166 protein-coding genes and 5 pseudogenes (2 of these 171 only partly in view) are annotated in these 230,686 nt (G+C 70.8%); 73 read left to right on the forward strand and 98 right to left on the reverse strand.

All coding sequences use genetic code 11. From position 1 onward, the window contains the following. On the reverse strand, nt 1–741 hold the 5' portion of the coding sequence (locus tag PJ985_RS14110) for a LacI family DNA-binding transcriptional regulator (RefSeq protein WP_271684090.1). The gene continues 327 nt to the left of window position 1, outside the view; 741 of the gene's 1,068 nt are visible here — the first part of the coding sequence; its start codon is at nt 739–741; the stop codon falls past the left edge of the window. Between the two features lie 117 nt (nt 742–858). On the opposite strand from PJ985_RS14110, the gene PJ985_RS14115 reads away from it, so the two are divergent. Then, nucleotides 859–2,964: an amylo-alpha-1,6-glucosidase gene (locus PJ985_RS14115; protein WP_271684091.1), complete on the forward strand. Its 2,106-nt coding sequence runs from the start codon at nt 859–861 to the stop codon at nt 2,962–2,964. A gap of 187 nt (nt 2,965–3,151) precedes the next feature. Here PJ985_RS14115 and PJ985_RS14120 read toward each other — a convergent pair whose 3' ends face one another. Next, the gene (locus tag PJ985_RS14120; protein ID WP_271684092.1) at nt 3,152–3,913 is read right to left on the reverse strand and encodes an SDR family NAD(P)-dependent oxidoreductase; all 762 of its coding nucleotides are present in this window, start codon (nt 3,911–3,913) and stop codon (nt 3,152–3,154) included. A 550-nt stretch (nt 3,914–4,463) separates the two neighbouring features. Between PJ985_RS14120 and PJ985_RS14125 the strand changes: the two genes are divergently transcribed. After that, the gene (locus PJ985_RS14125; RefSeq protein ID WP_271684093.1) at nt 4,464–5,045 is read left to right on the forward strand and encodes a TetR/AcrR family transcriptional regulator; all 582 of its coding nucleotides are present in this window, start codon (nt 4,464–4,466) and stop codon (nt 5,043–5,045) included. 225 nt (nt 5,046–5,270) lie between these two features. Here the strand turns inward: PJ985_RS14125 and PJ985_RS14130 are convergent, their stop codons facing one another. The 3 genes from PJ985_RS14130 to PJ985_RS14140 form a co-directional block, all read right to left on the reverse strand. Next, nucleotides 5,271–5,834, reverse strand: a complete 564-nt coding sequence (locus PJ985_RS14130; RefSeq protein WP_271684094.1) for a dihydrofolate reductase family protein — start codon at nt 5,832–5,834, stop codon at nt 5,271–5,273. Between the two features lie 560 nt (nt 5,835–6,394). Then, nucleotides 6,395–7,351: an HAAS signaling domain-containing protein gene (locus PJ985_RS14135; RefSeq protein WP_271684095.1), complete on the reverse strand. Its 957-nt coding sequence runs from the start codon at nt 7,349–7,351 to the stop codon at nt 6,395–6,397. Next, on the reverse strand, nt 7,348–7,686 hold the full coding sequence (locus PJ985_RS14140; RefSeq protein ID WP_271684096.1) for a PadR family transcriptional regulator: 339 nt from the start codon (nt 7,684–7,686) through the stop codon (nt 7,348–7,350). Before PJ985_RS14140 ends, PJ985_RS14135 begins: the two co-directional genes overlap by 4 nt. Nucleotides 7,687–8,055: 369 nt before the next feature. Between PJ985_RS14140 and PJ985_RS14145 the strand changes: the two genes are divergently transcribed. Further along, the gene (locus PJ985_RS14145) at nt 8,056–9,309 is read left to right on the forward strand and encodes a hypothetical protein (RefSeq protein ID WP_271684097.1); all 1,254 of its coding nucleotides are present in this window, start codon (nt 8,056–8,058) and stop codon (nt 9,307–9,309) included. 14 nt (nt 9,310–9,323) lie between these two features. Here the strand turns inward: PJ985_RS14145 and PJ985_RS14150 are convergent, their stop codons facing one another. From PJ985_RS14150 to PJ985_RS14160, 3 genes are all read right to left on the reverse strand, one after another. Further along, a complete protein-coding gene (locus PJ985_RS14150) occupies nt 9,324–10,031 on the reverse strand; it encodes a histidine phosphatase family protein (RefSeq protein ID WP_271684242.1) in 708 nt (235 codons plus the stop codon). A gap of 191 nt (nt 10,032–10,222) precedes the next feature. Then, nucleotides 10,223–11,185, reverse strand: a complete 963-nt coding sequence (locus PJ985_RS14155; RefSeq protein ID WP_271684098.1) for a Gfo/Idh/MocA family protein — start codon at nt 11,183–11,185, stop codon at nt 10,223–10,225. A 107-nt stretch (nt 11,186–11,292) separates the two neighbouring features. Next, on the reverse strand, nt 11,293–13,920 hold the full coding sequence (locus PJ985_RS14160) for a tetratricopeptide repeat protein (protein WP_271684099.1): 2,628 nt from the start codon (nt 13,918–13,920) through the stop codon (nt 11,293–11,295). A gap of 766 nt (nt 13,921–14,686) precedes the next feature. Here PJ985_RS14160 and PJ985_RS23360 point away from each other — a divergent pair. The 6 genes from PJ985_RS23360 to PJ985_RS14185 are packed head-to-tail and all read left to right on the forward strand — an operon-like array spanning nt 14,687 to nt 19,455. After that, nucleotides 14,687–14,896: a hypothetical protein gene (locus PJ985_RS23360; RefSeq protein ID WP_333909852.1), complete on the forward strand. Its 210-nt coding sequence runs from the start codon at nt 14,687–14,689 to the stop codon at nt 14,894–14,896. Nucleotides 14,897–14,953: 57 nt separating this feature from the next. Then, nucleotides 14,954–15,787, forward strand: coding sequence for a tyrosine-type recombinase/integrase (locus PJ985_RS14165; protein WP_333909853.1), 834 nt, complete (start codon nt 14,954–14,956; stop codon nt 15,785–15,787). A gap of 16 nt (nt 15,788–15,803) precedes the next feature. Beyond that, a complete protein-coding gene (locus PJ985_RS14170) occupies nt 15,804–16,157 on the forward strand; it encodes a helix-turn-helix domain-containing protein (RefSeq protein WP_271684100.1) in 354 nt (117 codons plus the stop codon). Next, nucleotides 16,154–17,131, forward strand: a complete 978-nt coding sequence (locus PJ985_RS14175) for a hypothetical protein (protein ID WP_271684101.1) — start codon at nt 16,154–16,156, stop codon at nt 17,129–17,131. Before PJ985_RS14170 ends, PJ985_RS14175 begins: the two co-directional genes overlap by 4 nt. Before the next feature lie 3 nt (nt 17,132–17,134). Beyond that, a complete protein-coding gene (locus PJ985_RS14180; RefSeq protein WP_271684102.1) occupies nt 17,135–18,580 on the forward strand; it encodes a hypothetical protein in 1,446 nt (481 codons plus the stop codon). Nucleotides 18,581–18,603: 23 nt separating this feature from the next. Further along, a complete protein-coding gene (locus tag PJ985_RS14185) occupies nt 18,604–19,455 on the forward strand; it encodes a DUF3626 domain-containing protein (RefSeq protein WP_271684103.1) in 852 nt (283 codons plus the stop codon). Nucleotides 19,456–19,504: 49 nt separating this feature from the next. Here PJ985_RS14185 and PJ985_RS14190 read toward each other — a convergent pair whose 3' ends face one another. The 4 genes from PJ985_RS14190 to PJ985_RS14205 all read right to left on the reverse strand — a co-directional run bounded on the left by PJ985_RS14190 (nt 19,505) and on the right by PJ985_RS14205 (nt 22,229). Beyond that, nucleotides 19,505–19,837 (reverse strand): hypothetical protein, encoded by a 333-nt coding sequence (locus PJ985_RS14190; RefSeq protein WP_271684104.1) that lies wholly within the window; start codon nt 19,835–19,837, stop codon nt 19,505–19,507. Between the two features lie 243 nt (nt 19,838–20,080). Beyond that, a complete protein-coding gene (locus tag PJ985_RS14195) occupies nt 20,081–20,605 on the reverse strand; it encodes a hypothetical protein (RefSeq protein ID WP_271684105.1) in 525 nt (174 codons plus the stop codon). Between the two features lie 216 nt (nt 20,606–20,821). After that, the gene (locus tag PJ985_RS14200) at nt 20,822–21,226 is read right to left on the reverse strand and encodes a recombinase family protein (protein ID WP_271684106.1); all 405 of its coding nucleotides are present in this window, start codon (nt 21,224–21,226) and stop codon (nt 20,822–20,824) included. 97 nt (nt 21,227–21,323) lie between these two features. Continuing rightward, complete coding sequence (locus tag PJ985_RS14205) at nt 21,324–22,229, reverse strand: helix-turn-helix transcriptional regulator (RefSeq protein ID WP_271684107.1); 906 nt, start codon at nt 22,227–22,229, stop codon at nt 21,324–21,326. A 158-nt stretch (nt 22,230–22,387) separates the two neighbouring features. Between PJ985_RS14205 and PJ985_RS14210 the strand changes: the two genes are divergently transcribed. The 4 genes from PJ985_RS14210 (at nt 22,388) to pglX (PJ985_RS14225) (ending at nt 32,354) form a co-directional block, all read left to right on the forward strand. Next, nucleotides 22,388–23,170, forward strand: coding sequence for an SDR family oxidoreductase (locus PJ985_RS14210; protein WP_271684108.1), 783 nt, complete (start codon nt 22,388–22,390; stop codon nt 23,168–23,170). 145 nt (nt 23,171–23,315) lie between these two features. After that, nucleotides 23,316–23,546, forward strand: coding sequence for a 4-oxalocrotonate tautomerase family protein (locus PJ985_RS14215; RefSeq protein WP_271684109.1), 231 nt, complete (start codon nt 23,316–23,318; stop codon nt 23,544–23,546). 493 nt (nt 23,547–24,039) lie between these two features. Further along, nucleotides 24,040–28,731, forward strand: coding sequence for a BREX system serine/threonine kinase PglW (gene pglW / locus PJ985_RS14220; protein WP_271684110.1), 4,692 nt, complete (start codon nt 24,040–24,042; stop codon nt 28,729–28,731). Next, the gene (gene pglX / locus PJ985_RS14225; RefSeq protein ID WP_271684111.1) at nt 28,728–32,354 is read left to right on the forward strand and encodes a BREX-2 system adenine-specific DNA-methyltransferase PglX; all 3,627 of its coding nucleotides are present in this window, start codon (nt 28,728–28,730) and stop codon (nt 32,352–32,354) included. The genes pglW (PJ985_RS14220) and pglX (PJ985_RS14225) overlap by 4 nt, the downstream gene beginning before the upstream one ends. A 59-nt stretch (nt 32,355–32,413) precedes the next feature. Here pglX (PJ985_RS14225) and PJ985_RS14230 read toward each other — a convergent pair whose 3' ends face one another. The 6 genes from PJ985_RS14230 to PJ985_RS14255 form a co-directional block, all read right to left on the reverse strand. Further along, a complete protein-coding gene (locus PJ985_RS14230) occupies nt 32,414–32,623 on the reverse strand; it encodes a DUF397 domain-containing protein (protein ID WP_271684112.1) in 210 nt (69 codons plus the stop codon). Then, nucleotides 32,605–33,447: a helix-turn-helix domain-containing protein gene (locus tag PJ985_RS14235; protein WP_271684243.1), complete on the reverse strand. Its 843-nt coding sequence runs from the start codon at nt 33,445–33,447 to the stop codon at nt 32,605–32,607. The genes PJ985_RS14230 and PJ985_RS14235 overlap by 19 nt, the downstream gene beginning before the upstream one ends. 368 nt (nt 33,448–33,815) lie before the next feature. Then, nucleotides 33,816–34,025, reverse strand: a complete 210-nt coding sequence (locus tag PJ985_RS14240; RefSeq protein WP_271684113.1) for a DUF397 domain-containing protein — start codon at nt 34,023–34,025, stop codon at nt 33,816–33,818. Next, a complete protein-coding gene (locus PJ985_RS14245; protein ID WP_271684114.1) occupies nt 34,007–34,849 on the reverse strand; it encodes a DUF5753 domain-containing protein in 843 nt (280 codons plus the stop codon). Before PJ985_RS14245 ends, PJ985_RS14240 begins: the two co-directional genes overlap by 19 nt. Before the next feature lie 252 nt (nt 34,850–35,101). Then, nucleotides 35,102–36,283 carry a methyltransferase domain-containing protein gene (locus tag PJ985_RS14250; RefSeq protein WP_271684115.1) on the reverse strand — a complete coding sequence of 394 codons (1,182 nt, stop codon included), beginning with the start codon at nt 36,281–36,283 and terminating at the stop codon, nt 35,102–35,104. A 3-nt stretch (nt 36,284–36,286) separates the two neighbouring features. After that, complete coding sequence (locus tag PJ985_RS14255) at nt 36,287–36,424, reverse strand: hypothetical protein (RefSeq protein WP_271684116.1); 138 nt, start codon at nt 36,422–36,424, stop codon at nt 36,287–36,289. 304 nt (nt 36,425–36,728) lie between these two features. Between PJ985_RS14255 and PJ985_RS14260 the strand changes: the two genes are divergently transcribed. The 12 genes and pseudogenes from PJ985_RS14260 to PJ985_RS23475 form a co-directional block, all read left to right on the forward strand. Beyond that, a complete protein-coding gene (locus PJ985_RS14260; RefSeq protein ID WP_271684117.1) occupies nt 36,729–37,934 on the forward strand; it encodes a helix-turn-helix domain-containing protein in 1,206 nt (401 codons plus the stop codon). A 62-nt stretch (nt 37,935–37,996) separates the two neighbouring features. Next, nucleotides 37,997–38,581 (forward strand): annotated as a pseudogene (locus PJ985_RS14265) (transposase); the annotation flags it as partial. 68 nt (nt 38,582–38,649) lie between these two features. Further along, nucleotides 38,650–39,203 (forward strand): annotated as a pseudogene (locus PJ985_RS14270) (GNAT family N-acetyltransferase). 688 nt (nt 39,204–39,891) lie between these two features. Then, nucleotides 39,892–40,590 carry a TIGR02391 family protein gene (locus PJ985_RS14275; protein ID WP_271684118.1) on the forward strand — a complete coding sequence of 233 codons (699 nt, stop codon included), beginning with the start codon at nt 39,892–39,894 and terminating at the stop codon, nt 40,588–40,590. A 97-nt stretch (nt 40,591–40,687) separates the two neighbouring features. Then, a pseudogene (locus PJ985_RS23470) lies at nt 40,688–41,873 on the forward strand (transposase). A gap of 559 nt (nt 41,874–42,432) precedes the next feature. Further along, entirely contained in the window at nt 42,433–44,325 is a 1,893-nt protein-coding gene (locus PJ985_RS14285; RefSeq protein ID WP_271684119.1) for a DUF2075 domain-containing protein, read from the forward strand. Nucleotides 44,326–44,431: 106 nt separating this feature from the next. Further along, a complete protein-coding gene (gene pglY, locus PJ985_RS14290) occupies nt 44,432–48,352 on the forward strand; it encodes a BREX-2 system ATPase PglY (RefSeq protein ID WP_271684120.1) in 3,921 nt (1,306 codons plus the stop codon). Further along, nucleotides 48,349–51,294, forward strand: a complete 2,946-nt coding sequence (gene pglZ, locus PJ985_RS14295; RefSeq protein WP_271684121.1) for a BREX-2 system phosphatase PglZ — start codon at nt 48,349–48,351, stop codon at nt 51,292–51,294. The genes pglY and pglZ (PJ985_RS14295) overlap by 4 nt, the downstream gene beginning before the upstream one ends. A gap of 128 nt (nt 51,295–51,422) precedes the next feature. Then, the gene (locus tag PJ985_RS14300; protein ID WP_271684122.1) at nt 51,423–51,665 is read left to right on the forward strand and encodes a type II toxin-antitoxin system Phd/YefM family antitoxin; all 243 of its coding nucleotides are present in this window, start codon (nt 51,423–51,425) and stop codon (nt 51,663–51,665) included. Then, nucleotides 51,662–52,987, forward strand: coding sequence for a BREX system ATP-binding protein BrxD (gene brxD, locus PJ985_RS14305; protein WP_271684123.1), 1,326 nt, complete (start codon nt 51,662–51,664; stop codon nt 52,985–52,987). The genes PJ985_RS14300 and brxD (PJ985_RS14305) overlap by 4 nt, the downstream gene beginning before the upstream one ends. After that, nucleotides 52,987–55,158 (forward strand): DEAD/DEAH box helicase, encoded by a 2,172-nt coding sequence (locus PJ985_RS14310; protein WP_271684124.1) that lies wholly within the window; start codon nt 52,987–52,989, stop codon nt 55,156–55,158. The genes brxD (PJ985_RS14305) and PJ985_RS14310 overlap by 1 nt, the downstream gene beginning before the upstream one ends. A gap of 493 nt (nt 55,159–55,651) precedes the next feature. Further along, nucleotides 55,652–55,823 (forward strand): annotated as a pseudogene (locus PJ985_RS23475) (DNA/RNA helicase domain-containing protein); the annotation flags it as partial. A 356-nt stretch (nt 55,824–56,179) separates the two neighbouring features. Here PJ985_RS23475 and PJ985_RS14320 read toward each other — a convergent pair. The 4 genes and pseudogenes from PJ985_RS14320 to PJ985_RS14335 all read right to left on the reverse strand — a co-directional run bounded on the left by PJ985_RS14320 (nt 56,180) and on the right by PJ985_RS14335 (nt 59,770). Further along, on the reverse strand, nt 56,180–56,692 hold the full coding sequence (locus PJ985_RS14320; RefSeq protein WP_271684125.1) for a hypothetical protein: 513 nt from the start codon (nt 56,690–56,692) through the stop codon (nt 56,180–56,182). Between the two features lie 737 nt (nt 56,693–57,429). After that, on the reverse strand, nt 57,430–57,969 hold the full coding sequence (locus tag PJ985_RS14325) for a hypothetical protein (RefSeq protein WP_271684126.1): 540 nt from the start codon (nt 57,967–57,969) through the stop codon (nt 57,430–57,432). A 185-nt stretch (nt 57,970–58,154) separates the two neighbouring features. Then, nucleotides 58,155–59,095 (reverse strand): annotated as a pseudogene (locus PJ985_RS23480) (transposase family protein). 324 nt (nt 59,096–59,419) lie between these two features. Then, nucleotides 59,420–59,770, reverse strand: coding sequence for a transposase family protein (locus tag PJ985_RS14335; protein ID WP_271684127.1), 351 nt, complete (start codon nt 59,768–59,770; stop codon nt 59,420–59,422). Between the two features lie 277 nt (nt 59,771–60,047). Here PJ985_RS14335 and PJ985_RS14340 point away from each other — a divergent pair, with 277 nt between their 5' ends. Then, complete coding sequence (locus tag PJ985_RS14340; protein WP_271684128.1) at nt 60,048–60,668, forward strand: CDP-alcohol phosphatidyltransferase family protein; 621 nt, start codon at nt 60,048–60,050, stop codon at nt 60,666–60,668. Between the two features lie 64 nt (nt 60,669–60,732). Here PJ985_RS14340 and PJ985_RS14345 read toward each other — a convergent pair whose 3' ends face one another. Further along, nucleotides 60,733–61,512, reverse strand: coding sequence for a class I SAM-dependent methyltransferase (locus PJ985_RS14345; protein ID WP_271684129.1), 780 nt, complete (start codon nt 61,510–61,512; stop codon nt 60,733–60,735). 290 nt (nt 61,513–61,802) lie between these two features. Between PJ985_RS14345 and PJ985_RS14350 the strand changes: the two genes are divergently transcribed. From PJ985_RS14350 to PJ985_RS14370, 5 genes are all read left to right on the forward strand, one after another. Then, nucleotides 61,803–63,212, forward strand: coding sequence for a dihydrolipoyl dehydrogenase family protein (locus PJ985_RS14350; protein WP_271684130.1), 1,410 nt, complete (start codon nt 61,803–61,805; stop codon nt 63,210–63,212). Nucleotides 63,213–63,372: 160 nt separating this feature from the next. Beyond that, complete coding sequence (locus PJ985_RS14355) at nt 63,373–64,818, forward strand: radical SAM domain-containing protein (RefSeq protein ID WP_271684131.1); 1,446 nt, start codon at nt 63,373–63,375, stop codon at nt 64,816–64,818. Between the two features lie 151 nt (nt 64,819–64,969). Beyond that, on the forward strand, nt 64,970–65,476 hold the full coding sequence (locus PJ985_RS14360) for a DUF6584 family protein (protein WP_271684132.1): 507 nt from the start codon (nt 64,970–64,972) through the stop codon (nt 65,474–65,476). 332 nt (nt 65,477–65,808) lie between these two features. Beyond that, nucleotides 65,809–66,294 carry a GNAT family N-acetyltransferase gene (locus PJ985_RS14365; protein ID WP_271684133.1) on the forward strand — a complete coding sequence of 162 codons (486 nt, stop codon included), beginning with the start codon at nt 65,809–65,811 and terminating at the stop codon, nt 66,292–66,294. A gap of 313 nt (nt 66,295–66,607) precedes the next feature. Next, nucleotides 66,608–67,117 (forward strand): GNAT family N-acetyltransferase, encoded by a 510-nt coding sequence (locus PJ985_RS14370; protein ID WP_271684134.1) that lies wholly within the window; start codon nt 66,608–66,610, stop codon nt 67,115–67,117. Nucleotides 67,118–67,207: 90 nt separating this feature from the next. Here PJ985_RS14370 and PJ985_RS14375 read toward each other — a convergent pair whose 3' ends face one another. Further along, nucleotides 67,208–68,074 carry an NAD(P)-dependent oxidoreductase gene (locus tag PJ985_RS14375; protein ID WP_271684135.1) on the reverse strand — a complete coding sequence of 289 codons (867 nt, stop codon included), beginning with the start codon at nt 68,072–68,074 and terminating at the stop codon, nt 67,208–67,210. Between the two features lie 119 nt (nt 68,075–68,193). On the opposite strand from PJ985_RS14375, the gene PJ985_RS14380 reads away from it, so the two are divergent. Further along, entirely contained in the window at nt 68,194–68,574 is a 381-nt protein-coding gene (locus PJ985_RS14380) for a winged helix-turn-helix transcriptional regulator (RefSeq protein ID WP_271684136.1), read from the forward strand. A gap of 155 nt (nt 68,575–68,729) precedes the next feature. Here the strand turns inward: PJ985_RS14380 and PJ985_RS14385 are convergent, their stop codons facing one another. From PJ985_RS14385 to PJ985_RS14410, 7 genes are all read right to left on the reverse strand, one after another. Beyond that, complete coding sequence (locus tag PJ985_RS14385; RefSeq protein ID WP_271684137.1) at nt 68,730–69,650, reverse strand: immunity 49 family protein; 921 nt, start codon at nt 69,648–69,650, stop codon at nt 68,730–68,732. Between the two features lie 158 nt (nt 69,651–69,808). Further along, on the reverse strand, nt 69,809–70,180 hold the full coding sequence (locus PJ985_RS14390) for a nucleotide pyrophosphohydrolase (protein ID WP_271684138.1): 372 nt from the start codon (nt 70,178–70,180) through the stop codon (nt 69,809–69,811). 104 nt (nt 70,181–70,284) lie between these two features. Then, a complete protein-coding gene (locus PJ985_RS14395; RefSeq protein ID WP_271684139.1) occupies nt 70,285–71,013 on the reverse strand; it encodes a formylglycine-generating enzyme family protein in 729 nt (242 codons plus the stop codon). Between the two features lie 179 nt (nt 71,014–71,192). After that, nucleotides 71,193–71,393: a DUF397 domain-containing protein gene (locus tag PJ985_RS14400; RefSeq protein WP_271684140.1), complete on the reverse strand. Its 201-nt coding sequence runs from the start codon at nt 71,391–71,393 to the stop codon at nt 71,193–71,195. Then, complete coding sequence (locus PJ985_RS23375) at nt 71,390–71,902, reverse strand: DUF5753 domain-containing protein (RefSeq protein ID WP_333909855.1); 513 nt, start codon at nt 71,900–71,902, stop codon at nt 71,390–71,392. Before PJ985_RS23375 ends, PJ985_RS14400 begins: the two co-directional genes overlap by 4 nt. A gap of 47 nt (nt 71,903–71,949) precedes the next feature. Further along, nucleotides 71,950–72,093 carry a hypothetical protein gene (locus PJ985_RS23380; protein WP_333909856.1) on the reverse strand — a complete coding sequence of 48 codons (144 nt, stop codon included), beginning with the start codon at nt 72,091–72,093 and terminating at the stop codon, nt 71,950–71,952. A gap of 613 nt (nt 72,094–72,706) precedes the next feature. Beyond that, nucleotides 72,707–74,938, reverse strand: coding sequence for an ATP-binding cassette domain-containing protein (locus PJ985_RS14410; protein ID WP_271684141.1), 2,232 nt, complete (start codon nt 74,936–74,938; stop codon nt 72,707–72,709). 140 nt (nt 74,939–75,078) lie between these two features. Between PJ985_RS14410 and PJ985_RS14415 the strand changes: the two genes are divergently transcribed. Beyond that, nucleotides 75,079–75,759 (forward strand): MBL fold metallo-hydrolase, encoded by a 681-nt coding sequence (locus PJ985_RS14415; protein WP_271684142.1) that lies wholly within the window; start codon nt 75,079–75,081, stop codon nt 75,757–75,759. A 28-nt stretch (nt 75,760–75,787) separates the two neighbouring features. Here the strand turns inward: PJ985_RS14415 and PJ985_RS14420 are convergent, their stop codons facing one another. Then, on the reverse strand, nt 75,788–76,624 hold the full coding sequence (locus PJ985_RS14420; RefSeq protein WP_271684143.1) for an isocitrate lyase/PEP mutase family protein: 837 nt from the start codon (nt 76,622–76,624) through the stop codon (nt 75,788–75,790). A gap of 373 nt (nt 76,625–76,997) precedes the next feature. Here PJ985_RS14420 and PJ985_RS14425 point away from each other — a divergent pair, with 373 nt between their 5' ends. Continuing rightward, nucleotides 76,998–77,465: a hypothetical protein gene (locus PJ985_RS14425; RefSeq protein WP_271684144.1), complete on the forward strand. Its 468-nt coding sequence runs from the start codon at nt 76,998–77,000 to the stop codon at nt 77,463–77,465. A 132-nt stretch (nt 77,466–77,597) separates the two neighbouring features. Here PJ985_RS14425 and PJ985_RS14430 read toward each other — a convergent pair whose 3' ends face one another. From PJ985_RS14430 to PJ985_RS14445, 4 genes are read right to left on the reverse strand one after another with little or no spacing between them, the layout of a single operon-like run. Continuing rightward, nucleotides 77,598–79,760: a DEAD/DEAH box helicase gene (locus PJ985_RS14430; RefSeq protein ID WP_271684145.1), complete on the reverse strand. Its 2,163-nt coding sequence runs from the start codon at nt 79,758–79,760 to the stop codon at nt 77,598–77,600. Further along, nucleotides 79,757–81,091, reverse strand: a complete 1,335-nt coding sequence (gene brxD, locus PJ985_RS14435) for a BREX system ATP-binding protein BrxD (protein WP_271684146.1) — start codon at nt 81,089–81,091, stop codon at nt 79,757–79,759. Before brxD (PJ985_RS14435) ends, PJ985_RS14430 begins: the two co-directional genes overlap by 4 nt. Continuing rightward, entirely contained in the window at nt 81,088–83,889 is a 2,802-nt protein-coding gene (pglZ, locus tag PJ985_RS14440; protein WP_271684147.1) for a BREX-2 system phosphatase PglZ, read from the reverse strand. The genes brxD (PJ985_RS14435) and pglZ (PJ985_RS14440) overlap by 4 nt, the downstream gene beginning before the upstream one ends. Next, on the reverse strand, nt 83,889–87,869 hold the full coding sequence (locus tag PJ985_RS14445) for a PglY protein (RefSeq protein ID WP_271684148.1): 3,981 nt from the start codon (nt 87,867–87,869) through the stop codon (nt 83,889–83,891). Before PJ985_RS14445 ends, pglZ (PJ985_RS14440) begins: the two co-directional genes overlap by 1 nt. 243 nt (nt 87,870–88,112) lie before the next feature. Between PJ985_RS14445 and PJ985_RS14450 the strand changes: the two genes are divergently transcribed. The 3 genes from PJ985_RS14450 to PJ985_RS14460 all read left to right on the forward strand — a co-directional run bounded on the left by PJ985_RS14450 (nt 88,113) and on the right by PJ985_RS14460 (nt 93,394). After that, the gene (locus tag PJ985_RS14450) at nt 88,113–91,397 is read left to right on the forward strand and encodes an AAA domain-containing protein (RefSeq protein ID WP_271684149.1); all 3,285 of its coding nucleotides are present in this window, start codon (nt 88,113–88,115) and stop codon (nt 91,395–91,397) included. A gap of 273 nt (nt 91,398–91,670) precedes the next feature. Beyond that, nucleotides 91,671–92,642 (forward strand): hypothetical protein, encoded by a 972-nt coding sequence (locus PJ985_RS14455; RefSeq protein WP_271684150.1) that lies wholly within the window; start codon nt 91,671–91,673, stop codon nt 92,640–92,642. Between the two features lie 416 nt (nt 92,643–93,058). Beyond that, entirely contained in the window at nt 93,059–93,394 is a 336-nt protein-coding gene (locus PJ985_RS14460; RefSeq protein ID WP_271684151.1) for a DUF397 domain-containing protein, read from the forward strand. Between the two features lie 111 nt (nt 93,395–93,505). Here the strand turns inward: PJ985_RS14460 and PJ985_RS14465 are convergent, their stop codons facing one another. Next, a complete protein-coding gene (locus tag PJ985_RS14465) occupies nt 93,506–94,621 on the reverse strand; it encodes a methyltransferase domain-containing protein (protein ID WP_271684152.1) in 1,116 nt (371 codons plus the stop codon). Nucleotides 94,622–94,919: 298 nt separating this feature from the next. Beyond that, nucleotides 94,920–95,375 (reverse strand): ATP-binding protein, encoded by a 456-nt coding sequence (locus PJ985_RS14470; protein WP_271684153.1) that lies wholly within the window; start codon nt 95,373–95,375, stop codon nt 94,920–94,922. 201 nt (nt 95,376–95,576) lie between these two features. Between PJ985_RS14470 and PJ985_RS14475 the strand changes: the two genes are divergently transcribed. Further along, nucleotides 95,577–96,458 carry a helix-turn-helix domain-containing protein gene (locus tag PJ985_RS14475; RefSeq protein ID WP_271684154.1) on the forward strand — a complete coding sequence of 294 codons (882 nt, stop codon included), beginning with the start codon at nt 95,577–95,579 and terminating at the stop codon, nt 96,456–96,458. Next, nucleotides 96,455–96,646 (forward strand): DUF397 domain-containing protein, encoded by a 192-nt coding sequence (locus PJ985_RS14480; RefSeq protein WP_271684155.1) that lies wholly within the window; start codon nt 96,455–96,457, stop codon nt 96,644–96,646. Before PJ985_RS14475 ends, PJ985_RS14480 begins: the two co-directional genes overlap by 4 nt. A 48-nt stretch (nt 96,647–96,694) precedes the next feature. On the opposite strand, the gene pglX (PJ985_RS14485) is transcribed toward PJ985_RS14480, so the two are convergent. After that, on the reverse strand, nt 96,695–100,417 hold the full coding sequence (gene pglX / locus PJ985_RS14485; protein WP_271684156.1) for a BREX-2 system adenine-specific DNA-methyltransferase PglX: 3,723 nt from the start codon (nt 100,415–100,417) through the stop codon (nt 96,695–96,697). A gap of 181 nt (nt 100,418–100,598) precedes the next feature. On the opposite strand from pglX (PJ985_RS14485), the gene PJ985_RS14490 reads away from it, so the two are divergent. The 3 genes from PJ985_RS14490 to PJ985_RS14500 are packed head-to-tail and all read left to right on the forward strand — an operon-like array spanning nt 100,599 to nt 103,953. Next, nucleotides 100,599–101,129: a hypothetical protein gene (locus PJ985_RS14490; protein WP_271684157.1), complete on the forward strand. Its 531-nt coding sequence runs from the start codon at nt 100,599–100,601 to the stop codon at nt 101,127–101,129. Beyond that, nucleotides 101,126–102,502: a KGGVGR-motif variant AAA ATPase gene (locus PJ985_RS14495; RefSeq protein ID WP_271684158.1), complete on the forward strand. Its 1,377-nt coding sequence runs from the start codon at nt 101,126–101,128 to the stop codon at nt 102,500–102,502. Before PJ985_RS14490 ends, PJ985_RS14495 begins: the two co-directional genes overlap by 4 nt. Continuing rightward, the gene (locus PJ985_RS14500) at nt 102,502–103,953 is read left to right on the forward strand and encodes an AAA family ATPase (protein ID WP_271684159.1); all 1,452 of its coding nucleotides are present in this window, start codon (nt 102,502–102,504) and stop codon (nt 103,951–103,953) included. Before PJ985_RS14495 ends, PJ985_RS14500 begins: the two co-directional genes overlap by 1 nt. 105 nt (nt 103,954–104,058) lie before the next feature. Here PJ985_RS14500 and PJ985_RS14505 read toward each other — a convergent pair whose 3' ends face one another. Further along, on the reverse strand, nt 104,059–105,474 hold the full coding sequence (locus tag PJ985_RS14505; RefSeq protein WP_271684160.1) for a hypothetical protein: 1,416 nt from the start codon (nt 105,472–105,474) through the stop codon (nt 104,059–104,061). A 48-nt stretch (nt 105,475–105,522) separates the two neighbouring features. Further along, entirely contained in the window at nt 105,523–109,929 is a 4,407-nt protein-coding gene (pglW, locus tag PJ985_RS14510; RefSeq protein ID WP_271684161.1) for a BREX system serine/threonine kinase PglW, read from the reverse strand. Between the two features lie 342 nt (nt 109,930–110,271). On the opposite strand from pglW (PJ985_RS14510), the gene PJ985_RS14515 reads away from it, so the two are divergent. Continuing rightward, nucleotides 110,272–111,597, forward strand: coding sequence for a PP2C family protein-serine/threonine phosphatase (locus PJ985_RS14515; protein ID WP_271684245.1), 1,326 nt, complete (start codon nt 110,272–110,274; stop codon nt 111,595–111,597). Here PJ985_RS14515 and PJ985_RS14520 read toward each other — a convergent pair. From PJ985_RS14520 to PJ985_RS14535, 4 genes are all read right to left on the reverse strand, one after another. Then, nucleotides 111,578–112,441, reverse strand: coding sequence for a YwqG family protein (locus PJ985_RS14520; RefSeq protein ID WP_271684162.1), 864 nt, complete (start codon nt 112,439–112,441; stop codon nt 111,578–111,580). The two genes, PJ985_RS14515 and PJ985_RS14520, sit on opposite strands and share 20 nt — an antisense overlap. A gap of 79 nt (nt 112,442–112,520) precedes the next feature. Beyond that, entirely contained in the window at nt 112,521–113,045 is a 525-nt protein-coding gene (locus PJ985_RS14525; protein ID WP_271684163.1) for a hypothetical protein, read from the reverse strand. Between the two features lie 150 nt (nt 113,046–113,195). Further along, complete coding sequence (locus tag PJ985_RS14530) at nt 113,196–114,077, reverse strand: ABC transporter permease (RefSeq protein ID WP_271684164.1); 882 nt, start codon at nt 114,075–114,077, stop codon at nt 113,196–113,198. After that, entirely contained in the window at nt 114,074–114,688 is a 615-nt protein-coding gene (locus PJ985_RS14535; protein ID WP_271684165.1) for an ABC transporter ATP-binding protein, read from the reverse strand. Before PJ985_RS14535 ends, PJ985_RS14530 begins: the two co-directional genes overlap by 4 nt. 314 nt (nt 114,689–115,002) lie before the next feature. On the opposite strand from PJ985_RS14535, the gene PJ985_RS14540 reads away from it, so the two are divergent. Continuing rightward, nucleotides 115,003–116,373, forward strand: coding sequence for a flavin-containing monooxygenase (locus tag PJ985_RS14540; RefSeq protein WP_271684166.1), 1,371 nt, complete (start codon nt 115,003–115,005; stop codon nt 116,371–116,373). Nucleotides 116,374–116,470: 97 nt separating this feature from the next. On the opposite strand, the gene PJ985_RS14545 is transcribed toward PJ985_RS14540, so the two are convergent. Further along, nucleotides 116,471–117,838 carry a wax ester/triacylglycerol synthase domain-containing protein gene (locus PJ985_RS14545; RefSeq protein ID WP_333909857.1) on the reverse strand — a complete coding sequence of 456 codons (1,368 nt, stop codon included), beginning with the start codon at nt 117,836–117,838 and terminating at the stop codon, nt 116,471–116,473. Nucleotides 117,839–118,677: 839 nt separating this feature from the next. On the opposite strand from PJ985_RS14545, the gene PJ985_RS14550 reads away from it, so the two are divergent. From PJ985_RS14550 to PJ985_RS14565, 4 genes are read left to right on the forward strand one after another with little or no spacing between them, the layout of a single operon-like run. Continuing rightward, nucleotides 118,678–119,832, forward strand: a complete 1,155-nt coding sequence (locus PJ985_RS14550; RefSeq protein WP_271684168.1) for an SDR family oxidoreductase — start codon at nt 118,678–118,680, stop codon at nt 119,830–119,832. 32 nt (nt 119,833–119,864) lie between these two features. Next, complete coding sequence (locus PJ985_RS14555) at nt 119,865–121,448, forward strand: PfaD family polyunsaturated fatty acid/polyketide biosynthesis protein (protein WP_271684169.1); 1,584 nt, start codon at nt 119,865–119,867, stop codon at nt 121,446–121,448. 56 nt (nt 121,449–121,504) lie between these two features. Continuing rightward, on the forward strand, nt 121,505–127,636 hold the full coding sequence (locus PJ985_RS14560) for a type I polyketide synthase (protein ID WP_271684170.1): 6,132 nt from the start codon (nt 121,505–121,507) through the stop codon (nt 127,634–127,636). A 41-nt stretch (nt 127,637–127,677) separates the two neighbouring features. Then, nucleotides 127,678–134,355 carry a polyketide synthase gene (locus PJ985_RS14565; protein ID WP_271684171.1) on the forward strand — a complete coding sequence of 2,226 codons (6,678 nt, stop codon included), beginning with the start codon at nt 127,678–127,680 and terminating at the stop codon, nt 134,353–134,355. Nucleotides 134,356–134,390: 35 nt separating this feature from the next. On the opposite strand, the gene PJ985_RS14570 is transcribed toward PJ985_RS14565, so the two are convergent. Beyond that, the gene (locus PJ985_RS14570) at nt 134,391–135,599 is read right to left on the reverse strand and encodes an MFS transporter (protein WP_271684172.1); all 1,209 of its coding nucleotides are present in this window, start codon (nt 135,597–135,599) and stop codon (nt 134,391–134,393) included. A gap of 439 nt (nt 135,600–136,038) precedes the next feature. Continuing rightward, complete coding sequence (locus PJ985_RS14575; protein ID WP_271684173.1) at nt 136,039–137,370, reverse strand: class I SAM-dependent RNA methyltransferase; 1,332 nt, start codon at nt 137,368–137,370, stop codon at nt 136,039–136,041. A gap of 293 nt (nt 137,371–137,663) precedes the next feature. Between PJ985_RS14575 and PJ985_RS14580 the strand changes: the two genes are divergently transcribed. Together PJ985_RS14580 and PJ985_RS14585 are read left to right on the forward strand one after the other, a co-directional pair. Then, on the forward strand, nt 137,664–138,332 hold the full coding sequence (locus tag PJ985_RS14580; RefSeq protein ID WP_271684174.1) for a potassium channel family protein: 669 nt from the start codon (nt 137,664–137,666) through the stop codon (nt 138,330–138,332). Then, on the forward strand, nt 138,329–139,012 hold the full coding sequence (locus PJ985_RS14585; RefSeq protein WP_271684175.1) for a potassium channel family protein: 684 nt from the start codon (nt 138,329–138,331) through the stop codon (nt 139,010–139,012). Before PJ985_RS14580 ends, PJ985_RS14585 begins: the two co-directional genes overlap by 4 nt. Before the next feature lie 147 nt (nt 139,013–139,159). On the opposite strand, the gene PJ985_RS14590 is transcribed toward PJ985_RS14585, so the two are convergent. From PJ985_RS14590 to dut, 4 genes are all read right to left on the reverse strand, one after another. Next, the gene (locus tag PJ985_RS14590) at nt 139,160–139,957 is read right to left on the reverse strand and encodes a DUF3159 domain-containing protein (protein WP_271684176.1); all 798 of its coding nucleotides are present in this window, start codon (nt 139,955–139,957) and stop codon (nt 139,160–139,162) included. A gap of 3 nt (nt 139,958–139,960) precedes the next feature. Next, nucleotides 139,961–140,365 (reverse strand): OB-fold nucleic acid binding domain-containing protein, encoded by a 405-nt coding sequence (locus PJ985_RS14595; RefSeq protein ID WP_271684177.1) that lies wholly within the window; start codon nt 140,363–140,365, stop codon nt 139,961–139,963. Between the two features lie 141 nt (nt 140,366–140,506). Further along, on the reverse strand, nt 140,507–141,268 hold the full coding sequence (locus PJ985_RS14600; RefSeq protein ID WP_271684178.1) for a DUF3710 domain-containing protein: 762 nt from the start codon (nt 141,266–141,268) through the stop codon (nt 140,507–140,509). 1 nt (nt 141,269) lies between these two features. After that, entirely contained in the window at nt 141,270–141,764 is a 495-nt protein-coding gene (gene dut / locus PJ985_RS14605; RefSeq protein WP_271684179.1) for a dUTP diphosphatase, read from the reverse strand. A gap of 94 nt (nt 141,765–141,858) precedes the next feature. Between dut and PJ985_RS14610 the strand changes: the two genes are divergently transcribed. Then, complete coding sequence (locus PJ985_RS14610) at nt 141,859–142,314, forward strand: DUF3093 domain-containing protein (RefSeq protein WP_271684180.1); 456 nt, start codon at nt 141,859–141,861, stop codon at nt 142,312–142,314. Between the two features lie 81 nt (nt 142,315–142,395). Here PJ985_RS14610 and PJ985_RS14615 read toward each other — a convergent pair whose 3' ends face one another. The 3 genes from PJ985_RS14615 to PJ985_RS14625 all read right to left on the reverse strand — a co-directional run bounded on the left by PJ985_RS14615 (nt 142,396) and on the right by PJ985_RS14625 (nt 144,900). After that, nucleotides 142,396–142,695, reverse strand: a complete 300-nt coding sequence (locus PJ985_RS14615; protein ID WP_016470291.1) for a DUF4193 domain-containing protein — start codon at nt 142,693–142,695, stop codon at nt 142,396–142,398. A gap of 272 nt (nt 142,696–142,967) precedes the next feature. Then, nucleotides 142,968–144,233 carry a sensor histidine kinase gene (locus tag PJ985_RS14620; protein WP_271684181.1) on the reverse strand — a complete coding sequence of 422 codons (1,266 nt, stop codon included), beginning with the start codon at nt 144,231–144,233 and terminating at the stop codon, nt 142,968–142,970. Between the two features lie 13 nt (nt 144,234–144,246). Then, the gene (locus PJ985_RS14625; protein WP_271684182.1) at nt 144,247–144,900 is read right to left on the reverse strand and encodes a response regulator transcription factor; all 654 of its coding nucleotides are present in this window, start codon (nt 144,898–144,900) and stop codon (nt 144,247–144,249) included. Between the two features lie 299 nt (nt 144,901–145,199). Between PJ985_RS14625 and PJ985_RS14630 the strand changes: the two genes are divergently transcribed. Then, nucleotides 145,200–145,370, forward strand: a complete 171-nt coding sequence (locus PJ985_RS14630) for a hypothetical protein (RefSeq protein WP_271684183.1) — start codon at nt 145,200–145,202, stop codon at nt 145,368–145,370. Nucleotides 145,371–145,465: 95 nt separating this feature from the next. Here the strand turns inward: PJ985_RS14630 and PJ985_RS14635 are convergent, their stop codons facing one another. Together PJ985_RS14635 and PJ985_RS14640 are read right to left on the reverse strand one after the other, a co-directional pair. Further along, on the reverse strand, nt 145,466–146,281 hold the full coding sequence (locus PJ985_RS14635) for an inositol monophosphatase family protein (RefSeq protein ID WP_271684184.1): 816 nt from the start codon (nt 146,279–146,281) through the stop codon (nt 145,466–145,468). Between the two features lie 20 nt (nt 146,282–146,301). Then, a complete protein-coding gene (locus PJ985_RS14640; protein ID WP_271684185.1) occupies nt 146,302–147,429 on the reverse strand; it encodes a ferrochelatase in 1,128 nt (375 codons plus the stop codon). A gap of 501 nt (nt 147,430–147,930) precedes the next feature. Here PJ985_RS14640 and sepH point away from each other — a divergent pair. Continuing rightward, nucleotides 147,931–148,959: a septation protein SepH gene (gene sepH / locus PJ985_RS14645; RefSeq protein WP_271684186.1), complete on the forward strand. Its 1,029-nt coding sequence runs from the start codon at nt 147,931–147,933 to the stop codon at nt 148,957–148,959. Nucleotides 148,960–149,026: 67 nt separating this feature from the next. Here sepH and PJ985_RS14650 read toward each other — a convergent pair whose 3' ends face one another. Continuing rightward, entirely contained in the window at nt 149,027–149,881 is an 855-nt protein-coding gene (locus tag PJ985_RS14650; RefSeq protein ID WP_271684187.1) for a sulfurtransferase, read from the reverse strand. Between the two features lie 216 nt (nt 149,882–150,097). On the opposite strand from PJ985_RS14650, the gene PJ985_RS14655 reads away from it, so the two are divergent. After that, complete coding sequence (locus PJ985_RS14655; RefSeq protein WP_271684188.1) at nt 150,098–150,817, forward strand: VOC family protein; 720 nt, start codon at nt 150,098–150,100, stop codon at nt 150,815–150,817. 76 nt (nt 150,818–150,893) lie between these two features. Here the strand turns inward: PJ985_RS14655 and PJ985_RS14660 are convergent, their stop codons facing one another. From PJ985_RS14660 to PJ985_RS14675, 4 genes are all read right to left on the reverse strand, one after another. Further along, on the reverse strand, nt 150,894–151,574 hold the full coding sequence (locus tag PJ985_RS14660) for a thymidine kinase (RefSeq protein ID WP_271684189.1): 681 nt from the start codon (nt 151,572–151,574) through the stop codon (nt 150,894–150,896). Nucleotides 151,575–151,586: 12 nt separating this feature from the next. Next, entirely contained in the window at nt 151,587–152,795 is a 1,209-nt protein-coding gene (locus tag PJ985_RS14665) for an alkaline phosphatase family protein (protein WP_271684190.1), read from the reverse strand. After that, a complete protein-coding gene (locus tag PJ985_RS14670; RefSeq protein WP_271684191.1) occupies nt 152,792–153,379 on the reverse strand; it encodes a DUF5998 family protein in 588 nt (195 codons plus the stop codon). The genes PJ985_RS14665 and PJ985_RS14670 overlap by 4 nt, the downstream gene beginning before the upstream one ends. 78 nt (nt 153,380–153,457) lie before the next feature. Next, on the reverse strand, nt 153,458–156,202 hold the full coding sequence (locus tag PJ985_RS14675; RefSeq protein ID WP_271684192.1) for a bifunctional acetate--CoA ligase family protein/GNAT family N-acetyltransferase: 2,745 nt from the start codon (nt 156,200–156,202) through the stop codon (nt 153,458–153,460). A 153-nt stretch (nt 156,203–156,355) separates the two neighbouring features. Here PJ985_RS14675 and PJ985_RS14680 point away from each other — a divergent pair, with 153 nt between their 5' ends. Further along, nucleotides 156,356–156,637: an HPr family phosphocarrier protein gene (locus PJ985_RS14680; protein WP_271684193.1), complete on the forward strand. Its 282-nt coding sequence runs from the start codon at nt 156,356–156,358 to the stop codon at nt 156,635–156,637. A 215-nt stretch (nt 156,638–156,852) separates the two neighbouring features. On the opposite strand, the gene PJ985_RS14685 is transcribed toward PJ985_RS14680, so the two are convergent. From PJ985_RS14685 to PJ985_RS14695, 3 genes are all read right to left on the reverse strand, one after another. After that, nucleotides 156,853–157,500: a GntR family transcriptional regulator gene (locus tag PJ985_RS14685; protein WP_271684246.1), complete on the reverse strand. Its 648-nt coding sequence runs from the start codon at nt 157,498–157,500 to the stop codon at nt 156,853–156,855. A 194-nt stretch (nt 157,501–157,694) separates the two neighbouring features. After that, complete coding sequence (locus PJ985_RS14690; protein WP_443033489.1) at nt 157,695–159,086, reverse strand: M16 family metallopeptidase; 1,392 nt, start codon at nt 159,084–159,086, stop codon at nt 157,695–157,697. Then, on the reverse strand, nt 159,083–160,432 hold the full coding sequence (locus PJ985_RS14695) for a M16 family metallopeptidase (protein ID WP_271684194.1): 1,350 nt from the start codon (nt 160,430–160,432) through the stop codon (nt 159,083–159,085). The genes PJ985_RS14690 and PJ985_RS14695 overlap by 4 nt, the downstream gene beginning before the upstream one ends. A gap of 211 nt (nt 160,433–160,643) precedes the next feature. On the opposite strand from PJ985_RS14695, the gene PJ985_RS14700 reads away from it, so the two are divergent. Continuing rightward, nucleotides 160,644–163,091 (forward strand): DNA gyrase/topoisomerase IV subunit A, encoded by a 2,448-nt coding sequence (locus PJ985_RS14700; RefSeq protein ID WP_271684195.1) that lies wholly within the window; start codon nt 160,644–160,646, stop codon nt 163,089–163,091. Nucleotides 163,092–163,183: 92 nt separating this feature from the next. Here PJ985_RS14700 and PJ985_RS14705 read toward each other — a convergent pair whose 3' ends face one another. Next, nucleotides 163,184–164,320 carry a CobW family GTP-binding protein gene (locus PJ985_RS14705; RefSeq protein WP_271684248.1) on the reverse strand — a complete coding sequence of 379 codons (1,137 nt, stop codon included), beginning with the start codon at nt 164,318–164,320 and terminating at the stop codon, nt 163,184–163,186. Nucleotides 164,321–164,579: 259 nt separating this feature from the next. Here PJ985_RS14705 and PJ985_RS14710 point away from each other — a divergent pair, with 259 nt between their 5' ends. Continuing rightward, nucleotides 164,580–165,557: a sucrase ferredoxin gene (locus tag PJ985_RS14710; RefSeq protein ID WP_271684196.1), complete on the forward strand. Its 978-nt coding sequence runs from the start codon at nt 164,580–164,582 to the stop codon at nt 165,555–165,557. Between the two features lie 33 nt (nt 165,558–165,590). Here the strand turns inward: PJ985_RS14710 and PJ985_RS14715 are convergent, their stop codons facing one another. Next, nucleotides 165,591–167,708 carry a DNA gyrase/topoisomerase IV subunit B gene (locus PJ985_RS14715; RefSeq protein WP_271684197.1) on the reverse strand — a complete coding sequence of 706 codons (2,118 nt, stop codon included), beginning with the start codon at nt 167,706–167,708 and terminating at the stop codon, nt 165,591–165,593. A 436-nt stretch (nt 167,709–168,144) separates the two neighbouring features. On the opposite strand from PJ985_RS14715, the gene PJ985_RS14720 reads away from it, so the two are divergent. Further along, entirely contained in the window at nt 168,145–168,366 is a 222-nt protein-coding gene (locus PJ985_RS14720; RefSeq protein ID WP_271684198.1) for a DUF7455 domain-containing protein, read from the forward strand. Between the two features lie 169 nt (nt 168,367–168,535). On the opposite strand, the gene PJ985_RS14725 is transcribed toward PJ985_RS14720, so the two are convergent. The 5 genes from PJ985_RS14725 to PJ985_RS14745 all read right to left on the reverse strand — a co-directional run bounded on the left by PJ985_RS14725 (nt 168,536) and on the right by PJ985_RS14745 (nt 175,658). Then, nucleotides 168,536–170,137 (reverse strand): RNA polymerase sigma factor, encoded by a 1,602-nt coding sequence (locus tag PJ985_RS14725; protein ID WP_271684199.1) that lies wholly within the window; start codon nt 170,135–170,137, stop codon nt 168,536–168,538. Nucleotides 170,138–170,446: 309 nt separating this feature from the next. Beyond that, on the reverse strand, nt 170,447–171,421 hold the full coding sequence (locus PJ985_RS14730; RefSeq protein ID WP_271684200.1) for a FadR/GntR family transcriptional regulator: 975 nt from the start codon (nt 171,419–171,421) through the stop codon (nt 170,447–170,449). Between the two features lie 160 nt (nt 171,422–171,581). Further along, a complete protein-coding gene (locus PJ985_RS14735) occupies nt 171,582–173,411 on the reverse strand; it encodes an ATP-binding cassette domain-containing protein (protein WP_271684201.1) in 1,830 nt (609 codons plus the stop codon). Between the two features lie 260 nt (nt 173,412–173,671). Then, nucleotides 173,672–174,436 (reverse strand): NUDIX hydrolase, encoded by a 765-nt coding sequence (locus tag PJ985_RS14740; protein ID WP_271684202.1) that lies wholly within the window; start codon nt 174,434–174,436, stop codon nt 173,672–173,674. Between the two features lie 7 nt (nt 174,437–174,443). Continuing rightward, nucleotides 174,444–175,658: a DUF4192 domain-containing protein gene (locus PJ985_RS14745; RefSeq protein WP_271684203.1), complete on the reverse strand. Its 1,215-nt coding sequence runs from the start codon at nt 175,656–175,658 to the stop codon at nt 174,444–174,446. 165 nt (nt 175,659–175,823) lie between these two features. Here PJ985_RS14745 and PJ985_RS14750 point away from each other — a divergent pair, with 165 nt between their 5' ends. Beyond that, entirely contained in the window at nt 175,824–178,022 is a 2,199-nt protein-coding gene (locus PJ985_RS14750) for a RecQ family ATP-dependent DNA helicase (protein ID WP_271684204.1), read from the forward strand. A 28-nt stretch (nt 178,023–178,050) separates the two neighbouring features. Here the strand turns inward: PJ985_RS14750 and PJ985_RS14755 are convergent, their stop codons facing one another. The 7 genes from PJ985_RS14755 to nrdR all read right to left on the reverse strand — a co-directional run bounded on the left by PJ985_RS14755 (nt 178,051) and on the right by nrdR (nt 185,785). Beyond that, nucleotides 178,051–178,758, reverse strand: a complete 708-nt coding sequence (locus tag PJ985_RS14755) for a ribonuclease HII (protein ID WP_271684205.1) — start codon at nt 178,756–178,758, stop codon at nt 178,051–178,053. A gap of 45 nt (nt 178,759–178,803) precedes the next feature. Then, nucleotides 178,804–179,511 carry a histidine phosphatase family protein gene (locus tag PJ985_RS14760; RefSeq protein ID WP_271684206.1) on the reverse strand — a complete coding sequence of 236 codons (708 nt, stop codon included), beginning with the start codon at nt 179,509–179,511 and terminating at the stop codon, nt 178,804–178,806. 37 nt (nt 179,512–179,548) lie between these two features. After that, nucleotides 179,549–180,157 carry a YdbC family protein gene (locus PJ985_RS14765; RefSeq protein WP_271684207.1) on the reverse strand — a complete coding sequence of 203 codons (609 nt, stop codon included), beginning with the start codon at nt 180,155–180,157 and terminating at the stop codon, nt 179,549–179,551. Between the two features lie 84 nt (nt 180,158–180,241). Further along, nucleotides 180,242–181,003 (reverse strand): SDR family oxidoreductase, encoded by a 762-nt coding sequence (locus PJ985_RS14770; protein ID WP_271684208.1) that lies wholly within the window; start codon nt 181,001–181,003, stop codon nt 180,242–180,244. Between the two features lie 256 nt (nt 181,004–181,259). Further along, nucleotides 181,260–182,132 (reverse strand): hypothetical protein, encoded by an 873-nt coding sequence (locus PJ985_RS14775; protein WP_271684209.1) that lies wholly within the window; start codon nt 182,130–182,132, stop codon nt 181,260–181,262. 227 nt (nt 182,133–182,359) lie between these two features. Then, the gene (locus tag PJ985_RS14780) at nt 182,360–185,206 is read right to left on the reverse strand and encodes a vitamin B12-dependent ribonucleotide reductase (RefSeq protein WP_271684210.1); all 2,847 of its coding nucleotides are present in this window, start codon (nt 185,204–185,206) and stop codon (nt 182,360–182,362) included. A 117-nt stretch (nt 185,207–185,323) separates the two neighbouring features. Next, nucleotides 185,324–185,785 carry a transcriptional regulator NrdR gene (gene nrdR / locus PJ985_RS14785; RefSeq protein WP_271684211.1) on the reverse strand — a complete coding sequence of 154 codons (462 nt, stop codon included), beginning with the start codon at nt 185,783–185,785 and terminating at the stop codon, nt 185,324–185,326. A gap of 543 nt (nt 185,786–186,328) precedes the next feature. On the opposite strand from nrdR, the gene lexA reads away from it, so the two are divergent. Beyond that, nucleotides 186,329–186,991, forward strand: coding sequence for a transcriptional repressor LexA (lexA, locus tag PJ985_RS14790; protein ID WP_443033490.1), 663 nt, complete (start codon nt 186,329–186,331; stop codon nt 186,989–186,991). A 53-nt stretch (nt 186,992–187,044) separates the two neighbouring features. On the opposite strand, the gene PJ985_RS14795 is transcribed toward lexA, so the two are convergent. The 3 genes from PJ985_RS14795 to PJ985_RS14805 all read right to left on the reverse strand — a co-directional run bounded on the left by PJ985_RS14795 (nt 187,045) and on the right by PJ985_RS14805 (nt 191,826). Further along, a complete protein-coding gene (locus tag PJ985_RS14795; RefSeq protein ID WP_271684213.1) occupies nt 187,045–189,042 on the reverse strand; it encodes an ATP-dependent DNA helicase in 1,998 nt (665 codons plus the stop codon). Between the two features lie 91 nt (nt 189,043–189,133). After that, nucleotides 189,134–189,835 carry a GNAT family N-acetyltransferase gene (locus tag PJ985_RS14800; protein ID WP_333909858.1) on the reverse strand — a complete coding sequence of 234 codons (702 nt, stop codon included), beginning with the start codon at nt 189,833–189,835 and terminating at the stop codon, nt 189,134–189,136. A 23-nt stretch (nt 189,836–189,858) separates the two neighbouring features. Then, a complete protein-coding gene (locus PJ985_RS14805; protein WP_271684214.1) occupies nt 189,859–191,826 on the reverse strand; it encodes an IucA/IucC family protein in 1,968 nt (655 codons plus the stop codon). A gap of 380 nt (nt 191,827–192,206) precedes the next feature. On the opposite strand from PJ985_RS14805, the gene PJ985_RS14810 reads away from it, so the two are divergent. Continuing rightward, nucleotides 192,207–193,427, forward strand: coding sequence for a trypsin-like serine peptidase (locus tag PJ985_RS14810; RefSeq protein ID WP_271684215.1), 1,221 nt, complete (start codon nt 192,207–192,209; stop codon nt 193,425–193,427). Nucleotides 193,428–193,528: 101 nt separating this feature from the next. On the opposite strand, the gene panD is transcribed toward PJ985_RS14810, so the two are convergent. Next, nucleotides 193,529–193,951 carry an aspartate 1-decarboxylase gene (gene panD / locus PJ985_RS14815; protein WP_271684216.1) on the reverse strand — a complete coding sequence of 141 codons (423 nt, stop codon included), beginning with the start codon at nt 193,949–193,951 and terminating at the stop codon, nt 193,529–193,531. Nucleotides 193,952–194,339: 388 nt separating this feature from the next. Here panD and miaA point away from each other — a divergent pair, with 388 nt between their 5' ends. The 5 genes from miaA to hflX all read left to right on the forward strand — a co-directional run bounded on the left by miaA (nt 194,340) and on the right by hflX (nt 200,843). After that, nucleotides 194,340–195,287 carry a tRNA (adenosine(37)-N6)-dimethylallyltransferase MiaA gene (gene miaA, locus PJ985_RS14820; RefSeq protein ID WP_271684217.1) on the forward strand — a complete coding sequence of 316 codons (948 nt, stop codon included), beginning with the start codon at nt 194,340–194,342 and terminating at the stop codon, nt 195,285–195,287. Nucleotides 195,288–195,395: 108 nt separating this feature from the next. After that, nucleotides 195,396–195,893 carry a hypothetical protein gene (locus PJ985_RS14825; protein ID WP_271684250.1) on the forward strand — a complete coding sequence of 166 codons (498 nt, stop codon included), beginning with the start codon at nt 195,396–195,398 and terminating at the stop codon, nt 195,891–195,893. Nucleotides 195,894–195,939: 46 nt separating this feature from the next. Beyond that, entirely contained in the window at nt 195,940–196,815 is an 876-nt protein-coding gene (gene dapF, locus PJ985_RS14830; RefSeq protein WP_271684218.1) for a diaminopimelate epimerase, read from the forward strand. A gap of 206 nt (nt 196,816–197,021) precedes the next feature. Beyond that, the gene (locus PJ985_RS14835) at nt 197,022–199,157 is read left to right on the forward strand and encodes a RelA/SpoT family protein (protein WP_271684219.1); all 2,136 of its coding nucleotides are present in this window, start codon (nt 197,022–197,024) and stop codon (nt 199,155–199,157) included. Nucleotides 199,158–199,358: 201 nt separating this feature from the next. Next, nucleotides 199,359–200,843 carry a GTPase HflX gene (gene hflX / locus PJ985_RS14840; protein WP_271684220.1) on the forward strand — a complete coding sequence of 495 codons (1,485 nt, stop codon included), beginning with the start codon at nt 199,359–199,361 and terminating at the stop codon, nt 200,841–200,843. An 82-nt stretch (nt 200,844–200,925) separates the two neighbouring features. Here hflX and PJ985_RS14845 read toward each other — a convergent pair whose 3' ends face one another. After that, complete coding sequence (locus tag PJ985_RS14845) at nt 200,926–201,651, reverse strand: class III extradiol dioxygenase subunit B-like domain-containing protein (protein WP_271684221.1); 726 nt, start codon at nt 201,649–201,651, stop codon at nt 200,926–200,928. Between the two features lie 36 nt (nt 201,652–201,687). Next, a complete protein-coding gene (miaB, locus tag PJ985_RS14850; RefSeq protein WP_271684222.1) occupies nt 201,688–203,184 on the reverse strand; it encodes a tRNA (N6-isopentenyl adenosine(37)-C2)-methylthiotransferase MiaB in 1,497 nt (498 codons plus the stop codon). Between the two features lie 372 nt (nt 203,185–203,556). On the opposite strand from miaB, the gene PJ985_RS14855 reads away from it, so the two are divergent. Further along, nucleotides 203,557–204,558, forward strand: coding sequence for a TAXI family TRAP transporter solute-binding subunit (locus PJ985_RS14855; RefSeq protein WP_271684223.1), 1,002 nt, complete (start codon nt 203,557–203,559; stop codon nt 204,556–204,558). Here PJ985_RS14855 and PJ985_RS14860 read toward each other — a convergent pair. Continuing rightward, entirely contained in the window at nt 204,548–206,002 is a 1,455-nt protein-coding gene (locus tag PJ985_RS14860; RefSeq protein WP_271684224.1) for a sensor histidine kinase, read from the reverse strand. The two genes, PJ985_RS14855 and PJ985_RS14860, sit on opposite strands and share 11 nt — an antisense overlap. A gap of 59 nt (nt 206,003–206,061) precedes the next feature. Further along, nucleotides 206,062–206,766: a response regulator transcription factor gene (locus PJ985_RS14865; RefSeq protein ID WP_271684225.1), complete on the reverse strand. Its 705-nt coding sequence runs from the start codon at nt 206,764–206,766 to the stop codon at nt 206,062–206,064. Between the two features lie 275 nt (nt 206,767–207,041). Between PJ985_RS14865 and PJ985_RS14870 the strand changes: the two genes are divergently transcribed. The 5 genes from PJ985_RS14870 to PJ985_RS14890 all read left to right on the forward strand — a co-directional run bounded on the left by PJ985_RS14870 (nt 207,042) and on the right by PJ985_RS14890 (nt 212,164). Further along, entirely contained in the window at nt 207,042–207,827 is a 786-nt protein-coding gene (locus tag PJ985_RS14870; protein WP_271684226.1) for an amino acid ABC transporter ATP-binding protein, read from the forward strand. A gap of 133 nt (nt 207,828–207,960) precedes the next feature. Further along, entirely contained in the window at nt 207,961–208,815 is an 855-nt protein-coding gene (locus PJ985_RS14875) for a glutamate ABC transporter substrate-binding protein (protein ID WP_271684227.1), read from the forward strand. A gap of 67 nt (nt 208,816–208,882) precedes the next feature. Beyond that, nucleotides 208,883–209,560, forward strand: a complete 678-nt coding sequence (locus PJ985_RS14880) for an amino acid ABC transporter permease (protein WP_271684228.1) — start codon at nt 208,883–208,885, stop codon at nt 209,558–209,560. Continuing rightward, the gene (locus tag PJ985_RS14885) at nt 209,557–210,492 is read left to right on the forward strand and encodes an amino acid ABC transporter permease (RefSeq protein ID WP_271684229.1); all 936 of its coding nucleotides are present in this window, start codon (nt 209,557–209,559) and stop codon (nt 210,490–210,492) included. Before PJ985_RS14880 ends, PJ985_RS14885 begins: the two co-directional genes overlap by 4 nt. A gap of 79 nt (nt 210,493–210,571) precedes the next feature. Continuing rightward, nucleotides 210,572–212,164, forward strand: a complete 1,593-nt coding sequence (locus tag PJ985_RS14890) for an FAD-dependent monooxygenase (protein ID WP_333909859.1) — start codon at nt 210,572–210,574, stop codon at nt 212,162–212,164. 19 nt (nt 212,165–212,183) lie between these two features. On the opposite strand, the gene recX is transcribed toward PJ985_RS14890, so the two are convergent. From recX to PJ985_RS14905, 3 genes are all read right to left on the reverse strand, one after another. After that, entirely contained in the window at nt 212,184–212,795 is a 612-nt protein-coding gene (gene recX / locus PJ985_RS14895) for a recombination regulator RecX (protein ID WP_271684230.1), read from the reverse strand. 3 nt (nt 212,796–212,798) lie between these two features. After that, nucleotides 212,799–213,917, reverse strand: coding sequence for a recombinase RecA (gene recA / locus PJ985_RS14900; protein WP_271684231.1), 1,119 nt, complete (start codon nt 213,915–213,917; stop codon nt 212,799–212,801). A 161-nt stretch (nt 213,918–214,078) separates the two neighbouring features. Further along, entirely contained in the window at nt 214,079–214,273 is a 195-nt protein-coding gene (locus PJ985_RS14905; RefSeq protein ID WP_271684232.1) for a DUF3046 domain-containing protein, read from the reverse strand. 148 nt (nt 214,274–214,421) lie between these two features. Here PJ985_RS14905 and PJ985_RS14910 point away from each other — a divergent pair, with 148 nt between their 5' ends. Next, nucleotides 214,422–219,107 (forward strand): Lhr family helicase, encoded by a 4,686-nt coding sequence (locus tag PJ985_RS14910; protein ID WP_271684233.1) that lies wholly within the window; start codon nt 214,422–214,424, stop codon nt 219,105–219,107. Nucleotides 219,108–219,205: 98 nt separating this feature from the next. Here the strand turns inward: PJ985_RS14910 and PJ985_RS14915 are convergent, their stop codons facing one another. The 8 genes from PJ985_RS14915 to PJ985_RS14950 all read right to left on the reverse strand — a co-directional run. Continuing rightward, nucleotides 219,206–219,586, reverse strand: coding sequence for a helix-turn-helix domain-containing protein (locus tag PJ985_RS14915; protein WP_271684234.1), 381 nt, complete (start codon nt 219,584–219,586; stop codon nt 219,206–219,208). Between the two features lie 90 nt (nt 219,587–219,676). Next, on the reverse strand, nt 219,677–220,249 hold the full coding sequence (locus PJ985_RS14920) for a CinA family protein (protein ID WP_271684235.1): 573 nt from the start codon (nt 220,247–220,249) through the stop codon (nt 219,677–219,679). After that, nucleotides 220,242–220,892, reverse strand: coding sequence for a CDP-diacylglycerol--glycerol-3-phosphate 3-phosphatidyltransferase (pgsA, locus tag PJ985_RS14925; protein ID WP_271684236.1), 651 nt, complete (start codon nt 220,890–220,892; stop codon nt 220,242–220,244). Before pgsA ends, PJ985_RS14920 begins: the two co-directional genes overlap by 8 nt. Beyond that, nucleotides 220,889–222,418 carry a 30S ribosomal protein S12 methylthiotransferase RimO gene (gene rimO, locus PJ985_RS14930; RefSeq protein WP_271684237.1) on the reverse strand — a complete coding sequence of 510 codons (1,530 nt, stop codon included), beginning with the start codon at nt 222,416–222,418 and terminating at the stop codon, nt 220,889–220,891. Before rimO ends, pgsA begins: the two co-directional genes overlap by 4 nt. A 93-nt stretch (nt 222,419–222,511) precedes the next feature. Beyond that, nucleotides 222,512–223,330, reverse strand: coding sequence for a helix-turn-helix domain-containing protein (locus tag PJ985_RS14935; RefSeq protein WP_271684238.1), 819 nt, complete (start codon nt 223,328–223,330; stop codon nt 222,512–222,514). A 217-nt stretch (nt 223,331–223,547) separates the two neighbouring features. Continuing rightward, nucleotides 223,548–226,247, reverse strand: coding sequence for a DNA translocase FtsK (locus PJ985_RS14940; protein WP_271684239.1), 2,700 nt, complete (start codon nt 226,245–226,247; stop codon nt 223,548–223,550). 77 nt (nt 226,248–226,324) lie between these two features. Continuing rightward, nucleotides 226,325–227,002, reverse strand: coding sequence for a response regulator (locus PJ985_RS14945; RefSeq protein ID WP_271684240.1), 678 nt, complete (start codon nt 227,000–227,002; stop codon nt 226,325–226,327). 205 nt (nt 227,003–227,207) lie between these two features. After that, nucleotides 227,208–230,686: the 3' portion of a HAMP domain-containing protein gene (locus tag PJ985_RS14950; protein ID WP_271684252.1), read on the reverse strand. It continues 2,107 nt past the right edge of the window; 3,479 of the gene's 5,586 nt are visible here — the last part of the coding sequence; the start codon falls outside the window, past its right edge — the gene reads right to left on this strand; it ends in the stop codon at nt 227,208–227,210.

Here is a 230,686-nt window from a genome sequence, read left to right on the forward strand (position 1 = left end):
ATGCTGGGCGGTGGCCGGGTCGTCGATGCTCTCCAGACGCAGGCCGTCGGTGGGCAGCCCGTGCCGCTCCATGGCGCGCTGCCAGCCTTCGGCGCGGTCGTCACCGGCGCCGGAGCCGCGCGGCCAGCCCAGGAAGGCGATGCGCTGATGTCCGCGCGCGACCAGGTGGTCGATGACGGCGGCGGTGCCGGCGGCACCGTCGACGTCCACCCAGTCGCCGATCTGCTCCCCCGCCCAGCGGCGGCCGAAGGCGACGAAGGGGATACCGCGCTCGGCCAGCCACGCCTGGCGCCGGTCGTCGCGGACAGTCTCGCTGAGCACGAAGCCGTCCAGGCTGTGACTGTCCAGCAGTTCCCCGTAGCTGTCGGTGCTGCCGGGGACCGGCGAGGCGGCGAAGAGCAGGATGCGGTAGCCCGCCTCGTCGGCGGTGGCCGACAGGGCGCGCAGGAAGCGGTCCATGACCTGGGTGTGCTGCCCGGAGTGCGAGGGCGGGACGCCGTAGCCGATGAGCTTGCTGGAGCGGGTGCGCAGGGTCTGCGCGGCACGGTGCGGGCGGTAGCCCATCTCCTCCATGGCTCCCCGGACACGAGTGAGCGTGGCCTCGTTCAGCAGGTGGGGGTGGTTGAGGGCGTTGGACACCGTCTGGGTGGACACCCCCGCCCGCCGGGCGACCATCGCCTGGGTGACCGGTGCGGCCGGGCCGCCGGAGCGGTCCCCGTCCGACCGTGCTGCTGCCGTCAACTCGTTCCTCCGTGCATGGTCCGGACTGCTTGCGGCAGGCCGTTGCTGGGCAGGCCGATCTCTGCGTAGGGTGCGGTTTTAACGCTACAATCCGCCGCACAGAGAGACTGGTGCCCGGTGCTCCCCACTGTCAAGGCTTCGGATGGATCCGAATTCTCCGCTGCGCAACAGCCGTATCTGCACGAGGCCAGCGTGGTCCTGTACGCGCCCAGCCAGGCCGTCTCCCAGCCGTCCGGCCAGCTGACCGGCGGCGCGGACGGCTTCTACCACGCCGACCGGCGCGTCCTGTCGGTACTCACCGTCAGCGCGGAGGGGGTGGAGACCGTGCCTGTGGGCTGTGGCACCGCCACCGCCGACCAGGCGTCCTTCCGCTATGTGCTGCGCGGGCTGGGCGCGCGCACGCCCGACCCCGCCGTCACCCTCACCCGGCACCGCTCCGTGCGGCCGGGTCTCCTCCAGGAGGTGCTGGAGGTGGTCAACGCCGGGCCGCAGGAGGTCTCTCTGCGCCTGGTGGCCGAGGCCGCCGGCGATTTCGCCACCATGGCCGACGTCAAGTCCGGTGCCCGCCCGCTCCCCCTGCGCGCCGAGCACCGCGACGGAGGGCTCTGCTGGTCCCGGACCGGCCAGGCCGGGCCGAGCGTCCAGCTCACTGCCACCAGCCCGGCCGAATGCGTCGATCCCGAGACGGGCCGGCTGGTCTTCTCCGTTTCCCTGCCCCCGGACAGCCGTTGGCAGACCACGCTCCGGTGCACCGTCCAGGACGGCGCCGCGCCGGACCTTCGTTTCCGCCCGGCGCCGGAGGGAGCGGCACCCTTCCGGGCGCCGCGCGTGTCCAGCGCGAACCCCCGCCTGGACCACTGGGTTCACCGCTCGGTGACGGACCTTCACCGCCTCCTGCTCACCGACCCGCAGGAGCCGGACGACTTCTTCCTCGCCGCCGGCGCCCCCTGGTACCTGACGCTCTTCGGCCGCGACGCGCTGTGGGCGGCCCGGATGACCCTGCCGCTGGGCACCGATCTGGCCGCCGGTACCCTCCGCGTGCTGGCCCGGCGCCAGGGCAACGCGACCGACGAGGCGACGCAGGAGCAGCCCGGCAAGATTCTGCACGAGGTCCGGGAGACGACGCAGGTCTTCGGCGGCGGCCTCGCCCTGCCCCCGTGCTACTACGGCACGGTCGACGCTACCCCGCTGTGGGTCACCGTCCTCCACGACGCGTGGCGCTGGGGCCTGGACCGTGAGCAGGTGGAGGCGCTGCTGCCGCACGCCCAGGCCGCCCTGCGCTGGATGATGGAGTACGGCGACGCGGACGGCGACGGCCTTCTGGAATACGTGGGCCATCCCGGGGGCGGGCTGGCCAACCAGGGCTGGCGGGATTCCGGGGACGCAGTCCGGCACCGCGACGGCAGGCTCGCCGCCCCACCCATCGCCCTGGTCGAGATGCAGGGCTACGCCTACGAGGCCGCGCGCAACGGCGCGGCCCTGCTGCGCGCCTTCGACCGCGATGGCGCCGACCACTGCGAGGAGTGGGCCGCCGCTCTCCGGCAGCGGGTGCGTGAGCGCTTCTGGGTGTCCGACGAGACGGGTCCGTATCCGGCGATGGCGCTGGACGGCGGGAAACGGCCGGCGGACGCCGTCACCTCCTCGTGCGGCCACCTGCTGGGCACCGGGCTGCTGGATCCCGCCGAAGCGGCCGCGCTGGCTCAGCGCCTCCAGCGGCCCGAGCTCGACTCCGGCTTCGGGCTGCGCACACTCGCGGCCGGCTCGGGTGGCTACAACCCGCTGGGCTACCACATCGGTTCGGTCTGGCCGCATGACACGGCCATCGCAGTGCACGGACTGATACGCGAGGGCTTCCCCGAGGCCGCCGCCTCGCTCGCGTCCGGGCTCATCGCCGCCTCCGCCGCGTTCGACGGCCGACTGCCGGAGCTCTACTCCGGGCACAGTGCCCGGGAGCAGCAGGCACCGACCCCCTACCCGGCCTCCTGCCGCCCGCAGGCATGGGCGGCGGCCTCCAGCGTGCTGGTACTGCGCGCACTGCTGGGGCTGGAGCCCGACGTGCCGGGCGGCACGCTCACCGTCGCCCCGGTGATGCCCGCCACCGGCTGCCGGCCGCTCAGCGTGTCCGGCCTGCGGGTGGCCGGAGAGCCCCTCGCCGTCACCCTTGCGGCCGATGGAGCCGCCCGCGTCGAGACCCGGGCCCCGGTGGACGTGCGCATCCTCTGAGTCGAACGGGTGCGGCCACGATGCGGTCCGCGGCGCCATCCCACCGGAAGGGAAGCCCAGGGCCGGCGGCGGGGCCGGCGGCGGAGGTCCGTGGCGGTAGACCCGAGGAGGGGCCGCGGACCACCCGGCTCCCTCCTCGGGCGCGTCACCGCGCCGCACGGCCTCCCGGGGGATGCTCCCGCAGCCGTCAGGCGGTGGCACCACCGTCGATCACGTGGTCGTGCCCGACGACGTAGCCGGACTCCTCCGAGGCCAGCCACAGGACGGCGTTGGCGACCTCCTGCGGTTCGGCGACCCGGCCCAGCGGCACGGTCGGTGCCAGGCGGGCGTCACGCTGCTCGCGGGTCTCGCCGGGGAGGTAGGTCATCGGGGTGTCGATCGGGCCTGGGCTGATGGAGTTGATGCGCACGCCCTGCCGGATGTACTCGAGCGCGGCGGTACGGGTGAGGAAGCTGACGCCGGCCTTGGAGGTCGCGTAGGCGCTCATGCCGGCCAGGCGCCAGTGGGCGCCCAGGTTGGAGGCGGTGTTGACGATGACGCCGCCGCCGTTGACCGCCATGTGCGCGGTCTCGTGCTTCAGGGCGTGGAAGACGCCGGTGAGGTTGACGGCGAGCACCTTGTTCCACACGTCTTCGTCGTGCTCGCCGACCGGCGTGCCACCGCCCAGGATGCCCGCGTTGTTGAACGCGACGTGCAGACCGCCGTGACGGGAAACCGCCGTGTCCACCATCGCCTTGACGCCGGCAGAGCTGGTGACGTCGACGACGACGCCGGAGGCCTTGCCGCCCTCGGCCTCGATCAGCTTGACCGTCTCGTTGACGCCGCTCTCGTTGATGTCGGCAACGACGACGGTCGCGCCCTCCCCGGCGAAGGACAGCGCCGCGGTCCGGCCCAGCACGCCCGCCGCGCCGGTGACCAGAACGACCTTGTCGGTGAAACGTGCACCCATGACGGACTCCCTTGTTCGGTAATGACAGTGCGTTGCGCGTTGGTCTGTCAGTCGCGGGCCACGGCACGGGGGGCGGGGCTTTCCAGGCGCGTCCGCGCACTGGAGCGTGACGTACCCGGCGGCGTGCGGGACCCGACGGCAGCAGCGGCGCGCACACGACGCACGGTGATCGTCGCGATCCGGGCGATCCGGACGGCACCCAGCAGTGCGAAGCACAGCCCGGCCGCAGCCAGCCGTATCGGGGCCGTTTCGGAGGGAGTGTGCACAGAGACGGCACCCATAACCGAATACCCATTCCACTATGGAGCGAAGGACTCCCCCAGGCGCCCGTTGTTGGGGTGTCCAGAAAGCTACCACATTCTTGAACGATCGATCCAGATGGGGTTGAGCGTGGACGGAGCTCGACGTGAGCAGTCGCTGCACGCTCAGCGGCGACCCGGTGACGGGGGCCCACCGGAGCCGGAGCCCGACTCGGGAGAGCCGCCCTGCCCCTCTCGACCGGGGCGGGCTTTTCTGGATTGCTCGGTCTTCATGTTGTTAGCCTCGGGGGATGGCCAGGACCAAGGAGTTCGACCCCGACGTGGTGCTCCAGCGCGCGACGGATCTGTTCTGGGAACGGGGCTACGAGGCGACCTCCATGGCCGACCTCGTCGAGCACCTGGGTATCGGCCGGGCCAGCCTGTACAGCACCTTCGGCAGCAAACGCGACCTCTACCTGGCCGCCATGCGGCAGTACCTGCGGGGCAGCGAGACGGGCTTCGTCACCGCGCTCGCGCAGCCGGGACCGGCCCTGCCGGCTGTGCGCGCCTTCGTCGAGAGCTGGGTCACCGACGCCCTGACCGACCCGAACCGCCGGGGCTGTCTGGTGGTGAACGCGGCGGTGGAGCTGTCCCCGCGCGATCCCGAGGTCACCCGCCAGGTGGAGGTGAGCTGGAGCGTCGTGGAAACGGCACTCGTCTCCTCCCTGCTACGGGCCCAGACCCAGGGCGAGCTCGCCACCGACAAGGACCCGCACGAGATCGCTCACTTCCTGCTCGTGGTGATGCAGGGCATGCGGGTGATCGCGCGCGCCGCACCGGAAGCCGGGCGACTGCGGGCCGCCGCCCGACTCGCGCTGGCCGCGCTGGACTGACCGCGCTCCAGCAGCCCTGCCGTACGACCCCCTGCGACACGGAACCGGTACCTGCACCACGGAACCGGGAAAAAATCTCTGTCGGCCCCTGCGGCAGCCGCCACCCGCGAAAAACGCCCCGCCGTCGGAGATCTCCCGAATCTCGGTCTCGCACTCCCGCATGTGTCAGTCACGAGAAGACGTCACCGGCCGGTTGTTCTTACCAGGGCGCGGCGAACGAGCCGGCTAACGCGCCACGCGGTAGCGGAGGTATACGGCTCTCGAGCGGAAGGTGCGGGTCTCGACGAGTTCGAGATCCACCCGGCGCTCGCGTTGGGGAAAGAACGGAATGCCACCCCCCACCAGTACCGGGTTGACCATGGCCCGGTACTCATCGATCAGACCCAACTCGGCCGCCTCGGCGGCGAGAGTCGCCCCGCCGATCGCGATATCGCCCTCCCCCGGCTCGGCCCGCAACCGCTCGATCTCCTCCGCCAGGCCCCCGGAGGCCAAGCGGGCATTGCCCCGCACCTCCGACAGCGTGGTGGAGAACACCACCTTGGGAAGCGGCTTCCAGAGCACGGTCCACTCGCGCGTGGAGTCGTCGAGCGAGGGATCCTCGTCGGCGGTCTCCCAGTACAGCATCGCCTCGTACAGCCGTCGCCCCAACAGGTGCACCGCGATCTGCCGAACCTCGTCGATCCAGAAGCGAAAGACCTCCTCATCAGGCTCCGCCCAGTCGAAGTCGCCGTCCGGCCCGACGATGTAGCCGTCAAGCGAAATATTCATCGAATACGTCACGCTGTGCATCAGAAGACCTCCATGGCAACGAGTGCGACAGTACCGCCGGACACCACAGGACACATCGAGGCTCGCGGGATCCCCTGTGCCGAGCCACCTCACGGGATCATTTCGTAGAGAAAATCTCACTCGGCTCAAACCAAGCGCTGACCTCACCAATCCATGCCACGGTCCGGTACTCACCGCCCATACGCCGCGCGATGTACATCCGCTCCTCCTCGGTGGCAACACAGAATCGAATGACGTCGCCATACCAAGGCAACATGCCCATTGCGGGATGCTCCCCGAACAATAGTCACGCCCTTGCACCACCGAATCAGGGAGGCAGATCGCCGGGCAGCACGCCGAATACCTTGTACCGACTCAACGGGCGCACAGCGGAAGTCACGTCGATCGAGAGTGAGGACGGCGTCGGGGTCATAGGCCCGGCGTTTTTCCATGAGCAATGGATTCACCGGACTCTGTGGCAGTTCTGCCCGGAGTCCGCGGTCCCCGCGGCCATCCCCGCCGGGATCGAGAGCGTGACCCCGGGGGCACGGGTACCGACCGCGCCCCCGGCCACCTGCGCGTCAGCGTGCCGAGCGGAAGCTGCTGACCGCTCCGCTCGCCGCCATGGCCAGGACGATCAGCGCCACACCGTTGTACAGCTGTTCAGGCGACCCGTGGACCTGACTGACGTCGGCGAGGAACGCCGGGTTGAAGAACATCTGCTGGTGCAGGAGCCAGGCCAGCGACAGGGCGAACACCGCCTGAGCCGTGGCGTACAGCAAGGCGAGCCGCATGGTCCAGCCGCGCGCGGCGAGCCGGGCCAGCGAGACCACGACCAGGCCGGCAAGCCCGAGGAGCACTGGCCAGATCCACCCCGACCACAGGGCCGGGTCGAGAACCGCGATCCGCTCGCCCTCACCCTCCGCCCCGTCGGCCCGGTAGGGCTTCGCGGTGTACTGCCAGAGGATCAGCGTGAGCAGCAGCAGGTCCCAACCCACCGTGGCCCAGGTCATGAAGCCCGCCTTGTCGGGCGCCTGCCGGGCCCGGGGAAGGTCGTCGGGCGTCCAGCTCCTGATACAGGTGGTGGTGCCGTCGCGGTGCCGGACCCGTTCGGCGGCCGCGAACGCCACGGTGAGCACCACGAACACCTGGACGCCGACCATGAGGCCGGTCACCGCGCCGTTCCGCACAGCCGCGACCGGGTCGCCGGTGTCCGAGAAGTCCAGCGCAACCAGCACCAGGCTGAGCAGCGGCAGCACCGTGCCCAGCAGGACGGCCAGCAGACGGATGTACGCCGGGTAGAGGTCGGGCCCGATCAGCACCGGCGGACGGCCCCGGTAACGGGCGGCGTACCGTATCGGGTCGCCCATCTCGCTGAGCACCTCGCGCTCTGCCGCCCGGGGGTCGGACGCGTCGCGTCCCTCCACGGTATCGGCGATGGTGGCGCGCAACTCCGCGGCGATGTCGTCGCACTGGTCGGCCGGAAGCCGGCGCACGACCTCGTCCACGTACAGCTCCGTCAGCCTGGTCGTGCTCATCGAATTTTCCCGGTCAGCCGTGCGATGGAGGTGACAAGCTCCTGCCACTCACGCTCCAGCCCGGTGAGGACCTCGCAGCCGTCCGGGCTGGTGCGGTAGAACTTCCGGGGCCGGGATGCGTCGGTGTTCCACTCGCTGGTGAGCAGTCCCTGTTTCTCCAGCCGCCGGAGCAACGGGTAGAGCGTGTTGCCGTCCACGGGGACCCCTGCCTTGTTGAGCGTCTCCAGCAGCGCGTAGCCGTACTCGGGTGTGCGGAGCAGCGTGAGGCAGGCCAGCACGACCGTCCCGCGACGCAGCTCCTGGGCCTGGCTGAGAGTCAGTTCTTCAACAGACACGAGAGACACGGTACTGTGTGACACACACTAATGCCACTTCCCCGAGCCCAGGGACTGCATCCCGTGCAGGGCGAACCGCGCCGAAGCGGTGCGTACCGCGCGGCCGACCCCGTCGCATTGGGCGAGACCGCATGGCAGCCGTCAGCGGTCTTGAGGGGCAGAACGGTCAGTGGCCCCCTCATCCACAGACGTCTCAGCTCTGCAACATCGGCCCGGGCTGCGGCCCGTGCCCTCATGATCGCTCTCATGTACAGCAGGCACGCCCTCCCCGCACTCGCTTCGGGTCCCTGATGAGTTCAGCAACAGCACGCAAGAACAGCGTGCCGGCCACATGGCCCCAGACCCTTTCAGCCACTTCGGGAGCGCGCGATGGACAACGAGATTCAGCTGATCAGTGACGGTGACGGACTGGCGGTCATCGGGAACGCAACGGATGTCGACCGCTTCCTCGACTCGGAGGGGCTGGCGTCGAAGGACCTCGGACTGCAACGGCTCAAGTCCGTCGTCGGTACCGGGGCTGTGGTCGCGCAGGAAGGTTCGCAGGTTGCCGCCGGCTCCGGACGCTGGGTGAAGCTGACGCGGGAGTCGGCACAGCTTGTCGAGAAGTACGGGCTGAGGGAAAGCTCGAAGACGGGTCTCAGCACAGGCGTGGTGAAGGGGCAGAAGGGCCAGATCAGGGGGTTCGTCGACTTCGTGCGGGGGCCCCGATCGCTGCTGACCAACCCGGCGATGCTGGCCAATACCGCAAAGATCATGGCGCAGGTGGCGATGCAACTGACCATGGACGAGGTCACCGACTATCTCGCCACGATCGACGAGAAGGTCGACGACGTGCTGCGCGCCCAGAAGGACGCCGCGCTGTCCCGCATGATCGGAGTGGGCTTCGTCATCGAGGAGGCCATGACCATCCGAGAGCAAAAGGGCAGGGTCGACGAGGTCACATGGTCGAAGGTGCAGGCCGCGCCGTCGACGATCGCAGAGACCCAGGCGTACGCATTGCGTCAACTCGACGCACTCGCGCTGAAGATGCGGAGCGATGCCACGATCGGTGACCTCGCCACGACGGCCAGGGAAGCTGAGTCCACTGTTCGGGAGTGGCTCGCTGTGCTGGCTCGCTGTTTTCAGCTGCAGGACGCCATCGCCGTGCTCGAACTCGGCCGGGTGCTGGACGCGTCTCCGGAGGAGCTGCACGGGCATCGCCTCGGACTGAAGGCTGCCCGGCAGAACCGGCTGGAGCACATCTCGCGGAGCACCGAGCGCCTGGTGGCCAGGATGAATGCGGCCGCGGTCACGGCCAACGCGAAGGTACTGCTGAACCCGGCGAAGTCTCCGGCTGTCGTCCAGTCGAGCAACCATGTCGCGACCGGCGTCCAGGACTTCCACACACGGCTCGGAATGGAATCCGGTTGCCGGTCAGCGGAAGCGAGACGATGGGTGGCCGCGGCCGTGGAGGCGAGAGACCAGGCACTCGAGACAGGTGCGAAGGGCGTCGATGCCGCCAGGAGCCTCGGCAGTGAGGCCCTCGACCGGGCCGGCTCGGTAACGGGCAAGCTTTCCAGCGGGATCGCCGAGCAAGCGCGCCGTCTGCGCGGGGACAAGCAGGAACGCGATGAGAAAGGCTGAGTGAGCGCCGCCCCTCAGCCACGCGCCCGGCCCGACTGCACCGTTCCGTGGGCCCCAGCCACCAAATGGCTGGTCATGCCGACTTCTTCGCGCTCTCCGTGGCGCCACGTCGAGACGCTGGCGTTGGGCACCTGCTCCTTGGGCGGGGCGGCGCCGAGCCCGGCGAGGACGTAGTCCACGCAGACCACGGTCGCATCGTGCCCGACCAGCAGCACCCGCTCGTGGCCTGAAGAGACCAGATCGGCCAGGAAGCTACGGACCCGCAGCGCAACGTCGGCCAGGGACTCCCCTCCCGGTGGCCGGTAGATCCACTCGCCCAACGCCACCCGCCGGTCAGCCTCCTGCGGATCGCGGGCGCGCAGCGCTGCTGGTTGATGCAGCTCAAAGACGCCCATCTCGCGGTCCCGCAGCCGCTCGTCGGTGAGCACGGCGGGTGCCCCCGCTGCCCCCAGGCGGGCCGCCTCAGCGGCCATCTCCTCCCAGGTCTGCCGTGTGCGCCGGTAGGGGGAGCACACCACGGCCTGGGGCACGTCCGCTGCCGGCAGCGCGGCCAGCCACCGACCCAGCAGCCGTGCCTGCTGTCGGCCCAGCTCCGACAGCTCCACCTCGGCATCGATACCGGCCAGCGGCTCTGGGGATCCCCCCTCCGCCGCGGCGGCAAACGCAGCGTTCGCGGTGCTCTCACCATGGCGAACAGCAGCCAGGTACGCGACGTTCTCCACGTCCTTAACCGAAACCACCCCCTCTGCCCACCAAGAGTAGGGCTTGTGCCATGGACTGAGGGCTACGGATCCGGCCTCGCCGGGCCGGTCTTGCGGCCGGTTTCCACCAGCAGGACGGAACCGGCCTGCGAGACCACGGCCCGGCCGTCGTCCCAGCACGGACGTCGCTTACCGCTGCTGAGGGGAGGGACTCAGAGGCTGACATCCCCGGGGGGTGTGGCGTGGTGCAGTTCGGTGAGGGTGACTGCGGTGCCGAAGCTCATGACGGGGTCGGGACGGGTGGACAGCAGGCTTGCGTAGAGGGGCCGGTAGTGCGCGACCTTCCGGGGTGTGAGCCCGTCGTTCCCATGGGTGGCGAGGAGCGTGCCGCCCCGGGCGGTGAAGCCGGTCATGGAGGTGTGGTCGATCCAGATGTCCACGCCGGATTCGCCGAAGGTGAGGGCCGTTTCCTTGCTGCTGGTTCCCGTAAGCCAGCTGGTACGCAGCCGGGCCGTCCCCGTGATGCCGCGGGAGAGGTAGGCGGCGGTGCACCAGGCGCTGGCGCCGTCGTCCAGCTGCTGGGCGGAGGTCAGCGCGGTCAGGTCGACGAACCGCGCGAGTGTGCTCAGCTGATTCACTCCCGAGTCCGTCCAGCTGGAGATGTAGGACGTGAACGCCTGCTCGCCCCGGAGAATGTAGGGGTCGTGGAACGCTGAGGTGATCCCCGTGACGGGTCCCCACTGAGGGTTCTCCGCAATCTGCTCAGCAGCCCAGCGCACCTCGGGGGAGAACGCGAAGTGGTGCGCGACGAACACCCTCTCCTGTACCTCGACTGTCCGGGGCAGCGAACGCAGGTGGGCGAGGGAATCCAGGTCGTGGACGAGTGGCTTCTCCACCAGAACTCGGGCTGAGGACTGCGTGAGTGCCTGAACAGTCAGGTCCGCGTGCGTATCCGTGGGAGTGGCCAGCACGATCAGGTCAGGACGGTGCGCCGACAGCGCGTCCTCCAGACGGCCGTAGTGCGGCGGCTTCGTGCCACGGAACGAAACCGGTTTCGTGACGTGCGGGTCGACGGTGAACTGGATTGCTGCATCGTGCCGTTCGGCGAGAACCGAGAGGTGTGTCTCCGCGATGGTGCCCAGCCCGACGAAGCCGACCTGTACCTGGTCAGTCATGGTCCTGTGCCCTCTCTTCGGTTCTGATGTTCACGTGCTCCGCCTGTCGGCGGCTCGGCCGCGCCAAGGCCGTCGGCCCCGCTGCGGCGCTGGTCCCAAGGGCAGCGTCACCGACGCGTCACCACCGCCGCCCAGCGGCCCAGCGCCGCAGCGGGGCCGTCCACCCATTCGACAGTCGGACGGACCTCCGCAGCTGCGGCGACACCATCGGTCCAGGATGTCACCACGGGCACCCAGTACGTGTTGCCGCCAGAGCTGCGTGTGCGCTCGTCGAGTGCGGTGCGCGCGCGGCGCGCGCTCTGCGCGTCGCCGGTCAACGTACCGAGCAGGGCGTCCGCCACGTCCGCCAGGTTGTGCCCGCCCCGGTAGCCGATGCTGTCCGCCAGGTCCCGGGTGCCGGTGACCGCCTCCCTGGCTGTCCGGTGGTCACCGGCCAGCGCGAAGGCCACCGCTTCGGCGGAGCGGATCTTGACAAGTTCCACGGGGTTGGGCACCAGATCGAGGAGCCGCCGTGCCGCGTCCGCAGCTTCCCCCACTGCGGGGGTGTTGGACGACCAGCAGGCCGTCTGCGCCAGATTGGCGAGCGCTTTGGCCTCTGCCGCGACAAGGCCCTCCTCGCGGGCCAGGGCGATGGCACGGCTGTAGCAGTCGGTAGCCGCATCGAAACGGGCGTTCACCCGCCAGATGTGTCCGCGTAAGCGAAGCCGTTCTCCTTCGTCCGCAGCATCGCGGCCAGGGTGGTCAAGCGCGGTGAGAGCAGTGGCGAAGCGCCCGTTGAGGTAGTCGAAGTCGGAAAGCCAGTAGCGCGCAACAGCTTCGAACTCCCCGTCCAGCAGGGCCCGGTAGAGGTCGGCCGCCTGCGTGTAGTCGCCCTTGTTCCGCAGGGCGTGCGCCAAGTGCACGCGTACCAGTTGTGCCGCCGGGCTACTGCCCGGGACGGCCTCGCCCGCCTTTTCCAGGACGGTGACCGCTTCGGGCGCCCGCCCTGCCCGGCGCAGCTGGACGCCCTTGATCGCCGCCCGGACAGCCCGGAACTCCGGGACCTCCGCTTCGCCGGCGGTCAGTCCTTCGCCGAGATCCGTCCACTGCCCTGCTTCCACCAGCTGTTGCGCCACTCGGACCATCCAGCCGTCGAAGACCCCGTAGGCGCCGGAGAGCTTGAGCCCGGAGGCGAGTGCCTGTGCAGCCGTGGCGCGCCCGGCGCGAGGGCCCAGCCGTTCACCCAGCCGCCGGAGGAGCCGCCCGGCGACCTCGCGACGGTCGCGGTCCGACCAGCCGTCCGCAAGCCTCCGGTCAGCCTCGTGAATGGCGGAGCGCAGCGCCATGTGCAGGGCGTACGGGAGTTCGTAGGCATCATCGTGGGTGAGAAACGGGCGCCGCAGGAAGCGTGCGACGCAGCCGTCCGGCAGGGAGGGCTGCCCGGCTCGCAACAGGTCGGCGTCGACCCGGTCGACGAGCGCCGCCGTACGGACCAGGTCGCGTTCCTCCTTGGGCAGATCTCTGATCGACCGGGTCGCCACAGCGGTGAACGACCCGCCGAAGTCATCGACGGAGGGCTGTCCGCCACGTGCCAGCAGCTCGACGAAGTGTGACACCGACAGGTCCAGGTACAGCGGTAAGCCTTGCCCGCTGGAGATGATGCGCTCGCGCACGGGGGCCGGCATGGCCGGTTCGCCGTCCTGGGTCAGCGCCTCGCGCAGGTAACTGTCGGCGTCGGAGTCCGACAGGTATCCCACGAGGTGCTGACGAGGCTCGGCCGTGTCGTTGCGGAAGTGCAGAAGGGGCCAGCGCTCAGCGCCGGTGAAGTCCAGTTCCCCGGTCGAGCCGCCGTCGGCCCAGTCGATACGGTTCCGGCCGGTGATGACGAACAGCACGTTCGGCATGAGGTAGACGCAGCGCTGCACGAATTTCTCCGCCGTCCGGTCCCCCTGGCCTCCGAGCACCTCGAAGGTGTCCAGGAACACGCACACCTTGGGCCGTCTGCCGTCGCGGGGCAACTGCTGCTCCAGATCCCAGGCCAGGAGATACGGAAAGAACGACAGGGTTTCGTAGTCGGCGTCCGCCTCGACCAGCTCGGCGAACAGCTCGCACTCGGACAGCAGCCGCCCCTCCCGTACCCGGCTCCGGATGGCGCGGTAGGTGCCCATCGCCGCGCGTTGTGCCAGCCCGGTCAGGCCACCGACATCCGCGGGGACGACGTGTTCCACACTCGCCGCGATCTGCTCACTCAGGCCGACGCTCCGAGAAGCCCGCCGGACCGCCGGTACGGAGTCCAGGAACTCCTGCAGTGCCTCACCCGGGTGAGCCCGGGCCCAGTAGGAGGCAAGGGCCAGGTCAAACGCCGGCCACCGGTTCCCCAGCTGCCCCAGTCCCGCGCGCAGGCGCAGCAGCAGACTTTCGATGTCGGAGGCACCGTCCTCCGACACGTCGATCCACACGGAGACGGCATCGTTCCGTCCTTCGGCCCGGGCGTCGGCGAAGAGCCGACGCTCCAGCTCCTGGGAGAGCGTCGTCTTCCCGATACCGCCCACGCCGTAGAAGGTGAGAACGTTGCGACGGCCCTGCACCCGGTCGACGACAGGTGAGGTATCCGCCCCGTCCAATGCGCTGTGCAACCCTGTCAACGACTTCTTGAAGGCCGCGACTTCATTCGTCCGGTTGGTGAACACCTGCTGAGCGGCGACGGTGGACTCCGTGCCGCTCATGAACGCTGCACGCAGGTTGACTCGTGCCATCTGCTCTCCTCGGGCGGCATCGCACGGGCTCCGCGTCGGCGGCGGGCCCATGGGGACCACCCGACAAACCGACCGTACCGTGATCACAGGGCATTCCGGTACCGGCCAAGGCACAGCCCGTGACCGCGGGAGCAGCGCCGGACGTTGTCGGCCCGACTCCGTGCAGCGCAGCCTGGGCCGGCCGTGGGCAGTAGTGTGCGACATCCCCCAAGTTCTCCTAAACCCTGCTGAGCCCTTGTCCCCGTGGCCAGGGTCTTCTGTCTCCTTGGGGTGTTCTTCGAGCCGGTGGCGTAACTTCAGAATTCTTGAAGCGTTCTCACTTCGTCCGATCGATCCGTTATCGGGGTGAAGACGGAGAGGTTCGGGTTGGCACTGGCAGCCGTACGCGACCTGCGCGAGTTCCGCGATCCGATCTCGGCGGAGGAACTGAAGCAGTTCGAGACCGACGTGCTCGCTGGGTTCGTACTCGCGCGGGCCTCGGCAGGACTGGCAGACGGCACCATCCGCGGGGACGTCGGGCACCTGGACCTGGTCTTGGCGTGCTCGGGATCCAGGAGGTCCTCGGACATTCCTGGATCGCCACCACCCTGCGGTACATCAACCCTCGGGAATTGCATCAAACGGGCGAGAAGTCGCAGGTCACGTGGTCACGGCGGGAAACGGAAGGGTTTCTCAGCCTCTACGAACTGGCAGCCTGAGCAGGGGTGTTGCCCAGATGAGCCCTTCTGATGCATGATCTGCTCTCCAGAAGGGATGGCCTGGAGTGGTGCATCAGCGCACGGTGGCCCTGGCTGGGGCGGCCCATATGGAGCTTGTCTCCGGTGTGGTTCAGCTGCGTCCGGAGGACGCGATGTTCGACGCGATGCTGAGGGGCTGGCGGGCTCAGCAGAAGTCGCGAGGGCTGAGAGACGACACGATCGACCCGAGGGAACGACTGATCCGCCGGTTCCTTGAGTTCGCGAACGAGTACCCGTGACAGTGGACGCCTGCTCACCTGGACGAGTGGTCAGCATCGTTGACGAGCGAGAGGCACTTGGCGCCCTCCACAATCCGCAGCTACCAGGGCACCGTTCGGCTGTTTACTGAGCTTCTCATCGACGCCCGCTACGGCTGGGGCACGGCATGCGATGAAGCCTTCGGCGCATTCCCGGTGGCGATCTGCCATGAGTGGAATACCCTCCCTCACCTGCAGGATTACGAAGGCGATCCGGAGGCGCGGCCGTTCACACGGGAAGAGTTGCAGCGCTTTCTTGACTACGCCGACGACCAAGTCGCACGCGCTGTGAAGGCCAAGCGCAAGGGAGCCCTCGCCGCTTACCGGGACGCCACTCTTTTCAAGGTCATCTACGGGTGGGGTCTTCGCCGGACCGAGACGTCCAAGCTGGACGTGGTCGACTTCGGACGGAACGCGCAGGCCCGGCAGTTCGGCCGGTTCGGCACGCTCAACGTCCGCTATGGCAAGGCGAAGAAGGGCCAGCCGCCGCGTCGTCGGAACGTGCTGTCGGTGATGGACTGGGCCGTCGAGGCGGTCGCCGACTACGTCGAGAACGCCCGGCCGAGGTTCGGATTCTCCGACCACCCGGCTCTGTGGATCACCGAGCGCGGGGGCCGCCTCCAGCCCGGCACCATCAACGACCGGTTCGAGGCATATCGGGATGCTCTGAAGCTCCCAAAAGACCTGACTCCCCACTCAATCCGGCATTCTTACGTCACGCATCTGACCGAGGACGGGGTCGACCGCCGGTTCATCCAGCAGCAGGTCGGCCACGAGTGCGACAGCTCCCTGGCCATCTACACGCACGTCAGCGACGACTTCATGAACACTTCCCTGCACAAGGCACTGGCCCCGGCGTTCGCCGGGTCCTGACAGGAGGGATCCGGCGATGGCCGCCAAGCTCGACTACCACTGGCACCTGCGTAAAGTCATGGCCGGCCACGGGTTGTTCTCCACCACCGACCTCATCCCTCCACTCGCCGAACGCGGCATCACCCTGTCGTCGAGCCAGGTCTACCGCCTCGTCGTCGAGCGACCTGAGCGACTGAGCCTCAAGATCCTCATGGCACTGCTCAACATACTCGACTGCACCATGGACGACCTCATCGAGCCCGTCGCGGCGGCCGGCGCGGTGAAGAAGCCGAAGAGGGCAGCCGCCGGAGGCGGCTCGGCGCCCGATACGGAGGGGCTTGGCGGGCTGCGGCCAAAGCGGGCCCGCATCAGGGGTGTTGACCGGCCATGACCACCGCTGACCATCTCGACCTCGGCCGCGCCGTCGCCGACCCGACCGGCCTGATCACCGACCTCGTCGCCGACGTCGAGAAGGAACTCGGCGCGGAGACCATCCGGGCCGTGGTCACCGCGGTCGCGGGCGGCCGCGCGAAGTCACGACGCCTGGCTGAGGCCCTGGCGATGCGGCCCTCCGTCCTTACCGACGGCCGGTCCCCGGCACCCCGGGCCATCGGCGATCTGCTCATCGAGCTCCGCAAGGCCGGCGCCTCGGAGATCTCTCCGCCGGTCTGCGTCGAGTGCGGCAAGAAGCTGCGAACCCTCCAACGCCAGGGACAGGACTGGTACTGCTCGGTCTGTGGACACGAGACCGCTGAGTGCACCGCCTGCGGCACCGTCCGACGCGTCGCCTTCCGGGACCGCAAGGGCCTGCTGCGCTGCAAGATGTGTCCCGACAACGACGACCGCGACCCGATCGACGTCATCTACGCGGTGATCACCGGGATCACCCCGGACGCCGACCGTGACGTGATCGCCGATGCCCTCCACCAGTCGGCACCCCACCGTCCCCACTATCGGCAGAGACTGGTCTGGGCCCTGGAGGAAAACCCTCGTCTGCTGACCGGGGAGGGATATCTCGCGCCGCATCGCGCCATCCTGCGGTTCATCGACTTGCTGCACGAGGCCGGCGTCACCGAGATCGCCCGCCCGGCCTGCCCTCACTGCCACCGGGTGGTGCGCATCGACAAGCCGCTCGACGGACAGCGGGTCTGCCGCAACTGCATCGCCAAGTCCCGCATCGAAGAATGCGTACGCTGCGGTGCTCGGCGCGAACCGGCCACCCGCGACGCCCAGGGACGACCCCTGTGTCCGGGCTGCCTGATCAGAGACCCGGCAAACCGGGAGACCTGCACTGTCTGCGGCGAGTCACGCATGGTCAGTTGCCGCACCCCGGGCGGACCGATCTGCCCGAACTGCCGTCCCTAGCCCATGCTGCTCTGCTCGATCTGCGGCCGCACCGCACCCTGCACACTCTCGAAGCTCGCCGGCCTGCCCCGCTGCGGCGGCTGCGACCGGCGACCAGCTCACTGCACCATCTGCGGACGACTCCGCGGCATCCACTCCGGGACCACCGACGCCCCCATCTGCGGCCCCTGCACCAAACCGGACGCCGAGCTCTGGCGCCCCTGTCCCGCCTGCGGGCAAGCCGAACGGCTGCACGCTCCGGGGCCGTGCCCTCACTGCATCCTCAAGCAGCGGCTCCACGAGCTTCTCGCCGATGACACCGGCGCCATACCCACGAAACTGCAGGCCCTGCACCAGGCCCTGGCCGGCACCGAACGGGCCGCCACAGCTATGCGCTGGCTCTCCGGCGGCATCGTCTCCACCGTCCTGACCGATCTCGGCTCCGGCAACCGCCCCCTCACTCACGAGGCCCTGGACGAACTCCCCGAAGGCAAGGTCGTCGAGCACATCCGCAGCGTCCTCGTCGCCACAGGCACCCTGCCGCGGCGGGACGAGCAGATGACCCGTCTCGAACGGCACGTGAAGGACCTCGTCACCTCCCATGCGACCGTCGAGGGACGGAAGATCCTGCACCGGTACGCGACATGGCACCTCCTGCGTCGGCTTCGCCGCCGCAGCGGCGGCAAGGAGACAACTCACTCCCAGCTCCAGGTCGCGCGGCAACATCTGCGGGCAGCCGTCTATCTCCTGAACTGGCTCACGGGCCAGAATCTGACTCTTGCGACCTGCCGACAGGCCGACCTGGAGCGCTGGATGACCAGCGACGACGTCCGTCTTCGCCAGGAGGCAGGCCACTTCGTGCGCTGGGCCCTCTCCCAGAAGATCACCCGTGATCTCAGCTTCCCGGCCGAGCGATGGAACGGCCCCTCCCAGCCGATGGACGAGGAAGCCCGCTGGGCCACCGCCCGACGCTTACTGCACGACGACACCCTCAAGCCCGAAGACCGCCTTGCCGGCCTACTGTTGCTCCTCTACGCTCAATGGCCCGCGGCGATCTCCCGACTCACCGTCGACCACATCGACAAGACGGACGGAGCCGTCCGCATCCGCCTCGGCGCCGTCCCGGTCGAGCTTCCCGCACCTGTCGCTGAACTGGCCCTCCAACAAGTCGCGGCTCGCCGCAGTCACGCCGTCCTCGGCCGGACAGACTCACCCTGGCTCTTCCTCGGAGGCCAGCCCGGCCGCCCGATCAGTGCCTGGGCCATGGGCGAACGGCTCCGCAAACTCGGTATCCGACTCTCACAAGCCCGCTCAACCGCGCTGTTCCAGCTCGCCACGGAACTGCCCGCCGCGGTCCTCGCCCGCACCCTCGGCATCGACATCACCGTCGCCGTCAAATGGCAGCGAGCCGCAGCCGGCGACTGGGCCGCCTACGCCGCCGACGTCAGCAAACGCGGATGCACACATTGATCAACCTCGGGCACACTGCGCTGATGAACACTGATCCAGCCCCGTCTCCGCAGGAACAGGCCATCCGCCACGTTGCCTCGCTGTCGTCCGGGACCCCGGTCGACCCAGGGTTGCGGGTGACTCTGAACTTTCACCCCGACCGCACAGTGCGCGGTCGGCCGATCTTGGTCGCGTTGGCTGAGGACGGCGCCTATTACTCGCAACTTGTCACAGGCACCAGCAACGGCGGCTTGACGGCCCACCCCGGCGGCGACCGATGGCGCTGGGAGAGCCGGATCTTTGGGGGCGCCTACGACCACGAACCCGCACACCAGCGACCTGTCTACGGCGCATTGGACTTCCGGCGCAAGCCGCTCGGTGGGGCGCCCCGGTTCGGCTCCGCGCACCTTCGGCTGACTGCCGAGACCCTCACCCGAGCCACGTTTTGCTACCCGGACAGCTTCTTCGAACCAACGGCCTTCGGAGTTGCGGCCAACTTGTCCCTCATAGAGCTGGCTGAGAACGACGGCCAGGACGCACTCGACGACTACATCGAGGCACAGGTGCACGGTCCACTCATACTGGCCCGCGACATCGAGGCACTCGTCCTGGACCCGAGCTATCGAGGAACGGACGTGGAAGCCGCCGCCCGCCGCCTGCCATGCCGGCTCGACTGGCACCCGGGACTCCGCCTCACCGTCGAAGAACTCGCCCTCCACCCGGACTACCGCGGACAACAGTACGTCGACCTGGGCGCGGAGATTGCCGTCGACGGCTACCTCAATCCCCGGATCATCGGTGACGCCGCACGCACCGGATTCCATGACCAACAGGCGCTCAAGAAGGTGTGGCACTGCCTGGCACGCTTCGGAACATCCGAGCAACGAAACGCGTGATCAGGCACGCATTCGGACAGTTCCAATACCCGACTCCACCATTACACGTTCAGCAGTTCTCCAGGCTCTCGTCCAGGAAGATATCGACGAGGCCATCGCGACCGCCACCACCCCGGACATCCGGCTCATCATCGCTCTGGCTGCCGTCCACGCGGCACGGCCAAAGATGATCCGCACGATGCAGATGGAGGACGTCGACCTGGGCAACCGGCGCATCACCGTCGGCGGCCACGTCCGGCCACTCGACGACCTCACCCACCGTGCTGTCCTGGACTGGCTCGACCACCGCCGCAACCGCTGGCCGAACACGGCCAACCCCCACCTGCTGAGCACCCAGAAGACCGCCGTCGAACTCGGCCCCGGCCGGCAAGCTCTGGACCACACGGGCCACCCGCAACCTCACCGCCACCCTCGAACGGCTCCGCGTCGACCGACAGCTCGAAGAGGCCCTCACCCACGGCGCCGACCCCCTCCACCTCGCCCTCGTCTTCGGCATCGACGAGAAGACCGCCATCCGCTACGCGGACTCCGCACGGGCCCTGCTGGACCAGGCCGCTGAACAGCCACTCCGGTGAAGTCCGACCAGTACACGCCTTCGATGGGGGAGCATGCCGTCAGGGCAGAGTCAGCAGCCGGGGCAGGTCGCCGGAGACGATGTCAGGGCGAGCGCGGCGATCCGCAGCTCGGCCGCCCACGTCTGTTGGTCAAGCCCCAACGTGTACTCAATGCAGCACCCGCATTGCGGGATCAGCGATACAAACGATCGCTCCTCAACGGTTTCGACCTCCGTCTCCCACCAGTCATCCGTCGCCAGGTCGGCGGGAGCGATTTCCTCATTGATCAACCTCGCCGCCAGCCGACGCAGAGCGTGGCGCCGTGCCAGGCCAGGATCAGGCAACTCGATTTCGGCCTCGGAGAGTACTTGCTCGAACGCGTCGCGGATATCGCGGGCATCCGCGTTGCGAGGCAAACCGGCGAGCTCGCACAACGTCGGGGTGTCCAGCCCGGCCGCGAGTGCCTCGGCAGCAATCATCGGCAGGTCCTCCGGGCGGATCTCATCCGCCTGATAACGGCAGGCCACCTCACCCAGAGACTTGAGGCCACTCCGTGTTGAGGATTCCGGTTCCGGTGTCGTTCCTGCTGTTCTCATGACTCGTACGATGCCAGCATGTTCCCAAGGAGGGTTGCCCAGCAGGCGGTCCGCTCGGCACTCACCCCGCGTGTTCGCCTGAACCTGAAGGTCGAACCTACGACAACACGACAGCCCACCCTCGGGTTCCCGCAGAAAGACCTTCAGTTTGCGTGTACTCACGGGACTAGGCCCCGGACTCCTACCTCAGACACCAGCCGCAAAGTAGCCGGGGGATCACGTGCTCACCGCCGTGGTGCCCTGCTCGTTGTATTCGCGGAGCATTCGCATGACGGTGGCGGGCGAGGAGTGCTGTCCCTTCTTCGTACCCGTGGTGATGACGAGCCGCTTGGCGGTGTCCCGCAGGCTCATCGCCTGCTCGCGCAGATGCAGGGCCATGGAAAGCACGGAGTCGTCGGTGACGCCTGCGCCGCCGATGGTCTTGCCGCGCTTGCGGGCGGACTCGTGGCCTTCGAGAGTGCGGTCGCGGATGTACTCGCGCTCCATCCCGGACATGACCGCGAGCACGGAGAACACGATCCCGGAGGGGTCGTGCGATCCCTTCAGTTCCCCGGTCAGGAACTCCAGCCCGACATCGCTCGCCTTCAGTTCCTCGGCGAGTATGAGGAAAACGGGAATCAAGGGGGTCATCATGAGCCCCGGGCCGGAGAACATATCTCCGTGGAGGTAGGGACCGCCATGCCTTGCCGGGAAGGCGGTCCCCTCTCGGCGGCGCGGGTCAGGGCTGCGATCCGGATTCCGCCGCGGACAACCCCTCCGGTGCCATGCCTTCCGTGATGCCCAGGTCCTGGGTACCTATGACGGACAGCAGTTCCAGTTGCTCGGCTCCTGGGCTTCCGGGCGGGGCGGTGAACCACAGCAGGCGTTGGCGTCCGTCTTCGCTGAGGAGGTTGTAGCAGTCGAGTTCGATGACGCCGAGCGTGGGGTGCACGATCTTCTTGTGGTCCATGCGGCGCACCGCGACGTCGTAGGTGTCCCAGAGGGCTGCGAACTCCTGGCTGCGGCGGCGTAGCACGGCGATCATCTTCGTGACCTCCGCGTCCCGGCCGCGCCTGGCGGCCGCTGCTTGGAGGTCGGCCACGAACACCCGGGAGTGGTGCGGGTGATCCTCGTGCGGGTACCTCTCGCGCGCCTGCGGGTCGGTGAACCAGCGATACACGAAGCTCGCCGCCGAGCCGCGGTGTGCCGGGGACTTGCCGAGCAGGTTCCTGGCCAGGTCGTTTTCCACCAGGGTTTCGTGCAGGTCGGTGATGACGCGCGCGGGGGTGTTGGACAGCCGGTCCAGCAGTCCGAGAAGCGCGGGCTGCACGTGTGCCGACGGTCCGTGCGCTGACGGAGGGCCCGGCCGTTCGGCGAGGCGAAACAGGTGGTCGCGTTCGTCGCCGTTCAGACGCAGGGCTCGGGCGAGGGCGGCCAGGGTCTGGGCCGAAGGCTGCACGCCGTTCTTTGCGCTGCCGCGTTCCAGCTCGGTGTAGTAGTCGGCTGACAGCCCTGCCAGCTGGGCAACTTCCTCGCGGCGCAGCCCGGGGACGCGCCGGCGCGGGCCTTGGGGGAGACCGACCTCGGCGGGGCGGATGCGGTCGCGGCGTGTCCTGAGGAAGGCGCCGAGTAGTGGAAGGTTCACCCCTTCATGGTCGCGCGCGCGCCGAGCCGTAGCCAGGGGGTGGCATCCCCTGGGTAAACGCAGCCCTGGCTAGGGGTGGGGAACCGGCCGATCGTGGATGACGCAGCAGGGCGACGGCGAGACCGCGCCCCGACCCGCATTCACCACAGGAGTCAGTCATGTCCATCCCCACTTCCCTCGACGGGACCGCTCCCCCAGCTCAGCCCTCCGCCTCACCCCGTGTCGCGATCGTCACCGGCGGCTCGCGCGGCATCGGCCGCCGGACCGTCGGGCGGCTGGCCGACGACGGATACGCCGTCGTGGTCGGCTACGCCGGCAACCAGGGCGAGGCCGAAGCAGCCGTGAAGGAGGCCGTCACCAGCGGCGTCCGGGCGATCGCGGTGCGTGCCGACGTCGCCGACGAACACGCCGTCGCGGCCCTGTTCGACGCGGCCGAAGCAGAGTTCGGCGGTGTCGACGTCGTCGTGCACGCGGCCGGGCGGGCACACATGGCGCCGATCGCCGAGCTGAACCTGGCCGTCCTGGACGACCTGCACCGCACCAACATCCGCGGCACGTTCGTCGTCGTCCAGCAGGCCGCCCGTCGGGTGCGCCCCGGCGGTGCGATCGTGACGTTCTCCACGTCCGTGGTGGGGCTAGCCTTCCCGGGCTACGGCGCATACTCCGCCGGCAAGGGCGCGGTCGAGGCGCTGACGCTGATCCTGGCGCGGGAGCTGCGGGGCCGGGACGTCACCGCCAACGCCGTCGCGCCCGGCCCCACGGCCACCGACCTCTTCCTGGACGGCAAGGACGGGGAGACCATCGCCCGCCTGGCTGCCCAACCCCCGCTGGAGCGACTCGGTACCCCGTCGGACATCGCCGAGGTCGTCGCATTCCTGGCCTCCCCGGTCGGCCACTGGATCAACGGACAGGTCGTCCGCGTCAACGGCGGAATCATCTGAACCGCCCGCCCAGCCACCCCGTCGAAGTCGTCTCCGCGGTCGCCGACCGCCTCCGCGCCGACTTCTTCCGCCGCATCGGACTGGACAGCCTACTCACCGCAGGCAGCTCCCTGTAACACCCCACTGAGAGAAGGAACAACCAGCCATGCCTTTTGCGAACTTCAAGGTCCCCGAGAAGACCCTCACCCCGAAGCAGAAGGAGGAGATCGTCACCCGCACCACCGAGCTGTACGTCGAGATCTACGGCGAGCGCGCCCGCAACAACACCATGGTTCTGGTCGAAGAGGTCGCCGACGGCGGCTGGGGCATCGCCGGTAACGTGCTCACCCTCGCCATGCTCGGCGAGGCGGCATCGACCGACACCAAGAACGCCTGACCGCACCGGCCGTCATGCGGCCAGGACACCACCTTGAAACCGAAGGCCACCGGGTCGAGCGTCCGGCCACACGGCCTCGTTCATCCGGGGGCCGGTGAGAGCAGCGAAGCCCTTCCATGTGCCCCCGCACTCGATCGGTCGGCGATATCCGCCGGGGTGCGGGGGCGGGGCACGGCAGCGGTCAGCCCCAGGTCGAGCCGCTTGTCCATGTCCAGGCGGAAGGTGCCCCTCGCGGCGGCGGACCGCGTCCGGCTGCCCGCGGCCCGCTTTGCGGCTGGTGTCCGAGCCAGGACACCAGGGCCCAGTGGTCACGGGCGGCCGCGAAGCGGTCGTACTGGTCCTCTTCGCTTGGGCCGGAGCCCGATTTTCCGATAGTCCCTCCGACGCCGGTGCCCGGGACTAGGATGCTCCGGGTCCGCGACCTGCTGGGGACAGCGCGCACTGCCGAGGGCGGACCGGCACTCGACACGGCAGCAAGAGGGCGGGACGACGCATGCGGGAAGGCCGGTGGACCGCGGTCACCGAGTCCGAGTTCGACCATGAGCACCGCGGCCTGGAGGCCATCCGGAAGAGGCTGCCGGACGCCGAGCCCTGGCGGGCGTGGTCGAACTTCACCTTCACCGCGCACACCGGTCATGTCCGGGAGGTGGATCTCCTGGTCGTCGCTCCTGGCGGCGTGTACATGATCGAGCTGAAGGACTGGCACGGCTCCGTAACCGGGGAGAACGGCACCTGGATCCAGACGACACCCGGCGGCCGCCGTCGCCCGCACGGCAATCCGCTCCATCTGGTCAACAAGAAGGCCAAGGAGTTAGCCTCCCTGCTCGGCAGCCACGGCCGACGGGTGTGGGTCGGTGAGGCGGTGTGCTTCACCGACGACGGTCTGCGGGTCCGTCTCCCCGCCCACGACCAGAACGGCGTGTACACCGTCGACGGGCTGGTCGCCATGCTCGGGGAGCCGCCGCGCGACGAGCGGCGCCGCATCGCGGGCACCGCCTCCCGGGAGATCAAGGGGGCGCTCGACCGGATCGGGATCCGGCGCAGCGAGGCCGAGTACAAGGTGGGGCCCTACCAACTGGAGCGGAAGTCCTTCGACTCCGGTTCCACGTGGGCCGACTACCGGGCGGAGCACAGCGAGCTCCCCGAGGTGGCCCGGGTGCGGGTGTATCTGAGCGAGCGGGGGTCGGACAGGTCGATCCGGAAGTCGGTGGAGGACGCCGCCCGCCGGGAGGCCGCCGTGCTCCAGCGGTTCCGGCACCCGGGTGTGGTCCAGCTCAAGCAGTATTTCCCGTCCGGCCACACCGCCGGCCCCGCGCTGATCTTCGACTACGACCGGGAAACGCTGCGCCTCGACGAGTACCTGCTCCAGCACGGTACGGGGCTGGACATCCTCGGCCGGATGGCGCTGGTCCGCCAGCTCGCCGAGACGATGCGGTCCGCGCATTCCAGCCGCATCCACCACCGGGCGCTGGCCGCCCGGTCCGTGCACGTGATCCCCGGCCCCAGGAGCCGCCGAGGACAGGCAGCCGGTGCGGAAGCGGCCTGGCTCACTCCGCGCCTGGAGATCTCTGACTGGCAGATCGCCACCCAGCGGGCCGCCGGGAGCGGCAGCGGCCGGAGCGGCGCGCCCCGCTTCGCTCCGACGGCCCTGTCGACGAGACACCTGCCGGAGAGCACGGACCCCTATCTCGGCCCGGAGCTGAAGGCCCCGCACGCCGACCCGGTGTCGCTGGACGTGTACGGCCTCGGCGTGCTCACCTACCTGCTGGTGACCGGCAGGCCACCGGCGGCAAGCCAGGCGGAGCTGCTGGCCCGGCTCGAAGCCGGCGAGGGCCTGCGTCCCAGCTCCCTGGTGGACGGCCTGTCCCAGGACATCGACGAGCTGGTGCAGGCGGCGACCGCCTACCGGCCGGGGCAGCGGCTGTCGTCGGTGGACGAGTTCCTGGAGATGCTGGAGGTCGTCGAGGAAGACCTGACCGCGCCGGCCTCCGCGCCCGAAGGCGAGCACCCGGCGGTCCCCGACAAGGACCCGCTGGAGGCGGTCGCCGGGGACGTGCTCGGCGGGCGCTGGGAGGTGCGCCGCCGCCTGGGCACCGGCTCCACCAGCCGGGCGTTCCTCGTCCGTGACCTGGAGGCGGAGGCACGGAAGACCCGGCCGCTGGCCGTGCTGAAGGTGGCGCTGTCCGACAGCCGGGGCGAGGTACTCGACCGCGAGGCCGAGGTGATGGGGCGGCTGCGCCCCGACTCCCGGGTGATCCGGCTGGTCGAGCCGGAGCCGCAGCGCATCGCGGGCCGCACCGTGCTGGTCCTGGAGTACGTGGGTGACGAGCGCGACACCGGCGACAAGCCGGCCGGTGCCGAGTCCGGCGCCCCCTCGCGGACGCGCCGCCGGGACGAAACCGTCGCGCGCCAACTGCGGGAACGCGGCCGGCTCCAGATGGACCAACTGGAGGCGTACGGGGACTACTTGTTCGGCGCCGTCGACTTCCTGGAGGGCGAGAGCGTCTGGCACCGCGACATCAAGCCGGACAACATCGCGATCCGCATCCGCCCCAACCGCACCCGCGAACTCGTCCTCATAGATTTCTCGTTGGCGGGCTATCCGGCGAAGGACCACGACGCCGGGACCGAGGGGTACCTCGACCCGTTCATCGGCACCGTGACCCGCTCGGCGTACGACTCGCACGCCGAGCGCTACGCCGTCGCGGTCACCCTGCACCAGATGGCCTCGGGCGAGCTGCCGAAGTGGGGCGACGGCTCGGTGCCGCCCCGGATGACCGACCGGGGCGAGTTCCCCTTCCCGGTGATAGCGGCGGACGCCTTCGAACCCGCCGTGCGGGACGGCCTGGTGGCCTTCTTCCAGAAGGCCCTGCACCGGGACGCGTCGCGGCGCTTCCCCGAGCTGAAGCCCATGCGGGACGCCTGGAAGCGGATCTTCCTGGACGCCTCGCAGGCCCCGCCGTCGTCCCACCGGTCGCGGCACTCCGAGCCGGTGCCCGCCGAGGCACCCGGGAGCGCAGAGGCCGCCGCCGGGGCCGAGCGGCCGGCCATCGCGGACGCCGAGCCGCTGACCGCCGACGAGCAGCGTGAGCACCTGGCGGAGCAGGTCACCCGGGACACGCACCTGTCCGCCGCCGGGCTCACCCCGGCCGCCGAGTCCTTCCTTTACGGCCTGGGCATCACCACGGTCGGCGGCCTGCTCGACTACAGCCGCAGCAAACTCCTCAACGCACCGGGTCTGGGCACCAAGACGCGCGGCGAGATCCAGCGCCGCCAGCGCCAGTGGGGAAAGCTGCTGCGCGAGTCGCCGCTCTCCCCGCTCACGCCGAAGGCCCGCGCGGAGGCGAAGGAGGAGTTCGCGCAGCTCACCGGCACCGAGTCGGCGGTCGCGGGCGCGGTCGCCGTGCGGGAGGGCACGGCCGGTCTGAGCGAGTCCGCGCTGCGCTCGGTCAGCCTGGACGCCCTGGCCACCATCTTCGTGCCGGAGCTGAACAACAACCGCTCCAACAGCAGCAAGGTCGAGACGGTCCGGCTGCTGCTGCGCCTGCCCGATGAGCACGGTGAGCTTCCCGGCATCGGGGTCTGGCCCAAGCAGAAGGACGTGGCCGAGGCTCTCGGCCTGTCCACCGGCCGCATCCCGCAACTGCTGAAGGAGGAGCGCCAGCGCTGGAAGAAGCACCCGGCGGTCCAATCGCTGCGCGAGGAGATCATCGGCCTGCTGGCCGGGCTGGGCCGGGTCGCCTCCGCCGTCGAGATCGCCGACGCCCTGTCCGTGCGCCGGGGCACGCAACTGCCGGGCCGCGAGCAGCGGCGCGCGCTGGCCCTCGCCGCGGTGCGCGCCGTCGTGGAGGTGGAGCAGCTCCAGCCGGACGAGGCGGAGTTCCAGCACCAGGCCAACCGCAGGGCGACGGAGGAGGCGCTGGCCGCCGGCCTGCTCGCGCTGGACGTGCGGGACGGTGACGGCCCGGACACCCCGACCGGTCCGGCCCTGCTCCACTACGCGTCCCGCCTGGGCACCACCGCCGACCGGCTGGCCGGCCTGGAAACCCTGCCGACCGCCACCACCGTCCTGGGCGACCTGGGGGCACTGACCCCGCCGCCCGGCCTGGTCGAGTGGGACGAGCGGCGCCTCGTCGAGCTGGCCGCCGCTGCTTCGGCGAACGCGGCGGCCACGCCCCGCCTGGAGATCTATCCCCGAAACCTGCCGCTGGTGCGGGCGCTGCGCCTCACGCAGGCCGGGCTGGTGCGGCTCACCCCCAACTTCCCCGAGTCCCGGCAGCCGGGGCTGACGCCGGGCGAGGTCCACGAGCGGGTGCGGGCCCGCTTCCCGGAGCTCGTCGTACCGGACGGCCGGGGCTCGACCACGCGGGAGCTGCCGACCGGCGGCCGTCTGACGAAGGCCCTGCGCGACGCCGGTTTCGAACTCACCCTGTCGACCCGGGAAGAGTCCAGGACGCTGCGCTACCTGCCCACCCGCATGGACAGCGCCTCCAGCTACCTGACGAGCGCAGTCTCCCGCCGCTCCACCGACCTGGGCGCCGTGACCCGCTACGCGGACGACCCGCTGCTGGCGGGCGCGGTCCGGGCGGACGAACGGCTCACCGCCTCCGCCCGGCGGGACGGCTACCGGGTGCTGACGGTGCACCACGGCCGCACGTCCGAGGCCGTACGGGAGCTGTCGGCCGGCCGCATCGGCGCCCGGCCCGTGTCGGTGACCGCCCTGTTCCTGGACGCCCTGCGCGATCTGGTCCCGCCGGGCACGAAGCCCACCTGGGAAACCCTGCTCAAGGCGGACGTGGCCGAGCCGGGCACCCGCGGCGCGTCGAAGTTCACCGAGTACACCCGCACCGCCTGGGGCACGGTCGAACCCCGGGTGCGTGAACTCCTGGCGCCGGAGGCCGGGCCGGGCCCGGTGCTGCTGACGGAGGTCGCCGCCTTCGCCCGGTACGACGCCATGGGCGTCCTGGACCGGCTGGCGGACGCCGCCCGGCAGGGCGGACGCGGCCTGTGGCTGCTGGTGCCGCAGCCCGACCCGGCACGCGAACCCAGGCTCGGGCAGGTCGCGGTGGCGTACCAGGCGGGCCTGGGCGAATGGATTGAGCTTCCGGACTCCTGGGTGCGCAACGCCCACCGGTCCGGCGTGATCGACCTGCACAGCAGCAGAACCGAGGGAGACACCAAGTGATCCACCGCAAGAACCTGTTAGACGACCTGAAGCGGCAGGTCAAAGCGGTGGAGACGGACCTCGCCCAGCAGGTGAGGGCCCTCGGCGAGGTCGGCACCCGGCTGCGCACCGAGCACGAGCGGGCCCGCAAACTGGGCCGCACGGCGGCCACCTGGAACTCCTGGCTGGACGAGCGGGTCACGCAGGTCGCCGTGGCCTGGGTGCTGGGCACGGTCTTCGTCCGCTTCAGCGAGGACAACCGCCTCATCCCCGAGCCTTACCTGACGGCCCCGGAGGCCGACCGCCGCGACCTGGCCCTCGCCCGGTTCGAGGAGTATGTCGCGAAGTCCGAGGACCCGACGTACCGGGGGTGGCTGGAGCGGGCCTTCGAGGAGCTGGGCGCCGGCCAGGCGGGCCGGCTGCTGTTCGACCGGCGGCACAACCCGCTGTACCAGATCCCGCTGTCCCACGACGGCGCCCGGGACCTCGTCGACTTCTGGCGCACCCGGGACGAGGCGGGCGCGCTCGTCCACGACTTCACCGACCCGCTGGAGGAGGACGGCGACGGCACCCGCGGCTGGGACACCCGCTTCCTCGGCGACCTGTACCAGGACCTCAGCGAAGCCGCCCGCAAGACGTACGCGCTGCTCCAGACCCCCGAGTTCGTCGAGGAGTTCATCCTCGACCGGGCCATGGACCCGGCGGTCCGCGAGTTCGGCTACGACGGCCTGAAGATGATCGACCCGACCTGCGGGTCCGGCCACTTCGTCCTGGGCGCGTTCCGCCGCCTGGTCCGCCTGTGGGACAAGGACCAGCCCGGACGCGACCTGCACGAACGCATACGCGCCGCCCTGGACTCCGTGCACGGCGTCGACCTCAACCCCTTCGCGGTGGCCATCGCCCGCTTCCGGCTCTTGGTCGCCGCGATGGCGGCCAGCGGCGTGCGCACGCTCGCCGAGGCCGGGAAGTACGAATGGCCGATACACCTGGCGGTCGGCGACTCCCTCATCAAGCACCGGAACAAGCAGGGCAACCTCTTCGACGACTCCAAAGAGGAAGGCGCCGACGAACTCGCCGACTTCAAGTACGACACCGAAGACGTCCACGAGCACCCGGACATCCTGAGTAAGGGCCGCTACCACGTCGTCGTGGGCAACCCGCCGTACATCACGGTCAAGGACAAGAAGCTCAACACGCTGTACCGGGAGCTGTACGACGCCTGCGCGGGAACGTACGCGCTGTCGGTGCCGTTCGCCCAGCGGTTCTTCGAGCTGGCGAAGGTGGGGGAAGCGGAGAGCGGGCGCGGATACGGCATGGTCGGCCAGATCACGGCGAACTCGTTCATGAAGCGGGAGTTCGGCACCCGACTGATCGAGACGTACTTCGGGCACGAGGTGGAGTTGACCGAGGTCATCGACACCTCGGGGGCATACATCCCTGGGCATGGAACGCCGACAGTGATCCTGGTGGGACGCCCGCGAGCCGGCGGCCACAGGTCAGAGACCATCCGCACGGTGCGAAGCATCCAGGGCGAGCCTTCGGCGCCACAAAGCGCCGAGGACGGTCTTGTCTGGAGTGCGATCGTGGCCCAGATCGAAGAGCCGGGATCAATCGGCCAGTGGATTTCAGTTGACGACCTAGAACGCACACACCATTTCGGGAAGCAGCCGTGGATTTTGACCGATGGCGGTCTGGAGATGGTGGACCTGTTGACCGTCAATTCCGAGATGCGGTTAGCACAGGTCGCTGAAGAAATCGGAGCGGGCGCAGTGACACGCGAAGATGATGCCTACATGATTGGCTCCGGCGCTCTCCGGAGACACCGCATCCCATCAACCCATCAGCGGCCCTTGATTGAGGGAGGAGAGGTACGAGACTACCTAGTTAATAGCCCCGTTCAATCCCTCTGGCCATACAACTCCGAGACACTCGACGCTGACGCACCGAAAGCCGCACAGCAACTTCTCTGGCCATCGCGAGTTTATCTGCGAGAACGCGTAGCTTTCGGAAAGACACAAATTGAGCGCAATCTCACATGGTTCGAGTACTCAATGTTTTTCAGGTCACGATACAAGGCACCGCTGCGCATTGCATTCCCCTTCGTCTCCACACACAATCACTTTTCTCTTAGTCGACATGAACACGTGTTCATCCGCACCGCTCCGGTGATCAAGCTGCGGGAGGGGGCGAGTGAGGAGGAGCACCTGCAACTGCTCGGGCTCCTCAACAGCTCCATCGCTTGCTTCTGGCTCAAAATGGTCAGCCACAGCAAGGGCACTGAAGGACATCAATCGGGGATCAAGACAGAACTTTGGGAGCAATTTTACGAGTTCACTGGCACCAAACTTCAACAGTTTCCCCTTCCTGTCTCCTATCCCACCGTACTCGCTTCCGCCCTGGAGAGAGCAGCCAGCGAACTCGCCTCGAACAGCCCTTCCAGTCTGGTCGCCAAGACCACACCCACTCTCGCTTCCCTACGCGAGGCCAACACTGCATGGCGTTCTGTCCGAGCACGCATGACTGCACTCCAAGAGGAGCTGGACTGGCAGGTTTACTCTCTCTATGACCTTCACTCCGAAGGTCTGCACACCTCCAATGAGCCCGAGTCCGTAAATATTCCCGAACTCTTCTTCGGAGAACGGGCCTTCGAGATTTCACTCGCGCGTCGAGTGGCGGCAGGCGAAGCCAGTAACGAATGGTTCAAGCGGCACAACTCCACCCCCATCACCGATATCCCGCAACACTGGCCTTCCACCTACCGCGAGATAGTGCAAAAGCGGATCGACGCTATTGAGTCATCCCAAGCTATCGGCATGATCGAGCGACCGGAGTACAAACGACGGTGGGCCACGGAAGGATGGGACTCGCTTCAGGGGAAGGCGCTACGATCGTGGCTGCTCGACCGAATCGAGAACCGGGCTCACTGGTTCGATGAGAACGAGATGCCTACGCTCGTCACGCTGTCACGGCTCACCGACAACCTGTCGCGTGACGAGGATTTCTCTTCTGTCGCCAAAATCTACGACCCGCGCAAGGACCTGCCCGCTGTTGTGGCTGAGTTGATGAGTGTCGAGCATGTACCGTTCCTGGCTGCGCTGCGCTACAAGCCGTCCGGCCTGAAGAAGCGCGCGGACTGGGAGCACGTCTGGGACCTCCAGCGGCAGGAGGACGCCGCGCCGGACGAGCCAGCGAAGCGCAAGATCCGGGACACCATCCCCGTGCCTCCGAAGTACACCTCAGCGGACTTCCTGCGCCCCTCTTACTGGCGAGCACGCGGCAAGCTGGACGTGCCCAAGGAGCGCTTCATCTCCTACGGGCAGACCAACGCGGCCACACCGCAGCTCTACGGCTGGGCAGGTTGGGACCACCGGGAACAGGCAGTCGCGCTCGACACCTACATCGCCACTCACGAGGCGTTGACGACGGAAGAGGTCACACCGCTCCTGGCCGGGCTGCTGGAACTCCAACCATGGCTTGACCAGTGGCACAACGAGCCCGATCCGGTCTTCGCACCAACACCTGCCAAGTTTTTCGAAGGCGACCGGCAGATGGAACAAGGCAAGCATGGACTGACCGACGAAGACCTACGCGCCTGGCGTCCCACCGCCACCGCCCGGGGACGCCGCGGCAGTAGCACGACGTAGCCGGCCGGAGGTGCCAGCGGCCCCGCCACCTGTCGATCGCGGGGCCGCTGGCACGTAGTTCAAGCGCTCAAGTCACCGGCCTTAAGACCCTCGACGAAAGAAGACCACTTCCCCGCCGGGAACACAAGGACGGAGCAGTCCGCAATCTTGCTGTCCCGCACCGGGACAACGGCAAGGAAGTCGTCAGAGACTTCGATGCAAGCACCACCGTCAGAGTTGCTGTACGAGCTCTTGCGCCAGGTCGCAACACTCACATCGATGATTCGCACGAGACTTCCTCCAACATGCGCAGAATGAGCTTCCGCGACTCAGCCGGGGGCAGTGCCAAGTCGCGCACTGCATCGTAGGCACCCTGCAGCTTCTCAACCGCAGCAGCCTCCTCGATCAGTTCACCCCTGTGTGCGTTCTCGGTGTACGCCACGGTACGCCCCAGCGGGAGACGTAGGAACCACAAGTCTGTGCTGTCGAGCCCATAGGGTCCAGCACTGAAGGGGAGTACCTGCACCGCAATGTTCGGCCGCTCTGCCACTTCTGCCAAGCTCTCCAACTGCGTTCGCCACGCACCTGCGTCGAGCAACCCTGTCCGCAAGACCGCTTCGGAGATGATCGTCCGGAAGCGCGGTGCACACTCCCCCTCCAGCAGCTCCCGACGCCCCACGCGTGCCTTGATCTGCTGCTCCAGCTCCTTACCCTTCAAACCACCGGCCGCCAGGACTTCACGGGCGTACCCCGATGTCTGCACCAGCCCAGGCAGCACGCTCACCGCGAAGTGCCACAGGCTGACCGCCTCAGCCTCCAGCGCCATATAGCGCCGGTACTGCTCGCGGAACTGCGTGTGGTCCCCCGCCGCCAACTCCCACAGCACCAGCAGCAGCCCCGGTGTCTCGTAATAGGTGTCAAGGGCCTGAGCGACCTTCGGGCCGCCCAGCGTCTCGCCCTTCTCCATCTTCCCGAACAACGACCAGTCCCAGCCCAATCGTTCACCGAGCTGCCGCAGACTCAACCTGCGCTCAGCCCGCAGCCTCCGCACCTCCTCAGCGAAGCGCTGACGTGGTTCCTGACTGCGCCCGGTGATGACACGTCGCTGCGGCATGCCGCTCCCCTCCGAGCTGTTGACACTGATCGGTGTGGAAGGCACGAAGCCAAGATCGTGCGGCATGACAGCACTGCCAGCACACGGCACCCACCACCTAACCGTTACACCCAACGCACGCAGAGTAGTACTGTCGAGCGGCCGGGACAGGAAGGTGTGCGAGAAGCACTCGAAAGGGGCAGCTCAAGGTCAGGGGCGCAGAACACGGCCGTCGAAGCTGTCTGCGACAAGAGATCCGTAGGCGACGAGTCCACCGTCCGGTACCTCCCCAACTCGATGGCGAAGTAAGTACCAGCATCAAGACACCGACAACGGGACGCACCCCTGGTCCCGCGATCTTGCGATGGCGGGACCACGGGTGCGTTCAGTCAGGCCGTCAGGTGATCGCTCTTGACTGCCGAAACGAACGAGGACCACCCAGTGGATGGGAAAACGAGCGCCGAGCCGGACGGGACCTTGCTGTCCCGCACGGGGACGACAGACGCGAAGTCGTCAGAGACCTCGACGCACTCGCCGCCGTCTTGATTGCTGTAGGTGCTCTTGCGCCAGGTTGCGGCGCTCATGTCGATGGGTCGCACGGCACTTCCTCCAACATCGCCAGAATGAACTTCTGCGACTCAGCTGGGGACAACGCCAGGTCGCGCATCGCATCGTACGCACGCTGCAGAAGCTCAACCAGAGCGTTCTCCTCGATGAGATCGCCTCGGTAGCCGTTCTCCGTGTAGGCCACCGTACGTGCGTCCATCAGCCGCAGAAACATGACGGTCGCGTTGGTCAGCCCGTGCAGCCCAGCGTCCAAGGGCAGGACCTGCAGTGTCACATTCGGTCGCTCCGCGACATCGGCAACATGCTCCAACTGCTTGCGCCACTCCGCCGGGTCCCGCAGGGGCGAGCGCAGCACCGCCTCGGACAGAATGGTCCGGAAAGGTGGCGCGTTCTCCCCTTCCAAGAGCTCTCGGCGTCCCATCCGGGCCTCGACCTGCTGTTCCAGCTCCTTGCCCTTCAACCCTCCGGCCGCCAGCACCTCACGCGCGTACCCCCGCGTCTGCAGCATCCCCGGCAGCACGCTCACCGCGAAATGCCACAAGCTCGTCGCCTCGGCCTCCAGCGCCATGTAGCGCCGGTACTGCTCGCGGAACTGCGTGTGGTCCCCGGCCGCCAGCTCCCACAGCACGAGCAGCAGACCCGGCGTCTCGTAGTAGGTGTCGAGAGCCTGGGCCACTTCCGGGCCGCCCAGCGTCTCGCCCTTCTCCATCTTCCCGAACAACGACCAGTCCCAGCCCAGCCGCACACCGAGCTGCCTCAGACTCAACCTGCGCTCGGCCCGTAGCCTCCGCAGCTCCTCAGCGAAGCGCTGACGTGGCTCCTGGCTGCGGCCGGTGATGATGCGTCGCTGTGGCATACCGCTCCCCTCCGAGCTACTGAGTGTGCAGGGTGCGGCACCGAGTCCGTGCGACGCGGCAGGACTGCCCGCCCCTACCGCTGGTGCCGCCCGACCGACGCCTCACCGTCACACCTGATGCACGCACCGTATTCCGGCGCGCGCAGGCCGGGACAGGGAACGACCTCAGAACACATCGAAAGGATGACCGCCACGACGACAGGGGCCGCCTGTGCCGAGGCGTCACAGGAGTTGCCCACGACCTGGCGGAAGTCAGAGGGTGCGGGCCGGCACGGGGTGTTCCGGGCTGTCGAGCCAGACAGTGTGCGAGCCGTCTGCTGCCACGGTGAGCCCGAACCGTGCAAAGTCGGGACGGCCCTGCCGGTCCCACCGCCGCCAGGCGGCTTCCAACTCCTCCCACAGCTTCCGGGGTCCCGCCTGCCTCACGGAGTACTCCGCGCTGCCCTTCCGGTAGTCCGCCGTGGCCCAGCTCGTCACGCCCGTGTCGTGCAGCCAGAGCCGGTAGGCGCCCGCATCAAGCGACTGCACCCGGCAGAAGAGGTCGGGCACCTGAACACCGATGGCGAACATATGAATCCAGTCGCCCACCTCATCCGGGGAGAGTGCCGTCGTGCTCGGAACGCCGCCTGCGGGCCATTCCCGGTCGCCGGTGTAGGCGCTGCGGGGCGGCAGGCTCTTGCGCTGCTCCCGCAGCCGCATGAAGGCGGACGACCCGACGAAGGGACCGGATGCCGTGCCGTCATCGCCGACCGTCAGGCGGGCGACGGCTTCGCCACCGTAGACCGGTCCCCACGGCGCGACGATCACGCCGCCGGGCCTGGTCTGCGCGATCCACGATTCCGGGACACGGCCGATCGAGCACGTGGCGATCACGCGATCGTAAGGCGCGCCGTCCGGGTACCCCTCAGCTCCGTCCGCCACCACGGTTTCCGGGGCGTATCCGGCGCCGTGCAGACGTTCCGAAGCTTCAAGGGCGAGGTATTCGTCCACCTCAACAGTCACGACTTGTTCCGAACCGAGCCGTTCGGAGAGCAGCGCGGCATTCCATCCGGTTCCCGTACCGATCTCCATCACTCGCTGCCCGTCCGCCACGCTCAGTGCGTCGAGCATCGAGAACACCATGGTCGGCATGGAATTGGAACAGGACGGCGTACGGCCCCTGCCGGGACCGGTATACGTGCCGTCATCCCATTGGGTGGTGAGCGGCGCGTCCCGGTATACCGCCTCCCACCACGCGACAGGTTCCTCGGAGCGGATCACCCGGTCGCTCTGCCGGTTCATTCCGGCCCGTCCGGGCCAGATGACGTCGGGCACGAACAGATGACGGGGAACGGCCTGATAGGCGGGAAGCCACGCACGGGTGAGCGCGCCCTTGTCGATGAGTGCGGAGGCCAGGCGCTGACGACCGACCTCCGCTTCGTGCTGTTCGGTCATCCTTCAGCGACCGTCCGCCGGGCCCTGGCCGTCGTTGGTGTTGCCACCTTCGTCGGACCCTCCGCCACCGTGCTTGTTCCCGCTGTCGCTGTCGTCCTGCGGGTTGCCGCCGTTGGCCCTCAGAACCCACCACTGCTTCATGCTGAACCTCCTTGATTGATGGTGCCGGATGAACACCGCCCCGGCCCAGACCATCTGAGCCACAACCGGTGCGGAACTCGGCGAAGTTGTGCGTGTTGCGACCCTGACCCGTATCCGTCGCCATGGGTGCTTGCCGGCTGCCCGCTTTCCGCCGGGCTGCCACCATGCTGGGACTACCTCCAGCGGGGAAGCGGGAGATCATCCGGTAGCCGAGCGTGAGCCCATCTACCTCTCTACTCTTCCGTCTCGGAGAGCAGCGGCACAGTGGCCCGCTGTAGGCCAACTGTCGGCCACAATGGGGAGCATGAGCGGTATCGGGGCCAACATCAGGCGCCTTCGCGAAGCTCGCGGGTGGAGTCAGGCGCGACTGGCACGCGAGGTATGCCGCCTGGCAGGACTCAGCGGAGCACCGATCGGGCGGCAAGAGATCAGCCGGTACGAGACGGGGAAACGGACTCCGCGTGAGTGGTTGCCGTTCCTGGCCGACGCTCTCGGCGCGGACGTGGGAGACATCAGGAGGCCGCAGAACGCTCCGGAACCAGCCATGCCGACGCCGGCTGACTTCCTTCCCGCTGGTGATCCACTGGCCCCTCTCCGTGCCCGTACAGGCCGCCGCATCGGTGCCGACACGGTGGTCGACCTCGGCCGGCGTGTACACGGTTTACGGCTCGCCGATGACGTCATTGCCGGCGGAGATCTGATTCGCCCCGCGCTGCGGGAACTCCGCGTCGCGGTCAAGCTGTACCGGGAAGCTAGCTACAGCGATGCAGTCGGGCGTGCATTGCTCGTGCAGGTCGGCGAGCTGGCGCAGATCGCTGGTTGGATTGCCTCGGACGCCGGCCAGTACGGCGAGGCAGAAAGGATCTACCGCACAGGGATCAGTGCAGCGAGGCAGGCAGCAGACCTTACGTTGGCCGGGAATCTCGCCGGCTCGCTTGCCTATCAGTACAGCAACACCGGCCGTGAGGATGAGGGCGTGGCTCTGGCACGAGCCGCTGTTCACGATGCCGGGCAGAATGCGCCGGCGAAGGCACGTGCCCTCTACCACGATCGCGTGGCATGGGCGCACACAAAGCGAGGCGAAGCACAACTGGCCATGCGCGCACTCGGTGAGGCTGCCGACGCCTTGGCGGAGGACAGGCCCGGTAGTGAAGCGCCCAGCTACCTCTATTGGGTGGACACAGGAGAGCTTCGCGTCATGGAAGCTCGCGTACACACGGAGCTGCGCCGCCCCTTGCGCGCTGTCCCTTTACTGCGTGATGTTATGAGCAACTACGAACCCACGCACACACGCGAACTCGCCCTGTATCTGTCGTGGCTCGCCGTTGCCCTCGCTGACGCGAACGAGCCAGAAGAGGCAGCACGAACAGCCGAGCGGGTAATTACCCTGGCATCGACGGTAGCGTCCGAACGGACAGCGGAACGGGTTCAGGCAGTTCTGTGCCGGTTGGAAGAGTTCTCGGGCACACCGGAAGTCGCCTCAATCCTGACCCTGCAGCAAGCACTATGAGAACAGGTGCATGCATTCCGTGGAGCAATGCTCAAGACCTGTGGACTAGCCCGGGAGGAGGCACGGGTGAGCGCAAGCGGTTCTCCTCGGCGCTTCTCCGCCCTGGTGCCGCAAGTCCCCGAACATCGGTGAGGCGCTGCCCCTGCTCTACCTGCATGGTCTGTCTTCGGGTGACTTCGTGCCCGCGCTGGAGCATTTCCTCGGCAGCTCGGCGGGCCTCTCACCGGCGACGGTCACGCGGCTCACCCAGCAGTGGCAGGTCGATCACCAGGCGTTTGGCCAGCGTGATCTGTCCGGCAGCGACTACGTCTACATGTGGGCCGACGGCATCCACCTGCGCATAAGAAGATCACCGACGACACACGGATGAACTGCTCGGGTTCTACGACTTCCCCGCCGAGCACTGGATCCACCTGCCCACCACGAACTCCATCGAGTCCACCTTCGCAACGGTTCGGCTCCGCACGAAGGTCACGCAGGTCACCGGCAGCGCGGCCGCCGCCTTGGCCATGATCTTCAAGCTGGCGGATTCCGCCCAGCAGCGGTGGCGAGCGGTGAACGCACCCCCCCTCGTCGCACTTGTCCGTGCCGGGGCCGACTTCGAGCGGGGCGTTCTGGTCGAGCGATCCGCCGACCGCGCGGCATGATCACCACCGGCTGCCGCCGACCGGAAATCCGGTGGCAGGCCCGGCCCGCCCGTGGTGAGGATCGCGGCATATTCCACTTCCTGGAGACCGACCGGCTCGTCCTGCGCGCCTTCACAGCGGCCGACACCGACCATCTGCTCGCCCTGGACAACGAACCCGAGGTCATGCGCTTCATCAACGGTGGCCGTCCCACCAGTCGCGAGGCGATCGAGACGCGGGTCCTGCCGAGGCTCCTGCCCGTGCTGGGAGGCCCGCGGTTACTGGGCCGCGCAGGAGAAGACCACCGGCACCTTCCTGGGCTGGTTCGAGTTCCGGCCGTTGGGGGAGCACAGCCCCGCCGTGGTCGAACTCGGCTACCGGCTGAACCAGGCGGCATGGGGGCGCGGCTACGCCACCGAGGGGTCCCGGGCCCTGATCCACAAGGGGTTCACGGACCTGGGAGTCGAGCGGGTCACAGCGAACACGATGGCCGTCAACACCCGTTCCCGTCGCGTTATGGAGAAGTCGGGCCTGTCCTTCGTCCGGAACTTCACCGGGGACTGGGCCGGAGGCGATCGAGGGCTCCGAGCACGGTGAGGTCGAGTACGAACTCAGCCGGATCGAGTGGGAACGGCCTCGGTAGACGTCAACGACCCAGTCCACAACTCTGCTGGCGTCAGCCGGTCTACTGAATCCGCACACAGCCCGCCAATACCACCATACTGCCCAGATATGCACCCCGCCCCGTCGGCAGCTTGTGGTCGTCGACGGCGTCCACGTTGGCTACAGCGCGCTTCGTAAAGGGCCCACTTGGCACTGTCCGACAAGCCGTACAACGTTGGCTACAGCTCGTTGCTGGAGGAAGCACGCGAGGCAGGTGCCAGCCGCGTCAGCATGCCCCGGTGCCGCCGCGTCCTGGACAAGGGTCCGGTCCCTCGCCTCTCGATGCCGCCACTCCCTGACCGTATCGAGAGCCAACCACGCGCAACTCGGCCCGCCGGTTTCCCACACCCAGTGTCGGCAAGTGGAGCGCTCATCCAGCACTCAGCTGTCACGTCTCAGTGCAGATGAACCATCACGAGTCCCTGACCAGCAGTGGTTCAGATGAAGTGAGACTGAATCGTTCCGGCGTCTCAACCGATGTGAGCAGTCTGGCGCTGCGGAAGAACTGACCGAGCCACCGATCCTTCCCGACAGGTGGTGACCACCAAGCTGAGGGCCGTTGGAGTCAGAGCCCCCACTCGCGATGTGGGCCCTCCAACGCGATTGGCCGGAGGCCAGAAATTCTGACCTCAGCCCCGCGCGCCGGCGGCACTTCCTACGATGGGGTTGTGGACCGCGACTGGATGCGACAAAAGCTCGAAGCGTTCGACAAGCTGGCGGACGCCTGGCTGCGTGAAGTTCAATACAACGACAGGGTCTTAAGAGAGCTTCGGCGGATGGAACCCACCGTCAAACGGATCCTGCACTCGCTGGACCCCGGACTCGCGGAAGACATCTACATCGACCATCGAGACGCCCTCCAGCTGACCCAAAACGACGTCCAGCGCGCGCTCGGCATCGTCGCGGACATGGACGAGTGGGAAGCACACCTCAGGCCGGACTCCCCCGCCCTTATCGCCGACCGGCTCCATCCGTGGGTGTGGGAATCTGCAGCGCCCATGTGGGGTGCCGGCGCCCGCCAGGACGCCGTTCTGGCAGCGGCCCGCACCATCAACCGCCGCCTGCAGCAGAAGCTGGACCGTCACGACATCAGCGACTCCGACCTCTGCCTTCAGACCTTCGACATGAAGGAGCCAGCACCCGGAAAGCCACGACTGCGATTCCCCGGCGACCGCACGAGACCCACGTGGCGAGCACGCCAGGACGGTGCGAAGTACTTCGCCGCAGGAGCCTTTCTGGCGCTCCGCAACGTCGCGGCCCACGAAGAAGTAGTCACATGGTCTGAGCAAGAGGCGCTGGAGTACCTAGCCTCGCTCAGCGTCATCGCACGCTGGATCGAGGAGGGTGCTGTAGAAGCGAACACCTGAGGGCCGCCGTCTACGGCTACTCAGGGCGGGACTGTAAACGTTCGGTTCTGGCTCACTTCCGGTGGTGACGTAGCGCGACTGGCGTCGTTGAGATGGCATGCGGGATGTCAACGAGCTGGTGAGCACAGTGTTCTCGGGACTGTCTCCGCTGTTGATCGAGGCCGTGGTGGACGAGGGGCGAGCGGATTGTGGTGCGGGCGCGGACCCCGGAGGGCTCGGCGCGGTGCGTGGACTGCGGTGCTTCGACGGGACGGGTCCATGGCTATCACCAGCGGGTGATAGTGGACGTGCCGGTAGATGGCCGCCGGGCGGTCGTGTGGGTCCGGATACACCGCCTGGTGTGTTTGACCCACGTTTGCCGGCACACCTTCCGTGAGCAGGTGCCTGGAGTCCTCGAGCGCTATCAACGTCGGTGGCACATCTGGCACAACCTTGCCGAGGCCGTCCGCAAGGAGGTCGCCGCCCACAACACCTGCTGGGCCAAGACCGGCCCGCCCCCAGCGTCAGGCAAGCAGGCCACCCGTGAGCGCTGGCAGCAGCTCCACGACCTGAACCGCCGGGGTGTCGGCCTGCTGGAGTACGCTCGGCGGCTGAACCTTTCGCTGAACACCGTCAAGCGCTACGACCGCGCCGCAGAACCCGAGCGCCTCGTCCGTGCCCCCAAGTACCGGCCCACCCTCGTGGATCCCTACCGCGATCACCTGCGCCGCCGCCGCGAGCATGACCCTGCCGTCCCGGTCACCCACCTGCTGGAAATCCAAGAGCTGGGTTACACCGGCAGCGCCAATATCCTGGTCCGCTACATCACCCATGGGCGCGTCGAAGCCGGCCGGGCCGCGCTCTCACCCCGCCGCCTGGCCCGCCATATCCTTACCCACCCCGACCATCTCAAGGACCACCAGCGAGAACGGATCGAGGCCGCTACCGCAGCCCGCGGGGAGATGACTGCCCTGGCCGGACTCGTCCGCTCCTTCGCTGCGCTGCTGGACCCCGCCTACGGCAATGCCACCCTGCTGAGCACCTGGACTACGTCAGTCCAGGCCGAGGACCTGCCCCACCTGCACGCCTTCACCCGTGTACTCGACCGCGACCGCCACGCCGTCGACGCGGCCCTCACCCTGCCCCATCACAACGGCGGCACTGAAGGCGTCAACGACAAGACCAAGCTGATCAAACGCCAGATGTACGGCCGTGCCAGCTTCCCCCTCCTCAGCCTGGCCACACCGCTGCGGGTCCTGTCACCGGACGAGGTGAAGGAAGCCCTGCTGCGCCGTACACGGTAACTGTTCGACGACAACATGAACGGCCATCCCCGGTAGCGAGACGTAAGCCGCTCTTGCCCGGCGGTCACCTGCCATCCGTGAACGAGACCTCCTTGACAGAGCTTGGTGTGAGCTCGCCGAGGAGACCGGCTTCCCCACGACATAGTCGGCTCCGCGGTACGGCCCCGACGGGGGAAGAGGCAGTGTTCAAAATCCCCGGCCGAGAACTGCATCACCGTCCACAACCGCCCGAGACAGACCAGCTGGAGCAGGCTTCGTGCATCACGTGAACATCCAGGACCCTGCGAAGGGTCATCAAGATCACGAACCCCGTGACGGCCAGCACGCCGAGGACCATGAGTGCGACTACTCCACAGATCACCCACCAGGCCGCCCTTTGATATCGCCCCTCCCGCCCCCGCAGCGTCGTGATCCCACCCCCGGATCCGGGGCGCTGTCCTAGGATGGCGAGGACCATCTCAGCGGCCCGACGGGCTTCCTGGTCCGCGTGTTCGCGGACACTCGGAGGACATGCCCCCACCCGCACGAGTCTTCTTCGTGCTGCCTGGGGGCATTTCCCTTGCTGTTCCGTGAGTCCGCGACGTCCGTGGCCACCCGCATCCTCGAAGGGTCGCTGGCGCTGCACCTGACCGAGAACTTCGTTCATCAGCATGGCCGCCGGCCCGGAACGTCGGAAGTGCGGTCCTGGGAGCGCAGCCTCCCCGCGCTCACCAACGCGCTGGTCGAAGCGGGGCTCGGCGACGTCGAGGTGCTCATCGAGTACAGCCTGCCGCTGACCAGCAGGCGGGCGGACGCGCTGCTCGCCGGCGTGCACCCCACCACCGGTGAGCCCTCGTACGTCATCGTGGAGTTGAAGCAGTGGAGCGAGGCGTACCCGGAGGAGGACGAGCCGCTGCTGTGCCGGAACGGCACCTACGCGCAGCCCGTGCTCAACCCGATCGAGCAGGTGCGGGGCTACTGCGCGTACCTGCTGTCCTTCAACGGCGCGCTGGAGCGGGCGCCGCAGTCTCTGGCCGGGGTGGCGTTCCTGCACAACGCGACCGAGTTCGGGGTGGCCGGGCTGCGGGAGGTGCCGGAGGACGGGTACGGCCGCATGTACACCGGGGCGCAGCGGGGAGCGTTCCTGGACTTTCTGCGTTCGCGGCTCGCCCCGAAGCCCGGCGCGCGGGCCGCCGACATCCTGCTCGACGCCAAGGTGCGGCCGTCCAAGCAGCTGATGGCGGTCGCGGCGGCCGAGATCGGTGACCGTGAGCAGTTCGTGCTGATCGCCGAGCAGCGGGTCGCCTACGAGAAGGTGATGTCCGCCGTGCGCCGGGCCAGGCGGTCGAACACCAAGCAGGTGATCGTGGTGACGGGCGGTCCGGGTTCCGGTAAGAGCGTGGTAGCGATGTCGCTGCTGGGCGAGTTGTTCCGGCGCGGGGTTCCCGCGCTGCACGCGACGGGGTCCGCGTCGTTCACCAAGACGATGCGGAAGGTCGCGGGGAGCAGGAGGCCCGAGGTGCGGCGGCTGTTCGTCTACTTCAACAGCTTCATGGCGGCGGAGCCGAACGACATCGATGTGCTGATCTGCGATGAGGCCCACCGTCTGCGCAGGACCTCCGCCAACCGCTACACCAAGGCGGAGCTGCGCACCGACCGCCCCCAGGTCTCGGAGCTGATCGACGCGGCCCGGGTGCCGGTGTTCCTGCTCGACCAGCACCAGGTGGTGCGCCCCGGCGAGATGGGTACCGAGGAGGAGATCCGGCGGGCCGCGGCCGAGCACGGGCTGGACTGCACGGTGGTGGAGCTGGACGGCCAGTTCCGGTGCGGCGGCAGTGCGGCGTACGAGAAGTGGGTGGTCGACCTGCTGGGTCTGGAGGGCGGCACTCCGCACGTATGGGAGCCGGACGGGAAGTTCGAGCTGATGGCCGCCGAAAGCCCGCAGGAGCTGGAGGACTTCCTCGTCTCGCGCCGCGCGGAGGGCTACGGCGCCCGGATGTCGGCCGGCTACTGCTGGACGTGGACCAAGAAGGTCACCCCGGAGATGGCTTCGCTGCCCGCCGATGTCGTCATCGGTGACTGGGAGCGGCCGTGGAACGTGTTCGGCGACCGGTCGGTGCTCGGGGCGCCGCCCGCGCCGCTGTGGGCGACCGATCCGGCCGGTTTCGGGCAGGTCGGCTGCGTCTACACCGCGCAGGGCTTCGAGTACGACTGGTCGGGTGTGATCATCGGCCCGGACCTGGTGTGGCGGACCGACCGGTGGGTGGTGGACCGGTCGGCGTCGAAGGACCCGTCGTTCTCGAAGGCCACTCCGGACGACGAGGTCGACCGGCTGGTCCGCAACACCTACAAGGTGCTGCTGACCAGGGGCATGGTGGGCACGGTCGTGCACTCGACCGACCCGGAGACCCGGGAGATGCTGCGTTCGCTGATCCGGCCGGGGACCGGCGCGCAGGTGCCCGCGGGCGTGTAGCGGGGCGGCCGGTACCGCGTGCGCGAAAGCGGTCACGTGCTGTGGCGCCGACGCCATACGATCGGACAAGCCCGCGCAACCGCCCGCCGGAGAGCGAGACTTGTACATGGCCCAGCAGCCACCCCTGCTCCGCGATGTCATCGACATCAAGGAGTCCATATCCACCTCCGACTTCGTCCTCCAGCTCTCGGAGGCGACGGCCCCCGAGGGGGCCGAGCGGGCGTTACGGGACTATGTGGTCACGGAGCGGCTGCTGGAGAACTTCGACGAGGCGCTGGGCCTGATCCGGGCCGCGCTCGACGGGCACACGTCGAAGGCGGCCTACCTGCACGGCTCGTTCGGTTCCGGTAAGTCGCACTTCATGGCCGTGCTGCACGCTCTGCTCAGCGGCAGCCCCGCCGCCCGGGCGCGCACGGACCTCGACCCGGTGCTCACCACGCACGCGTGGCTCGGCACCGAGGGGAAACGCTTCCTGCTCGTTCCCTACCACATGCTGGGGGCGAAATCCCTGGAGCAGCGGGTCCTCGGCGGGTACGTCAGCCACGTCAAGAAGCTGCACCCGCAGGCGCCGACCCCGCAGGTCTACCGGACGGACTCGCTGTTCGCGGACATCCGGTCGATGCGGGCCCGCATGGGTGACCGGGCGGTCATCGACGGCCTGGCGCCGATGGGCGGGGACGCCGGCGGCGGGGGCGAGGAGGACGAATGGGGTGAGGAGTTCGGGTGGACCCCGGAGTCGCTCGACACCGCCATGACCGCCGAGGAGGTGCACGAGGAGGGCCGGCGGCTGAACCTGGTCAGCCCGTCCAGCCCCGCCGAGCTGCGGGCCCGGCTCGTCCAGGACGCGAGCACCCACCTGCTGCCGGGCTTCGCGCAGAACGCCACGGAGGACGAGCACGGGTTCGTCTCCCTCGACGCAGGGCTGTCCGTGCTGGCCGAGCACGCCAAGGAGCTCGGCTACGACGGGCTGATCCTCTTCATGGACGAGCTGATCCTGTGGCTGGCCACGCTCATCCACGACCAGAAGTTCGTGGCCCGGGAAGCGGGCAAGATCACTAACTTCGTGGAGAGCGGCGACTCCCGCCGGGCCGTTCCGGTGATCTCCTTCATCGCCCGCCAGCGTGACCTGCGCGAGCTGGTCGGCGAGGAGGTGTCGGGAGCGGCGGAGGCGTCCATCCAGGACACGCTCAACCTGGCCTCCGGCCGGTTCGACAAGATCACGCTGGAGGACCGCAACCTCCCCCAGGTCGCGCACGCCCGGCTGCTGCGGCCCAGGGACGCGCAGGCCGCCGCGCTCATCGCCGCGGAGTTCGACAAGACCCGCAAGGTCCGCCAGGAGGTGTGGGACACCCTGCTGGGCTCGGACCGGGGCGCGGACGGCACCGGCGCCGACGAGGAGAGCTTCCGGCTGACCTACCCGTTCTCGCCTGCGTTCATGGACACCCTTGTGCACGTCTCCTCCGCGCTCCAGCGCAACCGCACCGGCATGAAGCTGATGGGCCAGCTCCTGGCGAACCACCGTGCCGAGCTGCGGCTGGGTGACCTCATCCCGGTCGGCGACCTCTACCCGCTGATCACCGCGGGCGGCGACAAGCCGTTCACCGACAGCCTGAAGGTGGTCTTCGAAGCGGCCGACAAGCTGTACCGGACGAAGCTGCGCCCGTACCTCCTCACCACGCACCAGGTGTCGGAGGAGGACATCGAGCAGTACACCCACCGCCCCGACAGCGTCACCGACCCGGCGCTGCGCACCCGGATCAAGCAGTTCACCGGGGACAACCGGATCGTCGGCACCCTGCTGCTGTCGGCGCTGGCCCCCAGCGTCCCCGCGCTGTCCGACCTGACGATCCGGCGGCTGTCCGCGCTGAACTACGGCTCGGTCGTCGCGCCGATCCCGGGCCGGGAGTACGGCATCCTGAAGAACAAGGTCGCCGAGTGGGCGGGCCGCTTCCCCGAGATCAAGCCGACCGGCACCGACACCAACCCGGGGGTCCGGCTCGAACTGTCCGGCGTCGACGTGGACTCCGTCATCGCCAACGCCAACGTCAACGACAACCCCGGTAACCGCCAGGCCCTCGCCAAGCGCATCCTCGTCACGGAACTCGGCGTGCGGCAGGGGCAGCTGGTCGACGAGCTGGACTTCGTGTGGCGGGGCACCGAGCGCGGCGTCGAGGTGGTCTTCGGCAACGTCGCGGACCGCGACGACCTGCCCGACCACGAGCTCATACCCCAGCAGGACGGTCGCTGGCGCCTGGTGATCGACCTGCCCTTCGACGAGGGCGAGTACGGGCCCGTCGACGACGCCAACCGCATACGGAACCTCCGTGCGGAACAGGGCGAGCCGTCCCGCACCGTCGCCTGGCTGCCCACCCACCTGTCCCACCGGCGGTACGCCGACTTCCGCCGCCTCGTCGTCATCGACAAGGCACTCGCCGACGGCCGGCGGTTCGACGCCCAGTACGCAGGCCACCTCAGCCCCGACAACCGGGCCCGCGCCAAGGGCCTGCTGGAGACCCAGCGCGAAACCCTCCTCACCAACGTCAAGGCCGCCTTCAAGCAGGCCTACGGCCTCGCCGACAAGAAGGCCACCGACGTCGAGCTCGGCTTCGACGAGCATCTGGTGGCGCTGCGCGAAGTGGACGGCCTGACGCTGTCCTTCGGCCAGTCGCTGCGCGACGGCATCCGGCACATCGCGGGCCGCCTGCTCGCCGGCCAGTACCCGGACCACCCCGACCTGGACCCCGAGAGCACCGGCACCGTGGTCAAGCCCGCCGACGCGAAGAAGGTGTTCGCGCACGTGCGGGCCGCCGCCGAGGCGCGAGACGGGCGCGCCGAGGTCCCGGCCCCCGACCGCGCCCTGATGCGAAGGGTGGCCGGCCCGCTGCGACTCGGACAGCAGAAGGAGGCGTACTTCGAGCTGTCCCACTACTGGGCGGACCACTTCCGGCAGCTCGCCCGCGAGGAGGGCGCGACCGGCGACCTCAGCCTCATCACGCTCACCGACTGGACGGACCGGCCGGCACCGCGCGGCCTGCCCGCGTTCCTCACCAGGCTCGTCGTGGCCGCCTACGCCGAGATGGACGACCGGGTGTGGGTGCGCCTGGGCACCCCGCTCGACCCGGCGCCCGCACTCCACGACATCAAGGACCAGGACGCCCTGCGCAGCCAGCCGCTGCCCTCGGCGGAGGCATGGGAAGCGGCCCGGGAGCGGTTCGCCACCGTCTTCGGCAAGCCCGCGCCGAGCCTGCGGCGCGGCCGCATGGTCAACCAGCTCGCCCGGCAGATCGCCCAGGAGGCGGACGCCCACCGGGAGGCCGCCCGCGAACTGGTGACGCAGCTGGAACGGCACGCCGCGTACCTCCAGCTCGACGAGACCGGGGAGACCGGGCGGCTTGCCCTCGCGCGGCGCGCCGTCGAGCTGCTGGACGCGCTCACCCGCCCGGCCGGGCAGGGGGCCGCCGGAGCCAGGAGGACCGTCGAGGCCCTGGCGGACTTCGACTTCGGCACGATCGGCGCGGACCGGTTCGGCACCTCCCTCACGCAGGCGCGGCCCGTGGCGCAGGCCCTCGACTCCACCTCCTGGACCACCCTCGACCTGGCCTCGTCCGAAGGGCCGGAAGGGGAAGCGCTGCTGGAGTCCCTGCGCAACACCGCGCGCAGCGACCAGCGGACCAACGACCTCAAGGCCGCGCTGACCCGTACCCAGCAGGACATCCTGGCGCTGGTCAAACGCAACCGTGCCACGTCCCCTCCACCGCCCCCCGCGGCCCCGGCGCCCCGCTCCCACGACGTGCCGCTCGACACCGGGTCCAGTCACCCGCCCGTCCCGGATCAGGACGCCCCCCGGGCCCCCGCCGGCGCCCCCACCGGCCCCGGCACCGGCGCCGGGCAGGGACGGCGCGGCGAAGGGACCCGGACCACCACCGCGGCCGGTGCCGCAGCCGCGCTGCGCGAGGAGCTGGCCGAACTGGCGGCCCGGGAGCCCGGCGCCACCATCGAGATCACCTGGCGGGTCGTGCGCGCATGAGCACACCGACTACGCGCACGAGCACACCGACGGGCGGTCCGTCCGCCGCGCGGCTGAGCCTCGCCACCATCACCCAGTACCTGTCCGCGCAGAGCTCACTCGCCGGCTCACTCGCCGGCCGCGACAAGCCGCGGGCCGTGCTGCTGCGCTGCGCACCGCAGTGGGACGGGCCGGCCGAGCCCGAGTGGGGCGACGGGCAGTCGGCCCGCGTGGCGGCGGCCCCCTCCCCGCTGGCCGTGCACGAGCTACTGCTCGGGCACTTCACGGGCGACGCCACCGGACCCCAGGTCCTCGTCGTCCTCACCGACCGCGAACAGAACGAGCTGGACCCGGCGATCCTGGCCCGCGCCCACAAGCAGCGCGTCGACGCCCTGGACAACTGGGAGGTCGTGCAGGAGGCATTCGGGGCGCACCAGATCGACCCCCGGCTGCGCGAGGAGAAATGGGCGGCGGAGGCCCTGCTGGACGCGGCGCCGCCGAAGCGCTGGCCGCGCCTGGGCGGCGGCATGCTGTCCCGGCGCGCCGCGCTGTCCGCACTCGCCCTGCGGCGCCTGCGGCTCGGCCGCTACGAGGACGAGGCCGCCGGCCAGGACCACACCACGGCGGCCGACAGCCTCGACACCCACACCCTGCTGCACTGGTCGCTGACCCCGGGCAGCCCGGAGCGGCTGCTGGAACTGCGCGGCCCCGAACGCACCGGGCTGATGGAGTTCCTCGGCGAGGAGGACCAGGCAGGGCTCGCCGGAGGCGCCCTCCTCGCCCTCGTCGAAGCCGACCACGGCCCCGAAGCGGTGGCCTTCGGGCTGGTGTGCGCCGCCCTGTGGTGCCACGACGAACCGGACGCCGCGACGTACACGGCCCGCGGCCGGGCCGAACGCTGGTTCGGGGAACCGCCCCCGGCGGCGGGCGAGCGGCTCGACGCCCTGGCCACCGCCTTCGGACGGGCCGCGGAGGAGTACGTCGGCGGGCTGCTCGCCACCGCGTCCCGGAACGGCGGCGAAAGCACCGACGACGCCCGCGAAGCCCGGCGGATCAGCGACACCGTCCTGAAACAGGCCTCGGAGCTGGCCCGCCGGCTCGGCGCGGAGAGCGCCGCGCAGGCGAGCCCGGTCCTGAAGGCCGGACTCGACGCCCGGTTCACCGCCGTCGGCCGGGCACTCACGGCCGGCGAACCGGGGCCGCTCCGCGAGGCGATCCGTGCCCTGGGCAAGCACCGGCGCGCACAGGAACCCGACGCGCGGGCGCGTATCGAGCGGACCCGCATGGGGGCGCGGCTCATCCAGTGGCTCGCCGGCGAACCGGCCGTCGAAGCGCCCACGGTGGCCGCCGCAGTCGACCGGCACCTGACCGAGACCGGCTGGGTCGACCACGCCCTGGAACACATCGAGGCGGGCGGAGACACGGACCCGGCGCTGGGTGCCGCCTACGACACGCTGACCGCGCGGGTCCGCGCGCGCCGCCACGAGATCGACCGCTGCTTCGCCCGCACCCTGGCCACCTGGACCGCGGCAGGAACCGACCCCGGCAGCATGCTGACGGTGGAGACGTTCCTGGAACGGGTCGTGAGACCCGTCGTCCGGGGCGCGGAGGGCCGGCGTGTCCTGCTCCTCGTCCTGGACGGTATGAGCGCGGCCATCGCCACCGAGCTGGGCGAGGAACTGCGGGCGGCATGGGCCGAGTTCGATCCGGTGGACGAAGGAGCTCCGCGGCGGCGCGCCATGGCCGCCGCACTGCCGACGCTAACCGCGGTGTCCCGCACCGCGCTGCTCACCGGCACGCTGCGGCACGGCTCCCAGCAGGACGAGGCCCGGCTGTTCCCCGGCCTTCCGCTGTGGGGCGGGGCACCCGCCGCGATCTTCCACAAGGACGACCTGCGGGCGGACAGCGCCGGGGAGACCTTCGGCCCCGCCCTGACCGAGGCACTCATGGACGGCCGCACTCAGGTGGCGGTCGTACTCAACGCCATCGACGACCGGCTCGCCAAGGAGCAGAAACTCGGGGACGGCAGCTGGCAGGCCGGCCACATCCCGGCGCTGCTGGACCTCCTGCGGGTCGCCGCCGCCCAGGGCATGGCCGTGGTGCTCACCAGCGACCACGGGCACGTCGTCGACCGGCACGGCACCGCGGTGGAGGCCGACGCGCCGCTGTCCGTCCGCCACCGCGAGCCGAGAGGGCCGGTGGGCCCGGCGGAGGTCATGCTGCGCGGCCCACGGGTCGTCGCTCCCGAACCGGGCGCTTCGATCGTCGCGTTGTGGGACGCCGACTCCCGGTACACCGCCCGCAGGGCCGGCTACCACGGCGGGGCGTCACTCGCGGAAGTCAGCATCCCGGTCCTGGCCTTCCTGCCGTTCGGGGCAACCCCTCCCCCGGCCTGGCGGGAGCTGGGCGACCAGCGGCCGGCCTGGTGGCTGCTCGCCGAGCCGTCGGCCCGTCCCACCGGAGCCGTGACCGCCACCACCACCGCCGCGCCCCTGCCGGCCGCGGCGCCGGGCCGGCCGGCCCGGCGGAAACCGACGAAGGAACAGGACCGGCTGGCCAGCACCCACCAGTCGCTGTTCGACGTCGCGCTGGTTCCCTCCGGCGACCACGAGGGAACCCTCGTCAGCGCTGCCCCGGTGGACCCGGACGACGCCCTGGTCGAGGCGCTCCTGACCTCGGAGCCGTTCCAGGGCCAGATCGGCCTGCTCGCCCGCAAGCCACCCATGGACAAGGTGCGGCGAGCCGTCCTGGCCCTGCTCGACGCCGGGGGCACCCTCCCGGTGACCGCGCTCGCCCAGCGGGTCTCCTACCCGGTGACCCGCGCCGACGGCTTCGCCGCGATCCTCCGCCAGCTCCTCAACTACGACGGCGTCCAGGTGCTCGAAACCCTGCCGGACGGCCGCACCGTCCGGCTCGATCTCCCCCTGCTGCGCGTGCAGTTCGACCTGTCCCGGCAGCCGTGAGTCATGATCAGGCGTGGCGGGACGCCACCCGAGGAAGCGCCCCTGAGCAGCGAGAATACGCACCGAGGGTGCGTCCACCACTGGCCGGACATCCGCGCGGAGGCGTGGGACCCAGCTCGGATAGCAACATGTACTACTGGGAGACCACTGCCCGCGATTTCCATCAGAAATCCTCCGAGATGCTTGCCGCTGCCGCACGTGGCGAAACTGTCACCGTCACCAAGAACGGCGTCGCTGTCGCCCGCGTCGTACCGATCGCTGACGAGGACGTCCCTCCTTACCCCACCGACCCCATCGGTGACCTCGTGCTGCCCGACCTCGGACTCCCCGACCTCGCTGACGACGAGACGGATGGGACACTGCGCGGGTGACCGATCCTCGCCCCGCCGTCGTGTCCGCCGCCCGGCGGCGCACCGCCATCGACGCGCTGCGGCGCGGGGCTGTGCCCGAGAGCGGCCTGGATCTCCTCGCCACCGGACTCGGCCGTTTCGAGTCCGCCCTCGACGCGGAGTTGGACGCGGTCGCCTCCGGTGCCTCGGTCTTCAAAGCGGTACGGGGCGAATACGGCTCCGGCAAGACGTTCTTCACCCGCTGGCTCGGCGAACGTGCCAAGCAGCGCAACTTCGCCGTGGCGGAGATACAGATCGCCGAGACCGAAACCCCGCTGCACAAGCTGGAGACCGTCTACCGGCGTCTCACCGAGCGGCTGTCCACCGCCAGCTTCCCACCGAGCGCCCTGCGTCCCGTCGTCGACGCCTGGTTCTACGCGCTGGAGGAGGACGCGCTCGCGGCCGGCGCGGACGAGAGCGACCTGAGCGGCGCGGTGGAGGAACTGCTCGCCGCCCGCCTGAGCGAGGTGTCGCGGCAGGCCCCGTCCTTCGCTACCGCGCTGCGCGGATACCGCTCCGCGCTCGCCGCCGGTGACGAGCCCACGGCCGCCGCCGTCCTCGCCTGGCTCGGCGGCCAGCCCCACGTGGCGGCGGCGGCCCGGCGGGCCGCCGGAGTGCGCGGCGACCTCGACCACTTCGGCGCACTTGGCTTCCTCCAGGGGCTGCTGACCGTCCTGCGGGACTCCGGGCACCGAGGGCTGTTCGTCGTCCTCGACGAGGTGGAGACCCTGCAGCGGGTGCGCTCGGACGCCCGCGACAAGGCGCTCAACGCGCTGCGGCAGCTCATCGACGAGGTGCACTCCGGCCGGTTCCCCGGCCTCTACCTCGTCATCACCGGCACACCGGCGTTCTACGACGGGCAGCAGGGGGTGCAGCGGCTCGCCCCGCTGGCCCAGCGGCTCGCCACCGACTTCACCACCGACCCCCGCTTCGACAACCCGCGTGCGGTGCAGGTGCGCCTGCCCGGCTTCACCCAGGAGTCCCTGACCAGCCTGGGCAGGACGATTCGCGACCTGTACGCGTCCGGGGCCGAAGCTCCCGACCGGATCAAGGCGCTGGCCGACGACGCCTACGTCGCCGACCTCGCCGGTGCGGTGGGCGGAGCACTCGGTGGGAAGGTCGGCGTGGCGCCCCGGCTTTTCCTGAAAAAGCTGGTCGGCGATGTCCTCGACCGCATCGACCAGTTCGAGGACTTCGACCCCCGGCAGCACTACCGGCTGACGGTGCGCAGCGGAGAGCTCACCGACATCGAACGGAACCTGGCCGGGGCGCCGTCGGCCGACGACGTCGACCTGGAACTGTGATGGCGCGGGCCGCCGACCCGGTCGACCGGCTCGACCCGGTCGTCCTGCACCACGTGGTGAACACCCTCGGCTGGCCCGATCTGCGTCCCCTGCAACGCGCGGCGATCGACCCGGTGATGGACGGTCACGACACCGTTCTGCTGGCCCCGACTGCCAGCGGCAAGACCGAGGCCGCCTGCCTGCCGATCCTCTCCGCCATGTCCACGCAAGCCTGGACCGGCACCTCGGTCCTCTACCTGTGCCCGCTCAAGGCGCTGCTCAACAACCTGGTCACCCGCGTCGACGGGTACGCGCAGTGGCTGGGACGCCGCGCGGCCCTGTGGCACGGGGACACCGGCCAGTCGGCGCGTCAGCGCATCCGCACCGACCGGCCCGACACTCTCCTGACGACACCGGAGTCACTGGAAGCGATGCTGATCGGGGTGAAGACGGACCACGCCCACCTGCTGGGCGGCGTCAGGGCCGTCATCATCGACGAGGTGCACGCCTTCGCCGGCGACGACCGCGGGTGGCATCTCCTGGCAATCCTCGAACGCCTGCAGCAGGTGACCGGGCGTCCCCTTCAACGCGTCGGGCTCTCCGCCACCGTCGGCAACCCGGAGCAACTGCTCACCTGGCTCCAGGGGTCGGGAGCCGGGAGCCGCCCGGGCCGCATCGTCGCACCGGAGCTCGTGCGCCCACCGGCCGCTCCGTCCGACGGGACGCGTCGTCGGACCGACACCGCCGGGCCGCCGCCCGGAGACATCGACCTCGACTACGTGGGCTCTCTCGCCAACGCCGCCAAAGTCATCGCCGCCCTCCACCGGGGGGAGAAGCGGCTGGTGTTCTGCGACTCCCGGCGGCAGGTCGAGGAGCTCGGCGCGGCGCTGCGGGCCCGCGAGGTCACGGTCTTCCTGTCGCACGCCTCGCTCGCTGCCGCCGAGCGGGCCAGGTCGGAGCAGGCGTTCGCCGAGGGGCGCGACTGCGTCATCGTGGCCACCTCCACTCTGGAGCTGGGCATCGACGTCGGAGACCTGGACCGGGTCATCCAGATCGACTCACCGGCCACCGTCGCCTCGTTCCTCCAGCGCATCGGCCGCACCGGCCGCCGGCCGGGCAGCACCCGCAACTGCCTCTTCCTCACCACCGACAAGGACGCGCTGCTCCAGGCGGCGGCGCTGCTGGTGCTCTGGGGCCGCGGCTGGGTCGAACCCGTCGTCCCACCACCTGAACCGCGCCACCTCGTCGCCCAGCAACTCCTGTCCCTGACTCTCCAGGAGCACCGGCTGGGTGACGGCCGGTGGCCCGAGCAGTGGAACGGCCTGGCCCCCTTCGACCGCTCGGCCGCGCCCATCCTTCGCCACCTGACCGAAGAGGGCTTCCTCGACAGCGACCAGGGCATGCTGTTCATCGGTCCGGAGGCCGAACGCCTTTTCGGGCGGCGGCACTTCATCGAGCTGACCGCGTCGTTCACCGCGCCCCCGCAGTTCACCGTGCTCTCCGGGCGAACTGAGATCGGCCGCATGGACCCCGCCGTACTCACCGAGGAACGGCCGGGCCCCCGTCGCCTACTGCTCGCCGGACGCAGCTGGCAGGTGACATACATCGACTGGGGACGCAAACGGGTCTTCGTCGAGCCGGTGGACAGCGGTGGCATCGCCAAGTGGTCGGGCGGAACACCCTCCGGGCTGTCGTACGCCCTGACCCGGGCGATGCGGGACGTCCTCCTGGGCGCCGACCCGGCCGTCTCCGTGAGCCGGCGAGCCGAGGTCTGCCTCCGCGCATGGCGTGCGGACCACGGACCGCAGCTCGTCCACCCCGGCAGCACCCTGGTGACCCGGCAGGGCAACGACGTGCGCTGGTGGACCTGGGCGGGTTACCGGGCCAACGCCACACTGGGCGCGACGCTGTCGGCCGTCACCGACCCGGTCCAGCGGCCGACGGACTGCTGGGTACGCCTGCGGGAGGACCTGACACCGGACATGTGGCAGGCGGCGCTCAAAGCCGCAGAAGCCAGTCCGGCCCTCGTCCTTCCCCAGGTGGACGAACGGGCGGTGCGGGGGCTGAAGTTCTCCGCCGCCCTGCCCCTGCGGCTGGCCATGGCCACCGTGGCGGCACGGCTCGCCGACTTCGACGGCGCACGCGCCGCACTGGCCGAACCCAAACGCTTCCAGGTCACCCACAACCCGTGACCCGGGGGAGCGGGGGCGGGGGCGGCACCACGCGACCCAACGGGCCGCTGAGACATCCCGGCAACCGATGCGATCCGTGGAACCGGAGGGAACACCGCCGGGTGCTCGCGGGCTTTCCTCCACTCGAGTTCGGGTTTCACGGCCCTGGGCGTGCTCCGCCCTCGCCACAACGGCGAAGCGGTCACGCGGCTCCGACTCCGGCAGGGCCGGGGCGAGGTAGGTCAGACCGACGCTTCTGTTCTCTGTGCAAGTAAGGGCGCCCAGCCGCAAAGCGTCGGGGGCAGCCGTATCGATACCCATCTCCAACCAGCTCCCGCGCAGCCTGGCCGCTTAGCGCAGCCTCATCCAGAGCCTCGCCGTCTCGGGGCGGCTCCACCGAACCCCCCGTCAACTGCCAGCCACCCGGAGTGGCCATGAACGGCGACATCCGCACCACCAGCACATGACCGTCGTCGGTCGGCTGGACGACGTTGACGAACAACGACGGCAAGCGCTGATCGACGCCGGCCGGGTGCCGGTGTTCCTGCTCGGCCAGCACCAAGTGGGTGCGGCCCGGTGAGATGGGTACCGAGGAGGAGATCCGGCGGGCCGCGGCCGAGCACGGGCTGGAGTGCACGGTGGTGGAGCTGGACGGCCAGTTCCGGTGCGGCGGCAGTGCGGCATACGAGAAGGGGTGGTCGACCTGCCGCAAGCGTGGCCGGCCCAGGTACCTGCCGAACCGCCACATCACCACCGAGCCGGGGTATCAGACCCCAAACCGGCTACACCGGACCAACGGCGAGAACGACGGAGCCCTGCCCGCCTTCACAACCTCCTGTTCTGCTGGGCGCACGAGAAAACCTCAGTAAATACGGTGACAATAAACGCCCTGGCGTGATGCTTGACACGGAAGGCAATTTCCACTTTCCATTAGCCCCGGGGACAGCGTGTTGCATCGCGTCGCACACCGCGACAATCCGGACCTGGATAGCTCTCAGCGCGCTCGACCCAGCTCTTCACTTGCCGGTCTTCGTGGCCACCTTCACCCTTCCCTCTGCTCGATAATCCACTCTACCCGTCGGCCCACATTCGCCAGAAGCTGGTCCACATCCTCATGTCGGTAACCAGGCTGCCACCCCGACCACAGAAATTGCTTGCCAGTGATCCAGTAGACCGAAGTCGGCGGAGTACCCCGCTCCAGGTAGCCGAGAACTCGATCAAGAAAGGCATCCACGTCAGCTTTACAATATCCCAAGCTGAATCTTCCCTCCCGGAAACCGGGATCACGCAGCAGGGAGGTCAACTTTCCAAGCTCAACCGCATGACGATAACGTTCGGAATCCGTCAAAATCTCCTCGGCGGGAGTGCCGAAATCACCGAGGTCATCCACCCAGGCCTTCCGGTAGCTGACCCACAAAGCCGGGAGCAACAGCGCTACAGACAGGGCAAAAAGCCATGGCGGAGCATAGTCTTGAATCAAGCCCATAACAACAGCTCCTCCGCCTACGAGCGCAAGAGAGAGGAAAACAATCCGAGCCGACTTCCGCTTACCCACCACTTGCACCTTTCACGCCAAGAAAGCCAAGGCTGGCGCATCCTTCACTAAGGATGCGCCAGCCTTGATCAGAAAAAACTAACGCCACCTTCCATAGTATCGGCGGTGAACGAACCATCTGCAATGCCAGAGACGCGCCACCCACGTACGATCTCGCCTTGGGCTGTCTGGCGAGACGGCCTATGGGGCGCCCTCCCTTGAACCGCCTGTATCCCCTGCGGACTTGAAGGCTGTGGGATTCGGGCACGAGCGTGTCCGATGGCTCCCACTTTCAGGCCGGAAAGGGCTCCCCAAGCACCGGCTTGCACATAGCCTCTCCGTGTTCGATTCCTCTGGTTAACACGGTAGTTCAGCATACCGAGCCCTGCTCCGACCACGGCACCCGCTACGAGCGCGCATCCCACACCCGCAGTAGCGAAACATATGCCGCCTACGGCCACACCCGTTGCAATGTTGCGGAAGCCGACCGCACACCGTCAGTTCGCGACCCTGCCCTGCCGGGACATCCCGGTCCAGCACACCACGGCCTCCACCGGACACGGCCGCCGTGAGTCCCGCTCCGTCAAGACCCGCGGCATCGCGGACGAACTCGGCGGGATCGCCTTCCCTCACGCCCGTCTGGCCGTCCGCGTCCACCGCCGCCGCAAGCAGACCGGCCGACGCGAAACCCGCGAGACGGTCTACGCCGTCACCAGCCTCGACGCCCACCAGGCCGACCCCGCCTGTGAATACGGAGGTCAGGCGAAGCCGTATTCGGCTATCAGCTCCCGGGCGAGGGCGATCGGGAACGGGAGCAACAGAGCGTCGGCGAGGCTCAGTCTCACCCACCGGCGGGATGTCTGTTCTGCTGTGGTTCCCTCTGTGGCTACGGGGGTGTGGGATTCGGCTGCCTGGCGCTTGTGCTCGGCCAGGCGCTCTCTCAGATGGCGTCGGGCGGCGCGTGCGCGCCGGCCGTCGAACAGGGACTTTGCCATGGCCCAGGGCACGATTGCGCCGATACCTGGCATGTCCAATGCTATCCCGCCGTCACGGGGCACGAAAGTCACTTGATGGAGCGGTGCACGGTAAGAAAAGATCGGATTATGGACGTATAGCAAGCCTTGCTTGCATATGACCCTGAGACCGGCCAGCCTGAGAAAGACTCCCGTCACCAAGCAAGCCACTGAGACCACTGTGACCGTGTCCGACAGTCCGCCGGGAAATTCGTCACTGAGGAGGATGTACCCCCATATGAAGGGCTGGGCGACGGCGCCCAGCCATGACAGGGCGTACGCCACTCTGTTCCGATAACGCATCTGTCGACCTCCGATAGCTGACCGGGGTGACCCGCCTAAAAAAGGGGGTCCCCCGGCCGTGGGAAAACGAGCTCAGAAGCTGCCCACAGTGCTCAGCGTCGGGTCGGCACTAACGAGCTCGTGCACGGTTGGTGGTGAGGCGTCGAGGACTCGGTGAGGCTCGGTGTTCACCTCTGTCGTGTCGGCGTCAGGTCTGCGGTCTGCTGATGCGAGAAGACGCTGGCCACGGCCCGGACGGTGTCGCTGATGTGCTCGCGGCGTCCGAGATGGCGGGCCAGAGCCCGCCAGTTCTTCAGGTGGGCGATGCCGTGCTCGACGCGGATGCGCCGCGAGGAGTGCGCCGTGCGCTGCCGCTCATACATCTCCTCGTACCACTCGGGAGCGTTCTTCTTGAACTTCCGGTGCGGTGGTGTGGTCACGCGTCCGCTGGTCTGTGCGCCCAGTCCCTGGTATCCGGCGTCGGCGAGGATCTCCACGGCCGGCCCGTCGGCCAGAAGCTCGACCAGCCCCAGCTGGCGGGCGTGGGTCGGCTGCAGAACAGCACCCGGCCGTCCCCGTCAGTGACGATCATGGTCTTGACGGCGTTCTGCTTGCTCTTGCCGGAGATGAACTTGTCCCGGTCCCTTCGTCCGGCGGCCGGGCGCCGGACACGGATCTCGGTGCCGTCGATGATGCCCGACTGTCCGCTGGCGCCGAGACGGTCGATGACCTCGGCGAGAGTCCGCAGCCGCACGCCGGGGGCGATGGTGCAGCCTCGCTCGGCGAGCAGGGGCCGCACTTCGCCGACGGCGCGGGTGATGGTGGAGCGGTCCACCCCGAACCAGCAGGCCAACACGTCGTGCGTGGTGGCGTGACGGAGGTGGACGAGCGTGGCCAGGACGACGAAGACCAACCGGTGCTTCGCACCGGCGCCCACCGCCCGCTTCCGCGGCCTGGACGCAAGCCTGGCATGGTGCCGCTCATGCCACAACGGACCTACCTCGGCGACCAATTCAGCGATCACCTCAGCCGACAGGCCCGTGATCCTCCGGTCGCTGATGATCGCTGCACGAGACGCGTTCCCCACCACCCGACCATGATCGCCGCTCAGAAGCTTGCCCCCCACCACCAACCGTGCACGAGCTCGTTACTCAGGTCGTTGATTACGTGAGGCTGGGTGCCGCCTGGAGGCGCGCCGTCGATCGACGGATTCCACAAAGCGTGAAAGAACAAGAATGAGTGCCGAAAGGAAGAAGAGCCGCTGGCCATCGCCAGCACCCCACAGGGCTGATGCAATAATCCCGATCAAGAGCACGAAAACACCGAGCCAAAAAATGACCAGAGAATTCTTGTTGTTCATCTCATGCCATCCATTTCAGTACTTAACTCCTACCTTCGCCTGCCGGAGGTGGCGGGAAGCCACCTCCGGCAGATTTTCAGCGACGGCTTGACGTCAGCGTCGCCACCAGGGCTTCCGGTGACGGTTCGGCACCGGCTGCGCGTGTCTGCCGGAACGCGGGGACCACTTATTCAACTGCCTGGAACCGAGTCGTTCGAGCACGGCGGGTGGAGCGTCGGCCACCCATTCACCTACCGCGAGAAGCGACTTCGCACCGGGCAGCACCGCGCACGCGGTCAGCGCGAGCACCGCCACGAGCGAGTGGCGCACTCCTCGTGGATCACGCGGGTCCGGCACCGCTGCCAGGCGCTCCAGCAGGCCGGGCACCTCGCGCTCCAGGGCTTGGGGATGCGGTCTGAGCTGGTCAAACGCGGGCGAGATCAGAGATGATACGTCGGCAGGCACGGACTTCCCAGGAACACAGAGCGTAGAGAACTCCACGATCACGGACGTCTGTGCCTGCTTCGTACCAGGCTCCGCCCAACCCGACGAGACGTCAGCAAACGGATGTCAGCCGACTACGCCGAAGCCCTGACCGGGCCGCCGAGGCGTTCCGGGGTCGCGGTCCGTGGAGCCGGAGGGATAACCGTGCCGGGTGTTCACGGACTTCCCTCCACGTCCAATGGCAGGGTGCCGGGTGCGTCCGACGGCGAGGTGCCGGGACGACGGGAGGAGCCGGACGATGCTGGACACGCGGGCGAGAGCGGTACTGAGCGGGCCGTTGGACCGGGCCGCCGCGATGCTGGACCACCCCGCCGTCACGCCCGGCCGGCTGACCGCGCTCGGCCTGCTGACAGGCCTTATTTCGGCCTGCGCCGCGGCGGTCGGCTGGTGGCCGGCCGCCGCGGCGCTGTGGTTGCTGTCCCGGCTGGCCGACGGTCTGGACGGGCCTCTCGCCCGCCGCCGGGGCACGGCCGACGCCAGTGGTGCGGGCGGCTTCCTCGACATCAGCGCGGACTTCCTCGTCTACGGGACCTTCGTCGTCGGCGTCGCCGTCGGCGTGGGCGGGCCCGCGCTTCCGTTCCTCTTCGTTCTGCTCACCTATTACGTCAACGGCACGGTCTTCCTGGCCTTCTCCTCCCTCGCCGAGCGCACCGGGCGGCGGCGCGCCGACGACCGCCTGTCGCAAGGCCGCTCGCTGAACTTCCTCGGCGGCCTGGCCGGCGGCACCGAAACCATCGCCGTTCACACCCTGTGGTGCCTGCTGCCCGGCTTCGCCCACACCATCGCCTGGGTGTGGGCCGCGGCCGTCGGCGTCACCGCGGCATCCCGGGTCCTCACCGGCTACCGGCAGCTGCGCTGACCTCACCGCTCCGGGGAGCGGGCCAGCCGTGCCGCCCACGAGCCGACCCGCACGGCTGCACCGCTCATGCCGGCTCCTGTGACGGTGGTCCGGACGGGAGATCGGCCACCACGCGGCGCAGCGGCAGTTCGAGGTGCCGGCCCGGGACCGCCCACCGGGCCAGGGACCGCTTGGCGGCTGCGGCGCGGCGTGGAGTCAGTCCAGGCAGATACAGGGCGTCTGCCAGGAGGGCCGCCGTGTCGGCCGAGTCGATCGCGAGGGTGAAGACGCGTCGCTCGTCGGAGAGCACGCGGAACCCCGCCGTTCGCAGCAGGGACGCCAGTCCGTCGCGGGCCTGCGGGTTGGGCCACGGCTGGCGCACCGCGCGCAGCGCCGTCATCACCCGGAACCAGCCGAGCACGCCGGACGGGGACAGCCCGCTCCGGGAGGGCACCAGCGCGGCGAGCGTCCCTCCGGGGCGCAGCACGCGCCGGATCTCCCCGAGGACCTGCGGCAGGGGGGTGACGACCGGCAGGCACATGGCCGCGCAGACCGCGCTGACGCTCGCGGAGGCGGCCGGGAGCGCGTCGGCGCGGGCGCGGACGAGCGGACCGCGGCCCCGGCGTGCCGCTTCGGCGAGTTCCGCCGCCGACAGGTCCGTCCCTACCCAGTCGGCGTCCGGGAGCACCTCGCGGGTGGGTGCGGACCCGCAGGCCAGGTCGAGGACCGGGCCGCGGGTGCCGCGCAGCGGTCCGGCCAGCCAGGCGTACGGGGAGGTGTCGGCCAGGGCGAATAGCTGTTCGGTGATGCCGGGATGGGCGTCGTGGTAGGCGGCGACGAAGCGCCGCCAGTCCGGTTCGTCCATCCGGCCCTCGCCTCTCCTCCGGCCCGTGCGGGCCGCTCAGCCGACTCCCCTGCCGTCGGGAACCCTGCCGGGGCCGTTCCGCATTCCGTGTCGGACACGCCGGACACGCCGGACGCGCCGGACGCGGACGGATCGCGGCGGCGGGCCTCCCTGTCCGTGATCGTGTGGCGGCAGGAGGGAAGGCTCCGGTTGTGCCGCCGGGTTCCCCTCACGTCCCACACCCACACCCACACCCACACCCGCGCTTTCGCCCCACGACGAGCACGCGCCGAACAGGAGGAGACCCCAGCATGGTTACGTACGATCTGGTGGTGATCGGTGGCGGCAGCGCCGGTCTGACCGCGGCCCGCACCGCCGGGCGCTTCGGCGCCCGCACGCTGCTCGTCGAGCGGGAGCGGCTGGGCGGCGACTGCCTGTGGACCGGGTGTGTGCCGAGCAAAGCGCTGCTGCACGTGGCGGCCGACGTCCAGGCGGCCCGCCGTGCCGAGGCATACGGGCTGCCGCCGGTGCCGGGCGGCGCCGAACTCACGGCGCTCATGGGCGAGGTGAAGCGGGCGATCGGCGCGATCGAGCCGCACGACTCGGCCGAGGCCCTCGCCCCGTTCGGGGTCGACGTCGCACACGGCGCGGCGTCCTTCACCGGCCGGAGAACCCTGACCGCGGACGGGCGGGAGATCTCCTTCCGGTATGCGGTGATCGCCACCGGCTCCTCTCCGGCCCTGGTGCCGGTACCCGGCCTTGCCGAGGCCGCCCCGCTGACCAGTGACACCGTCTGGGAGCTGTCCGAGCTCCCCCGTCGGCTGGTGGTGCTGGGTGGCGGTCCCCTCGGCTGCGAGCTTGGCCAGGCGTTCTCCCGGCTGGGCTCGCGGGTCACGCTCGTGGAGGCGGCGGACCGTCTGGTGCCCCGGGAGGAACCGCGCGCCTCCCAGGTGCTCCAGGGCCGTCTGGAGGCCGAGGGCCTCACCGTGCTGACGGGTTACCGTCCCGGAAGCGTCGACGCCGGTGCCGTGCACGGTCCCGGTGGCCTCCTCCCCTACGACGCGCTGCTGGTGGTCACGGGCCGCCGGGCCAACACCGCGGGGCTCGGCCTGGAGGCAGCCGGGGTGGAGCGGGCCGAGGCCGGTCACGTCCGCACCGACCGCCGGCTGCGCACCACCAACCACCGGATCTACGCCGCCGGCGACGTCACTGGCCGTTCGGCATTCACCCACCTGGGCGGTGTGCAGGGTGCGGCAGCGGCCGCCGACGCGCTCCTCGGTGTGCGCCGCCCCCTCGACTACGGTGCGGTGCCCCGGGTGACGTACACCGATCCCGAGATCGCCGGCGTCGGCCTCACCGCCGGGGAGGCGCGCGAGAGGTTCGGCGATGCCGTGCGCGTCCACACGCTGCACAACGACCGGATCGACCGGGCGGTTTCCGACGGCCGCACCGAGGGCTTCACCACCCTGGTGCTGGGCCCGCGCGGCAGGATCGTCGGGGCCACGGTCGTCTCACCGAGGGCCGGGGAGACCATCGCCCATCTGGCGGCGGCGGTGCGCCGGGGCTGGACCCCCTCCGCGTACGCCCGCACCGTCCACCCCTACCCCACCTATGCGGACGGGCCCTGGCACGCCGCGCTGACCGACGTGTACGCCCGTCTGGACCGGGCCGGCGGCGTCGTCGGCGGGCTGCTGAAACTCCGCAGAGGGGTCCGCCGGTGATCCTGCGCAGCGCCGTGGGCGCACCTCCTCCCAGCGTGGGCGCACATCCTCCCCGGCAGGGCGCTGAGCCGGCCCGCTCCGCCCCGGGCGGGACATCCGCCGCGGCCCCTTCACCGCCGGCGCCTCCTCAGCCGGCCCGGACACTTCAGGAGAGCCGCTGATGGCATTGATCGCCGCGCTGCGTGCCGTTGAGCGCGCCACCCGTCCCTACGATCCCGAGTTCGCCGCGGCCATGGCACGCCGCTGGGCGGAACTCCCCGAAGCGGCCAGGACTCCCGGCCAGATCCTGGGCCGGCACGGTGTGGGCTGCGAGGGCACCCACGGCGTCTTCCCCCGGTGCAATCTCAAGTGCACCCCCTGCTACCACTCCCGGGACGCCAACCAGGTGCGCGTCGACGGGACGCACACCCGCGAGCAGGTCGCCGCCCAGATGGCGCTGCTGCGCGAGCTGCGGGGTCCGCGCGCCCACACCCAGCTCATCGGTGGCGAGGTGAGCCTGCTCGCCCCGGACGATCACGCCGCCGCGCTGGCGATCATGCGGGACCACGGCCGGGAGCCCATGAGCTTCACCCACGGCGACTTCGACGACGACTACCTCACCCGGCTCGCGCTCGGCCCGGACGGCAGGAGGCGCTTCGCACGGCTGTCCTTCGCCGCACACTTCGACAAGTTCATGTACGGCCGGCGTGGCATCGAACGCCCGTCGGATGAGGCGGCGTTGAACCCGTACCGGGCCCGGTTCACGGCCATGTTCACCCGGCTGCGGCGGGAGCACGGGGTGCGGTTCTTCCTCGCCCACAACATGACCGTCACCCCCGGCAATGTCGGCGAGGTCGCGGGCGTCATCCGCGACTGCCGTGCCATGGGCTACGGCATGTTCTCCTTCCAGCCCGCCGCCTTCCTCGGCGACGAACGCCGCTGGAAGGAGAAGTTCCGTGACGCGAGCCCGGACGCGGTGTGGGCGGAGATCGAACGCGGCGCCGGAACCCGGCTGGACTACCGGGTCCTGGAGAACGGCGACGTGCGCTGCAACCGCACCGCCTACGGCTTCTACGTCGGGCGGCGCTGGTATCCGTTCCTCGTCGGCGACGACCCGCGCGACCTCGCCGTCCGCGCCGCGTTCTTCCGGTACTTCGGGAAAGTGACGTTCACCGGCACCCCGCCCGCCCTCCTCGCGGCCAGGGTCCTGCGGGTGGTGGCCCGCCACCCGTCCGTCGCGGTCACGGCCCTGCGCTGGCTGGCGCGGACCGCCCGCCGCGTCGGACTGCGGCGACTGGCCCGCCACCGGATGCGGGTACGCCCGGTCACGTTCGTCATGCACCAGTTCATGGACGCCGATGTCGTCGCCCCGGCCTGGGAGATGATGCAGCGCGGCGAGCAGGCCGCGGATCCCCGGCTGCGCGGGACCCAGGAGCGGCTGGCCGCCTGCCACTACGCCATGGCCCACCCGGAGAACGGAACCCTCGTCCCCGCCTGCGTCCAGCACGCCGTGCTCGACCCGGCCGAGAACGCGGCCCTGCGCACGCTCCTCCCGCTCGTCGAGGTCCGCACCGCGGGCGGCGGGCCGTCCCGCACACCTCGCACGCCACCGGAGGAGAAGACGTAAGTCCGGTCGCGCACGGGCCGTCGGATGCACCGCGGAGGGTCGCGGGCGTCGCAGACGGCATGGTCGGGCCGGACGAAGGGTGGAGAGCGGGTGAGGGCTGGGCGACAGAATGAGGTCGACGGAGGTCGTTGCGGTACCCGATCATGCGTCCATGCCCCTGAGAGACACCCTTGCCCGCATCGACGCAGACCTGGCCGCCGGCCGGGTTCCGCTCGCACGTCAGCGCCTGCGTGGGCTGGTGTCGTCCTTTCCGCACGACCTGGCGCTGCGCAGGCAGTTGGCCGAGGTGTACCGCCTGTACGGGGAACCCGCAGAAGCAGGCCGCTGGATGTACCTCGAACAGGACAGGGACGCGGCTGAGACCGCCGCCTTCGAGGCGAGGTATCGCACAGCTTCGCAGCGCATGCGCGCGCCGGCCTGGAGGGGTTCTGAGTCGCTTGCTCGGACGGCTTTCGCCGGAGAACAGCTGGCGGCGGTAAGAGCGGCTTGCTCCGAGGCCATGGGCCGCCCCGTCGACTGGGGAACGGCGCTCTCCGTCGAGAAGGAAGAGAGCAGGGAAAGCACCTTCGCCGACTTCCTGGCGGGGGCGGGATGCCTGGTGGCTGCCCTTGTGTTTCTCGCGATCTGGGTGAACGGGCTCATTGCCCTCTTCGACTGACCCACCTCTCGGGACCGGTGAAAGTCATCGGGGCCGGTGAGGGAGCGCCAGTCGAAAGTTCCGTACGACTGTCCCCCACTGCCGTGGCCGGGGTACAGCGCACACACCCCTTCACCGGCGCGGCGCCGCACCCAGACACGGCGACTTCGTCACGCACCTGAACGCCGACAGCGGTCGAGGGAGCCTGCGCCCCCGCGGCTCCTGCGCTCACGGCAGCGCACACGGCTGCCGAAACCGCTCGCTGGTCGGGATGCTGAAGCCCGTCAGAGGCTCTTCCTCCAGCCGTACCCATGTGTCGCGGGAGGACGGTATAGCCGTATACCGTCCTCCCTGTGCCTGAGCTACAGCTGCTCCGTGCGGAGCACGCCCCCGCGCTCCTGGCCTTCGAAAGGGAAAACCGGGCCTACTTCGCGGCGTCCATCCCTGACCGAGGTGAGGAGTATTTCGCCCGGTTCGACCAGCGGCACCGTGCCCTGCTGGCCGAGCAGGAGGCCGGGGTCTGCTACTTCCACGTGCTGGTGGGCGCTGCGGGCGAGGTGCTGGGGCGGGTCAACCTGGTGGACGTGTCGGACGGCGGCGCCGAACTGGGATACCGGATCGCGGAGCAGGCCGCGGGCCGGGGGATCGCCAGGGCGGCGGTGCGGGAAGTGTGCGGCCTTGCCGACGTCAGGTACGGGTTGACCACCCTGCGGGCCGCCACCACGCTCGACAACGCGGCGTCCCGAGCCGTGCTGGCCCGTGCAGGGTTCACCGTCACGGGCGAGACGCTGCTCTCCGGCCGCCCTGGAGTTGTGTACCTGCGGAGCCTTGAGGACTGAAGGCCGTCCACGACCCGCGGAACCTCTTCCGCCCGAACTACACCATTCCACCGGTTGCCGCCGGTGTGCCCGGTCGCGTTGATCCCCTGCCGGACGAGGGGTAGAGTGCCCGGCGTTCGTGTGATCCGGCTCGAGGAATGTGGGGAGGTGAGGTTGATGACCGCGCCCAAGGCCACTGCTGTGCGCTTCCCCCGGACTCTCCTCACGTCCCGGGCTGTGGCCTGACCTCTCCACCGGATACGCCCTCGCTGGAAGCGTGAGCTCGCGGGGCACCACCCACACGAACCCCTCAGGAAACGGATCTTCATCCATCGTGAGCATCAACTGGATCACGCGCGCTGAGACCAGCGCCGACATCCCCGCCATTCGCGACATCGTCCTCGCCGCGTTCGACACTCCGCTGGAGGCCGACCTCGTCGACGCCCTGCGCGCCGACCCCGCGTGGATCGGCGGACTGTCCATCGTCGCCACCGACCGGGACGGGAAGCCCGCCGGGCACGCGCTGCTGACCCGCTGCCACATCGACGACACCCCGGCCCTGTGCCTGGCGCCCGTCGCCGTCCGGCCCGAAACCCAGCGGGCCGGCGTCGGCTCCGCGGCGATCCGCGCCTCGTTGCGGGCCGCGAAGGAGCTGGGCGAGCACTTCGTCACCGTCCTCGGGCACCCGTCGTACTACCCGAGGTTCGGCTTCACCCGCGCTTCCGCGTACGGCATCGGACTCAGCATCGACGTCCCGGACGAGGCCATGATGGCCCTCACCCTCGACGCCGCTCACCCGCTGCCCGGCGGCACCGTGCACTACGCCGCACCATTCGGCATCTGAGCGACTGCCGCCGTGCCGGGGCCCGCCGCTGGGCCCCGGCACGGCGGTTCCCGGCAGCTTCCACCGGAATCACGCCGTCCGGCTGCCGGGTCACCTGATGCTCTCGATGATGCGGGCGAAGCCTTCCGCTCCGTGGCCCGCGTCGATCTGGCGCTGGATGAGCCGCTGCACCATGGCGACCACCTCGGTGCTGACGCCCTGGTCGGAGCTGGCGGCCAGAAGGTCACTGAGGTTGGAGAACGCGAGGCTCTGCTGCCCCTCGACGGTGTAGTCCCCGCCGTCGATGACCGCGGCGTACTCCGGCAGGGCCCCGGTCATGGCGGTCAGCCACGGCACTGCCAGAGCCGCGAACTCACCCGCCGTCACACCCTCCGGCGCGACCATGGCGGCACCGTGCATGAAGCCGGCGAACATGACGTACATGCCGGCGAGGAGGGCAAGGTCGTAGAGGGACGCCAGTCCGGCGTCCTCACCGAAGTAGGTACTGGTTCCCCACAGGTCGAGCAGCGGCTTGTGCTGATGGAACACATCGGCCGATCCGCTGTAGAGGATCGACGACCCGGGCCCACCGATCATCGCTGGCTCGGCCATGATGCCGCCGTCCAGATACGCGGCGCCGGCCCGGGCGGCCCAGGCCGCGGACTCCCGTGACTGAGCCGGCGTCGTCGTGGTCACGTTGACCAGGGTGCGGCCGGCCAGCTCGGGGGAGAGCGGATCGAGCACCTCATGGACCGAGGCGTGGTCCAGCAGGCAGACGATCACCAATTGGCCGGCCCGTACCGCGTCGCCGGCCGTGGCGGCGGCCACCGCTCCCTGCGCCACGAGTGCTTCTGCCTTCCCCGGCGAGCGGTTCCAGACGGTCGTCGGGTATCCGGCCTTCACCAGGGCACCCGCAAGGGCACTCCCCATCGCCCCCAGCCCGAGGACACTCACCTGGACGCTGTTGTCGGCTGTCATTCGGGGGCTCCCTCAGTTGTTGGTCGGTCGGCTCAATCCTCTCCGGGGCCAGTAGAGTTGACCAGTACGGACTTAATAGTCAGGTACGCACTTGCGGGTAAGTACGCTCTGGGGGGCGGATGGCGACATCAGGACGACGCGGTCCCTATTTCTGCGGAATCGACGCGGCGATGGACGTGGTCGCCGGCAAGTGGAAGTCGCTGATCCTGTGGGAGCTGGACCACCACGGGACCCGCCGGTTCGCCGAACTGCGCCGCGGTCTGCCGGGCGTCAGCGAGAAGATGCTGATCCAGCACCTCCGGGAGATGGAAGAAGACGGGCTCGTGCACCGCGAGGTGTACCCGGTGGTGCCGCCGAAGGTCGAGTACTCCCTCACGGAGCACGGCGCCTCGCTCAACGTGGCCCTGGCCTCATTGGGGGACTGGGGCACCGAACGCATACGGCGGATCGGGGCCGACAAGATTTCCGTGGACGACGTTGCCGTAACAGTGCCGCGGTAGCGCAGCGGACGGGCTCGAATCCAGCTCTTTTCCGGGACCCGCGCCGACCGATCCGGTGCAGGGCGAGCTCGGACGAACCCCGCCGGCACGACGGATGCCCGCCGGACACCGGGGCTGGGCCGGGATGACCGTGACCCGGCACAGCCCTGGTGTCGTCAGCTGCGGGCCTGAGGGGCCTTGTCCAGCGCATGCAGCAGGCCATGCGGCAGGTAGCCGGACCTGAGGTGCAACTGCCAGCCATGCACCTGGACGGCCAGCGCCGCCGGTGCGAGCGCACCCAGCGGCAACAGGCTCCGGGGTGCCGCATCGGCCGACGCGCCCTCGCGGTGCTGCACGAGTCGACCGGCCAGCGCCTGCTCGAAAGCCGGCTGGTCGTCCTCCAGGAGCACCCGGAGCAGCAGTTGGTCGGGGGTCAGTGCGCTGAGGGCGTCCAGGCACCGGGCTGCCTCCCGCCGTTCGTCGCCGTCCGGCTTGCGCACCGTCACCACGGGCCAGTCGCGCGGCAGGTGACCGGGTGACGGTGTCAGGTAGCGGCACAGCACGTCCATCTCCACCAGCTCCGCCGGATCCGAGACGGACGTGAGACGTGAGTACGGCAGGCCCTTGTGGATGGCGGGCGCGTAGTCCTTCCGCATCACCAGACCGATCGCCCGCTTCCACTCCCCGAGTACACCGCTGACGACGCACAGCCTGAACGCGTCCACCCACGTCCGCGCGGTCGGCGCAAGATCCACCGCGTCCGTGAGATCCATGTCTTCGCTGGTGAGCTCTTCGTCGATCAGAGGGAAGGGAACGCCGAAGTCACCACCGGGGAAGCAGCCGATGGTCAGCACCCCCAGCGCGCACTCTGCCGCGGTCCGCAGGGCAAGCTGCTCGGAAGCACCGCTGAGGGTCGGGTCCTGCGTGGAGCAGGCAGCCACGTGATCGACGAGATCGTCGGCGAGTATCAGAAGTTCGTTGAGTAACCCGTCGCCGTAGCGCACCCCGTGCCATTGAGCGAACGAGCGACTCCAGATGTCCTCCAGGGCGCGGGCGATCCGATGTTCTTCGACGCGGTGACACGTCACTTCATGCACAGGGGTGTCCTTTCCTGGTCATACCGTGGGCGGCGGCGTCCTACGGACGTCTCCATGAGAAGCCCGCGACATTCTCCGGGATCGTTTCCGATCGGATACGGCATCTCGTCCGGCACTACGGCCGTTCGGTGGGAACAGGTGCCGCGGCCGCCGGGGTGTCAGCCCGGTTCCCGGCCGCCGGCCGCTCCGGGAGGGGCCGGGAAGCGCAGCTCGTTGCGGTCGATCTTGGCCGCGAGCGCGCGGGCCGGGTCGACGTCCAGCACGGTGCACAGTTGCAGCAGGTAGGCGAGGACGTCGGCGATCTCGTCCTCCACCCGGCTCGCGCTGTCCGCCTCGCGCATCACCGCCCGGGACTGCTCGGGAGTCATCCACTGGAAGATCTCCAGCAGTTCCCCCGCTTCCACGGTGAGCGCGGCGGTCAGGTTCTTCGGCGTGTGGAACGGTTCCCAGCCGCGCGCCGCGGCGAAGCCGGCGAGGCGGCGTTGCAGCGCCTCCAGGGTGTGGGCGGACGTGCCCTCGGGGTCGGTCATTGCAGCAGGTCTACCACGGCCGCCGGCCACGGGCGTGTCGGCCCGAACCCGGGCCCGGTAGCAGTGGCCCCGGCCCGGCGGTGGGCGCGGGCCCGGCCGGGCGGTCAGCCGTGTGCTTCGCCCCGCCCGGACCGAGCGAGGCGGAAGCCGAGGTCGTCGATGCGGAGGGTCGGGTGGCTCTTGCGGCGGCATGACGCCCGGCAGGCCCGGGGCGGGTCGTAGGCGCCCCCGCCACGGAACACCCGGTAGGGGCCGTAGACCCTGGGGTCGTAGAGGTCCCAGCACCACTCCCACACGTTGCCGATCATGTCGTGGAAGCCCCAGGCATTCGGCTCCCGGGTCGCGACATCGTGCACCTGCTCACCGGAGTTCCCCCGGTACCAGGCGATCTCCTCCAGCTCCCCGTGGCGCACGTCCGGGCTCCCTGCCCGGCAGGCGTACTCCCACTCCGCCTCGGACGGGAGGCGGTAGCCGTCGGCCTCCCAGTCGCAGACCACGCCCTCCGCGTCGGGGTTGTCGCCCCCCGCGTAGCAGGGGGCGAGACCCATGGCCTCCGACAGCAGATTGCAGAACCGGACGGCATCCTTCCAGGACACCTCGGTCACCGGTGTCCGCGGCCCGGCCGTGCTCACGGGGGCCTCTCGCCAGACGGCGGTATACAGCTCGCGGGTCACCGGGTGCGGCGCCAGGCGGAAGGACCCGACCTCGGCCTTCCAGTCCGTCCTCGTCCCCTCGTCCCGCAGGACGATCTCCCCGGCCGGCACGCCGATCAGGGACCCGGCGGCACGCAGGCCCAGCGTTGCTTCGCGGCTCCTCGCGGCCTCGCGCGTCATGCGGTGATACTCCTTGCTCCGGCTCAAGACGTTCTGGACGCTCGGATCGATACGTGGGGGCGGGTCCAGGTCGGCACGATACGAACCGCCAAGTCACGCGTCCGCCGAGGCAATGGACCCACCTCGCCACCTCGTCACCGCGCCCGAGCACGGCGGAAGGGGCAGCACCACGGACACGGTCAGCTCGGCCGCTCCCGCCCGACGCCAGCGACAAACCCGGCCCACGTGACGCTTGAGAAGGCGAGCTGTGGGCCGCCGCGCTTCTTCGAGTCGCGTACACGGATCGCCGCTCCGTCGGCGGCGACCTCCACGCAGGCACCGCCTTCTCCACTGCTGTAGCTGCTCTTCAACCACTGGAGCTGCGCGTGCTCGTACTTCATCGTTCCCCCAGCATCGTGTCGATCAATGCCCCGCTCTCACCAAGAGTGAGGGCCCGGGCTCTGAGGCTGCCGTAGCGTGCCGCCAGGATTCGCACCTCGTCGGGATCGGTGATCAGGCGGCTGACGTGATGCACCTCAAGATACGCCAACTGTTGCCGCCCCTTGGGAGTCAGCATGATGAAGGGCCCACCCAGACCTGGGTGTTCGGTGCGATCCATCGACAGCACCTGGAGCGCGACATTGCGTAGATGACTGAATCCGAGCAGTGCCTCCAATTGTTTGTCCCACCCTCCGAGGGGGCGCCGCAATACCGATTCCTCGATGGTCAACGTGACGAACGGTGCGGGCCAACGTTCGAGCAACCGCTGCCGGTCCAGACGGGCCGCCACTCTCTGTTCGACGGTCTCCTCGTCCAGCAGTGGTTGCCCCGCGCTGAAAACCGCACGTGCGTGCACCTCGGTCTGGAGCAGACCGGGAAGGGCAAGGCAGCTGTAGTCATGCAGTTCCACGGCCTGGGCCTCCAGCGCAGCCCAGTCCCGGAACCACTCCGGATGCCTCACCCGTCTGCGTTCTTTGCCTCTTCCACATCCTCAGCCGCGACCGCGAGCAGTACCCCGTAATCCCGCAGTTCGTCGGCGACCTTCAGAAACTCCGGCTGCGGGGTCCGCCGCCCGCACTCCATCGACGAGATCTGTTCCATGCTGTATCCGACCCGCCCGCCCACTCCTTCTGGCTCAGGCCGGCCCGCTCCCGTACGGTCCTGATCTGTCGGCCGAGGGCGCGGAACAGATCCGCAGCCTCCTCCGAGCCCGCCGGGTCCTCTGCGCTCCACTCCGGTCGTGTTGACATCCCGTACCACCGCTCCGTCAGTCCGTGCCCGTACTCATCCCGTCTCCGACCTGGCAACCCGCCAAGGACCGCTCACGTCACGGCCGGACACCCGGACAACACCGCCCCGCACCCGGGCAGAAGTCCCCCGACAGCAACACTCACCCTGTGCAACAATTACGTCGCTACTGGTTATGAGTGCCCACGCCTGGCTCAGTGAGGGGAACCAGCAGTCCGGCCCCGCAACTCGTCACCCACCCTTCGAGGAGGTCGCGATCGTCGGCGTCCACTAGCCTGCGCGTTTCACTTGCTGCGGTGTCCGGATCTTGATCGGAAGCGCGAAAGTGCCCTCTGAACTGGGAAGATGAGGCTTGTCGAAGGTCTCTGTCATCCCAGCGAAACGGTGCAACGCATCGCTCACCTGTCCATCTCAGCCGTGGAGAGTACGCCGTGCACCGTGACGGTAGCCCCACGGCTGATGCCGATCATGCCTCTCTCAGGGCGGCGGCGGTGACGGTTCCCTCGATCCGGGTGACCGGCCCCTGGTAGAGAATCCGGCCACCGTGCCTGCCGGGGCCCGGGCCGAGGTCGATCAGCTGGTCCGCCCGCCGGATGACGTCGAGGTTGTGCTCGATGACGACCACGGTGTGGCGCTGGTCGAGTAACCGGTCCAGGACGTCGAGCAGGACGCTGATGTCGCGGAGGTGGAGGCCGGTGGTGGGTTCGTCGAGGACGTAGAGGGCCGGTTCGGCGGCAACGCGCAGTTCTTTCGCCGTCTTGAGGCGCTGGCATTCGCCGCCGGAGAGCGTCGTGAGCGGCTGGCCGAGGCGGAGGTAGCCGAGTCCGACCCGCTCCAGGTGCTGGAGCGCCTCCCGGATGCGCTTGTCCGGCAGTTGTCCGAGGGCGTCGGTGACGGTCAGGTCGTCCAGGTCCGCGATGGACAGCCCGTTGACGCGGTGGCGGAGCACCTCCTCGGTGAACCGCCGTCCCTCACAGGTCTCGCAGACGGTCTCCTGGCCGTCCATGAAGGCCAGATCTGTCCGGATGACGCCCAGCCCATTGCAATCCGGGCAGCCGCCCTCGGAGTTGGCGCTGAACTGGCCGGCGGGCACGCCACTGTGCCGGGCGAAGAGCTTGCGGACAGCGGGGGCGATTCCGGTGTAGGTGACGGGGGTGGAGCGGCGGTTGGTGCTGACCGGCTTCTGGTCGATCACCACCGCGTCGTGCTGTGCGACCAGTTCCGCCGCCAGGCTGGACTTGCCCGACCCCGCGACTCCGGTGAGGACGGTCAGCACCCCGGCCGGGATGTCGACGGTCAGGTTCCTGAGGTTGTTGCGGGTGGCGTCGGCCACGGTGATCGTGCCGCTGGCCGTCCGCGGGCTGGTGGTGACCGGTGTGCGCCGGTCCAGGGCGGTGGATGTCGCTGTCCTTGCCGCGCGCAGCTCTTCGAAGGTGCCCTGGAAGACGAGTTGTCCGCCGTCGGCACCCGCGTCGGGACCGATCTCGATGATCTGGTCGGCGATCGCCATGATGGCGGGGTCGTGCTCGACGACGAGGACGGTGTTGCCCTTGTCGCGCAGTTGCCGCAGCAGGCCGGCCATCGAGTCGATGTCGTGCGGGTGGAGGCCGACGGTGGGCTCGTCGAAGACATAGAGCAACTCGATGAGGCTGCTGCCGAGATGCTTGACGGTCTTGATGCGCTGCGATTCCCCGCCGGAGAGGCTGGTGGTGGCTCGGCCCAGGTGAAGGTATCCGAGCCCGATGGTGTCCATGGCCCGCAGCCGGTCCCCCAGGGCGGCTGCGACCGGGGCGACGGTGGGGTCGGTCACCTGCTGGAGGAGGCCGGTGAGTTCGGTGATCTCCATCCGGGCCATCCCGCCGATGGTGTGCCCCAGGACGGTCGCGGTGCGGCCCGCCTCGTTGAGGCGGTCGCCGAGACAGTCGGGGCACGTCTCGGAACGGGTGAACCGGGCGATGATCTCGCGCTTGCGGTCGGAGAGGTTGTCGGTGGTGCGCAGGTGGATCCGCTCGAACCGCTCCACGATGCCCTCGTAATCCTTCGGGGTCTTCGTTCCCAGGCGTGCGGCGTGCTCACCGCCGTGGAGCAGGGCCTGGCGCTCGTCCGCTGTCCATTCGCGCAGCGGAGTGCCGGCGTCGAAAGCGCCGATGTCGGCGTACTGGGCGTACCAGTAGCCACCGTCGCCGAACCCGGGCAGCCGGATCGCCCCCTGGGCGAGGGACTTGTCCAGGTCCAGGAACCGGTCGACGGCACTGACCACGACCTCGCCGATCCCCGAGCAGGTCAGGCACATGCCGGTGGGGTCGTTGAACGAGAAGCGGTTCGATTCCCCCACGTGCGGCGAGCTGATGCGGGAGAACAGCAGCCGCAGATAGGTCCAGGTATCCGTGACCGTGCCCACCGTGGACCGGGCGTTTCCACCCATCCTGCGCTGGTCGATCACCACCACCGGCGAGAGCCCTGCGATGCCCTCGGTCTCGGGGCGTGTCCACTTGGGCAGCCGGTTCCGCACGAACGGCGGGTAGGTCTCGTTGAGCTGGTGGCCCGCTTCCGCCGCGATCGTGTCGAACACCAGGGACGACTTGCCCGACCCGGACACACCGACGAACACGACCAGCCGGCCGCGCGGGATGTCCACGTCCAGTCGCTTGAGGTTGTTGGTTCGCGCGCCCCGGATGCGAATCGTGTGTTCTGGCATAGGGCCGAGGCTACGCAGAGAGGTCACCAGGTTCTGCAGCCTGGAGCAGGCGCTCCGGCGTACTTACCCGGTCTCCCGTTCCTGATGCGCCGTGGGCGAACGGCCGCATGGCGGTGCGGGCGACCGTACAGGCTGGGGGCATGGATGTGATCGAAGTACTGCCGAGGCTACGGATGCTGGCCTTCCCCGTGGGGGCGGCGTATCTGTGGCGGGACGGCGAGCAGCTGACCCTGATCGACACAGGGACGGTCGGCTGCGCGGCGGGTATCGAGGAGGTGCTGGACGGCGAGCTGCGGCGGATCGTGCTGACGCACTGGCACGAGGACCACACCGGTTCGGCCGCCGAGCTGGCCGCCCGGCACGGCGCGGAGGTCGTGGCGCACCGGTTGGAGGCACCGGTGATCCGGGGGGAGGTGACCGGAGCGCCCCCCGTGCTGGAGGAGTTCGAAGTGCCGATCCGGGCGGCGATCCCGGCGCTCCCACCGGCCCCGCCGTGCACAGTGGACCGGGAGGTGACCGACGGCGATGTGCTGGATTTCGGCGGCGGGGCAGTGATCGTCGCGGTGCCCGGGCACACGGACGGCTCGATCGCGCTTCACCTGCCCGGGCCGAAGGTGCTGTTCACCGGCGATGCGGTGGCCAACGTCGGACACACCATGCTGGGGGTTTTCAACACCGATCGCGCCCGGGCCGTCGACTCGCTTCACCGGCTGGCCGAACTGGACATCGACACGGCGGTCTTCGGGCACGGTGACCCCCTCCTGCACGGTGCATCGGCCGCCCTCCGGCAGGCAGCAGCAGACGCGGACGGCGGACAGTGAGCGGGGTTGAGGGCGTCTCGGTGCGGGATCACTCTCCAGTACCGAGAATCCCTTCGAGGTCGGCGTAGGGCAGCGCGTCCGCCCCGAAGGTGAAGGTCGCCTGGTCACGGATCTCCTCGGCGGCACGTACGAGGGCGCCGTACGCGGCGCGCGACATCGCCGAGCCGACACTGACACGGCGCACACCCAGCCTCCCGAGCTGTGCGACGGACAGCCGCAGGGCACCACCCATGAGGACGTTGACCGGGCTGCTGACCGACGCGCACACCGCACGCACGGCATCCGCGTCAGGCAGCGCCGGCGCGTACAGGACATCGGCACCCGCGTCCTCGTACGCCTGCAAGCGGCGGATCGTGTCGGGCAGGTCGGGCCGGCCGTGGAAGAAGTTCTCGGCACGCGCGGTCACCGTGAAAGGGAAGTCCATTTCGCAGGCGACGGCGGCGGCTTCTTCGATGCGCTCCACGGCCTCCTCCAGCGGGCGGATGGGATCGTCGGGCCGGCCGGTGGAGTCCTCGATCGACGCTCCGACCAGTCCTGCGGCGGCGGCGAGCCGGATGGTCTCAGCCACTTCTTCGGGGGTCTCCCCGAAGCCGCTCTCCAGGTCGGCGGAGACCGGTAGAGGGGTGGCGGCGGCGATCGCCGCCGCGTTGTCCAGCAACTCCTCACGGGTGACGTGGCCGTCCCGTCTGCCGAGACTGTGGGCGAAGCCGGCACCGGTGGTGGCGAGCGCGGCGAACCCGAGCCCTGTGAGCACGCGGGCAGAGCCCGCGTCCCAGGGGTTGGCGATGACGAACGGCCGGTCAGCGGCGTGCAGCGCGCGGAAAGCCTCCGCCTTGCGGATCCGGTCGGTGGTGGCGGCGATCATAATGGTTCCCCTCGTGGTCCGGTGACGGTGACCTGACCGCTGTCGGACCACGGCAAGGTGGCCGGCGGCCGGGTCGAGGACACCGTCACACACCCCTCGGACAAGCGGTCCGAAACGGAGGTGGCCGCCGTCAGGTGGTCTGTCCCCCCTGGCGCAGGACGGACCACCCACCCCGTGCCACGCTCAGGGACGGCCGGGGCAGGTTCACGAGCAAGCGCACTCGAACGCCTCGGAACCCGCGCGCTTCCGGTACCTGCGAAGATGGCCGCACGTTGCTGAACACCACTTCACCGGGAGACACCCCCGAGAGATCGCCCGACGTGACGCCGCCGCTCGGAAGCAGGCTCCTACCGGCGGACAGGAGCTACAGCTGATGAACTTCACCTTCACCGTATCGCCGCAGGAAGTCCCGCCTCCCAGCGGCTTCGACATGGGAGATGTACGAGTCGAAGGCAGCCACACCACCGCGTCCTCCACGGACGGCGGGCCCCGGCATCTCATGATGATCCACCTCTCCGTCGCCCAGCTGCTTGACAGGCTGAGCCGACTGGCTTCGAGGGCGGACCGTGAGTGCGAGTTCATGGGGGTGGACGGTTCGTTTGTGCTGCACTTCAGCCGACGCGGGGACGGGACCCTGGTCACCCGGCGGAAACGGCAGGTCATTGACGAGTCCGCGGCGTGGGAAGTCCTGCGTGCAGCCGTGACCGAGGCCCAGCGGTTCGCGGATGTCTGGCTGCCACAGCTTCCGGTCGACGACGCCGGTGCTGAAGATCTGGCGCTGTCGTTGAGCGAGGCGAAGCGGCTCCTGGTTTCGCAGCAGTCCGCGTGCGGTGGGAGATGAGTACCAGCCTCCTCAAGCCAAGCGCGTCAGCACACGTGCCGTCTCCTCGGGCATCGTGATCATGGCATCGTGCATCTCCGCGCTCGCGCTGCTCATGTCTGCTGCCCGTCCACTCGCGACTGAACGACGCGGTCACCGTTCGCCCCGGACGAAACGCACCGGTTCGGCGAGCACGGCGGCAGCGGACTCGGTGTCGGCCAGCCTGGCCGACAGGGTGGCCTCCGCGAGACGAAGCGGCAGGGCCTCGGCGAACTTCATTCCCCGCACAGCGCGTTCGTCGACGTCTGGCAGACACAATCGGTCCGTCGCATCCCGTGTCGCGTCGCTCCAGATGCGCGCGGTGACGTCCTCCCGCAGCCGTATCCAGCGCTCGTTGATGTGCTGCCCGGGTACGACGACCGGGTCGAGGGTCGCGGCGAGAGTCGCGTTCGCACGGTGGCCCGCCCAGGTCCACCAGCGCAGCCGGCCTCTCTTGTCCTGCACGATCAGGGTGCCCCCGGGGTGCACCCGCTCCACATACTCCTCGCGGGCCCGGTGCAGGGCACCGGCCGCCCGTCTCGTCATCCGCACGGGCGGGTCCTCGCCCAGCAGTACCCGGCGTTCGGCACGCGTCAGCTTGTGGGAACCCACGGGGCCGAACCGCGTGCTGTTCCACTTCGCTTTGCCTCCCCCGTCGACGGGCTCGACGAAGCAGCGTCTGCGTCGCCAGTCGATGTAGGTGATCTGCCAGCTCCGGCCGCCCAGCAGCAGTCGGCGCGGGCCGTCGACCCGTTGAGTGAGCAGGCTGGGGTCCGTACGACCGATCTCCGCGCGCCCCTGCAGGACGGTGAACTGCGGGGGTGCGGTGAAGACGGCAGTGAGGTTCATGAAGTGCCGGTGCCCGAAGCGCCGCTCCGCCTCCGGACCGATGAACAGCATCCCGCTGTCACGTTCCAGATACCCCTGGTCGACGAGGTGGCGCACGATCGGCTCGGCCGATGTGCCGAAGGGCCCGAGGCCGTTCCACCATTCCTGCCACAGGTGCTCACCGACGCGCTTCTCCTGCAGGCACAGCGCGAGGAGTTGCTGGGCGACGATGTGCCGGGGCTCCGGCGGGGCCACGACCGGTTCCACCCAGCCCTGCGCCCATGCGAGCAGCAGTCCGGCCGCGCTCAGCAGACCGTCCTCGTCCAGGGCGAGGAACAGGCAGTTGCGTGGCGCCTCCTCGCGGCGTCCGGAGCGGCCCAGGCGCTGGAGGAAGGAGGCGACCGAGACTGGGGCGTCGATCTGAATGACGCGGTCCAGGTCTCCGACGTCGATGCCGAGTTCCAGGGTGCTGGTGGAGATGATCACGCAGTCGCGGGCGTCGGCGAAGGCTGCCTCGGCCCGTCGGCGCTCGTCGAGGGAGAGGGAGGCGTGCGACAGGAAGGTGGTGACGCCCTTCGCGCGGAGCTTCTCGCCGAGTTCCTCCACGTACCGCCGGGACTCGCAGAAGACGAGGCGCTTCTCTCCGCGGTGCAGCGCGGCGATGACGGTGGCCGCGTTGTCGAGCGAGCCGACGTGGTCGAGCTGGACATTGCCTGGCGGGACGGCGGTCGGGACGCGGGTTGCGGGGGGCGGGGCCCCGGCCCCGGTTGTCGTCGTGGCCGCGGGCCCACCGGGGTCAGGGGCGATCACCTGCCCCGGTCGGTTGCCTGCCCCAGAGCCCTGCAACCAGGTGAGCAGCGTCTCCGGATTGCCGACGGTCGCCGAGAGGCCGACGCGTTGCACCGGTCGGCCGGCGACGCGCTGGAGCCGTTCGAGGACGGCGAGCAGGTGCCATCCCCGGTCGTCGCCTGCGAAGGCGTGCACCTCGTCCACCACGACGGCCCGCAGCCCGGAGAAGAACGAGGTGTGGTCTACGTTGGCGCTCACCAGCATCGCCTCAAGCGATTCCGGGGTGGTGAGGAGGACGTCGGGCCGTGCGGCGAGGATGCGCTTGCGGGCACCGGACGTGGTGTCGCCGTGCCACAGGGCGGCGGTGCGGCCGAGCCAGGACGTGTAGTTCTCCAGCCGTGGCAGCAGGTTGTTGAGCAGGGCTCTTAGCGGGCAGATGTAGAGGACGGAGGTGCCGCTCCACCGCCCGCCCCCCATCCGGGTCAGCAGCGGGAAGGCTGCCGCCTCGGTCTTGCCGCCTGCGGTGGGAGCGAGCAGGACAGCGTCGTCCCCGCAGAGCAGCGGGGTGACGGCGGCCTCCTGGAGCGGACGCAGGCTCCGCCAGCCCAGGGTGTTGGCGAGGTGGTGGATGAGCACCGGGTCCAGGTCCCCGCCGCTCACGGCAACTCCAGTTCCACGTCGCCGGCGTCCCCGGACGCGACCGCGTTCCGCTCGGTATCGGTGAGTTCCGACGAGGTGAGGGTGAGCGCGTAGTGCGTGCGCGGGTCGAAGTCCTCGAACTCGTCGACGCGGTCGAGCACGTCGGCCACCAGCTTGCGCAGGAACACCCGGGGTGCGATGCCGACCTTGCCGCCGAGTCCGCCGGTGACAGCCCTGGCCAGCTCTGCCAGATACGCGTCGTCGACCCGCTCGGTCACCCGCTCGGGATGGCGGGCGATCTGCGTGTACAGACTGCGTACGGTGCGGCCGAGTTCGCTGAGCTGGGGCAGATCGAAGCCCGGCAGCCGGAGCTGGACGGCGCGCGGGGAGTCGAAGCGCGGGTCGGTCGTGAAGTCGGTGGCCAGCCGTTGGGCGAGCGGTGGCAGCCGCTGCGCGCCCTGCTGTCCGTCGTAGAACGCCGGGGTCCCGGTGATGACAAGGAACAGCCCCGGGAAACGGCCGGCGTCGATCTCGTCCAGGAGCTGCCTCAGCGCGTTGAGGCCCTTCTCCCGGACATCACCGCGTACCCGTTGCAGGGTTTCGATCTCGTCGAGGACGAGGAGGAGGCCGGGGTGGCCGCAGTCACGCAGGACGGTGAGCAGCCCCTGCAGGAAGCCGAGGGCGGCGAAGTGGTCGAGGTCGCCGCGGACGCCGGCGCTACGGCGGGCGGAGGCCGCGACCGACTTCTGGCCGCCGAGCCAGGCGATGAGTGCTTCCGCCGTCGCCCCGTCCCCGGCGGCCACGGCCCGGCGGTAGCCGCGCAGGGCTGCGGCGAACGCGGGGGTGGTCCTGGCGACGTCAGCGAGTCTACGTTCCATGAGTGCGTCGACGGCCACCGCGAGCGCCGCCTCGTCCTCCTCGTCCGCCTCCCCGGCGTCGAGAACTTCCTCCTCCAGCGTGTAGAACCAGGAGTCGACGACCGCACGCAGTGCGCTGGGCTGGTGGGTGGCGGTCGTCAGGCGCTCGGTGAGTCTGCGGTAGACCGTTTCCAGCCGGTGCAGCGGAGTCTCGGTCTCGGAGATCTGGACCTCTGCCGTGGCGAGTCCGGCTCGCTTGGCGCGTTCGGCGAGCCACCGCGCGAAGAACGTCTTCCCGGAGCCGTACTCGCCGCGGATGGCGTGGAACGCCGCTCCGCCTCGTGCCGCCCCGGCCAGGTCGTCCTCCAGCGCTGCCTCGAACCTGCCCAGGCCGACGGCGAGCAGGTCCAGCCCGGCCTGCGGCACGGTGCCGCGCCGCAACGCGTCCACGACCTCGCGCAGGCGGACAGGGCTGGCGGGTGCCGACGCGTTCATGGGGTGTCCTTGCTCGGCGGCCGGGCCTTGGCCCCGGCGGTCAGGAACTGTTCGCGCAGCAGGGCGAGGTCGAGCTTGACCGCGTGACCGGCGTCGACGAAGCCGAGCACCGGGTACCCCTCGACGTTGAGGAGACGCTGCACGGTGGCGACGAATCCCTCGATGTTGCGCCGCACCCGGCCGGTCGCCGAGATGGCGGCGGCCAGGGCGGCGGGCGACATGGTGCCTCCGGCGGCGGCCAGGGCGTCGATGACGGCGGCGACGACCTTGCCTTCGGGGGCCTTGCGGACGTACTCCTTCTGCGCCTCGTACACCTCGCTCGCCACTACGCGCCCGCCGAGGGTCACGGGAGCAGGGGCTGCCTCGGGCACTCCTGCGGGCATCAGGACGTCGTCGGCGCCGAACAGCTCCTCGTCCTGCCGGCGCGAAAGTCCTGGCGGTCTCCCGGCGCGTGGCGCGGGGCGTTCCGGGCGGGGTTCAGGCATCTCGACGGGTGCCGAGGTGGTGGCCTTCCACCAGGAGGGCGCGGCCTGTTCACGCGGCAGCGGATCCCAGCCGCGTGGGGCGAGCTCCTTCGACGGGAGGAGAACGAGGAGCGGGACGGTCACCTCGGCCAGGGAGGCCCCGCCGTGGTAGCCAGCCCGGCGGGCAGCGTACCGGATGTCCTCGTGCCAGGCTGCGGTGATCGTGCCGTCTCCTTCGAGCACGCGCGGCCCGCTCAACACGACCTCACCGTCGCCGGTGTCGGTGCCCGGCTGCCAGCGTGCCGATCCGCCACCGTCCGCGGCGGGCTTGATGCGGCCACGGCCACGGTCGAGGATGTGTCCGTGGTCGGCGACGAGGACGACGGGGCGTGCGTAGCTGCGGGCGGCGGCCAGCAGTTCCCGCAGGTAGGTGATGTCGCCCAGGGACCACACAGTGCGCTGTCCTTGCTGGCCGGAGTCGAGCGCATCGTCGATGGTGTTGAGGACGACGCCGACGACAGCATCGGAGGCAAGCGCGGAGGCGAGTTCCGGGGCGAGGAAGTGACCCGCGTCTCCTCCTATCGACGCCTTGTGGAAGAGGACCGCGTCCTTGCGCCGCTTCGTCCAGAAGGACGTGAAACCGAAGACCTCGGTGGACTGGCCTCCCTGGGTGGCCGCGCCGCTGAGCAGGGAGGCGCGGCTCGTCCGGGTGAGGGAGGGCAGCATGGAGACAGCGGCGAGGCGGGCGCGCCGTTCGCCCTCGTCGGGCCGGGGGACGAACTCCTGCCAGCCTTCGCGTTCGGCTTGTTCGCCCAGTTGCGCGGCGACGGCACTGCTCATCCCGTCGAGCACGAGCACCAGCGGCGGTGCGGCGGCGGCCAGCGGGCGGACGACGGTGTCGAGGACGTTTTCGACGACCAGGCAGCCGCCCGGCTGCCCGGCGGTGGCGTTCGGGGCCCAGCCTGCGAGGTGCCGGGCGAACTGCTCATCGAGTCGTTCACGCCGGGCCCGGCCGTCCTCGAAGAGGTCGCGCAGGCTCCGTGCGACGGCCGGGTCGCCGCCGGGATCGCCGGCCCAGAGCACGGACAGCGCCCGGTCGGCCCAGCCCCATTCGGCGACATGCTCGCGTACGCCCATGGCGACGGACGTCACGGCCGGTGATTCCCGGCGCAGCCAGCGGGCGAGCCGCACGGCCATCTCCGCGACGCGCACCCGGTCGGGGAAGAGCCCTGCCAGGGCGTGCCCGGCCAGCTCGGCGAGCGCGGCCTCCCCGTGGGCGGGGGACCTGTGCGCGCCCTCGACGACGACGGCGAGCTGGGCGGCGAAGCTGGACATGAGGAAGCGGCTGCTGGTGAGGCCCGCGGCGAGTCCCGCGTCCCGCGCCAGCTCGTCGGCGCGCTGCAGCACGGCGAACACCTTCTGCCGTGCGTCGACCGACCCCGTGGCCTCTCCGATCCAGCGCAGCAGGGTGCCCTCCACCGCGTCGGTGAAGGCGCCGATCTCGCCCCGGCGCGGACCGGCCTTGCCGAAGAGTCCTCCGACGGCGAGGGCCACGTCGGGGTCCACTGCGGGGTCGCGCAGCGCAGCTCCGAGCAGGCCGAGGGCCATCGCGTCGGGGCCTTGCCCGGTCTCGGCGAGGGTGAGCAGGACGGGTACGGCGGGCCCGGCGACCTCGCCGAGCCATGTCTTCAGTTCCCTGCGTTCGGTTTCGGGGAGTTCGGCGAACCGGTGGGGCCCGGCGGGGGTGCGTGACCAGGCGAGCAGCACGTCCGCGTCGACGGCCGCGTCCGCCGTGGTGTGGGGCGAGATGTCCGGGTGGTGGAGCCCGAGCCGTTCGACGACCAGGGCACGCAGGGCGGCGTCCCGGGTGAGAACGCCCGCGCTGCGCGGCCATCCCCCTCCGGCGGGTTCGGCGTCGACGAGGGCCTGGAGCAGCCAGTCCTCCCGGTACATGCGCAGGTCCAGGCCGGCGGCCCCGAAGCGCTGCGCCACGATCTCGGCCTTCTCCACGGTGAGGGTGCGGCGCTGCACCGCGTGCCCGCGCAGGTCCCAGCCCAGCTGGTCGTCGTCGACACCGGTGGTGACCACGAGCAGGTCGCCGGGCGCGGCCTCATCGCGGTGGTTGTGCCAGGCAGCGAGGATGCCGAGGACGGAGGACTCGTCGCGGACGGTGACGCGTCGGGTCCGCTCACCGACCTCGGTGGTGAAGGTGGTGGCCGAGCCGGCCGCGTACTGGCCGTGGATCAGCACCAGGCTGTGCTCGGCCAGTTTCCTGGCGTGCCGGTCGAGGAGTGCCTCTACGGAGCGCCGTCCCACCTGGGGCAGGAGCGCCATCAGCGTTCGGTCCCCTTCTCGTCGCCGCCGGCCGCGTCAGCCGCGTCGGCCCGGTCGTGGGCGTCCTCGATCACCTGCCAGGTGACTTGGACCCGGGTGCCGGGATGCGCGGTGAGGAAGCGGCGGATGTCGGCGCCGAGTCCGTCGACGGTCGCCGCGAGCGTGCTCTCCAGCCGGGTGGGTTCGACGATGTACCCGGCGGAGCCGCGGGCAGCCGTTGCCGCGTACCCCGTACGCGGGTCCTGCGCGGGAGGCCCCGAGTGCTGGGCGTCGCCGGCCGGTTCCGCGGGGACGGCGGGCACGGGAGGCGTGCCGTGCGCGGTGAGCCGTACGTCTTCCGCTGTCGGTGCGACGTCCGGCTGCGCGCGGGGGGCGGGCTCGACGGGCCGGGCCGCCTGGGCGAGCCGGGTGGCCTCCCGCATGAGGGCCACGGCCGACTCCTGCAGCGAGTCCAGCACCGGGACGAGGGACTCATCCTCCTCGTGGGCGTTCGCCGCCCGCCGGACGGATTCGAGCAGCCGCTCGGCCCGGTCGCCGACGCCGTCGTCGCGGGTCGCGAGTTCGCGCACCATGTCCAGGTCGGACCAGCGGGTGTCCCGCAGGGTTCGCAGCACCCGGAGCACTTCGGGGGCCTGCTTGAGGGCGGCGCCGACCTGCCGGTCCGTCACGTCATAGGCCGCGTTGGCCAGTTCGTCCGTGAGGAGGGTGGCGTCGGTGGTGCGCAGCAGGCGGGCGATCAGGTCGGCGGCGGCCTTGGTGGACGTCAGCCGTGGTGCGTCCGCGCCGCCGGGCCCTGCGAGGCCGAGTCGTGCGGCGTTTTCCTGGAGCAGTGTCCGGGCCTCCCCCACCGCGGCGCGGTGTTCTTCGGCGACGGCGCGCACCTGCGCGGCGAGCCGCGAGACATTCCTGGCGAAGAGGACGGGCGACACGCTCTGCCCGAAGACCGCTCCGGCACGGCGCAGTGCGGTGGCGAAGGTGTCCTCGTCGGGGAGGGCGACGGCGCGCAGACCGTAGCCGGGGACGATGCGGTCCAGGTCAGGTGCTTGCGGCACCACCTGGGTCTGGTAGATCCAGGTGCGGTCGTCGAGGAGCGCGTACGTCGCGATGATCAAATTGGTGACGTTGCGGTCCAGGCCCTCGTAGCCGAGGTCGGTGATCCACTCACGGATCGTCTCGACGGCCAGGTCCTCACCGGCGTCGGCGCTTTCGGCGGCCTTCTTGTTGATGCGCAGCCGCCAGTCGTTGCTGACGTTGAGCGGTCCGTCGTGCACCTCTCCGAGGCCGAGGGCGTGCACGATCTTCCTGACGACGGGCAGCTGATGGCTGTCCACCACGACCCGCCGGGAGCCGTCCTCCATCGCCCTGGCGATCCACTCCATGGTGGTCTTCAGTTCCCGCGCGGTGATGGCCTTGCGGGTCAGCCGCGGGTCGAAGTCGGGGTGCTTGGGGTAGCGGGCGGCGAACATGCCGTCGGCGAGCAGCAGCAGGTTCTGCTCGAACCCGACGGACGGCTCGGGGCGGGTGCGGGTGAAGCCCGGCAGCAGGGACACCAGGTGCTGCCCGTCGGGCACGGTCGCCCCGACGATGTCCGGCTCGGCGCGGTTGATCCCGTAGAGCTGGAGCAGGACCTCCGTGAGATGGCCGCTGATGTTGTCGCGGGATGCCTTGAGCTGGTTGCGGATCTGGGTCCGCTCCTCGGCGGGGCGGGTGGCCGTGTGCTCGTCGAGCCGGTCGCGCTCCAGCAGGTAGTTGATTTTCAGCAGGCGGCCGAGCTGCCGGGAGGTCTGCTCGGAGAAGAAGTCGGGCAGCCAGACGAGCGTGGGTTCGGTGCGGCCCGCTCCCCGCAGCCGGTTGACGCGCTGGAGGTCGTCGATGGGGCCGTGGTCACCGTCGTCGAAGGGGTAGTCGAAGACGATGCGGAGATTTCCGGGCTGCTGGGGAGCGAACTCGTCCTCGGGCAGATGCGTGTCGCGCACGTTGCCGAAGATGAACTCGACGGTGCGCCTGGTGCCGCGCCAGACGACATCCCGTTCACACACGAACGGCTGGGTGTCCTGGATGCCGAGTTCGCGCCAGAGCTGGTCCTTGATCCACTGGCGTCGGTAGCCGAGCTGGTCGGCGACGCCCTGCACCTCTTCGAGGAGCGGTTCGACGTCGATGTCGGAGAGGTGCAGGTGGAAGACGGGGTCGGCGCGGTCGCCGTCGCTGCGCAGCTCGCCGTCGAAGGAGACCTGGAGTTCCCGCAGCCGCTTGGCGGCGACGGAACCGGCGTCTCCCACGCGCGTGCGGATCGACCCGTGGTTCAGCGCGGCGAGCCGGGTGCCGGTGAGCCGGGTCAGTGCGGGCACGTTGGGCGCGAGCGAAGCCAGCAGCAGGGTCTTGACCAGCCGCTCGTCGGCCCGGAACCGCTTGTCGTCGGGGGTCTTGTACTTGCGCAGCAGTTCCTCGCGCACCCGCGCGTGGAACTGGTCGGCGGTCTCCGCGTCCTTGCGCAGCCGGGGCGTGAACGCGGCACCGGAGCGGTGCGCGATGACGTCCCACAGGTCGCCGATCGGGATGAGTTCGCCGAGCTTCAGGTCCTCGCGGCGCCGGCGCAGCAGCTCCTGGACGAGTTTGAGACCGGTGCGCTCCCGCTGGAGGGCGCCGGAGAGGTCGACGAGGACGTTGAGGAGCGCCGGCGAGAGCGGGTACAGCTCTCGGAAGTCGTCCCAGGACGCTTCGGTGCGCCCCTGCCCGTCCAGGAGGATCTGGCGCACGTCGTCGTTTGACGACTCGACAAGTTTGAAGGCGTCGTCGCGCACGGACTCCATGCCGGGCTTCGGAGCGAGCACCCGGTGCTTGATGATCTCGACGAGATTGCTGTCCTCCAGGTCGACGACGTTGAAGCGCTCGGCCAGGTATTCGATCTGGCTTTCGAGGTTGGTCACATCGGCGCCGACCACGTCCGAGCCGATCAGCTGCGACAGGTCGCGCTGACGGGAGATGAACGACACGATCGGCACCGGCCGGCCGCTGTCCCCCGACTCGATCAGCTTCACCAGCCGCTGGACCTGGTCGCGCACGAAGTCCTGGTTGCCCATTTTGGCCTGGAGCCACAGGACCAGTTCGTCAAGGAAGAGAACCACTCCGGTGTAGCCGAGGGACTGGGCATGCTGGGAGATGACCTTGAGGCCGTTCTCCAGCGGCAGGTACGCGCTGGCCTCCCCACGCATACCCTGCGCGTAGGCGGCCATGGGGCCGGTGAGCAGGGCGGAGACCAGCCGTTCGCGGTAGGGGTCGTCAGGCCCGCCCGCGAAGGCCCGGTCGAAGTCGGCGCCGGTCCACGTTCCGGCGGGCAGCTCCCCGGCGCCACCGTCCAGCATCGGCATGTCATCGGGATCCGCCTGCACCGGCGCAGTGGCGTCCGGCGTGAGCGCGGCGCCTCCCTTGCCCAGCCACCGCAGGAACTTGACGTCGTCGCCGAGGAACTCCCGCTGGGTGCGGGCGTCGGCGAGCAGGGCGTCGGCCCGGTACACGGCGGGCACCGGCTGGTCGGGGTGGACTTCGCGCACCGTGTGCACGTAGCCGCCGAGCAGCGCCGAGTCGAGGTCGGCGGAGCCGACCAGGTGGTAGGGCACCATCAGGAACCGGCTGCGCCGCAGCCACTCGTCGTGCGGGGCCACGACCTCCACCAGCCGGGGCTTGGTGCGGACGGCCGGGTGGTTGTTAAGCACGGCGTGCAGCACGGTCAGGAAGTGGCTCTTACCGGAGCCGAAGGAACCGTGCAGGTACGACGCCTCCGAGTGACCCGATCTTGCACAGGCCGCCACGATGTCCAGCGCCTGCCGGAACGCCCCTTGGAGCTGCTCGGTGACGACGTACTCGGCCACCCGGGCGTCGGTCTCGCTGAAGCCCTGGGAGAGCTCGATCTTGAAGTCGCCGGCATGGACGTCTTCCTTTATGTCGATGACGTCCTTCAGCAGGAGCTCGCTCGTGGGCATCAGGCGGATCAGTCCTTCTCTCGGCTCGCGGTTCGGCTGGAGGGCTCACGTGCTGGTCGACGCCCTCCAATCCTGCCAGCTGGAGCCGACGCGCATGCCCCTCGTTCCGGAATCGTCGTGCCGTACGGTGCCCGTCGGATCACTGCTGGTGCCCGTTGGGTAGGGTCGGCACCGGATCCGGGCGGTAGACCGGATCCGGGGGCCAGGGGATCAGTCCGGGGCGGGGAGCGGAGGCGACTGCCGGTGGGGTGGCGAGAGGAGATCGTCACGGCTCTGGGGGAGCTTGTGGCGATCACGGGCGGCGCGGGCAGGCCACCGCGCTGGCGGCGCGTGGGGCGGGCAGTGCCCACCAGGGAGGCCGGCTGGTACGCGGTGGATCTGCGCGGCTCCGACATCGGACCGGACCAGCTCGACGCGTTGCGCCTCGCGGGCCCGGAGCCGGACGACATGGAGACGACGGGCTTCGCCGTTGCGGAGACCGTGCAGAACGGCTCCCTCCTCACACTGAAGATCGCCGAGTTCGCCGAACTCACGGACGCACACCTGTGGCTGCTCAAGCAGCCACCGACCTTCCTCGTGGAGGCCCTGCGCGACGGCATCGCCGGGCTGGGCGAGGCACCACTGGCGAGCGTCCTGGCCACAGGCGCGATCGGCGGCACGTCCTCGCCCGACCCCGACCCTCCCGGGTTCCATCCCACGCAGGGCGATGCCTACCGCGCGTGCCTGGGCCAGGGCGTGCACCTGGTGTGGGGCCCGCCGGGCACCGGCAAGACGACGATGCTGAAGCGTGCCATCGGCGACCTGATCGCCCGCGGCGACCGGGTGCTGCTGGTGTCCGCCACGAACATCGCCGTCGACAACGCCCTGTGGGGCGTGATGAAGGAGAACCGGCACGGCCCGGGTGACATCGTCCGCGTGGGCCCGCCGCAGTTGCGGGAGGTAGCCGACGACCCAGGCGTGTCACTGCCGCTCATGGTCCGTGAGCGGCTGGCCGAGACGGCCGAGCGCAGACGACTCATCGAGACCACACTGCTGGACATCCGCACCCGCGCGGCAGAACTCGCCGCGCTGGACAGCTCCCTCGTCCGCTTCGACGCGGCGGCCCATTCCGAGGCGCTGAAGCTGCTGCGCACGCCCGGCCACGATCCGGTGACCGCCCGGCAGCGCGCGGAGACGGCGGCGGCCGACCTGGATGACGCCCTGGCGGACCACGAGGCAGCACAGCGGGCCGTGGCCGAGGCTCAGCGGCGACGGGACGGGGCCCAGAAGTCGCGCCGGAAGTGGGCGGAGGTCGACGGGCTGCGTCAGGAGCAGTCCCGCATCCTCAAGGCAGCGGAGCGGAAGGAGGCCGAGGCCCTGCTCTCCGAGGATCACGCCGAACGCCTGCGCGCGGAGTGGCAGCAGCTCGACGCCCATCGGTCCGTGGCCCGGTGGCGCTCCCGGGAGAAACGGCAGAGACTCCGCGAGCGTCTGGCCGCCGCCGAAGAGGACGCCATCCGGAGCGGCCGCGCGGCCCAGGCCGCGCGCACCACGGCCGGGGCTCATGTCGTCGCGCTGGAGAAGGACCTGGCGGGCCTGGTCGCCGGTATCACCCACCCGCGTGAGCGGATCACCGCCCTGGAACAGGCACTCGTCCGGGCCCAGACCACGTACACGTCCGCCCTGCATCGCGTGACCACCCGCCGCGAGGCAGCGACCCGGCTGGAACGGGCCGTTGTCCGCGTCCTGGACGCGGCGGAACTCACCTCCCGGGCCGAACAGCAGGACTGGCCGGCCCGCCACGCCAGCGCCGAGCGCTTACGGCCCCAGGTCACGGCCGACGCCGCCCGACGTCCCACCCTGGAGAAGCAGTTCCAGCAGGTGCAGGAGGAGTACGAGCGCCTCGCCCGCAACGCACAGGGTGAAATCATCAAAAGCGCGAAGCTGGTGGCCACCACGCTCGCCCGGTTCCGCACCAACAAGGCGGTCTTCGAGGGCCCCTACGACGTGGTCCTGGTCGACGAGGCGGGCGCGGCGACGCTGCCCGAGGTGATCCTCGCGGCAGCGAAGGCCACCCGAACCGCCGTCCTGCTCGGGGATTTCATGCAACTCGGCCCGGTCATCGAGGAAGGGCTGAAGAGTCTCGACCGACCGGACGTCAAGCGCTGGCTGCTGCCCGATGTCTTCCAGCACTCCGGTATCCAGGACCCCGCAGACGCCCAGCGGCATCCGGCCTGCGTCACCCTGACCGAACAGCACCGCTTCGGTCCGGCGGTGATGCGCCTGGCCAACTCCCTCGCGTACGGGGGAATGCTGCGGGGCGGCAGGCAGACCGTGGCGCCCCGGCCCGACGACGACCCCGAAATCGTCCTCGTCGACACCGACGGACTTCGCGAACTCGCCAGACCCCACCTGACCGGTCGCCGCAGCGGCTGGTGGCCGGCCGGATCACTGATCGCCAGGGCACTCGCGGAGTACCACGACGCTATGGGCGAGGACACGGGCATCGTCACGCCCTACGGAGTCCAGGCGGAGGCGACCCTGGAGGCATTGCGGGACGTGGAGAGCAGTGACCCACTGGCGGAGGTGGGCACCGCGCACCGGTTCCAGGGACGGGAGTTCCCCGTGGTCGTCTTCGACACGGTCGAGGGCGCGGACGGGCACGACCTGTGGATGTCGATGGCACATCGAGGGCCGGGCGCCTCGGACTGGACACGCAGCGGTGTGCGCCTGTTCAACGTGGCGGCCACCCGCGCGCAGACCCGCCTCTACGTCATCGGAAGCTGGGAGCGCATCAGCACCGCGAAGAACGGCACAGCCTTCACCCACCTGGCCGCGCTGGTCGGCTCCCCCGGCGTCCGGCGCCTGCGGGCCGCGCAGCTGATCACCCCGCCGCACGAGAACGCACGGGAACTCGGCGTCTTCGGAACCGCCCTCGCCGACGTCCTGGCCCGGCACGTCGAGGTGACGGACATCCATGACGAGACGACGTTCTTCGGCACCTTCGAGGACGAGATCCGCGACGCGCGCACCTCGGTCTGGCTGTGGGCTCCGTGGGTCGCCAACCGAGTGCGCGGCATCCTTCCGCTGCTGCGCGAGGCGGCCGGGCGGGGCGTACGCGTCACGGTGTTCATCCGCGACGACACGGACTGGATCCAGGCCCGCCCGAACAGTCAGGGCCTCATCGCGGACCTCCGGGCCGCCGTCCACACGGTCGTGCCCGTCAACGTCATGCACCAGAAGATCGCGGTGATTGACGAGCGGACGGTGATGGTCGGCAGCCTCAACAGCCTGTCCCAGTCGTGGACCCGCGAGGTCATGGTGACCATGCGGGGCAGCCACTTCGCCCGGAAGCTGCTGGAGCATGAACACGCGGAACTGTTCGCCCGTCCGCCGAAGTGCGCCCGCTGCGCCGGCACCAGCATCGAACTGCGCCGCCGCAAGAACGGCACCTGGTTCTGGCGCTGCTACGACACGGTCTGCAAGACCGACCGCAACGGCCGGAGCAACGCCTGGAACCAGAACATCCGGCTGGGCGGCAGGCGCTGAGCATGTGCGCAACATCTCACCTCCACCACAACTGAGTTCGGCGAACCGCTGCTGGCGTTCCGGCCACCGCCTGTGACAGACTTGGACGTACCAGCAACGGGATCTCGCTCGTCGCCAGATCACCAGCTGTGTTTTCGCCAAGGAGTCCGCGGACGCACCCGGACCACCGGCTTCTCTCACCTCATCTGTCACGCCATAGGTACGAGTCCGCAGCGGCGGCGCTCCACGCGCATGCCCGCGCTCGATGCCTGTGCACCACTCGGAGGCACATCCATGTCGAATATCTCCTCCCCATCGCAATCGCAATTCTATCTGACTCAGCCCAAGGGCGAAGGCGCCATGCTTTTCGTCATGCAGGCGACGCCCCGCGGCCCCGAGCTCTCGAAGATCGGGACGTTCGATAACCGCGACGAATGCCAACTGCTCGCCGCCGGCCTCAACGCGGCACTCCAGGGAGGAGCAGGCGTGCTCTCGGAGGTTCGTCGGCGCACAGCTTCCCTGCCGGGGCCCCTTGGGAAGGCTATCACCGACGCTGCGGACGCGATCGAGTACAGGCATCGAAATGATTCGGAAGCCAAGAGATCCTACAAGACCGTGCGCGCTTTCACCGAAAATCTGGAACAGCCCAATGTATCCATTTTCTCCCTCTTCGACACCACCGCTTGCGGAGATTGCCCCGACTGCGGGTGCGCCGTGGACGACGACTGCGCGATGTGCCGCGTCTGCGAGCCCGACGGCCGCGGATGCGAGAACTGTGGCACGGTCGAGGTGACGCCCAGGACCGCGTTCGCCCTTCATCGTCAGCTGAGGAGCCTTGCCGATATGACGTACGTAACCGTCCAGTGCGGTTTCTGGGAAAGCGGCGTTCCGGACAGTGCGGAAACCCAGACGGACTGGTTCCTGCTTCACTGCGCCCGCGCCTACGACGATCTCGCGGCCGATCTACTCACCGGCGAGGTCCCCACACCGCGGTGCCTGGCCGAGAGTGTGGCACTCGGCTACGCGATGCAATACATCGGTTGGAACGACACCGAGTTCATTGACACGGACGAAGCGTACCGGGCCCTACCGATCTCCCGGTTCGACAACGACTGGGAATTCCTCAAGAGTGGCCTGTTCGCCGCGGGTGAGAGGGCGCGTACGTTTCTGACGGCGGATGCAATGGAGGAAAGCCTTTGGGAGGAGTGGTTCCACCCCTACCCGGGCGCCACGCCCCGGCACGGAAGCCGTGGATTCCGCTGCTGATCTTCGCTTCCAGACCCCGCGGCTGACAGAGAATCCGACAACGCCGTGGCTCCGCCGCCTGAGGCAGGGCGCACTCCGCATGGACCGTCTTGCCGGAGCAGAGGCGATCGCGTACGCCCCAGTCGGCGGCGAGCGGTGTCGATGGCAGCAGTGGCCACAGCCCCCGTCCTCGTCCAGCCCGGAGCCAGCCGCGCCGGCCGGGCGGGATGGGTGCCGGTCACCTCGGTCCGCACGACGCCCCGACTCTCGTCGCGGGACAGGGAGAAGGCGAAGCCCCGTCCCGCGACGCGACCGTGAAGGACTGCGTTCGCCGTGAGTTCGGCAACGGCCAGAACGACGGTCTCGTGCGCCTCAGTGCCGCGCGGATGGCCCCACTCGGTGAGCTGGTGAGCGGCCAGCAACCGAGCCAGGCGGCTATGAGAACCAGTGAGCTGGCCTGGTACAAGAGCCGCTACAGCGGTGGTGACGGTGACAACTGTGTCGAGGTTTCAGTGCAGTCCAGCGCCGTATTCTCTCGATGCCTGGTCGGCGTTCAACGACGCTGGTGGCCGACTCATACGTGTGACCTCCCGGTGGGACAGCGCCTGACGCTGCCCCACCGAACGCATCACGTCCTACTCCTCCGGGCCACCGTCCACACGATCGTGCCCGTCCACGTCATGCACCAGAAAATCGCCGTGATCGACGAACGGACGGTGATGCTCGGCAGCCTCAACACGCAGGACATCCGGCTGGGTGGCGGCAGGCGCTGAGGAGGTACCTCATCTCGTAGCGGACCGGGCTGTCGCACCTGGTCCGCTGAGGCGGTCCGGAGCGAGGGGTCGGACCACAACGTTCTACTCGTCACGGGAGTGGCTGACGCCTCAAGCCTGACCACGCACGGGGTGGCCGGGGGTGTCGAGCCAGGCCGTCCAGCCGGTCGCCGTGATGGTGATGCCGAGCCGGTCGAGGTCAGGTTCCCCGGCGGTTCGCCACCAGGTGTGGGCGGCGGTGAGTTCGTCCCACAACCGCCGGTCGCCGACCTGCCGGACGGTGGCCGTAGTGCTGTCGGCCGGAAGGACCGCGGCGGTCCAGGCGCTGCCGTCCAGGGCGAACAGCCACAGGGTGCGGTCACTGCTGTCGTGCTGTTGCACGGCGTGGGTCATGCCGTACAGCAGCAGCCCGGCGGCGAAGGCGAAAGGGTGCCACCGCTCGAAGAGCGAGGGGTCCACCTCGCAGGTGGAGTCGGCCACCGGTTCCAGGTCCGGGGCGAAGGCCGGGTGGGCGTAGCGCTGGGAGCGGGCCTTCATGAACTCCAGCTGCTGGAGGAACCGGCCGGTCGCGGTGCCGTCGTCGTTGACGGTGAGCACGGTGAGGACGTCGCCGTTGCTGTAGCGCGTGCCCCAGGGGGTGACGATCAGCCCGCCGGGCCGGACCTGGTGCAGCCAGGCCGCGGGGATGTCGCGGAGGCCCATGGTGGAGATCAGCCGGTCGTACGGTGCGCCGTCCGGGTGCCCGGCGAGGCCGTCGCCGACGAGAAGCCGCGGGTGCAGACCGGCGGCGCCGAGCGCCGACTTCGCTGCGGCGGCCACGTCCAGGTCGATCTCGATGCTGGTAACCGCCTGGTCGCCGAGCCGCCGTGCCATCAGGGCGGCGGTCCAGCCGGTTCCGGTGCCGATCTCCAGCACCCGATGCCCGGGTTTCAGCTCGGCGGCGGCGAGCATCGCGGCCACCACGGACGGCATGGACGCGGAGCTGGTCGGCTCAGTGCCCGGCGCGGTGCCGGAGTGCCGGCCGTCGTCCCACTGCGTGACCACCGGCATGTTGGCGTCGGCAGCGGACCGCCAACCGTCGGGGTCGGTACGGCGGTCCACCGGCCGCGCGGTGCGGGTGGCCATGTCGTGCGGCCACATCAGGTCCGGCAGGAACCGGGCACGCGGGAGCGCGGCGAACTCACACTGCCAGAACGCCGCGGCCCACCGCGTGGTGCGCACGGTCACTTACTGTCGTCCTTGTTGCCGTCGTCCTTGCGGTGCTTGCCATCCCCGGGCGGCGCGTCACCGTCCGGCGCAGGCGTGGGGGGACTCCACGGGGTGCCCGGTAACTTGTCCTCACCGCGCGTGCTGTGCTGACTGGCCATCAGTATCCCGCCGCAGCAGGTCCGTCACTCCATAATGCTGCCCCGCCAGCCAGGCCGGTAGACGCCACGTCGGCCCAACTCTGCCAGGCAGTCCTGCTCAGCTCCGGGCGCCGGTGCTGGCCCGACCGTTCTCGTTGAGAAGCCCCGAGCGGCTAGGGTCATCGACGCTGTGGCTTCGCAGCCTGAGGCAGTGCGCACTCGGCCCAGACCGTCTTGCCGGGGCCGAGGCGGTCGCGTACACCCCAGTGGGTGGCGAGCGCGTCGACGAGAAGCAGGCCACGGCCCCCGGCCTCGTCCGGCCCGGGAGCCAGCCGCGCCGGCCGGACGGGATGAGTGTCGGTCACCTCGATCCGAACGACGCCCCGACTCTCGTCGCGGGACAGGGAGAAGGCGAAGTCTCGTCCCACGACACGGCCGTGGAGGACGGCATTCGCCGTGAGTTCGGCGACCACCAGTACGACGGTGTCGTGCGCTTCGCTGCCGCGCGGATGGCCCCACTGCGCGAGCTGGTGAGCGGCGAGCAACCGGGCTAGGCGCGCACCGCGCCGGGTGGCGGCAAAGCACTGCGCAAACGTGCCGGTGGGGGTCGTGCTTGGGGCGCGTGGGGCTGACATGGCGGCCACCCTGTCAGGAGTGCAGGCCCTGTCGGCAGGTCCGGCGCTGATACAGATGACGCTGTATCGGTTGACTCACTGGCCTCGACCTGTCGCTGTACGTGACGATGGGCGGGTCGCGCGTGGCGCAGCGCGCACAGTACGGCAAGCGTCCGGGCACAGAACGGGTACGGCCCGGCGGCACAGGGGAAGGCGGCTGCGATGGCGACGGACAACGGCGGCGGGTCGGGTGCGAACGTCGGTCAAGGCGGGGGCGGGGGAGGCAACTGCGAGTCAGAACTGTCGGACAGCCTGAAGACCTTCGGCGCGGTCCTCAAGGCCTTGCGGGAGGAAGCACGCCTGACACAGGAGCAACTGGCTTCGCTGGTGGGGTACTCGGCCGCCTACGTCGCCAAGATCGAACAGGGCAGGCGCTTCCCACCACGGGAGCTTCTGGACCGGTCGGAGCAGGCGCTGGGAGCGGTCGCGGCACGGGTTCTGGGCGCAGCGGCGAAAAGTCTGACCCGGAAAGCGGGGTTGGCATCGTGGTTCCTGCAGTGGGCGGGGATCGAAGAGGCTGCGATCTCGCTGTATGCATACGAGGGCCGAGTCGTACCAGGTCTGTTGCAGCCCGAGCCCTATATTCGAGCTCTCTTCGACCGGTACCTTCCCCCTCTCACCGAGGAGCAGTCCGAACAGCAAGTGGCGGCACGGCTGGCCAGGCAGCAACTTCTCATCGATCGGCCCAATACGACATTCAGCTTCGTCATCGAACAGGCACTGCTGGAGCGTCGCATGGGAGGGGCTGCCGTAACGAAGGCACTCCTCGACCGCCTCATCGCAGTGGGCCAGCATCGCAACGTGGAGCTTCAGGTCATGCCCCTGCTCCAAGAGGAGCACTCCGGCTTCGAGGGGGAGATGTACCTTGCCGAGACGGCCGATCACCGCTGGGTCGGTTACGTGGAGGGCCACGGCACCAGCATGCTCATCAGCGACCCAAAATCGGTGAGTCACGTGCTCCAGCGCTATGGCAAGATGCGCTCGCAGGCTCTGAGCCATCAAGCCACGGTGAGCCTGCTGGAAGAGATGCGAGGAGCGCTATGAGCACCAGCGAGCTGGCCTGGTTCAAGAGCAGCTATAGCGGCGGTGGCGGTGACAACTGTATCGAGGTCGCTGTACGCCCGGAGACCGTGCTTGTCCGCGACTCGAAGGACACCGAGCGGCCGTCCTTGGCCGTCTCCCGCGATGCCTGGTCAGCGTTCACGACGCTGGCGACCGACTCGCGCGCGTGACCTTCCGGTGGGGCAGCGCCTGTCGCTGCCCCACCTGACGCGTCGCGGCTACTCCACGTCCACGGCAGGCCGCTTCGTCGCGGCCTTGCGGCCACGTGTCTTCCGCACTGGACGCCAGGCCTTCAGCTCCTCGACGCCGACCTGTCGCTTGCGGAGCTGGTTCTCGTACTCGGCCTCCAGCTCGTCGGCCGGTACGTCACCCCACTCGTCGTCGTACTCGCCGTGCCACTGCTTGACCCACGGCATGACCTCATGAAGCCCGGCGAGCAGCGGAACGATCCGCTCGGAATTCCAGCCGTCCCGCGTCGTACGGGCGGCCAGCAGCTCGAAGAGCGCCTGCGCCTGGTCCTTGTGGTCCCAGCCGGCCCACCCCAGCATCAGCGTCGAGTCGCTGTCGGGCCCCGCCTCGGGGTAGGAGATGAACCGCTCCTTAGGCACGTCGAGCTTGCCTCGGTTCGACCAGTAGGACGCACGGGCAAAGTCGGCGGACGTGTACTTCGGCGGTACCGGGATGTCGAGCCGCTCCCCGGTACGGTCCTCCTCGCGCTGCTGCCGCCAGACCTCCTCCCACTGGGCTCGCTTGCGTAGGCCGGGGTCCTTGTAGCGCATCGCGGCGAGGTAGGGCACGTGCTCGTCGGCGATCACTTCGCTGAGAGTCTGCGCGAGGGGCAGGTCGGGCTTACCGAGGTGGTCGGAGGCGTAGAGCGCGGCGACGGAGACAAAATCCACGTCTGTGCTGAGCTGGTCGGCAAGGTAGTTGACGGTCATCGGACGAGGCCGCTTGAGCCCTTCGCGAACCTCGTACCAAAGCTCCTGCTTCTCGCACCTGTCCAGCAGCCAGTTCCGCAGCGCGGTACGTTCCTTCTTTTCCCACGGTTCGGCTGACCAGCGCCGCTTGCACTCGGGGCGCTCGATGAGGGCGATGTCCTTGTGGGAGTTGATAATTTCGATACGCGCCTGCACAATATCGCGGTACCAGTCGGGCCAGTGAGCAGGGATTTCGGTGACGGGAGTGGACCCGTGCCGGGTGAACCAAACAGTCTCCGCCTCTCCTGAGGCCATCTTCCGCGCGAGCACAATCTCAAAAGCCCGCTCACCTAGCTGCACCTCGGGCAGATAAGCACTGTGGTCGGACACGACGGTACGAGCCACCTCTGACGGAGTGAGCAATCCGTACTGACCGTAGACCTCCCAGTCCAGCTCTTCCTGCTTGGCAATCATCCGGTTCCGCGTGGCGGCATAGCTGGTACGTGCCGCGTCAAGAGTGCCCCGCATGGGGACACTCGCCTCACTCACAGCGGATGGCTCATAACCCGCCAATTCGCATGCAAGAAGATCCAGATCCCGACCGAGCTTCAACGGAAGTTGTTCGGGCAAGGGATATTCTCGGAGCTTAGTTCCGGTGAATTCGTAACGCTCCTCCCAGTCCTCGTCCTGTAGACCGCGCCCGAGACCACTCCCCCCCTTGCTCTGGCTCACTTGCTTCAGCCAGAAACAGGCAGTCGAAGAGTTCAGCACGCCCAACAACTCCAGGTGCTGATCCTCGCTAGCCTCCTCGGGCAGCTTGATCACGGGCGCAGACTGCTTGAAAACCTTCCCTCCTCGGTCCAGCACGAAATGGTTATGCGTCGCCACGAAGGCAAAAGAAATCGACAAAGGAGTCCGGAGTTTACTCTTCGTCAAGCGGCCATACTCAGACCACTTGAGACCGCCTTCTACTTTTGTTTTTCTACCGAAGAGGAAGTTGTTCGAGATCGTAGTCCGGCATGGCCACATGAAGCGAAGCAACTGAGGTTGCTCCTCAACAGCTATTGGAGTCATATCAACGGTGTACGGAAAAATCGCGTATTCGAAACCACCACCCGCCCAATCTCGGAGCATATCACCGGTCACCATGGGGCGAGTCCAAGCAGCACTAAGACCACACCGTCTGGCACTGCGCTCAGGCAGAAGGTACAGGTCATCTTCCAAAGTAAAACTCGTAATACCCAGTGATTCAGCACGATCCCCGAGAGTCGCAAGTGCCAATGCAACGCGGCTTTGCAGATCTCCTGCGCCACCACCACTTACAGACCAGGGGTGTGATCTGAACACTTGAGCTGGCGCGTCCTCTACAGAAACCCACTGGGACTCCGACCCCGGCACCCTCACCTGCTTGACGATCGACTGCCATACGGACCCCTGCGCCGCGTCTTCCGGCTGCGAAGGCTCACCCCGCACGCCCAGCACGGCTCGGAGCTTCCGGTCCGGATTGGGTACACGATTCCGACCCACGAGGACAACCGTCGGAGTCCCGTGGCCGGGGATAAAGGCACCAGACGTATCGATGACGTGGGACAGTTCAACCCGGTTCCAGAAAAAATCCTGGATAAGGTTCTTACCGAACTCCCTCTTCATAAACGAGTTCGCGGTGATCTGCCCCACGAATCCACCTCCCCCCGCACGCCCACCCGCGCCCTTCACCGCAAGCTCGAACATCCGCTGAGCAAACGGCACCGAGAGCGCGTACTTACCCGCGCAAGCGTCGTAGGACAGACGGTAATTGTCGTTCTCCTGCTTATCTTTGACCGTAATATAAGGCGGATTCCCCACCACCACGTGATAAGAACCTCGTCCCAGCAAATCAACCCGCTTCGCATACTCCCACACATCCTCCGTGGAATAGGCGAACGCCCCTTCTTTACGCCCGATCTGCACCTCGGCGAACAGCGTGTCCAGGTCCGTCTGGATACCCGCCGCGTCCCGCCCGTGCAGCAGCGAGTCCCCGACCGCCACGTTGATCGGGAACGGTGGCGCGTCCTTCAGTCTCCGCGCCCCCGCCACCCGCATGGCGGCCACGAGCAACCGGAAGCGTGCGATGCTCACCGCATACGGGTTCTTGTCGCAGCCGTGGACCGACTCCAGGGAGCGTCGTACCAACGTCCAGATGTCCGTCCCCGGCTCTGCGGCGCGCCACTTGTCCATCAGGCGGTGGAAGATGCCCAGCAGAAAGTGGCCCGAGCCGCAGGCCGGGTCAATGGTGCGCAGGCCGCGCCGTTCTTCCCCATCAGGGCCCTCCCACACCGGGTCCAGACCGAACGCGTCTGTGGAGACGGCCGGTTCGAGCGTGAGGTCGAGGATGAACTCCTCCACAAACACCGGGGTCTGGAGCAGCGCGTAGGTCTTGCGGGCGTGCTCGCTGAGGTCCTGGTACAGGTCGCCGAGGAAGCGGGTATCCCACTCAGGATCGGTGAAGTCGTAGCGGATCTCCCCCTCGGCGCCCCACCGCCGCCAGAACGACAGCAGTTCGGTCGCCGCCTCATAGCCGGGCGTGATGTCCCACAGTGGGTTGTGGGCCTCGTCGAAGAGGCCGGCCGCAGTGTCGTTGGCGGTGGCGACGGCGTGGAAAGCGGCGAACAGCCAGTCCCGGTTGTTCTTGGTCGGGTGGTCTCGGAAGAACGCCTCATGCCGGGCCTCGGCCTCCGCGAGCCGCTCCCCCGGGCCGGCAATGAACGGTTCGTCGATAAGGCTGTTGTCCTCGCAGAAGCGGACGAAGACGCAGGCCAGCACCCAGGCCGCCGCGGACTGGGTGACCCGCTCGTCACGCCAGGCACCGTATGTCGCCGCGGTGCGCCGGGCAGCCCGGGACCGCTGGTACTCCGCCTTCAGGCGTTCGCGGAACTCGTCCACGGACTCGGCCCGCGCCCGCAGATCATCCTCCAGCGCCGTGACCTGGCGCTTGAGGTCCTTGAGCAGGGCCGCCGGGTCCACACCAGCCTTGACGTCCGTCACGTACCGCTTCCTTCTCGATAGCACTGCCCGTCTTTCACAGCTCTCTCGTCCACCGTGGTCAACCGCGCTCAGACCCCTCATCCTGCCAGGCCACGCCCACAGGCCACACCCAATGGGCGCAGGGCGCCTCCGGTGCGGAAACGCTCCCTTCCCTGCCGATCACGCCGATAGGGTGATCGGCGTGACGGCTCCGACAACTTCCGCCGCCCCTCCACCGGCCTTCCGGGATGCGAGCGGACATCACTACCACGCGGCCAGGCTGGCCGCCGACCGCCGGTTAACCATCGCCGCCGATCATTCTGCGGGACTGGCCGCCGAATGCGCGATCAAGGCGATCCTCCTCGACTACCTGGGGTCCCGGCTCAACGACAAGCAGCGGCCCTACAGCGAAGATCTGAAGCTGGACGCACAGCTGAACCCGCCCGGCGGCAAGAGGCGCAAGCAGCCCCGCACGGAGTACCTGCACGAGCACCTTCCGGAACTGTGGGGGCAGTTGACGACGCTTCTCGACCGCCGGCGAGCGCGCGAGACGGGGACCCTGTTCCTACGGCTGATCGGTCACAACCCGTTCCACGACTGGAACGTGGCCGACAGGTACGGCGACGGTACAGCGATCAGCGATGCTGATCTCCGCCGGCACCTCCGGGCGGCGTACGAGCTCCTCGCCGCGCACGAACAGGCACGGGTGCTGGGAACCGGGGCCCTCGCATGACGACACCCCACGCGGGCTTCGACAGCTCCTGGCTGGCCGCGCAGAAGGTGGCCGAGGAGGCCGCGGCGCTCGGCCAGGACGTCGTACTGGCCCGTGACCTGCTCGGCCGGTCCTCACTGCTCATCGACGACATACAACAAAAACTCCCGTCGGACTCCCCGCAACTCAACAAACTGCGCGTTCAGTTCGCCGAGGCGACACGACCATTCACCGGAGTCGAACCGGTGCAGACCGCACACTCCATGTTCGCGCCGGAACTGTTCTTCGACGCACCGGAACTCACCGAGGTGAAGCCACGCGCCGACGGTGTCGGGAGGCTCTGCACGCTGGAACGCACGGTCGTAGGAACAGACTGGCTCCAGCGCGACGACGACAGCGCGACCGGCACTCCGGGCTCCCGACGAAACCGGCGCGTTGCCCTGTACGGGTTCAAGGGCGGTGTCGGCCGCTCGACAGCGACCGCCGTCCTCGCCCGTCACCTGGCCGACCTGGGCCGGTGCGTGCTCGTCGTCGACCTCGACCTGGAGTCCCCCGGGGTGTCCAACCTGCTCTCGGACGAGGCGGGCCGACCGCAGCACGGCATCGTCGACCACCTCGTGGAGGCCGCAGTCAGCAACGCCGACAGCCTCGAACTCGTCGGGCGCGCCTCGCTGCTGAACTACCACGGCAACGGGGAGGTCTTCCTCGCCCCGGCCTGCGGGCTGCCGCTGGCCGGGCAGCCGTACAACTACCTATCGAAACTGAACCGCATCTACACCGATCTGCCGGCCACCGGCGAAAGCACCTCCCCACGTCCATTCGCCGTCCGGCTGGAGCAGGCGGTCGCCGCATGCGAGGACCAGGTCGAAAGGCTCGCGCGGCGCCCTGACCATGTCCTGCTCGACAGCCGCGCCGGAATACACGACATCGCCGCCGTCACGCTCACCCGGCTCAGCGGACTCGCCCTGCTGTTCGCCGTGGACAACCCGTCCACCTGGGAGGGCTACCGGATGCTGCTGTCCGAGTGGCAGCGCCGGCCCGACCGCGCCCGCGAACTCCGGGAAAGAATCAGGATTGTGGGCGCAATGTTCCACTCGGCGGGTGACACGGAACGGCTGGGTGCGCTCCGCAGACATGCCTACGACCTGTTCATGGACACCCTGTACAACCTCCCCGACGAGAACGAGGACGAGGAGGAGCCGTTCTACTCACCCGACGGCGATGTGGACGACGCCCCCTACGCGGCAATCCCCATCCTCTTCGGCAACGACCTGGTGGGGCTCGACCCGCTGCGCAGCCGCCGCTGGCCCGAGCTGCCCTTCGTGGAAGCGGCATACAGCAAGTTCACGACTGCGGTGGAACGCCTGCTGCCCGAACCGCACGAGGACGCGTGATGAGCGAACCGACGCCCGCTGACTACCGCACGCTGCTGATCGACGCGCTCATCTCGGCTCCCGACGCGAACACGACCGAGCCCGATCTGCGGACCCTGTTCACTCCGTCCTCGCACCGGCTGGCGCTGGACCCGGACATCACCGTGGTGCGCGGAGCGCGTGGCACGGGTAAGACGTTCTGGGCCAAGGCCCTGGTCAACGAGCGGCTCAGGGAGATCGCTGCCTCCTCCTACATGATGCCCAGGCTCCGGCGCACCCGGGTGGTCACCGCCTTCGCGCTGGAGGACAAGGGGGAGGGTGAGCCCTGCTTTCCCATGAAGCGGACGCGGGAGAAGCTCGTCAACGACGGCGTGGACCCTGCGGACCTGTGGTCGGCGATCGTCCTGATGGCCCTGGACGTCCCCGAGGTCCAGGACATCAAGGGCTGGGCCGACCGCGTCCGGTGGGTGCGTGCGAACCCGGAGGAATATGACACAGCCATCGCCCAAGCCGATCGCCGCAGTCGCGAACGCGGGGAGACGCTGGTCCTGCTCTTCGACGCCCTCGATCACCTGCACCGCGAGCGAGGACAGACGGACCGGCTGCTGTCCGAGCTGTTCCGGCTGGCACTCGAACTGCGGCTCACCACTGGAACGTTGCGAGCCAAAATTTTTGTACGGCCGGACATGTATGAAAACGCCCCGAAGATGTTCGCCGACGCCTCCAAACTCGGCGCGAACGCCGCAGACCTGGAATGGAGCCGGGAGAACCTCTACGGGCTGCTCTTCCACCAGCTGGGCAACCACACCACTCCCGAGGCCGAGATGTTCCGTGCGGCGACCGGCAACTGGACCGAACAGGGTGGCCGTCACGTCGCTCCCGTCCATGTCCTAGCGGACGGGAAACGTCAGGAGGAGGTGTTCATCACGCTCGCCGGTCCGTTCATGGGCACGGACCGGCGCAAGGGGCACACCTACACCTGGGTGCCCAACCACCTCCAGGACGGCAAGGGACGGGTCAGTCCCCGGACGTGGCTGAAGGCCCTGTGCAAAGCCGCGGTGCTGACCGGTGAACAGCACGCAGGCCACCCGACACCCCTGCACTACGAGGCCATCCGCGGGAGCATCCACTCCGCCGCCAAGAACCGGGTGGAGGAGCTGTGGGACGACATCGGCTGGGCGGCCCTCGCGGTAGAGCAGCTCAAGAACAGCCAGGTCCCCCTGGAACCCTCCGCCCTCTACTACGCCTGGCACCAGGGCTCGATGACCGCTGAGGTACGGGAACACCTGAAAGATTCGCGTTCCGGCAGCGGTCCACGGGACTTGGACAGCTCCGCCGCGGTGCTGGAGGAACTCATCGAGCTGGGCGTAATGACTCGACGCAGCGGAGGCGCGGTCGACATCCCGGACATCTACCGGCTGGCATTCAACATCAGCCGCAGGGGCGGAGTGCCACGTATGCCCAGCGGCTGACACCGAACTGCAGCCGCCGGGCGGGGCCCGCGTCCCACCCGGCGGCCCGCCGCCCCAGGGCCGCTACCGAGCAGCCGTCAATCGGAGCACTCGACGGTCAAAGCCTCAATACCCGCCCCGGCGCTGCGCGTTCCGCTTCGCCTGCGGCGGCTGCTCCCCACTCAGCGCCGCGAGGACGAGGTTGCGCCGTCCGTGGAAGCTGCGGATGACCTGCTGGCGCACGAGGTCCGTGCTCGTACCGGTCGTGCCGATCTGACCGGTCTCCACCAGACGCGTGAACAGCGTGTTGTCGAGGTAGCCGGGGACGTTCTTGTAGCCGAACCGGACGGCGCCTTGGCGCCCGTCCTTCAGCCGCCCGTCGTCACGCAGTGCTTCGAACTGCCGCCGGGAGAAGTACATACCGTGGATCATCTCCGTCGTGTGCGGCAGCACGGAACGCGGATGGCAGAGCTTGATCCAGCTCGGGCTGGCGTCCAGCCGCTGCTCGTCGCCCAGACTGGCCTGCATCTCCGCATACCGGTCCAAGCTCCTCATCCGTATCAGCTCCTTGGCGAGGTTCCCATCGCTGTTCGGGTAGTAGTAGCCGCCTCGCGCGGCGTCGAGCTTCTTGTACTGCACGAGGACGAGGCTGTGGCGCGAGACGTTGTAGAAGATGACGTCGCAACCGAGGAGCTGCTCAGCCGGGGTGCGGTTGGCGTTCGCGACCAGCAGCGTGCGCCCGTGTTCACGGAACTCGCGCCAGGCCACATGGTTGGTCTCGTCGCTGAACCATCCGCGCATCGTGTGGGTGTCGTGCGTGACGAGATGGTCCTCAAGTGCCGGTTGCTCGCTCAGTATCTCGTCGGAAGAAGCGGACAGCTCCTGCTGAAACCCCCCTGATCGGTCCAGCGGCTCGTCAAGCCCATTGCCTTCACCCACGAGGTCGAGAAACAGCGGCGGCACCCTGTCGTCGTACAGCTCCTCGGCGGGCGGGTCCCACTCCGCCAGACGAGGAACCTGCATACCTGCCATGCGTGTCACGGCGAGCGTTGCGTCACGCTGCAGTGCCACTTCCTGCGCCGCGCGCGAGCTCCCGAAGCTCCAGGGTTCGGTGGCCCCCTCGATCAGCTTGACGGCCTCGGTGACTTCCGGCCGGAGTCGCAACAGCAGAGCGCGTAGCGCCTCACCCGTGCCCTTGGTCTGCTGGCCCTCCTCCACATGGTGGCGCCGCTGACTCGGGGTGAGTCCGTCGAGCAGCTCATCGAGCGCGAGGGGTCTGCGCAATTGCCGCACGTGGGTGACGCTCAGCTGCTGCTCCTGGTGCTTCGCCCCCCGTCGGCGGACGGACTTCCCCACGCGGGTGATCCGAAAGCGCCCGTGCGCGTCCAGGGAAGCGATCAGGAGCAGATGGCTCCCCTTCGACCACTGGTCACGCCTACGTGTGAACGTCCACTCCCAGTCGTGCCGCCGGGCTTGATGCAGGCGCTCGAGAAGCCCGAGGTACTCGCTCTCGTCATCTCGACACTTGATGATCGCCACCATGAGCGCATTCTTGCCGATCCCGCTGACAAGCGGACAGTCGTCGGCCTGCTACACCGGCTGTTTCAGGAAGCCACCGTCCAGGTAGGCCAGTTCGCCGTCGTTACGCAGTGCCTCCACCGGCTGTCCGTCCAGATGCGGGTCCTTGGTGCGGGACTCCATCGGGCACAGCAGCCACAGTCCGTGCGGCCCGCCGGAGGGCCGGCGGGCGGCGGCCTGGAGGGTGACCAGGAACGCACGGCCGCCCTCGTCCCAGTACCGGGCGATCAGGCCCGCGTCGTGGAGGAAGAGGATTGTGCGCGGCTCGGTGGAGCGGGTGTCGAGGTCCTCGGCGACGCGCTGCCACACGACGCGGACGAAGGTGGCGAGGCCCGGCTTCACGCGGCCGGGCGCGGAGGCCGCGTCGGCACGCAGGACCGTCCGCCAGTCCTGGCCCCTCTCCTCGACGAGCTGCCGAAACTCCCGCAGGAACAGCGCCCCGAGGTCGACGGGTACCACCGGGAAGCGGGCGGCGATCATCTCGGCCGTGCCCTGCAGGCGGGCGGCCTTGACCGTGAGCGCGAGGAAACCGCCGCGGTCGGCGCACTCGGTAAGTTGTTCGCGCAGCGCGCCGCAGGGGTCGTCGGACTCCCGGCGCGCACGGGGTCCTGCCGGGGGGAGCATGCTGGTGACCGAGCCGGTGGAGGACCAGGGGCCGGTCGATCTCGGCGCCGGAGGAAGGAACCGTCCGGCCTCGTCGTCGTGCCGCAGATCGAAGCGGGCCGCCTGGAGGGCATCCTCCAGCACCACGGGGGTCGGCTCCCGGCCGTCCTCCAGGACGTCGAGGTCGGGGAACCGGGCCCGCACCCGGGCGACGAGTTCTGTGGCGGTGATCCCGCGGTCCGCCCGGACACCGGCCCCGGCCTGCGAAATGCGCAGCGCGCGTTCCAGGCCCAGGTCGCGCCGGTACAGCTCCAGGCGGGGGGAGTGGCGCACCACGGACGAGGCCACGGCGGCGGCCAGGGTCACCAGACGAGTGTCGGCGAGCGGCGTGAACCCCTCCGGGGCGGGCACCGCGCGCAGCTCCCGCACTACCTCGGCACGCCCCGGCAAAGGTTCCCGGCCTGCCAGCTTCTCCGCGGTCGCGCCCAGCTCCGCCGCGTAGTCCGCCAGCTCCTGGGGGTTCGGGTCGTCGGTGCCGGGCAGGGACTCGGACGCCAGCAGCACCGTGTCGCCGCGCCGATGTACGGCGAGGCGGGGTTCGTGGCCTGCCTCCTCGCGGGTCTCCGCCTCGACAGCGGCACGGACCACCGCCAGTGACCGGGCCAGCACCCGCTCGGAGGTGTCGTCCCGCGCCCCGTGCAGGGCGCGCAGCTCCTGGGCGGCCTGCGAAGCGGTCATCACCCGGCCGAAGCCGGCGACGACCTCGACCAGTTCGTCGGACACCGCCCGCAGCCACTCGCCCTCGGCCCACAGCTTGATCTCCGCACGGTGGTGGCGGGAAACCTGCGGCTGCTTGATGCCCAGGTGTTCGGCGATGCGCGCCTGCACGGGCCAGGGGCCCAGCGGGGAGACGCCGCCGTCCTCGGGCGGCAGGCCGAGAGTGAGGCGCACGACGCCGGCGCGGTGCGAGCCCTTGCGGCCGGGTGGCGGGGTCAGCCGGCCGGCCATGTCGTCGACCGACAGGATGCCCGTCACCCCGGCCCGCGGGTCCTCGTCCACCGCCGGAGAGGCGGCCTTGCGGGCGGCCGGTGCGGTGGCCTTCCCCCGCAGCGCGGCCGCCCACTGGTGGCGGCGGCGGTTCAGCTCCTTGCGCACCAGCGGACCGGCACCCCGGGCCTTGGAGATCACCGACGGCTGGATGTCCAGCAGCTGCCCCACCGTGGTCGCGCCGAGCCCCGCAGCAACCGTGACGGCGCGCGGCGACAGGCCGGCCAGTTCCAGCTCGGTGGACGCGTCGGCGGCAAGCGCCGCACGGTCCCGTGCCTGCTCGGTGTCCTCCGCCTCGGCGCCGACCGTGGAAGGGGTGGTCGGCGGCCGGTCGGTGTCGGCGTCCCGGAAGACCTTCTGCCAGGCGTCCTTCATCTGCCGCAGCGTGTCGAAGCGGTGCTCGATGTCCCGGTGCAGGGCACGCCGGAAGAACGCGGTCAGGCCGGGCTGCAACGGCCGGTAGAAGACCTCACCGGCGATGTGCAGCTCGGCGGACTCGTTGGTGAGGGGATCGGTGCGGCCGTCGCCCCACAGCGGACGCTCACCGCTCGCCATCTCGTGCAGGGTGACGGCCGCGGCGTAACGCTCGGCGTGGTCGTCGAAGTGCGGGCGGCGCACCGAGCCGAGGAACGGATCGAGATAGCCGCGGGTTCCGGCCTTCACATCACGGTCGGAGGCATCCGTCAGGGAGAAGTCGAACAGCTTCAGCTGCCAGGTGAAGTCCTTGCGGCGCTGAATGCCGAGGTTGTCGGGCTTGATATCCCGGTGGCGGACACCGTTCGCGGCAAGCTGGTCGAGCGCCAGGAACAAGTCCTCGCCGAAACGCTCCAGGTCGTCGTAGCTGAGCTGTCCCGCGCCGCGCAGCCGGGCGCCGAGGGACTGCTCCCCGGCGTACTCCAGCTGCAGGACCGTCCGCGGCCCGACCTCGCGCAGCCCGTCGCCGCGCAACTGGACCACGGCGCCGCCGCCGACCAGCTTCAGCGCGCGCTCCTCCGCTCGCAAGCGGTCGGCCTTCTGCTCGTCGAGCGCCACCTTGAACACGCGGTCCTCGACGCGGAGCGTGCCGTCGTCGTCCTCCACGGCGCGCTCCACCAGCAGGGCGCGGGCCGTGGCCCCCGTGCCGAGGACTCTGCGCACCGACCATTCGTCGTCCAGTGCCTGGCCGGGCAGCGCCTCCAGCGGGTCGAGAACCGGCGCTGCCGTGGAGTCGGGGACAGCGCCGGCCCGTTCCGCCTCGTCGAGGAGGTCCAGGAACTCCTCCGCGGAACTGAGCCGGTCATTGACATCCGCGCGGGTGGCCCGGAAGACCAGGGCGTCGAGTGCCTCGGAGACACCGTCGGCGACCGCGAACAGGTGCAGCCCCGCCTCGGTGCGCAGCCGCTCCTTCAGAACGCTGCGCTGCGGGGCCGGCGGCCTGCCGGTGAGGATCAGGTAGGAGATGGCACCCAGCCCGAAGACGTCCAGGTCCCCGGGGTCAGGGAAGGGCTGGTCGGTCTCGGGGGCGAGGTAGACATGCGCCGCGTCCTCGATCAGCGCCGCGTCCAACGCGGAACCGCCGAGGGAGCGGAAGAAGGTGGCGTTGCTGTCGAAGTCTCGGGCCGCGGTCTGCCAGTCGGTGATGCGCAGCTCGGGGCTGGCACCCTCGCCCCGGAACGACACATAGACGGACCGGGCCGCCAGCGCACGGTGGTACAGCGAGCGGCTGTGGGCATGCCGGACGGCCTCCGCGAGCTGGCGGACGAGATCGAGGCGGATCTCGGGCGTGAGCCTGCTCCCGTAGGTGTCCAGGTACTGATCCAGGCGCAGGTCGTTGTGCCGGTGACGGAAGAGGATCGCCGGCCCGCCCTCGTGGTCGCGCAGCTCGACGGCGTCGACGATGCCCCGGTGCGTGATGCCCTGCAGGACCTGGTACTCGCGGCGGGCCGCGCGCTCCGTCTTTCTCCGGTCCGCGTCGGTCGCGCCCCGGCTGACCAGGTAGATGCGGACGCGGCCCTCCTCCTGCGCCAGACCGTCGTCCCGCTTGGCGAGGCGGTCCTCCCATGACGCCCCTGCGTCGAGGGGGTGCGGCTCCATCCTCCACGCGTCCCCGAAACGCAGATGAGCGGTCGACTGGCGGATGCCGACGGTCTTCAGCAGCTCGGGCAGCCGGTGCCGGGAGAACTCCTCGGTGATGCGCCGCTCGGGCCGGTCGGGGGGCAGTCCGAGGAAGTCCTGCCAGATGCGGCTGAGGCCGCTCGCGCCGTCATCGCGCCCGTACACCCGTAGGCGCTGGACCTCGTCGAGGTGACTGACCAGGTCGGGGGCCGAAAGGAAGACGGCCGGCTCGATACGCGGAACCATCCGGTCGCTGCGGTAGAGCTTGCGGGCGGCCCACTGGAGCTGGCCGCGCAGCTCCTTGGACTTCACATCGTTGAAGTGCAACGGGTTATTGAGGGTGCGGGTGCGGTCCTGTCCGCGGAAGTTCCAGGTGGAACCGGTGTTGCGGAGCTCGCCGGGGTGGCTCTTGATCTCGATGAGGAAGAGGCCCGCGGGGACGGCGACCAGCAGGTCGCACTCGTTGACCCGGCCCGACCGGGCGGTGAAGGAGAAGGTCGCCCAGGCACGGTACGGCTCGGCCGCGGGCAGCAGACGCCTGACGTGGTCCAGCGCCTCCTGTTCCCAGGAGTACGGAGAGGGACGTGCCTGGAACCACCGCTGGGCGGGCTTGACCGGTCCAGGCTTGGGTGCTGCCGGGCCGGGCGTCCGCCGCGGCTCCCCTCCTGTTGCCACCACTGCGCCGGCCTCCTCACCGTTCATCCCCCGGGGCCCGACAAGTCCCTGGTGGAGCCTACAGCCAAGGACCGGGCCGGCCAGGTGACTGCGAGGCCCGGGCCTTGCACCGGGAGCCGTGCCCGACCGCCGGACGCGGGGGCCGAAGGCGCGTGCGTCCAGGGGCTCTGTGGTGCAATGACATCTGCCCGGCACCGGGCTCGGCCCCGGCCTCCTCGCACAAGGGGGAAGGAGCCGGAGCACCAGCGAAGAAGAGGAGTCACCGTGACTGCAGGCGAGCCCGACGGGGACGGTGAGCCGGCCACCGGTACTCCGGAGACCGGGAACGGCCGGGGCCGGACGATGACCTTGGCGAAGACACTGGCGGCGGCGGAGACCGCGGCACCCGTGGAGTCGCTCGACGTGGTCGCGCGCATGCTCAAGGACCAGCTCGGGGCCGCGTCGGTGTCCTTCCTCATCACCGACTTCACCGGCGGCTCGGTCGTACGGCTGGGGGCAGCGGGCAGTGTCGACACCGATGAACCCGCCAAACGCATCACGCTGCCGGGCACCCTGTACGACGACGTGATCCGCACCCAGCGGCCGAGCGTGGAGGACAACGGCGAAGGCGCGCTGGTGCGGATCATCGCCCCGGTGACCAACCGCGGGGACGCCATCGGGCTCCTCGAACTGTTCCTGCCTGCGGCGCCGGACGCGGAGGTGATGCGGGAGATCGGCGAGACCGCGCACGCCCTGGCCTACATCGTCATCGCCAACCGGCCCTTCACCGACGTCTACCAGTGGGGCCGCCGGACCATTCCGCTGAGCCTGGCCGCGGAGATCCAGCACCGGCTGCTCCCGGCTTCGCTGGCGTGCGAGGCGGCGCAGTTCGCGGTGGCCGGGGCGCTGGAGCCGGCCGACCACGTCGGGGGTGACACCTTCGACTACGTGATCGACCGGGACACCGTCCAGCTCTCCGTCTCCGACGCCATGGGGCACGATGTCGATGCCGCGCTGCTGGCCACTCTGCTGGTGGGTGCCCTGCGCCGGGCACGTCGGGCCGGTGCCGACCTCGCCGAGCAGGCCCGCCAGGCCGACCAGGCCATGGCCGAGCACGGCCGCGAGGGTTACGTCACCGGTCAGCTCCTCCGGATCAGCCTGATCGACGGCACGACCGAGTTCGTCAACGCCGGCCACACCTGGCCGATGCGGATGCGGAACGGAGAAGTGCGGGAAATCGCTCCGGAGGTCGACATGCCGTTCGGGCTCCATGCCCCGCACACCTACCGGGTCCAGTCGCTGGACCTGCAGCCGGGCGACCGCCTGGTGATGCTGACCGACGGCATGCTGGAACGCAACGCCACCCGCCTCGATCTGTCCGACCTGATCGTGCGCACGCGCGCGCTGCATCCGCGCGAGGCCGCCCGCACCCTCGTCGCGACGATCGTCGACGCCAACGACGGTCACCTGCAGGACGACGCGACGGTCATGTGCCTGGACTGGCACGGCGTCGGCCAATCCCGGCGGGACGCCGACACCGGCGCCGCCCTCGCCGACGCCTCCGCGCCGTCACGGATGGGGCGGGCCACTCCTGGGCGATACGGCGGGCAGGAATGCGGGAGTGGGCGACCGCACGGCACAGAGCCGGGTTCGCGGACAGCCCGGACCCTCAACCCGACTGCCAGGTGAACATGGCCCGGTCGAAGCGCCCGGCGGCCAAGTCCTCGCGACGCATCGTCCAGTAGATGACGCCGCCGTCCGCCCACTCCATGCCCGTCTCCGCATCGCTGTCGAACTGCGCCAGCAACAGCCACTCGCCGGCGTCCGGCAACAGCCGGGGGTCGTCCCAGTCGATGCCGAGGTCATCCCGGGAGGCCCACAGCTCCACGGCGGAGATGACGGGCCGCCCGTGCCCGCCGACCTGGTGTTCCGGACCGAGCCGGAGTTCGTTCAAGGCGTGGGCGAACTCCATCTCACACACCGGGTGTTCGTACGGCAACCCGATCACGGCATCCCCCGGTGCGAAGGCGAGGTGCAGCGCCGGGGCCGTGGGGTCGCCGGCGGTCGGCTCGACCCGGGCGGCCAGTGCCCTCGCGGGATAGGGATCGGGACCGGGGGGTGCCGGGCGCTCGGCGGTCACCGTCCCGGCGGGCAGGTACAGCACGCGGGCACCGTCCCGGGTGGCCGGGTCCGCGTAGTCGACACAGGCCTCATGCTCGTCCGCCCGACCGTCGAACCAGAAGAACAGCAGCGTGCCGGAGCCCGGCAGCGGGATGTCCAGCTCCCCCGTGGGCAACGCGGCACAGTCCAGCGAGGCCACGAACGAGAGCGGCCCGTGCCCCTCCCACACCGGCCACTCCACGTCCGCGGGCAACCGGGGCAACCCGCCCAGTCGACCGACGGCCCGCTCCCCCGGCGACGGTCCGGTAACGAGTCGCGCCGCCGGCCGCAGCAACGCGGTCCAGCGGTCGGCGGCCTCGGCGGGCAGATGCCGGGAGGCCAGGGCGGCGAGCGCTTCCTCGGTGACGACCATGGCAACGATGATGCCCCAGGGGACACCATCGCCAGGCGCGCGCCGGTCGCGCCGGTCGCGCCTCCTGCCCGGGCTTCCGCTACCAGCCGGCCTTCACCGCGTTGTAGGCCGTACGGCAATCGGCGTTGACGGCATCCGCGGCCAGCTTCTCCATGGAGTTCCTCCAGACCTTCTTGGCCACGTTCTCCAGCTCCCGCGTCTCGGCGGGCAGGTTCGGGGCGTACTTCTTGATCGTCGCGAGCGAGGACCTGGCGAACTTGTTGCACACGGGACCGGCGGCGTTCCGGTAGCGGTTGTCCAGGTCCGTGGCGACCGCCTGGCCGTTCTCGGTCGCCCACGTGTTCCAGGCCGCGCACGCCGCCTCGGTGAATGCCTCGCGGTCGGCCTCGCTCAGCCCGAGGACCTCGCTCAGAACGGCGTTCTGGACCCTGGTGGGGACCGTGAAGTCCGTGACGGGGAACTTGTCGAGGGACTGGAACAGCGCCTCCTGACACGCGGGGGGCATGGGGGCCGCCGCCTGTGCGGTGGAGGGGCCGGCCAGTGCGGAGGCGGAGAGGAAAGCCGCCGCCAGGACAGTGCGCTGAACGGTACGAGAAACGGTCATGAAGGTAGTGCTCCTTGCACGGGGGGTTGGGCCGGGGCGCCGTGGCAGCGCCCGCCGACGGGAGAACGATCACCACCATGCCCAGGTCACGGCTCCTGTCGGCCATCCGTGAGAGGAGCCAGGGCCCACAGGCGGCCGAAGGGCCGGCGATCACCCGGGCCGGGCGCGGCGCTCCGCGGCCGGGGCGGGCCCCGCCGGGGGTGGCGGTCCGTGTATGTCCTCGGTGGTCGCGGGCCCGGAAGGAGCCGGCGGCACCCCTGGCGTCCGTTCCTGTGCGAGCGCGTTGCGGGTGCGGCGGCGGAAGACCAGGAACGCGGCTGACGCGGCGCCGAGCAGCCAGAGGAGCTGGATCACCAGGCCGTGGGCCGCCGACGCGCCGGAGAAGGCCGCGGACATGCTGGACTGCACAGCTCCGTACGTCGGCAGGAAGCGCACGACGGCGCTGTCCGACCCGGAGCTGGACAGGGGATTCTGCAGGGCGGAGTCCAGGATGCTGATCATCAGGATGGCGAACATGCCTTCCACCTCCCGCCGCAGTACCGATCCGAGGACCACGCCGAGCGCGCCGTATGTCAGGGCGGCGCAGAACAGCGCGGCGGCGAGCAGGAACGGCTGCTGCGGCGGCCAGACGAAGCTGATCACGACCGTGGCGTACGCGGCGACGGCGGCACACAGCAGCGTGAGCGCGGAGAGTTTGGCGAGGACGAGGTGATACCGCGGGTATCCCGCCATGGCCAGGCGGCGGTCGAAGGCACCTCCGGTGAAGGTGGCCGCGAACATCATGAACCCGGCGATCAGGGTGACCGCGTTCAGCGCGCCGGTGACCTGGGTGAGGTGGTTGCCGGGCGGGGACAGGACGTCGCCGGTGGCCCGCAGCCGGAAGGGGGCGGCCTGGTCGGGAATGGCCAGGTAGGCCAGCGTGATCCATAGCGGGATGTACACCACCACGAGCAGCATCGCGAACCGGTTGCGGGCATGTCCGATCAGCGCGTACCGGGTCGCCGTGGCGAACAGTGCCCAGTGCCGCCTCATGCCGCCGTCCCCGCACGCCGCTCCTGCCGGTGGAGGTGCCCGCCCTCCAGGCGCCAGAGCAGGTCCAGCCGGTCGATGTCGTACGCCAGGTGGGAGACGACCAGCACCGAGCGCCCGGCGTCACGCAGCTTCGTCGCCAGCTCCCAGAAACGCAGGTAGGTCTCCCAGTCGAAGCCCTGGTAGGGCTCGTCCAGCAGGAGGACGTCCGGATCGTGCATGAGCGCCAGGGTCAGATTCAGTTTCTGCCGCGAGCCACCGCTGAGCAGGCCCGCACGCTGGTCGAGGTACTCCGTGAAGGCCAGGACCTCCATCACTTCCTCGGCCCGCCGCAGGTCCGCGAGCCCGAACGCGTGCTGGAAGAAGTCGAGGTGCTGGCGGACGGTGAAGGAGTCGTCCAGAACCACGGACTGCGGGCAGTAGCCGAACCTGCCGTGGTGACGCACCGCACCGCGGTCCGGCTTGAGCTCACCGGACAGGATCTTCAGCAGAGTCGACTTGCCCGCGCCGTTCTCCCCGACGATTCCGGCGAGGGTGCCGGGTGGTAACCGCAGGTCGACGCCCCGGAGAACGGCGTGCCGTCGGTAGGAGTGGTGCACATCGGTGACGTCCATCGTGTCGCTCCGTCGTACCAGGTCTGGCTGGGGGCCGCGGAACCGGTCCGCTCGTGCCCAACGAGCACAACGGGCAGCGGAAACGGTGCGCGAAGCGCGCCCGCTTCCTGCCGTCAACTCTGTGCACGTTGTGTCATCCGCACGACGGGTCCACCGCCGGAAGCGGGCCCTGGAGGCCGCGGCGTCGCTAGCGTGGCCCGGGCCGGAGTTCCGCGATCAGGTCCACGGAGGTTCGTCCCCATGGTTCCGTCAGGGCCTTCCGGCGATGTCGCGCGCACCAGGGAGAAGGTCGGTCAGCCATGCGGAGAACGTGCGTGATCGGAGCAGGCCCGTCCGGTCTGGCCGCGAGCAAGGTCCTTGCCTCGCGCGGCATTCCCTTCGACTGTTTCGAGGCCGGCTCGGGTATCGGCGGGCTGTGGCGGTACGGCAACGACAACGGCATGTCGGGGATCTACGCCTCGCTGCACGCGAACCTCTCGAAGGAGGGCATGTCCTTCTCCTCGCTGGCCATGCCGGAGACCTACCCGGTCTTTCCGCACCACAGCAAGGTCCTCGCCTACCTGGAGGACTACGCCACCTCGTTCGGTCTGCGCCCCCACCTCACGCTCGGCACGGAGGTCACCTCGGTGCGGCCCCTGGACGAAGGCGGCTGGGAGGTCGCCCACCGACGCCGCGGGGACGCGCCTGCCACCGAGGTGAGGACGCAGCGCTACACCGAGGTGGTGGTGGCCAATGGGCATCACTGGAACCCCCGTCTCCCGGACCCCGCCGTGCCCGGGGCCGAAACCTTCGAGGGGCCCACCGTCCACTCGCACGGCTACCGCTCCCCCGAGCCGTACGCCGGCCTGCGGGTGCTGGTCATCGGCATGGGCAACTCGGCGTGCGAGATCGCGGCGGAGATTTCCCGAACGGCGGCACGCACGTTCCTCTCCGCACGCGACGCGGCCCATGTGTTCCCCAAGATGCTGCTCGGCCGGCCGGCGGACCACTTGGTGCAGAGCCCGCTGTCCGGCCTCCCGCGATTCCTCAAGGGCCCGGCGACGGCGCTTCTTCTGCGGCTGACCCGTGGCGCCCCCGCTCAGTACGGGCTCCCGGATCCGGTGCGTGGGCCCCTCGCCGCGCACCCCTCCAGCTCGGACGAACTCCTCGTGCAGCTGGCCCGGGGCGCGATCACACCGAAGCCCGGCGTCAGCTCCTTCGGCCGGGACACGGCTGCCTTCACGGACGGCACCCGCGAAGCCGTGGACGCCGTGGTGTACGCCACCGGGTACTCCCTCTCCTTCCCGTTCCTGGACCCGTCCGTCTTCGCCGCTCCGCACGGCCGCACGGAGCTCTATCTGCGCACGGTGCCGCCCCGGCTCCCCGGTCTCTACTTCATGGGGCTCGCTCAACCCGCCGGGGTGGCGTTCCCGTTGCTCGAACCACAGGCGGAATGGGTCGCCGACCTGATCGCCGGCACGGCCGCCCTGCCGTCGCCGTCGGACATGACGCGGGCGATCACCCGCGAGTGGCAACGTCATGAGAAGACCTATGTGTCCACCTACCGGCACGGCATCGAGATCGACGTCCGCGCCTACCGAAGAGCTCTCCGCCGGGAGCTCCGCGCGGGCCGACGCCGAGCTCGCGGGGTGGTCCCGCAGCCGTCCGCCGTGACCGGTCCCGCTCCGGCAGCCGAAGCGGTGTGATCCCACGGCGACCGCACCGGCCACCGTGGGCAGCCATCGCCGGGCCGAGCCGGGAGCCCGCCCGGACCGGCCGGTACGGGTCGAGCGCCCTACCTGCTCACCCCGGCGCCGAGCTCTCCTCCAGCTCACCCACGGCCTGTTCCCACAGCTCCGGCAGCAGTTCTCCCAGCGGCAGGGCGCGGTCGGCGAGGAAGGACACCTCGGCCCAGTCGCCGAAGAACGACAGCCCCACCCCGAGGAGGTGCCCGGGCACGAGCAGGGGCAGCAGGGCGGTGCCCGTCACCCGCGTCTCCCCCAGGCTCCCCTTGTCGGCGAGCGGCATGGAGGTGGCCATGACGTTGGTGACACGTGGCGAGAGCACCCTGCGGAGGTACCACTCGGTGAGGTGGCCCGGCATGAAGCGGACCAGGTCCTGCACGGCCTGCCGCCATGTCTCACCCCGCAGCTTCCGGGTCGCCGCCATGACCTGTTCCAGTCGCCGCAGGGACGCGTCACCGTCCCGGGACCCGTCCGGCTGTGCCGGGGCGATGCGCACGGGCAGCTTCAGCGGCAGGCCAAAGCAGCGGTTCCCCCACGTCTGTTCCTCGTCGGGGCGGCGGGCGTCGACGGGCAGCACGGCCGTCACCCGGGGGAGCGGTACCCCGGAGCGGGCCGACCAGGCTGACAACGCCCCGGCAAGTGCCGCCAGATGCACGTCGTGGGCCGAACCGCCGGACGCGGTACCGATCCGGCGGAGAGTGCCTGCCGGTACGCGGCCCCGCCACAGCCGCCGTTCGCCGGAGGGTGTGAAGGCGGTGTCCGGACGGTGCCTTTGTACGGCGAGGGTGTCGGCCGCGCACTTCGCCGCCAGGCCGACCGCCGCACCCACCCGCCGGGGCGCCCCGGCCCGGCGGCTCCGGCCCGGCACCGGGCGCGCCGACGGCTCCCCCTTCCCCAGCAGGACGCGGAAGGTCAGGGCGGCGGCCGAACCGTCCTGGCAGGCGTGGTGGAAGCGGTAGCACAAGGCGTACGCGTCGGGTGCGTGGCCGTGGACCAGCCACATTCCCCAGTAGGCGCCGGGCGCGAACGGGGCGTCGAGGGCGGTGTCCAGGGCGGAGTCCCATCCGGCGGGGCCGTCGGCGACCACCTCGTGCACATGCCGGTCCACGGCGAAATCCGCGTCCGGTTGCCACCATGACCGCCGGCCCCCTTGGACCCGGCTGGTGAGCAGCGGCAGCTCGCCGAGTCGGTGGCCCACATACGCGCGAAGGTCAGCCAGGGCCGGGGGTGGACCGCTCAGGTACGCGACGCCCCCGGAATCCCAGCGCACGTCGGGCCGACAGCGCCCCAGGTTGAGGAAGGCGCGGTCGACCGGGGTGGTGGGGTGGCGCGGAGAAGGAACGGACGGACCGGGCCGGACGGATCGAGCAGACCGGTCGGACGGTTCGGGCCGGGTGGGCGGGGTGGTTTGTGCGGAATCAGGCATGGGGCTTCAAAGCTCCCGTTCAATCCAGGGGTGAGGGCGCTGACGGCAGGAGGGGCAGGGGGAACGCGAGGGGACGGACCGCACCGGGCCACGGCCGCCGAGCAGCCGGTCCGCCCCCGGCCGAACTGTGGCGCACCGCCGCACCTGACCGGCCGTCCCTCAGGATGACCACCGGCCGGAGGGGGCCCGTCCGGCACACGCACGCCCGCCCGGGCCTCAGCAGCCGTACCCAGGCGGCCGGCAGCACTCGCTTCCGGGCTCCGGCGGCTCCTGATGCTCCGGCCCTGAGCTGGCCTGCTGTCCCACGCTGCCCGCAGCCGCCGACACGGCGAACCCTGGCGGGACGCTTCGAGGCCCCCGCAATCAAGTTCCCTCGAAAGGAGGACGGGTTCGACCACGTGGGAGGGCTGTAGCCGTGCCCCCTCGCCCGTATGACCGAGTGGCCCGGTCTGCGGCGGGTTTCCACCGCATCGGGGCGGGCGTGCACGGGTCACGGTCTCGCGTACTTCGTTCGGGTGAGAAGGGAGAAATTCGGGGTTGCGCCCCGCTCACCTTCTGACATTGTGTGCCGTGCACCGGAGGTCGGCGGGCCCCGTGAGGGCCTGAGGAACTCCCGGCGGAACGGCGGGCGTCGGAGGGTCGGCGCGGCCGGTAAGCACAGTCCGGACCGGCCGGGCCGGGCCGTGTGTGGTGCGACCGCGCCAGTGACACTCCGCGTCGCAGGACCGCCGGTGGCGTCCCGTTCCCCGGCCTCAGGCGCCGCCACGGCGGCGCACCCCGCACCCGCCCCCGCACGCGGTCGCGGGCCCGCCCCTCTCACTGCCCTTGGAGCCACGCTCGTGCACGTCGCCCTCACCGGCGCCACCGGTTTTCTCGGACTGCGGCTGTTACGTCGCCTGCTCGACACGCACCGGTCGGTGACGGTCCTGGCCCACGCGGGGTCGGGGAACGCCCTGCACCGCATCACCCGGTTTTTCGAACTGACGGACTCACCCGTAGCGTTCACCGCTGGGCTTCCCGGCCGGTTGCGGGTGGTGGAGACCGAGCTGGCCCTGCCGCGGCTGGGGCTGTCCGGACGGACGTTCCAGCAGCTGGCCGATGGCCTCGACGCGATCTGGCACAGCGCGGGCAGCATCCACCTGGAGGGGAGCCTTCCCGAGCTGCGCCGGATGAATGTCGAGGGGACCCGGCACGTGCTGGAGCTGGCGGCCGCGGGCCGGCGGACACCCGTGGTCCATCACGTGAGCACCGCGTTCGTGGCCGGTACGCGGCGGGACGGAGTGGTGTACGAGGACGAGCTGGACGACACCTGCGGCTTCGAAAACGCCTACGAACAGTCAAAGTACGAAGCAGAGTTGCTGGTACAAGCCTGGTCCCGGGAGCACGGCCGCCCGGTCCTGATCCTGCGGCCGAGCATCCTGGTCACGGACCTGCCGCCGCACCCCGCGCTGCCCCCACATCCGCTGCTGGTCGTCGAGCGGATCCTGCGTGACGCACAACGTGCCGCCGTCCCCACGAGCCCGGGCCCGGACGGCCCGCCCCGCGTTCGAACGGTGGGGCATCCGCACGGCCGACTGAACCTGTTGCAGGTGGAGCACGCGGCCGAGGTCATGGTGCGGCTGGCCGGCCTGGCGCCCTCGGGCGGGGTCGACACGTACCACGTCGTCCATGACCGCGACGTACCCGTACCTACCGTCGTGACCCTCCTGGAACGGCTGGCCCCGCTCTCGATCGACCTGGTCGCCACCAAGCCCGACGCCCCGTCGGCGCTGGAGGCGCTGCTGGATTTCTACCCGGGCCTGACGGCCTATCTCACCCATCGGCGGCGGTTCGACGACACCCGGGTCAGGACCCGGCTGGGGCGATCGGCGGCCTCCGCCCCGGTGGGCCTCGACTACCTCTGGTCCGGTCTGGCCCAGCGGGGCAGGGCCCTCCCCGGGCCGCCGGACACCCTCCGGGCGTCTTGCCGTCCGCCCCGTGACTCGTACGCCTGACCAGCAGACGTCCTCTCCCGTTGGAGCCTTCCGTGTCCCTCCTCGCAGCCCCCGGCTCCCCCGCCGCGTCCCCGCCGGTCTTCTCGCCCGAGGGGATCACGACCCGTGCCCGGCGGATCCGGGAACCCGTCCACGTCGTCAGTGGGCCGGACGGCCGTGAGCTGGGGCTCGCGACCGGTCCCGTGCCCGGGGGCCCGGTGCTCGGCACGCTGCCGCCGCTGTACCCCGAGTGGCTCGGCGGTCGCACCTTCTGCGAGGCACACGGTGTCCGCTTCCCCTATGTCGCCGGTGAGATGGCGAACGGTATCGCGACCACCCGGATGGTCTCGGCGATGGCCCGGGCCGACATGATCGGCTTCTTCGGCGCCGGCGGTCTGGCCTACCCCGACGTCGAGCGGGCCGTGCACACCCTGGCGCACGAGCTGGAGCCCCGCCCGAACTGGGGCGTCAACCTGATCCACTCACCGGCCGAACCGGCGCTGGAATCACGCGTCGCCGAGCTGCTGCTGCGCTGCGGTGTTCCTCGGATCTCCGCGTCGGCGTTCATGGAGCTGACCCCGGCGGTCGTGCTGTGCTCGGCCCACGGACTGCGCCGGGGCGCGGACGGCGGCATCGTCCGGCGTACACGTCTGTTCGCGAAGGTCTCCCGGCCCGAGGTGGCCGAGCGGTTCCTCTCCCCCGCCCCGCCCGCGCTACTCGGTCCCCTCGTCGCTCAGGGGAAGCTGACCCGGGAGGAGGCGGAGCTGGCGGCCCTGGTGCCGGTGGCCGAGGACATCACCGTGGAGGCGGACAGCGGTGGGCACACCGACAACCGGCCGTTGTCGGTCCTGCTGCCGAGGATCACCGCCCTGCGCGACGCACTGTGCCGCCGGTTCGGCTACCGCCGGCCGGTCCGGCTCGGCGCGGCCGGCGGCCTCGGCACCCCGGACGCGGTGGCCGCCGCCTTCGCCCTCGGCGCGTCCTACGTGGTCGTCGGATCGGTGAACCAGACGGCCACCGAGGCCGGCCTGTCAGACGAGGCGAAGGCGATGCTCTGCGACGCGGACATCTCCGATGTGGCCATGGCACCGGCTGCCGACATGTTCGAACTCGGCGTGAAGCTGCAAGTGCTCTCCCGGGGAACGATGTTCGCCCAGCGGGCTACCCGGCTCCAGGCGGCATACCGGGCCCATGGTTCGCTGGAGGAGATCCCGTCCGTGCTGCGCACCCCGATCGAGCGCGACGTGCTGCGCGCCCCGTTCGACGAGATCTGGCAGCGTACGCGCGCGTTCTGGGAGCAGCGCGATCCCGCGGAGATCACCCGTGCGGAGACCGATCCGAAGCACCGCATGGCCTTGGTCTTCCGCTGGTATCTGGGCAGTTCCAGCCGGTGGGCAATCACCGGGGAGGGGTCGCGGCGGGCCGACTACCAGATCTGGTGCGGGCCGGCGATGGGCGCGTTCAACCAGTGGGTGGCGGGCACGTTCCTGGCCGAGCCGGCCCACCGGTCCGTGGTGCAGATCGCGCTCAACCTGCTCGAAGGGGCTGCCGTGCTCACCCGCGCCCATCAACTGCGGACGTACGGGGTTCCGTTGCCGGCCGAAGCGTTCACCCACGCGCCGTGCGAGCTGGCGTGAGCGGCACCGGCGCCGCCGACGCGTCAGCAACGACCGCCCGACCTCGAGGAGAGACCGTGTCCGGCTCCACCCCTCGCCAGGCCCCCATCGCCGTGGTCGGCGTGGGCGCCCTGGTGCCCGGCGCGACGGACGCGGCCGGTTTCTGGCGGATCATGGTCGGCGGCCGGGACCTGATCACCGAGGTGCCTGCCTCCCGCTGGCGCGTGGAGGACCACTACGACCCGGACCCGGCCGCCCCCGACAAGACGTACGCCCGCCGGGGCGCTTTCCTCCCCGAGGTGGACTTCGACCCGATGGCATACGGGGTGCCCCCCGCCAATCTGCCGGCGACGGACACCGCCCAGCTGCTTGCCCTGATGGTCGCCGATCAGGTGCTGACGGATGCCGGCGGCCTGGCCGGGGTGGACCGGGACCGGACCGGCGTCGTCCTCGGCGCGGCCGCCCTCGAACTCCTTCCGCACATGTACGGGCGCGCCCAGCGCCCCGTGTGGCTCGCGGGGCTGCGGGAGAGCGGACTCGGTGAGTCCGAGGCGCAGGCGGTGTGCGACCGCATCGCGGCCCGTTTCACGCCGTGGCGCGAATCGACCTTCCCCGGACTGCTCGGCAACGTGGTCGCGGGCCGGATCGCCAACCGGTTCGATCTGCACGGCATCAACCACACCACCGACGCTGCCTGTGCCAGCTCCCTGGCGGCCCTGTCGACGGCGGTCGGTGAGCTGTCCCTGGGCCGGGCCGACCTGGTGATCAGCGGAGGCGTGGACACCGGGAACGACATCGGCATGTTCCTGTGCTTCTCCAAGACACCCGCGCTGTCCCCCAGCGGGGACTGCCGGCCGTTCTCGGCCGCGGCCGACGGCACCCTGCTCGGCGAAGCGGTCGTCATGTACGCACTGAAGCGGTTGTGCGACGCGGAGCGTGACGGGGACCGGATCCACGCGGTGATCCGGGGCGTCGGCACCTCGTCGGACGGCAGGAGTACGACCATCTACGCCCCGCTGCCCGACGGCCAGGCGCGGGCCCTGCGACGGGCCTACGAGGAGGCGGGCTACGGGCCGGAGACCGTGGAGCTGGTCGAGGCCCACGGGACCGGCACAAAGGCCGGGGACACCGCTGAACTGGCGGCGCTGGGCGAAGTGTTCGGCGCGACAGGTCGTACGGACGGGCAGTGGTGTGCGATCGGCTCGGTCAAGTCGCAGATCGGCCACACCAAGTGCGCGGCAGGTGCGGCAGGACTGCTCAAGGCGGTCATGGCCCTGCACCACAAGGTGCTGCCACCGACGGTCAAGGTCGAACGGCCGAACCCGGCGGCCGCCGCACCGGACGGCCCGTTCTACGTCAACACGGAGGCCCGCCCGTGGGTACGGCCGGCCGGTCATCCGCGCCGTGCGGCGGTGTCGAGTTTCGGCTTCGGAGGCAGCAACTTCCACGTCACGCTGGAGGAGTACACGCCCTCCGGCACCCGGGGCCGTGCGGCCCCGCGTCACCGCTCGGCACCGAGCGAGCTCGTCCTGTTCAGCGGCGCGTCCCCCTCGGACCTGGTCCCGCCACGGCCGGACGACGGACGTCCGCTGGCCGCGCTGGCACGGGAGAGCCACGCCTCCTTCTCCCCCGCCGCCCCGGTGCGACTGGCCGTCGTCGCCGCCGATGCCGAGGACCTGCGGGAGAAGTACGCGCAGGCGGTCGCACTGATCCGGCAGCGTCCTGGCGCGGCGTTCTCCACGCCCTCCGGCGTCCGGTACGCCTGCGGGGAGGCCGCACCGGGCCGCGTCGGCTTCCTCTTCCCGGGACAGGGTTCCCAGTACGTCGGGATGGGAGCTGATCTCGCGATGCTGGTGCCGGCCGCTCAGGGTGTGTGGGACCGGCTGGGCGGCTCCCGCTTCGGCGGGCAGCCCTTGCACCGGGTCGTGTACCCGCCACCCGCCTTCACCGAGGAGGAACGCACCGCCCGGCGGGCCCTGCTGGATGCCACCGAGTGGGCGCAGCCCGCGCTGGCGGTGCACGCGCTCGCGTTGCTGGAGGTGGTGCGGGAGCTGGGGCTGCGGCCGGACTGCGTGGCGGGCCACAGCTTCGGTGAACTGGTGGCGCTGCACTGTGCGGGTGCGCTGGACGCCGGGTCGCTGGTGGGTCTGGCCCGTCGCCGCGGCGAGCTGATGCGGGACGCGGCGGTCACCCCGGGCGCGATGCTGGCGGTGGCGGCGGACCGCGCACACGTGGGGAAGGTGCTGGCCGGTGGCGGGTACGGCGACATCTGGCCGGCCAACCACAACTCCCCGTGCCAAGTGGTGCTTTCGGGGTCGGTGGAGGCGGTCGTGCGTGCCGAGGAGGCATTCTCCGCGGAGGGGGTCGGCACCCGTCGGCTGGCCACGTCGACCGCCTTCCACAGCCCGCTGGTCGCCCCGGCCGTCGAGCCGCTCGCCGCGTACCTGCGCACGGTGCCGGTCGCGGAGCCCCGGATCGAGGTCTACGGCAACACGGACGCGGCGCCGTACCCGTCGTCCCCCGGCGAGGTGCGCCACCGGATCGCCGGTCATCTCGCCTCTCCGGTGCTTTTCCAGGAGCAGGTCGAGGCGATGTACGCGGCGGGGGTGCGCACCTTCGTCGAGGTCGGTGCGGGCACCGCGCTGACCGGTCTGGTCGGGCAGATCCTCGGTGACCGCGAGCACGCGGCCGTTCCCCTGGACCGGCCGGCCCGGCCCGGTGCCGACACCCTGCACGCCGCGCTCGGCGAACTCGCCGTACGCGGTGTTCCCCTCGATTTCGACACCCTCTGGGCACCGTACGCCCCGCCCGGAACCTCAGCGAAGGAGCGCGAGCCCCGAATGACCGTGAAGATCAGCGGAGCCAACTACGGTCAGTGCCCCCCACCCCGGGCCGCGTCCGCCGAACCGCCGCCCGCTTCGGAACGTGAGCCGGAACGCCCGCCTCAGCCTGCCCCCGTCCCCGTATCCGCGTCCGGCACCACGGCGGTCCCCGTGTCCGCGTACGCCCCCTCCCCGGTCCACACCCCGCAGCCATCGGTGTACGGGACGGCTTCCGCACCCTGGCGGCCGGAGCCCCCGCACGACGCCGTACCGGCGCCGGAGCACAAGCCGGTGCACGAGGCCGGTGCTCCTCACGACGCCGGGGCCGGGGCCGGGGCCGGGGATGCTGTCGGTGGCGACTGGTTCGCCGCCGTCGAGAGTGTCCAGCGGCAGACGGCGGAGGCCCACGCGGCCTGCCAACGCATGCTGACGGACAGCCATATGGCCTTTCTGCGGATGACCGAGGCGACCCTGGCCGCGATGCTCGGGGTGCCGCACGCGGGTGGGGCCATGGACGTACCGGCTCCCGCGGCACCGCTGCCGCACCCCCGCTCCTCGGCACCGCGGCACGCCCCGGCACCGGTGGCGCCGCCGGCTCCGGCCACGACCGGGGTTCCGGCACCCGTGCCCGTAGCCGCCCCCGCAGCTCCCGGGCCCGTCGAAGCCGTCGAAGCCGTCGGGGCCGGAGCGGCGGCCTCCCCCGCCCCCGCCGATGATGCGGTGCCCCTGTCGGCTTCGGAGCTGGAGGAGTTGCTCCTGTCGGTGGTGGCCCGGCTCACCGGATACCCCACCGCCATGCTCAACATCGACATGGAGCTGGAGGCGGATCTGGGCGTCGACTCCATCAAGCGTGTCGAGATCCTGTCAGCCGTGCGCCGGCAGGTGGGTGACATGGCGACGGGAGACGCCGGGCAGCTCGGCAAGCTCCGTACGCTGCGGGAAATCGTCGAGGCGCTCACCGGCGGTGCCCAGCCTCCCGGGACGCCGGGCACCCTCGCGGACGTGGCCGCCCCCGCCGTCGCAGAGGCCCGAGAGCACGCCGGGCTTCCCGGAACTGCCGAAGCCTCCGCCGTCCCCGACGTCCCCGGGCCGCCCGCCTCACGCACCGGGTCCGGCGAGCGGACGCCGCTGACGCGACTGGTACCGCGCGCGGTGGAGGCACCGGCGTCCGGGCTGGCCACGGCCGGCCTGCTGGACGGGCCCGTCATGGTGACCGGCGGAAGCTCCGGTGAGTGCGGGATCGCCGGGCTCCTCGCCCGGAAGCTGACGGAACGCGGGGTGGACGCCACCGCCGTGGCGGAGGTGCCCGAGGACGCACGCGGTGTCGTCCATCTCGGCGGGCTCACCGCGAGCGGCGCCCCGCACGAGGCGCGGGAGGTCCACCGGTCGGCACTCCGCGCGGCACGCGCGGTAGCGGCACAAGCGGCCGAAGGCGGCGCGCTGTTCGTGACCGTTCAGGACACCGGGGGCGACTTCGGGCTCGGAGGCCGCGTGCCCGGCCGTGCATGGGCGGGAGGGGTCGCCGGTCTGGCCAGGACGGCGGCGAAGGAGTGGCCGGACGCCTCGGTCAAGGTCATGGACTGCGAGCGGGGCGGCCGGGACGACGAGGAGGTCACCGAAGCGATCGCGCGGGAACTGCTTGAAGGCGGAGCCGACGTGGAGGTCGGCCTCCGCGCGGACGGCACCCGCTCCCTCCTGCGGCTGGTGCCCGAGCCGATGACGCCCGGCGGCACAGGGCGGATCTCCTCCGCGTCGGTGATCGTGGCCACCGGAGGGGCCCGCGGGGTGACCGCCGCGGCGTTGCTCGACCTGGCCAGGACCCACCGTCCGCGGATCGTGCTGCTGGGCAGGACGGACCTGGCCGCCGAGCCTGCCGGACTGGCGTCGGCGACCGGCGAACCGGCCCTCACCCGTCTGCTCGCGGAGCGCTCCGCCGGGGACGCGGCGGACTCCTCACCCGCCCGGATCGCGGCGCGGGCCCGGGAGATCCTGGCCGCGCGTGAGGTACGGGCGACGCTGGCGGGGTTGGAGGCCGCGGGGGCGCCCGCCCGGTACGTCCAGGTGGACGCCCGCGACGGCGAGGCCCTCGCCGCGGCCCTGCGCGACGTGCGCGAGACGTGGGGGCCGGTCACCGGCATCGTGCACGGTGCGGGAGTGCTGGCCGACAAGCGGATCGCCGACAAGACCGACGAGCAGGCCGAGCTGGTGATGTCCACCAAGGTGGACGGTCTCCGGGCGCTGCTGGCGGCGACAGCGGACGATCCCCTGGACACGATCTGCCTGTTCTCCTCGGTGGCTGCCGTGTTCGGGAACCCGGGGCAGAGCGACTACGCCATGGCCAACGAGGTCCTCCACCAGGTCGCGTCGGCCGAGCAGGCCCGCCGCCCCGGCTGCCTGGTGCGGTGCGTGGCCTGGGGTCCCTGGCAGGGCGGCATGGTCACCCCGGCCCTGGCCGCGCACTTCGACCGGTCCGGGGTCCCGCTCATCCCTCTGGATCAGGGCGCCGCGGCCTTCACGGCCGAGCTGGACGGCACCACCGGTGAGGCCCGCGTCATCCTGACGGCCGGGGACGACCCGGCCGCCCTGTCTCCGGCCGGTGATCCGTGTCGCGCCCAGCTGCTGGTCCGCTCGGACACCCTGCCGCAGCTGGCCGACCACGCACCCGCCGGGGTTCCCGTGCTGCCCGTGGCCATGGTCCTGAACTGGTTCGCGGGTGCGGCCACCGCATGGCTGCCGGCTGCCGGACCGCTCGTCCTGCGCGATCTGCGGGTGTACAAGAAGTGCGCCCTGCCGGAACTGCCCGGCGCGGGCCACCGGATCACTGTCCTCGGCAGCCGGGGCGCGCCGGGGTCACCGTCGGGTCTGGAGGCGGAGCTGCGGGCCGAGGACGGCCTGGTGCACTTCCGGGCCGTCCTCGGCAACGGGGACGGGGAACCGGATGCGGCCGCGTGGGACACCCCGGACGGCCTGAAGCGGATCGACCGGGCCTCGTTGTACGACGGGGAGGTCCTCTTCCACGGCCCCCGGTTCCACGCCCTGCGCACGGTGCGCGGTGTCTCGGAGCACGGCGCCGAGGCGACCGTCGCGGGCCTGCGCGCCCTGGACTGGGCGGGTGAGCACTGGCCGCTCGACGCGGCCGCCGTGGACGGCGCACTCCAACTCGCCCTGCTGTGGGGTGCGGAGGTGCTCGGGGCGGCGACGCTGCCGATGGCGGTCGCCGAGTGCAGGGTGCACCGGCAAGGCCCGGTGGACGGCACCGTGCGATGTGTGGTGCGGGGACGGAAGACGCACGACGCGGGGGCGCGCTGCGACGCGGCACTGATCGACGCCGACGGGTCCGTCCGGCTGGAGCTGATCGGTGTCGAACTCGTCCGCCGCCCCTCCTGACCCCGTTCCCGGATTCCGCCCTGCTCTGAAGTGAGACCCGCATGCGTGGTGAACCGATCGCCGTCGTCGGCCGGGGCTGTGTGCTGCCCGGCGCGCTCGACCCGGACACGTTCTGGCAGAACATCGCCGCCGGCCGCATGAGCCTGTCGGCCGCCCCGGCGGGCCGATGGCGGCTGCCGCCCCGCTGGGCCATGGGCTCGGTGGACGACCACCTCGACCGCACCTGGACCGATGTCGGCGGCTACGTCCGGGGGTTCGAGTCCGTCTTTGATCCGGGCGGCTTCCGGATCGCCCCGGAACGGATCACCTCGCTGGACCCGCTGTTCCACTGGGTCCTGTACGGGGTGCGGCAGGCGCTCACCGAGGCGGGCCGCACGGGCCCACTGCCGCGCGGGGGTCTGGTGCTGGGGAACCTGTCGTACCCCAGCACCGCCGGGTCGGCCTTCGCCGAACACGTCTGGCTGTCCGCGCAGCGGCCCCCGCTGCGGGACGCCCTCCTGGCGGGTGAGCGCCGTGCGCGCCCGGACGCCCGCAACCGCTTCTCCTCCGGGCTGCCCGCCCGGCTCGCGGCCCGCGCGCTCGGGCTCGGGGCGGGGGCGTGGTCCCTCGACGCCGCCTGCGCGTCCTCGTTGTACGCGATCAAGCTGGCGTGCGACCGGCTGCACGACGGCACGGCCGACCTGATGGTGGCCGGTGCGGTCAGCCGCCCCGACCCCCTCTTCCTGCACGTGGGGTTCTGCGGGCTGTCCGCGACGAGCCGCACGGGACGCAGCCGCCCCTTCCACCGGGACGCGGACGGGCTGGTGCACGGCGAGGGCGCCGGGTTCCTCGCCCTGATGCGGCTGTCCGAGGCCCGCGCCGCCGGCCTGCCCGTGCTCGGTGTGATCCGCGGGGTCGGGCTGTCCAACGACGGGCGTGGTTCCGGGCTGATCAGCCCGTCGGAGGAGGGCCAGGTGCGGGCGATGCGCCTGGCGTACGACGTGGCGGGCGTCGCTCCGGAGTCGGTGTCGCTCATCGAGTGCCACGCGACGGGGACGCCGGTGGGTGATGCAGTGGAGGCGCGCGGCATGGCCCGGGTCTTCGGGGCGGGTGACGACGTGGCCATCGGTTCGGTGAAGTCGAACGTCGGGCACCTGCTGGCCTCGGCGGGCGTGGCGGGGCTGCTGAAGGTGCTCGGCGCGATGCGTGCGGGGGTCCGTCCGGCGACACTCGGCGCACCACGCCCGCTGGACGTGCTGGCGGGCACGCCGTTGCGGGTGCTGACCGCGCCGGAGGAGTGGGTGGGGCCGCGCAGGGCGGCGGTGAGCGCCTTCGGTTTCGGCGGGACCAACGCCCACGTGGTCGTCGACCCTCCGGACGACGCTCCCCCGTCCGCCGCTCCGGGGCCGGCGCGCGGCCCGGTGCCCGCCGTACGGCGAGGCGGACCGGCCGCCCACACGCCGGACCAGGACCCGGATCCCAAGCCCGGCGCGCCGGGCGCCCGCACACCGGTGGCGATCGTCGCCGTCGGTGCCCGGGTCGGCCAGGGGACGTCCGCCGAGGACTTGCGCCGGGCGGTGCTGAGCGGTGAACGGCGCGGTCCCGCCACGGAGATCGCCGTGGAACTGACGGATCTGTGCTTCCCGCCGCTGGCCCTGGAGCGGACCGTGCGTCATCAGCTCCTGGTGCTGGAGGCCGCCCGGGAGGCCGCCCGGGAGGTGAGCCTGCCCCGCGAGCGGACCATGGTGGTCATCGGTACGGGGGTGGACCCCGAGGTGGCCCGCGCGGGTGCCCGCTGGCGGGTTCCGTACTGGCTTGATCAGTCGGGGACGGCCGCCACCGGTCCGGCGGCGGATCACGCTCGGGATGCCTTCACTCCGCCGATGACGGCGGAAGGGGTGGTGGGCAGCATGCCGAACCTCGCGGCGAACCGCATCAGCACCCAACTGGATCTGGCCGGACCCGGGTTCACGGTCTCCGCGGAGGAGGCTTCCGGGCTCGTCGCGCTGGAACTCGCGGCGCGGGCCGTCCGGTCGGGGGAGGCCGACGCCGCTCTCGTCGGCGCCACCGACATGTCCTGCGAGGCGGTCCACCGGGCCGCCCTGCGGGAGCTCGGCCGCCAGGACGAGCCCGGGGACGCGGCCGTCGTCCTGGTGCTCAAGCCCTTGGACGCCGCGCGCAGGGACGGCGACACCGTCGTCGCTCTGCTGGACGAGGAGGCCGCCGACGAGCCCGACATGGTCATCGGCGACGGCCCCGACGCGGTGTTCGATCCGGCGTCGGCCTTCGGGCGTGCTCATGCCGCGTCCGGGCTGGTCTCCGTCGCGGTCGCGGCACTGTCGCTCCAGCACCGCGCGGTACCCCGTCCGGGCGGACCCGCGGACACCGCGGCCGTCGCCCGCACCGCGCGGGCCGTGGTCACGCCGCTGGAGGGGCCGGCCGCGAGCGTACGGCTGCGCACGGGGGACGCCCGGCCGTGGCTGCCGGGCCCGGCTCCGCGCCTGCACGTCTTCTCCGGAGCCGACCGCCAGGAAGTACTGGCCGCGCTGGACTCCGGTACGGAGTCCTCGGCCGGCCCGGCCCGGCTGGCGCTCGTGGTCGACGGCGACACCACGCCGGCGGACCGCAAGGAAGCCGCCCGCCGCTGGCTGACACGGGGTGGGGTCCGCCCGGCCGACGTGCTCTACCGTGACGGGCCGGTCACCGGCCGGACCGCCTTCGTGTACACGAACGGCTCGGCCGCGTACCCGGGGATGGGCCGCGAGCTGATGCTCGCCCTGCCGTCGCTGGGCGAAACCGTTCGGGAGGAGCACCGGGCGGTGGTGACGCGGATGCGGTCCCAGGCGGAGCCCGGAGTGTTCGGCCAGATCTGGGCCGTCGCCGAGCTGGCTCTTCTTCATACCGTGTTCAGCCGGGAGGTGCTCGGGCTGCGGCCGGACGCCGCGCTCGGATACTCCTCGGGCGAGTCGACGGCGCTGGTCGCGCTGGGGGCCTGGCCGGACGCCTCGGGGCTGTACGAAGCGACCCGGGACAGTGGGCTGTTCACGACCGAACTCACGGGTGAGCTGAGGGCGGTCCGGCGCTACTGGCAGCGTCGGGGCATCCAGGGCTCCCAGTGGTCGAGCTACCTGGTCGGCGCACCCCTGGAAGCCGTCCGCGCGGAGCTCGCCGCGGAGGCCGCGGTCCATCTGATGGCGGTGAACGCGCCCGGGGTCTGTGTCATCGGCGGCGAGTCCCGGGCGTGTGCGGCCGTCGTGGCCAGGATCGGCGCCGACCGGGCGATCGAGCTGGACTACGACATGGCGGCCCACGCTCCGGAGCTGGCCGAGGTCCGGGAGGTGTGGCGCGAGGCCCACCGCCGTCCCACGGTCGAGGTGCCCGGGGTGCGGTTCTACAGCGGGGCCACCGGGCAGGCGTACCGGCCGACGGCCGAGCGGGCCGCCGAGGCGATGACCGCTCAGGGACTCGGCACGATCGACTTCGCGGCCACGGTCGAGCAGGCGTGGGCGGACGGTGTCCGGGTCTTCGTGGAGCACGGGCCGCGGAGGCTGTGCACCGGCTGGATCAAGCGGGTGCTCGGCGACCGGGAACATGTCGCCGTCGCGCTGGACGCCCCGGGGGGCGCCGGGCTGCGGCAACTGTGCCTCGCTGTCGGCGAACTCGTCGTCGCCGGAGTGCCGGTGCAGGCCGACGCGTTGCTCACCCGGCTCGCCCGGGCCTCGACGGAACTCCCGCGCCCCGGCCCCACCGTCACCGTGCCCGTGCCCCCGTCTCCCTGCCTACCGCCCCTGGAGCGTGCGGTGACCGTGCTGCCCCGGGCACCCGAGCTGGCCCCGGTACCGGACCGGGGCCCCGGTCCTCTCGTCGCCCCGGCGGACCAGGAGACCGGCCGCCTCCCCAGCCCGGGCGCTGTCGCCGTACCCTCCTCCGGCGCCCCGGGACAGCGGTCCTCAGGTGCCCGGGGGCCGGGGGCGACAGGGGCCGGGGCCGCAGCCGCACGGCACGGCCGCCGGGTCGCCGCGCTGCACCAGGAGGTCATGGCCGCGCACACCGAAACACATCTGCGGTTCCTGCGGATGTCCGCGCTCACCGTCACCGCGCTGACGGCCGTCGGCACGACGGGAACCGGGCCCCGCCTCCCCGTTCCCGTCAGGCCGCCCGGCCCCACCGCACCGCGTCCGGCCACCGGGCCCCCAGCACCCGTGCGCTCCGCACCGCGTCCGCTGCCGTTGCCCGCTCCCCTGGCGGAAGCGGCGCCCGAGCCGGCCCCGAGACCGGGGCCGACGTTCGACCGCGCCCAACTGGAGCACCTCGCCTCCGGCGAGATCTCCGCCCTGTTCGGCCCGCGCTTCGCCGAGCAGGACGGATACGCGGTACAGACCCGGATGCCCGAGCCGCCCATGCTGTTCGCCGACCGGGTCACCGGCATCGACGCGGTGCCCGCAGCGCTCACCCTGCCGGGTCCGGTGCGCACGGACGGAAGGATCTGGACGGAGACCGACATCCTGCCCGGCAGTTGGTATCTGGACTCCACGGGGCGTATGCCGGCCGGCCTGCTGATCGAAGCGGGCCAGGCCGATCTGCTCCTGCTCAGCTGGCTGGGTGTCGACCTCCTCAACCGGGGCGAGCGCGCCTACCGGCTGCTCGGTTGCGAGGTGACGTTTCACGGCGGCCCGCCGGAAGCCGGTGACACCCTGTGCTTCGAGATCCACGTCGACGGCCACGCGGAGGCCGACGGCGTCCGGCTGGCCTTCTTCCACTACGACTGCTACGTGGACGGGGAGCTGCGGCTGAGTGTCCGCGAGGGCCAGGCCGGGTTCTTCACCCCCGGGGAGCTCGCCGGCAGCGGTGGCGTGCACTGGGATCCCGCCGAGCACGCACCCGGCGGCGACCTGCCGCTCGACCCACCGGCCGTGCGCTGCGAGCGGAACGGTTTCGGCGCTGACCGGGTGCGAGCCCTGGCGCAGGGGCGGCCCGCGGACTGCTTCGGGCCCGGCTGGGAGGCGACGGCGGCCCACGTCCGTTCGCCCGGGCTCGACGAGGGCCGTCTGCGACTGCTCGACGAGGTGACCGCGTTCGACCCGGCCGGAGGGCCGTGGGGCCGAGGCTATCTGCGCGCCGAGACCTCGTTGTCCCCGGACGACTGGTTCTTCACCGGCCATTTCAAGAACGACCCCTGCATGCCGGGCACCCTGATGCTCCAGGGCGGTCTTCAGGCGATGGCGTTCTACCTGGCGGCCATGGGATTCACCGTCGACCGCGACGGCTGGCGCTTCGAACCGGTCAGCGAGCACCCCTCCAGGGCGATGTGCCGGGGCCAGGCGACCCCGGAAAACCGGCGGGTCGTCTACGAGGTGTTCGTACGCGGCGTCTCGGCCGGGCCGGTTCCGACGCTCCACGCCGACGTCCTCGGCTCGGTGGACGGCGCGAAGGCCTTCCTGGGCCGCGACATGGCGCTCCGGCTGGTCCCCGACTGGCCGCTGTCGCACTGGCGGCACTCGGGCCCGCCCGCCGTGCAGGCCGACGGAGCCCCGGTGCCGCTACCGCGGCTCGGCGGACTGACCGGGCACCGGGAGGAGAAGCCGGTGGCGGTGGCTGCCGACGGCTTTCCCTTCGGCTACGCCTCGCTGCTGGCGTGCGCCTGGGGCAGGCCGAGCGAGGCGTTCGGCGCCATGTACGAGCCCTTCGACGGCACCCGCCGGGTGGCCCGGCTCCCCGGCCCCCCGTACCACTTCGTGAGCCGGATCGTGTCAGTGGACGGGCCGCAGGCCGGGATGCGTGAGGGCAGCGTCGTCGTCGCCGAGTACGACGTGCCGGCCCGGGCGTGGTACTTCGAGCAGAGCGGTGGCCGCACCATGCCGTTCGGCGTCCTCATGGAGGTCGCGCTGCAACCCTGCGGGTGGCTCGCCTCGTACGTGGGCAGCGCGATGACCAGCAAGGCGGACTTGCTGTTCCGCAACCTCGACGGGTCCGGAACGGTCACCGGCGAGGTCACCCCCGCGACGCGCACGGTCCGTACCAGGGCCGAGCTGACGGGTGTCTCGCGCAACGGAGACATGATCATCGAGTCGTTCCGGGTGACCTGCACAGCCGACGACGTGCCCGTGTTCGCACTCTCCACGGTCTTCGGATACTTCCCTCGGTCGGCGTTCGACGACCAGCAGGGTCTGGCGACTTCGGCGGATGACCGGGCCCGTCTCGACGAGCCCTGCGGCCCGGTGGTCGATCTGGCCGCCCGTCCCGCCCGGTACTGCGCCGGGGAGCCGCGTCTGCCGGGACCGATGTTGCTGATGCTGGACCGGATCACGGGCTGCTGGCCGGAGGGGGGAAGCGCGGGACTCGGCCGGCTGCGGTCGGAGAAGGACGTCCGCCCGGACGACTGGTTCTTCCGGGCCCACTTCTTCCAGGACCCGGTGCAGCCCGGTTCGCTGGGCATCGAGGCCATGTGCCAACTGCTCCAGTTCCACCTGCTCGAACGCGGCGCGGCCGACGGCGTCCCCCACCCGGCATTCGAACCGGTACTGCCCGGCCGCGAGGCGTCCTGGACGTACCGCGGCCAGATCACCCCGGCCAACCGGCTGATCCGGGTGGACATGGACATCGTGGAGAGCGGCACGGACGCCCGGGGACCCTATGCCGTGGCGGACGCGTCGCTGTGGGGCGATGACGTGTGCATCTACCGGGTTCAGGGGCTGGGCATGCGTGTGGTGCCGCAGACGGCGCCCCTGCCGAGGAACTGACCGGCCAAGTGCGCCGCGTCCTCACCGCCTGTCCGTCAACCACGCCATGGTGGTCGGCGCGCTGCCGCACCGCCGGTGTCACGGGCCGGTTTCCGGAACGGCCCCCCTCCCGACGACCCGTGCAGCATCAGCGCCACCCCGCTGAGCAGTGACACCGCGGCGGTGAGGACGAGCAGCGCCCCCAGCCCCAGGCCAGGGATCACCGCTCCGGCGAGGGCCGGCGCTGCGACCGAGCTGACGGCCCCCACGACCAGGCAGCCCGTGAACGCCGCGCCTGCGTGGTCGGGCACCAGTTCGGCGGTCCAGACCGCCAGCACCGCCGACCCGGTCATGTACCCCACGCCAAAGATGCACGCCGAGGCCGCCGTCGCGGCCAGGGAGTCGCCGGCCAGCCCGAGGAGCGCCAGCGCCGCAGCCACCGTCACGAGGCACAGCGCCGCGACCCTGAAGCTGCCCAGGCGCTGAGCGACGGCCCCGGTGGCCACGCCCACCATGCCGGTGACGCCGATGGTCACGTAGAGCGCCGGGACGGCTGCCGCCGGGAGGCCGCGGGTGAGAACATCTGCGGCGTAGGTGAAGTAGATGACGACGGCCGCGAAGTAGACGACGGAGTAAGCGGCCGGGACCCCCAGCACCCTCGCGAGTGAGGAGGCACCGCGCTGTCCGTCCTGGCGTGGGGCCGGCCTGGCTCGCGGCACCAGGAGGAGGTTCACCACGGCGGCGGCCACAGCGGCAAGGGCGATGCCGCCCCAGACCAGGCGCCACGACCCCAGTACGGCGAGGACGGCCAGGCCACCCAGCGCGACCAGTCCGCCGCTGGTGCCGGTCGTGATGATCGCCAACACTCTCGGCTGCTGCCGCGGGGATACCGTCCGCGTCACGATGTCGGAGTAGGGCGCCCAGACCCAGCCTCCCGCGCTGCCGGCCAGCACGGCACCGACGGCGAGCAACCAGGGAGGCTGTGCGGCGGTCACGATCACCGCGCCCACCGCGCCGCAGGCGCCGCCCACGGTCGTCGGCGCCCGCGAGCCGCGACGGGCGGCGAGCGGCCCCGCGAGCAGCAGGCCGGCCAGGTAGCCGGCGAACGTGGCGCCCGCGATGAGGCCGAGTACCGGTTCGGAAAGTTCCAGATCCTGTCGGATGCCGGGCAGCGTCAGACCATAGGCGTACCGGGCCATGCCGAAGGCGACCCCGACCACCGCCGCTCCGGCCAGGCCGACCCGGCTGCCCGCCGAGAGAGTCATGCATGCCTCTCATCCTGCGGCGTACGGCGGAGCCGTTGCCGCGCGAAATCGGCACACGAGGCGCTCAGCCCGGCTGCTGATCGGTGCAGTGCGGCGAGGAGCACCGGAGGTCCGGTCGTACCGTCCGCCCGGGTGTGAGGTTACCTCGATGGTTCGCAGAGCTTGCCCAGGGTGCAGCGGCCCGCGCGTCGGTCCCGGGAGGAGGCCGAGGACCTGGACCACGTCAGGGAAGAGGTCCTCGACCAGGGCGACGCCGCCGACACGGCAGTCAGCCACTCACGTGCACGCTGCCATACAGCGCGACGAGCACGCTCGGTGAGCTGCGCGTCAAGGTCGTCGGGGAGCCGGAAGTGTCACGCGCGCACCGGCCGCGCGTCCCGCCCCATCGGATGGCGAAACGGGCGTTCGTACGAGGTTCCCTGATCGGCGAAACCGCAGGTCAGGACTGCCTGGTGGCCGGTTCCAGAATCGCGACGCACTCCAGGTGGTGGGTCATCGGGAACAGGTCGAAGGCGCGGAGGAAGCGGGGGACGTAGCCCTCCTCCCGGAAGGTGCCGAGGTCGCGGGCGAGAGCGGCCGGGTCGCAGGCGACGTAGGCGATGCGGCGGGGACCGAGCGCGGCGATCTGCTGGACGGTCTGCTTTCCGGCACCGGCGCGCGGCGGGTCGAGGACGACCAGGTCGGCCTCGGTGATGCCGGTGCGCGGCAGCACCCGGTCCACCTTGCCGAACTCGATACGGACCCGCTCGAAAGCGGAGAGGTTGTGCCGGGCGTCCTCGACGGCCCGCTGCACGGACTCGATGCCGAGCACGGCGCCGGTGTCACCGACCCGGTCGGCCAGGGCGCCGGCGAACAGCCCGGCGCCGCAGTACAGGTCGATGGCCGTCTCGCCCTTGCGGGGCAGCAGGCCCCGCATCACCGCGTCGATGAGCAGGTCGGCTCCCCGCTCATGGACCTGCCAGAAGCCACCCTCGCTGACCCGCCAGGTGCGGCCGTCGGCCCGCTCGCGGACGAAGGGGCGACCGTGAACGCGGTGGATCTTCTTGTCCTTCTCCCCCACCCGCAGCACCGAGACCGGCCGGTCGAGCTCCACCAGGGGAAGCCGGCCGCCGGGACGCGGGGTGAGCACCACCTGGCGGTCGTGGGAGCCGGCCGCCGCGGTGGCCTCCACCGAGGCGATCTGCGGCCAGGCGTGCCGCTCGATGCCCAGCTCGGAGATCCCCTCGGAGGCGATCAGACAGCCCTCGACCGGCTCGACCTCGTGCGAGCGGTGGCGGCGGAACCCGGCCCGGCCCTCCTCGTCGATGGTGTACTGCACGCGGGTGCGCCAGGCGGGCACCTCGCCGGGGGCCACCTTGTCGCCCGGGACCGGCTCGACGGTGCCGTCCCAGCCGGCCTGCTCCGGGGTCATGCCGGCCAGCCGCTGCAGCTGCTCGGTCAGCACCTCGCCCTTCAGCCGGCGCTGCGCACCGGGCTTGGCGTGCTGCCAGTCGCAGCCGCCGCACTTGCCGGGGCCGGAGAACGGGCAGGGGGCCGGGATGCGGTCCTTCGACGGCTCCAGCACCTCCACGGCGTCGGCCCGGAGGTAGCGGGAGTCCTCGTGCCCCTCGGTGACCCGGACCCGTACGCGCTCGCCCGGCAGGGTGTGCCGGACGAAGAGGACCCGGCCGCCCGGGGTCCTGGCGACGCAGTGCCCGCCGTGCGCCACCGGGCCGATCTCGACCTCGTACTCGTCGCCGACCAGGGTGGCGGCAGTGGCTTCGGCAGACATGAGGGGACGGCTCCATGGGGTGGTGGGGGCGGCAGCCTCCCAGTCTACGGGCCGTTTCGGGGACTCCGATCACGGGAGGCACAGGGCCCGCGCACAGTGCGGGGGGGGCGCATCGGGTGACGTGCCGGGGCTACGGTGGTGCCTCCCGTCGGTGCGGGATGCCCGAGTACCCTCGCGACGTGTCCGGACCGGTCGGCGGCCGGACGGTCCAATGCCTCGGAGAGGTGAGAGCATGCGGGGCGTAGCCTTGGTCCAGATCAGTCAGACGTCCGGGAGTTCGGGGCAGTAGACGCATGCACATCGTCATCATGGGGTGCGGGCGCGTGGGAGCAGCTCTCGCGCAGACCCTGGAGCAGCGCGGGCATTCCATCGCCGTGATCGATCAGGATCACACGGCGTTCCGCCGCCTCGGTTCCCGCTTCGGCGGTCGCCGGGTGACCGGCCGGGGCTTCGACCGGGACACCCTGGAGGAGGCGGGCCTGGCGGAGGCCGGGGCGTTCGCCGCGGTCAGCAGCGGAGACAACTCCAACATCATCGCGGCCCGGGTGGCCCGGGAGGTGTTCGGAGTGGAGAACGTGACGGCGCGGATCTACGACTCCCGCCGGGCAGAGGTCTACGAGCGGCTGGGCATCCCCACGGTGGCCACGGTCCGCTGGACGGCCGACCAGATGCTGCGGCGGCTGCTGCCGACGGGCGCGGAGCCCTTGTGGCGGGACCCCAGCGGGGGGGTGCAGCTCTCCGAGGTGCACATCGCGCCCGCGTGGCTCGGCCACCGGGTGAAGCGGTTCCAGGAGCGCACGGGGGTGCGGGTCGCCTTCCTCACCCGGATGGGTGAGGCGGTGCTGCCCACGTCGCGGACGGTTCTGCAGGAGGGCGATCTGGTGCACGTGATGATGCACTCCGATCAGGTGGCCGAGGTCGAGGCCGCCTGCATGCTGGGGCCTGAGGAGAGTCGCTCATGAGGGTCGTGATCGCCGGGGCCGGGGCCGTGGGGCGCTCGGTGGCGAACGAGCTCCTGGAGAACGGCCACGAGGTGCTGCTCATCGACAAGTCGCCGGAGGCGGTGTCGGTCGGGCGGGTACCGGAGGCGGAATGGCTGCTGGCGGACGCCTGCGAGATCACGACGCTGGACGAGGCCGCCCTGGAGCGCTGTCAGACGGTCATCGCGGCGAGTGGTGACGACAAGGTCAATCTGGTGGTGTCGCTGCTGTCGAAGACCGAGTACGGGGTCCCGCGGGTGGTGGCCCGGGTGAACCATCCCAAGAACGAGTGGCTGTTCAACGAGGCGTGGGGGGTCGACGTCGCGGTGTCCACTCCGCGGCTGATGTCCGCGCTGGTCGAGGAGGCCGTGAGCGTCGGCGATCTGGTGCGGCTGATGCGGTTCAGCCAGGGCGAGGCGAACCTCGTGGAGCTGACGCTGCCTCCGGAGGCCTCGCTGGTCGGTACCCGGGTGGGCGAGGTGGCCTGGCCGCAGGACACCGCGCTGGTGGCGATCATCCGGGGCACCCGGGTGCTCATCCCGGACCCGGATGACGCGTTGGCGGCCGGTGACGAGCTGCTGTTCGTCGCCGCCGCGCAGCAGGAGGCTCAGCTGGAGCAGTTGCTGGGTGCGGCCCGGCGCCGGGCTGCACCCAGCAGCTGAGGCCGGAGGCGGGTCCGTACATGCCGGTGCCCGGGTCCCGACACCTTCTGTCGGGACCCGGGCACCGGCATGTCTCCTGCGTCTGAGGCCCGGCCGCGGCGGGGTGCCGGGGCGGCCGGGCTCACGCCAACGGGAAGGCTCGCGGCGTCAGGGCTGCTGGGGCGGCGGGGGTGTGCCGTCGCCGCCTGTCACGGGCCGCACGGCGGCGTCGACCGGGCTCGCCGGGTGGACGGCGGCCCGTTCTGCTTCCTGCTCGGCGGCCTCGGCCGCTTCCATCTCCGCGATCACGTTGATGGGCGGCGGCGCCTTCACCAGGATGATCCAGGTGAGGTAGACGGCGAGCAGGAAGGGCGGGATGCCCAGTGCCACCCGCAGCCAGCCCAGCTGGGTGGCGTCTCCCCAGAAGTAGATCGGGAAGGTGATCGCCGACTTGGCCAGCAGGATGCCGCCCCACACGTAGCTGGCCTTGACGTAGGCCCGTTTGCGGCCCGGGTTGCGGGTCCGCCAGGAGAGGTTCTCCTTGAAGACCGGCCCGAGGATGAGCCCGAGCAGCGGGAACCCGGCCGCCGAGCTGACCACGTAGGCCAGGCCCAGGCAGAGCGTGTAGACCATGCCGGGCAGGTAGAAGTTCTTGGCGTCGCCGGTCATCATCGCGAAGACCGCGCCGATGGCGACCCCGAACACCCCGCTGAAGGCGTGTTTGACGGTGTCGCGCCCGGCCAGGCGGGCCAGGGCCATCAGTGCGGACAGGCTGAGGGCGGCGATGGCCGAGAAGTGGATGTCGCGGTTGATGGTGTAGCTGAGGATGAAGACGAGTCCGGGGACGGTCGTCTCGACCATGCCCCGCACGCCGCCGAACGCCTCGAAGAAGGCCTCCTTGGTGGCGGCTTCGTCCGTTTCCCGCTCATCCGCCGGACCGGTGGCCTGCTGCTCGAGTGAGGTCACCCGCTACTCCGTTCCGAAAGGTCGTAGCTCGTATCGGGGGTTGAACAGCACGGGACGGCCGCGGGATGTGGCGATCCGCCCGTAGGCGACCATCTCGCGGCCCGGCTGCACGCCGGCGATCGACCGGCGGCCCAGCCAGACGACCTCCAGGGACCCCGAGCCGTCGTCCAGCTCGGCCTCCACGGCGGGCAGGCCCGCCACGGTGCGTTCACCGACCTTGCGCAGCGTACCGCTGACGCGGACCACGGTGCGGCCCTGCGCCTCCTCGGCGCAGTCGCAGATGCGGGTGCACGCGACGTCCTCGGCATCGGAGTCGTCGCTGTCGGGAGCCTCGGAGTCGGGCTCCGAGCCGGTCAGCAGACGCCAGAACCGACCGCCGCGCCGCTCGGGACGGCTACCACCTGTCATGCGAACAGCCTAACCGCTGGGCAGGTCCCGGAGGCAGTCCGGGACGTGACCTGTGCCGCGGCCGTCAGCCACGCGCGGGGTTTCCCCGGAGGGCGCCGTGCCGCCGGCGCGGGGCTTCGGCGGCACGGTGTCCGGTGGTGCTCAGCGGACCTCGGTGATCTCCGGGCCGCGGCGGAGCTTGTCGAGACCGCCGGCGAAGCGGGAGCCGGAGGCGCCCTCCTGCTCGGCGGGCTGCTGCTTGATGCCGTCGGGGACCATCTTGGCGTCCTCCGGGAGCTTCAGGACGATGGGGTCCCGGGGTGCCATCGGCGTGTCACCGCGGACCACGACGGTGTCGCGGAAGATCTGCTCCAGCAGGCCGGCGGCCTGCGGCTGCACCGCGCCCTGCCCGGAGATCACTCCGCGCAGGAACCAGCGGTTGCCGTCCACGCCGATGAAGCGGACGGCCTGGACTCCCTGTTTGCCGTCGGGCAGCTGCACGGGGACCCGGGCCCGCAGCTCCCAGCCGAGCGGGCCCTCGACCTCGTCGATGGTGCCGCCCTGCTGCGTGATGCCGGAGGCGATCTCCTCGCGGACCTCGCCCCAGATTCCTTCCCGCTTCGGTGCGGCGAAGGCCTGGAGCTGGAGGGCGCTGTCCTGGAGCACGATGGTCGAGGCCACGATCGCGTCACCGGCGACCTCCACCCGCAGCTCCATGCCCTTCACCCCGGGGACGAAGAGACCGCCGAGGTCGACCCGGCCCTCGCCGGGGCTGCCGACCTCGGTGATGTCCCACGGCCCGTCCGGCCGGGGTGCGGGTTCCAGCTTCACCCGGCGCACCTCGGCCTCGTCCGGGGCGTCCTCCGCGGTGGGCTCCACAGCGCCCTCGGGTTCTTCGTTCCGCTTGCGACGACGTCCGAACACGTCACTGTCCTTTCAGTGCGTAGGGTGCGTAAGGGTGGTGCTCGCCGGCATGGCCGCCCGAGGAACCGAACCCCCCCGTGGACCGTGCCGATCCCGGCAGCTCCGCGACTTCGTGGAAGCGCACCGTCTCGACCCGCTGGACGACGAGTTGAGCGATCCGGTCGAAACGTTCGAACCGCACGCTTTTCCTCGGGTCCAGATTGACCACAATGACCTTGATCTCTCCACGGTACCCGGCATCCACCGTCCCGGGTGCGTTCACCAGTGCCACGCCGTACCGGGCGGCGAGACCGGACCGCGGATGCACGAACGCCGCGTAACCGTCGGGCAGCGCGATGGCGATACCGGTCGGCAGGACCGTCCGCTCCCCGGGGGCCAGCTCGGCGGCCTCGGTGGTGATCAGATCGGTGCCCGCGTCGCCGGGGTGGGCCCGGGACGGCAGCGGGACATCGGGGGCGGTCCGGCGGATGAGGACATCCACGGGAGCGTTGGTCACTAGGTCACCTCGCAGGAGGTCCGGTCTGCACTCACGGGTCCAGACCTTACCGCCGCGGACGGGCCGGTGACGTGCGCCTGCGATGCTTGTCCGTATGCAGCCGTACGACGAACGACTGACCGTGCCCCGCTCCTGGTGGCTGATCGCGCTGACCGCGGGCGCCCTGCTGGGCGTGGTTCTCCTTCCCCTCGGGCTGGTGCCCATGCTCGCCGGGCTGACGGGGGGAACGGCCGCGGCAGGGGTGGCGCTGAGCGCCTACGGCTCGGCGCGGATCCGGGTGACGTCCGGGTCCCTGGTGGCGGGCGCGGCCCGGATTCCTCTGACCGCGCTCGGTGAGGCCCGGGTACTCGACGCCGAGGAGGCGCTCGCCTGGCGGACCCACCGGGCGGACGCCCGGGCCCACATGCTGCTCCGCGGGTACATTCCGACGGCTCTGCGGGTCGAGGTCACGGATCCGGAGGACCCGACGCCGTACCTCTACCTGTCGACGCGGAGCCCGGAGCGGCTTGCCTCGGCTCTTGCCGTGGCGAGCCGGTCCGGGCAGAGCTGACCGCCCTGTGACGCATGTCCGGGCGAGGCCCCCGCGGCCTCGCCCGGTCACGCACGACGGCTGTGCGACGGTGCCCGCCGGTCACGCCGCGCAGTCACGGCAGATCGGCTGACCGTTCTTCTCGGCCGCCAGCTGGGAGCGGTGGTGCACCAGGAAGCAGCTCATGCAGGTGAACTCGTCCGCCTGCCGGGGCAGCACCCGTACCGAGAGCTCTTCGTTGGACAGGTCGGCGCCCGGGAGCTCGAGGCCCTCGGCCTGCTCGAACTCGTCCACGTCGACGTTCGACGCCGACTTGTCGTTCCGCCGAGCCTTGAGCTCCTCGATGCTGTCCTCGTTGACATCGTCATCGGTCTTGCGTGGAGTGTCGTAATCCGTTGCCATGGTTGCTCTCCCCCTCTGGGTGTCTGTGGTGTCTCCAGCGCTGCTAACGCACAGGAGGCCGGTCTTGTGCCCGACCTGAGGCGGAGATTTTGCCTCACATCAAGCCCTGTTACTCAATCGACACCCAACCGGACGCCTGAAGAGGTGATCATCCGGCCCGCCGATCGGGGTCCATAACGGCCGAGAGGCCGGTCACAGCCGCTTCGCACCCGCCCCGAAGCGTGGAACTGTGTGATGGATCACATTGGCATTTTCCTGCTCCCTACATGTTCTCAGACCGGAAGACGGACTCGCATGACGAGTCCGCCGGATGCCCTGGGTTCTGCCATGACCGAGCCGCCGTGCGCCCGCGCCACCGAGCGGACGATGGACAGGCCGAGGCCGACGCCCTTGTCGCTGCCGGTGCGCTCGGTCCGCAGTCGCCGGAATGGCTCGAACATATTATCGATCTCATATGCCGGGACCACCGGCCCCGTGTTCTCCACCACCATGAGGGCCGCCCCCGCGCTCACCGCGGTGTCGACCCGGACCCAGCCACCGTCCGTCAGGTTGTACCGGACGGCGTTCTGCACGAGATTCAGTGCGATCCGCTCCAGGAGTACCCCGTTTCCCTGGACATAAGCGGGCGGCCGCACTCCGCGCAGCTCCACGCCGCGGTTCTCCGCCTCGGCCCGGACCTGCTCCACCGCCCGCCCGGCGACCTCGGACAGATCGACGGGCTTGCGGTCCATGATCTCGTTCTCACTGCGGGCCAGCAGCAGCAGTCCTTCCACCAGCTGCTCACTGCGCTCGTTGGTCGCCAGCAGCGTCTTGCTGAGCTGGGTGACCTCCGGGGACGCTCCCGGATCGGACAGCTGGACCTCGAGAAGAGTGCGGTTGATGGCCAGCGGGGTGCGCAGCTCGTGGGAGGCGTTCGCGACGAACCGCTGCTGAGCGGTGAAGGCCCGGTCGAGCCGGTCCAGCATCTCGTCGAAGGTGTCGGCGAGCTCCTTGAGCTCGTCGTCCGGCCCGTCCAGCTCGATGCGGCGGTGCAGGTCGGATCCGGCCACCGAGCGGGCGGTGCGGGTGATCCTGCCGAGCGGGGCCAGCACCCGGCCCGCCATCACGTAACCGAACGCGAATGCCGCCACCGCGAGACCGAGCAGCGCCAGGAGGGACCGGCGCAGCAGCTGGTCCAGCGCGATGGCCTTCTGGGTCTCGGCGCAGCGGGTGAACCACTCGCGGAATGTCTCGTTGTCCACGTCCCCGGTGAGCCCGGGGCAGGCGTCGGAGGTGATCTCGACGTTCGCGTTGATGATCCGGAAGGGCATCGAGGTGCCCGCGTGGATGGCCTGGGCCGCCAGCAGGTAGATGATCGCGAGCAGCATGATGCCGGCCGCCAGGAACATCCCGCCGTAGAGCAGGGTGAGCCGGATGCGGAGGGTCGGGCGCACCCAGGGCAGGGCAGCCGGCTCCGGCTCGCGCGGGTCCCAGCGGGGCTTGGGCGGCGTCGCGGGCCGCGGGGGGACGGCAGAGCCGGGCGGGAGGGGAGAGGGCATGGCGGGACTCCGGTCAGATCCGGTAGCCGGCGCCCGGCACCGTGGTGATCACCGGGGGTTCGCCGAGCTTGCGGCGCAGGGTCATCACGGTGACCCGCACGACGTTGGTGAAGGGGTCGGTGTTCTCGTCCCAGGCTTTCTCCAGCAGCTGCTCGGCGGAGACGACCGCTCCCTCGGCGCGCATGAGCACCTCCAGGACCGCGAACTCCTTGGGTGCCAGATGGACCTCCCGGCCGTTGCGGAACACCTCGCGGCGGTTCGGGTCGAGCCGGAGGCCGGACTGCTCCAGCACGGGCGGCAGCGGCGCGGTGGTGCGCCGCCCCAGGGCGCGAACCCGGGCGATGAGCTCGGCGAAGGCGAACGGTTTGGGGAGGTAGTCGTCGGCACCCAGCTCCAGCCCTTCGACCCGGTCGCTGACGTCTCCGGAGGCCGTCAGCATCAGGACCCGCACCGGGAGGCCCAGTCCGACGATGTGCCGGCAGACGTCGTCGCCGTGCACCAGGGGCAGGTCCCGGTCGAGCACCACCACGTCGTAGTCGTTGAGTCCGACCCGTTCCTCGGCGGCCGCTCCGTCGTAGACCACGTCAACCGCCATGGCCTCCCTGCGCAGCCCGGTGGCCACCGCGTCGGCGAGCAGCTGCTCGTCCTCGACCACGAGTACACGCACGTCCTGATCCTTTCTCGGGGGCGGGCGGGGCACAGTGCGGCCGGGCCCGGGCCCATGGTGCCCGAGGAGCGGTAGGACACCGGTAAACCGCGGCCGGGGAGTCAACACCGGCGTAATTCACTTTGCCGGAAGGTTTCCCGGGGGGCGTCTCCGGGGAGTAGCCCCTTGCACACCCCGCGATCATGATCTCTGCTGGCGGCAAGCCACGGAACGCTGCCGACCTGTCACAGGTTCAGTTCGCGACCACACCCACTTCGGCACACCCTCGTGCCGCCGACCCGAAGACGAGGGGGCGCACCATGGACGCGTTCACCGCAGGCATTCTGCAGCGCATAAAGGTCACCGAGTACGAGCTTCACCGCGCGCGCCAAGCCGGTGACGTGTACACCATGGACGTGGAGCAGGCCGAGCTCGAGGACCTGCAGCGGCTGGCCGCCGACCACGGGGTGCAGGTCAACGCTCCGGTGTGAGCCGCCCGGACAGCACGGCGCGGCGTGACGGCGCCCTGCGGGGAAGCAGCTTCCCCGCAGGGCGCCGTCGGCCGTTCGGACGGCGGGCGCGGCGGTCAGTCGTGCCAGGCGCCCAGCTCGTCGACCAAGGGCTGGAGCTCCGCGAAGACCCCGGGTGACGCGGCGACCGTCAGGTCACCGTCCGGCCGCCGGCCGACCCGGCCGCCGGTCAGCGCGCCGGCTTCGCGGGCGATGAGGTCACCCGCCGCCAGGTCCCAGGGGGCAAGCCCTCGCTCGTAGAAGCCGTCGAGCCGGCCGCCGCCCACGTCGCACAGGTCGATGGCCGCGGATCCGGAGCGCCGGATGTCGCGGACTCTGGGGATCAGCTGCTGGGCGACGGCGGCCTGCCCGGTGCGCACGGTGGTCACGTAGTTGAAGCCGGTGCCGATGAGCGCCTGGTCCAGTGGAGGGGCGGGGCGGGGGCGCATCGTCCGCGGTTCGGCTCCGTCCGCGCAGAGCTGGGCACCGCCGCCGCGCACCGCCCGGTAGGTTTCTCCGCGCATCGGTGCGGCCACGACCGCGGCGATCAGGTCGCCGTCGAGCTCCGCGGCGATGGACACCGCCCAGTTCGGCAGCCCGTAGAGGTAGTTGACGGTGCCGTCCAGGGGGTCGATGATCCAGCGCACTCCGCTGGTGCCGGCGCTTGCTCCGCCTTCCTCACCGAGGACCGCGTCCTGCGGCCGGTGCTCGGAGATCAGGTCGGTGATGAGCTTCTCGGCGGCGATGTCCATCTCGGTGACGACATCGATGGGGCTCGACTTGGTGGCAGCGACGCCCAGGTCGGCGGGGCGGCCGTCGCGCAGCAGCCGGCCGGCGCGCTCGGCCGCCTCCGCGGCCAGGTCGAGCAGCTCTGTCTTGAGTGATGCGGACACGAGGGCATGGCTCCTGTGGTTCAGGCGTACGGGCTGTCGGCGCCCGCCGCGGCGGGCTTGGGGGCCCGGCCGGGGCAGCAGCCCGCCGGGCACCGGTCGTGGCTGGGCCCGAGGGCGCCGAGCGCGCACCGCTGCGGGGACTCGCCCCGCTCGGCCGCGGCCCGTTCCAGGACGAGGTCGCGGAGCGCCGCCACGAACCTGGGGTCGCTGCCGACGGTCGCGGAGCGCACCACGGGCAGGCCCAGCTCCGCTGCCTTGTCCCGGGCCTCGGTGTCCAGGTCGTAGAGGACTTCCATGTGGTCGGAGACGAAGCCGAGCGGGATCATCACGACGGCCGGCGCGCCCTGCGCGTGCAGGGTCTCCAGGTGGTCGCAGATGTCGGGCTCGAGCCACGGGATGTGCGGGGCTCCGCTGCGCGACTGGTAGACGAGCTCCCAGGGGCGCTCGGCGCCGGTGGCCCGGTGCACCGCGTCGGCGATGGTACGGGCCGCGTCCAGGTGCTGGGCGACGTAGGCGCCGCCCGGGCCGTGGCCGGGCTCGGGCCCCGAGGTGTCCGCGGCGGAGACCGGGATGGAGTGGGTGCTGAACGCCAGGTGTGCGGAGTCCCGGAGGTGCTCGGGCAGCTCCCGCAGCGCAGCGAGCACACCGTCGGTCATGGTCTCCAGGAAGCCGGGGTGGTTGTAGTAGACACGCAGCTTGTCGACCCGCGGCAACGGAAGGCCTTCCCCCTCGACGACGGCCAGGGCCCCGGCGAGGTCCTCGCGGTACTGCCGGCAGCCGGAGTAGGAGGAGTAGGCGCTCGTGGCCAGCGTCAGGACCCGGCGCCGGCCGTCCCGGATCATCTCCCGGAGGGTGTCGGTGACGTAAGGAGCCCAGTTGCGGTTGCCCCAGTAGACCGGCAGGTCGAGGCCGTTGCGGGCGAAGTCCGCACGGAGCGCTCCGAGCAGCCGGCGGTTCTGCTCGTTGATCGGGCTGACCCCGTCGAAGAGGTAGTAGTGCCGGCCGACCTCTTCCAGCCGCTCGCGGGGGATGCCGCGCCCGCGGGTGACGTTCTCCAGGAAGGGGATGACGTCGTCGGGCCCTTCGGGGCCGCCGAAGGAGAGCAGGAGGAGTGCGTCGTAAGGCAGGGGGTCCGTGGCGTGCGACATGTCTCCCATCCTCCCATCAGCCGCGCCGCTCCAGCGGACCGCCACCGGCCCCCGGACCGGGGACGGAACCTCCCGGCACCTCCCGAACTGATTTCCGAGACTGCCGCCACCACCCCCGCCCGCTCCCCCGCCCGGGGAGCGGGCGGGGGTGGTGGCGAGGCGTCAGACCGGTCTCGGCAAGCGCCGGGTGACGCCTCGTCGGCGGCCGGCCCGGCGACTCTCCGGCAACTTGACCCGTGCGGCAGCCCACCCCGATCGCCCCCAATGGAGTAGTGTGACCCTTCCTGGCTACGGCCCCTTTTCGTCCCGCACGGCGCACCCGGCCCTCACCGGTCACCGCGCGTGACGAACTGGTCACCGTGTCACAGTGGTGAGTAAGGGCCCGTGCCCGACACGCCGGGCTGGTCGGCAAGGTTGTGGCAGGCTGCACCCGGGCAGGTCACACTCGTCAAGCGGGAGCAGCGACGCACGGACGTCGGCAGGCACCACCGGGAGGTCCTCATGCCCGAACTGCGTGTCGTGGCCGTCAGTAACGACGGCACACGGTTGGTGCTCAAGGCTGCCGACAACACGGAGTACACACTTCCGATCGACGAACGGCTGCGTGCCGCGGTGCGCAACGACCGCGCCCGTCTCGGACAGATCGAGGTGGAGAGCCACCTCCGTCCACGCGACATCCAGGCCCGTATACGAGCCGGCGCGAGCGCCGAAGAGGTGGCCCAGTCCGGAGGCATTCCGGTGGACCGGGTGCGGCGCTTCGAGGGTCCGGTACTGGCCGAGCGCGCGTTCATGGCCGAGCGGGCCCGGAAGACGCCGGTGCGGCGCCCGGGTGAGACCACCGGTCCTCAGCTCGGTGACGCGGTCACCGAGCGGCTCCGGGCGCGCGGCGCGGACCGGGACGCGATCCGCTGGGATTCCTGGCGCCGGGACGACGGCACCTGGGAGGTGCTGCTCGCCTACCGGGTCGCGGGCGAGCCCCACTCGGCGAGCTGGGTGTACGACCCGCCGCGCCGGCTGGTGCAGGCCGTGGACGACGAGGCCCGGTCGCTGCTCGGTGAGGTGGACGACACGCCCGAGCCGAGCACGCCCTTCGTGCCCCGGATCGCCCGGCTGCCGCGCGACAGCGAGCGGTCCGAGCAGGACGTTCCGGAAACCGGTGAGCGGCCCCGCGCCGACCCGCCGGCGGCCGAGGCCGACTCCCTGACCAGCCTGCTGGAGGCAGTACCGAGCTTCCGCGGTGACCTGGTGGTGCCCGAGCGGCCCGCGGCGCCGGGCGGTGCCGACGATCCGCAGCAGGAGCCGGACACCGAGCCTGCCGTGGCGGAGCATCCCGCTCCGGCCGCGGGCGCGGGGGCGGGGGCGGCGTACGCCGACGTCCTGATGCCGCGCTCGGTGGGCGGCCACCGGGATCGGCTCACCGGCACCACCGACCGGCAGGCGGAGGCGGACGGCGTCCGGCCGGGTCGCCGGGCGGCAGTCCCCAGCTGGGACGAGATCGTTTTCGGGACCCGCCGCAAGAAGCAGGAGTAGGGCGCTGTCGGGCCGGCCCGCACCCACCACCGGGAGACGGGGGGCGTGCGGGTCGGCCCGACAGCGCTTACCCGCCCGCCGGCCCCGGCTCCGGGCCGGTGGCCACCGGACGCGTGCCGGCCGCACACCACTCGCTCCAGGAGCCCGCGTAGAGCGCCGCTTCCACCCCCGCCACGGCGAGGGCCAGGACCTGGTGGGCGGCGGAAACCCCCGAACCGCAGTAGACGCCGGCCCGGGTGCCGGGCGAGACCCCGAGCGAGGCGAATCGCGCGGCCAGCGTCTCCGCGGGCCGCAGCGTGCCGTCGGCCTCCGTGTTCTCGACGGTGGGGGCGGAGACCGCCCCCGGGATGTGGCCGGCGACCGGGTCGACCGGCTCCACCTCGCCCCGGTACCGTTCCGGCGCCCGTGCGTCCAGCAGCACCCCCTCCCGTGCCGTACGGGCGGCTCCCTCCGCGTCGAGCACCGGCAGCGCCCCGGGCCTGGGAAGGAAGTCACCCTCGGCCGGCTGCGGGGTCACGGTGGTCAGCGGGCCCCGCCAGGCCGCCAGTCCGCCGTCGAGTACCCGCACCCGCGGATGTCCGGCCCAGCGCAGCAGCCACCACGCGCGGGCCGCGGCCCAGCCCTGGCCGGCGTCGTGGACGACGACCGTGGAGCCGGCCGACACCCCGGCCCGGCGCATGGCGGCACCGAACACGGCGGGGTCGGGCAGGGGGTGACGCCCGGCGGGGCCCGGCGGGCCCGCCAGCTCCTGGTCGAGGTCGACGAAAACGGCGCCGGGAAGGTGGCCGCGGTCGTACTCCGATCTGCCCGGAGGGCCGCCCAACTGCCAGCGCACGTCGAGGACCACGAGCCGCTCTGTCGGTGCGTCCCGGGTCTGTGCCAGGGCGTCTGCGAGTTGGCTTGCGGAAATGAGGACGGTCATGGGCCCATTCTCGCGCTTCCCCGCGGCCCCCGGGCGGGGCCCGCCGCACCCGCTCGCCCGGCCCCGCTCCGGGCCCGTGTGCTGTTGCACACAGAAGAGATCAGCGCGGCACCACAGTGGGTAGGTGCCCTTTACCACGATGAAACCGAGGAGAAAAGACGGATGACAGAGGCAGCGACGCGACCGGCGCCCGGTACCCCGTGCTGGGTGAGTCTGATGGCCCATGACCTGCCCGCGAGCCAGCGCTTCTACCACGAGCTCCTCGGCTGGGAGTACGACACCGACATGCAGGCGCTCGGACCCTACGTCCGCGCGCTCAAGGGCGGCAGTCCGGTGGCGGGCCTCGGGAACCTGGCCGGCCGCCCACCCGCGCCCGCCGCCTGGCTGCCGTACTTCGCCGCCGAGGACGCGGACGAGACCGCCATGCTGGTCCGTGACTGCGGAGGCACGCTCGCCGTGGGGCCGCTGGACGCGGGCCGGGCAGGGCGGCTCGCGGTCGCCGCCGATCCGCACGGCGCGGCCTTCGGCCTCTGGCAGGCCGGGAAACACCTCGGCCAGACCTTCTCGGCCGGTTCGGGCACCCCGGTGTGGACCGAACTCCTCACCGTCGAGACCGCGCAGTCCCAGACGTTCTACTCCATGGTCCTCGGCCATGAGGCACGGCCGGAGCCGCTGCTGCCGGACGCCGATTACCTGACGCTGTACATCAAGGACGACCGGGTGGCCGGGATCGAGGCGGTCGACGAGCAGACGCTCACGGAGCGGGGCGCGCACTGGCTGACCTACTTCTCTGTGCCGGACGCCGATGCGTCCGCCTGGCTGATCAGCCGGATGGGTGGCCGGATCACCGGCCCGCTGCGGGACTCCCCCTTCGGCGTCCTGGTCCACGCCACGGACCCCGAGGGCGCGCCGATCGCCCTGCTGCAGCCGCACTGAGCCTCGTCCGGGCCGTGCGCTCGACGGGGGAACCACCACCCGGGCAGCAGCGAGGAGCAGGTGACGAAGGAAAACCTCAGCCGCCGGGCGACGGGGCCGGGGCACTGTCCACCGGGAGCACATCCGGGGACAGCGCCCCGGCCCCGGCCGCAACGGCCGTCAGCCGCCTGCGGTGGTGCCTGCGGCACAGCACCTCGTAGCCGACCGTCCCCCGCTCCGCGGCTGCTGCCGCGACATCACCCACCACGACCTGGGCCCCCTCCACCACCATCCGGCCGCCGACGGTGCGCGCGTTGTGGGTGGCGCGTGCTCCGCACCAGCACAGGGCCTCCACCTGGAGCACCTCGACCCGGTCGGCCAGCTCGACGAGCCGCTGCGAGCCCGGGAAGAGCCGGGTGCGGAAGTCGGTGGTGATCCCGAAGGCGAAGACATCGATACCCAGGTCGTCGACGACCCGGGCCAGCTGGTCCACCTGTTCCGGGGAGAGGAACTGCGCCTCGTCCGCGATGACGTAGTCGGCCCGTCCGCCCGCGGTCAGGTACTTCACCAGGTGAGCGTGGAAGTCGAATCCCTCGGCCGCTTCGATGGCCTCGGTGATCAGGCCGAGGCGCGAGGAGAGCTTGCCCTCGCCCGCCCGGTCGTCCCGGGTGAAGATCAGCCCTTGCAGCCCCCGGGCCGAGCGGTTGTGCTCGATCTGGAGCGCGAGAGTGCTCTTCCCGCAGTCCATGGTGCCGCTGAAGAAGGCGAGTTCGGCCAAGGCGATGCTCCGTCAGGTGCGCACGTCGAGAAGGGGAACCAGCTGCTCGGCGGACGTCACCGAGCCGTGCATGCCGATCAGCGCGGACTCCTTGGGCTCGGTGCGGCAGGCGACGACGGCGGCACGGCCCGTCATCGCCACCACGACGTCCCCGATCCGGCCGCGCACCCGCGGCTCCACCGTGCCGTGAGGCCCGAACCAGCCGAGCGCGATGGCCTCGTCACGGGTCGCCACCCAGGCGTCCTCGGCGAGCACCTCCCGCCAGACGGCGTGCACATCCGCGGCGGCTCCGGGCACGGCGTACAGGTGCCTGGCCCGGCCCTCGCCGCCGAGCACGGCCACTCCCGCGCTGAGCTCCCAGTCCTCGTCGAAGTCGAAGCGGGCCGCGTCCGTGAAGGGCACATCGACCATGCCGTGATCCGCGGTGATGTAGAGCGCGGCGCGGGGAGGCAGTTGCTCGGCGAGCCGCTGCGCGAGCTCGTCCACCCGGCGCAGCTGGTTGCGCCACTCCGGGGAGTCCATGCCGTAGCGGTGGCCGTGGGAGTCGAGCTCGGCGTAGTAGGTGTACACCAGCGTGCGGTCGGCCGCGGCGAGCCGCCGGGCCGCCAGGTCCATCCGCTCGCCCGCGTCCAGCCTGCCGAGGAAGGTGCCCCCGCTCAGCGCCACCTTGGTCAGCGGGGTGTGCTCGAAGAAGGGCGCGGACACCTGCGAGGTCTCGATGCCCGCCGCCTGGGTCTGCTGGAAGACGGTGGGGTACGGCTGCCACAGATGCGGGTCCGTCCACGGCTCCCAGCGCAGCTGGTGCATCAGTGCGCCGGTGGCCGGATTGAGCACCCGGTACCCCGCCAGCCCGTGGGCGCCCGGCGGCAGCCCGGTACCCACGGAGGCCAGTGACACGGCGGTGGTGGACGGGAAACCCGACGTGATCGGCTCTCCGGTGCCCGCCGCGGAACCGGGGAGCAGGGAGGTGAGGAAGGGGGCCAGCTCAGGATGGGCCCTCAGCGCTTCCCAGCCCATGCCGTCGACGAGGAAGACACAGACCCGGTCGGCGGGCGGCAGCGCGAGATCCGAGGTCATGCCGGGCACGCCGAGACCGGCGGCGACCGCGGGCAGCAGGTCGGCGAGTGAACCGACGCCGTACCGCGGTACCGGGGCACCGCGGGGATCGAGCGGTACGGGGTCGAGGGCCCCGGGGTCCGCTGCCTGCTGCTGACGGGTCACCTGCCGGACACCGCCGTGGCCTCCGAGAGTGCCTGCGCGAAGGCCAGCGTCTGCCGCACGGTCTCCGGGCCGTCACCGGCCTCGCTGATGCGCAGCGAGAGGTCATCGGCGGTGCTGGAGCCGGTGTACCCGTGATCGGCTTCGCAGTTGGGGTCACCGCAACCGGCGGGCTCCATGTCGATCCGGGACACCGCGCCCCAGCCGATGGTGAGGACCACCTCGTGCGGGAGGGTTCCGGGGGTGTAGGACTCGGGGTCCGCGACGACCCGGCTGAGCACCACGGAGGAGATGCGGGAGAGCTTCACGGACTCGGTGGAGGTGGTGGCGTAGGGTGCGGGGACCGTGCTGTCCGCGGCCTGCTCGTCGGTATGGCTGACGATGAAGCGGCCCCCGGTGAGCACGAGCACGGTGGCGTGCCGCCGCACCTCGTTGCTGTCGAACGTCGTCTCCTGGTGCACGAGGTAGGACACCACCGGGTCCCGGCCCACGGCAGCTTCCACCGCCTCGGCAACGAGCGCCGGGTAGTAGCCGCTGCGCTCGATAGCCGTGCGCAGCCCCTGGGTCGTCGTACCGGTCTTCGCCATGCAGACATCCTAAGGGGCTGCGCTGAGGTGCAGGGCTCACCTACCGGAAGCGGCAGAAACCTGAGGGGCCCCGGGGAGTCAGCCGTACGGCAGTGGCAGGCGCCTGGGGCCCAGGTCTGTCCGCGGGGGAGGCGGGGCCACCCGCACCTCCGCGGCCAGGACGCTGACTCCCTGCGGGGCGACCACGACGGGCTCCAGATCCACCTCCGCGATCTCCGGATGGTCGTCCACGAGGCGGCTGAGGCGCAGCAGCAGCTCCTCCAGGGCATCGGTGTCCCCGGGCTGGGCTCCGCGCCAGCCGAAGAGCATCGGGGCCGCCCGGATGGAGCGCACCAGCTCCGCGGCTCCGCGGTCGGTGACCGGCAGCAGCCGGTGGGCCACGTCCCCCAGCAGCTCGGAGGGCGGCCCGGCGAGCCCGAAGGAGACCACAGCCCCGATGGACGGGTCGACGACGGACCGCACCACCGTGTCGACGCCGCGCGGCACCATGGCCTGCACAACGGGACACAGCTCGGCGGGGGTGCCGAACTCGGCGGCGAGCTCCTCGTACGCCCGTTGCAGGTCCGGTTCGGTGGCGAGATCGAGGCGGATACCGCCCAGGTCGGCGCGGTGCCGAAGGTGGGGGGCGGTGGCCTTGAGGGCGACGGGGTAGCCGATGCTCCGGGCGGCCTCGAAGGCGGTGCTCAGGTCGGGGGCGGGCCGGGCGGCCGGTACCTGGATGCCGTAGGCGGCGAGCAGCGCGTGTGCGTCCTTCTCGGTCAGCGTGGCGCTGCGCGGGCCGCCGTGCTCACCGGGGTGGTCCCCGACGGCCCGGTGCAGCAGGCCGGCCGCCGCGGGCTCGTCGATGTCGTCGAAGCTCGGGACACGGCCCGGGGAGCCGGCCGCGCGGTGCCATTCGGCGTACCGGGAAGCCTGAGCGAGAGCGCGGACGGCGCGTTCCGCCGAGGGGTAGGCGGGGATGCCACGGGTACTGAGTGCGGTGGCGAGCCCGGTGATGGCGAGATGGGCGACGACCACCGGCTTGGTGGTCACGCCCGAGTCCCGCACCGCCTCGTGCAGCGCCTCGGTCAGCAGGTGGCCGATGTTCACGCTCCCGGCGGCCTCGGGTGTCTCCCGGATCGTGGGGACGGCCGTCACGACCACCGCGTCGGTTCCCGGGTCGTTCAGAGCGGCGGTGAGGGAACTCCGGTAGTCCTCCGGGCCGGCGGCCGGGGCCAGGCTGTCGGCGGGCAGCGGGCTGAGGTTCTGGGCGCGGCAGGCGTCACGGGCAACGAGGGCCATGGACTCGGCGTTGCCGATCACGGCGACGCGCGGCCCGGCGGGCAGCGGCTGGTGTGCCAGCACCAGGCCGGTGTCGACCAGTTCGGTGACCGTGCCGGTCTCCAGGACACCGGCCTGACGCAGCAGTTCGGAGACCGTGCGGTCGGGGGTGCTGCCGGCCCGGACTGCGTGACCGAGCGGGGGCGTGCCGCCGCTGTGCCGGCCGCCTCGGACGACCACCACCGGCTTGCCCGCGGCTGCCGTGCGCCGCGCGAGCCGGGTGAACTTCCGGGGGTTGCCGAGGGACTCGAGGTACATGAGGACGACGTCGGTGTCCGGGTCGTCGTGCCAGTACTGCAGGACGTCGTTGCCGGAGACGTCGGCGCGGTTACCGGCCGACACGAATGTGGACAGCCCTGCTCCGCACTGCTCCAGCTCCTCCAGTGCGGCGATGCCGATCGCCGCTGACTGGGTGAACAGGCCGGTGCGGCCGGGCGCCGGGAGGTACGGTGCCAGGCTCGCGTTGAGCCGTACTCCGGGAGAGGTGTTGATCACGCCGAAGGCGTTGGGGCCGATCATGCGCATCCCGTACAGCCTGGCCTGGTGGACCAGCTCGCGCTGGTCCTCGCGGGGGTATCCGGCGGCCGGTACGACGAGGCCCTGCACTCCGTGCTCCCCGCACTCGGCGACGGCCTCCGGCACCCGGTCCGCAGGGATCGCCAGGACCGCGAGGTCGACCGGCCCGGGGATGTCACGCACGGAGCGGTGGGCGGCTGCGCCTCCGATCTCGCTCCGCCCGTCCTCCAGTGCCTCGTTCACGGCGTGCACGGGGCCGGGAAAGCCGGCCGCGAGCAGCGCGTCGAGCACGCGCCGCCCGACCCCTCCGGGGCGGCGTCCGGCTCCGACGACCGCTACCGCGCGGGGGGTGAGCAGGCGCTGCACCGAGCGCGCCTCCGCGCGCTGTTCGCGGGCCCGCATCACCGCGAGCGAGGCGGCGGTGGGCTCCAGGTCGAGCGTCAGGTGCACCGAGCCGTCGGCGAAGCTGCGGTGCTGGGAGTACCCGGCATCCGTGAAGACTTTGATCATCTTGCTGTTGGCGGGGAGCACTTCCGCGACGAAGCGCCGGATGCCGCGCTCCCTGGCGCAGGCGGCGATGTGCTCGAGCAGGGCGGAGGCGAGCCCTCGTCCCTGGTGGGCGTCCTGGACCAGGAAGGCGACCTCGGCCCGGTCGGCGGGAGCGGGGGCGGGCCTGCCCTGCTCGTCGATCCGGTCGTAGCGGACGGTGGCGATGAACTCGTCCCCGACCGTGGCTGCCAGCCCTACCCGCTCCACGTAGTCGTGGTGGGTGAACCGGTGCACGTCCCTGGCCGAGAGCCGCGGGTAAGGGGCGAAGAACCGGTAGTACTTGGACTCGTCGGACACCTGCTCGTAGAAGCTGACCAGCCGGTCCGCGTCCGACGGAGTGATGGGTCTGATGTGTGCCGTCCCTCCGTCACGGAGTACGACATCGGCTTCCCAGTGATCCGGGTAGGCAGGTTCGGCAGGTTCGGCAGACGTCCGCATGGCTTCAGCGTACGGCCGTGCCCCGGTGCTGCCACGGAACAGCGGGCGGGCAGCGGCCGGCACCGGTGAGACGCGCCCTACCGGATACGGGTCCCCGTGCCATCCGCTGTGGGAAAGTGAACCGGGCAGAGCTGCTACCTGAGGGGCAACACCATGGTTGAGCGCCGTGTCACCATCGGCTGGAGCGAGGGCCTGCACGCCCGCCCGGCCGCGATCTTCGTCCGCGCCGCGACCTCTGCCGGGGTCCCGGTGACCATCGCCAAGGGGGACGGCACCCCCGTCAACGCCGCCTCGATGCTGGCGGTGCTGAGCCTGGGCGCCGAGTGCGGCGAGCAGGTGGTGCTGTCCTCGGAGTCCGCGGACGCGGTGGACGCGCTGGACCGGCTGGCGAAGCTGGTGGGCGAAGGTCTCGAGGAGCTCCCCGAGACCGTCTGAACCAGCGGAAGAATGCGCAGACGGCACCTGCCACGGCGCGGCAACCGCGCGCACCGGATATACCGAAAGGGCCGGGGAGTTTTCGACCGCCGGAAATCCGCGCGCCGAATACCCGGGATCGGCATTTTCAGCCACCGCTGTTCCGGTGGTATCAAATGTATACGAGAGCCGTTAACAAAGGTCACCTGCTGTGTTGACAGCTCGTTTCAGGCTTCTCACAGCGTCCGCACGCTGACCTGGCGCTGCTGCTTCCTGGCCGGGGTGAACCGCTCGAGCTGAGCGGAGGACAGGGCCCGCGCCCGCTCCGCGTCCCGGCGGGCGATGGCGTCCACGAGGGAGCCCCGCTCCTGCCACAGCACCGCGGTGCGCGAAGCGGGCTCCCCGGCGTACAGCCAAGTGATCTTGCGGTGCAGCTGCACCAGCAGGGCGGCGAGCCCCGGACTGCAGGTTGCCTGCGCGACCGTCTCGTGGAACCAGTCCCCCAACGGCCGCAGGTCGGTGCTCTGTCCCTGCCCCTGGGACCGCTGGCGCCCCAGCCTGACCAGGCCGCGCAGCACCTTGAGGTGCGCCTCGGTACGCCGTTGCGCGGCGCGCGCGGCGCCCAGCGGCTCCACCAGCATGCGCACGTCCAGCAGGTCGGCGGCCTCCCGGTTCCCCGGTTGCGCGACGCAGGCTCCGGCATGCCGCCGGGAGACCACGAAGCCCTCGGACTCCAGCGTGCGCAGCGCCTCGCGGACCGGCACCCGGGACACCCCGTACCGGTGGGCCAGCTGTTCCTCGGCCAGCCGGGACCCCGGCGGCAGCACGCCGTGAATGATGTCGTCACGAATTGCCGTGCATACCGCCTGCGCGGAGATACGCATCAACAGACCCCCACTGGTTTCGGCGTGAGCGGTCCTCGGCATTTCCGCCGGGACTCCGTGAACTGTATGACAAAAACTCGCGTATGCCGATGGGGGCCGGGATATCACCGTTGCATTCCCCGGGCGCGTGGGGTCCGGTGGACAGCGCCGCGCCCCGGGGCCGGCTGCCCCGGGGCGCGGTCGGTACGGGCGGGTCAGTGCCCGGGGATCACCGTGACCTCGCCGATCCCCAGCTCCCGGACCGGATCGGCGATCTGCTCCGCGTCGCCGACGAGCACGGTCACCAGCCGGTCCGCCGGGAAGGCACTGACCGCTGCCGCGGTCGCCTCGACGGTGCCGGTCTCCGCGAGCCGGGCGTAGAGCCGGCCCTGGAAGTCGTCCGGCAGCTGCTGGTCGACCTGGTCCGCGAACGTGTTCGCCACCGCTGCCGCCGTCTCGTACCTCAGGGGCGCGATCCCCACCAGATTCTGCACGGCGACGTCGCGCTCCTCGTCGGTGAGGCCCTCCGCCGCCAGGGCGCGCAGCACCTGCCAGAGGTCCGCCAGAGCCGGCCCGGTGACCTCGGTCGCGACCGAACCGCTGATGGCGAGCATCGAGACACCGGTGCCGTCGGCGGTGGACCGCAGAACCTGGGCGAACGCCCGGATGCCGTAGGTGTAGCCCTTCTCCTCCCGCAGCACCCGGTCGAGCCGGGAGGTGATGGTGCCGCCCAGGCAGTACACCCCGAGCAGTTGGGCGGGCCAGACACGGTCGTGGCGGTCGGGCCCGGTACGGCCGATCAGCAACTGGGTCTGCACGGAGCCGGGGCGGTCGACGATGACCACCCGGCCGGTGTCGTCCGCCGCCACCGGAGGAACAGCGACGGGCTCACCCGGACCGCCGGTCCAGGCTCCCAGGGTCTCGCGGAGCGCGGCGTCGAGGTCGATGCCGGTCAGGTCACCGACGATCACGGCGGTGGCGGAGGCGGGCCGCACGTGCGCGTCGTAGAAGGCCTGCACCGCGTCCCGGTCGATCCGGGCGACACTCTCCGCACCTCCCTGCCGGGGCCGCGACATCCGGGAGTCCGCCGGGAACAGCGTGCTGGACAGCGCCATGGCGGCCCGCCGGCCCGGACTGGCCAGTTCGTGCGGGATCTCGTCGAGCCGGTTGCGGACCAGCCGCTGGATCTCCTCCTCCGGGAACGTCGGGACCCGCAGCGCGTCGGCGACCAGGGCCAGCGCCCTGACCAGCCGGGAGGCCGGGACCTCCAGGGACACCCGGACCCCGGCGTGATCGGCGTTCGCGTCCAGGGTGGCACCGCAGCGCTCCAGTTCGGCGGCGTACTCCTCGGCGGTGTGCCGCTCCGTGCCCTCGGAGAAGGCCCGGGCCATGATGGTGGCCACCCCCTCCTGATCGGCCGGCTCGGCCACCAGAGGCGCCGCCAGACAGATCTCCACGGCGACGACCTGCTGACCGGGCCGGTGGCTGCGCAGCACGGTCAGCCCGTTGGGCAGGCTGCCGCGCTCGGGAGTGGGGAAGGCCCATGGCCGGGGCCGGCCGCCGGCCGGCTGCGGGTGGAGTTCCATCGTGCTGGTGGCGTCGCTCACTTCGCCGCCCCTTCCGCGTCTTCCTCGTCGGCTGATGTCTCGTCAGCAGGCCCGGTCGGCTCGTAGACCAGCACCGCGCGGTTCTGCGGGTGGAGGTGGGCCGCGGCGACCGCCCGCACCTCCTCGGGGGTGATGTCCAGCACCCGCCGCACGGCGGTCAGTGCGAGCTGCGGGTCGCCGAAGAGCACGGCGTACCGGCACAGCTCGTCGGCCCGGCCCCCGACCGTGGCGAGCCGGTCCAGCCACTCCCGCTCCAGCTGGGCCTGGGCCCGCTCCATCTCCTCGGGCGACGGCCCTTCGGCGGCGAACCGGGCCAGCTCCTCGTCAACTGCCTCCTCGATGCCGGCGACCTCCGCGCCGCCCGAGGACTTGACGTCCAGCCAGCCCAGCGAAGGAGCCCCGGCCAGCCTCAGCAGTCCGAAGCCTGCCGTCACGGCGCTCCCGTCCCGGCGCACCAGACGGTTGTACAGCCGGGACGATTCCCCGCCGCCGAGAGCGGTGAGGGCAAGGTCGGCCGCGTCGGCCTCCCGGGTCCCGTCGGTGGGCAGCCGGTAGGCGACCGTGAGGGCGCGGGCCGGCACGTCCTCCTTGACGACCTCGCGCAGCTCTTCGCCGATGTTCGCGGGCAGCGTGCCGTCGCGGGGCGGCTGCTTGCCGCTGTGGGACGGGATGGAGCCGAAGTACTTCTCGATCCAGGCCAGGGTCTGCTCGGGATCGATGTCCCCGACGACGGACAGCACCGCGTTGCCGGGGGCGTAGTAGGTGCGGAAGAACTCCCTCGCGTCCTCCAGCGAGGCGGCGTCCAGGTCCGCCATGGAGCCGATCGGCGTGTGGTGGTAGGGGTGACCCTCGGGGTAGACCATCGCGGTCAGCTTTTCGAACGCCGTGCCGTAGGGCACGTTGTCGTAACGCTGACGGCGCTCGTTCTTCACCACGTCGCGCTGGTTCTCCATGGACTCCTCGTCCAGGGCGGCCAGCAGGGTGCCCATCCGGTCGGCCTCCAGCCACAGGGAGAGCTCGAGTTCGTGAGCCGGCATCGTCTCGAAGTAGTTGGTCCGCTCGAAACTCGTGGTGCCGTTCAGCGAGCCGCCCGCCGCCTGCACGAGCTCGAAGTGGCCGTTCCCGTGCACCTGGGCGGAACCCTGGAACATCAGGTGCTCGAAGAGGTGCGCGAGACCGGTGCGGCCCGGCACCTCGTGGCGGGAGCCGACGTCGTACCAGAGACAGACCGCGGCGACCGGGGTCAGATGGTCCTCGGAGAGCACCACGCGCAGGCCGTTGGCCAGCCGGTGCTCGGTTGCGGTGAGCCCGCCGCTGGCGTTCTGCGGGGTGGCCGTGTGGCCCATGGGCAGGGGGTCCCTTCGCTTGGATCGGTCGAGACCCTGTCACCTTATGCACGAGGACCGTTGGTGTGCGAAGTTCCCGTACGGTACGGAATCATCCGGCACCTGTGCAGCGGACCCGTGGAACGGGGCCGAGGCACGGCTGTCGGAGCGCCGGTCCACAATGGTCGGCAGCACCCCCCGCCCGTACGTACGAATAAGGAGCCCCTGCGCGATGGCCCGCCGCAGTACGAAGACCCCGCCGCCGGACGACTTCGAGGAGCGCATCCTCGACATCGATGTCGTCGACGAGATGCAGGGCTCCTTCCTGGAGTACGCCTACTCGGTCATCTACTCCCGCGCACTCCCCGACGCCCGGGACGGCATGAAGCCGGTGCACCGGCGCATCCTCTACCAGATGCACGACATGGGCCTGCGGTCCGACCGGTCGTACGTCAAGTGCGCCCGGGTCGTCGGAGAGGTGATGGGCAAGCTCCATCCGCACGGTGACTCCGCGATCTATGACGCGCTGGTCAGGATGGCCCAGCCCTTCTCCATGCGGCTGCCGCTGGTGGACGGCCACGGCAACTTCGGGTCGCTCGGCAACGACGACCCGCCCGCCGCAATGCGGTACACCGAGTGCCGGTCCGCCCCGGCCGCCGCGCTGATGGTGGACTCGATCGACGAGGACACCGTCGACTTCGCCCCCAACTACGACGGCAGTGAGCAGGAGCCGGTGGCCCTGCCGTCGGCGTATCCCAATCTCCTGGTGAACGGTTCCAGCGGCATCGCGGTCGGTATGGCCACCAACATGGCGCCGCACAACCTCGGCGAGGTGATCGCCGCCGCCCGCCACCTGATCAAGCACCCCGGTGCCGACCTGACCACGCTCATGCGGTTCGTTCCGGGTCCCGACCTGCCGACCGGGGGCCAGATCGTGGGCCTGGACGGAGTCCGGGACGCCTACGAGAAGGGCCGCGGCACCTTCCGGATCCGGGCCACCGTGACCGTGGAGCAGGTCACCCAGCGACGCAAGGGCCTGGTCGTCACCGAGCTGCCGTTCGCGGTCGGCCCGGAGAAGGTCATCGCCAAGATCAAGGACCTGGTCAATGCCAAGAAGCTGCAGGGCATCGCGGACGTCAAGGACCTGACCGACCGTTCGCACGGGCTGCAGCTGGTGATCGAGATCAAGAACGGCTTCAACCCCGAAGCCGTTCTCGCCCAGCTCTACAAGCTGACGCCGATGGAGGAGACCTTCGGGGTCAACAACGTCGCGCTGGTGGACGGGCAACCGCTCACCCTGGGCCTCAAGGAGCTGCTGGAGGTCTACCTCGACCACCGCTTCACCGTCGTCCGCCGGCGCAGCGAGTTCCGCAGGACCAAGCGCCGCGACCGGCTGCACCTGGTCGAGGGTCTGCTCGTGGCGCTGCTCGACATCGACGAGGTCATCCGGATCATCCGTTCCAGTGACAATGCCGCGCAGGCCAAGGCGTCGCTGATCGGGCACTTCGGACTCTCCGACATCCAGACCCAGTACATCCTGGACACCCCGCTGCGCCGGCTCACCCGGTTCGACCGGATCGAGCTGGAGACCGAACGCGACCGGCTGAAGGGGGAGATCGAGGAGCTGACCCGCATCCTGGACTCGGACGCCGAGCTGCGCAAGCTGGTGTCCGGTGAACTGTCCCAGGTCGCGAAGAAGTTCGGCACCCCGCGGCGCACCCGGCTGATCGACAGCGACGGCGCACAGATCGCCTCGGTTCCCCTGGAGGTCGCGGACGACCCCTGCCGGGTGCTGCTGTCCTCCACCGGGCTGCTGGCCCGGACAGCCGAGGGCGAGACGTCCTTCGACGCCCGGGCACGGCGGACCAAGCACGATGTCATCGTGTCGGCCGTTCCCACCACCGCCCGCAGCGAAGTGGGCGCGGTCACCTCCTCCGGCCGTCTGCTGCGGCTCACCGTGATCGACCTTCCGCAGCTGCCGCCGGCCTCCGGGGCACCGAACATCTCCGGAGGCGCCCAGCTGTCGGAGTTCCTCTCCCTGGAGGAGGACGAACAGGTGGTCTGCCTGACCACCCTGGACGAGTCCTCGCCGGGCCTGGCCATCGGCACGGCCCAGGGAGTGGTCAAGCGGGTGGTGCCCGAGTACCCCTCGAACAAGGAGGAGCTGGAGGTCATTTCGCTCAGGGACGGCGACCGGATCGTGGGAGCGGCCGAGCTGCGCACCGGGGAGGAGGACCTGGTGTTCGTCACCAATGAGGCCCAGCTGCTGCGTTACCCGGCCTCGCAGGTCCGCCCGCAGGGCCGGCCCGCCGCCGGTATGACCGGCATCAAGCTCGGGCCGGAGGCCCGGGTACTCGCGTTCCACGCCGTCGATCCGGCGGCAGACGCGCTCGTCTTCACCGTCGCCGGCGGGAGCGACACGCTGGACCCGGCACTCGGCAGCGCGAAAGCGACACCGTTCGACCAGTACCCGCGCAAGGGCCGGGCCACCGGCGGCGTGCGCTGCCAGCGCTTCCTCAAGGGCGAGGACCACCTGACGTTCGCCTGGGTGGGTGCCCGCCCGGTCCGGGCCGCAACCCGGACGGGCGCCCCGGTGGAGCTGCCGGAGCCGGACCCTCGCCGGGACGGCTCGGGCATGCCGATGGCCAAGCAGGTCGCGGTGGTCGCCGGCCCGGTCTGAGAGGGCGCCGCTGCTTCCCGGCACCACCGGGGGCAGCGGCTCCCCTCCGGCGGGCGCCGGACACGGAGGGCCGGGCCGCCCGGCGGAAGCAGTCAGGTAGCGGGCTCCGCATCCGCGGGCTCCTCCACGAACCGCAGCACGCCGTACATGCTGCGGGGGACGCCCGCCGCCTCGGCCCCCGGCTCGTCCGGCTCCCCCGCCCCGGAGGGCGGCTCCTCGGGCCCCACGACACAGCCTTCCAGCTCCTTCCGCACGGCCTCGGCGTCGATGCCCGCTCCGATGAGCACCAGCCGCGTCATGGGCTGCTCACCTCCCGCCCACGGCGAGGGGGTGAAGCGCAGAAAGCTCCCCACCGCGTGCACCCCGTATTTCTCGCGCTCCCCGCCCGCACCGAAGTGCACATAGCCCTTCATCCGGTAGAGCCCGGCGGGCCGGCTGTCCAGGAAGGCCATGAAGCGGCGCGGGTCCACCGGCCGGTTCTCGGTGAACCCGACACTCTGGTACCCGCAGTGCAGATGACCGTCGTGCCGCGCCTCCCCCGCGCCGGGGGCCTCACCTGCCCGCAGCTCCTCCAGGAGGTCGGCGAAAGAGAGCTGCCGCGGCGCGTCGGCCCCCGCCTCACGGCGCGCCCCGGTGTCCCGGTCCAGCAGCAGCTCCGGATCCACCCTGCCGTGGGACACCGGCACCACGGGGGTGCCGCCGCCGAGCTCCGCCAGCAGGTCACGGAGACGGCCGGTCTCCTCCTCCGGGACCCGGTCCGCCTTGTTCAGCACGATGAGGTCGGCCACGGCCAGATGCCGGTCGATCTCCGGGTGCCGGTCCCGGGTGGTGCCGAACTCAGCGGCGTCCACGACCTCGACCAGCCCGCCGTAAAGGATGCGGCGGTCCCCGGAGCCCAGGATCATCCGGATCAGGGTCTGCGGCTCGGCCAGCCCGCTGGCCTCCACGACGATCAGGTCGAGGCGCGCGGCCGGGCGGGCGAGGCGGTCCAGCATCCCGTCCAGGTCCTCGGTGTCGACCGCGCAGCACAGGCAGCCGTTGTCCAGCGCCACCATCGAGTCCACCTGCCCGTCGACGGCCATCGCGTCGATGCCGATGCTGCCGAAGTCGTTGACGACCGCACCGATTCGCAGCCCCCGGCGGTTGTGCAGCAGGTGGTTGAGCAGTGTGGTCTTCCCCGCGCCCAGGAAGCCCGCAAGGACGATCACCGGGATCCGGGGCCTGGCCATCATGGTCCCTCTCTCACGCAGGGGCTCGGGCCCGGCCGACGGCAGGCCCAGGTATCGGGTCGCGAGCGGTGATCCTCGGGCCCGCAGCCTGCCCCAGGATATTCGCACTCCGGCCGTCGCAACCGCGGCCCCCGGTGATCATCGTGCACTGACCGGCGTGCGCTCACCGAACGTCACGAGGACCGTCCTGCCGTGGCACGATGGAAACCGGTTAGGGTCACCTACTGACCCTGTACATGACGACCGGGCGGACCTCTCTGTGAGCACCTGCGCAGCATCTTCCCGGGACCGGGCCGAGCCTCTCGCCGGAACGGCCGCTGTGGCCAGGACCTGGTTGCTCATCGAGCAGCCCGGGCCGTGGGGCAGCAAAGCCCTCACCCAGAGTCACTTTCCCTCGACGCTCGGTCGCGAGCTGGAGGCCAGGGCGGAGGGGACCGGGGTGCGGGTGGCACTGATCCGCCGTCCGGGCCCGCACGCCGACCGCCGGGACCCCCTCCCCCGCCGGATCTTCGCGGCCCACACCCTTCCCGGCCGGTCCTGGGTCCGCACCGCCGTGATCACCCGGGCCTCGGCCCTGGCTGTCCTGGACCTCCAGCGGCTCGGCGCAGGACAACACGACGGCCTGGGCGAACCCCACGAGGGCGATCCGCTCACACTGGTCTGCACCAACGGCAAGCGTGACCGCTGCTGCGCCGTCGAGGGCCGTCCGCTGGCGGCCCAGCTCGCCACCGCAGGGAGTGCGGAGGTCTGGGAGGTCACTCATCTCGGCGGTCACCGGTTCTCCCCGACCCTGCTGATCCTCCCGCACGGCTACGCCTACGGACGGATGACCGCCCCGGCCGCCACGGTTGCGGCCGGTGAGATCCGGCAGGGCCTGGTCGAGACGGACGGCTGCCGCGGCCGGTCCTGCTGGGACCGGCCGGGACAGGCCGCCGAGCTGGCGCTGCGCAGGCTGACCGGCGAAACCGCCGCGGACGCGCTGCACGTCACAGGCACCGATCCCGAGGGCGGAGCGACACCGGGCTGGAGAGTAACGGTCGCGCACCGCGACGGGCGGCGCTGGCAGGTCCGGGTCGGCGAGGGCCTGACCCCGGAGCCGCTCCCCGCGAGCTGCGGAGCACCGGCGCTGCCTCAGTCGCGGATGGATGCCGGCTCGATCATCCCGCTGCGGCCCACCGCTTCGGCCGGACCACGGCCGCGCGAGGCCGTGCCGGCGGGCTCCGCCGGGATCGGCTGAGACCGCCGGCCCGGCAGGCCCGGCTCCGCGGGATCAGGTATCGATCCGGGAACGGTCCAGGGTCGCCGCCGAGCTGGTGATGAACTCCCGGCGCGGTGCGACCTCGTTCCCCATCAGCAGCGCGAAAGCCTGCTCGGCGGCCTCGAGGTCACCGATGTTGATCCGCCGCAGGGTGCGCTGCCGAGGATCCATCGTGGTCTCGGCCAGCTGGTCGGCGTCCATCTCACCGAGCCCCTTGTAGCGCTGGATGGACTCCTTGTAGCGGACCCCGCGCTCCTCCAGTTCCAGCAGCGAGTCCCGCAGCTCGGCATCGGAGTAGGTATAGATGTACTTCTCCTGACCCTTCCGGGGATTGACGAGCTCGATGCGGTGCAGGGGCGGCACCGCGGAGAAGACCCGCCCCTGCTCGACCATCGGACGCATGTACCGCTGGAACAGCGTGAGCAGCAGGCAGCGGATGTGCGCGCCGTCCACATCGGCGTCGGCCAGGAAGATCACCTTGCCGTAGCGCGCCTGGTCGATGTCGAAGGTCCGGCCGGACCCGGCTCCTATCACCTGGATGATCGCACCGCACTCGGCGTTCTTCAGCATGTCCGAGACCGAGGACTTCTGGACATTGAGGATCTTCCCCCGGATGGGCAGCAGGGCCTGGAACTCACTGTTCCGCGCCAGCTTGGCCGTGCCCAGGGCGCTGTCGCCCTCGACGATGAACAGCTCGCTGCGGTCCACCGCGTCGCTTCGGCAGTCGGCCAGCTTGGCCGGCAGGGCGGAGGACTCCAGGGCCGTCTTGCGGCGCTGAGCCTCCTTGTGCTGGCGGGCGGCGATCCGGGTGCGGGCGGCGGCCACCACCTTCTCCAGCACGGACCGGGTCTGCTGCTTGCTGTCCCGCTTGGTCGAGGTCAGGAACGCCTTCAGCTCCGTGGCCACCACCTGGCCGACGATCCGGGTGGCGGCGGAGGTCCCGAGCACTTCCTTGGTCTGGCCTTCGAACTGCGGCTCGGCCAGCCGCACGGTGACCACCGCGGTGAGACCTTCGAGCGCGTCGTCCTTGACGATGTCGTCCTCGGCGACGCGCAGCAGCTTCGCGCTGCGCAGCACCTCGTTGACGGTCCGGGTCAGCGAGCGCTCGAACCCGGAGACATGGGTGCCGCCCTTCGGGGTGGCGATGATGTTCACGAACGATCTGACGGTGGTGTCGTAACCGGTGCCCCAGCGCAGCGCGATGTCGACCTCCAGGTCGCGCTTGACCTCGGTCGGGATCATGTGTCCGCGCTCGTCCAGGACCGGGACGGTCTCCTTGAAAGCGCCATGGCCCTGCAGCCGCTGGACGTCACAGATCGCCTTGTCCGGAGCGAGGAACTCGCAGAACTCACTGATCCCGCCGTCGTAGCGGAAGACCTCCTCACTGTGCTCCGACTCCTCGGTCGCACGCTCGTCGCGGACGACCAGGGTGAGTCCCGGCACGAGGAAGGCGGTCTGCCGCGCGCGGGCGTGCAGAGCGTCCAGGGACAGCTTGGCGTCCTTGAGGAAGATCTGCCGGTCCGCCCAGTACCGCACCCGGGTGCCCGTACGCGTTCCGGGGATCTTCCTGCCCTTCTGCAGCCCGTTCGCGGGATCGAAGGGGGCGTCCGGCCCGGACTCGGTGAAGATGCCCGGGGTGCCGCGGCGGAAGCTGATGCGGTGGGTGCGGCTGTTCCGGTCGACCTCGACGTCGAGCCGTGCGGAGAGCGCGTTCACCACGGAGGCACCGACGCCGTGCAGGCCACCGGACGCGGCATAGGAGCCGCCGCCGAACTTGCCTCCGGCGTGCAGCTTCGTCATGACGACCTCGACCCCGGAGAGGCCGGTCTTGGGCTCGACGTCCACGGGGATGCCCCGGCCGTTGTCGCGCACCTCGACGGAGCCGTCACCGTGGAGCATTACCTCGATGCGGTCGCAGTGACCGCCCAGTGCTTCATCGACGGAGTTGTCGATGATCTCCCAGAGGCAGTGCGACAGGCCCCGGCTGTCGGTGGAGCCGATGTACATGCCGGGGCGCTTGCGCACCGCCTCGAGGCCCTCGAGAACGAGCAGGTGCCGCGCGGTGTAGTTGCCCCCGGTGTCAGTACCGGTGAGCAGTGCGGTGGACGGCGCGGACGTGTCGGCGGTCACGCAGTTCGCTCCTCGCTGAATTCGGATTAGGTGGCGGGTTTGCCGCTCCAGAGAGTACCGAGGCCCACGAAATGGGGGGAACAGGCACCCCCGGGAGCCACAGGGTACCCTAGCCTCGATCACCTGTTCGATAAGTCACCAGGGTGACGTGTACATCGCGTTCCATTTGAGGCATGAACCATTTAGGCTCCGGGCACGTCCTCCTCTACAGAGTGGACGCCGGATAGCCCGGCACGAGCCGGGTACCCGGACCCGACAACGCACACGAACCGATCCCACAGCACCCCGACGCTATACGGCTCATTCGCCGCCACCCGGCAGCGTTCGGCCAGCTCGACCAGAAAATATCTCGAGGAATGCCGCGAGCGGGAACGTTTTCGGCCTGGTTGGATGTTGACCCTGGTACGACAGCTCGTCGAGCTAGAGAAGAGGCGACGTGACTACAGTTCTGACCCCCGCGACCCCGCTGACGGCCGCCGACCGCTGCGACCGCTGCAGCGCACAGGCTTACGTGCGTGTCGTGCTCATCAGTGGCGGAGAGCTGCTGTTCTGCGCCCACCACGGCCGCAAGTTCGAGCCGGAACTCAAGAAGATTGCCGCGGAGATACAGGACGAGACGGAGAAGCTGACCGTGAGTTCTCCCCCCGCGAGTGAGTGAGCGCTGACTCGATGATGTGACCCACCTCGTACCTCAACGACGGGCTCGGACCGGCTGAGGGCCGGACAGCGGGCGGGCCTTCCCCCTTGTGGGGGAAGGCCCGCCCGCTCCTCATGTCCGGGACGCCCCAGGTGGCCGTCGGCACCCGCCCGGACCCCGGACCCCGGGATCAGTCCAGGTAGTCGCGCAGCACCTGCGAACGGGACGGGTGGCGCAGCTTCGACATGGTCTTGGACTCGATCTGCCGGATCCGCTCCCGGGTCACACCGTAGACCTTGCCGATCTCGTCGAGCGTTTTCGGCTGGCCGTCGGTGAGACCGAAGCGCATCGAGACCACACCGGCCTCGCGCTCGCTGAGCGTGTCCAGCACGGAGTGCAACTGCTCCTGCAGCAGCGTGAAGCTCACCGCGTCGGCGGGCACCACTGCCTCGGAGTCCTCGATCAGGTCCCCGAACTCGCTGTCCCCGTCCTCACCCAGCGGGGTGTGCAGAGAGATGGGCTCGCGGCCGTACTTCTGTACCTCGACGACCTTCTCGGGGGTCATGTCGAGTTCCTTGGCCAGCTCCTCCGGGGTGGGCTCCCGGCCCAGGTCCTGCAGCATCTGGCGCTGCACCCGCGCGAGCTTGTTGATGACCTCGACCATGTGCACCGGGATGCGGATGGTGCGGGCCTGGTCGGCCATCGCCCGGGTGATCGCCTGCCGGATCCACCACGTCGCGTAGGTCGAGAACTTGTAGCCCTTGGTGTAGTCGAACTTCTCGACGGCGCGGATCAGACCGAGGTTGCCCTCCTGAATCAGGTCCAGGAACAGCATCCCGCGCCCGGTGTAGCGCTTGGCCAACGAGACCACGAGCCGGAGGTTGGCCTCCAGCAGGTGGTTCTTCGCACGCCGCCCGTCCTCGGAGATGATCTCCAGCTCACGCCGCAGCTTGGGAGCGATCTTGTCCGCACCGGCCAGCTTGTCCTCGGCGAACAGGCCGGCCTCGATGCGCTTGGCGAGTTCGACCTCCTGCTCCGCGTTGAGCAGCGGGACCTTGCCGATCTGCTTGAGGTAGTCCTTGACCGGATCCGCGGTGGCGCCGGCCGCCGCCACCTGCTGGGCGGGGGCGTCGTCCTCATCATCGTCCGACAGGACGAAGCCCTCGTTCTCGGCCTTGACCTCGCCCGGACCGTCCGCGGTCTTGGCCTTCCCGGCCTTGCCCGCCGTCTCCTCGACGGCCTCCCCGTCACCTTCGAGGAGCTCGTCGACGACCGACTTTTTCGCGGCGGTCTTCTTGGCCGCGGCCTTCTTCGCCGGAGCCTTCTTCGCGGCGGTCTTCTTGGCCGTGACCTTCTTCGCCGGAGCCTTCTTCGCGGCGGTCTTCTCGGCGGCGGCCGGGCGGGCGTCGCTCTGCCGCCCGGGTTCCCCGGACCCCGTGGCGGCGGACTCCTCGGAGGAACCGGCCGGCACCTGACGGGCGGGAGCGGCCTTCGCAGACACCGCCTTGGTGGCCGTGCGCTTGGCCGGCGTCTTGGCGGCGACGCTCTTCCGGGTGCGCTTGGGCGCCTCGGCGGCACTCACCATCAGCGTCACGCCCTCCTCGTCGAGGATCTGGTTGAGGCTGCGCAGTACGTTCTTCCACTGGGTCGACGGGATCTGGTCGGCCTCGAAGGCCCGGCGCACGTCGTCACCGGCGATCTGCCCTTCGGCCTTCCCCTGTTCGATGAGCGCCATCACAGAATCGGATTCGGCGATCTCTGCAGGGAGCGTACGCGGGGTGCTGGCCGACACGAACAACCTCTCGGAACTCTGGGAACGACTTCGGTACCGCCCGCGGGAGGCGGAACCGTGACCGGCGGCGGGGTTCGGTCGCCGGCGCGGCGGAGCAGCGGCCGGTGATGACGTCCGGAGGGACGCCCGACAGCCCGGCGACGGCTGCTACCTCTTGAGACATCGCTCTGCTCCCGGAAGTGTTACGCCGCATTCGCGTGTCCCGAGTCACATCGCACGCCCGACTGTAGCGGGCCGGATCACGCGCGTCGTCGGAGCCCGTCCCCCACGGCCCCGACGACGCGGAATCGCGTACGGCTGCGGCGGGGGTCAGTGCTCCCGCGGGGCCGGGACGATGTGGTCCGGGCCGGGTCCGGGCGGGCCGCCCGCCGGGACGATGGCCTCCGTTCCTGCGAGCAGCTGCCGCATGCCGGCCTCGGCCGCGGCGGCTTCACCCGCCTCGACTGCGTCCACGATGCGCTGATGATGGTCGACCGAGGCCTCGGTCGGGTGCTCACAGCCGGCAGGACCGCCACCGGAGACCTGGAGAGCGGCGCCCACGATGCCGGAAAGGTGCTCCAGCATGCGGTTGCCCGCCGCCTGGATCAGCAGCCCGTGGAACTCCGCGTCGGCCCGGGCGAATGTCAGCTTGTCCCCCTGAGCGAGGGCGCGGCTCATGATGTCGACCATGTCGCCCAGGCGCTGCTGGACCTCCTCGGTGCTGTGCCCGGCGGCCAGTCGGGCAGCGAGCGGTTCGATGGTCCAGCGCAGCTCACAGAGTTCGCGGCGCTGGTCGTCGCGCTGCGGACCGAAGGCACGCCACTCGATGATGTCGGGATCCAGCAGATTCCAGTCTCCGACGGGCCGGACCCGGGTGCCGACATTGGGCCGCGCGCTCACCAGGCCCTTGGCCTCCAGCACCCGCAACGACTCCCGGACGACGGTCCGGGAAACTTCGAAGCGCTGCCCGATCTCCTCGGGCACCAGCGGGCGGTTGGCGTCCAGATCCCCGGAGACGATCATCTGTCCGAGCTGCTGGACGAGCTGGCCGTGCAGGCCGCGGCCCCGGTTGCCACCGGCCCGGCGGCTGCGGCCCATCTCCGCTTCCGCGCCTTCCCAGGCGGGGACGTGGGTGATGCGTGCCGCGCCCGTGGACTCGGCATATGCGTAGCGGTCGGACTCGCCCGGCGCCTGGGAGCCGGGGACGGTGGGGCGAGCAGGTGTCGTCGTGGAGTGCGCAAGGGTAGTCACGCCCCCTTTGTCGGCGGGGCCCGAGGCTCCCTTGAGGTCTTTGGTGAAAAACACACGAAAGGGTGATCACTGACCCGCCCCGCATTGACTTCTCACCCCAGAAAAGGGGAATATCCTTCATATATCGGATATAATGCCCTGCTTCTGCCGGGATGGGCACCCGCGGCCGCCCGGCCGACGTCACACCCTGGGCTGACAGCCATAGGAGCATCCTTCACGCCCGGGGCCGTCCGGCGCCGGTCCGCAGACTGAGCAGGACGTAGCCGCCGAGCAGGGCGGTCAGGGAGAGCGCGAGCGCCCAGCCCACCGGCTCGGACGCCAGGCGTACGGGCGCGGAGAACCAGACCTGCGTCCCGGAGGGCTGCGGCAGAGTGCCGAATACCGGAAGCCGGCCGGGCAGCCCTTCCAGCGCCTGTCCGGCCGGCCCTGCGAACAGGGCACGCAGGCCGGGGGCGATCAGGTAGGGGACGGCGGCGACTGCTGCCAGGCCCGCCGGGGCCGAACGGAAGACACCCGCGGCCAGCAGCCCCGCCCAGGCACATCCGATCGCCAGGAGAGCGGTGTCCGCCGCCGCTGCCGCACCTGTTGCGACAGCAGCGAGCAAGCCTCCGGACGTCTCCGCGGGGAGCACGCCGGAGCCGAACAGCACGGGCAGCAGGAGGGCACCGGCGGTACTGATCGCGCAGCACAGCAGCAGGGCGACGCCCCCCGTCACGGCGAGCTTGGCCACGAGCAGCCGCAGTAGCCGGGGAACGGGTACCAGGCCGGGGGCCAGGGCCGGATACCGGAACTCCTGTCCGAACGAGAGCGCCCCGAGCAGTCCGCCCGCCAGTGCGGCCGGGGGCAGCGGAAACGGTTCCGCCCAGCCGTTGAGCACCCGGACCGGCCGCGTCTCTCCGGTGAGGCCGAGCACAGCGGCGGTGACGAGCCCGGCGAACAGCGCGGCCCCCATGATCCACCAGCTGGAACGCAGCCCGGTCAGCCTCCGCAGCTCGTAGCGCAGCGGACGGCTGGGGCCGGGTGGGGCGGCGCCGGGCAGCCGGGGCGGCGGAGGCCCGGCCGCCCGGCGAGGAACCGGCGGAGGCGTCTGCGGCGGCTCGGGCGCGTCCCGGCCGTCCGCCCGCGCCAGCGGCAGGGCCGGGGCCCGGTCCCCGCTGGTGCCCTCCTCTTCGGCGAGCTGATGGACGAGAACCCGGTTCCGGTAGGCGACCTCCCCCACCGTCGCGCAGTCGCTGCCGTACACCAGGAGCCGGCGGCCGGTCTCCAGGACCACCTCGGGCTGTGCCCCGGCCCTCCCGGCCTGCCGGGGTGCGGCCCGGAACTCCTCGGTGAGAGCAGCCGCGAGGCGGCCGGCGTGCGGGGTCCGCACGGTGACCCGCGGCCGGAGCCGGGTGCGGGAGAAGTCGCCGGCGTCCTGGTCGGCCACCAGTCTCCCGGCCTCCACCGTGACGATCCGGTCCGCCACCCGACTGGCCTCCTTCGGATCGCGCGCGGTGAGGAGCACGGCCCCGCCCTGGGCCGCGTAACCGCGCAGCAGCCCCCGCAGCCAGGCGGTCTCCCGCGGTGAGAGCCCGCGCGCCGGTTCGTCGAGCACCAAGGTGTGCGGGTCTCCCAGCAGGGCCGCGGCCAGCCCGAGCCTGCGGTCCATCCCCCGGGAGAAGGCCGCGAGCCGCTGGTCGGCGAGCCCGCTCAGCCCGACGACGTCCAGGACCTCGTCCGCCCGGCCTGCGGGGACTCCCGAGACGGCGGCCAGCATGCGCAGATGGCCACGGGCGGTGCGGCCGGGATGGCCCGGGACCTCGCCCAGCAGGGTGCCGACCTCCCGGGAGGGGTGGGGCACCCTGCGCAGCGGCCGGCCCCGGAACAGGGCGACGCCACGGCCGGGGAGCAGCTGCAGCAGGAGCAGCAGCGCGGTGGTCTTGCCGGCTCCGGCAGGTCCGAGGAGAACGGTGACGCTGCCGGCTCCGGCCTCGAAGGTGAGATCGTCCACCGCCGGAGGCCGGTCGCGCCGGGACACGCTGGTGAGGCCGATGGCCTGGATCATCGCTTCTCCCGCTGACGAGGCACCCCTGCACGATATCCGGGCATATCCGGTTTTCCGGGCGACGCGCGAGGCGGATCGTCACTGCCTGCCGGCCGTCCCCGCATCACCGGTCATGCGGGGACGGCCCGCCGGGCAGGCAGCCGTGCAGCCCTTCGGCACGCGGGTGCGGCGCCGGCCGCCGAACCCCGTGCAGCGGGACACCGGACCCGCCGTACCGGTCGCCGGGTCACGCCGGACCCGCGGTCGCACGCCGCACCGCGTCAGGAACTGTCGGGGCGCAGCATCGGCGGGTTCAGCAGGGTCGCTCCGCCCGCTCTGAACAACTGGGCGGGGCGACCGCCCTGCCGCGTGGTGGTGCCTCCGGCGGGCACCAGGAACCCCGGGGTCCCGGTGACCTTGCGGTGGAAGTTCCGCGGGTCGAGGGAGACCCCCCAGACCGCTTCGTAGACCCGGCGGAGCTCGCCGACGGTGAACTCCGCCGGGCAGAAGGCGGCAGCCAGGGACGAGTACTCGATCTTCGACCGGGCACGTTCCACACCGTCGAGAAGGATGCGGGCGTGGTCGAAGGACAGCGGACCCGTCGGGCCGTCCGCCGTGGCGCTGTCCTCGCCGCTGCGGTCCCGGAGCAGCCGGCTCACCGGCGCCCACTCGGCACTCCCGGCGTCACCACCGGCCGTCGGAGCCGGAAGATCCGGGGCGAGCACCAGGTGCGCGACGCTGACCACCCGCATGCGCGGATCGCGTTCCGGGTCCCCGTAGGTGGCGAGCTGTTCCAGGTGTGCGGCGGTGGGGCGGCTGCCCGATTCATGGGTCCGCAGCCCGGTCTCCTCGGCCAGCTCCCGCGCTGCCGCCGTCGAGAGATCCTCGTCCGCCCGGACGAACCCACCGGGCAGCGCCCACTGGCCCCTGAACGGCTCCTCGCCCCGGCGTACCACCAGCGCGCACAGCGCGTGCCGCCGCACCGTGAGCACGACCAGGTCGACGGTGACCGCGAACGGCGGGTAGGCAGACGGGTCGTAGGGCATGCGGTGATCATAGGCGCCCCGCGGAGTTCCTTCCGAGCCCTCGCAGAGCGCGCTGTCTGCGCATGCAGTGCCGCAGTGGCTCCGCCTCCAGGCCGTCGTTGAGCGCCTGATGCAGCAGCCGTGCGAAGACGTAGTCGGGGTCCGTCTCCACCGCCCTCCCGAGTGCGACCCGGGCCGCCGGCTCGTCCCCCAGGGACCAGGCGACCCAGCCCGCCAGAGTCAGCGGCGCGGCCGCATGCCCCCGGTACGCCTGCACACACCGGCGGGCGAGAGCCCGCCACAGCCGCAGCGCCTGCCGCGCCCGGGCACCCTCCATCCACTCCGCCGCCATGTCGCGGGTGGTCCGGTCCTGAAGCCCGAGAATCAGTGCGGCCGCCTCCGCCGAGGTGATCAGCGCGTCGTCGCGGGCGTCGTCGCGTTCCTGGGCCCCGCCGCCGGAGCGCGGGCCGGACGGCCGGGCATCCCGGCCGGCCCGCGGAGCGGCACCCCGGTGGAAGCGGCCGAGCAGCCGCTCAGCGAGCCGTAGCGTCTCGGCGCGCACGGCCGAGACGTCCCCGGCCGCTCCCAGCATTCTCGGCACCAGCGTGGCAGCGGCGGTGTCGAAGGCGTGGACCTGCCGCAACGCGGCGGGCCCTTCCAGAGGCGTGAGCCGCCGCTCCATGGCCTTCAGCGAACCCGCGACCCGGATCCCCGCGAAGGCGGCCGCCGCGGCCATCGGAGTGGTGCCGGGCGGGGGCAGCTCAGCGCCCGCGCCGGAGCAGCACTGCGGCCCCGGGCAGCAGTACGACCAGAAGCGGCTGCCGGACAGGTACAGCGCCTCGTACACCGGCAGGTCCCGCGCTCCGCAAGCGGTGCGCAACTGCTGGGCCAGCGGCCTCAGCCGTTCCATGGCGGCCTGCGCCTCTGCGGGGTCGCCCTCGCCCCCGCAGAGGTACACGACCGCCGCGTCGGGCCGCAGCCCGCGCGCCCGGCTTCCTTCGACGAGACAGCCGGCGAGCTGTTCGGCCGCTTCCGGCCAGTCGTCCGGCGTTTCCGGGATGCCGATCCTGATCCGGCCGCCCAGCCGGCCACGGGGGCCGTGCAGGCCGACCAGGACGACGGAGTCGTCGGGGTGGTAGCCGAGAAGATACGGAAGGGCATCGGCCAGCTCAGCGGGCCCGCGCAGGATCACGCGGCTGTCGGCGAGAGTGAGCTCCTGCGCGGAGTCGGTGTGTCGGGTCATGCGGACAGCGTTTCCCGGGCGCCCGGGAAACGGCCCGGTGTTGTCCACAGCCCTCGTCATTCCGTCAGCCGATCATCCCGTCATTCTGTCTTTCCGTCTCATCCGTGACGGGTTTTCCCCAGCCGCGGTTCGCGCGGACCGGGGCTCATCGGCTTCCATGGGGTCATGGACCCCTCCCCCTCCCCCGGCGGCCCGCTCCACGGTCCCGCACCCTCCGGGCTCCGCACGGCGGCCGATACCGTGCTGGCCCAGCTCGTCGGAGCGGCACCGGGCGGTGCCGTTCTCCGCGAGGACCAGTGGCGGGCCATCGAGGCCCTGGTCAGGGAACGTCGGCGCACCCTGGTGGTCCAGCGCACCGGCTGGGGCAAGTCCGCGGTGTACTTCGTCGCGACCGCGCTGTTGCGCGAGCAGGGCAGCGGGCCGACGGTGATCATCTCCCCCCTGCTGGCGCTGATGCGCAACCAGATCGAGGCCGCGGAGAAGGCAGGGATCCACGCCCGCACGATCAATTCGGCGAACCAGGAGGACTGGGAGCGCGTCCGCCAGGAGGTCGCCGACGGGGCGGTGGACGTCCTTCTGGTGAGCCCGGAGCGGCTCAACAACCCGGGTTTCCGCGACGAGGTACTGCCTCGGCTCACGGCCGCCGCCGGACTCCTCGTGGTTGACGAGGCGCACTGCATCTCCGACTGGGGCCACGACTTCCGTCCCGACTACCGCAGGCTGCGCACCATCCTGGGTGAGCTGCCCGAAGGCATTCCGGTGCTCGCCACCACGGCGACGGCCAACGCCCGGGTGACCGCCGATGTCGCGGAGCAGCTCGGCACCGGCGGTGACGGAGCCGATGCCCTGGTGCTGCGCGGCCCGCTGGACCGGGAGAGCCTGAGCCTGTCGGTGCTGCGGCTGCCCGACGCCGCGCACCGGCTGGCCTGGCTCGTAGGCAATCTCGACAGGCTCCCGGGCTCCGGCATCATCTACACCCTCACGGTGGCCGCGGCCGAAGAGGTCGCCACCTACCTGCGGGACCGCGGGCACCCCGTTCTCTCGTACACCGGGCGGACGGAGAACGCCGACCGGGAAGCGGCGGAGTCCGACCTGCTGGCCAACCGGGTGAAGGCCCTGGTGGCCACCTCCGCCCTGGGCATGGGCTTCGACAAGCCGGACCTCGGCTTCGTCGTGCACCTGGGCTCGCCCTCCTCCCCCATCGCCTACTACCAGCAGGTCGGCAGGGCGGGCCGCGGCGTGCGGCACGCGGACGTGCTGCTGCTGCCCGGCCCGGAGGACGAAGCCATCTGGCGCTACTTCGCCTCACTGGCGTTCCCTCCCGAGGAACAGGTGCGGCGTACCCTCCAGGTGCTCGCCGACGCCGGCCGGCCGCTCTCGCTGCCCGCCCTCGAGCCACAGGTGGACCTCCGGCGCTCCCGCCTGGAGACCATGCTGAAAGTCCTCGACGTGGACGGCGCGGTGCGCCGGGTCCCGGGCGGCTGGACGGCCACCGGACAGCCGTGGAGCTACGACGCGGACCGCTACGCCTGGGTCGCGCGGCAGCGGGAGGCGGAGCAGCAGGCGATGCGGGAGTACGCGGCCACCTCCGAGTGCAGGATGGAGTTCCTCCGCCGCCAGCTGGACGACCCGGAGGCAGCCGCCTGCGGGCGGTGCGACAACTGCGCCGGGGCGCGGTTCACCGGCGAGGTGGCCCCGGACGCCCTCCAGTCGGCGCGGGGCGAGCTGGGCAGGCCGGGGGTGCCGGTGGAGCCGCGCCGGATGTGGCCGACCGGGCTGCCCTCGGTCGGCGTCGAGCTGAAGGGCAGAATTCCGGCGGGTGAGCAGGCGGCCCCGGGACGCGCCCTGGGCCGGCTCACGGACATCGGCTGGGGCAACCGGCTCCGTCCGCTCCTCGCCCCGCAGACCCCCGACGGTCCGGTGCCCGGCGATGTCCTCGACGCCGTGGTGACGGTTCTCAGCGACTGGGCGAAAGGACCGGGCGGCTGGGCGTCCGGTGATCCGGAGGCCGTCCCCCGGCCCGTCGGCGTGGTCACCGTCGCTTCCCGGTCCCGTCCGCAGCTGGTGCGTTCGCTCGGCGAGCGGATCGCGGAAGTCGGCCGGATGCCCCTGCTGGGGGCGGTGGTCCCGGCCACCGACGACCCGCTGCCTCCGCGCAGCAACAGCGCTCAGCGGCTGCGGGCGCTCCACGGGACGCTGACCCTCGCCCCGGAGCTTTCCGAGGCATTGCGGGGCGCGAGCGGGCCGGTTCTTCTCGTTGACGACTTCACGGAGTCGGGCTGGACCCTGGCGGTGGCCGCGCGGCTGCTGCGCTCCGCGGGCGCCGGCGCAGTGCTTCCACTGGTGCTGGCGGTGCAGGGCTGACCGGGCAGCCGAGCTGAGCCGGGCGGCTTCAGAACATACCGAGCTGCCCGGCCGCCTCCAACGGGCCCGGTCCGGCGGCGGCCTCGCGGTGGGAGGGCTTCTTGAGATGCCGCCAGCGGGGCAGCGCGTCCAGGTACGACCAGGACATCCGGTGGTGCGGGGTCGGGCCCCGTTCCTCGAGCGCCGCGCGGTGCACCGGAGCGGGATAGCCCGCGTTGCTGTCGAAGGCGAACTCCGGGTGATCGGCCGCGAGCGCGGCCAGCATCGCGTCGCGCCGTACCTTGGCGAGCACGGAGGCCGCGGCCACCGACACACAGGACATGTCGCCCTTGATGACGGTGCGCACCCGCCACGGAGCTCCGAGATAGTCGTGCTTGCCGTCCAGGATGACGGCATCCGGGCGCTCCGGAAGCCCCTCCAGAGCCCGGACCGCGGCCAGCCGGAGCGCGGCGGTCATACCGAGGGCGTCGATCTCCTGCGGTGAGGCGTGCCCCAGCGCGTGAGCGGTCACCCAGCCGGTCAGCTCTTCCGCGAGCGCGGTGCGGCGCGCCGGAGTGAGCAACTTCGAATCGGTGAGGCCCTCGGGCGGCCGGCGCAGGCCGGTGACAGCCGCGCAGACGGTGACCGGGCCCGCCCAGGCACCGCGGCCCACCTCGTCGACCCCGGCGATCAGACGGGCGCCGGTGGTGGCGCGGAGCGAGCGTTCGACGCGGTGCGTGGGTGATTCGGGAGGCATGGCACCGCCCACCCTACGCGCGCGGCGCTCCCCCGCCCCGGCGGGCTACCCGGAGTTCGCGTTCCGGCCCGACAGACTCCGGGTGTGCGAGGCGTGCCAGCCCTCGAAGGGTGGCGGTGGAACGTGCCAGTGCTCGAAAGGCCTGTCCAGGTGGTAGCGGCCGTCGGGGCCGAGCAGCAGTTCTCTCGTCTCACCGTTGGCCGGGTTGGACAGCGACTCGAATTCCGCGACCGTCCAGTGCAGCCAGCGCATGCAGAACAGGCGCATCGTCAGGCCGTGTGTCACCAGCAGCACGTTGGGCGGGTGGTCCGGAGCGTCGAAGCTGCGCCAGAGGCTCTCGAGGAAGGCGCCCACCCGGTCGTAGACATCGGCCCCGGACTCCCCGTCCACGAACCGGTAGAAGAAGTGGCCATAGGCGTCCCTGGCGAGCTTCTGCTGCCGCACGTGCTCCGGGTCCTGCCAGTTGCCCCAGTCCTGTTCCCGCAGCCGCGGCTCCTCGCGCGCCCGGACCCGGGAGGGGTCGAGACGCAACGCCAGGAACGTCTGATGGGTACGCCGGTACGGTGAGACGTACGCTGAGACGGGCTCCCGCCCGAAGACGCCGCGCAGCCGGTCCCCCGCCCTCTCCGCCTGCCGCCGGCCCCGCTCCGTCAGCTGCAGCGCATGATCGGGCACGCGTTCGTACACCGAGTCGTCAATGTTCCCCTCGGACTCGCCGTGCCGGATGAGAACAATGCGCCGTGGCCGTGCCATGCGTCCACCCTAACGACCCCTGGCGCGGAGCGGCGGCTCACACCGTCCAGGCCGGTTCGACATCGACCACGGCGCCCGTGATCGAGGCCACGTCGGCTCCGGTCTGCGCCCTCAGTGCCAGCCGCTCCACCCGCTCGGTGCGGTACTTGGCCCGTTCGGCAGCCGAATCCCACATCGAGAGCACCAGGAACTCCCGCTCCCGCTCGGCCTCCGCGAACACTCCGCGGAGCATCCCCGGAGAACCGGCCATCGCCGGGTTCCACACCTTCTCCTGCATCAGGGCGAAGTGCTCGGTCCGCTCCTCGCGCACCCGGCAGTGCGCCACCCGCAGCAGGTCCGCGTCGTGGAACCGGGGCTCGAAGCCGGTCTTCACATCGAAGCGATAGTCGAACAACCGTGCCTGCATGTCCTGATACGTACCGGACTGGGAGGCGGCGAGCCGGTCATGGGAGCGGGCCATGAAGGAGTCGTACAACGCCCGGCTCTCCCAGAAGGAGAACAGATGGACGGCTCCTCGCTCCGAACGGCTCCAGCCTCCGCCCTGACCCCGGAAACCGGGCTCGCCCGGCAAGCCTGCCCACTTCCGCTGCCCCCGCTCGAAACCGCCTCGGTCAACGACGCTGCACCGTATCCACTTGACCAGCACCGCGCCATCGTACGGCCAGTTCACCCCCTCCGCGTGCACTCCCCGCAACCTGGACGCGGCCGAACCCGTTTCCGGCAGGATCCGTCACCGGGCGAGGTACTCCTCGAAGGTGATGCGGCCCACCGCCCGCTCCGGTACGGTCAGCGCCCCGTCCCGGAGCGCCCGGGAAGCCTTGCCCGGCAGCACCACGGGGACCACGGGCCGGCGTCGGCCGTGCGCGCTCAGCACAGCGCGGGCCAAGTCCGTTCCCTCGCGCACCTCGGGCCCGGCCAGGTCGGGGACGCGCCCGGCGGGCGCCCCGGAGGCCAGCTCCACCAGCCGCTCGGCCACCTCCCGGACATCCACCGGCTGAAAGCACATGCCGCCGCCGGGGGCCAGGGCGACCGGCAGCAGGCGCTGCGCCGTCGTCAACCCGGCGAGGAGGTCGTGGAACTGCGTGGCCCGCAGAATCGTCCATGGCAGACCCGACTCCGCCACCACGCGCTCACACTCGTGCTTCGCCCGGTAGTAGAACATCGGCACCCGTTCGGTGCCCACGATCGAGATGTACACCAGATGCGGGCTGCCGGCCCGGCCCGCCGCCTCGACCAGGGTGCGGGTCGCCGTCACATCCTTGCCGGTCCTGGTTGTCGCACAGTGCACGATCGGCCCGGCGCCCCGGACGGCGTCATCGATGCCCTGTCCCGTCCGCAGATCCCCCACCGCCCACTCACAGGCGGCCCGGGAGCCGACGGGGCGCGGCCGCCTGCTGAGCACCCGCACCGGGCGCTCGTCCTGCATCAGCCGCCGCACCACCGCCCGGCCGAGCGTTCCGGTCCCCCCGGTCACCAGTGTCGGATCGTCCATCGACGGCTCCCTGCCTTGCGTGCGGCCCGCCACGAGGCCCGGATGCGGCGGCACCGCCGTGGCCGGTGCCCGGCGGGCTCACGAACCACTGCGTTCAGTGTGGCAGCGGCAGCAGGGCCCCGCAGGTCCGGCGGGCCGGGAGCGTGACGGCGGCCGGTCCCGTCCGGAGAAGGACAGTCCACGGGGCAGGGGGCCGGCGCAGACCGACCGGGGAGGGCGTGCCAAGGGGCCGCGGCCTCCTTCGGTGCCCGCCCCCTCAGAGGGCGCTGCCGGGCGGCAGGGCGACCCGCCAGGCGCCTCGGGTCAGATCGAGCGTCGCCGTGCAGTCGACGTGCTCCGGCGGTTGTTCGCCGAGCTGCCACGGCTGCGGCAGAGCAGACAGCTCGATGGTCACCGAGGTTTCCGAAGCGGCAGCAACGACTCCGATCCAGTGCGGGCTCTCGCCGATCAGCCGGCCCGTCGTCGTGACGTCCGGTTCAGGGATCACCACTGAGGAGGTCGCTCGGGCACCGGCGAGCGCAGAGCCGGCCAGCAGGGCCAGCAGGCGGTTCAGGATCGATGCGGGGACCGTCGGGTCCGCCGTCTCGACTGCCAGGTAACAGTCGTCATGCCCGGAATACCACAGGCCCGAGCCCTTGAGACGGGGCAGGACCGGCTCGTCGGTGGCAGCCGTGCCCATGATCAGGGCGATCTCATCGAGCCGCGCCGGACCCGGCACCGCCGGGACATCGACCAGCGTCAGCTCGTAGGGCGACCAGCTGCCGTCCAGGAACCGCGGCAGGCTGTTGCGGTGCATCACCAGGATTTCGTCACCGAGTCCTGGCGTGCCGGAGGCCCATGCCCCGAGCGGATGAGCGGTGAAGTCGACCCCCTGTTCCGCCGCTATCAACGAGGGCCGCCACTGCTGGAGATCCTCGTGCAGAAAACTGACTGTCGCCAGGTCCACGAGGAGGACCGTGTCGTTCGCCGAGCGCGAGAGCACATCGGTCAACTCGTCGGCCTGGGCCGCCGAAGCGCTGATCTGCCACCACCCGTCGGTCTCGCACGCGGTGAAGCTCAGCGGGAACGGTGATCGATCCGTCCCGACACTGTTGGTGCGGAAGGCCCCGTCGTTCCCGACCTCGATCATTGCCGCATCCCCCTGTGTGCTCGGATACCCGTTCCGGCCCGCACCGCTCATCAGCCGTCGGCGGCCGGGGCCGGCTTGCACCGAGGACGGCGAGACGGGGCTGAGCACGTCCGGCGCCACGAGCCGCTGCGTCGTCGGCTGACAGGGAGGTGGGGCAGCGGCACGATGTCGCGTCGCTGCCCCACCTGTCCTGTGGCTGTCGTCCTACCCGTGGGCGGCCCCGGGCGTCAGCTGCAGCCGCTGGTCGAGCCGCAGCCCTCGCAGAGGTAGCAGCTGCCCGCACGCTGCATCTTGGTTCCGCAGGAGAAGCACAGCGGTGCGTCGGCATGAATGCCGAGCTGCATCTCCACCAGTTCGGCGCTGGTGTGCGCCTCCCTCGGGGCGGGCGTCGCACCGGCTGCCGCACCGGGACGGGGGGCGGCCGGCTCGTAGGCCCCGGCCGGCTCCTCCCCGCCGACCGCCGCCGCGTCACCCGGCTCGTAGGACCCGGTGTCCAGGTGGCGCCGTCGCTCCGCCGCCGTGTGGATGCCGAGCGCCGACCGGGTCTCGAAGGGCAGGAAATCCAGTGCCAGCCGACGGAAGATGTAGTCGACGATCGACTGCGCCATCCGGACGTCCTGGTCATCGGTCATGCCGGCCGGCTCGAAGCGCATGTTGGTGAACTTCGCCACGTAGGTCTCGAGCGGCACGCCGTACTGCAGACCCACCGAGACCGCGATGGAGAAGGCGTCCATCATGCCCGCGAGGGTCGAACCCTGCTTGGACATTTTCAGGAAGACCTCGCCCAGCCCGTCGTCCGGGTAGGAATTGGCCGTCATGTACCCCTCGGCACCGCCCACGGTGAAGGAGGTGGTGATGCCGGGACGGCCCTTCGGCAGCCGCTTGCGCACGGGACGGTACTCGACGACCTTCTCGACCTCGGCCTCCTCCTTCCGCTTGGCGGAGAGCGGCTGGCCGACCTTGGAGTTCTCCACGTACACGGCGAGCGCCTTGGTGCCGAGCTTCCAGCCCTGCAGGTAGATCTCCTCGACCTCCTCGACCGTGCTGCTCGCGGGCATGTTGACGGTCTTGGAGATCGCCCCCGACAGGAAGGGCTGTGCCGCCGCCATCATCCGCACGTGCCCCATCGGCGAGATGGAACGCTCACCCATCGCGCAGTCGAAGACCTCGTAGTGCTCGGGCTTGAGCCCGGGCGCGTCGATCACGTTCCCGTGCTCGGCGATGTGCGCGACAACCGCCTCGACCTGCTCGGGCTGGTAGCCGAGCCGCTTGAGGGCCTTGGGCACCGTGTTGTTGACGATCTGCATGGAGCCGCCGCCGACAAGCTTCTTGAACTTGACCAGGGCGAGGTCGGGCTCGACGCCGGTGGTGTCGCAGTCCATCATCAGGCCGATGGTGCCGGTGGGCGCCAGCACGGAGGCCTGGGCGTTCCGGAAGCCGTTCTTCTCGCCGAACCGCAGGACGTCCTGCCAGGCCTCGGTCGCGGCGGCCCACACCGGGCTGTCCAGGTCGTCGACCCGGTGCGCGACGCCATTGGCATCGGAGTGCTGCCGCATCACGCGGTGGTGGGCCTCTGCATTCCGGGCGTAGCCCTCGTACGGTCCGACGACCGCGGCCAGCTCGGCGGAGCGCCGGTAGGAGGTACCGGTCATCAGCGAGGTGATGGCTCCGGCGAGCGAACGGCCGCCGTCCGAGTCATAGGCGTGCCCGGTGGCCATCAGCAGGGCGCCGAGGTTGGCGTAACCGATACCCAGCTGCCGGAAGGCCCGGGTGGTCTCCCCGATCTTCTCGGTCGGGAAGTCGGCGAAACAGATGGAGATGTCCATCGCGGTAATGACCAGCTCCACGACCTTGCCGAAGCGCTCCGCGTCGAAGGACTGGTTGCCCCGGCCGTCGTCGTGCAAGAACTTCATCAGGTTCAGGGAGGCCAGGTTGCACGAGGAGTTGTCCAGGTGCATGTACTCACTGCACGGGTTGGAGGCGGTGATCCGGCCCGACTCCGGGGAGGTGTGCCAGCGGTTGATGGTGTCGTCGTACTGGATCCCGGGGTCGGCACAGACGTGGGCCGCCGCGGCCATCTTCCGGAACAGCTCGCGGGCGTCGACCTCCTCGATGATCTCCCCGGTCATCCGGGACCGCAGGCCGAACTTCGAGCCGGACTCCACGGACTTCATGAACTCGTCCGTCACCCGGACCGAGTTGTTGGCGTTCTGGTACTGGACGGACGTGATGTCGTCGCCGCCCAGGTCCATGTCGAAGCCCGCGTCACGCAGGGCGCGGATCTTCTCCTCCTCCTTCACCTTGGTCTCGATGAAGGCCTCGACATCCGGATGGTCCACGTCGAGGACCACCATCTTGGCCGCCCGGCGGGTGGCGCCGCCGGACTTGATGGTGCCCGCCGAGGCGTCCGCGCCGCGCATGAAGGAGACCGGACCCGAGGCGTTGCCGCCGGAGGACAGCAGCTCCTTGGAGGACCGGATACGGGACAGGTTCAGACCCGCGCCGGATCCGCCCTTGAAGATCATCCCCTCTTCCTTGTACCAGTCGAGAATGGACTCCATCGAGTCGTCGACGGACAGGATGAAGCAGGCGCTGACCTGCTGCGGCTGCTGGGTACCGACGTTGAACCACACCGGCGAGTTGAAGGCGAAGATCTGGTGCAGCACGGCGTACGCGAGCTCGTGCTCGAAGATCTCGGCGTCCGCGGGAGAGGCGAAGTACCCGTGCTCCTCGCCCGCCTTGCGGTAGGTCCGCACCACCCGGTCGATGAGCTGCCGCAGGCTCGTCTCGCGCTGCGGCGAGCCGACGGCCCCGCGGAAGTACTTGCTCGTGACGATGTTGACGGCGTTCACCGACCAGAAGTCGGGGAACTCGACGCCGCGCTGCTCGAAGTTCACCGAGCCGTCGCGCCAGTTCGTCATGACGACGTCACGGCGCTCCCAGACAACCTCGTCGTACGGGTGCACGCCGGGGGTGGTGTGGATCCGCTCGATGTGCAAGCCCTTGCTCGCCCTGCCACCCTTGCCGCCCTTGGCACGCTGACCTCGTGCCGGGCCGCTCGTCGTCTCTGTCATGCCGCCTCCCTGTACGGGCGAAAACGCCCTGCAGTGCCCCGCTTCATTCCCGGTGCACGATTTCTGTTCCGATGACCGGCCGCTGCGCCGCGGTCCGGTCAGCCCTGCCCGCCGCTGCTAGCCGGCGCTGTGCGGATGCCCCTCGCGCAGCTCCGTGACGGCGGCCTCGAAGTCCTCCAGCGAGTCGAACGCCCGGTAGACGGACGCGAACCGGAGGTACGCCACGAGGTCCAGCTCCCGGAGCGGACCGAGTATGGCCAGGCCGACGTCGTGCGTGGACAGCTCGGCGCTCCCGGTGGCCCGCACCGCCTCCTCGACCCGCTGGCCGAGCTGAGCGAGTGCGTCCTCCGTGACCGGCCTGCCCTGGCACGCCTTGCGCACTCCCGAGATCACCTTGTCCCGGCTGAACGGTTCGGTGACCCCGCTCCGCTTGATCACCGTCAGTGCGGCTGTCTCCAGCGTGGTGAAGCGGCGGGAGCAGTTCGGGCACTGGCGGCGGCGGCGGATGGTGGCACCGTCATCGGCCGTTCGGCTGTCCACGACCCGGCTGTCGGAGTGCCGGCAGAAGGGGCAGTGCATCGCTTCCGCCCTCCTCGGGCCTGGTGATCGTGGCGTCCGTGACCCCGCCCGAACGCGCCGTGGCGAGCCCTGCGAGGTGGTCACCAGCATAGGCGATACCCGACCCCCGGAAGGAGCCGGGACCACAATCTGTGGGCGACCAGAGGACATCTAACCACTAGATCTAGGGTTGCTTCGACCGGATGGCCGTACGGCGTGTCGCGTCGGCAGCCGGCCGGCCGGCCCTGCGCGGGCCACCCCGGCGCCACCCTCGGGGGAGCTTACGGAGGCCCTGCCGGAGGCCGCGCGGCAGCACCGGCCCACGCCGCGGCGGGGAGTCCCATACACCCGGAGAGCCAATCCGGTCAGCCGATCAGTAATATTTCACTCGAACGTGTGTTTGGCGCAACCTTTCGATACCAACTACCGTTGTGTGACCAGGGAGTACCACGTGAGAGGGGCGTCATGACCACCGCAGCAGACAACACCGTCACAGCCCGGCCGGCCGCGCCGCGCCAGGGCGACCAGGAGGCCGGCCCCCCGGAGCCCGTGGCGCCGCGGTCCATGCCGGGACGCCCGCCCGGCATCCGGGCGGACAGTTCCGGCCTCACCGACCGGCAGCGCCGGGTGATCGAAGTCATCCGCGACTCGGTGCAGCGCCGGGGGTACCCCCCCTCCATGCGCGAGATCGGCCAGGCTGTGGGGCTCTCGAGCACCTCGTCGGTGGCCCATCAGCTGATGGCCCTGGAACGGAAGGGCTTCCTGCGCCGGGACCCGCACCGGCCGCGCGCCTACGAGGTCCGGGGCGCCGAGACGCCGGCGCCGCAGGCAGCCGACACCGCGGGCAAGCCGGCGGCCTCCTACGTGCCGCTCGTCGGCCGGATCGCGGCAGGTGGCCCCATCCTCGCCGAGGAATCCGTGGAGGACGTCTTCCCGCTGCCCCGGCAGCTCGTCGGTGACGGAGAGCTGTTCGCCCTCAAGGTCGTCGGCGACTCCATGATCGAGGCCGCCATCTGCGACGGCGACTGGGTCACCATCCGGCGTCAGCCGGTCGCCGAGAACGGCGACATCGTCGCCGCCATGCTCGACGGCGAGGCCACCGTGAAGCGCTTCAAGCGGGAGAACGGTCAGGTCTGGCTGCTCCCGCAGAACGCCGCCTACCAGCCCATCCCCGGCGACCACGCCACCATACTGGGCAAGGTCGTCGCGGTCATGCGCCGCCTCTGAGCCGTCCGGCCGTCACCCCTCCTCCTCATCCGCCCTGGTCATATCCGCCCTGGTCACGACGCGGCAGCAGCCTCCGCTGCCGCGTCGATGGCGGCCAGCGAGCGGCGCACCTGATTGCGGTCGGTGGTGTACCAGAAATCCGGCATGGAGGCCCGGAGGAAGCTGCCGTACCGTGCCCGGGCAAGCCGGGGATCCAGCACCGCCACCACCCCACGGTCCTCGGCCGACCGGACCAGCCGACCCGCCCCCTGGGCCATCAGCAGAGCGGCGTGCGTCGCCGCCACCGCCATGAACCCGTTGCCGCCCGCTTCCTCGACCGCCTTCTGCCGGGCACCCATCAGCGGGTCGTCCGGCCGGGGGAACGGCACCCGGTCCATCACCACCAGCTGGCAGTTCGGCCCCGGGACATCCACCCCCTGCCACAGCGAGAGCGTGCCGAACAAGCAGGTCCGCGGGTCCTCGGCGAAGGTGCGGATCAGCTCACCGAGAGTCTCCTCCCCCTGCAGCAGGAGGGGAATGTCGAGCCGCTCCCTGAGCTCCTCCGCGGCAGCCCGAGCGGCGCGCATCGAGGAGAACAGGCCGAGCGTACGGCCCCCCGCCGCCTCCACCAGCTCCGCGAGCTCGTCGAGCATGTCGGCGCGGCTCCCTTCCCGCCCGGGTGGTGAGAGATGCTGTGCCACATACAGGATGCCCTGCCTGCGGTAGTCGAAGGGCGAGCCCACATCGAGACCTCGCCACTCGGGCGCACCCTCACCGGCCCGCCCCTCGGGATCCAGACCGAGGGAGGCACCCACGCCGTTGAAGTCCCCGCCCAGCTTCAGCGTGGCCGATGTCAGCACCACGGACCGCTCCGTGAAGAGCTTCTCCCGCAGCAACTCGGCCACCCGCAGCGGCGCGATCCGCAGCGAGGCCCCGTACCGGTCGTGCCGCTCGCACCAGATCACGTCGGACTCGGAGCCCTCCAGGATCCGCTCCGCCACCTCGTGCACATGCTCCATCGCGGCCATGGCCTGCTTGCGGACCGCGTCCTCGTCCTGCGGTGACCGGTCGCGGCCACCGCCCAGCTCCGTGATCACCGAGCGGGCCGCGTCGCGCAGGGAGGCCAGCGCGTAGCCGAGGTCCTCGGGGATCTCCTCCAGCCGGCCGGGGAGGGCAAGCTCCATGAGCCGCTCGAAGGTCTCGGCAGCGGTCTGCACGGCGTCCGCGGCCTTCTCCTCCACCAGCCGGGCCGACCGGCGCACGGCGCGATGCACCCCGCCGGGGGTCAGCTCGCCGGTCGCGGCGCCGGTGACCCGGGAGACCAGCTCATGTGCCTCGTCGACGATCAGCACCTCGTGCTCCGGCAGGACCGGGGCACCCTCCATCGCGTCGATGGCGAGCAGCGCGTGGTTGGTCACGATGACCTCGGCGACCCGGGCCCGCTCCCGCGCGGCCTCGGCGAAGCAATCCTCACCGTAGGCGCACTTCGCAGCTCCGAGGCACTCCCGTGAGGAGACGGAGACCTGGGACCAGGCCCGGTCGGACACGCCTGGGGACAGGGCGTCCCGGTCGCCCGACTCCGTGTCACCGGACCAGTCCCGCAGCCTCAGCAGGTCCTTGCCGAGCCTGCTGCTCGCCCCGCCCGCCGACTGGGCCGCTTCGAAGGGGTCGAAGAGCCCTTCTTCCTCCTCCTGCGGCACCCCCTCGTGCAACCGGTGAAGGCACAGGTAGTTGGACCGGCCCTTCAGGGTGGCGAACTCAGGGCGGCGGCGCAGCAGCGGCTCGAGAGCCTCCACAGTCCGCGGGAGGTCCCGCTCCACGAGCTGCCGTTGCAGCGCGAGGGTGGCGGTGGCCACGACCACCCTCTCCCCGCGGGCGAGCGCGGGCACCAGGTAGCCGAGGGACTTGCCGGTGCCCGTGCCAGCCTGCACCAGGAGGTGGGTCCCGCCCGTCACGGCGTCGGCGACGGCGTCGGCCATCGCGGCCTGGCCGGGCCTCTCGGTGCCGCCGATGGCGGTGACCGCTGCGTGCAGGAGTTCGGAGAGGGCGGGGCCGCCGGAGGGAGCGCTCATAGGGCTGACACCCTACGTCGGAGCACTGACATCCCGAGTCCCCGGTCACGCGGAGTGCTTTCCGGAACGGCGCGGGGCCGGGCCGGCCGGGTCACCGCTCACGGACCATGACCGCGGCGCGCTTGCCCGGCAGCTGGACCTCCGTGGCGATGCGGAAGCCGGCCCGCCGGAAGGCGGCGACGGACGGGCCGTTGCGTACGTCGGGCTCACCGATCACCCGGGAACAGGCGGGGCGGCGCCGCAGCACGAGGTCGCTGACCGCCCGCAGCAGCACGGTGCCGATGCCCCGGCCCCGGTCGTCCGCGCTGCCGAGGAGCAGGTGCACTCCGGTGTCGTGCGGACGCGTGGGGCAGAAGCGGGCCAGCGGATCGAGGTCGGCGCGGTAGATCTCCCAGTAACTCATCGGGATGCCGTCCCGGACGCCGAGACAGGGGACGCTGCGGCCGTCACCGTCGAGTTGGACCCGGAGGTGCTCCTCGGTGCGTCCGGCCGGGCCGGAGAGCTCCCAGTAGGCGGCCACCTCCGGATCGTTCATCCACTCGGTGAGGAGCGGAAGATCCCGTTCCGGGCGCACCGGGACCAACTGGAACGCTCCGACTGCGGTGGGGACCGGGCCCCACTCGCCGACCCGGTCCAGCAGCTCGCCGCCGTGCGCCTGAGCCCGGTCCGGCCCGGGGGCTCCGGGGTGATCCGGCGGCAGTACGAGGTCCAGCGTGTCGTCCTGCCGGGTACCGGGCTGCACGGGCGCGCCGGCGCCCGCGGGGCGTCGGCGGGCCCGGTGGTGAGGGTGCATCGTCTCCGCTCCTCCCGGTCGGTTCAGTCGGCGGTCAGGGGATTCGGGAGGCCGACGTAGACCGACTGCCCGTCCACGGGACCGACGAGCTCGTCCAGACCGTCCAGCCGGGTCAGCAGGTTTGCCTTGCAGCGCAGGAGGCGGGAGTCGAGCAGCCGTGCCGGGAGCGGTGAGACGGGTGCACCGTCCGTGCTGCGGGCCTCCTCGGCGAGGAACCGGCGGAAGGCCGCGAGGAGGAGCGTTTCGTCGGCGAGCCCCTGGGACCCGAACGCCCCGATGAGACCGAGGACGTTGTTGACGCCCAGGTAGTAGGCGAACCGCTCGTCTGCCACCTCGGCGGGCACGAAGGAGTCGGAGACCGCCCCGATCCCGGGAAGGCCTCGCTCCAGGATCACCCGGTGTGACTCACGGAAGTAGAAGCCCTGGTTGTCCCGGTACCAGCCGCCCGCGGGCCAGCCTTCGGCGCCGAGCCGCACCAGGGTGTTCTGCTGGTGGGCCTCGAGGGCGATGCCTGCCAGGGCGTCCAGCCTGAGCACGGGGCGGATCACCGTGTGCAGGTAGCGGAGGAACCACTCGGCGGCGACCGCCTCCGGGCTCCGTCCGGTCCGGGCGACGAGCGTGCCGAGGATGTCCGCCAACCGGGAGGTGAGCGGGCCGTCCCCGGCACCGGGCCGGGGGCGCGGCGAGGTCAGCGCAGCGACACAGACGGCGTCGTCGCCGGGCCCGAACGGGTTGTGCCGCACCACCGAGTCCAGGCCCGGCACAGGATGCCCACCGGTGTCGTTCACGCCCAGCCAGGCGGGGTCGCGGACGATGTCGAACCCCCCTGCCGCGGGCATCGTGGCGTGCCATCGGCGGCCGAGCCCCGAGCGCAGCAGGCGGTGCACCTCCACCCCTCGGTGGAGCTCCTTGCGGAGGTTGTCCCGCCGGGAGTTGGTGATGCGCAGGCTCAGTGAGAGCTTCAGCATCGCCGGGGCGCCGGGCCGGTGCACCGTGCGCACCGAGGAGGTCGGGTGCCAGTCCTCGCCGTGCTCCCCCAGGTCGTGGAGCAGGCCGGCGTCCATCAGGGCGGCGACGACCGGACGCAGCAGGACCTCCCGGGCCTGCCAGGGGTGGAGCGGCAACGGCACCATGTGCTCCGGCAGCCGTCCCGTGCCGCCCGCGAGCCTGCGGGCCAGCCGTTCCGCGGGCACGGGCCTGCCGCTCTCGGTCCAGGCCGAGTCGGAGGCGAGGACGGAACGGTGCACGGCGATCCAGTGCAGCGGGAAGGCGCCGCGCAGCTCAGGGGAGCTCCGCCGTGCCTCCCGTCCGGTCAGCCCTTCGCGGCTCTTGGGGGTGGGATGCAGCGGATGACCGAGGAGCAGGGACTGTTCGGCCTCCAGAAACGGGTCGTTCCCGGGGGCCGGGCCGGGGTCGGCCCGGCGGTCCGCCAGGAAGACCGTGGTGCGCTGCACGGAGTCGGCGACGCGGCCGACGAGCGCGGTGACGGCGGCCGGGCACGCGGGCCTGCCACTGACGGCCGCGGCCTCTCTTCCCAGCAGTGCGGCCAGGGTGACGGCGTCCAGCGGGCCGGTGCCGGACGGTGCCCCCTCGGGCACTGCCGGGCCGAAGCGGTGCCATCCGGTGGCGGACCAGTAGCGCACCGGCACGCGTACCGCGAGGCCGGAGGAAGGGAGCGGGATGCGCAGCGGCTGCCCGGGAGCGGGCCGGGCCGCACCGGTCTCCCGCACCCAGCAGCGCAACAGGTTCTCCGCCCCCGCGGCGTCGGCTGCCCGCCCGGGGTCCGGGTCCTCCAGTGGATCCGGGAGCTCCTGCCCGGCACGGACCGGGGTACGTTCCGGGCCGGACGGGGGAGTCACGGGCTGACCGGTCGGGCCGGCCGCGCGGCGTGCCTGCGGGGGAACGGCCGGATCCGCCGACGGCAGCGGCACATGAAGCACCGGTCGGTCCTCCGGGCCGGCGGTCTGCTGGGGGCTGGGCGTTGCGTTCATCCGTGTACGGCGCGCGCCGCTTCGGCGAAGCCGTCCCGGGAGCGGCTCCCCTGGCGTCGGTCGCGCCTTCCTCCTCATGTCACCTGGTGTCCCGTGCAGGCAGGGCGGACGGCACCGCCCCGCGCCCCTCAGGCACGGGAGCGACGGGCCGGATCACCGGAACGGCGCGGCGTGCCCTGCCTCTACAACGACGGGCGCGGCACCGGATCACGGGCGGCGGAGCAGTTCCTTCGCGGCCCTTCCCGGAGGGCCGGAGGGGAACCGGGGACCCCGCTGCCGACGTCCCTGTGTGCACCGGCATAGTTGGGGGGCGTCCTGCCCGGACGAGGTGCACGACCAGCAGAGTGCCCACCAGCCCAAGTCCCAGGGGGATTTCATCCATGGCATCGATTCGCAGGCGGCCGGCAGGTCGCCGAGTCGCGTTCGCAGCCGCGGCCGCGGCCGTGGTTCTCGCACTGACGGCCTCCGCCTGCGGCCCCGGTGACGACGACGCGAGCAACGACGGTAAGGGCCCGGAGGCGTCACCGGGTACGGATCTGGGTGAGTGGCAGGAGCTGCTGGACCAGCTGCCGATCGACATCGACATCGACGCGTGGATGGAAGGCGGCTGGGCCGACTGGGAGAAGGACGAGTGGCTCAGCGAGGCCGGCCAGTACATCAGCATCATCATCGATGACTTCTGGGACTCCGACCGGATGCGCGAGGCCGAGGACCGGGACAAGTCCATCGACGAGGACGACATCGACGAGGGTGCCGGTCCGGGCCCGGGAGAGTCCAGCGACCCGGCGGACGACCGCGGCGCGACCGACCCGACTCCGGCCCCGGTGGACGCCGTCGCGGTGGACACGCCGTACAACCTCAACGCGGCAGTGGTCGGAAAGGTGTTCATGGAGACACCGGACGGCCCGATGGTCTGCTCGGGCGCGGTGGTGAAGGACCCCGGCAATCCCGGCACGTCGAACCTGGTGGCCACCGCGGGGCACTGTGTGCACGCGGGTGCGGAGGGCGGCTGGTTCCGGAACATCGCCTTCGCCCCGGCGTACAACGACCGGGGCGCCGACGCCTCCGAGCTGGAGAGCATGCCGTTCGAGGAGCAGGCCCCCTACGGCATCTGGTGGACCGACCTGGTCGGTACCACGGACTACTGGGTCGAGAACGGCACCGACGAGGGCGGCAACGGCGCCCACCAGGACTTCGCGGTGATGCGGGTGCAGCCCGAGGACGGCGGCGGGGCGTCTCTGGAGGAGTCGGTCGGCGCCGCGGTCGACATCAACTTCCAGGCACCCGCGGTCTCCGGGCTCGGCGCGACGCAGGTCTACGGATACCCCGCGGCCCCGCCCTTCGACGGCATGCTGATGTACCAGTGCTCCGACCAGCCGACCCGGCTCTCGCTGGACTGGTCCGAGCCGGTGATGTACCGCGTCGGCTGCACCATGACGGGCGGCTCCTCGGGCGGACCGTGGCTGGCCCAGGGGTCCGGCGGTGACCCGGAGCTGATCTCGGTGACCTCCATCGGCCCCTACGACAGCACCTGGCTCGCCGGCCCGCGCCTGGAGGACGAGGCGCAGGGCGTGTTCGACGAGGTCCGCACCTCGCCGTGACCCTCCTCAGCGCTCGCTGACACCGGGAAGGGCCCGGGACAGCACGCCGCACGCCGGCCGTGTCGTCCCGGGCCCTTCCCGGTGTCCCGCCGCGGCTCCGGTCAGCCGCGGACGGTGGAGAGCGGGCTCCGTTCGGTACGGCTCCCGGGCACCGGCACGGACGGGTCGGCGCCCAGTTGCACGATGCGGTTGTCCGCGTCGACATGGACGACGGCGGGCTTCAGCGCACGGGCCTCGGCGTCCTCCACCTGGGCGTAGCTGATCAGGATGACCAGATCTCCCGGGTGCACCAGATGCGCCGCCGCACCGTTGACGCCGATCACCCCGGAGCCCCGCTCGCCCTCGATCACATAGGTCTCCAGCCGGCTGCCGTTGTCGATGTCGACGATGTGCACGAGCTCACCGGGCAGCAGATCGGCGGCGTCCATCAGATCGGCGTCCACCGTCACCGATCCCACGTAGTGCAGGTCGGCATGGGTGACCGTGGCCCGGTGAATCTTGGATTTGAACATGGTACGCAGCATTGCGGCACTCCTGGATCTTGGCTCCCTGCCTGCCTGTGCAGGTCAAGGGCGGTTTCCGTAGCCTTCGACACGTCGCGCACCCGGTCGGCTGTCACCAGGCTCCGCGAGACTCCTGCTGACCGGCTGCTGACTTTCCTTGCGTGCCGCCGGCTCGGGGCGGAGGGCCTGCGCAGGCCCTCCGCCCCGTGCCGTGACGACCACCCCAGCGTACGCAACCGCCCCGCAGCCTCGGCAGGGGCCTTCCTCGGGTACCGGGGGAGGCCCCTGCCGAGGCTGCGGGGCGGTGTTCCCGCCCGGGGGGCGCCGATGCCCGGGCGGGCGCCCGGCCCGTCCGGGCATCGGCCCCTGGCGGGGCGGGGCCGGCCCGCCGTTCTGGGAGACTGCAGGGGTGAACAGCTCAGCCACCTCCCCCCTGGTCATCGCCGTGGTCGGCGCCACCGCGGCCGGGAAGTCCGATCTGGGTGCGGCGCTGGCCGGACGACTGGGCTCGGAGGTGATCAACGCCGACTCCATGCAGCTGTACCGCGGTATGGACATCGGCACGGCGAAGCTGCCGGCGGCCGAGCGCCGGGGGGTTCCGCACCGGCTGCTGGACGTCCTCGATGTCACGGAGACAGCCAGCGTCGCCGAGTACCAGCGGCTCGCCCGAGCCGAGATCGACCGCCTGCTGGCCGACAACCGCGTCCCCGTACTGGTCGGCGGCTCCGGACTGTACATCCGGGGTGCCGTCGACAGGCTGGAGTTCCCGGGCACCGACCCGCGGGTCCGCGCCCGGCTGGAGGAGCAACTCTCCGAGGACGGCAGCGGCGCGCTGCACACCCGGCTCGCGGCGGCCGACCCGCGCGCCGCGGCGGCGATTCTGCCGAGCAACGGCCGGCGGATCGTCCGGGCCCTGGAGGTCATCGAGATCACCGGCCGCCCCTTCAGCGCGCATCTCCCCGCCCCGGGCGAGGAGCAGTCAGTCCACCCCACTCTCTTCCTGGGTATCGAGGTGGGCAGGCCCGAACTGGATGCCCGCATCGCCGCGCGGGTGGACGCCATGTGGGAGGCAGGGCTGGTGGACGAGGTGCGCGCACTGGAGCGTGCCGGGCTGCGGGAGGGCCGCACCGCTTCACGTGCGCTCGGGTACCAGCAGGTGCTCGCCGCGCTGGCGGGCGAGTGCACCGACGACGAGGCACGCGCGGAGACCGTGCGCGCCACCAAGCGCTTCGCGCGCCGACAGGAGAGCTGGTTCCGCCGGGACCGGCGGGTGCTCTGGCTGGACGGCTCGGAAGGGGCCCGGGAGCAGTTGGAGAAGCACGCCTGGGCGTGCGTCGAACGGACGGTCACATCCTGATCACGTGATGGCATCGGGTCACTCCGGGCGGCCTGCTGCGGGCCTCGGGCGTGCCATCATCGAACAATGCTGCAGCCGTGAAGCCGTGAGTTGGGAGGGCGCGTGGCGATGGAGGCCAGCCCTCGCAGGAGTGAAGACCGTACGGTCGACCCCGCGTCGGAACACCCGCCGAACGCGGCCGGGGAGAGCGTGCCGGAGGCCCTCGGGGAGGAGCTCCGGGGCTTCCCCGAGCTGCCCGACGGCATCACCGGCGACCTCGACGACCGCATGGAATCCTATGCGGAGCTGCGGCCCCCGCGGCGGCTGAGGCTGATCCAGCTGGCCCCGATCGTGATACTGAGCCTGCTCGGCTCACTGATGTTCGCCTTCCCCCTCGCCTTCGCCTTCGACGAGGCGGGCCCGGTCGTCGCGATGCTCGGCCTGCTCATCGGCTGCAGCGCGGCCGGCTGGGGAATGATGGCGGCCCGCCGGGTCGGTTACACCTGGCCGGGGCTGCCGCCCCGCGGATCGGGACACCGCCCCGCCTGGCGCATCCTCGGCAGCTACGGGCTGGCCATGCTGGTGCTCGCCGCTCTGGCCGTCTGGCGCGTCGCCGCCCTGCGCTGACGGCCCCCGCCCCCGCCGGGTGCTGCGGCCCCGTACGATCGGTTCCGTGAGCACTCCGGCGCAGCCCGTGCCGTTCCTCAAGGGACACGGCACCCAGAACGACTTCGTGATCATCCCGGACCCGGACGGCCGGCTCGACCTGTCCGCAGGCGCTGTCGCGCGGCTGTGCGACCGGCGGGCCGGCATCGGAGGGGACGGCCTGCTGCGCGTGGTGCGGTCCGCCGCACTTCCCGAGGGCCGGGCACTCGCCGGTGAGGCCGAATGGTTCATGGACTACCGCAACAGCGACGGCAGCGTCGCGGAGATGTGCGGAAACGGCGTCCGGGTCTTCGCCCGCTATCTCCAGCGGGCCGGCCTCGCCGGGGACGGTGAACTGCCGGTGGCCACCCGGGCGGGTGTGCGCCGGGCCCGGCTGAGCGGGACGGACGCCCCTGCGGTCGCCATGGGGCGGGCCGGGCTGCCGGACGGGCCGGAAACGTCGGTGACCGTGACGGTGGCGGACCGCAGCTGGCCCGCCCACCGCATCGACATGGGGAACCCGCACGCCGTGGCGTTCGTCGCCGACCTGGCCGAGGCCGGTCCCCTGCGCGAACCGCCGGTTGTCGCTCCGGCAACCGCCTACCCCGACGGCACCAATGTCGAGTTCGTCGTGGACCGCGGCCCGCGGCACGTCGCGCTCCGGGTGCACGAACGCGGCTCCGGCGAGACCCGCAGCTGCGGCACCGGAGCCTGCGCCGTGATGGTGGCCGCCGCCCGCCGCGACGGCCGGGATCCGGCGAAGGACGGGCGGCCCGCGACCTACACCGTCGATGTCCCCGGAGGCCGGCTCCGCATCACGGAGGGCATCGACGGAGACATCACCCTGACCGGACCGGCCGTCATCGTCGCCGAGGGCACCCTGGAGCCGGGCTGGTGGGACTAGTACCGGTCGTGTCCCGGCCCGCACTGACTGAGTTTCAGCCGACTTTCCCGGAACAAAACGCGCCTGAAAGGGTGATCTTTCACGAGAAGGACGGCCGATGACCGGATACGCGTGGTGGGCTCGGTAACATCAAGCACCGGCGCCGCAGCGGGATCACGGGTCACGACTGCCCCCAGGGCCGGTCGGTGAGACCGCGGGAGGTGCCCATGAGCGCAGAGACGACGGGTCCGAGCAGCCCGGCCCGCGACAGGCGCGCACATCGCATGGATGTCGGCCGCCTGCGCCGGTTCGGCCGGGCTGCCGTCCTCGGTCCCGCCACCCGCAGCAGGCTCCCCGATGCCATCGAGCATGTCGCCCAGGCACACCGGCGTCACCACCCGCGGGCGGAACTCGGCGCGCTGAGCCGGGCCTACGTACTCGCCGAGCACGCCCACCGCGGCCAGTTCCGCAAGAGCGGCGACCCGTACATCACCCACCCGCTGGCCGTGACACTGATTCTGGCCGAACTCGGCGCCGAGACCACCACCTTGACGGCTTCACTGCTTCACGACACCGTCGAGGACACCGAGGTGACGCTCGCTCAGGTGCACGCCGAGTTCGGGCCGGAGGTGGGCCATCTCGTCGACGGCGTCACCAAGCTGGAGAAGGTGGACTACGGGTCCGCGGCCGAGCCCGAGACCTTCCGCAAGATGCTCGTGGCCGCGGGCAGCGACGTGCGGGTGATGTCCATCAAGCTGGCCGACCGGTTGCACAACATGCGCACCCTCGGCGTGATGCGCCCCGAGAAGCAGGCGCGCATCGCCCGGGTAACCCGGGACGTGCTCATCCCGCTCGCCGAGCGGCTCGGCATCCAGGTACTCAAGACCGAACTGGAGGATCTGGTGTTCGCGATCCTCCATCCGGAGGAACACGCCCGTGCCGCCGGCCTGATCAAGGAGCGCGCACGGCTGCCCGATCCGCTCGCCCCGGACGCCGAGGCCGTGCGGACCGTTCTGCGGGAGGCCGGCATCACCGCCGAAGTGCACATCCGGCCGCGGCACGTGCTGTCCGTGCACCGTGCCGGAGTGAAGCGCGGCGGTCTGGGCCCGTGCGACTACGGGCGGCTGCTGATCCTCGTCGGCGAGGACGCGGACTGTTACGCGGTCCTGGGCGAGCTGCACACGTGTTTCACTCCGGTGGTCTCGGAGTTCAAGGACTTCATCGCGGCACCCAAGTTCAACCTGTACCAGTCGCTGCACACGGCGTTCGCCAATGACAGCGGGCAGGTCGCCGAGGTCCTGGTCCGCACCCACCGGATGCACCGGGTCGCCGAGGCCGGGGTGATCGCGCTGGGTGACCCGCACGGGGGCGGGCACGGCGACCCCGGGGAGGACGGCGAGCGGGTCGACCCCACCCGGCCCGGCTGGCTTTCCCGGCTGCTGGAGTGGCAGCAGCAGGCCCCCGACCCCGACACCTTCTGGACCGAGCTGCGCGACGAGCTGGCCCAGGACCGGGAAATCACCGTCTTCGCCGAGCAGGCTGCCGAAGGCCCGCTGCAACTGCCCGTGGGGGCCACCTGTGTGGACGCCGCCTACGCCCGGCACGGACAGGACGCCCACAGCTGCATCGGTGCCCGGGTCAACGGCCGGCTGGCCACTCTGCGCACCGTGCTGCACGACGGGGACACGCTGCACGTGCTGCTGGCGCCCGACAGCGGCTCGGGCCCGTCCCCCGAATGGCTGGACCACGCCAGGACGCCGGCCGCCCGCATCCCGATCAGGCACTGGCTGGACAGCCGCCGGAATGCCCGGGCCGAGGCCCGCGCAGCGGCCCCGACAGCCGGCCCGAAGGAAGAGCCCGCCGGCCGGGCAGCCGCACCCGCGGCGCCCGAGCCCGCCGGCTCCCCCGAGGAACAGGCCGCGGTGGTGGCCGACGCACCCGCCACCGGCATCCGGCTGGCCGGATGCTGCACCCCGGTGCCGCCCGACGAGGTGCGCGGGTTCGCGGTCCGCGGCGGCCATGTCACCGTGCACCGCACCGGCTGTCCGGTCACCGCCCGGATGACGGCTGCGGGCCGGTCCCCGGTCCGGGTGAGCTGGCGCGCGGAAGCGGTCGGCTGCCGCGTCACCCTCCGGGCTGAGGCGCTGGGCCGCCCGCACCTCCTGGCCGACCTGACCGAAGCCCTCGCCTCGCACGGTGCCTCGGTCCTGCAGGCCCAGGTCGAGCCGCCACGCGAACAGCGGGTCCGGCACACCTACACCCTGCGGCTGCCGGACGCCACCGGCCTCCCGAGGCTGATGCGGGCGATGCGCCGCGTCCCCGGGGTCTACGACGTCGCGAGAGCGGTCCGCACCCGGGCTTGAGCGGGGCTGCGTGGCGCACCTCCACGGCTAATTCGGATGCCTCCCGGTACTGCCCGTGCCAGTATGGGAGCAGGCGCCCGTCCGCGAGCACCGTGCCCCGTCCGGGAATCATCCCGGCCGCCCTCGCGTTGATCCGGACAGCCGGAATGATGCGGAGCGCGTCCCTGTGCGCTCCTCCGACGTTGCTGACGTAAGGATCACATGACCTCTTCTTCCCTTCCTCAGGACAACCAGCGCACCGGCGCGGGCCGCCGGGCGGGCGCCCTGATGGATGAGGACGTCGCCTGGAACGGACTCAACGAGGAGCGCGACGGCGAGCAGTTCGACCGCGAGGAGCGGGCAGCGCTGCGGCGGGTCGGCGGCCTGTCCACCGAGCTCGAGGATGTCACCGAGGTCGAATACCGCCAGCTCCGGCTGGAGCGCGTGGTACTGGTCGGCGTCTGGACCTCCGGCACCGCCGCGGACGCGGAAAACTCCCTGGCCGAGCTCGCCGCCCTGGCCGAGACCGCGGGCGCGCAGGTGCTCGACGGCGTCATCCAGCGCCGGGACAAGCCGGACCCCGCCACCTACATCGGTTCCGGCAAGGCGCGGGAGCTGCGGGACATCGTGCTGGAGAGCGGCGCCGACACCGTCGTCTGCGACGGTGAGTTGAGCCCGGGCCAGCTCATCCACCTGGAGGACGTCGTCAAGGTCAAGGTGGTGGACCGCACCGCCCTGATCCTCGACATCTTCGCCCAGCACGCCAAGTCCCGGGAGGGCAAGGCGCAGGTGGCACTGGCCCAGATGCAGTACATGCTGCCGCGGCTGCGCGGCTGGGGTCAGTCGCTGTCCCGGCAGATGGGCGGTGGTGGGACCGGCTCGGCCGGCGGAGGCATGGCCACCCGTGGTCCCGGTGAGACCAAGATCGAGACGGACCGGCGGCGGATCCGCGAGAAGATGGCGAAGATGCGCCGGGAGATCGCGGAGATGAAGACCAGCCGCGACATCCAGCGGCAGGACCGCAAGCGGCACAAGGTTCCGTCGGTGGCCATCGCCGGGTACACGAACGCGGGCAAGTCCTCCCTGCTCAACCAGCTCACCGGAGCCGGCGTGCTGGTGCAGAACGCGCTGTTCGCCACCCTCGACCCCGCGGTGCGGCGGGCCGAGACCCCGAGCGGCCGGGTGTACACCCTGGCCGACACCGTCGGCTTCGTGCGGCATCTCCCGCACCATCTGGTCGAGGCGTTCCGCTCCACCATGGAGGAGGTCGGCGACTCCGACCTGATCCTGCACGTCGTCGACGGCGCGCACCCGGTGCCCGAGGAGCAGCTCGCCTCGGTGCGTGAGGTGATCCGTGAGGTCGGAGCGCAGAACATCCCGGAGATCGTGGTCATCAACAAGGCGGATCTCGCCGATGAGCTGACCCTGCAGCGGCTGCTGCGCACCGAGCCGCGGTCCATCGCGGTGTCGGCGCACACCGGCGAGGGCATGGACCGGCTGCTGGCCTGGATCGACGAGGAGCTCCCGCGTCCGGAGGTCGAGCTGGAGGCGCTGGTTCCGTACACCGAGGGGGGCCTGGTTTCCCGGGTGCACGCCGAGGGCGAGGTCCTGTCGGAGGAGCACACCGGCGAAGGGACCCTGCTGAAGGCGCAGGTGCACGGTGAGCTCGCGGCTCTCCTGGAACCGTACATCCCCGCGAAAGGCTGACGCCCCACCGCGCCGTCGTCCCCCGCCACGCACCACGGGCCCGCACTCGGAAGAGGCGGGCCCGCGGTACGTGCCGCGCCGGTCAGGTCCAGCTCGCGACGAAGTAGCCCACTCCGTAGGGGGCTTCCTCGTACAGCAGCCGGCCGGTCAGATCCGCGCCGCGGGCCGCGCCGGCCAGCAGCTGCCAGCTCGGCCGGCCGGCGGCCTGCACCTCCGCCGCCAGCCGGTCGTCCAGCGCCGCGAGGGCGGCCGGGTCGGCGTGTGCCAGGGCCCGGGCGGCAGCCGTGTCGAACGCCTCGGCACGTTCGTCGTAATATCCCGGGGCCTTGAGGGTGCGGCAGGCGCTGCCGTCCCCCATGACGAGCAACGCCAGCCGCTCCGGGCCGGCGGCGAGCTCCCGGCCGGCCGCGGCGCACCGGTCCGGGTCCGTCTCCCCGCCGATCGCCAGACCTTCCGCCGGGGCGCCGTCCCAGCCGCTGTGGTCCAGCAGCCAGGCGCCGACGGTGAGGGCGGGCGGCAGCTCCGGGCCGGCCGGGCCGTCGCGCACGTCTCCGGACCCGGCGCCGAGGCGGACCGCCAGATCCACCCCGTACCCCCGGAACGACCCCCGGGTACCGGCGGGGAAGGTCTCCTGCCCCCGTCCGGGACTCGGGCCGACGACGACCAGCCGCTCCGGGCGGGCAGCGGCCAGCCGGGCCACCGCCTCGGCGCAGGCGGTCCGGGCGTCCTCCAGTTCGGCTGCGGCCCCCGCCGCGACCTGAGGGACGAGCAGCGGCGGGCACGGGCAGACGGCAGCGGCGACGAGCATGATCGTCAGCCTACCGAGGCCCGCGGCCAGCTGGGTTCAGCAGGCGGCACAGCCCCCGGCGGCCGCCTGCTCCACGGGGGCAGCCGGAGCGCCGATCCCCGGCAGGCCGAGCATGACTCCCGGGGGCTTCTGCTCCGGCGCCGCGTGGCGCAGCTCCCAGGCGTCACCCGCCCTGGTGCGGCGGACGGCCTCGGCCGGGCCTTCTGCGAGCAGGTGGTGCGGTGCCGCGTAGGTGATCCGCACCGTGGCCATGTCCCCCGGCCGCACCGGCTGCTCGGGGCGGGCGAAGTGCACCAGACGGGCGTCGGGGGCGCGCCCGGAGAGCCGCCGGGTGGCGTCGTCCTTCCGTCCCTCTCCCTCGGAGACCATGACCTCCAGGGTCCGGCCCACCTGCTTCTTGTTCTCCTCCCAGGAGATCTCCTCCTGCAGGGCGACCAGCCGCTCGTAGCGGGCCTGGACGACCGCCTTGGGGATCTGCCCGTCCATGGTGGCCGCCGGAGTACCGGGGCGCTTGGAGTACTGAAACGTGAAGGCCTGGGTGAAGCGGGCCTCGCGGACGACGTGCAGAGTCTGCTCGAAGTCCTCCTCGGTCTCGCCGGGGAAGCCCACGATGATGTCGGTGGAGATGGCGGCGTCCGGCATGGCGGCCCGTACCTTCTCGATGATCCCGAGGTAGCGCTCTTGCCGGTACGAGCGGCGCATGGCCTTCAGGACCCGGTCCGAGCCGGACTGCAGCGGCATGTGGAGCTGGGGCATCACGTTGGCGGTCTCCGCCATGGCCTCGATGACGTCGTCGGTGAAGTCCCGGGGGTGCGGGGAGGTGAAGCGGACCCGCTCCAGTCCCTCGATGCGGCCACAGGCGCGCAGCAGTTTGGAAAAGGCCTCGCGGTCCCCCATGTCGGAGCCGTAGGCGTTGACGTTCTGGCCGAGCAGCGTGATCTCGCTGACGCCCTCGGCCACCAGCGCCTCCACCTCGGCGAGAATGTCGCCGGGACGCCGGTCCTTCTCCTTGCCGCGCAGCGCGGGGACGATGCAGAACGTGCAGGTGTTGTTGCATCCGACGGAGACCGACACCCAGGCGGCGTAGGCGCTCTCCCGGCGGGTCGGCAGGGTGGAGGGGAACGCCTCCAGCGACTCGGCGATCTCGACCTGTGCCTCCTGCTGGACCCGGGCCCGCTCCAGCAGGACCGGGAGCTTGCCCACATTGTGGGTGCCGAAGACGACGTCGACCCAGGGTGCCTTGGCGACGATGGTGTCGCGGTCCTTCTGTGCCAGGCAGCCGCCGACGGCGATCTGCATGCCGGGCCGGGCGGCCTTCTTCGGCGCCAGCTGTCCCAGGTTGCCGTACAGCCGGTTGTCGGCGTTCTCCCGGACGGCGCAGGTGTTGAAGACGACGACGTCGGCGCCGTCGGCGTGCTTCGGGGCCCGGACATAGCCCGCGCCTTCCAGCAGCCCGGCCATCCGTTCGCTGTCGTGGACATTCATCTGACAGCCGAACGTCCTGACCTCGTACGTGCGCGCGCCGTCCGACATGCCTGCATTCATCCCAACTGCTCGGTGGCCAACGCGGCCGCCGCAGCTCCCCGGCAGCCGGTTGCCCAGTCTACGGCTCCCCCGGGGCAGTCCCGGCCGGTTGTCCCGGTCCCCCGGGCTCTCGTGCGCACCGGCCGTCGGCGCTAGTGTCGTCCCTCCGGTGTTGGCCGGAAACCGTTCCCTGCCGGCCGCCTTGCCCGCAAGGGCCAGGGGTACGCGCACGGAGACGGGCGAGCAGGAGGGAAAGGCACCCGGCATGAACACGCAGACCCCGGTTCCCGGCGGCCGGACGGCATCCGTGCCCAGGACCGCAGGCTCCGGCCACCGGTGCCGCCGGAGCCCGGTGGCCGGGCCGGCCGGACGGTCGGACCGTTGACCACCGGGGACAAGCCGCGGATATCCCGCCGCGGGCTGCTCGGCTGGAGCGCCGCGGCAGCCGCATCGCTGGCGGCAGGCACCTGGGGGAGGGTTGCCTTCGGCGGCGCGGAGCGGCCGGGCGGCGTGGTGACGGTGAGCACCGGCGTGCGCAGCGGGGTCTACGCCCGCTACGGACAACTGCTCCAGGCGCAGCTCGCGCGCGACCTGCCCGAGGTCCGGGTCCGCCTGTTGTCCAGCGAGGGCTCGGTGGAGAACATCGAGCGGCTGGTCGGCGGGCAGGCGGACTTCACCATCGCCACCGCGGACGCCATCGCCGCTCACCAGGCGGAGGCCGGCCGGGCGGCGGAGCGGCTGCGGGCGTGCGCCCGGCTCTACGACGACTACCTGCAGCTGGTGGTGCCCGCCCGGTCGCCGGTGCGCCGGGCCGCCGGTCTGGCGGGGCTGAGCGTCGGGGTGGGGCAGGACCAGTCGGGGGTGCAGCTGGTCACCCGCGAGCTGCTGGCCGCGGCCGGGCTGGACATGGACGAGGACGTGGTGCCGGTGCGGGAGGGGATCGACACCATGCCGCGAATGATGGAGGCCGGGCGTCTGGACGCGTTCTTCTGGTCCGGCGGGCTGCCCACCTCGGCCGTGCAGCGACTGGCCGAGCGGATGGACATCCGGCTGGTGCCGCTCGGTGACCTGCTGCCCGCGTTGCAGGTGCGCGGTCCGCTCACCTCGCACTACCGGGCCGCCGTGATGCCGCCGGACGCCTACCCGGGCATCGAGGGGGGCCAGGTGATCGAAACGATCGCCGTGGCCAACCTGCTCCTCACCACGGACGCGGCCGACGACGCGATCACCGAGCAGGTCACCCGCTCGGTGATCAGCGGCCGGGACCGCATCGGGCGGGCCGTGCACGCCGCGCAGCGCGTGGACCTTCGGACCGCCATCTACACCCGCCCGGTGGAGCTGCACGAGGGCGCGCGCCGCTACTACCGCGCGGTCAAGCTCTGACCGGCGACGCCCGGGCCGGGGCGTCCCGGCCCCCCGGGGGATGGCGGGGCACGGTGACGGTGACGCGCAGCCCGTGCGGCTGGTTCCGGGCGTACGCGATGCGGGCCCCGCCCGCGCTGAGCAGCGCGTGCACGATGGACAGTCCGAGGCCGGAGCCGGCGACGTTCTGGTGCCGGCCGCTGCGCCAGAACCGGTCCCCGATGCGCTCCATCTCGTCCTCGGGGAGACCGGGCCCGGTGTCGGCGATCTCCACCACGATCCAGTCCCCGTCCGGCCTGGCGGCGACGGTGACCTGCTCCCCGGCCGGGGAGAATTTCAACGCGTTGTCGATGACCGCGTCGAGGGCGCTGGAGAGCGCCACCGGGTCCGCCCAGCCGGTGGCGGCCGCCGGTCCGGTCTGTTCCAGCGTCACGCCCCGGCGCTCGGCCACCGGCCCCCAGGCCGCCATCCGCTCCCCGACGAGGCCGGCCACATCCGTCAGTCGCAGGTCGGCCGGGCTGTGCTCGGCCAGCGCCAGGTCGAGCAGGTCGTCGAGCACCCGGGCCAGCCTCTTTCCCTCGGCCTGCACCGAGGCGTACTCCTCGCTCCCGGGCGGCAGCGCCAGCCCGAGCAGGTCGATGCGCAGCAGCAGCGCGGCGAGCGGGTTGCGCAGCTGGTGGGAGGCGTCCGCGACGAACGCCCGCTGTTGTTCCAGGACCTCCTCCACGTTGTCGGCCATCTCGTTGAAGGAGCGGGCCAGCCGCCGCAGCTCCTGCGGCCCGCCGGACTCGGCGACCCGGGAGGTCAGCCGGCCGGTCGCGATGTCGTGGGTGGCCTTGTCGAGCACTTCGATGGGCCGCAGCACCCACCGGGTGAGGCCGAACGCGGCGGCGACGGCCAGCAGCATGGCGGCGGCCTCCCCCACGATGATGGGCATCCAGCCGTGCAGGATGCGGGAGCGCATCGGTCCGGTCGGTGAGTCGGTGACCACCACGGCGATCACGTCGCCGTCGCGTATCACCGGGGAAGCCACCACGAGCCGCTTGTCGTCCCAGGGCCAGATCTGTTCCAGTCCGCGGCTGCGGCGGCCGGCGAGCGCCTCGGCGAAGGCATCCCCGGTGTGGTCCGCGCTCGGCGCCTCCCAGCCGGCGGGCGCCACGGCCATCGGGCTGCGATCACGGTGGAAGACCCCGGCCCGGATTCCGTACAGCTCGTGGTAGCGGTGCAGCTCGTCGACGAGCGTGCTGAGCGGGTCCCCACCCGGGGTGCCCGGGGCCTCGGGTGCGTCCTGGGCGTCGACGGCCGCGAACTGTGCCAGCGAGGCGAACCGGGCGGTGTCGTCGATCCGGTCCACGACGACTCGCTGCTGCTCGGTGGCGGCCTGGCTGGCGGCCAGCGGCACCCCGAGTGCCAGCAGCACACCGGCGAGCAGCACGATGAGCAGCAGCAGCAGGCGGAAACGCATCGGGACGTGATCCTGAGGTCGGGAGGCCGTGGGACGGACTTGTGGGCCGGGCCGGCGGCTCAGGAGTCCGGGAGGACGAGACGGTAGCCCACTCCGCGCACCGTCTCCACCAGTTCCGGCCTGCGCAGCTTGGCACGCAGCGAGGCGACGTGCACCTCCAGGGTGCGGCCGGTGCCCTCCCAGCTGGTTTTCCAGACGTCGCTGATGATCTGCTCCCGGCGGTAGACCACGCCGGGGCGCTGGGCCAGCAGCGCGAGCAGGTCGAACTCCTTGCGGGTGAGCGCGACGGGCTGCCCGCTCACGGACACCTGGCGGGTGGAGAGCTCGACGATGACCGGCCCCAGGCGCAGTACGGTCTCCCGATCGTCCCGCTCCCACGGGGCTTCGTGCTCGCCCGTGCCTTCCTGTGCGGTGCGCCGGCTCACGGCATGAATTCTGGCCAGCAGTTCCCCGGTGTCGTAGGGCTTGACGACGTAGTCGTCCGCGCCGATGTGCAACCCGTGGATGCGGGACCGCACGTCGCTCCGTGCCGTCACCATGATCACCGGCACCGAGGAGCGGCGGCGGATGCGCCCGCAGATCTCGAAGCCGTCCGTGTCCGGCAGCCCCAGGTCCAGCAGCACCACGTCGAAGGTCCCGGCGCTCAGCGCCGTCATCGCGCCCTCGCCGCTGCGGGTGTGCGCGACGTCGAAGCCGTGCTTGCCGAGCACAGCCACGAGGGCGGCGGCCACGTGATCGTCATCCTCGACGAGGAGCAGTCTCACCGGGTCCTCCTTCCATCGGTCGGTCGGTCGGGCGGGCGGGTCGCCGCACCGGGACGGTCAGTATCCGGCATCCGTACCCCTGCGGTCAGCTCCCCCGGGATCGGTCGGGTCCGCCGGGACGCACGTACTACCCGGTACGGGCTGGTGACAGCCCGTGACTCCTCGTATCAGTACGACATCGGATCGTTATCCTCAATTTCCGCTCAGATTTGCTGACGCTGGTCACAGGGCTGGCTAGGGTCCCTGCAATCGACGAGGACGGAGCGACCAGACGGATGAACGACGTATCGGCGGCCGCGGTACCCCAGGACGCCACGCCTCTGGGGGACGACCTGGTCGTCCTGACGGACGTGAACAAGCATTTCGGGGCGCTCCACGTCCTCCAGGACATCAACCTCAGCATCCGCAGCGGTGAGGTGGTCGTGGTGATCGGCCCGTCGGGATCCGGCAAGTCCACGCTCTGCCGCGCCATCAACCGGCTGGAGACCATCGACTCCGGCACCATCACCATCGACGGAAAGCACCTGCCCGCGGAGGGCAAGGAGCTGGCGCGGCTGCGCGCCGACGTCGGGATGGTCTTCCAGTCCTTCAACCTGTTCTCGCACAAGACCGTGCTGCAGAACGTGACGCTCGGGCAGCTCAAGGTCCGGCGCAAGGGCAAGGAGGAGGCCGAGAAGCGGGCCCGGGTCCTGCTGGACCGGGTCGGGGTCGCCAACCAGGCCGACAAGTACCCCGCGCAGTTGTCCGGAGGGCAGCAGCAGCGGGTGGCGATCGCCCGTGCCCTGGCGATGGACCCGAAGGTGATGCTCTTCGACGAGCCCACCTCCGCCCTCGACCCGGAGATGATCAATGAGGTGCTGGAGGCCATGCAGCAGCTGGCCAGTGAGGGCATGACGATGGTCGTCGTCACGCATGAGATGGGCTTCGCCCGCTCGGCGGCCAACCGGGTGGTCTTCATGGCCGACGGCCGGATCGTCGAGGAGGCCGAGCCGCACCAGTTCTTCGACAACCCCCGCAGCGACCGGGCAAAGAGCTTCCTGTCCAAAATCCTGCACCACTGAGTACCGCTCCGCACGCAGCACCCCGTCCGGTTCTTCCGGGGACCGCACCCGGTCGCCGCACGGACCGGCCACCCGCCGGCCGGGCCGCTCGCGCCCGTCCGTTTCGTTTCGTTTCGATGCAAGGAAGATCATCATGAAGCTGAGGAAGACCACGTCCGCGGCGGCACTGGCCCTCGCCACCGCTCTTGTCCTGTCCGCGTGCGGCTCCGACGACTCGGCCAACGGTGACGGCACCGGAGGAGCCGACGGCGGCGATGGCGGCGGCGGGACCATCACCATCGGAGTCAAGGTCGACCAGCCGGGTCTGGGCCTGCAAACCGCAGACAACGACTACGTCGGCTTCGATGTCGACGTCGCCAAGTACGTCGCCGCCGAGCTGGGCTACGACGAGGCCGACATCGAGTGGCGGGAAGCTCCCACCCCGGAGCGCGAGAACATGCTGGTCAACGGCGATGTCGACATGATCTTCGCGACCTACTCGATCACCGACGAGCGCAAGGAGCGGGTCGACTTCGCCGGCCCCTACTTCGTCGCCCACCAGGACCTGCTGATCCGGGCGGACGAGGAGGTCACGGAGACCGACGACATCAACGAGCTGACCCTGTGCTCCGTCGTCGGCTCGACCTCCGCTCAGAACGTGAATGAGAAGTTCGCCCCGGACGCACAGATGCAGGAGTACAGCGGCTACTCCGAGTGCCTCACCGGCCTGGAGAACGGCGCCGTCGACGCCCTGACCACCGATGACTCGATCCTGGCCGGATACGCCTCGCAGGAGGCCCACGCCGGCAAGTTCAAGCTCGCCGGTCTGCACCTGAGCGACGAGTACTACGGCGTCGGCCTGCCGAAGGGCTCGGACCAGCGCGCCGACGTGAACGCCGCACTGCAGAAGATGATCGACGACGGCGTCTGGGCCGAGACGGTCGAGGAGCACTTCGGCCCGGCCGGCTACGAGGCCGCCGACGCCCCGGAGATCACCGAGACCGACTGAGGCCGTTCGGACCATGTGGCGCACCGCGGACGCCCGCGGTGCGCCACCGACCTGACGAGAGAGCGACGTGTTCGATTTCCTCGATCTAGAGCGGTACAACCTGCTCGGCGCCTTCTGGCTGACCGCGCAGCTTGCCTTCTGGTCCGCTCTCGGCTCCCTGATATGGGGCACCGTGCTGGCCGCCATGCGGGTGGGCCCGGCCCCGCTGATGCGGAACTTCGCGGCGGGCTACGTGCACCTGCTGCGCAACACCCCCCTGACGGTCATCCTGGTGGCCTGCTCCATCGGCATGTACCAGACGCTGGGTGTCACCCTGGGGGCCGAAGGCAGCATCAGGGAGATCAACTTCCGGCTGGCCATTTTCGGACTCATCGCCTACACCTCGGCCTTCGTCTGCGAGGCCGTGCGTTCTGGAATCAACACCGTGCCGATGGGACAGGCCGAGGCCGGTCGCGCACTCGGTCTCGGCTTCACGCAGGTGCTCACCGTGATCGTGCTGCCGCAGGCCTTCCGGTCCGTGGTGGGCCCACTGGCCAGCGTCCTCATCGCCCTCACCAAGAACACCACGGTCGCGGCGGCCATCGGGGTCGCGGAAGCCGCGTACCTGATGAAGGCGATGATCGAGAACGAGGCGGATGCACTCTTCCTGATCTTCGCCATGTTCGCCTTCGGATTCATCGCACTGACTCTCCCGACCGGCCTGGTGCTGGGCTGGGTCAGCAAGCGGGTGGGAGTCAAACGATGAGTGCTTCGGTCCTCTACGACGCGCCGGGACCGCGCGCCAAGGCGCGCAACCTCCTGTACAGCGCGCTGTTCCTGGTCATCGCCGCGGCAGTCGTCTGGTGGGTGCTGCGCAAACTGGCCGATGCCAATCAGCTCGACTGGGTGAAGTGGAGCCCGTTCTTCACCGACAGCAGGGTGTGGACCACCTTCCTGCTCCCCGGCCTGGTCAACACACTGAAGGCCGCCGCCCTGTCGATGCTCATCGCGCTGCCCCTGGGGGCGATCCTGGGGATCGCCCGGCTCTCCGATCACGCCTGGGTGCGCTGGACGGCGGGCACCGTCGTGGAGTTCTTCCGCGCCATCCCGGTGCTGCTGCTGATGGCCTTCGCCAGCGCCTTCTACGCCCTGTACACCAACATCTCCTCCGACATGCGGCCGCTGTACGCGGTCGTGACCGGCCTGGTGCTGTACAACGCCTCGGTGCTCGCGGAGGTGTTCCGGGCCGGCATCCTGTCCCTCCCCCGCGGCCAGACCGATGCCGCGAAAGCCATCGGCATGCGCAAGAGCCAGACGATGTCGCACGTGTTGCTGCCGCAGTCGGTCACTGCCATGCTGCCGGCGATCGTGAGCCAGCTGGTGGTCATCGTCAAGGACACCGCGCTCGGCGGCGTCATGCTCGGCTTCGCCGAGCTGCTGTCGAAGACCCGCCCCATCTACGGCAACTACGGTGCCAATGTGATCGCCACCCTGACGATCATCGCCCTCATCTTCATCGTGCTCAACATGCTGCTCACCGGCTCCGCCGGATGGCTGGAGCGCCGGATCCGGCGCGGAAAGCGGAGCAGCGGCGCGGTGCTGGCGCCCAGTCTGCTCAGCGATGTGAAGCCGGTCGGCGACGCACCCGGCCCCGACCAGCCGAACCCGCCGCACAAACCACCGGCCCCGGGCGGCTGAACCACCCGGCCGCTGGGCAGACTCCGCTGGACTGCCCCTGCTCGGAGCCGACTTGACGCCAGAACCCCCGGTGGGTTGCATGACTGTCGTGCAGCCCGTGATCATCGTCGGCGCGGGCCCTACGGGGCTCGCGCTGGCCCTCGCCCTGGCCCGGCAGGGCGTCCCCACCCTGGTGCTGGACGAAGGCGACGGCCGGATCGCCCCGCGCCCGGCGCGCACCTGCGTGCTGCCCCCCGACACCGCCCGCTGGGCCGGCCTGCCCGCGGCCCGGGAGGACACCGAGGTCTGGGAAGCCTGGCGCACCACGCACCGGGGCAGGACCGCACAGTTCACCGAGTTCACCACGGGCGAGGCCCCCGTCCATCTGCCGCAGCACACCCTGGAGCAGGCGCTCCGGGACGCCGCCCGGGGCGAGGAGCTGGTGCGGCTCGCCCCCGGCTGCCGGCTGACCGGCCTGGAGCAGGACGCGGACGGGGTCACCGCCGACGTCACCACCGGCGATGACGGAGCCGGGTCCGCACAACACCGCGGCAGTCATCTGGTCGGCTGTGACGGCAGCCGGTCGACGGTGCGCAAGCTGCTCGGCATCCCCTTTCCCGGCCGGACCGCCGTGGAACGCTACGCGGTGGCAGCGCTGCGCCTCACCCTGCCGTGGCCCGGGGAGGCAGGGCTCCACCGCGCGCTGCGCGGCCCCGGCCGCGGGGAGATCGGCGAGGTCACCGCACGACCGCTCGCCGGCGGGCGGTGGCGGCTGGACTGGCCGCTGCCCGACGACACCTCACTCGTCACCCCGGACGCCATGCTCGACCGGATTCACCGCACCCTCGCCGCCTGGCACGAGGGCGACATCCCCGAGTACGCGCTGCTGGACACCGGGGTGCACATCTGCCATCAGCGCCTCGCCCGGCGCTGGCGGTCCGGGCGCGCGTTCCTCGCCGGGGACGCCGCCCATCTGGTGGGTGCCCTCGGCGCCCAGCAGGTCGCCGAGTCACTGCGCGATGTCCAGAACCTCGCCTGGAAGCTGGCCGTCGACTGGCACCACGGCGACGCGGAGGTCCTGCTCGACAGCTACCAGGCGGAGCGCCGGGCCGCTGTCGGCCGCCGGCTGCGGGCCGTGGACCAGGCACTCCCCCTGGTACGCGGCCGGAACGCGCTCACCGAACGCATCATGGTGCGCGGCCGGGCCCGGCTCACTCTGCTCACCGACAGCCAGCTGGGCCGCGGGGCGCTGGGCACCCCGGGCAACTACGCGAACTCCCCGCTCGCCCCGCCGGAGGACCACGGGACGGTGACCGACACCCCGCCCGGCTCCCCGGTGGCCGACGTCCCGGTCACCGCGCTGGACGGCAGCCGGGCCCGATTGCACGACTGGCTGGGCGGCCCGCCGCTCGTGGTGCTGACGGCACCGGGCTCCCGGGTATGGGACGCCCGCCACTGGCTGTCGGCCGGGCTGATTCCCGAGCTGGCCGCCACGCTGCACGAGCTCCCGATGGCTTCGGAGCTCCTGGTCACCGAGGCGTTTCCGGGCGCACCGGCGCACACCCTTCTGGTGGTGCGCCCCGACGGCCATCTGGCGGCAGCCCTGCCGGGGGCCGACCTTCCGGGCCTGCGGGCCTGCGTCACCGCCCTGCGGGGCGTCGCCCCGCGGACTCCTGCGCCCCGACCCCGGTAGCCACGGTTCCGTGAGCGGCTCAGTGATCCGGGAAGTCTTGTTCGAGAAGCTCGGAGTCCTCTCCCTCGGCCTCCAGCGCCTGCCGCACCACCCGGAGTGCCATCCCCTCGGGATACCCCTTGCGGGCGAGCATCCCGGCCAGCCGCCGTATCCGCTTCTGCCGGTCCAGGCCGCGGGAGGCCCGCAGCTTGCGCTCCACCAGGGCCCGGGCAGCAGCCTCCTCGGCCTGGGGATCGAGCCGCCCCACCGCCTCCTCGACCACCGCGGCGTCCACGCCCTTGGCGCGCAGCTCGCGGGCGAGCGCCCGGCGGGCGAGCTTCCGGCTGTGGTGCCGTGACTCCACCCAGGCATCCGCGAAGGCCACATCGTCGATCAGCCCGACCTCCTCGAAGCGGTCCAGGATCTCGGCCGCCGCCTCCTCGGGAATATCAGCCGCGCGCAGCGCGTCGGCGAGCTGCTGCCGGGTGCGCGGCGTCCCGGTGAGCAGGCGGAGACAGATGGCCCGCGCCTGTTCCACGGGATCGCGCGACGGCTCCGCTCCGGCCCTCGACGGAACGGAGCCCTCGCTGCTCCTGCGTTCCGCACCCGCTGCGCTCGGCGGGTGCTCCGGCCAGTCGCTGCGCCGGGTCATCCGTCAGCTCTTGACGGCGGCCGGCTTGGCGGCCTTCGCGGTCTTCACGGCTTTCGCCGCCGCGGGCGCTGCTGCCTTGTCCTCCGTGGCGGCGTCGGCGCCCGGCTGCGGCTCCGGCGCCTGGGTCTTCGGGCCGATGCCCAGCTTCTCCTTGATCTTCTTCTCGATCTCGTTGGCGAGGTCGGGGTTGTCCCGGAGGAAGTTCCGGGCGTTTTCCTTGCCCTGGCCGAGCTGGTCGCCCTCGTAGGTGTACCAGGCACCGGACTTCCGCACGAAGCCGTGCTCCACACCCATGTCGATCAGGCCGCCCTCCCGGCTGATGCCGATGCCGTAGAGGATGTCGAACTCGGCCTGCTTGAACGGCGGCGCGACCTTGTTCTTGACCACCTTGACGCGGGTTCGGTTGCCCACCGCGTCGGTGCCGTCCTTGAGTGTTTCGATGCGGCGGATGTCCAGCCGGACCGAGGCGTAGAACTTCAGCGCCTTGCCACCGGTCGTGGTCTCGGGCGAACCGAACATCACGCCGACCTTCTCGCGGAGCTGGTTGATGAAGACCGCGGTGGTCTTGGAGTGGCTGAGCGCTCCGGCGATCTTCCGCAGGGCCTGGCTCATGAGGCGGGCCTGCAGACCGACGTGCGAGTCGCCCATCTCTCCTTCGATCTCCGCGCGCGGCACCAGGGCGGCCACGGAGTCGATGATGATGAGGTCCAGCGCGCCGGAGCGGATCAGCATGTCCACGATCTCCAGCGCCTGCTCGCCGTTGTCCGGCTGCGACAGGATCAGGGAGTCGGTGTCCACCCCGAGGTTCTTCGCGTACTCCGGGTCCAGCGCGTGCTCGGCGTCCACGAAGGCGACGGTGCCGCCGGCCCGCTGGGCGTTGGCCACCGCGTGCAGAGTCAGGGTGGTCTTTCCGGACGATTCCGGACCGAACACCTCCACCACCCGGCCGCGCGGGAGGCCGCCGACTCCCAGGGCCACGTCGAGGGCCGTCGAGCCGGTGGGGATGACGTCGATCGGCTCGTTGGGCCGGTCCCCCATGCGCATGACTGCGCCCTTGCCGAACTGTCGTTCAATCTGCGCGAGAGCGGCGTCGAGCGCCTTCTCGCGGTCCGTACCTGCCATGGGGACCACCCGGGGTGTCTGAGTCGATCGCTTCACATCTAGGGACGTTAGCGCCCGCCACTGACAATCGGCCGGGCACCCTGCTCACCCCCATGCAAATGGGTGTTCGAATTTCGTGTCAACCCAGGTGTCACATCTGTGGATATCCGGGAAAAATCAGCTCATCGTAGATGTGCGGGCACCTCGGTGGCGGCGCAGACCGCCCGCCAGACCTGCTTGGCCTCCCAGCCCTCGGCCAGTGCCTGGTGCACCGTCCGCCCGCCGAGCTCCGCCATCACATGGTCCCGGGCGAAGGAGTCCGCGTAGGCCCCGCCGAAGTGCTCCGCCATCCGCTGCCAGAAATCCGTCAACCGCATACCCCCAGTATCACCGGCACCGGCGCGGTACCGGCGCACCCGGCCGCGTCACCCCGGACGCCGGTCACGGCATTGTCCGTGGCCGGGTGCACGATGGACCCGTGACCACTTGCCCAGCCCAGCCCTGCCGCCCGGCCGGAGCGGAACGATGAGCCACGAGGACCCGGCCGCCGCCCTGGACGCGTTCTCCCCCGCGACCGGGGCGTGGTTCCGGCAGGCCTTCCAGGCACCCACCGCCGCCCAGGCCGGCGCCTGGCGGGCGATCGCCGAGGAGTCGGACGCCCTGGTGGTGGCACCGACCGGCTCGGGCAAGACGCTCGCCGCCTTCCTCGCCTCGCTGGACCGGCTGGCCTCCGTCCCGCCCCCCGCCGACCCGCTCCGCCGCTGCCGGGTGCTGTATGTCTCACCGCTGAAAGCCCTGGCGGTCGACGTGGAGCGCAACCTGCGCGGCCCGCTCACCGGTATCCGCCAGGAGTCGGTCCGGCTGGGGCTGCCCGAGCCGGACATCCGGGTGGGCATCCGCTCAGGTGACACCCCGCAGGCCGACCGCCGGGCCCTCGCCAGGCGCCCGCCGGACATCCTCATCACCACACCCGAGTCGCTCTTCCTGATGCTCACCTCGGCCGCCAGGGAAGCGCTGTCCGGGGTGGAGACGGTGATCCTGGACGAGGTGCACGCGGTCGCGGGCACCAAGCGCGGGGCGCATCTGGCGCTCTCCCTGGAGCGCCTCGACGAGCTGCTCGACCGCCCGGCCCGGCGCATCGGCCTCTCCGCGACGGTCCGGCCGGTGGACGAGGTCGCCCGGTTTCTCTCCCCGCAGCGGAGAACCACGATCGTCCAGCCGCCGGCCGGCAAGACGTTCGACCTGTCGGTGGTCGTCCCGGTCCCCGACATGAGCGAGCTGGGCGGCGCGCCCGCACCGGACGCACCCGGCTCCGGGGAGCGGCCCTCCATCTGGCCCTCCGTGGAGGAACGGATCGTCGACCTGGTGCAGGACCACCGCTCGACCATCGTCTTCGTGAACTCCCGGCGCCTCGCGGAGCGGCTGTGCAACCGGCTGAACGAGATCGCCCACGAGCGGGCCACCGGTGAGCCGCTGCCGGAGGCACACGGTCCGTCCGAGCTCATGGGCGGCTCGGGTGCCGGCACCGGGGCACCGCCGGTCCTCGCCCGCGCACACCACGGCTCGGTGTCCAAGGATCAGCGGGCGCAGGTGGAGGAGGAGCTCAAGGCCGGCCGGCTGCCCGCCGTCGTCGCCACCTCCAGCCTGGAGCTCGGCATCGACATGGGAGCGGTGGACCTCGTGATCCAGGTGGAGTCCCCGCCCTCGGTGGCCTCCGGCCTGCAGCGGGTCGGCCGGGCCGGGCACCAGGTGGGTGCCGTCTCGACCGGAGTGGTCCTCCCCAAGTACCGCGGTGACCTGGTGCAGGCGGCGGTGGTCACCGAGCGGATGCGGCAGGGCGCCATCGAGGCGCTGCGGATCCCGGCCAACCCCCTGGACGTGCTCGCCCAGCAGGTGGTCGCGATGGCCGCGATGGACCGCTGGGACGTCGACGAGCTGCTGTCCGTCGTGCGCCGGGCAGCGCCCTTCGCCGCCCTCCCGGAGTCCGCCTACCACGCGGTCCTCGACATGCTCGCCGGGCGCTACCCGTCCGACGCCTTCGCGGAGCTGCGGCCCCGCCTGGTCTGGGACCGGATCGCCCACACCGTCAGCGGGCGGCCGGGCGCCCAGCGTCTCGCGGTCACCTCGGGCGGCACCATCCCGGACCGCGGCCTGTTCGGCGTGTTCCTCGTCGGCACCGATCCGAAGAAGGGCGGGGGCCGGGTCGGGGAGCTCGACGAGGAAATGGTCTACGAGTCCCGCACCGGGGACGTCTTCACGCTGGGCACCACCTCCTGGCGAATCGAGGACATCACCCGGGACCGGGTGCTGGTCACCCCCGCTCCCGGGGTGCCCGCACGGCTGCCCTTCTGGAAGGGCGATCAGCTGGGCCGCCCGCTGGAGCTCGGCCGCGCCCTGGGGGCATTTCTCCGGGAGATCGGCTCACTGGCCCCGGAAGCGGCCCGGGAGCGCCTGACCGCGGCCGGGCTCGATGCCTGGGCGGTGGACAACGTCCTGGCCCATCTGCGGGAGCAGCGGGAAGCCTGCGGGCACGTGCCGGACGACCGGACCATCGTGGTGGAACGGTTCCGGGACGAGCTGGGCGACTGGCGGGTGGTCGTCCACTCCCCGTTCGGCGCGCAGGTGCACGCGCCGTGGGCACTGGCGCTCGGCGCCCGCCTCACCGAGCGGTTCGGGGTGGACGCCCAGGTGCTGCACGCCGACGACGGCCTGGTGCTCCGGCTCCCCGACACCGACCTGCTGACCCTCGGTCCCGACCCGCTGCCGGAGACCGACCACGGGCCCCCCGGACCGGCGGGCGGTCAGGAGGACGGGCCCGCGCCGCTCGGAGCGGAGGACGTCCTGTTCGACACGGGCGAGGTCGAGCAGCTCGTCACCGACCAGGTGGGCGGCTCCGCGATGTTCGCCGCCCGCTTCCGCGAGTGCGCCGCCCGCGCCCTGCTGCTGCCGCGGCGCAGTCCCGGCCGGCGGACACCGCTGTGGCAGCAGCGGCAGCGGGCCGCCCAGCTGCTCTCGGTCGCGAGTGAGTTCGGCTCCTTCCCGATCATCCTGGAAGCCGTCCGAGAGTGCCTGCAGGACGTTTTCGACGTTCCCGGCCTCGCCCGGCTGATGTCGGACGTCGAGGCCCGCCGGGTGCGTCTGGTGGAGGTCACCACCCGGGAGCCGTCCCCGTTCGCCCGCTCACTGCTGTTCGGCTACGTCGCGCAGTACCTCTACGAGGGTGACTCCCCGCTCGCGGAGCGGCGGGCGGCGGCCCTGTCGCTGGACTCCCGGCTGCTGGCCGAGCTGCTCGGCCAGGCCGAGCTGCGGGAGCTGCTGGACCCCGAGGTGCTCCGGGAGCTCGAGCGGGAGCTGCAGTGGCTGACCGACGACCGGCGGGTGAAGGATGCCGAGGGCGTCGCCGACCTGCTGCGGGTACTCGGCCCGCTCACGGAGGCAGCTCTGACCGACCGCGGAGCGGAGCTCGCGTGGGCACCGGAGCTGGCGGGCGCCCGCCGGGCGATCCGGGTGCGGGTCGCGGGTGAGGACCACTGGGCCGCGATCGAGGACGCCGGGCGGTTGCGGGACGCGCTCGGCGCCGCCCTGCCCGTCGGCGTTCCCGAGGCGTTCACCGAACCGGTCAAGGACCCGCTGGGTGACCTGCTCGGGCGGTTCGCTCGGACCCACGGCCCGTTCACCGCCGCTCAGCCGGCCGCGGCCTTCGGCCTCGGCGTGGCCGTCGTGGAAGGGGTCCTGCACCGTTTGGCGGCGGACGGCCGGATGGTGCACGGCGAGTTCCGGCCGGAGGGGGTCGGCCAGGAGTGGTGCGACCCGGCAGTGCTGCGCCGGCTGCGGCGCCGGTCGCTGGCCGCGCTGCGCGAGGAGCTGGAGCCGGTGCCGCCGTCCGCGCTGGCCGCCTTCCTTCCGCAGTGGCAGCACGTGGCGGGGACCGCGGGGGGAGGACTGCGCGGCACCGACGGTCTGCTGCGCGCCGTCGAGCAGCTCCAGGGCGCTCCGGTTCCGGCGTCGGCGTTGGAGAGGCTGGTGCTGCCCTCCCGGGTGTCCGGCTACGCGCCGGCGATGCTGGACGAACTGACGGTCTCCGGAGAGGTGCTCTGGGCGGGTGCCGGGGCGCTGCCCGGAAAGGACGGCTGGATCACCCTGTGCCCGGCGGACTCCGCCCCGCTCCTGCTGCCGGCCCCCTCCCCCCTGGAGCTCTCCCCGGTGCACACGGCTGTGCTGAACGCCCTCTCCGGTGGCTACGGCCTGTTCTTCCGGCAGCTCGCGGAGCGGGTCAGGGCGGCCGGGGCCGAGGTCTCCGAGCACGAGCTCGCCGATGCCGTCTGGGAGCTGGCCTGGTCCGGCCGCCTGACGAACGACACGCTCGGTCCGCTGCGCGCCCTGCTGGGCTCCGGGCGCACCGCCGGCTCCACCGCCCACCGCGCCCGGCGGAGCGTGCCCCGGGGCCGCTACGGCTCCTTCACCGGCGCCGCACGCCGCCCGCCGGCCTCCCGTTCCGGCCCGCCCACCGTGGCCGGCCGCTGGGCACTCCTGCCGGAGCAGGAGAGCGCGCCCACGCTACGCGCCCACGCGCTGGCCCGCACCCTGCTGGACCGGCACGGGGTGGTCACCCGCGGGGCCGTCTCCGCCGAGGGGGTGGAGGGCGGATTTGCCGCGGCGTACCGGGTGCTGGCCGCTTTCGAGGAGACCGGCCGGGCCCGGCGCGGCTATGTGGTGGAAGGGCTGGGGGCTGCGCAGTTCGCCATGGACGGTGCCGTGGACCGGCTGCGGGCGGTGAGCACCGGCCGGGAGCGGGCCGCCCCGGACGCGGGCCGGCGGCCCGTGCTGCTGGCGGCCGCCGACCCGGCGAACGCCTACGGTGCCGCGCTGCCGTGGCCCGACCCACCGGAAGGTGCCGGGCACAAGCCGGGCCGGAAAGCCGGCTCACTGGTGGTGCTGGTCGACGGAGAGCTCACGCTCTACCTGGAGCGCGGGGGCAGAACACTGCTGGCCTGGCCGCCGGCGGAGGCCGCACTCCCCCGGGACGGCGCATCACCGGCGCTCGGAGCAGCGGCTGAGGAGCTCGCCACGGCCGCCCGGCAAGGGACGCTGGGTACGGTGACGGTGGAGCGCGTCAACGGTTCACCGGTGCTGAGCGATCCGTTCTGGGTGCGGCTGCTGGAAGCCGCCGGCTTCCACGCCACCCCCCGCGGACTGCGCATCCGGGCCTGACCGGAGTTCCCCCGGTCACCCCACAGGAACAACAGCGCCAGGGGTGTGGGGTCCACCCTTCCGGGCGGATCCCACACCCCTGGCGCCCTGTAGGCGTTTCAGGCCGCGACCACGTCGACCGCCTCGGCCGGCGCCTTGATCGTGACACGCTCCTCCGGGCGGCCCGTGACCGAGGTCACGCGCATCGGGTTGAGCATCGGACGCATCGGGGGCGGCACCGTGTCGCTCGCTGCGGACTGCGCCAGCTCAGCGAGAGCCAGCTCGTCACTGACCTCCCGCAGAAGCTCCGACATCCGAACGTCCAGTGCGTCACAGATGGCGGCCAGCAACTCGGAGGAAGCTTCCTTCTGTCCGCGTTCGACCTCGGAAAGGTAGCCGAGCGAGACCCGGGCGGACGAGGAGACTTCGCGCAGAGTGCGGCCCTGACGTTGGCGCTGCCGACGCAGCACGTCACCCAGCAGGCGACGAAGCAGAATCATCGGTGGCTCCCTCCTCGGACCTTGGCCTCGCTAGCTTCATGCCCCACCGTACCGCCTCGGACTCCCGCCGTGCGGGGAGCGATGTCGTGTTCACTCAGGGCTGTAAACATCCGGCCCCGCAGCGGTGTTCCCTTCCCGGCAAGGTTCGGACCGGTTTGTGGAACATTCTTCGATTTTCTTCCTGGCATGCTCCAGCACCGCACACACACTGCCGCTGCGGATGCCGGCGCGGTCTCCGCTCAGCGACAGGTGCTGCGCCGATGCCTCCCGGTCCCCCGGGCCGCACACGGCGACGAAGACGGTGCCGACCGGACGGCCGTCCTGCCGCGCGGGCCCCGCGACACCGGTGGTGGCCAGCCCCCAGTCCGCGCCGAGCCGCTCGCGGACCCCGGCCGCGAGCTGTCGCGCGACTTCCGGGTCGACCGCGCCGCGCTCCTCGAGCAGGGCCGCGTCCACGCCCAGCAGCTGGTGCTTCAACTCGGTGGCATAAGCCGTGACCGAGCCGAGGAACGTACCGGAGGCCCCCGGTGCTCCGGTGAGGGCAGCCGCCACCAGACCGCCGGTCAGCGATTCGGCGACGGCCACGGTCTGGCCCCGCTCCTTCAGCCGGGCCAGGACCTGAGCCGCGAGGGCGAACTCCGGCGACTCGCCGTCATCACTCATGGTTCCGCTCCTGCTCCGCACGCTCCGCGGTCCGGCCGGCGCGCCGCAGAGTGATGGCCTGGCGCACATAGTCCAGGCCGGTGGCCACGGTCAGGACAACCGCCACCGCCATCATCCACCAGCGCAGCGTCGCCAGCGGGCCGGTCAGCGCCAGGATGTACATGCCGACGGCAATGCCCTGCGTGAGAGTTTTCGCCTTTCCGCCCCGGCTGGCGGGGATCACTCCGTGTCTGATCACCCAGAAACGCAGCACCGTGATGCCGAACTCGCGGGCCAGGATGACCCCCGTCACCCACCAGGGGAGGTCACCGAGCACGGACAGGCAGACGAGGGCTGCACCCATGATCGCCTTGTCGGCGATGGGGTCCGCGATCTTCCCGAAATCGGTCACCAGGTTCCGGCGCCGGGCCAGCTCCCCGTCGAACAGATCGGTGATCATGGCGATGGTGAAGGCCGCCCAGGCCAGGGACCGCCAGGCCGGATCGTGCCCGCTGTCCACGAACATGAGCAGGACGAAGCCGGGAACAAGTGCCAGCCGCATCATCGTCAGGATGTTCGCGATGTTCCACAGGCCGGCCTGGCGGCCGGCCCGCTGCCGGTGTGCCGCCGTGCCCCGGCCCGCGGCGGCCGGCATCCCCGTCATCTCCCAGCCCCGGCACGGCCGGCCGCGGGCCGGAGCACGGCGATCAGATCCACCCCTTCGGTGGCCACGATCTCGGCGTCGACGTACTCCCCGGCCTTCAGGTCCCGCGCGTCCGGCCCCTTGATCATTATCTGTCCGTCGGTCTCCGGCGCCTGGTGCACGCCCCGGCCGACCGCGGTCAGCGATTCCCCGGCCCCGTCGTCCGGCCCTTCGTGTTCGAACGACTCGATGAGCACCCGGGCCCGCTCGCCGATCCGCTCCTCGGCCCGCTGCGCGGTCAGCTCCTCGGCCAGCCGGGAGACCCTGGCCAGCCGCTCGGCCACCACCTCCGCGGAGTTCTTCCCCGGGTAACCGGCTGCCTCGGTGCCCTCCTCGTCGGAGTAGCCGAAGACGCCGACGGCGTCCAGCCGGGCTTCGCCGAGGAAGCGTTCCAGCTCGGTGACGTCGGCCTCGGTCTCCGCGGGGAAACCGACGATGAAGTTCGAGCGGACACCCGCCTGGGGCGCCCGGACCCGGATCGCCGCGAGCAGTTCGAGGAAACGCTCGGTGTCACCGAAGCGCCGCATGGCGCGCAGCACACCGGGGGCGGAGTGCTGGAACGACAGGTCGAAGTACGGGGCGACCTTCTCGGTGCCGGTCAGCACATCGATGAGCCCGGGCCGCAGCTCGGCAGGCTGCAGGTAGCTCACCCGGATGCGCTCCAGGCCCTCCACCGCAGCGAGCTCGGGGAGCAGCGTCTCCAGCAGCCGGATGTCACCGAGATCCTTGCCGTAGGAGGTGTTGTTCTCCGAGACCAGCATGATCTCCGAGACTCCCTCCCCGGCCAGCCAGCGCGCCTCACCGAGTACGTCGGACGGCCGCCGCGAGACGAAGGACCCGCGGAAGGAGGGGATGGCGCAGAAGGAGCACCGCCGGTCGCATCCGGAGGCCAGCTTGATGCTGGCGACAGGGCTGGAGTTCAGCCTGCGGCGCAGCGGGGCGCGGGGGCCCGAGGCCGGTGCCAGGCCCGGCGGAAGGTCCTCCGCCACGGGTGCGGAGGACCCGGTCCGGTCGCCGTGCCCGGGCAGGGCCACCTCCGAGCCCTGGCGCTCGGCAGGGCTGATGGGCAGCAGCTTGCGACGGTCCCTGGGGGTGTGCGCGGCGTGCACTCCCCCGGCCAGGATGGTCTGCAGCCGGTCCGAGATGTCGGCGTAGTCGTCGAAGCCGAGCACGCCGTCGGCCTCCGGCAGCGCCTCGGCAAGATCCTTGCCGTAGCGTTCGGCCATGCATCCGACCGCGACCACTGCGCGGGTGCGGCTTCCGCTGCCCGGGGCCTTGAGATCGTTGGCCTCCAGCAGCGCGTCGACCGAGTCCTTCTTGGCGGCCTCGACGAACCCGCAGGTGTTGACCACGGCCACATCGGCCTCGGTGGCGTCGTCGACGAGGTCCCAGCCGTCCGCAGCGAGCCGGCCCGCCAGCTCTTCGGAATCCACCTCATTACGGGCACAACCGAGGGTGACGAGGGCGACGGTACGGCGTTCGGACATGAGCTCAGCCTACTTCGTCCCGGACGGCCCTCATGATCGGGCTGTCCGGGACGACGGGCCGCCGCCGGGCGGGCAGAGCCCGGTGCGGAACAGTCAGCCCTCCTCAGGGTCTCCGGTGGTGAAGCTGAGGCGCTGCACCTGGCCGGTCTCCCCGATGTCCTCGATGGGCTTCCCGTTGACGTGCAGTTCGATGACCCCCGCGTTGCCGGTCACCAGGTCGATCTGGTCGTCGGCGGTGAAGGTCTCGGAATCCCCTTCGTTGAGCTCCCCCTCGAAGAGCAGCTGACCGGTGCCCTGGTCCTTCACCGAGACCCAGCTCTGGCCGTTGGCGGTCACCGTCACGGTGACCTTGTCGGCGGGGACGTTGGCGATCGCGCTGTCCGAGGGCTCCGGCTCGGGGTCGGCCGTGCCGCCACCGGCCTCGGAGGCCTCGTCCGGGTCCTCGGCACTCTCCGCCGACTGGCTGCCCTCGGCGACGGTGGCCGGCTCCTCGTCCCCCGCACCGCTGAAGAAGGTGAAGCCGACGAAGCCGACCACCGCGACGATGGCGGCCACCATGGCTGCCGTCCAGTTGGGGCGTCGCGGCTCGGGACGGATCCGTTCCGCGTCGAAGACCGGCGCGGCGGGAGTGGGCTCCGGAGCGGCAGCCGTGCCCTGCTCGGCACGGTACTGCTCGATGAGATCAGCCGGATCGAGCCCGACGGCGCGCGCGAGCGTGCGGATGTGCCCCCGGGCGTACACATCGCCGCCGCAACGGGAGAAATCGTCCTGCTCGATCGCGTGCACGATGGGAATCCGTACCCGAGTGGATGTGCTGACCTCGTCGACGGTCAGCTTCGCGGCGATGCGAGCCTGTTGGAGGGTGCGACCGACAGAGGGCCGGTCCTTGGCCAGTGCGGTGCCATGGGACACGGGTGCGCCTTTCGAGCGTGAATCCACGTGCTGTGCGTCAAGTCTAGGGGTGGCCTCAACGGAACGAGCAAGCGGGCCGACAGAGTTTGTCCGCCATCAGAATGCCGTGAATACCGCGGCGGCGCCTGCCGCCCCTCCGCGCCGCCGGTTCATCATGGCCCTCGGACCGTACACCGAGGGCCGAATGGCGGAGGAGGGCCGACCGGTCCACTCGTCCCTACGGGTGAGTCTCCCCACGGATGACGGCGAGCACTCCCGCGAATTCCTCCGGCTTGACGAGAACGTCCCGGGCCTTGGAGCCCTCGCTGGGACCGACCACCCCCCGGGACTCCATGAGGTCCATCAGCCGGCCGGCCTTGGCGAAGCCCACCCGGAGCTTGCGCTGCAGCATGGAGGTGGAGCCGAACTGTGTCGACACGACCAGTTCGGCCGCCTGGCACAGCAGGTCGAGGTCGTCGCCGATCTCCTCGTCGATCTCCTTCTTCTGCGACTTGCCGACCAGCACGTCATCGCGGAATGTCGGCGCCATCTGCTCCTTGCAGTGCGCGACGACCGCGCTGACCTCCTCCTCGGTGATGAAGGCGCCCTGCATCCGGGCCGGTTTGTTGGCGCCCATCGGCAGGAAGAGCCCGTCCCCCTTGCCGATGAGCTTCTCGGCTCCCTGCTGGTCGAGAATGACCCGGCTGTCCGCGAGCGAGGACGTCGCGAAGGCCAGCCGGGAGGGCACATTCGCCTTGATGAGGCCGGTGACGACGTCCACGCTGGGCCGTTGGGTGGCGAGTACCAGGTGGATGCCCGCGGCCCTGGCGAGCTGGGTGATCCGCACGATGGCGTCCTCGACGTCGCGCGGCGCCACCATCATGAGGTCGGCCAGCTCGTCCACGATCACCAGCAGATACGGATAGGGAGCCAGCTCCCGCTCACTGTCCTCGCCGGCCGAGACCTTCCCCGCACGCACGGCCGCGTTGAAGTCGTCGATGTGGCGGTAGCCGTAGGCGGCCAGGTCGTCGTAGCGCAGGTCCATTTCGCGCACCACCCACTGCAGCGCCTCCGCGGCCTTCTTGGGGTTGGTGATGATCGGCGTGATGAGGTGCGGAATACCCTCGTACACGGTGAGCTCGACCCGTTTGGGGTCCACCAGCACCAGCCGGACGTCCTCCGGAGTGGCACGCATCAGCACGGAGGTGATCAGGCAGTTGATACAGGAGGACTTGCCGGAACCGGTGGCGCCGGCGACGAGCAGGTGGGGCATCCGGGCCAGATTGGCCGAGACGTAGGCACCCTCCACATCCTTGCCGAGCCCCACCACCAGCGGGTGCTCCTCCCCCACCGCGTCCGCCATCCGCAGGACGTCCCCGAGGTTCACCATCTCCCGGTCACTGTTCGGGATTTCGATCCCGACCGCGGACTTCCCCGGGATCGGGCTGATGATCCGCACATCCGGGCTGGCCACCGCATAGGCGATGTTCTTGGCCAGCGCGGTGATCTTCTCGACTTTGACCGCGGGACCGAGCTCCACCTCGTAGCGGGTGACCGTCGGTCCCCGGGTGAAGCCGGTGACCCGGGCATCCACCTTGAACTCGGAGAAGACCGTCGTCAGCGAGGCCACCACCGCGTCATTGGCAGCGCTGCGGGTCCGCCCCGGGCCACCACGCTCCAGCAGGTCCACCGGAGGCAGCACATAGGTGATGTCACCGGCGAGCTGAAGCTGTTCCGCCCGGGACGGGAGGGCTCCGGCCGGCTCCGGCGCGCGGCGCGTGAGGTCCGGGACTCCGCTCCCCGATTCCTCTCCGGCCCCGGCCGGCAGCGCCCCTGACGGAGACTCGGCCGCGCTGTCGCTCTCCGGCCTGCTCCGGCGTCCGGTGGAGATGCGGCTGCTGATGTCCGCCACCAGCGGAGAGGGCTGCACGCCGTGCAGCACGGCACCGTCCAGGGCGGCGGCCGCCGCAGCAGCCACGTCCACCGCTTCGGAGGAGGTGCCCGCGCGGGACCGGTTCTTGCGGCGGGGAGTACGGCGGCCCTCCGGTGCCGCCGCGGCGCTGCCGGCCCGCCCGGTCCCGTCCTGCGGGCCGTGGCGGTCTCCGGGCTCGGGATCCGAGGCCTTGCGCATGGACAGCCGGGCATCCCCCGGGGCATCCTCCCCGGCTTCGGTGTCCGGCTCGGGTTCCGCGAACACCCCGAGCCGGACGGCCCCTTCCCGCAGGCGCCGGGGAATCGCGTTCACCGGGGTCGCCGTGACCACCAGCAGGCCGAAGACGGTGACCAGCATCAGCAGGGGCACCACGAGCACCTCGCCCACCGCGAAGATCAGCGGACGGGAGGCCAGCCAGCCGATGAGCCCACCGGCGTCCTGCATCGCCTGTGTACCGGCGCTGCGCCCCGGAGCGCCGGTCGCCACGTGCACCAGCCCCAGCACCCCCACCACCAGAGCGCTCAGGCCGATCACGATCCGGCCGTTGGCCTCCGGCTTCTCCGGGTGCCGGATCAGCCGTACCGCGATGAAGAACAACAGCAGGGGGAACACCAGGTCGAGCCGACCGAGCGCCCCGGTGACGAGAAGAGTGACCAGCTCACCGACCGGGCCCTGCAGATTGGACCAGGTGCCCGCGGCGACCACGAGGGCGAGCCCCAGGAGCAGCAGGGCCAGCCCGTCCTTGCGGTGGGCGGGGTCCAGTCCTTTCGCACCCTTGCCTATGCTCCGGAAGAGCGCGCCGACCGGGTGGGCGATCCCCATCCACACCGCCCGCAGCACCCGGAACACCGGATTCCGCTTCGGTGCGGCCTGCTTCGCCGCCGGCTTCCTGGGTGCGGACTTCTTGGCCGCCGGCTTCTTCGCGGCAGCCGCTTTCTTCGGCGCCGCACCGCTGCGCCCGGCGCGCGCGCTCTGGGAACCCTTGCCGGACGTACGTGAGGCCATGGGAGTGAGGTTACCGGTGCCGTCCGGCCGGGGCACGGAGGGCGCGGCTGAGGCGACGTCACCATCCCTGACGGGGGTCAGCCCTGCGAGGACTCCGCCCGCGCGGGTGCGTCCGCCCCGGGCTCCAGTGCGTCAAGGGCCCGGCGGAGCCCGGTGAGCTTGCGCTCCAGATGGGCGGCGGTCGCCACCGCGGCGGACATGGAAGAGTCCTCCAGCTCCTTGGACAGCGCCTCGGCCTGCTCCTCCACCGCGGCGAGGCGGGCGGAAAGCTCGGGGAGCAGACCACGGCTGCCGCGCTCCCCGTGCGCCGGCGGCCGGCCGCCTTCGAGCTCCCGGCGCAACAGCCCCGCCTGCTCCCGCAACTGGACGTTCTTCATGTAAAGGTCGACGAACACGGACACCTTCGCCCGCAGCACCCATGGATCGAAGGGCTTGGAGATGTAGTCGACAGCGCCCGCCGCGTAGCCACGGAACGTGTGGTGCGGCCCGTGGTTGATCGCGGTGAGGAAGATGATCGGGATGTCCCGGGTCCGCTCCCGGCGCTTGATGTGCGCGGCCGTCTCGAAGCCGTCCATCCCCGGCATCTGAACATCCAGCAGGATCACCGCGAAGTCATCCGTCAGCAGCGCCTTGAGCGCCTCCTCCCCTGACGATGCCCGCACCAGCGTCTGGTCCAGCGCGGAGAGGATTGCCTCCAGCGCCAGCAGATTCTCCGGCCGGTCATCGACCAGGAGGATCTTGGCCTTCTGCACCATGGCCCGTCCTCCTCGCCCCGGCGGCACGACTGGGTACCGCCCCTGGGGGCGGCACCCACACGCCGCCCTGTCCTGTGCCGGACATGGTAGCCGCACCACTCGGACGGACACACCCGGTCACCGGCTTGTCACTGCTCTCTTCCGTACTTCCCCCCGAACGTCTCCGCCGCCCGGATCGTTCCCGCCCGGACGGCGGAGGGCGGAGTCACCCGCCGTTCATCCACCGGTCCATGACCCCGAGCAGGTGGTCGGCGTCCACCGGCTTGGTCACATAGTCGGACGCCCCGGACTCCAGGCTCTTCTCCCGGTCGCCCTTCATCGCCTTGGCGGTGAGGGCGATGATGGGCAGCCCGGAGAACTGCGGCATCCTGCGGATGGCGGCGGTGGTCGCGTAACCGTCCATCTCCGGCATCATGATGTCCATCAGCACCACGACGACATCCTCGTTCGACTCCAGCACCTCGATCCCCTCGCGGCCGTTCTCCGCGTAGAGCACCCGGAGCCCATGCTGCTCGAGAACGCTGGTGAGGGCGAAGACGTTGCGCACGTCGTCGTCGACGATGAGGACCTTACGGCCGTGGAAGTCGAGGTCCGGCCGCGGCCGGCCGGTGGTCCCCGCCTCGGACTCCGCCGATCCGTTCACCTCCGGCTTCCCCGGACCATGGCCTCCGCCGTTGCTGCGGTCCCGGTGGTGCCGGGTAAGCGCCTCGGCGGCCCGCTCCGCCGCCGTCGCCGCCTTGCGGCCCTCCCGCTCAGCCGCCGTCGCCGCTCTACGGCCCTCCCGCTGCGCCGAGCCCGCGGCCCGGCCGCTGCGCCGCTGCGGGCCGTCGGAGGGCACCTCGTCACGCTCCGGAGCTGCCGCCGGCGGCTCCACCGGGGCGTCCTCCACCGCGCGCCCGGCCTTCGGTGCCGACCGGGTGCCCGGGCGCACCGGTGACGCGCCGGGGAGCGCCCGTGCGGCCCCGGCCTCCGCGCTGCCCTCGCCGAGCTGACCGTAGCCGGGCGGCGGAACCTCCGTCGGGTGCAGCGGCAGGTACAGGGTGAAGGTGGACCCCCGGCCCGGCTCGCTCGCCGCGTGAATCTCGCCACCGAGCAGCCGGGCGATCTCACGGCTGATCGACAGCCCCAGCCCGGTGCCCCCGTACTTCCTGCTGGTGGTGCCGTCCGCCTGCTTGAACGCCTCGAAGATCACCCGCATCTTGCTGCCCGCGATACCGATCCCGGTGTCCGAGACGGAGAAGGCCACCAGCGGTGCCTCGGCGTCCCGTACCGAGCCGTTCTCCAGCATCTGCTCCCGGATCTCGTGCGGCACCTCGTCGCCGGCCGCCCGGATGACCAGCTCGACCGACCCGGTGTCGGTGAACTTGACGGCGTTGGACAGCAGGTTGCGCAGCACCTGGAGCAGCCGCTGCTCATCGGTGTGCAGGGTCGGGGGCAATTCGGGAGAGACCCGAACGGAGAACTCCAGGTTCTTCTCCGCGGTAAGCGGCCGGAACGACGCCTCGACGTAGTCGACCAACTGCACCAGGGCGATCCGGGTCGGGCTGACGTCCATCTTGCCCGCCTCGACCTTCGACAGGTCGAGGATGTCGTTGATGAGCTGCAGCAGATCGGAACCCGCACCGTGGATCGTCTCAGCGAACTCCACCTGCTTGGAGGACAGGTTCCCCTCGGCGTTGTCCGCGAGAAGCTTGGCGAGGATGAGCAGCGAGTTGAGCGGGGTGCGCAGCTCGTGGGACATGTTCGCGAGGAACTCGGACTTGTAGCGCATCGAGACGGCGAGCTGCTCGGCACGCTCCTCCAGGACCTGCCGGGCCTCCTCGATCGCCGAGTTCTTGTACTCGATGTCCCGGTTGGTCTCGGCCAGCAGCTCCGCCTTGTCCTTGAGCTCCGCGTTGGACGACTGCAGGGCCTGCTGTTGGTGCTCCAGCTCGACCGACCGCTCCCTGAGCTGCCTGGTCAGTTCCTGCGACTGGCTCAGCAGCACCTCGGTCTTGGTATTGACGCTGATGGTGTTGACGCTGGTCGCGATCATCTCGGCCATCTGGTTGAGGAAGTCCCGCTGGATGTGGGTGAACGGCTGGAAAGCCGCCAGCTCCACCACTCCGAGCACGGTCTCCTCGAAAACCACCGGGATGACGATCACATGGGCGGGCTGTGCCTCGCCCAGACCGGAGGAAATCTTCAGGTACCCCTCGGGAGTGTGCCCGAAGAGAATGGTGCGGCGCTCCTGAGCGGCGGTGCCGACCAGGGACTCCCCCGGACGGAAGGACGTCGGCATGGTGCCCGCCGCGTAGCCGTAGGAGCCGATGAGCCGCAGCTCGTAGCCGTCGTCCTCACTCGCCCCCACACCGTGCTCGGTTTCCGCTCCGGTCGGCACGGCGAGGAAGAACGCCCCGTGCTGTGCGGAGACCGCCGGCGCCAGCTCGCTCATGATCAGCTTGGCGACGTCCCGAAGGTCCCGGCGTCCCTGCATCAGGGCAGAGATACGGGCGAGGTTGCCCTTGAGCCAGTCCTGCTCCTTGTTCGCCAGGGTCGTCTCACGCAGGTTACTGATCATGGTGTTGATGTTGTCCTGGAGCACCAGGATCTCGCCCGCGGCCTCGGCGTCAATTTTCACACTGTGATCGCCGCGGGTCACCGCGGTCGCCACCCGGGCGATGCCACGCACCTGCCGGGTCAGGTTCCCGGCCATCTCGTTCACCGACTCGGTGAGCTCTTTCCAGGTCCCGGCGACGTCCCGGACCCGGGCCTGACCGCCCAGCTGGCCCTCGGTACCCACCTCGCGGGCCACCCGCGTCACCTGCTCGGCGAAGGACGACAGCTGGTCCACCATCGTGTTGATCGTGGTCTTCAGCTCGAGGATCTCTCCCCGCGCGTCGATGTCGATCTTCTTGGTCAGATCGCCCTTGGCGATGGCCGTGGTCACCATCGCGATGTTGCGGACCTGACCGGTCAGGTTGTTCGCCATACCGTTGACCGACTCGGTGAGGTCCTTCCAGGTGCCGGACACGCCGGGCACGTTCGCCTGCCCGCCCAGCTGGCCCTCCGTACCGACCTCGCGGGCCACCCGCGTCACCTCGTCGGCGAACGACGACAGCGTCGTCACCATCGTGTTGACCGTGTCGGCCAGCTGCGCCACCTCGCCGCTGGCCGCGACGGTGACCTTCTTCGACAGGTCGCCGTTGGCCACCCCCATGGCGACCTCGGAGATGTTCCGCACCTGGCTGGTGAGGTTGCGGGCCATCAGGTTGACGTTGTCGGTGAGGTCCTTCCAGGTGCCGGAGACGCCCCGCACCTGCGCCTGACCGCCCAGCTGGCCCTCGGTACCCACCTCGCGGGCCACCCGCGTCACCTGGTCCGCGAAGGACGACAACTGGTCCACCATCGTGTTCACCGTGGTCACCAGCGCGAGGATCTCCCCCCGCGCGTCCACCGTGATCTTCTTGGAGAGATCCCCCTTGGCGACCGCGGTCGTCACCTCGGCGATGTTGCGGACCTGCAGGGTCAGGTTGTTCGCCATACCGTTGACCGACTCGGTGAGGTCCTTCCAGGTGCCGGAGACGCCCCGCACTTCCGCCTGCCCGCCCAGCCGGCCCTCGGTGCCCACCTCCGTCGCGACCCGGGTGACCTGTTCGGCGAAGGAGGAGAGCTGGTCCACCATCGTGTTCAGGGTTTCCTTGA

It is taken from the genome of Streptomyces sp. ACA25 (genome assembly GCF_028200735.1).
In the GTDB taxonomy this organism is placed as follows: domain Bacteria; phylum Actinomycetota; class Actinomycetes; order Streptomycetales; family Streptomycetaceae; genus Streptomyces.

What these genes read in the sequence shown, in the direction of transcription:
- PJ985_RS14120 (WP_271684092.1), bottom strand. Translation starts at nt 3,913, where the DNA reads ATGGGTGCACGTTTCACCGACAAGGTCGTTCTGGTCACCGGCGCGGCG.
- PJ985_RS14125 (WP_271684093.1), top strand. Translation starts at nt 4,464, where the DNA reads ATGGCCAGGACCAAGGAGTTCGACCCCGACGTGGTGCTCCAGCGCGCG.
- PJ985_RS14130 (WP_271684094.1), bottom strand. Translation starts at nt 5,834, where the DNA reads ATGCACAGCGTGACGTATTCGATGAATATTTCGCTTGACGGCTACATC.
- PJ985_RS14135 (WP_271684095.1), bottom strand. Translation starts at nt 7,351, where the DNA reads ATGAGCACGACCAGGCTGACGGAGCTGTACGTGGACGAGGTCGTGCGC.
- PJ985_RS14145 (WP_271684097.1), top strand. Translation starts at nt 8,056, where the DNA reads ATGGACAACGAGATTCAGCTGATCAGTGACGGTGACGGACTGGCGGTC.
- PJ985_RS14155 (WP_271684098.1), bottom strand. Translation starts at nt 11,185, where the DNA reads ATGACTGACCAGGTACAGGTCGGCTTCGTCGGGCTGGGCACCATCGCG.
- PJ985_RS14160 (WP_271684099.1), bottom strand. Translation starts at nt 13,920, where the DNA reads ATGGCACGAGTCAACCTGCGTGCAGCGTTCATGAGCGGCACGGAGTCC.
- PJ985_RS14170 (WP_271684100.1), top strand. Translation starts at nt 15,804, where the DNA reads ATGGCCGCCAAGCTCGACTACCACTGGCACCTGCGTAAAGTCATGGCC.
- PJ985_RS14175 (WP_271684101.1), top strand. Translation starts at nt 16,154, where the DNA reads ATGACCACCGCTGACCATCTCGACCTCGGCCGCGCCGTCGCCGACCCG.
- PJ985_RS14180 (WP_271684102.1), top strand. Translation starts at nt 17,135, where the DNA reads ATGCTGCTCTGCTCGATCTGCGGCCGCACCGCACCCTGCACACTCTCG.
- PJ985_RS14185 (WP_271684103.1), top strand. Translation starts at nt 18,604, where the DNA reads ATGAACACTGATCCAGCCCCGTCTCCGCAGGAACAGGCCATCCGCCAC.
- PJ985_RS14195 (WP_271684105.1), bottom strand. Translation starts at nt 20,605, where the DNA reads ATGAGAACAGCAGGAACGACACCGGAACCGGAATCCTCAACACGGAGT.
- PJ985_RS14210 (WP_271684108.1), top strand. Translation starts at nt 22,388, where the DNA reads ATGTCCATCCCCACTTCCCTCGACGGGACCGCTCCCCCAGCTCAGCCC.
- PJ985_RS14215 (WP_271684109.1), top strand. Translation starts at nt 23,316, where the DNA reads ATGCCTTTTGCGAACTTCAAGGTCCCCGAGAAGACCCTCACCCCGAAG.
- pglW (WP_271684110.1), top strand. Translation starts at nt 24,040, where the DNA reads ATGCGGGAAGGCCGGTGGACCGCGGTCACCGAGTCCGAGTTCGACCAT.
- PJ985_RS14235 (WP_271684243.1), bottom strand. Translation starts at nt 33,447, where the DNA reads ATGCCGCAGCGACGTGTCATCACCGGGCGCAGTCAGGAACCACGTCAG.
- PJ985_RS14245 (WP_271684114.1), bottom strand. Translation starts at nt 34,849, where the DNA reads ATGCCACAGCGACGCATCATCACCGGCCGCAGCCAGGAGCCACGTCAG.
- PJ985_RS14250 (WP_271684115.1), bottom strand. Translation starts at nt 36,283, where the DNA reads ATGACCGAACAGCACGAAGCGGAGGTCGGTCGTCAGCGCCTGGCCTCC.
- PJ985_RS14255 (WP_271684116.1), bottom strand. Translation starts at nt 36,424, where the DNA reads ATGAAGCAGTGGTGGGTTCTGAGGGCCAACGGCGGCAACCCGCAGGAC.
- PJ985_RS14260 (WP_271684117.1), top strand. Translation starts at nt 36,729, where the DNA reads ATGAGCGGTATCGGGGCCAACATCAGGCGCCTTCGCGAAGCTCGCGGG.
- pglY (WP_271684120.1), top strand. Translation starts at nt 44,432, where the DNA reads ATGGCCCAGCAGCCACCCCTGCTCCGCGATGTCATCGACATCAAGGAG.
- pglZ (WP_271684121.1), top strand. Translation starts at nt 48,349, where the DNA reads ATGAGCACACCGACTACGCGCACGAGCACACCGACGGGCGGTCCGTCC.
- PJ985_RS14300 (WP_271684122.1), top strand. Translation starts at nt 51,423, where the DNA reads ATGTACTACTGGGAGACCACTGCCCGCGATTTCCATCAGAAATCCTCC.
- PJ985_RS14310 (WP_271684124.1), top strand. Translation starts at nt 52,987, where the DNA reads ATGGCGCGGGCCGCCGACCCGGTCGACCGGCTCGACCCGGTCGTCCTG.
- PJ985_RS14340 (WP_271684128.1), top strand. Translation starts at nt 60,048, where the DNA reads ATGCTGGACACGCGGGCGAGAGCGGTACTGAGCGGGCCGTTGGACCGG.
- PJ985_RS14345 (WP_271684129.1), bottom strand. Translation starts at nt 61,512, where the DNA reads ATGGACGAACCGGACTGGCGGCGCTTCGTCGCCGCCTACCACGACGCC.
- PJ985_RS14350 (WP_271684130.1), top strand. Translation starts at nt 61,803, where the DNA reads ATGGTTACGTACGATCTGGTGGTGATCGGTGGCGGCAGCGCCGGTCTG.
- PJ985_RS14355 (WP_271684131.1), top strand. Translation starts at nt 63,373, where the DNA reads ATGGCATTGATCGCCGCGCTGCGTGCCGTTGAGCGCGCCACCCGTCCC.
- PJ985_RS14360 (WP_271684132.1), top strand. Translation starts at nt 64,970, where the DNA reads ATGCCCCTGAGAGACACCCTTGCCCGCATCGACGCAGACCTGGCCGCC.
- PJ985_RS14375 (WP_271684135.1), bottom strand. Translation starts at nt 68,074, where the DNA reads ATGACAGCCGACAACAGCGTCCAGGTGAGTGTCCTCGGGCTGGGGGCG.
- PJ985_RS14380 (WP_271684136.1), top strand. Translation starts at nt 68,194, where the DNA reads ATGGCGACATCAGGACGACGCGGTCCCTATTTCTGCGGAATCGACGCG.
- PJ985_RS14390 (WP_271684138.1), bottom strand. Translation starts at nt 70,180, where the DNA reads ATGACCGACCCCGAGGGCACGTCCGCCCACACCCTGGAGGCGCTGCAA.
- PJ985_RS14395 (WP_271684139.1), bottom strand. Translation starts at nt 71,013, where the DNA reads ATGACGCGCGAGGCCGCGAGGAGCCGCGAAGCAACGCTGGGCCTGCGT.
- PJ985_RS14400 (WP_271684140.1), bottom strand. Translation starts at nt 71,393, where the DNA reads ATGAAGTACGAGCACGCGCAGCTCCAGTGGTTGAAGAGCAGCTACAGC.
- PJ985_RS23380 (WP_333909856.1), bottom strand. Translation starts at nt 72,093, where the DNA reads ATGGAACAGATCTCGTCGATGGAGTGCGGGCGGCGGACCCCGCAGCCG.
- PJ985_RS14410 (WP_271684141.1), bottom strand. Translation starts at nt 74,938, where the DNA reads ATGCCAGAACACACGATTCGCATCCGGGGCGCGCGAACCAACAACCTC.
- PJ985_RS14415 (WP_271684142.1), top strand. Translation starts at nt 75,079, where the DNA reads ATGGATGTGATCGAAGTACTGCCGAGGCTACGGATGCTGGCCTTCCCC.
- PJ985_RS14420 (WP_271684143.1), bottom strand. Translation starts at nt 76,624, where the DNA reads ATGATCGCCGCCACCACCGACCGGATCCGCAAGGCGGAGGCTTTCCGC.
- PJ985_RS14425 (WP_271684144.1), top strand. Translation starts at nt 76,998, where the DNA reads ATGAACTTCACCTTCACCGTATCGCCGCAGGAAGTCCCGCCTCCCAGC.
- brxD (WP_271684146.1), bottom strand. Translation starts at nt 81,091, where the DNA reads ATGAACGCGTCGGCACCCGCCAGCCCTGTCCGCCTGCGCGAGGTCGTG.
- pglZ (WP_271684147.1), bottom strand. Translation starts at nt 83,889, where the DNA reads ATGGCGCTCCTGCCCCAGGTGGGACGGCGCTCCGTAGAGGCACTCCTC.
- PJ985_RS14445 (WP_271684148.1), bottom strand. Translation starts at nt 87,869, where the DNA reads ATGCCCACGAGCGAGCTCCTGCTGAAGGACGTCATCGACATAAAGGAA.
- PJ985_RS14455 (WP_271684150.1), top strand. Translation starts at nt 91,671, where the DNA reads ATGTCGAATATCTCCTCCCCATCGCAATCGCAATTCTATCTGACTCAG.
- PJ985_RS14460 (WP_271684151.1), top strand. Translation starts at nt 93,059, where the DNA reads ATGAGAACCAGTGAGCTGGCCTGGTACAAGAGCCGCTACAGCGGTGGT.
- PJ985_RS14470 (WP_271684153.1), bottom strand. Translation starts at nt 95,375, where the DNA reads ATGTCAGCCCCACGCGCCCCAAGCACGACCCCCACCGGCACGTTTGCG.
- PJ985_RS14475 (WP_271684154.1), top strand. Translation starts at nt 95,577, where the DNA reads ATGGCGACGGACAACGGCGGCGGGTCGGGTGCGAACGTCGGTCAAGGC.
- PJ985_RS14480 (WP_271684155.1), top strand. Translation starts at nt 96,455, where the DNA reads ATGAGCACCAGCGAGCTGGCCTGGTTCAAGAGCAGCTATAGCGGCGGT.
- PJ985_RS14495 (WP_271684158.1), top strand. Translation starts at nt 101,126, where the DNA reads ATGACGACACCCCACGCGGGCTTCGACAGCTCCTGGCTGGCCGCGCAG.
- PJ985_RS14500 (WP_271684159.1), top strand. Translation starts at nt 102,502, where the DNA reads ATGAGCGAACCGACGCCCGCTGACTACCGCACGCTGCTGATCGACGCG.
- PJ985_RS14505 (WP_271684160.1), bottom strand. Translation starts at nt 105,474, where the DNA reads ATGGTGGCGATCATCAAGTGTCGAGATGACGAGAGCGAGTACCTCGGG.
- PJ985_RS14515 (WP_271684245.1), top strand. Translation starts at nt 110,272, where the DNA reads ATGACCTTGGCGAAGACACTGGCGGCGGCGGAGACCGCGGCACCCGTG.
- PJ985_RS14520 (WP_271684162.1), bottom strand. Translation starts at nt 112,441, where the DNA reads ATGGTCGTCACCGAGGAAGCGCTCGCCGCCCTGGCCTCCCGGCATCTG.
- PJ985_RS14525 (WP_271684163.1), bottom strand. Translation starts at nt 113,045, where the DNA reads ATGACCGTTTCTCGTACCGTTCAGCGCACTGTCCTGGCGGCGGCTTTC.
- PJ985_RS14530 (WP_271684164.1), bottom strand. Translation starts at nt 114,077, where the DNA reads ATGAGGCGGCACTGGGCACTGTTCGCCACGGCGACCCGGTACGCGCTG.
- PJ985_RS14535 (WP_271684165.1), bottom strand. Translation starts at nt 114,688, where the DNA reads ATGGACGTCACCGATGTGCACCACTCCTACCGACGGCACGCCGTTCTC.
- PJ985_RS14545 (WP_333909857.1), bottom strand. Translation starts at nt 117,838, where the DNA reads ATGCCTGATTCCGCACAAACCACCCCGCCCACCCGGCCCGAACCGTCC.
- PJ985_RS14565 (WP_271684171.1), top strand. Translation starts at nt 127,678, where the DNA reads ATGCGTGGTGAACCGATCGCCGTCGTCGGCCGGGGCTGTGTGCTGCCC.
- PJ985_RS14570 (WP_271684172.1), bottom strand. Translation starts at nt 135,599, where the DNA reads ATGACTCTCTCGGCGGGCAGCCGGGTCGGCCTGGCCGGAGCGGCGGTG.
- PJ985_RS14575 (WP_271684173.1), bottom strand. Translation starts at nt 137,370, where the DNA reads ATGTCTGCCGAAGCCACTGCCGCCACCCTGGTCGGCGACGAGTACGAG.
- PJ985_RS14580 (WP_271684174.1), top strand. Translation starts at nt 137,664, where the DNA reads ATGCACATCGTCATCATGGGGTGCGGGCGCGTGGGAGCAGCTCTCGCG.
- PJ985_RS14585 (WP_271684175.1), top strand. Translation starts at nt 138,329, where the DNA reads ATGAGGGTCGTGATCGCCGGGGCCGGGGCCGTGGGGCGCTCGGTGGCG.
- PJ985_RS14595 (WP_271684177.1), bottom strand. Translation starts at nt 140,365, where the DNA reads ATGACAGGTGGTAGCCGTCCCGAGCGGCGCGGCGGTCGGTTCTGGCGT.
- PJ985_RS14610 (WP_271684180.1), top strand. Translation starts at nt 141,859, where the DNA reads ATGCAGCCGTACGACGAACGACTGACCGTGCCCCGCTCCTGGTGGCTG.
- PJ985_RS14615 (WP_016470291.1), bottom strand. Translation starts at nt 142,695, where the DNA reads ATGGCAACGGATTACGACACTCCACGCAAGACCGATGACGATGTCAAC.
- PJ985_RS14620 (WP_271684181.1), bottom strand. Translation starts at nt 144,233, where the DNA reads ATGCCCTCTCCCCTCCCGCCCGGCTCTGCCGTCCCCCCGCGGCCCGCG.
- PJ985_RS14630 (WP_271684183.1), top strand. Translation starts at nt 145,200, where the DNA reads ATGGACGCGTTCACCGCAGGCATTCTGCAGCGCATAAAGGTCACCGAG.
- PJ985_RS14640 (WP_271684185.1), bottom strand. Translation starts at nt 147,429, where the DNA reads ATGTCGCACGCCACGGACCCCCTGCCTTACGACGCACTCCTCCTGCTC.
- sepH (WP_271684186.1), top strand. Translation starts at nt 147,931, where the DNA reads ATGCCCGAACTGCGTGTCGTGGCCGTCAGTAACGACGGCACACGGTTG.
- PJ985_RS14650 (WP_271684187.1), bottom strand. Translation starts at nt 149,881, where the DNA reads ATGACCGTCCTCATTTCCGCAAGCCAACTCGCAGACGCCCTGGCACAG.
- PJ985_RS14655 (WP_271684188.1), top strand. Translation starts at nt 150,098, where the DNA reads ATGGCCCATGACCTGCCCGCGAGCCAGCGCTTCTACCACGAGCTCCTC.
- PJ985_RS14670 (WP_271684191.1), bottom strand. Translation starts at nt 153,379, where the DNA reads ATGGCGAAGACCGGTACGACGACCCAGGGGCTGCGCACGGCTATCGAG.
- PJ985_RS14675 (WP_271684192.1), bottom strand. Translation starts at nt 156,202, where the DNA reads ATGCGGACGTCTGCCGAACCTGCCGAACCTGCCTACCCGGATCACTGG.
- PJ985_RS14680 (WP_271684193.1), top strand. Translation starts at nt 156,356, where the DNA reads ATGGTTGAGCGCCGTGTCACCATCGGCTGGAGCGAGGGCCTGCACGCC.
- PJ985_RS14685 (WP_271684246.1), bottom strand. Translation starts at nt 157,500, where the DNA reads ATGCGTATCTCCGCGCAGGCGGTATGCACGGCAATTCGTGACGACATC.
- PJ985_RS14695 (WP_271684194.1), bottom strand. Translation starts at nt 160,432, where the DNA reads ATGGGCCACACGGCCACCCCGCAGAACGCCAGCGGCGGGCTCACCGCA.
- PJ985_RS14700 (WP_271684195.1), top strand. Translation starts at nt 160,644, where the DNA reads ATGGCCCGCCGCAGTACGAAGACCCCGCCGCCGGACGACTTCGAGGAG.
- PJ985_RS14705 (WP_271684248.1), bottom strand. Translation starts at nt 164,320, where the DNA reads ATGGCCAGGCCCCGGATCCCGGTGATCGTCCTTGCGGGCTTCCTGGGC.
- PJ985_RS14735 (WP_271684201.1), bottom strand. Translation starts at nt 173,411, where the DNA reads ATGATCCAGGCCATCGGCCTCACCAGCGTGTCCCGGCGCGACCGGCCT.
- PJ985_RS14740 (WP_271684202.1), bottom strand. Translation starts at nt 174,436, where the DNA reads ATGCCCTACGACCCGTCTGCCTACCCGCCGTTCGCGGTCACCGTCGAC.
- PJ985_RS14745 (WP_271684203.1), bottom strand. Translation starts at nt 175,658, where the DNA reads ATGACCCGACACACCGACTCCGCGCAGGAGCTCACTCTCGCCGACAGC.
- PJ985_RS14750 (WP_271684204.1), top strand. Translation starts at nt 175,824, where the DNA reads ATGGACCCCTCCCCCTCCCCCGGCGGCCCGCTCCACGGTCCCGCACCC.
- PJ985_RS14755 (WP_271684205.1), bottom strand. Translation starts at nt 178,758, where the DNA reads ATGCCTCCCGAATCACCCACGCACCGCGTCGAACGCTCGCTCCGCGCC.
- PJ985_RS14760 (WP_271684206.1), bottom strand. Translation starts at nt 179,511, where the DNA reads ATGGCACGGCCACGGCGCATTGTTCTCATCCGGCACGGCGAGTCCGAG.
- PJ985_RS14770 (WP_271684208.1), bottom strand. Translation starts at nt 181,003, where the DNA reads ATGGACGATCCGACACTGGTGACCGGGGGGACCGGAACGCTCGGCCGG.
- PJ985_RS14775 (WP_271684209.1), bottom strand. Translation starts at nt 182,132, where the DNA reads ATGATCGAGGTCGGGAACGACGGGGCCTTCCGCACCAACAGTGTCGGG.
- PJ985_RS14780 (WP_271684210.1), bottom strand. Translation starts at nt 185,206, where the DNA reads ATGACAGAGACGACGAGCGGCCCGGCACGAGGTCAGCGTGCCAAGGGC.
- nrdR (WP_271684211.1), bottom strand. Translation starts at nt 185,785, where the DNA reads ATGCACTGCCCCTTCTGCCGGCACTCCGACAGCCGGGTCGTGGACAGC.
- lexA (WP_443033490.1), top strand. Translation starts at nt 186,329, where the DNA reads ATGCCGGGACGCCCGCCCGGCATCCGGGCGGACAGTTCCGGCCTCACC.
- PJ985_RS14795 (WP_271684213.1), bottom strand. Translation starts at nt 189,042, where the DNA reads ATGAGCGCTCCCTCCGGCGGCCCCGCCCTCTCCGAACTCCTGCACGCA.
- PJ985_RS14800 (WP_333909858.1), bottom strand. Translation starts at nt 189,835, where the DNA reads ATGCACCCTCACCACCGGGCCCGCCGACGCCCCGCGGGCGCCGGCGCG.
- PJ985_RS14805 (WP_271684214.1), bottom strand. Translation starts at nt 191,826, where the DNA reads ATGAACGCAACGCCCAGCCCCCAGCAGACCGCCGGCCCGGAGGACCGA.
- PJ985_RS14810 (WP_271684215.1), top strand. Translation starts at nt 192,207, where the DNA reads ATGGCATCGATTCGCAGGCGGCCGGCAGGTCGCCGAGTCGCGTTCGCA.
- panD (WP_271684216.1), bottom strand. Translation starts at nt 193,951, where the DNA reads ATGCTGCGTACCATGTTCAAATCCAAGATTCACCGGGCCACGGTCACC.
- PJ985_RS14825 (WP_271684250.1), top strand. Translation starts at nt 195,396, where the DNA reads ATGGAGGCCAGCCCTCGCAGGAGTGAAGACCGTACGGTCGACCCCGCG.
- PJ985_RS14835 (WP_271684219.1), top strand. Translation starts at nt 197,022, where the DNA reads ATGAGCGCAGAGACGACGGGTCCGAGCAGCCCGGCCCGCGACAGGCGC.
- hflX (WP_271684220.1), top strand. Translation starts at nt 199,359, where the DNA reads ATGACCTCTTCTTCCCTTCCTCAGGACAACCAGCGCACCGGCGCGGGC.
- PJ985_RS14845 (WP_271684221.1), bottom strand. Translation starts at nt 201,651, where the DNA reads ATGCTCGTCGCCGCTGCCGTCTGCCCGTGCCCGCCGCTGCTCGTCCCT.
- miaB (WP_271684222.1), bottom strand. Translation starts at nt 203,184, where the DNA reads ATGTCGGACGGCGCGCGCACGTACGAGGTCAGGACGTTCGGCTGTCAG.
- PJ985_RS14860 (WP_271684224.1), bottom strand. Translation starts at nt 206,002, where the DNA reads ATGCGTTTCCGCCTGCTGCTGCTGCTCATCGTGCTGCTCGCCGGTGTG.
- PJ985_RS14870 (WP_271684226.1), top strand. Translation starts at nt 207,042, where the DNA reads ATGAACGACGTATCGGCGGCCGCGGTACCCCAGGACGCCACGCCTCTG.
- PJ985_RS14875 (WP_271684227.1), top strand. Translation starts at nt 207,961, where the DNA reads ATGAAGCTGAGGAAGACCACGTCCGCGGCGGCACTGGCCCTCGCCACC.
- PJ985_RS14885 (WP_271684229.1), top strand. Translation starts at nt 209,557, where the DNA reads ATGAGTGCTTCGGTCCTCTACGACGCGCCGGGACCGCGCGCCAAGGCG.
- PJ985_RS14890 (WP_333909859.1), top strand. Translation starts at nt 210,572, where the DNA reads ATGACTGTCGTGCAGCCCGTGATCATCGTCGGCGCGGGCCCTACGGGG.
- recX (WP_271684230.1), bottom strand. Translation starts at nt 212,795, where the DNA reads ATGACCCGGCGCAGCGACTGGCCGGAGCACCCGCCGAGCGCAGCGGGT.
- recA (WP_271684231.1), bottom strand. Translation starts at nt 213,917, where the DNA reads ATGGCAGGTACGGACCGCGAGAAGGCGCTCGACGCCGCTCTCGCGCAG.
- PJ985_RS14905 (WP_271684232.1), bottom strand. Translation starts at nt 214,273, where the DNA reads ATGCGGTTGACGGATTTCTGGCAGCGGATGGCGGAGCACTTCGGCGGG.
- PJ985_RS14910 (WP_271684233.1), top strand. Translation starts at nt 214,422, where the DNA reads ATGAGCCACGAGGACCCGGCCGCCGCCCTGGACGCGTTCTCCCCCGCG.
- PJ985_RS14915 (WP_271684234.1), bottom strand. Translation starts at nt 219,586, where the DNA reads ATGATTCTGCTTCGTCGCCTGCTGGGTGACGTGCTGCGTCGGCAGCGC.
- PJ985_RS14920 (WP_271684235.1), bottom strand. Translation starts at nt 220,249, where the DNA reads ATGAGTGATGACGGCGAGTCGCCGGAGTTCGCCCTCGCGGCTCAGGTC.
- pgsA (WP_271684236.1), bottom strand. Translation starts at nt 220,892, where the DNA reads ATGACGGGGATGCCGGCCGCCGCGGGCCGGGGCACGGCGGCACACCGG.
- rimO (WP_271684237.1), bottom strand. Translation starts at nt 222,418, where the DNA reads ATGTCCGAACGCCGTACCGTCGCCCTCGTCACCCTCGGTTGTGCCCGT.
- PJ985_RS14940 (WP_271684239.1), bottom strand. Translation starts at nt 226,247, where the DNA reads ATGGCCTCACGTACGTCCGGCAAGGGTTCCCAGAGCGCGCGCGCCGGG.
- PJ985_RS14945 (WP_271684240.1), bottom strand. Translation starts at nt 227,002, where the DNA reads ATGGTGCAGAAGGCCAAGATCCTCCTGGTCGATGACCGGCCGGAGAAT.